The 230,686-nt window shown below is 56.7% G+C and carries 182 protein-coding genes, 2 pseudogenes and 1 riboswitch (2 of these 185 running past the window's edge); of the genes and pseudogenes, 69 read left to right on the forward strand and 115 right to left on the reverse strand.

Features of this window, described 5'->3' with window-relative positions:
• The 6 genes from AC0L8N_RS06735 to AC0L8N_RS06760 all read right to left on the reverse strand — a co-directional run.
• Positions 1-117, reverse strand: the 5' portion of a protein-coding gene (locus tag AC0L8N_RS06735) for a YaiI/YqxD family protein (RefSeq protein WP_473666813.1). The gene continues 339 nt to the left of window position 1, outside the view; 117 of the gene's 456 nt are visible here — the first part of the coding sequence; the start codon lies at positions 115-117; its stop codon lies off the left edge, out of view.
• 183 nt (positions 118-300) lie between these two features.
• Positions 301-507, reverse strand: a complete 207-nt coding sequence (gene cspE / locus AC0L8N_RS06740) for a transcription antiterminator/RNA stability regulator CspE (RefSeq protein ID WP_068617857.1) — start codon at positions 505-507, stop codon at positions 301-303.
• A 289-nt stretch (positions 508-796) separates the two neighbouring features.
• Positions 797-1,054: a hypothetical protein gene (locus tag AC0L8N_RS06745; protein WP_473666814.1), complete on the reverse strand. Its 258-nt coding sequence runs from the start codon at positions 1,052-1,054 to the stop codon at positions 797-799.
• Between the two features lie 129 nt (positions 1,055-1,183).
• Positions 1,184-1,609 carry an OsmC family protein gene (locus tag AC0L8N_RS06750; RefSeq protein WP_473670069.1) on the reverse strand — a complete coding sequence of 142 codons (426 nt, stop codon included), beginning with the start codon at positions 1,607-1,609 and terminating at the stop codon, positions 1,184-1,186.
• A gap of 10 nt (positions 1,610-1,619) precedes the next feature.
• Positions 1,620-1,955, reverse strand: a complete 336-nt coding sequence (trxA, locus tag AC0L8N_RS06755) for a thioredoxin (protein WP_473666815.1) — start codon at positions 1,953-1,955, stop codon at positions 1,620-1,622.
• Positions 1,956-2,236: 281 nt separating this feature from the next.
• Positions 2,237-5,233, reverse strand: coding sequence for a TonB-dependent receptor domain-containing protein (locus AC0L8N_RS06760; protein ID WP_473666816.1), 2,997 nt, complete (start codon positions 5,231-5,233; stop codon positions 2,237-2,239).
• 472 nt (positions 5,234-5,705) lie between these two features.
• Here AC0L8N_RS06760 and AC0L8N_RS06765 point away from each other — a divergent pair, with 472 nt between their 5' ends.
• On the forward strand, positions 5,706-6,956 hold the full coding sequence (locus tag AC0L8N_RS06765) for a M24 family metallopeptidase (RefSeq protein WP_473666817.1): 1,251 nt from the start codon (positions 5,706-5,708) through the stop codon (positions 6,954-6,956).
• A gap of 30 nt (positions 6,957-6,986) precedes the next feature.
• Here AC0L8N_RS06765 and AC0L8N_RS06770 read toward each other — a convergent pair whose 3' ends face one another.
• Complete coding sequence (locus AC0L8N_RS06770) at positions 6,987-7,844, reverse strand: DUF2167 domain-containing protein (RefSeq protein ID WP_473666818.1); 858 nt, start codon at positions 7,842-7,844, stop codon at positions 6,987-6,989.
• A 552-nt stretch (positions 7,845-8,396) separates the two neighbouring features.
• Here AC0L8N_RS06770 and AC0L8N_RS06775 point away from each other — a divergent pair.
• Both AC0L8N_RS06775 and AC0L8N_RS06780 read left to right on the forward strand, forming a co-directional pair.
• Positions 8,397-9,902, forward strand: a complete 1,506-nt coding sequence (locus AC0L8N_RS06775) for a serine hydrolase (protein WP_473666819.1) — start codon at positions 8,397-8,399, stop codon at positions 9,900-9,902.
• A 107-nt stretch (positions 9,903-10,009) separates the two neighbouring features.
• On the forward strand, positions 10,010-10,273 hold the full coding sequence (locus tag AC0L8N_RS06780) for a DksA/TraR family C4-type zinc finger protein (RefSeq protein ID WP_473666820.1): 264 nt from the start codon (positions 10,010-10,012) through the stop codon (positions 10,271-10,273).
• 31 nt (positions 10,274-10,304) lie between these two features.
• Here AC0L8N_RS06780 and dbpA read toward each other — a convergent pair whose 3' ends face one another.
• Positions 10,305-11,690: an ATP-dependent RNA helicase DbpA gene (gene dbpA, locus AC0L8N_RS06785; protein WP_473666821.1), complete on the reverse strand. Its 1,386-nt coding sequence runs from the start codon at positions 11,688-11,690 to the stop codon at positions 10,305-10,307.
• A 238-nt stretch (positions 11,691-11,928) separates the two neighbouring features.
• Between dbpA and AC0L8N_RS06790 the strand changes: the two genes are divergently transcribed.
• Positions 11,929-13,707: a DUF3592 domain-containing protein gene (locus tag AC0L8N_RS06790; protein WP_473666822.1), complete on the forward strand. Its 1,779-nt coding sequence runs from the start codon at positions 11,929-11,931 to the stop codon at positions 13,705-13,707.
• A gap of 6 nt (positions 13,708-13,713) precedes the next feature.
• Here AC0L8N_RS06790 and AC0L8N_RS06795 read toward each other — a convergent pair whose 3' ends face one another.
• Genes AC0L8N_RS06795 through AC0L8N_RS06805 form a run of 3 tightly spaced genes read right to left on the reverse strand, consistent with a single transcriptional unit; the run spans position 13,714 to position 16,703 of the window.
• On the reverse strand, positions 13,714-14,748 hold the full coding sequence (locus AC0L8N_RS06795; RefSeq protein ID WP_473666823.1) for a cytochrome d ubiquinol oxidase subunit II: 1,035 nt from the start codon (positions 14,746-14,748) through the stop codon (positions 13,714-13,716).
• Positions 14,741-16,129 (reverse strand): cytochrome ubiquinol oxidase subunit I, encoded by a 1,389-nt coding sequence (locus AC0L8N_RS06800; RefSeq protein ID WP_473666824.1) that lies wholly within the window; start codon positions 16,127-16,129, stop codon positions 14,741-14,743. Before AC0L8N_RS06800 ends, AC0L8N_RS06795 begins: the two co-directional genes overlap by 8 nt.
• A 22-nt stretch (positions 16,130-16,151) precedes the next feature.
• Positions 16,152-16,703, reverse strand: a complete 552-nt coding sequence (locus AC0L8N_RS06805; protein ID WP_473666825.1) for a GbsR/MarR family transcriptional regulator — start codon at positions 16,701-16,703, stop codon at positions 16,152-16,154.
• Positions 16,704-16,911: 208 nt separating this feature from the next.
• Between AC0L8N_RS06805 and AC0L8N_RS06810 the strand changes: the two genes are divergently transcribed.
• Positions 16,912-18,477: an N-acyl-D-amino-acid deacylase family protein gene (locus AC0L8N_RS06810; protein WP_473666826.1), complete on the forward strand. Its 1,566-nt coding sequence runs from the start codon at positions 16,912-16,914 to the stop codon at positions 18,475-18,477.
• 79 nt (positions 18,478-18,556) lie between these two features.
• Here AC0L8N_RS06810 and AC0L8N_RS06815 read toward each other — a convergent pair whose 3' ends face one another.
• The gene (locus AC0L8N_RS06815) at positions 18,557-20,926 is read right to left on the reverse strand and encodes a TonB-dependent receptor (RefSeq protein WP_473666827.1); all 2,370 of its coding nucleotides are present in this window, start codon (positions 20,924-20,926) and stop codon (positions 18,557-18,559) included.
• 295 nt (positions 20,927-21,221) lie between these two features.
• Here AC0L8N_RS06815 and AC0L8N_RS06820 point away from each other — a divergent pair, with 295 nt between their 5' ends.
• Positions 21,222-23,228: a sulfotransferase gene (locus tag AC0L8N_RS06820; RefSeq protein WP_473666828.1), complete on the forward strand. Its 2,007-nt coding sequence runs from the start codon at positions 21,222-21,224 to the stop codon at positions 23,226-23,228.
• 7 nt (positions 23,229-23,235) lie between these two features.
• On the opposite strand, the gene AC0L8N_RS06825 is transcribed toward AC0L8N_RS06820, so the two are convergent.
• From AC0L8N_RS06825 to AC0L8N_RS06835, 3 genes are all read right to left on the reverse strand, one after another.
• Positions 23,236-24,162: a serine hydrolase gene (locus AC0L8N_RS06825; protein WP_473666829.1), complete on the reverse strand. Its 927-nt coding sequence runs from the start codon at positions 24,160-24,162 to the stop codon at positions 23,236-23,238.
• A gap of 75 nt (positions 24,163-24,237) precedes the next feature.
• Positions 24,238-25,119: a dienelactone hydrolase family protein gene (locus AC0L8N_RS06830; protein ID WP_473666830.1), complete on the reverse strand. Its 882-nt coding sequence runs from the start codon at positions 25,117-25,119 to the stop codon at positions 24,238-24,240.
• A gap of 32 nt (positions 25,120-25,151) precedes the next feature.
• Positions 25,152-26,144: an OmpA family protein gene (locus tag AC0L8N_RS06835; protein ID WP_473666831.1), complete on the reverse strand. Its 993-nt coding sequence runs from the start codon at positions 26,142-26,144 to the stop codon at positions 25,152-25,154.
• A gap of 503 nt (positions 26,145-26,647) precedes the next feature.
• Here AC0L8N_RS06835 and AC0L8N_RS06840 point away from each other — a divergent pair.
• The 3 genes from AC0L8N_RS06840 to AC0L8N_RS06850 are packed head-to-tail and all read left to right on the forward strand — an operon-like array spanning position 26,648 to position 30,432.
• Entirely contained in the window at positions 26,648-27,463 is an 816-nt protein-coding gene (locus AC0L8N_RS06840; RefSeq protein WP_473670071.1) for an HAD-IIB family hydrolase, read from the forward strand.
• A gap of 3 nt (positions 27,464-27,466) precedes the next feature.
• Positions 27,467-28,690, forward strand: a complete 1,224-nt coding sequence (locus tag AC0L8N_RS06845; protein WP_473666832.1) for a glycosyltransferase family protein — start codon at positions 27,467-27,469, stop codon at positions 28,688-28,690.
• Positions 28,691-28,713: 23 nt separating this feature from the next.
• Positions 28,714-30,432, forward strand: coding sequence for a sugar phosphorylase (locus tag AC0L8N_RS06850; RefSeq protein WP_473670073.1), 1,719 nt, complete (start codon positions 28,714-28,716; stop codon positions 30,430-30,432).
• A 642-nt stretch (positions 30,433-31,074) separates the two neighbouring features.
• Here the strand turns inward: AC0L8N_RS06850 and AC0L8N_RS06855 are convergent.
• From AC0L8N_RS06855 to AC0L8N_RS06895, 9 genes are all read right to left on the reverse strand, one after another.
• Positions 31,075-31,509, reverse strand: coding sequence for a hypothetical protein (locus AC0L8N_RS06855; RefSeq protein WP_473666833.1), 435 nt, complete (start codon positions 31,507-31,509; stop codon positions 31,075-31,077).
• Positions 31,510-31,518: 9 nt separating this feature from the next.
• Complete coding sequence (locus AC0L8N_RS06860) at positions 31,519-34,560, reverse strand: efflux RND transporter permease subunit (RefSeq protein WP_473666834.1); 3,042 nt, start codon at positions 34,558-34,560, stop codon at positions 31,519-31,521.
• 26 nt (positions 34,561-34,586) lie between these two features.
• Positions 34,587-35,678 carry an efflux RND transporter periplasmic adaptor subunit gene (locus AC0L8N_RS06865; RefSeq protein WP_473666835.1) on the reverse strand — a complete coding sequence of 364 codons (1,092 nt, stop codon included), beginning with the start codon at positions 35,676-35,678 and terminating at the stop codon, positions 34,587-34,589.
• A 75-nt stretch (positions 35,679-35,753) separates the two neighbouring features.
• Positions 35,754-36,782, reverse strand: a complete 1,029-nt coding sequence (locus AC0L8N_RS06870; protein ID WP_473666836.1) for a S1C family serine protease — start codon at positions 36,780-36,782, stop codon at positions 35,754-35,756.
• 181 nt (positions 36,783-36,963) lie between these two features.
• Complete coding sequence (locus AC0L8N_RS06875; protein WP_473666838.1) at positions 36,964-38,325, reverse strand: ATP-binding protein; 1,362 nt, start codon at positions 38,323-38,325, stop codon at positions 36,964-36,966.
• Positions 38,322-39,095 (reverse strand): response regulator, encoded by a 774-nt coding sequence (locus tag AC0L8N_RS06880; RefSeq protein WP_473666839.1) that lies wholly within the window; start codon positions 39,093-39,095, stop codon positions 38,322-38,324. Before AC0L8N_RS06880 ends, AC0L8N_RS06875 begins: the two co-directional genes overlap by 4 nt.
• Positions 39,096-39,312: 217 nt before the next feature.
• On the reverse strand, positions 39,313-39,828 hold the full coding sequence (locus AC0L8N_RS06885) for a YajG family lipoprotein (protein ID WP_473666840.1): 516 nt from the start codon (positions 39,826-39,828) through the stop codon (positions 39,313-39,315).
• A 154-nt stretch (positions 39,829-39,982) separates the two neighbouring features.
• A complete protein-coding gene (locus AC0L8N_RS06890; protein ID WP_473666841.1) occupies positions 39,983-40,396 on the reverse strand; it encodes a Spy/CpxP family protein refolding chaperone in 414 nt (137 codons plus the stop codon).
• 361 nt (positions 40,397-40,757) lie between these two features.
• On the reverse strand, positions 40,758-41,678 hold the full coding sequence (locus tag AC0L8N_RS06895; RefSeq protein WP_473666842.1) for an aldo/keto reductase: 921 nt from the start codon (positions 41,676-41,678) through the stop codon (positions 40,758-40,760).
• 368 nt (positions 41,679-42,046) lie between these two features.
• Between AC0L8N_RS06895 and AC0L8N_RS06900 the strand changes: the two genes are divergently transcribed.
• Entirely contained in the window at positions 42,047-42,616 is a 570-nt protein-coding gene (locus tag AC0L8N_RS06900) for a PEP-CTERM sorting domain-containing protein (RefSeq protein ID WP_473666843.1), read from the forward strand.
• Positions 42,617-43,007: 391 nt separating this feature from the next.
• Here AC0L8N_RS06900 and AC0L8N_RS06905 read toward each other — a convergent pair whose 3' ends face one another.
• The 4 genes from AC0L8N_RS06905 to AC0L8N_RS06920 form a co-directional block, all read right to left on the reverse strand.
• Positions 43,008-43,988, reverse strand: a complete 981-nt coding sequence (locus AC0L8N_RS06905; protein ID WP_473666844.1) for a hypothetical protein — start codon at positions 43,986-43,988, stop codon at positions 43,008-43,010.
• A gap of 171 nt (positions 43,989-44,159) precedes the next feature.
• On the reverse strand, positions 44,160-44,615 hold the full coding sequence (locus tag AC0L8N_RS06910) for a RidA family protein (protein ID WP_473666845.1): 456 nt from the start codon (positions 44,613-44,615) through the stop codon (positions 44,160-44,162).
• A 68-nt stretch (positions 44,616-44,683) separates the two neighbouring features.
• A complete protein-coding gene (locus AC0L8N_RS06915) occupies positions 44,684-46,168 on the reverse strand; it encodes a M81 family metallopeptidase (RefSeq protein ID WP_473666846.1) in 1,485 nt (494 codons plus the stop codon).
• A 185-nt stretch (positions 46,169-46,353) separates the two neighbouring features.
• Entirely contained in the window at positions 46,354-49,158 is a 2,805-nt protein-coding gene (locus tag AC0L8N_RS06920; RefSeq protein ID WP_473666847.1) for a sodium:solute symporter family transporter, read from the reverse strand.
• A 147-nt stretch (positions 49,159-49,305) separates the two neighbouring features.
• Here AC0L8N_RS06920 and AC0L8N_RS06925 point away from each other — a divergent pair, with 147 nt between their 5' ends.
• Both AC0L8N_RS06925 and AC0L8N_RS06930 read left to right on the forward strand, forming a co-directional pair.
• Positions 49,306-50,184: an SMP-30/gluconolactonase/LRE family protein gene (locus tag AC0L8N_RS06925; RefSeq protein ID WP_473666848.1), complete on the forward strand. Its 879-nt coding sequence runs from the start codon at positions 49,306-49,308 to the stop codon at positions 50,182-50,184.
• Between the two features lie 42 nt (positions 50,185-50,226).
• On the forward strand, positions 50,227-51,333 hold the full coding sequence (locus AC0L8N_RS06930) for a pyridoxal-phosphate dependent enzyme (RefSeq protein WP_473666849.1): 1,107 nt from the start codon (positions 50,227-50,229) through the stop codon (positions 51,331-51,333).
• Positions 51,334-51,381: 48 nt separating this feature from the next.
• Here AC0L8N_RS06930 and AC0L8N_RS06935 read toward each other — a convergent pair whose 3' ends face one another.
• From AC0L8N_RS06935 to AC0L8N_RS06955, 5 genes are all read right to left on the reverse strand, one after another.
• Positions 51,382-52,338: a succinylglutamate desuccinylase/aspartoacylase family protein gene (locus AC0L8N_RS06935; protein ID WP_473666850.1), complete on the reverse strand. Its 957-nt coding sequence runs from the start codon at positions 52,336-52,338 to the stop codon at positions 51,382-51,384.
• The gene (locus AC0L8N_RS06940) at positions 52,338-52,739 is read right to left on the reverse strand and encodes a RidA family protein (protein WP_473666851.1); all 402 of its coding nucleotides are present in this window, start codon (positions 52,737-52,739) and stop codon (positions 52,338-52,340) included. The genes AC0L8N_RS06935 and AC0L8N_RS06940 overlap by 1 nt, the downstream gene beginning before the upstream one ends.
• A 39-nt stretch (positions 52,740-52,778) precedes the next feature.
• Complete coding sequence (locus AC0L8N_RS06945) at positions 52,779-53,630, reverse strand: fumarylacetoacetate hydrolase family protein (protein WP_473666852.1); 852 nt, start codon at positions 53,628-53,630, stop codon at positions 52,779-52,781.
• The gene (locus AC0L8N_RS06950; RefSeq protein WP_473666853.1) at positions 53,627-55,087 is read right to left on the reverse strand and encodes an FAD-binding oxidoreductase; all 1,461 of its coding nucleotides are present in this window, start codon (positions 55,085-55,087) and stop codon (positions 53,627-53,629) included. The genes AC0L8N_RS06945 and AC0L8N_RS06950 overlap by 4 nt, the downstream gene beginning before the upstream one ends.
• 62 nt (positions 55,088-55,149) lie before the next feature.
• The gene (locus tag AC0L8N_RS06955) at positions 55,150-56,490 is read right to left on the reverse strand and encodes an aspartate aminotransferase family protein (protein ID WP_473666854.1); all 1,341 of its coding nucleotides are present in this window, start codon (positions 56,488-56,490) and stop codon (positions 55,150-55,152) included.
• A gap of 379 nt (positions 56,491-56,869) precedes the next feature.
• On the opposite strand from AC0L8N_RS06955, the gene AC0L8N_RS06960 reads away from it, so the two are divergent.
• Positions 56,870-57,784, forward strand: coding sequence for an IclR family transcriptional regulator (locus AC0L8N_RS06960; RefSeq protein WP_473666855.1), 915 nt, complete (start codon positions 56,870-56,872; stop codon positions 57,782-57,784).
• A 213-nt stretch (positions 57,785-57,997) separates the two neighbouring features.
• On the opposite strand, the gene AC0L8N_RS06965 is transcribed toward AC0L8N_RS06960, so the two are convergent.
• Together AC0L8N_RS06965 and AC0L8N_RS06970 are read right to left on the reverse strand one after the other, a co-directional pair.
• Entirely contained in the window at positions 57,998-60,832 is a 2,835-nt protein-coding gene (locus tag AC0L8N_RS06965) for a TonB-dependent receptor plug domain-containing protein (RefSeq protein WP_473666856.1), read from the reverse strand.
• 1,030 nt (positions 60,833-61,862) lie between these two features.
• The gene (locus AC0L8N_RS06970; protein ID WP_473666857.1) at positions 61,863-64,640 is read right to left on the reverse strand and encodes an FG-GAP repeat domain-containing protein; all 2,778 of its coding nucleotides are present in this window, start codon (positions 64,638-64,640) and stop codon (positions 61,863-61,865) included.
• 365 nt (positions 64,641-65,005) lie between these two features.
• Between AC0L8N_RS06970 and AC0L8N_RS06975 the strand changes: the two genes are divergently transcribed.
• On the forward strand, positions 65,006-65,794 hold the full coding sequence (locus AC0L8N_RS06975) for an SDR family NAD(P)-dependent oxidoreductase (protein WP_473666858.1): 789 nt from the start codon (positions 65,006-65,008) through the stop codon (positions 65,792-65,794).
• A gap of 11 nt (positions 65,795-65,805) precedes the next feature.
• Here AC0L8N_RS06975 and AC0L8N_RS06980 read toward each other — a convergent pair whose 3' ends face one another.
• The 7 genes from AC0L8N_RS06980 to AC0L8N_RS07010 form a co-directional block, all read right to left on the reverse strand.
• Positions 65,806-67,083: an aminotransferase class V-fold PLP-dependent enzyme gene (locus AC0L8N_RS06980; RefSeq protein ID WP_473666859.1), complete on the reverse strand. Its 1,278-nt coding sequence runs from the start codon at positions 67,081-67,083 to the stop codon at positions 65,806-65,808.
• A gap of 68 nt (positions 67,084-67,151) precedes the next feature.
• Complete coding sequence (locus tag AC0L8N_RS06985) at positions 67,152-68,051, reverse strand: dihydrodipicolinate synthase family protein (protein WP_473666860.1); 900 nt, start codon at positions 68,049-68,051, stop codon at positions 67,152-67,154.
• Positions 68,051-68,854 (reverse strand): hypothetical protein, encoded by an 804-nt coding sequence (locus AC0L8N_RS06990; RefSeq protein WP_473666861.1) that lies wholly within the window; start codon positions 68,852-68,854, stop codon positions 68,051-68,053. Before AC0L8N_RS06990 ends, AC0L8N_RS06985 begins: the two co-directional genes overlap by 1 nt.
• Positions 68,855-69,595: 741 nt before the next feature.
• The gene (locus AC0L8N_RS06995) at positions 69,596-70,585 is read right to left on the reverse strand and encodes a hypothetical protein (protein ID WP_473666863.1); all 990 of its coding nucleotides are present in this window, start codon (positions 70,583-70,585) and stop codon (positions 69,596-69,598) included.
• A 298-nt stretch (positions 70,586-70,883) separates the two neighbouring features.
• A complete protein-coding gene (locus AC0L8N_RS07000; RefSeq protein WP_473666864.1) occupies positions 70,884-72,191 on the reverse strand; it encodes a response regulator in 1,308 nt (435 codons plus the stop codon).
• Positions 72,192-72,347: 156 nt separating this feature from the next.
• Positions 72,348-72,917 carry an outer membrane beta-barrel protein gene (locus tag AC0L8N_RS07005; protein WP_473666865.1) on the reverse strand — a complete coding sequence of 190 codons (570 nt, stop codon included), beginning with the start codon at positions 72,915-72,917 and terminating at the stop codon, positions 72,348-72,350.
• Positions 72,918-73,205: 288 nt separating this feature from the next.
• The gene (locus AC0L8N_RS07010; protein WP_473666866.1) at positions 73,206-74,147 is read right to left on the reverse strand and encodes a haloalkane dehalogenase; all 942 of its coding nucleotides are present in this window, start codon (positions 74,145-74,147) and stop codon (positions 73,206-73,208) included.
• Between the two features lie 251 nt (positions 74,148-74,398).
• Here AC0L8N_RS07010 and ada point away from each other — a divergent pair, with 251 nt between their 5' ends.
• The 4 genes from ada (at position 74,399) to AC0L8N_RS07030 (ending at position 79,230) form a co-directional block, all read left to right on the forward strand.
• On the forward strand, positions 74,399-75,469 hold the full coding sequence (ada, locus tag AC0L8N_RS07015; RefSeq protein ID WP_473670075.1) for a bifunctional DNA-binding transcriptional regulator/O6-methylguanine-DNA methyltransferase Ada: 1,071 nt from the start codon (positions 74,399-74,401) through the stop codon (positions 75,467-75,469).
• Positions 75,466-76,176 carry a 2OG-Fe(II) oxygenase gene (locus tag AC0L8N_RS07020; RefSeq protein ID WP_473666867.1) on the forward strand — a complete coding sequence of 237 codons (711 nt, stop codon included), beginning with the start codon at positions 75,466-75,468 and terminating at the stop codon, positions 76,174-76,176. Before ada ends, AC0L8N_RS07020 begins: the two co-directional genes overlap by 4 nt.
• Positions 76,177-76,247: 71 nt before the next feature.
• Complete coding sequence (locus tag AC0L8N_RS07025) at positions 76,248-76,883, forward strand: DsbA family protein (RefSeq protein WP_473666868.1); 636 nt, start codon at positions 76,248-76,250, stop codon at positions 76,881-76,883.
• Between the two features lie 64 nt (positions 76,884-76,947).
• Positions 76,948-79,230: a penicillin acylase family protein gene (locus tag AC0L8N_RS07030; protein WP_473666869.1), complete on the forward strand. Its 2,283-nt coding sequence runs from the start codon at positions 76,948-76,950 to the stop codon at positions 79,228-79,230.
• Between the two features lie 197 nt (positions 79,231-79,427).
• Here AC0L8N_RS07030 and AC0L8N_RS07035 read toward each other — a convergent pair whose 3' ends face one another.
• Complete coding sequence (locus tag AC0L8N_RS07035) at positions 79,428-79,673, reverse strand: hypothetical protein (protein ID WP_473666871.1); 246 nt, start codon at positions 79,671-79,673, stop codon at positions 79,428-79,430.
• A 255-nt stretch (positions 79,674-79,928) separates the two neighbouring features.
• Positions 79,929-80,300, reverse strand: a complete 372-nt coding sequence (locus AC0L8N_RS07040; RefSeq protein WP_473666872.1) for a hypothetical protein — start codon at positions 80,298-80,300, stop codon at positions 79,929-79,931.
• 279 nt (positions 80,301-80,579) lie between these two features.
• On the opposite strand from AC0L8N_RS07040, the gene corA reads away from it, so the two are divergent.
• Positions 80,580-81,710, forward strand: a complete 1,131-nt coding sequence (gene corA / locus AC0L8N_RS07045; RefSeq protein WP_473666873.1) for a magnesium/cobalt transporter CorA — start codon at positions 80,580-80,582, stop codon at positions 81,708-81,710.
• A gap of 97 nt (positions 81,711-81,807) precedes the next feature.
• On the opposite strand, the gene AC0L8N_RS07050 is transcribed toward corA, so the two are convergent.
• Entirely contained in the window at positions 81,808-81,933 is a 126-nt protein-coding gene (locus AC0L8N_RS07050) for a hypothetical protein (protein WP_473666874.1), read from the reverse strand.
• A 409-nt stretch (positions 81,934-82,342) separates the two neighbouring features.
• Between AC0L8N_RS07050 and AC0L8N_RS07055 the strand changes: the two are divergent.
• Together AC0L8N_RS07055 and AC0L8N_RS07060 are read left to right on the forward strand one after the other, a co-directional pair.
• Positions 82,343-84,496, forward strand: a pseudogene (locus AC0L8N_RS07055) (YgiQ family radical SAM protein); the annotation flags it as partial.
• Between the two features lie 186 nt (positions 84,497-84,682).
• Complete coding sequence (locus AC0L8N_RS07060) at positions 84,683-84,943, forward strand: DUF4404 family protein (RefSeq protein ID WP_473666875.1); 261 nt, start codon at positions 84,683-84,685, stop codon at positions 84,941-84,943.
• Positions 84,944-84,970: 27 nt separating this feature from the next.
• On the opposite strand, the gene AC0L8N_RS07065 is transcribed toward AC0L8N_RS07060, so the two are convergent.
• The 8 genes from AC0L8N_RS07065 to AC0L8N_RS07100 all read right to left on the reverse strand — a co-directional run bounded on the left by AC0L8N_RS07065 (position 84,971) and on the right by AC0L8N_RS07100 (position 94,279).
• Positions 84,971-85,285 carry a hypothetical protein gene (locus AC0L8N_RS07065; RefSeq protein ID WP_473666876.1) on the reverse strand — a complete coding sequence of 105 codons (315 nt, stop codon included), beginning with the start codon at positions 85,283-85,285 and terminating at the stop codon, positions 84,971-84,973.
• An 89-nt stretch (positions 85,286-85,374) separates the two neighbouring features.
• Entirely contained in the window at positions 85,375-86,985 is a 1,611-nt protein-coding gene (locus AC0L8N_RS07070; RefSeq protein ID WP_473666877.1) for an ABC-F family ATPase, read from the reverse strand.
• A 559-nt stretch (positions 86,986-87,544) separates the two neighbouring features.
• On the reverse strand, positions 87,545-88,186 hold the full coding sequence (locus AC0L8N_RS07075; RefSeq protein ID WP_473666878.1) for a hypothetical protein: 642 nt from the start codon (positions 88,184-88,186) through the stop codon (positions 87,545-87,547).
• A gap of 92 nt (positions 88,187-88,278) precedes the next feature.
• Positions 88,279-89,943: a hypothetical protein gene (locus tag AC0L8N_RS07080; RefSeq protein WP_473666879.1), complete on the reverse strand. Its 1,665-nt coding sequence runs from the start codon at positions 89,941-89,943 to the stop codon at positions 88,279-88,281.
• Between the two features lie 323 nt (positions 89,944-90,266).
• A complete protein-coding gene (locus AC0L8N_RS07085) occupies positions 90,267-91,043 on the reverse strand; it encodes an FG-GAP repeat domain-containing protein (RefSeq protein ID WP_473666880.1) in 777 nt (258 codons plus the stop codon).
• A complete protein-coding gene (locus tag AC0L8N_RS07090) occupies positions 91,034-91,417 on the reverse strand; it encodes a hypothetical protein (RefSeq protein ID WP_473666881.1) in 384 nt (127 codons plus the stop codon). The genes AC0L8N_RS07085 and AC0L8N_RS07090 overlap by 10 nt, the downstream gene beginning before the upstream one ends.
• Positions 91,380-91,676 carry a hypothetical protein gene (locus tag AC0L8N_RS07095; protein ID WP_473666882.1) on the reverse strand — a complete coding sequence of 99 codons (297 nt, stop codon included), beginning with the start codon at positions 91,674-91,676 and terminating at the stop codon, positions 91,380-91,382. Before AC0L8N_RS07095 ends, AC0L8N_RS07090 begins: the two co-directional genes overlap by 38 nt.
• Before the next feature lie 380 nt (positions 91,677-92,056).
• Positions 92,057-94,279: a TonB-dependent receptor family protein gene (locus AC0L8N_RS07100; protein WP_473666883.1), complete on the reverse strand. Its 2,223-nt coding sequence runs from the start codon at positions 94,277-94,279 to the stop codon at positions 92,057-92,059.
• Positions 94,280-94,651: 372 nt separating this feature from the next.
• A riboswitch (cobalamin riboswitch) is annotated at positions 94,652-94,848 on the forward strand.
• A gap of 106 nt (positions 94,849-94,954) precedes the next feature.
• Here AC0L8N_RS07100 and AC0L8N_RS07105 point away from each other — a divergent pair.
• The 4 genes from AC0L8N_RS07105 (at position 94,955) to AC0L8N_RS07120 (ending at position 100,913) form a co-directional block, all read left to right on the forward strand.
• On the forward strand, positions 94,955-96,793 hold the full coding sequence (locus AC0L8N_RS07105) for a ribonucleoside-diphosphate reductase subunit alpha (protein WP_473666884.1): 1,839 nt from the start codon (positions 94,955-94,957) through the stop codon (positions 96,791-96,793).
• Positions 96,794-96,822: 29 nt separating this feature from the next.
• Positions 96,823-97,875, forward strand: a complete 1,053-nt coding sequence (locus AC0L8N_RS07110; RefSeq protein ID WP_473666885.1) for a ribonucleotide-diphosphate reductase subunit beta — start codon at positions 96,823-96,825, stop codon at positions 97,873-97,875.
• A 153-nt stretch (positions 97,876-98,028) separates the two neighbouring features.
• Positions 98,029-100,041: a PQQ-dependent dehydrogenase, methanol/ethanol family gene (locus AC0L8N_RS07115; protein ID WP_473666886.1), complete on the forward strand. Its 2,013-nt coding sequence runs from the start codon at positions 98,029-98,031 to the stop codon at positions 100,039-100,041.
• A gap of 299 nt (positions 100,042-100,340) precedes the next feature.
• The gene (locus tag AC0L8N_RS07120; protein WP_473666887.1) at positions 100,341-100,913 is read left to right on the forward strand and encodes an outer membrane beta-barrel protein; all 573 of its coding nucleotides are present in this window, start codon (positions 100,341-100,343) and stop codon (positions 100,911-100,913) included.
• A gap of 224 nt (positions 100,914-101,137) precedes the next feature.
• Here AC0L8N_RS07120 and AC0L8N_RS07125 read toward each other — a convergent pair whose 3' ends face one another.
• From AC0L8N_RS07125 to AC0L8N_RS07145, 5 genes are all read right to left on the reverse strand, one after another.
• Positions 101,138-104,251 (reverse strand): efflux RND transporter permease subunit, encoded by a 3,114-nt coding sequence (locus AC0L8N_RS07125; protein WP_473666889.1) that lies wholly within the window; start codon positions 104,249-104,251, stop codon positions 101,138-101,140.
• Positions 104,252-104,260: 9 nt separating this feature from the next.
• Positions 104,261-105,511 (reverse strand): efflux RND transporter periplasmic adaptor subunit, encoded by a 1,251-nt coding sequence (locus AC0L8N_RS07130; RefSeq protein WP_473666891.1) that lies wholly within the window; start codon positions 105,509-105,511, stop codon positions 104,261-104,263.
• Positions 105,512-105,519: 8 nt separating this feature from the next.
• Complete coding sequence (locus AC0L8N_RS07135) at positions 105,520-106,791, reverse strand: TolC family protein (protein WP_473666893.1); 1,272 nt, start codon at positions 106,789-106,791, stop codon at positions 105,520-105,522.
• Between the two features lie 98 nt (positions 106,792-106,889).
• Positions 106,890-107,129: a hypothetical protein gene (locus AC0L8N_RS07140; protein WP_473666894.1), complete on the reverse strand. Its 240-nt coding sequence runs from the start codon at positions 107,127-107,129 to the stop codon at positions 106,890-106,892.
• A 283-nt stretch (positions 107,130-107,412) separates the two neighbouring features.
• Positions 107,413-108,207, reverse strand: coding sequence for a helix-turn-helix domain-containing protein (locus tag AC0L8N_RS07145; protein ID WP_473666896.1), 795 nt, complete (start codon positions 108,205-108,207; stop codon positions 107,413-107,415).
• A 129-nt stretch (positions 108,208-108,336) separates the two neighbouring features.
• Here AC0L8N_RS07145 and AC0L8N_RS07150 point away from each other — a divergent pair, with 129 nt between their 5' ends.
• Complete coding sequence (locus tag AC0L8N_RS07150; RefSeq protein ID WP_473666898.1) at positions 108,337-108,750, forward strand: hypothetical protein; 414 nt, start codon at positions 108,337-108,339, stop codon at positions 108,748-108,750.
• Between the two features lie 63 nt (positions 108,751-108,813).
• Here AC0L8N_RS07150 and AC0L8N_RS07155 read toward each other — a convergent pair whose 3' ends face one another.
• A complete protein-coding gene (locus tag AC0L8N_RS07155) occupies positions 108,814-109,143 on the reverse strand; it encodes an antibiotic biosynthesis monooxygenase family protein (protein ID WP_473666899.1) in 330 nt (109 codons plus the stop codon).
• Between the two features lie 215 nt (positions 109,144-109,358).
• On the opposite strand from AC0L8N_RS07155, the gene AC0L8N_RS07160 reads away from it, so the two are divergent.
• Entirely contained in the window at positions 109,359-110,633 is a 1,275-nt protein-coding gene (locus tag AC0L8N_RS07160) for an NAD(P)/FAD-dependent oxidoreductase (RefSeq protein WP_473666900.1), read from the forward strand.
• A 164-nt stretch (positions 110,634-110,797) separates the two neighbouring features.
• Here the strand turns inward: AC0L8N_RS07160 and AC0L8N_RS07165 are convergent, their stop codons facing one another.
• Positions 110,798-113,785, reverse strand: coding sequence for a TonB-dependent receptor (locus AC0L8N_RS07165; RefSeq protein WP_473666901.1), 2,988 nt, complete (start codon positions 113,783-113,785; stop codon positions 110,798-110,800).
• A gap of 389 nt (positions 113,786-114,174) precedes the next feature.
• On the opposite strand from AC0L8N_RS07165, the gene AC0L8N_RS07170 reads away from it, so the two are divergent.
• The 4 genes from AC0L8N_RS07170 to AC0L8N_RS07185 all read left to right on the forward strand — a co-directional run bounded on the left by AC0L8N_RS07170 (position 114,175) and on the right by AC0L8N_RS07185 (position 120,976).
• Positions 114,175-115,098, forward strand: coding sequence for a DMT family transporter (locus tag AC0L8N_RS07170; RefSeq protein WP_473666902.1), 924 nt, complete (start codon positions 114,175-114,177; stop codon positions 115,096-115,098).
• A gap of 134 nt (positions 115,099-115,232) precedes the next feature.
• Entirely contained in the window at positions 115,233-116,615 is a 1,383-nt protein-coding gene (locus AC0L8N_RS07175) for a TolC family protein (RefSeq protein ID WP_473666903.1), read from the forward strand.
• A gap of 3 nt (positions 116,616-116,618) precedes the next feature.
• Complete coding sequence (locus AC0L8N_RS07180; protein WP_473666904.1) at positions 116,619-117,866, forward strand: efflux RND transporter periplasmic adaptor subunit; 1,248 nt, start codon at positions 116,619-116,621, stop codon at positions 117,864-117,866.
• The gene (locus AC0L8N_RS07185) at positions 117,863-120,976 is read left to right on the forward strand and encodes an efflux RND transporter permease subunit (protein WP_473666906.1); all 3,114 of its coding nucleotides are present in this window, start codon (positions 117,863-117,865) and stop codon (positions 120,974-120,976) included. Before AC0L8N_RS07180 ends, AC0L8N_RS07185 begins: the two co-directional genes overlap by 4 nt.
• Before the next feature lie 33 nt (positions 120,977-121,009).
• Here AC0L8N_RS07185 and rocF read toward each other — a convergent pair whose 3' ends face one another.
• From rocF to AC0L8N_RS07235, 10 genes are all read right to left on the reverse strand, one after another.
• Complete coding sequence (gene rocF, locus AC0L8N_RS07190) at positions 121,010-121,930, reverse strand: arginase (protein WP_473666908.1); 921 nt, start codon at positions 121,928-121,930, stop codon at positions 121,010-121,012.
• Positions 121,931-122,073: 143 nt separating this feature from the next.
• Entirely contained in the window at positions 122,074-122,370 is a 297-nt protein-coding gene (locus tag AC0L8N_RS07195) for a DUF2061 domain-containing protein (protein ID WP_473666910.1), read from the reverse strand.
• A gap of 143 nt (positions 122,371-122,513) precedes the next feature.
• Complete coding sequence (gene djlA / locus AC0L8N_RS07200; protein WP_473666912.1) at positions 122,514-123,314, reverse strand: co-chaperone DjlA; 801 nt, start codon at positions 123,312-123,314, stop codon at positions 122,514-122,516.
• A 77-nt stretch (positions 123,315-123,391) separates the two neighbouring features.
• Entirely contained in the window at positions 123,392-124,738 is a 1,347-nt protein-coding gene (locus tag AC0L8N_RS07205) for a DUF4286 family protein (protein ID WP_473666914.1), read from the reverse strand.
• 136 nt (positions 124,739-124,874) lie between these two features.
• A complete protein-coding gene (locus AC0L8N_RS07210; RefSeq protein ID WP_473666916.1) occupies positions 124,875-125,585 on the reverse strand; it encodes an RNA polymerase sigma factor in 711 nt (236 codons plus the stop codon).
• Positions 125,586-125,600: 15 nt separating this feature from the next.
• The gene (locus tag AC0L8N_RS07215) at positions 125,601-125,726 is read right to left on the reverse strand and encodes a c-type cytochrome (protein ID WP_473666918.1); all 126 of its coding nucleotides are present in this window, start codon (positions 125,724-125,726) and stop codon (positions 125,601-125,603) included.
• A gap of 324 nt (positions 125,727-126,050) precedes the next feature.
• Complete coding sequence (locus tag AC0L8N_RS07220) at positions 126,051-126,656, reverse strand: ferritin-like domain-containing protein (RefSeq protein WP_473666920.1); 606 nt, start codon at positions 126,654-126,656, stop codon at positions 126,051-126,053.
• A 94-nt stretch (positions 126,657-126,750) separates the two neighbouring features.
• Positions 126,751-127,758 carry a hypothetical protein gene (locus tag AC0L8N_RS07225; RefSeq protein ID WP_473666922.1) on the reverse strand — a complete coding sequence of 336 codons (1,008 nt, stop codon included), beginning with the start codon at positions 127,756-127,758 and terminating at the stop codon, positions 126,751-126,753.
• 460 nt (positions 127,759-128,218) lie between these two features.
• Positions 128,219-128,353, reverse strand: coding sequence for a hypothetical protein (locus tag AC0L8N_RS07230; protein WP_473666924.1), 135 nt, complete (start codon positions 128,351-128,353; stop codon positions 128,219-128,221).
• Positions 128,354-128,697: 344 nt separating this feature from the next.
• Positions 128,698-129,132 carry a hypothetical protein gene (locus AC0L8N_RS07235; protein WP_473666926.1) on the reverse strand — a complete coding sequence of 145 codons (435 nt, stop codon included), beginning with the start codon at positions 129,130-129,132 and terminating at the stop codon, positions 128,698-128,700.
• 197 nt (positions 129,133-129,329) lie between these two features.
• Between AC0L8N_RS07235 and AC0L8N_RS07240 the strand changes: the two genes are divergently transcribed.
• The 3 genes from AC0L8N_RS07240 to AC0L8N_RS07250 all read left to right on the forward strand — a co-directional run bounded on the left by AC0L8N_RS07240 (position 129,330) and on the right by AC0L8N_RS07250 (position 131,936).
• On the forward strand, positions 129,330-130,172 hold the full coding sequence (locus tag AC0L8N_RS07240) for a 23S rRNA (adenine(2030)-N(6))-methyltransferase RlmJ (protein WP_473666928.1): 843 nt from the start codon (positions 129,330-129,332) through the stop codon (positions 130,170-130,172).
• Between the two features lie 85 nt (positions 130,173-130,257).
• On the forward strand, positions 130,258-130,689 hold the full coding sequence (locus AC0L8N_RS07245) for a copper resistance protein NlpE (RefSeq protein WP_473666929.1): 432 nt from the start codon (positions 130,258-130,260) through the stop codon (positions 130,687-130,689).
• Between the two features lie 182 nt (positions 130,690-130,871).
• The gene (locus tag AC0L8N_RS07250; protein WP_473666930.1) at positions 130,872-131,936 is read left to right on the forward strand and encodes a S66 peptidase family protein; all 1,065 of its coding nucleotides are present in this window, start codon (positions 130,872-130,874) and stop codon (positions 131,934-131,936) included.
• Here the strand turns inward: AC0L8N_RS07250 and AC0L8N_RS07255 are convergent.
• A complete protein-coding gene (locus AC0L8N_RS07255; protein WP_473666931.1) occupies positions 131,933-133,120 on the reverse strand; it encodes an NnrS family protein in 1,188 nt (395 codons plus the stop codon). The genes AC0L8N_RS07250 and AC0L8N_RS07255 overlap by 4 nt on opposite strands.
• Positions 133,117-133,557: a SirB2 family protein gene (locus AC0L8N_RS07260; RefSeq protein ID WP_473666932.1), complete on the reverse strand. Its 441-nt coding sequence runs from the start codon at positions 133,555-133,557 to the stop codon at positions 133,117-133,119. The genes AC0L8N_RS07255 and AC0L8N_RS07260 overlap by 4 nt, the downstream gene beginning before the upstream one ends.
• A 508-nt stretch (positions 133,558-134,065) precedes the next feature.
• On the opposite strand from AC0L8N_RS07260, the gene rnk reads away from it, so the two are divergent.
• Both rnk and AC0L8N_RS07270 read left to right on the forward strand, forming a co-directional pair.
• Positions 134,066-134,482: a nucleoside diphosphate kinase regulator gene (gene rnk, locus AC0L8N_RS07265; protein WP_473666933.1), complete on the forward strand. Its 417-nt coding sequence runs from the start codon at positions 134,066-134,068 to the stop codon at positions 134,480-134,482.
• Between the two features lie 119 nt (positions 134,483-134,601).
• Positions 134,602-134,994 (forward strand): LysR family transcriptional regulator, encoded by a 393-nt coding sequence (locus AC0L8N_RS07270; RefSeq protein ID WP_473666935.1) that lies wholly within the window; start codon positions 134,602-134,604, stop codon positions 134,992-134,994.
• Between the two features lie 216 nt (positions 134,995-135,210).
• On the opposite strand, the gene AC0L8N_RS07275 is transcribed toward AC0L8N_RS07270, so the two are convergent.
• Both AC0L8N_RS07275 and AC0L8N_RS07280 read right to left on the reverse strand, forming a co-directional pair.
• Complete coding sequence (locus AC0L8N_RS07275; protein ID WP_473666936.1) at positions 135,211-135,540, reverse strand: SIMPL domain-containing protein; 330 nt, start codon at positions 135,538-135,540, stop codon at positions 135,211-135,213.
• A complete protein-coding gene (locus AC0L8N_RS07280) occupies positions 135,464-135,865 on the reverse strand; it encodes an SIMPL domain-containing protein (protein ID WP_473666937.1) in 402 nt (133 codons plus the stop codon). The genes AC0L8N_RS07275 and AC0L8N_RS07280 overlap by 77 nt, the downstream gene beginning before the upstream one ends.
• A gap of 274 nt (positions 135,866-136,139) precedes the next feature.
• Between AC0L8N_RS07280 and AC0L8N_RS07285 the strand changes: the two genes are divergently transcribed.
• Positions 136,140-136,568: a hotdog fold thioesterase gene (locus AC0L8N_RS07285; RefSeq protein ID WP_473666938.1), complete on the forward strand. Its 429-nt coding sequence runs from the start codon at positions 136,140-136,142 to the stop codon at positions 136,566-136,568.
• A gap of 112 nt (positions 136,569-136,680) precedes the next feature.
• On the opposite strand, the gene AC0L8N_RS07290 is transcribed toward AC0L8N_RS07285, so the two are convergent.
• From AC0L8N_RS07290 to AC0L8N_RS07300, 3 genes are all read right to left on the reverse strand, one after another.
• Positions 136,681-137,817 carry a sodium:solute symporter family protein gene (locus AC0L8N_RS07290; protein ID WP_473666939.1) on the reverse strand — a complete coding sequence of 379 codons (1,137 nt, stop codon included), beginning with the start codon at positions 137,815-137,817 and terminating at the stop codon, positions 136,681-136,683.
• Positions 137,811-138,188 (reverse strand): sodium:solute symporter family transporter, encoded by a 378-nt coding sequence (locus tag AC0L8N_RS07295; RefSeq protein ID WP_473666940.1) that lies wholly within the window; start codon positions 138,186-138,188, stop codon positions 137,811-137,813. The genes AC0L8N_RS07290 and AC0L8N_RS07295 overlap by 7 nt, the downstream gene beginning before the upstream one ends.
• Before the next feature lie 133 nt (positions 138,189-138,321).
• Positions 138,322-138,876: a DUF924 family protein gene (locus AC0L8N_RS07300; protein ID WP_473666941.1), complete on the reverse strand. Its 555-nt coding sequence runs from the start codon at positions 138,874-138,876 to the stop codon at positions 138,322-138,324.
• A gap of 293 nt (positions 138,877-139,169) precedes the next feature.
• On the opposite strand from AC0L8N_RS07300, the gene AC0L8N_RS07305 reads away from it, so the two are divergent.
• Entirely contained in the window at positions 139,170-139,703 is a 534-nt protein-coding gene (locus AC0L8N_RS07305; protein WP_473666942.1) for an SIMPL domain-containing protein, read from the forward strand.
• A gap of 304 nt (positions 139,704-140,007) precedes the next feature.
• Here the strand turns inward: AC0L8N_RS07305 and AC0L8N_RS07310 are convergent, their stop codons facing one another.
• Entirely contained in the window at positions 140,008-141,144 is a 1,137-nt protein-coding gene (locus AC0L8N_RS07310; RefSeq protein WP_473666943.1) for a PQQ-dependent sugar dehydrogenase, read from the reverse strand.
• Positions 141,145-141,439: 295 nt separating this feature from the next.
• On the opposite strand from AC0L8N_RS07310, the gene AC0L8N_RS07315 reads away from it, so the two are divergent.
• Positions 141,440-142,807, forward strand: a complete 1,368-nt coding sequence (locus AC0L8N_RS07315; protein ID WP_473666944.1) for a DUF4397 domain-containing protein — start codon at positions 141,440-141,442, stop codon at positions 142,805-142,807.
• 127 nt (positions 142,808-142,934) lie between these two features.
• Here AC0L8N_RS07315 and AC0L8N_RS07320 read toward each other — a convergent pair whose 3' ends face one another.
• The 4 genes from AC0L8N_RS07320 to AC0L8N_RS07335 are packed head-to-tail and all read right to left on the reverse strand — an operon-like array spanning position 142,935 to position 147,756.
• The gene (locus AC0L8N_RS07320) at positions 142,935-144,047 is read right to left on the reverse strand and encodes a DUF1513 domain-containing protein (protein WP_473666945.1); all 1,113 of its coding nucleotides are present in this window, start codon (positions 144,045-144,047) and stop codon (positions 142,935-142,937) included.
• Positions 144,019-145,125 carry an imelysin family protein gene (locus AC0L8N_RS07325; protein ID WP_473666947.1) on the reverse strand — a complete coding sequence of 369 codons (1,107 nt, stop codon included), beginning with the start codon at positions 145,123-145,125 and terminating at the stop codon, positions 144,019-144,021. The genes AC0L8N_RS07320 and AC0L8N_RS07325 overlap by 29 nt, the downstream gene beginning before the upstream one ends.
• Positions 145,125-146,486, reverse strand: a complete 1,362-nt coding sequence (locus AC0L8N_RS07330; protein ID WP_473666948.1) for a di-heme oxidoreductase family protein — start codon at positions 146,484-146,486, stop codon at positions 145,125-145,127. The genes AC0L8N_RS07325 and AC0L8N_RS07330 overlap by 1 nt, the downstream gene beginning before the upstream one ends.
• 22 nt (positions 146,487-146,508) lie before the next feature.
• Positions 146,509-147,756, reverse strand: a complete 1,248-nt coding sequence (locus AC0L8N_RS07335) for an imelysin family protein (protein ID WP_473666949.1) — start codon at positions 147,754-147,756, stop codon at positions 146,509-146,511.
• Between the two features lie 301 nt (positions 147,757-148,057).
• Here AC0L8N_RS07335 and AC0L8N_RS07340 point away from each other — a divergent pair, with 301 nt between their 5' ends.
• Genes AC0L8N_RS07340 through AC0L8N_RS07350 form a run of 3 tightly spaced genes read left to right on the forward strand, consistent with a single transcriptional unit; the run spans position 148,058 to position 151,288 of the window.
• Positions 148,058-149,275: a TonB-dependent receptor plug domain-containing protein gene (locus tag AC0L8N_RS07340; protein ID WP_473666950.1), complete on the forward strand. Its 1,218-nt coding sequence runs from the start codon at positions 148,058-148,060 to the stop codon at positions 149,273-149,275.
• On the forward strand, positions 149,236-150,147 hold the full coding sequence (locus AC0L8N_RS07345; protein ID WP_473666951.1) for a TonB-dependent receptor domain-containing protein: 912 nt from the start codon (positions 149,236-149,238) through the stop codon (positions 150,145-150,147). The genes AC0L8N_RS07340 and AC0L8N_RS07345 overlap by 40 nt, the downstream gene beginning before the upstream one ends.
• A gap of 31 nt (positions 150,148-150,178) precedes the next feature.
• Positions 150,179-151,288 (forward strand): PepSY-associated TM helix domain-containing protein, encoded by a 1,110-nt coding sequence (locus AC0L8N_RS07350; protein WP_473666952.1) that lies wholly within the window; start codon positions 150,179-150,181, stop codon positions 151,286-151,288.
• Between the two features lie 247 nt (positions 151,289-151,535).
• Here AC0L8N_RS07350 and AC0L8N_RS07355 read toward each other — a convergent pair whose 3' ends face one another.
• The 5 genes from AC0L8N_RS07355 to AC0L8N_RS07375 all read right to left on the reverse strand — a co-directional run bounded on the left by AC0L8N_RS07355 (position 151,536) and on the right by AC0L8N_RS07375 (position 159,014).
• Positions 151,536-152,069: an RNA polymerase sigma factor gene (locus AC0L8N_RS07355; RefSeq protein ID WP_473666953.1), complete on the reverse strand. Its 534-nt coding sequence runs from the start codon at positions 152,067-152,069 to the stop codon at positions 151,536-151,538.
• A gap of 275 nt (positions 152,070-152,344) precedes the next feature.
• Positions 152,345-153,088, reverse strand: coding sequence for a cysteate racemase (gene cuyB, locus AC0L8N_RS07360; RefSeq protein ID WP_473666954.1), 744 nt, complete (start codon positions 153,086-153,088; stop codon positions 152,345-152,347).
• 174 nt (positions 153,089-153,262) lie between these two features.
• Complete coding sequence (locus AC0L8N_RS07365) at positions 153,263-154,777, reverse strand: serine hydrolase domain-containing protein (RefSeq protein WP_473666955.1); 1,515 nt, start codon at positions 154,775-154,777, stop codon at positions 153,263-153,265.
• Between the two features lie 75 nt (positions 154,778-154,852).
• Positions 154,853-157,657 carry a TonB-dependent receptor plug domain-containing protein gene (locus AC0L8N_RS07370; RefSeq protein WP_473666956.1) on the reverse strand — a complete coding sequence of 935 codons (2,805 nt, stop codon included), beginning with the start codon at positions 157,655-157,657 and terminating at the stop codon, positions 154,853-154,855.
• A 562-nt stretch (positions 157,658-158,219) separates the two neighbouring features.
• Complete coding sequence (locus AC0L8N_RS07375) at positions 158,220-159,014, reverse strand: SDR family NAD(P)-dependent oxidoreductase (protein ID WP_473666957.1); 795 nt, start codon at positions 159,012-159,014, stop codon at positions 158,220-158,222.
• Positions 159,015-159,465: 451 nt separating this feature from the next.
• On the opposite strand from AC0L8N_RS07375, the pseudogene AC0L8N_RS07380 reads away from it, so the two are divergent.
• Positions 159,466-159,630, forward strand: a pseudogene (locus AC0L8N_RS07380) (hypothetical protein); the annotation flags it as partial.
• A 478-nt stretch (positions 159,631-160,108) separates the two neighbouring features.
• Complete coding sequence (locus AC0L8N_RS07385; RefSeq protein WP_473670251.1) at positions 160,109-160,336, forward strand: hypothetical protein; 228 nt, start codon at positions 160,109-160,111, stop codon at positions 160,334-160,336.
• 9 nt (positions 160,337-160,345) lie between these two features.
• On the opposite strand, the gene AC0L8N_RS07390 is transcribed toward AC0L8N_RS07385, so the two are convergent.
• From AC0L8N_RS07390 to AC0L8N_RS07410, 5 genes are all read right to left on the reverse strand, one after another.
• On the reverse strand, positions 160,346-161,467 hold the full coding sequence (locus AC0L8N_RS07390) for a YkvI family membrane protein (RefSeq protein WP_473666958.1): 1,122 nt from the start codon (positions 161,465-161,467) through the stop codon (positions 160,346-160,348).
• Positions 161,468-161,651: 184 nt separating this feature from the next.
• Positions 161,652-163,400: an N-acyl-D-amino-acid deacylase family protein gene (locus tag AC0L8N_RS07395; protein WP_473666959.1), complete on the reverse strand. Its 1,749-nt coding sequence runs from the start codon at positions 163,398-163,400 to the stop codon at positions 161,652-161,654.
• 208 nt (positions 163,401-163,608) lie between these two features.
• Positions 163,609-164,919, reverse strand: a complete 1,311-nt coding sequence (locus AC0L8N_RS07400) for a serine hydrolase domain-containing protein (protein WP_473666960.1) — start codon at positions 164,917-164,919, stop codon at positions 163,609-163,611.
• A gap of 31 nt (positions 164,920-164,950) precedes the next feature.
• The gene (locus AC0L8N_RS07405) at positions 164,951-166,651 is read right to left on the reverse strand and encodes a serine hydrolase domain-containing protein (RefSeq protein ID WP_473666961.1); all 1,701 of its coding nucleotides are present in this window, start codon (positions 166,649-166,651) and stop codon (positions 164,951-164,953) included.
• Positions 166,652-166,683: 32 nt separating this feature from the next.
• Positions 166,684-168,954, reverse strand: coding sequence for a TonB-dependent receptor (locus AC0L8N_RS07410; protein WP_473666962.1), 2,271 nt, complete (start codon positions 168,952-168,954; stop codon positions 166,684-166,686).
• A gap of 67 nt (positions 168,955-169,021) precedes the next feature.
• Between AC0L8N_RS07410 and AC0L8N_RS07415 the strand changes: the two genes are divergently transcribed.
• Positions 169,022-169,969 (forward strand): LysR substrate-binding domain-containing protein, encoded by a 948-nt coding sequence (locus tag AC0L8N_RS07415; protein ID WP_473666963.1) that lies wholly within the window; start codon positions 169,022-169,024, stop codon positions 169,967-169,969.
• Between the two features lie 241 nt (positions 169,970-170,210).
• Complete coding sequence (locus AC0L8N_RS07420) at positions 170,211-171,461, forward strand: D-serine ammonia-lyase (protein WP_473666964.1); 1,251 nt, start codon at positions 170,211-170,213, stop codon at positions 171,459-171,461.
• A 22-nt stretch (positions 171,462-171,483) separates the two neighbouring features.
• Here AC0L8N_RS07420 and AC0L8N_RS07425 read toward each other — a convergent pair whose 3' ends face one another.
• Positions 171,484-173,931: a DUF305 domain-containing protein gene (locus AC0L8N_RS07425; RefSeq protein ID WP_473666965.1), complete on the reverse strand. Its 2,448-nt coding sequence runs from the start codon at positions 173,929-173,931 to the stop codon at positions 171,484-171,486.
• A gap of 272 nt (positions 173,932-174,203) precedes the next feature.
• Here AC0L8N_RS07425 and mmuM point away from each other — a divergent pair, with 272 nt between their 5' ends.
• Both mmuM and AC0L8N_RS07435 read left to right on the forward strand, forming a co-directional pair.
• On the forward strand, positions 174,204-175,142 hold the full coding sequence (mmuM, locus tag AC0L8N_RS07430) for a homocysteine S-methyltransferase (protein ID WP_473666966.1): 939 nt from the start codon (positions 174,204-174,206) through the stop codon (positions 175,140-175,142).
• Between the two features lie 116 nt (positions 175,143-175,258).
• Positions 175,259-175,624 (forward strand): cupin domain-containing protein, encoded by a 366-nt coding sequence (locus tag AC0L8N_RS07435; RefSeq protein WP_473666967.1) that lies wholly within the window; start codon positions 175,259-175,261, stop codon positions 175,622-175,624.
• A gap of 72 nt (positions 175,625-175,696) precedes the next feature.
• Here AC0L8N_RS07435 and AC0L8N_RS07440 read toward each other — a convergent pair whose 3' ends face one another.
• The 4 genes from AC0L8N_RS07440 to AC0L8N_RS07455 form a co-directional block, all read right to left on the reverse strand.
• On the reverse strand, positions 175,697-176,833 hold the full coding sequence (locus AC0L8N_RS07440) for a serine hydrolase domain-containing protein (protein ID WP_473666968.1): 1,137 nt from the start codon (positions 176,831-176,833) through the stop codon (positions 175,697-175,699).
• A 194-nt stretch (positions 176,834-177,027) separates the two neighbouring features.
• Positions 177,028-177,771 (reverse strand): hypothetical protein, encoded by a 744-nt coding sequence (locus tag AC0L8N_RS07445; RefSeq protein WP_473666969.1) that lies wholly within the window; start codon positions 177,769-177,771, stop codon positions 177,028-177,030.
• Positions 177,772-177,780: 9 nt separating this feature from the next.
• Positions 177,781-178,773 (reverse strand): hypothetical protein, encoded by a 993-nt coding sequence (locus AC0L8N_RS07450; protein WP_473666970.1) that lies wholly within the window; start codon positions 178,771-178,773, stop codon positions 177,781-177,783.
• A 348-nt stretch (positions 178,774-179,121) separates the two neighbouring features.
• On the reverse strand, positions 179,122-179,976 hold the full coding sequence (locus AC0L8N_RS07455; protein ID WP_473666971.1) for a sulfurtransferase: 855 nt from the start codon (positions 179,974-179,976) through the stop codon (positions 179,122-179,124).
• A gap of 391 nt (positions 179,977-180,367) precedes the next feature.
• On the opposite strand from AC0L8N_RS07455, the gene AC0L8N_RS07460 reads away from it, so the two are divergent.
• Positions 180,368-181,729 (forward strand): hypothetical protein, encoded by a 1,362-nt coding sequence (locus AC0L8N_RS07460; protein ID WP_473666972.1) that lies wholly within the window; start codon positions 180,368-180,370, stop codon positions 181,727-181,729.
• A 300-nt stretch (positions 181,730-182,029) separates the two neighbouring features.
• On the opposite strand, the gene AC0L8N_RS07465 is transcribed toward AC0L8N_RS07460, so the two are convergent.
• Positions 182,030-182,197, reverse strand: a complete 168-nt coding sequence (locus AC0L8N_RS07465) for a hypothetical protein (protein WP_473666973.1) — start codon at positions 182,195-182,197, stop codon at positions 182,030-182,032.
• A gap of 302 nt (positions 182,198-182,499) precedes the next feature.
• Positions 182,500-185,634 carry a WD40/YVTN/BNR-like repeat-containing protein gene (locus AC0L8N_RS07470; RefSeq protein ID WP_473666974.1) on the reverse strand — a complete coding sequence of 1,045 codons (3,135 nt, stop codon included), beginning with the start codon at positions 185,632-185,634 and terminating at the stop codon, positions 182,500-182,502.
• 287 nt (positions 185,635-185,921) lie between these two features.
• Here AC0L8N_RS07470 and AC0L8N_RS07475 point away from each other — a divergent pair, with 287 nt between their 5' ends.
• The 3 genes from AC0L8N_RS07475 (at position 185,922) to AC0L8N_RS07485 (ending at position 188,051) form a co-directional block, all read left to right on the forward strand.
• Positions 185,922-186,362: a DUF3465 domain-containing protein gene (locus AC0L8N_RS07475; RefSeq protein ID WP_473666975.1), complete on the forward strand. Its 441-nt coding sequence runs from the start codon at positions 185,922-185,924 to the stop codon at positions 186,360-186,362.
• A 320-nt stretch (positions 186,363-186,682) separates the two neighbouring features.
• A complete protein-coding gene (locus AC0L8N_RS07480) occupies positions 186,683-187,399 on the forward strand; it encodes an MBL fold metallo-hydrolase (RefSeq protein ID WP_473666976.1) in 717 nt (238 codons plus the stop codon).
• Positions 187,400-187,418: 19 nt separating this feature from the next.
• Entirely contained in the window at positions 187,419-188,051 is a 633-nt protein-coding gene (locus AC0L8N_RS07485; protein WP_473666977.1) for a hypothetical protein, read from the forward strand.
• Positions 188,052-188,308: 257 nt separating this feature from the next.
• Here the strand turns inward: AC0L8N_RS07485 and AC0L8N_RS07490 are convergent, their stop codons facing one another.
• A complete protein-coding gene (locus tag AC0L8N_RS07490; RefSeq protein ID WP_473666978.1) occupies positions 188,309-190,498 on the reverse strand; it encodes a hypothetical protein in 2,190 nt (729 codons plus the stop codon).
• Between the two features lie 97 nt (positions 190,499-190,595).
• On the opposite strand from AC0L8N_RS07490, the gene AC0L8N_RS07495 reads away from it, so the two are divergent.
• Together AC0L8N_RS07495 and AC0L8N_RS07500 are read left to right on the forward strand one after the other, a co-directional pair.
• The gene (locus AC0L8N_RS07495) at positions 190,596-191,135 is read left to right on the forward strand and encodes a hypothetical protein (RefSeq protein WP_473666979.1); all 540 of its coding nucleotides are present in this window, start codon (positions 190,596-190,598) and stop codon (positions 191,133-191,135) included.
• Between the two features lie 112 nt (positions 191,136-191,247).
• On the forward strand, positions 191,248-192,585 hold the full coding sequence (locus tag AC0L8N_RS07500; protein WP_473670077.1) for an FAD-binding oxidoreductase: 1,338 nt from the start codon (positions 191,248-191,250) through the stop codon (positions 192,583-192,585).
• 266 nt (positions 192,586-192,851) lie between these two features.
• Here AC0L8N_RS07500 and AC0L8N_RS07505 read toward each other — a convergent pair whose 3' ends face one another.
• Positions 192,852-195,647, reverse strand: coding sequence for a TonB-dependent receptor (locus AC0L8N_RS07505; RefSeq protein WP_473666980.1), 2,796 nt, complete (start codon positions 195,645-195,647; stop codon positions 192,852-192,854).
• A gap of 236 nt (positions 195,648-195,883) precedes the next feature.
• Here AC0L8N_RS07505 and AC0L8N_RS07510 point away from each other — a divergent pair, with 236 nt between their 5' ends.
• The 4 genes from AC0L8N_RS07510 (at position 195,884) to AC0L8N_RS07525 (ending at position 202,029) form a co-directional block, all read left to right on the forward strand.
• The gene (locus AC0L8N_RS07510) at positions 195,884-197,191 is read left to right on the forward strand and encodes a glycerate kinase type-2 family protein (protein WP_473666981.1); all 1,308 of its coding nucleotides are present in this window, start codon (positions 195,884-195,886) and stop codon (positions 197,189-197,191) included.
• A 5-nt stretch (positions 197,192-197,196) separates the two neighbouring features.
• A complete protein-coding gene (locus AC0L8N_RS07515; RefSeq protein ID WP_473666982.1) occupies positions 197,197-199,140 on the forward strand; it encodes a PhoX family protein in 1,944 nt (647 codons plus the stop codon).
• Between the two features lie 76 nt (positions 199,141-199,216).
• The gene (locus AC0L8N_RS07520; RefSeq protein WP_473666983.1) at positions 199,217-200,575 is read left to right on the forward strand and encodes a GntP family permease; all 1,359 of its coding nucleotides are present in this window, start codon (positions 199,217-199,219) and stop codon (positions 200,573-200,575) included.
• A gap of 14 nt (positions 200,576-200,589) precedes the next feature.
• A complete protein-coding gene (locus AC0L8N_RS07525; protein WP_473666985.1) occupies positions 200,590-202,029 on the forward strand; it encodes an alkaline phosphatase D family protein in 1,440 nt (479 codons plus the stop codon).
• Between the two features lie 50 nt (positions 202,030-202,079).
• Here AC0L8N_RS07525 and AC0L8N_RS07530 read toward each other — a convergent pair whose 3' ends face one another.
• The gene (locus AC0L8N_RS07530; RefSeq protein WP_473666986.1) at positions 202,080-202,793 is read right to left on the reverse strand and encodes a FadR/GntR family transcriptional regulator; all 714 of its coding nucleotides are present in this window, start codon (positions 202,791-202,793) and stop codon (positions 202,080-202,082) included.
• A gap of 233 nt (positions 202,794-203,026) precedes the next feature.
• Here AC0L8N_RS07530 and AC0L8N_RS07535 point away from each other — a divergent pair, with 233 nt between their 5' ends.
• The 3 genes from AC0L8N_RS07535 to AC0L8N_RS07545 all read left to right on the forward strand — a co-directional run bounded on the left by AC0L8N_RS07535 (position 203,027) and on the right by AC0L8N_RS07545 (position 205,572).
• Positions 203,027-203,872 (forward strand): hypothetical protein, encoded by an 846-nt coding sequence (locus AC0L8N_RS07535; RefSeq protein WP_473666987.1) that lies wholly within the window; start codon positions 203,027-203,029, stop codon positions 203,870-203,872.
• A gap of 183 nt (positions 203,873-204,055) precedes the next feature.
• On the forward strand, positions 204,056-204,511 hold the full coding sequence (locus AC0L8N_RS07540; RefSeq protein WP_473666988.1) for a hypothetical protein: 456 nt from the start codon (positions 204,056-204,058) through the stop codon (positions 204,509-204,511).
• Positions 204,508-205,572 (forward strand): hypothetical protein, encoded by a 1,065-nt coding sequence (locus tag AC0L8N_RS07545; protein ID WP_473666990.1) that lies wholly within the window; start codon positions 204,508-204,510, stop codon positions 205,570-205,572. The genes AC0L8N_RS07540 and AC0L8N_RS07545 overlap by 4 nt, the downstream gene beginning before the upstream one ends.
• A 48-nt stretch (positions 205,573-205,620) precedes the next feature.
• Here the strand turns inward: AC0L8N_RS07545 and AC0L8N_RS07550 are convergent, their stop codons facing one another.
• Complete coding sequence (locus AC0L8N_RS07550) at positions 205,621-206,073, reverse strand: GNAT family N-acetyltransferase (protein WP_473666991.1); 453 nt, start codon at positions 206,071-206,073, stop codon at positions 205,621-205,623.
• Positions 206,074-206,298: 225 nt separating this feature from the next.
• On the opposite strand from AC0L8N_RS07550, the gene AC0L8N_RS07555 reads away from it, so the two are divergent.
• The 3 genes from AC0L8N_RS07555 to AC0L8N_RS07565 all read left to right on the forward strand — a co-directional run bounded on the left by AC0L8N_RS07555 (position 206,299) and on the right by AC0L8N_RS07565 (position 209,104).
• Positions 206,299-207,390 carry a ThiF family adenylyltransferase gene (locus AC0L8N_RS07555; protein WP_473666992.1) on the forward strand — a complete coding sequence of 364 codons (1,092 nt, stop codon included), beginning with the start codon at positions 206,299-206,301 and terminating at the stop codon, positions 207,388-207,390.
• A gap of 233 nt (positions 207,391-207,623) precedes the next feature.
• Entirely contained in the window at positions 207,624-208,811 is a 1,188-nt protein-coding gene (locus AC0L8N_RS07560; RefSeq protein ID WP_473666993.1) for a WD40/YVTN/BNR-like repeat-containing protein, read from the forward strand.
• Positions 208,808-209,104 (forward strand): MoaD/ThiS family protein, encoded by a 297-nt coding sequence (locus AC0L8N_RS07565; protein WP_473666994.1) that lies wholly within the window; start codon positions 208,808-208,810, stop codon positions 209,102-209,104. Before AC0L8N_RS07560 ends, AC0L8N_RS07565 begins: the two co-directional genes overlap by 4 nt.
• A 47-nt stretch (positions 209,105-209,151) precedes the next feature.
• Here AC0L8N_RS07565 and AC0L8N_RS07570 read toward each other — a convergent pair whose 3' ends face one another.
• The 6 genes from AC0L8N_RS07570 to AC0L8N_RS07595 form a co-directional block, all read right to left on the reverse strand.
• Positions 209,152-209,733: a uracil-DNA glycosylase family protein gene (locus tag AC0L8N_RS07570; RefSeq protein WP_473666995.1), complete on the reverse strand. Its 582-nt coding sequence runs from the start codon at positions 209,731-209,733 to the stop codon at positions 209,152-209,154.
• Entirely contained in the window at positions 209,734-210,831 is a 1,098-nt protein-coding gene (locus AC0L8N_RS07575) for a polysaccharide deacetylase family protein (RefSeq protein ID WP_473666996.1), read from the reverse strand.
• Between the two features lie 2 nt (positions 210,832-210,833).
• Positions 210,834-211,625 carry a glucosaminidase domain-containing protein gene (locus AC0L8N_RS07580; RefSeq protein WP_473666997.1) on the reverse strand — a complete coding sequence of 264 codons (792 nt, stop codon included), beginning with the start codon at positions 211,623-211,625 and terminating at the stop codon, positions 210,834-210,836.
• A 93-nt stretch (positions 211,626-211,718) separates the two neighbouring features.
• Positions 211,719-214,733, reverse strand: a complete 3,015-nt coding sequence (locus tag AC0L8N_RS07585) for a WD40/YVTN/BNR-like repeat-containing protein (protein WP_473666998.1) — start codon at positions 214,731-214,733, stop codon at positions 211,719-211,721.
• A gap of 76 nt (positions 214,734-214,809) precedes the next feature.
• Positions 214,810-216,333: an endonuclease/exonuclease/phosphatase family protein gene (locus AC0L8N_RS07590; RefSeq protein WP_473666999.1), complete on the reverse strand. Its 1,524-nt coding sequence runs from the start codon at positions 216,331-216,333 to the stop codon at positions 214,810-214,812.
• Between the two features lie 94 nt (positions 216,334-216,427).
• On the reverse strand, positions 216,428-217,510 hold the full coding sequence (locus AC0L8N_RS07595) for an aromatic ring-hydroxylating oxygenase subunit alpha (RefSeq protein WP_473667000.1): 1,083 nt from the start codon (positions 217,508-217,510) through the stop codon (positions 216,428-216,430).
• A gap of 156 nt (positions 217,511-217,666) precedes the next feature.
• On the opposite strand from AC0L8N_RS07595, the gene AC0L8N_RS07600 reads away from it, so the two are divergent.
• Positions 217,667-219,274: a phytoene desaturase family protein gene (locus AC0L8N_RS07600; RefSeq protein ID WP_473667001.1), complete on the forward strand. Its 1,608-nt coding sequence runs from the start codon at positions 217,667-217,669 to the stop codon at positions 219,272-219,274.
• Positions 219,275-219,283: 9 nt separating this feature from the next.
• Here the strand turns inward: AC0L8N_RS07600 and AC0L8N_RS07605 are convergent, their stop codons facing one another.
• Positions 219,284-221,332 carry a CocE/NonD family hydrolase gene (locus tag AC0L8N_RS07605; protein ID WP_473667002.1) on the reverse strand — a complete coding sequence of 683 codons (2,049 nt, stop codon included), beginning with the start codon at positions 221,330-221,332 and terminating at the stop codon, positions 219,284-219,286.
• A complete protein-coding gene (locus AC0L8N_RS07610) occupies positions 221,325-222,668 on the reverse strand; it encodes an MFS transporter (RefSeq protein WP_473667003.1) in 1,344 nt (447 codons plus the stop codon). The genes AC0L8N_RS07605 and AC0L8N_RS07610 overlap by 8 nt, the downstream gene beginning before the upstream one ends.
• A gap of 159 nt (positions 222,669-222,827) precedes the next feature.
• Here AC0L8N_RS07610 and ttcA point away from each other — a divergent pair, with 159 nt between their 5' ends.
• Positions 222,828-223,670, forward strand: a complete 843-nt coding sequence (gene ttcA, locus AC0L8N_RS07615) for a tRNA 2-thiocytidine(32) synthetase TtcA (protein WP_473667004.1) — start codon at positions 222,828-222,830, stop codon at positions 223,668-223,670.
• Between the two features lie 148 nt (positions 223,671-223,818).
• Here ttcA and AC0L8N_RS07620 read toward each other — a convergent pair whose 3' ends face one another.
• Both AC0L8N_RS07620 and AC0L8N_RS07625 read right to left on the reverse strand, forming a co-directional pair.
• The gene (locus tag AC0L8N_RS07620; RefSeq protein ID WP_473667005.1) at positions 223,819-225,066 is read right to left on the reverse strand and encodes an OmpA family protein; all 1,248 of its coding nucleotides are present in this window, start codon (positions 225,064-225,066) and stop codon (positions 223,819-223,821) included.
• Between the two features lie 315 nt (positions 225,067-225,381).
• Positions 225,382-225,651: a hypothetical protein gene (locus AC0L8N_RS07625; RefSeq protein WP_473667006.1), complete on the reverse strand. Its 270-nt coding sequence runs from the start codon at positions 225,649-225,651 to the stop codon at positions 225,382-225,384.
• Positions 225,652-225,880: 229 nt separating this feature from the next.
• Between AC0L8N_RS07625 and AC0L8N_RS07630 the strand changes: the two genes are divergently transcribed.
• The 3 genes from AC0L8N_RS07630 to AC0L8N_RS07640 are packed head-to-tail and all read left to right on the forward strand — an operon-like array spanning position 225,881 to position 229,556.
• Positions 225,881-227,047, forward strand: a complete 1,167-nt coding sequence (locus AC0L8N_RS07630) for a DUF819 family protein (RefSeq protein WP_473667007.1) — start codon at positions 225,881-225,883, stop codon at positions 227,045-227,047.
• Between the two features lie 2 nt (positions 227,048-227,049).
• Positions 227,050-228,447 (forward strand): C40 family peptidase, encoded by a 1,398-nt coding sequence (locus tag AC0L8N_RS07635; RefSeq protein WP_473667008.1) that lies wholly within the window; start codon positions 227,050-227,052, stop codon positions 228,445-228,447.
• Positions 228,448-228,458: 11 nt separating this feature from the next.
• Entirely contained in the window at positions 228,459-229,556 is a 1,098-nt protein-coding gene (locus tag AC0L8N_RS07640) for a dipeptide epimerase (RefSeq protein ID WP_473667009.1), read from the forward strand.
• 3 nt (positions 229,557-229,559) lie between these two features.
• Here AC0L8N_RS07640 and AC0L8N_RS07645 read toward each other — a convergent pair whose 3' ends face one another.
• Positions 229,560-230,411 (reverse strand): MurR/RpiR family transcriptional regulator, encoded by an 852-nt coding sequence (locus AC0L8N_RS07645; RefSeq protein ID WP_473667010.1) that lies wholly within the window; start codon positions 230,409-230,411, stop codon positions 229,560-229,562.
• 107 nt (positions 230,412-230,518) lie between these two features.
• Positions 230,519-230,686: the end of an amidohydrolase family protein gene (locus AC0L8N_RS07650; protein WP_473667011.1), read on the reverse strand. The gene runs 1,047 nt beyond the window's last position; only the last 168 of its 1,215 coding nucleotides appear in the window; its start codon lies off the right edge, out of view; the stop codon is at positions 230,519-230,521.

Raw genomic sequence — 230,686 nt, forward strand, 5'->3', positions numbered from 1 at the left:
CGTTCGGAGCGCGTGATTTGCGACCAGGGTCAGCGCAATCCCGGTGCGATCGGCCGCACGGAACAGAATCTCCTTGATCACGACGGGACAGGCGTCTGCATCTACCCAGATTTTCATTGTGTTGTTTCCATGCCGGCGAAGGGTAACGCAGACTTGCGTCTGTTGTTTCCTGTTCCAGCGATCAGGGCCGCAACGAAAAAAGGCAGAACCTTGCGGTCCTGCCTCTTCGACCTTCATCCCCGAAAGGAATCCGGCAGGTTCGCGCTGCGAGCAGCCCAAACCGATTTTTTCATTTCGCCATTAAAGCGGAACGATGTTCTCAGCCTGCGGACCTTTCTGGCCCTGCGTAACTGTGAACTCAACCTTCTGGCCTTCAGCCAGGGTCTTGAAGCCATCGCCTACGATGGAACGGAAGTGTGCGAACACGTCCGGGCCATTTTCTTGCTCGATGAATCCAAAGCCTTTAGCTTCGTTGAACCATTTAACGGTACCGGTAACGGTAGACATAATGTTTATCCTGTTTTCTAACTAAGTAATGGAGGCCCCAGAGAGAGCCCGTTTGGTTGAAATTTGTCGCTATTACTTATGAAAATCAGGACGATACGACCAGAAAAGGTGAACCGAAATGGTGTGCATAAATAGATGTGACGCTTTTTCAATCTGGCGCGAGTATATAGGGCTTTCGGCACAAGTCCAACTGAAAAAGGCGCTAATTTGCCGAAAAATATAGTTTTTTTGGTCTAAAAAGGCCGGATCAGGCAGTTCGAGAACCACCCCAGTGCCCTGCCAGCCCTCCTCAATGAACGCTGGGGATGGCGGGCGAATTGAGGCTACGGGTGCCTTCCTGTACACAAGCGCACTTGTCAGTGTTCTTGGCAAACGTGCCGTGGCGGATGCGACCAATGGTATCAACCTCACAGGTCATGGTACTGCCCGCCGGGCAATGCAGGGAGGCTTTGCCGGCGTCCTTGTGCATCGGGTCCTGCGCACAAGCCCCCAGGAGCAGCAAGCTTGTGGCCACTGCGATTGTCTGCCAATAGGGCTGTCTGATCATTGTGGCCACCTGCTCATTGATTGTCGGCAGGCCAGTATAGCGGATGGACGCGCCGTCTATCGGGGCGCCCGCCACACAGCCCATATAACGGTTAGTTATTAGCGACTGGCGACGGTACGACCGAGTGACTCAGCTTTCGAGGCTGGCCTCCAGGGTTATCTCGGCATTGAGTACCTTCGATACCGGACAGCCGGATTTGGCATCGGCAGCCGCCTGCTGGAAGGCCGCCTCATCCGCACCGGGCACGACCGCGTTCACCACCAGGTGCACGGCAGTGATGCTGAAGCCACCATCCCCCTGCTCCAGACTCACCGCCGCTGAAGTGTTGATTTGCTTCGCGGTAAAGCCGGCTTTGCCGAGAATCATCGACAACGCCATGGAATAGCAGCCCGCATGGGCCGCCGCGATCAATTCTTCCGGATTGGTGCCCTTGCCGTCTTCAAAGCGGGTGCCGAACGAGTACTGGGTACTGGCAAGAACGCCGCTATCGGTGCTGATGTTGCCCTGCCCAGATTTGAGATCGCCCCGCCATTCTGCTTTCGCATGCCTTTTCATCGCTGCCACCTTATTTCGCTGCGTCGAGGTGCGGCTGCAACCAGGCATCGAGCTGCCCTTGCGATACCGCGCCGGTGTGGGTTGCGACAACTTCACCACCCTTGAACAACATCAAAGTCGGAATAGCACGAATACCGTACTTGAAGGCCGTGGCATTGTTGGAATCGACGTCGATTTTGGCCACTTTCAGCTGCCCGGCGTATTTCTCTGCCGTGGCTTCCACGACCGGCCCTACCGCCTTGCAGGGACCACACCATTCCGCCCAGTAGTCCACGAGTACAGGATGACTCGCCTGCAGGACTTCGGCTTCGAATTGGTCGTCGGAAACATTACTAACGGTACTCATTCATTTCTCCAGGTTTTCAGGCAAATCAGGCCAATGACCGTACATCAGGTCCGGCTCGGTTGTTGGTCGCATTATCTGCTGCCGATTCGGCGGAATTCAATGCAAACCTCGTCGATTGCAATCCTTGCACAGGAAAGTGCCTGAATTCGTTACAGTCTGCATCGCGATGCGCGCCGCAAGTCTCGCTTCAACCAGAAAACGATGCGGCGCGGGAGTATTCAGCTGACGCGGACACAAAAAAAGGGGGCCAAAGGCCCCCTTTCTCACTGACGTGCTCGAACCTAGTCGAAGCTAAGCTTCAGATCCAGGAAGTAGTTGATGCCTAGGTCAGTGTGCATGTCACCGAAGTAGCCGAAGCTTTCGTCTGCCAGTGGTGCGCGTTCGTCAAAGACATTATTGATGCCGAACTGCACTCGTGCACGCGATTCCATGAACGAATCGAAACGGTAATCGGCCGATACGTTCCACGTCGTCATGTTAGGAATGACGTAATAGATCGGATCACCGCTCACCGGGTCTTCAAGGGTCAATGACGTCTGGATGAATTTACCCAGCCGTACCCCGCTGAGTGCCGCACCCCATGCGTTACGCGACCAGCTGACCCGCAACGTGTGCTTGTCTTCGGCATTGCCATCCTGCAGTCGCAGGTCCGCGAAACCGGTTACCGGCACATCCGCCGGCAGATCACCGCTCTGCTGCGCCGCGATCAGTACAGCAGCGTTGCCGCCGGCAACCTGCTCGTACTTGTCCAGGAAGGAAGCAACGTAACGCATGTTGAAGTTGCCAATAGGGGTATCGAACTCGTAGTAAATACCCACGTCATGGCCACGCACGGTGCGCGTATCCAGGTTCGCATAGGTATCGTCGATCTGGGTTACCGCACCGACCGGGCAGATGCCGTTGTCGATATAGAGCTGTGCTTCGGCCGGATCCAGCAACGCCGGGTCTTCACGCAGCACAGCCGGGTTACCGGTGACCGCTGCGCAGTTGGCGGTGCCCTGGCCCAGTCGAATCAGCAGGTCGAGAGCGGTGTGGTTTTCTTCACCGAACAGGCCAATCGTGCGCTCTTTCTCAACTTCCCAGAAGTCCAGCGTAAAGGTCAGGTTTTCAACGGGCTCAACCACAATACCGAAGTTGGTATTGGTCGATTCTTCAGGTTTGAGCTGGCGACTACCTCCTGCCAGGCGCTGCATGCCATAACGGCAATCCAGCGTGTCTTCGTCGGGATCAGCGAAGAAGCAAACGAAGTCGTCGCGTGTATTGGACCGCGCTACATCGCCTTCATTGACCGTAACGAGGTTCGGTACGCGGAAACCCTGTGACCAGGAACCACGCAGCAGTACCTGCTCGATTGGACGCCAACCCACGGCAAATTTACCAACCGTCGTGTCGCCAATGTCGTCAAAGTCTTCGTAGCGAAGGGCGAGCTGTACGTCCAGATTCTCCAGCAAAGGAATCTGCAGTTCACTAAACAACGAGGTCACCGTGCGCTCACCGCGACTGTCAAAAGATGGGCTCGAGTTCAGTACATCGGATACGTTCGGGAACGTGTTTCCGTCAGCGTCGATGAAGTTGATCGTGCCGTCCAGGCGCGGATCTCGGTCATCAACGAATGACTCTTCGCGAAGTTCGACACCGGCGAGGAACGCCGCCGGGCCTGCCGGCATCTCGAACAGGTCGTTCTTAGACACCTTGAAATCAATCATCTTCAGTTCGGTTTCGTTGTCACGGCGAACGGTAATCAAAGTCCGTTCGATGTTCGTGTTAACACGCCCACCGAAAGGGTTGAATGCCGCTGGCGTGGGATCGTTCAACGCTTCCTGCATCAACGTGTTGGAAATGCGGTTATGCGTGATGTCTTCTTTTTCGGCCCGCGACCAGGTAACGGCGGTATCCCAATCCCAGTCTTTCCAGGTACCACGAAAACCTTGCAGGATCCGATAGGTCTTGCCGTCGTTGTCAACAATGCGGGGCACCTGTGCCCAGCGGTAATTGTCGATGATCAGCGTACGACCGGCGTCAGGCAAAGTGCCCGCGCCAATGACGCTGTCCGGTAAGCGGTTGGGCGAACCAACTGCACCGAACGGGTTGTAGTAGTTGTTCGCACCCACCTGCAGGTCGGCAACTGCAGAAAGACCGGTCGACGCATGGCGCAATGTATTGGTGTACGACAGATAAGCGGACACTTCAGTGAAACTCTCAACACCGTTGTCAAAGCTGTGATTAAGAAATGCGTAGACATTAACCCGATCCAAAGCACCATAGAGATCACGGTTTTCATTGTTGCTGTAACGGTAAGTACCTTGCCCGTCTACCGCACCGCATGTGCCATAACCAAGATCCCACTGACAGCGCGAATCGCCGGCCGGGTATGTTTCAAATTCGCCAGCACTGTCCGTAAAGCCTGGCAGGCTGCCGGACGTAAAGTCGTATTGCCCATACTCCGAGTTGATACTGTCGTTGCGGAATGAGGTATTTCCGAACCACGGTGAATTCGTAGGCACCCGATCTCGATAATCGTCATTGAACCAACGCTCTTCGTCCTGTGAGTTGACGCGGTCGCGGCGGTAGTAATCCGCGAATACGCTAAGGTTGGTTGCGTCCCCATTAAAATTCTTGCCCCACTCAAGCGTAATGCGTTGATCATTGCGCGGCATGTGATCATAGCTGGCGAGTCGCGTGCGGATATTGAAGCCCTCAAAATCCGTCTTCAATACGTAGTTCACAACGCCCGCAACGGCGTCCGCGCCATACACGGCCGATGCACCATCACGCAGCACTTCGACCCGCTCAAGACCGAAGACCGGCAGACTTTGCGAGTTAACGGTGTTTACCGGAATAAAACTGCCACCAACGGCCTCCGTTTGATAGCTAGCCGCGTTGACCATACGGCGGCCGTTTAGCAGTACCAATGTATTGCCGGTTCCCAGGTTACGCAGGTTGAAAGCACCAATGTCGCCGCGAGCGGAGTTTACGCCGCCGCTGATGTTTTCCGATTCACTGAAAAAGTTCTGGCCCTGCTCAGCCATGAACTCGAGCAATTGGTCACCCGATTCGACTCCCATTGCTTCAATATCTTCGGACGTGACAACCGAGACAGGCAATGCGCCGGTGATTTTGGCACCCCTGATATGACTGCCGGTTACCACGATCTCTTCGACTTCGTCGTCAGCCTGTTGCGCACCGGCGCCGGCAGCGAAGCCCAGCAATGATATCGCCGTAATGGCTGAGACGATTAAGCAGTGACCGCTTTGTCGGTATTTGTAGCGTTTGTACATGACACCCCCAATGGGTAAATGCGGCCGGGCTGGCCGCTATAGCCAATAATTTTTCGGCGATTTTGCACCGCAAACTTTGCAACGCCTACAAAAATATTCGTCTTACGAAGCGCCAATTCCTGACTTCGGGCAGCGCCACTTGTTGCGTGCCGGCAACATCTGTATCTAACTGTTTTTATTCTATTTTTTGACGCTCCTTCGAGGCCCTAAAGTGCAACTTGAGACAGTTCTCGCAAGGCATTCTTCCGGCATGCCGATTGAGCGCTGCCACGGTAGTTCGTAGACCGCTCAATTTGCGCATCTAAGCATTCTTCCCGCCATTTCCCGGTGGCCCGATAGTCACCACCCGCAGCCGTGGCAAGCGGGAACAGCGCTTCAGTTGAGGGGGACCGGTGGCACTCTTGTTGCTGTGATGCGGAGAGACCCATTGTTATATTGAAACGTGGAGCGAGGAGCTGAAGCGGAGCAGAAAATGAACAAACGGCAGTTTATTAAAATGGCAGCGGCAAGCGGTCTTGGTGCAACTCTGCCGATAGCCGTCACCAAGGCAGCGGCAGGCGACAGTCTTGCGAACATCACTGGAAACGCGCTGGCCATCACCAGCACCGAACGCATGGCGCGAGTCGCCAAAGCGCAACGCCTGATGAAAGCCGCGGGCATCGATGCTTTGCTGCTGGAAGCAGGGTCCGCGCTGATTTACTTCACAGGTATCCATTGGTGGCGCTCCGAACGCTTTACCGGCGCGATCATTCCCGCCGAAGGCGAGATCGCCGTTGTAACGCCCTATTTCGAAGAGCCGTCGATCCGCGAGAGCCTGAGCTTTGGCGATGATGTCCGAACCTGGCATGAACACGAAGACCCGTTCACCCTCGTCGCGGGTATCCTTCGCGATCGCGGCCTGCGCCGCGGCAAAATTGCGATCGAAGAAACCGTCCGTTACTTCATCGCACACGGCGTGCAGCAGGCTGCACCTGACTTCTCCACCGTATCCGGCAATGCAATTACTCGCGGCTGCCGTATGATCAAGTCACCGGCCGAGATTGCCTTGATGCAAGTCGCGAACGACGTAACGCTGGCGGCATACCGTCACGTGCACCGCAATATCGAGGCGGGCATGACGCCGCAACAGGTATCACTGATGATGTCCGACGCAACCCGCGCACTTGGAGGTTCGCCACAGTTTTCCAGTGTGTTGCTGAACGAGTCCAGCGCTTACCCGCACGGCACCGGCCAGCCGCAGACCGTTACCGAAGGCGGGATCGTACTGATGGATTGCGGCTGCTCCGTCCATGACTACGAGTCCGATATCTCCCGTACGTTCGTTTACGGCGAACCAACTGCCAAACAACGCAAGGTCTGGAACACCGTCAAGCAAGGCCAGCAACTGGCGATGGAGACTGCACAAGTAGGGACACCGGCCGGCAAAGTGGACGACGTCGTGCGCAATTACTACGAGAAGCAAGGCTATGGGCCCGGCTACAAGACGCCAGGACTGTCACACCGCCTCGGACACGGCATCGGTATTGACGGCCACGAACCGGTGAATTTTGTACACGGTGAAACGACGCCGCTGGCGGCCGGCATGTGCTTTTCAAACGAACCCGGCATTTATCTGTTCGGTGAATTCGGCGTGCGACTGGAAGATTGCCTGTACATGAGTGACGATGGACCAACGTTGTTTACGGCATTGTCACCATCCATAGATCAACCCTTCGGCGATTGAACGCAACAGGCCAGGTACGCAACTTATTGCCTAGGACTGCGGACCGCCCTTGTCGCTACTGAACAGCCGCATGAACCGCCGCCACATGAGCGCGATGGCCAGCAAGATGTAGACACCGAACTTCTTTAGAACTTCGAGCACGCCCGCAAATACGCCCGTTTTGACAATGAGCTTACCGGTCACGAGAGCGCCAATACCATAGACCGCGAGCTCGTCGACGTTCGGATCGAAATCTGAGTAGCGATGCCCCTCGTTGAACTCCGTCATCAACAGAACGGCATCACGACTCGCATTTATTTCGTCGAGTTGTTTGGTTGCAGCGACAAACGTAAAACTCAGGAAACCGAGGCGACCTAGCGCCCGAATCTCGTAGTTCAGTGTCGAATCATCAACGCCCTCAAAACGCAGCTCCTTCGCCCAGTAGAGCTTTTTGGCCGTCGCGTCATAGTGCGGCGCCTCCGCCCATCCCACCAATTCGACAGGGGAATAGCCGTCAGCAACACGCTCATCGCTGGCGTCCTGCATATCCTCTTGCATGTCGGTAAGCAGCGCATCGAAATCTATATCCGCCGCGTCTTCATCGGCTACATGACCGTCTTCTATATAGGCGATGGTGACTGCCCAGCTCTCGAAATCCAGCGGTGAATAGCGGGCAGGAAGCAACAGGCCCAGGACGATCTGACCGGGCGGATTGCCCCACACATCAACGAGGACAGTTTGCGCATCTTTCGCATCAAGGAAATAGAATTCATCGGGCACCCGCAATGTGGCAAGGCCGTCGGCCAGTACGATCGTGCCGTTCCTGGGTTGCAACGATTCGATTTTGTTCTGCAACGATTCGTACGCCCGCGTTTCTTCCTCGCTGTATTCGCCCGGCTCCTGTGCCACTGCGGTGAACACCAGAGACAGCAGTAATACAGCACTTAAGATTGTTCGCACACTGGACAAAGCGTGGCCCTCAAACGATCAAATTCTTGTGTACGCGAAGTATTGCACAGAACCTGCCCCGCGGATTCCGCCGCATCAGGAGTATGCTGCCTGATTCACCAATGCGCGGCGCACCGCCCAGGATGGATTACGGCTGCTTGCATTCCGCGAGCCTGTCTCTTGTAAACGCCTGCAGCAACAGGCCGGCAAAGTGAGCCGATCGCGCTTAGCAACGCGGCAAGAAAAATGTAGTCAGCTTTGGTGAACCGGCGGTCACGAACAGCGACGCGTAAATACATGGGTGAAAGTATCGCACGAGCTTGCAATCCGCTGGCAAGACTGAGAACCCTGCCGCTAAACATCAATCCCCTGCGGCGAAAACTCCTGGCAGCAAGCATGGCAAGACAGCGACAGTCGATCGCCTGTAAAGTACGGGTCTGCGCCGCTGCCAACCGCATACGCTGGCGCCCCGCACGATCACTGCTTACAGGCTCAAATCAGAAGGAGCAATAAATGTCCCGGACTGCACTATTGATCGGCACCGCGTTGGTCGGCCTGCTCTTCTCGGCGGCACAAGCAATAGCCCGCGATGTCGATATCGAGCGCTTCACCGCCATCGTCGAAGAGGGCAAAGAACTGTGGCAAGTGCCGGGACTGGCCGTCGCATTGATCGAGGACGGCAATGTGATCTTCCAGCGTGGCTTTGGCAAAACGACCGCCGATGGCAGCGTTGTCGACGAGCACACGTTGTTCAGCAATGCCTCCACCACAAAGGCCATGGTCAGTGCCGGTGTACTCATGCTGGTCGACGAAGGCAAACTCACGCTCGATGATCCGGTCATCGATTACCTGCCGGAGCTGCATTTCCACAGAGACGCACAACCCCAGCAGGTCACTATCCGCGATCTGCTCGCCCACCGGACCGGCCTGCCCAGCACGGACTTCTGGACCTTCCGCCAGTTGATGCCACTTGAAGAACAGGTACGCAAGATGCGCCTGGTAGCACCCGCTACTGCGCCACGCACCCGCCTGATTTACCAGAACACGATGTACGAGCTGGCCGGGATGATCATCCAGCGTCTGACCGGACAACGCTGGGACCAGTTTCTGCACAATCGGCTGTGGTCACCACTGGGGATGAACGAGACGTACGGCACACGCGGCCAGATTCCTGAAGGGAAAGCACGGGTCGTCCCGCACGATATCGTCGACGGCAAAGTTCAGCCCATACCGTACGACCTGCCGCCGAACCTCGAAGATGCGGCCGGTTCTGCCTGGTCATCGGTGCACGACATGAGCATCTGGGCGCAGTTCTTGCTGAACGGCGGCATCGCCTCGAACGGCGAACGCATACTCTCCGAAGAAAGCATTGCGGCCATGTTCGAGCCGGCGCAACTGGTCTCCGCTGACGATTATTACTCCAGCGCTGAACTCACCAAGCCGAACTGGCGCAGCTACGCCCTGGGCTGGTATCAGCAGGATTTTCAGGGCCGGAAGATCGACTACCACACCGGCACTCTCGACGGGCTCGTGGCAATTATTGGCCTGGACCGGGCTGAAAAACGCGCGGTCATCGTGCTGCAGAACATGGGCGGCTCGGAACTGCGCCACTCCCTGTTATGGGAAGCAATGGACACCCGTGAAGCAGAGGCCCGGACCGACTGGCTGCACGGCATTGCTGACATTTACGCCGCACGTGACGCTAAACGGGCAGAACGCTGGGCCGAGCTGGAAAAGGCGCGGCTCAAGCGAACCCGTACCAGTGTCGACATGGACGATTACCTCGGCACCTACAGCAACGATGTCCTGGGAGAGATCCGCTTGATGCGCCGCGGTCGCGACCTGATCCTGAAAACCGGCATGTACGAATACGACGTCTCGCACTGGCACCTGGATACGTTCCTCGTGAACTACGTGGCCTGGTCCAGCGGCACGTTTGCTGACTTCGGTATCGACCCGCATGGCAAAGTCGCCACGATGGAGGTCTTTGGCCACACGTTCGAGAAAGTGGCGGAGTAACACCAAGCCGGCAGCGTGACTTGAATCCGCGCGTTGTCGGCCTATATCGGTAAGATAGATTGTTCAGGCAGTGGCAACTGCCCTGTTTTTTGGTTGAGGAGTAAGGCATGGCCGGTGGCTGGGCCCGCGACGGGGCCGTACAAGACCAGATTGACGCAAGCGTCGAAGACGCCGTCAAACGTGCGCGCGACAATCTGCCAAAAGGTGAATCGCGCAAGCAGTGCGAAGAGTGCGATGCCGACATTCCGGAAGCGCGCCGCATCGCCGTGCCCGGCGTACGCCTGTGTATCGGTTGTCAGTCGGAACGCGACCAGCAGCAGAAAGCGGGCGGCTTCAATCGGCGCGGCAGCAAGGACAGTCAGCTCCGCTGAGCCCGGCCCGGGTGAAAAATCAGTGGTTACGTCAGGGGTGGCCGCGTAGCAGCCGAACCCGAAACGACTTTCCTTTCAACTTGCCCTGCGACAACTTTTTCACGGCCTGCGCCGCAACCGAGCGGCGCACGGCGACGAATGAGCGTATGTCGAATATCGAAATCTTACCGACCTGATCACCCGCGATACCGTTGTCGCCCGTTAGAGCACCGAGGATATCGCCCGGCCGGATTTTCTGTTTTTTGCCACCATCGATCAGCAATGACTCCATGGCCGGCTGCGCCGGAGTCTCCTTAAGCACGCTGTCATCGGGCAACGCACCCATGGCGACCTTTGTGCCGGTGAAGTCCTGCAACGCCGATACCTTGTGCGCTTCGCTCGCACTGAACAGCGTGCAGGCCAAACCGCTGCCACCGGCACGACCTGTGCGGCCGATGCGGTGCAAATGAATCTCACTCTCGTGCGCAATACGGTAGTTGATTACAACGTCGAGCGCGTCGATATCGAGTCCGCGCGCCGCAACGTCCGTCGCGACCAGTACGGAAACGCTCTTGTGTGCAAAGCGAACCAGCGTGGAATCGCGATCACGCTGCTCCAGATCACCGTGGATAGCCAACACGCTGAAACCGGCCTGACGCAACGCGCTGGCGACATCGCGTGTCTCAACCTTCGTGTTGCAGAACACCAGGGTTGATTCGGCCTGATTCTCCAGCAACAAGAGACGCAAAGCGCGCAACCGATGCTCGTCATCCTGCACTTCAAAGAACTGCTGGCGTATCGTCGCGTTGTCGTGAGTCTCTTCAACCTTGATATGCACCGGCATCTTCAGGACCCGGCCTGCGATCGACTGAATTTCATCCGGATAGGTCGCACTGAACAGCAGCGTTTGCCGCTTGGCCGGTGTCTGGCCGACGATGTAATCCAGCGAGTCCTGAAATCCCATGTCCAGCATGCGGTCTGCTTCATCCAGTACCAACGTTGTGACTTCAGCCAGATCGAGTGTGGCCTTTCGCAGGTGGTCTTCAATTCGCCCGGGCGTACCAACGACAATATGCGCGCCACTTTCGATGGAGGCCGCCTGAATTCGAAACGGCTTGCCGCCACACACGGTCAGAATTTTGATGTTGGGAATACCGCGCGCGAGTCGGCGTAATTCCACGGCGACCTGATCGGCCAGTTCGCGAGTCGGGCACAGCACCAGTGCTTGCGTACGAAAGTTGCTGCTGTCGAGCGTATTCAGCAAGCCGAGACCAAACGCGGCGGTTTTTCCCGAGCCGGTCTTGGCCTGTCCAATCACGTCCTGCCCGGCCAGTATCGGCGGCAAACTCTGCGACTGGATCGGGGTCGTTTCAAGGTAGCCGAGGCCAGCCAGGTTATCGAGCAGTGCCGGTTTCAGGTCGAGCGTAGAAAAAGTCATGAGAATTGGCACTGAGTGTGGCTGGGGCGGCGTCCGAGTATAGGGACTATGAGCTAAGGCTGACAGTGAATTACCGGGTATTGCGCTGCTTCCCTTCTCCGATAAGCCGAAAAACGCCAGGTACAGCGTCCGGCCGGCAGCCACCGGCATGCGAGCGACGTCTCTCAGCGACGCCCGTCACAGCAAGCGACCAGGAGCATTGCTAGAGTTTGTGCCTGTCGTTGCCGCGAGCCGTTTCATGAAAGGAAAGATTGGACTGTCGTTGTTCGGCTTGCCGTTCTTTGCCGTCGGCCTGTGGATGCTGTGGAGTGTCAGCAGCGCGTTCATGGATTATTGGCAAATGCAGAATTGGCGGAGCGCAGACGCACAATTGCATACGGCCGGTTACCGCACGCAACAAGGTGATGACTCAACTACCTACGAAGCCTACGCCACTTACAGCTACACGATCGATGGCCAAAGCTACAGCGGCTCTCGCGTTGCAATCAGTGGCGGCGCCGACAACATTGGCGACTACCAGACGGACACGGGCAATCGCTTGTCCAGTGCGCTCTCGCAAGGCGCGCCCGTTACCGTGTACGTCAACCCCGACAATCACAGCGAAGCGGTTATTGATCGCGAACTTCGCTGGGGACTGCTGGGATTCAAGTCGATATTCCTGTTCGTGTTCGGCGGCGTTGGTTTGGGTCTGTTGATTTACGCATGGCGAGCACGGCCGGCCAACGTCACACTCGACGAATCGAGCACGCCGTGGTTACAGAACGACGCCTGGCAAACAGCGGAAATCCGCTCGGGATCGAAAGCCACGATGTGGGTAGCTGTCGGTTTCGCTGTGTTCTGGAATCTGATTTCAGCACCACTACCTTTTCTGGTGTACGAGGAAATACTCAACAACGGCAATCCCGCCGCCTGGTTAGGTATCTTGTTCCCCGTCATCGGTATCGGCCTGTTGATCTTCGCCTGCAAACGCGTTGCCGAATGGCGCCGGTTCGGGCTCGCGCCCGTAGTGCTCGATCCATTCCCGGGCTCCATAGGCGGACACGTCGGCGGCACGATCGACCTCAAGTTGCCGTTCAACCCGGAGACGAAATTCGAGCTAACGCTTACCTGTGTCGAGAGTTACATGAGTGGCAGCGGCAAGAATCGCAGCCGCCACGAGAAAGCCGAGTGGCAGGACACCGCATTGGCTCACAGCGAACCCGGCGGACATGGCACTCGAGTGGTCTTTCGATTTGACGTGCCGGCCGGTCTCGAATCGTCCGACGCCAGACGCAATACGGATCGCTACCGCTTGTGGCGCATCAACGTGAACACCGAACTGCCAGGTGCAGACCTGGACCGGGACTACGACATTCCTGTTTATCCAACAGCGACCCAATCCCGCCACTTGTCCGCCATGGCAATTCGAAACGCCAACTCTCATCAGACTAGCCGTGCAGAGCAACGCATTCGTGAACTGTTCAGTTTTGATCAGTACGCGGCCGGCAAACGCCTTTATTTCCCCATGGGCCAGAAATTCGCGGGCGCGCTCGGGGGCATTGTGTTTGGTGCAATCTTCGTGGCCAGCGGCTGGTTTCTTGCCTCTGATGGGGACAGCCCCCTGTTCGGTCTCGTGTTTGGCCTAGTAGGCGGGCTAATAGCGCTGGCTGCAGCCTACATGCTGTTTAGGTCCCTTGAAGTTTTTCAGGATGGCACCGCACTGGTCAGCGTACGACGCGTACTTGGTATTCCTGTAGCCCGAAGACGCATGGAAAAGCAGCTCATCGAGCGTTTGGGCAAGCATTCGTCGATGCAATCGCAGTCCGGCAGCAAACACGTAATTTACTACTCAGTGTATGCACACGATCATGCTGGCGAGAAGCTGCTGCTTGGCGAAGGGTTCAAGGGCCGGAGCGAAGCGAAAGCAGCCATGGACTTCATCACCCGCGAGTTTCAGTTGCCGATCAAACGCCAGGCGAGAGCCGACACCGAATTGCCGCCAACGGATGACAGCAATCTGCTAACCGACAACTATTGATCGCGCCTACTCGTATTCGAGCGCCTGCGCTTTGCCGCCAAACACACGGTAGGAAAAAACCGAATAGGCAATGATCACTGGCAACACTATCGCCGTTCCGACAAACATGAACATCAGTGACTCCGGTGCGCTGGCCGCCTCCCAGATAGTAAGCCGGTCCAGAACCAGGTACGGAAACAAGCTGTAGGCGAGACCGTGAAACGCAAGCAGGAAGATGCCGACAGTTGCGACAAACGGCACCCACTCGCCGTATTGGTTGTTGTCAGCCAGGCGGAGCGGAAGACGCCTTAATGAACGATACAACACGAAGAACATCGCTGCCGTCATGGCCGGTATGGGCCACAGCACCAAGATATTCTCAATACCAAACCACTTTTCGTAGACACGCTGACTAACCAGCGGTGTCGTAACGGACACAGCGGCCACGCCAACGGCCAGCAGCAACAACGCTCGTTGTGCCCAGCTCACGGCTTTCAACTGCAGTGTGCTGATCGTCTTGATGATGAGCCAAGTAGCACCGAGCAGCGTGTAACCCGAGGCAAGGCACAAACCGATAAGGACGGAAAACAAATGGCTCCAGGCCCCGGGGTCAAAACCGGTGACCACGCGTCCGAGCATATAGCCTTGCGCCAGAGAGGTGATGAGCGAGCCTGCGAAAAATGCGTTGTTCCAGGTGTCCTTGTGATTCGCATGCGCTTTGACCCGAAAGTCGAAGGCGACGCCACGCAACGTAATACCCAGCAACATCAACGCGACCGGCAAATACAGCTCGCCGAGAATTATGCCGTGGGCACGCGGAAAGGCGACCAACAATATGCCAACACCGAGCACCAGCCAGGTTTCATTGGCATCCCAGAACGGGCCAATGGACGCGATCATGCGGTCCTTCTGCTTGTCGGTCGCGAACGGAATCAACAATCCAACACCCAGATCGAATCCGTCGAGAATGACGTATGCCAGAATCGACAGCCCCATCACCAGCATGAAGGCCAGTGGCAACCAGCCAGCGGGCTGGGAGAGATCGGGAATCAACTCATGCATGATCAGTCTCCGGCGGCAACGACTCGTGCGTCAGGGGCGAGGTACCGTAAGCACGCGGCGCGGATTTTTTGGTTGTATCGAGTCCGGCTTGTCGCGCAAGGTAAAACACGACCGATACATAGGCGTATATCAGAACGGAATACATGACGACGTAACCGATCAGGGTTGCGCCGATGCTCGCGGCCGGCACGTTTGTAACCGCCTCTTCGGTACGCAGGATGCCGGCAACGAGAAACGGTTGTCGGCCGATCTCGGTTGTATACCAGCCGCTTAGCACGGCAAGCCAGCCTGAGAAAGTCATCCAGATGAGGCCGCGGGTCAATGCCGGACCGGGTTCGCCGCGCCGGAACATCGCGAACGCGCCCAGCCACGACATCAGCAGCATGAGCAAACCCGTGCCAACCATTATCCGGAACGCCCAGAACACCGGGCCGACGGGCGGGTGCGCATCCGGGAACGCGTCAATGCCCTGCACCTCGCCATCAAAATCACGGGTCAATATGTACGACGCAAGCTTGGGCACAGTAACTGCCAGCTTGTTAGTCTCCGTTGCCGCATCGGGAATCGCGAACAACACTAGCGGCGCGCCTTTTTGCGTTTTCCACAAGCCCTCCATCGCGGCGACCTTCGCCGGCTGATGTTCCAGGGTGTTCAAACCGTGCAAATCGCCGATGACGATTTGCAGAGGAGTGAGGATGGCGGCGATATACAAGCCGGTACGCAAAGAGGCTTTAACGGCTGGCGTACGATCCCCGCGCCGCCAGCGATAGGCAGACAAACCCGCCAGCAAAAAGCTCGCAGTAAGAAATGACGCCGTAACGGTGTGTAGAAGCCGGTACCTGAAAGATGGGTTGAAAATCACTTCCCACCAGCTCGTAACATGCGCAGCGCCGTCAATCATTTCGAAACCGCTTGGAGTCTGCATCCACGAGTTCAATGCCAGTATCCAGAACGCCGACACGCTGGTGCCAACCGCCACCAGCGCGGTAGCGATGGTGTGCACCCGATTGCTGACCCTCTTGAAGCCAAACAGCATGATGCCGAGAAACGTAGCTTCGAGGAAAAAGGCGGTGAGCACTTCGTAAGCCAACAACGGGCCCGCAATATTGCCGACCGTTCCCATGTAGCCCGGCCAGTTGGTGCCAAACTGAAAACTCATCGTGATGCCGCTGACCACACCGAGCGCAAAGCTCAGCGCGAAGACTTTCACCCACAAGCGGTAGGCGTTGATCCATTGGGTGTCACCGCTGCGGTCGTACTGAATCTTGAAAAACAGCAGGACCCAGGCGAGCGCGATGGTGATCATGGGAAACAAAATATGGAAACTGATGTTCACCGCGAACTGAATTCGCGACAACAACAACGGATCAAAAGTGCTCACGTTCTGCTCTCCTTAGCACGAATCAGGATGTCGCGGCAGCGGTCTTTCCGGAACGAACGCCCACCAGTTTTTTGACGCCGCCGCCCAGCTTCATCAGCTTGACGACCGTTCCGCGGTCCAGATCACTGAGCTCGTTCATCCAGCCGGTAACCAGTTCCATCAAGTCCAGCATGTCCTGCATGCGGTGCTGCGCGTATTCGTCGCCTGGTTTGACCGAGGTTTCCAGCAGCGCATCGCGCAGCATGCTCATCGTCGGATCGATTTCCCGTTTGCGCCGTTCTTCAACCAGCGTCTGCAGTATTTGCCAGATGTCCTCTGGCGCAGAGAAGTATTCGCGACGATCGCCGGGCAAGTGCCGCAAACGCACGAGACGCCAGGATTGCAGCTCTTTCAGCCCCATGCTGACGTTGGAGCGAGACATGCCGAGCGCCGCGGTAATGTCGTCTGCGTTTAACGGTGATTCACTCACGTACAGCAGCGCGTAAATCTGGCCGACCGTTCGGTTGATACCCCAGCGACTGCCCATTTCGCCGAAATGCAGAATGAAATCTTGCTGGTAGCGGGACGGGGTCATCTTATTTCCTGTAATTTCAAGAATTCCTGAAATTATAAGAATTAACCGCGCCCGTGTCACCCTGCCCGGGTTTGCGGTCTGGCGTTCGGCGGCCAGCATCCCGGTCCTGTCAAATCTGACAAGCGAGTATCGACGCCGCCAGCGGGGTAGTATCGCTTACCGTGGCTGGCAGGAATTGCTTGCTATTCAAACTATTGCGGGAGCACCAATGACATACCGAATGACGATAAAAGCGACGTTTGCGGCATGGGTACTGGCGAGCTTGCTGGCGGCCTGCGGGGAATCCGGGGAACCCGTTACGAAACCGCTCACAGAAGCGCCAACGGATACGCTGCTGATTCACAGCGCGTCCATAATTGATGGCAGCGGCAAGGCGCCCTATACCGCGGATCTCCGCATCAGCGGCGAGAGAATCCTGGCCGTGGGTACATTGGAACCCCTGCCCGGCGAAACCGTGCTGGACGCCAGTGGCCTCGCATTGGCACCGGGCTTCATCGACACCCATAGCCACGCTGACAGTGACATCCTCGACCACCCCGGCGCACTGGCCGCTATCAGTCAGGGCATAACGACCGTAGTCGTCGGCCAGGACGGCGGCTCCCCGTTTCCACTGGCCGATTTCATCGCACAACTGGATGCTTCCGGCACCAGCCTCAACTTCGCCAGCTACGTCGGTCACAACACCATTCGCGAAGAAATCATGGGCGATGATTTTCGCCGCGTGGCCAATGAGGAAGAGATCGCCGCCATGCGCGACCTGCTGCTTGAGGAGTATGCCAGCGGCGCCATCGGACTGGCGACGGGCCTGGAGTACGATCCCGGCATCTATTCAGACAGCAACGAAGTCTTGGCGCTCGCGCAGGCTGTTGCCGACGAGGGTGGTCGCTATATCAGCCACATGCGCAGCGAAGACCGCTGGCTGCATGAAGCCGTGGACGAAATAATCAGCATCGGCCGCGAAACCGGCATGCCGGTGCAGATCTCGCACTTCAAGCTGGCGATGAAGAGCTTGTGGGGCAGCGCGCCTGACGTGTTGGCGAAATTAAACGCTGCGCGTGCCGAGGGCATTGATATCACCGCGGACATTTACCCCTACGAATTCTGGCAATCGAACATGATGGTGCTGTTGCCGGAACGGGACCCGACCGACCGCGAAGCAGTGGGTTTTGCACTCGCCGAACTCGCGCCACCGGATGGCATCTGGCTGACCGCCTTTGAACCGCAACCGGAATACGTTGGCAAAACGCTGACCGAGATTGCCGCGATTCGAGAGACGGATGCTGTATCGGCCTACTCGCAACTCGCGCAGGAATCGCAGGCGATGTCAGAGCAAACCGGCCGTGGCGCAGACTCCATCATCGGCACCAGCATGACGGACTCCGATATCGGCCAGCTGCTGTCCTGGGAACACACCAACATCTGTACCGACGGCGGCCTCGTTGATCTGCACCCGCGCGCTACCGGCTCGTTCCCGCGCATTCTGGCGCGCTACGTTCGCGAACAAAAATTGCTGAGCATTGAAGCCGCGATACGCAAGATGAGCGGTCTTGCCGCCGACCACATGGGCATGCAGGAACGCGGTTATATCCGTCCCGGCATGGTTGCGGATCTGGTGCTGTTCAATGCCGACACCGTCACGGACCGCGCCACACCGGCGGAACCTGACGCGCTGTCGGAAGGCATCGTTGCCGTCTGGGTCGCCGGTGAAAAAGTGTATTCGGACGGCAAGGCACTGGCTGCACGCCCCGGTCGCTTTTTAAAGTACGCGCCGTAACGTTTGAGCGCGGCAAGCGAAGCAAAAAAAGGGCCACCTGCCTGCGCAGGTGGCCCTTTGTATTGCTGCCAGGACTTAACTAGTCGAAGCGTTTGCCGAAGCGTATACCGAACGATCTCGGCCGGTTGGTGTACGTGCGGGAATCAAGCGCCCCGCCGTAGCTCGGTATCGAGATGTCGATCTGCGCACGCTCGTCTGTCACGTTGTTCAGGAACAGATCTACGTTCCAGTCTTCGCCCTGAATACCGGCGGACAAGTTAACCAGCGTGTAGGCTGCCTGCTTCACTCGCAGCGCCGTTTCCAGATCGTTCCAGCTTGAGCCGGTGTACGACGCGGCTGCCTGCAAATAGCCAGGGAAGCCGAGCATGTCCACATCGTAGCGAGCGATGGTCGTCATCTGAACCTTCGGCACGTACGGCATTTCCTGCCCGGTCGGTGCGCGAGGTGGCAGTCCGTCATCACGATCCTCACTGGTCTGCCAGTACGGCTCTTCCAGCTCGGCCTGGTTGTAGGAACCCGCGAACGATAGATTGAGGTTGTCGGTCGCCAGCCAGTTCAGATCAAACTCGGCACCGTACGTACGTGCCTGGCCAACGTTGCCGATGATCGTCAAGTTAGAGATCGCGAAATCCAAAAACGCGTACTGGAAGTTCTCCCAGTCCAGCATGTAAGCCGCACCGTTGAACCGCACCCGACCATCAAGCAGGGTCGTTTTCCAGCCGATCTCGTGGTTGTACACCCAGTCCGGCGCGTACTTCGGAATACCCGGCACACGTGCCCGGTTGACGCCGCCGGAGCGGAAGCCCTCCGAGTACGTCGCGTACAACATGGCATCGTCATTCAGACGGTAGTCCAGTGTGATCTTGTAGCTTTCGCCATCACCATCGGTTGAGTCGTCCAGAATCCGCGTATCGAAGCACGGGTACTGCACGGTGCCGTTGGTTCGGTCTTCGGTGAAGTTGCCGTTGGAATCGTAGGTACCGGTACAGTGGCCGACGAAACCGTTAAAGCCGTACAGCTTGTTGTCGTATTTGAAGTGCCGGATGCCTGCGGTGACGCTCAGCTGGTCCGTGAAGTCATAACCAAACTGACCAAAGTACGCTTCGTCACGATCGGTGCGAACCTGGTAGGTTTGCCACACTGTCGTTCCATCTTCGATAACCGAGTTGGCGGAATTCATGTCCGGAACGATCCACTGCAGGTCGAAATTGTGTACCTGCTTCTGCGTGAATGCACCGACGATCCAGTGAAAATCGCTGTCACCCGTGGACTGCAGGCGCAATTCGTGGCTCAGGCGGGAAAACGTCTCGTCGCCGTGAATGAACTGTGACGGATCGGCACAACCACCCATTGCGTCGTAGTGATAGCAGTCGTAACCGTAACCCGCGTAGAGATCCTCCAGGTATTCCGCATACCCGGTGTAATCGTTTGTGCTGTCAACATTGCGGTCGAGGTGAGATACCGCATAGACCAGGCTCAGCTTGTCGGTCAGCTCCCCTTCGATGGTCAGCGCTGACTGCAACCAGTCCTCATCCTGACCGTCTTCAAAAAACCGTACCGCGTTCAGGTCGCCGAAATCTTCCGGATCGTGCGCCCAGATTCCATTGGACTCCTGATCCTGGTACATCAATGCCGGCGTGATCGTCCAGCGATCATTGAGATCAACTTTCAACAGCGCGCGACCGCCAGTGGTGTTGACGTTATTAAAGTTGTCTTCCACCAGGTCCGCGTTATCAACCACGATACCGCTGGCCGCGTAGGTGATTGTGCCCGGAATGTTGTCGATGAAGCCGCCCTGCGATTCACGCCAGCCAACCAGCCGCAATGCCGCACGCTCCGAGATCGGAATGTTGACCATGCCTTCCAGCGTGTAGCCAAGGTCGCCATTCTTTACGGTATCCACACCAATGTCGTAGCTGCCCTGGAATTCTTCCATGACGGGCTCATTACTGATGATGCGCAAGGTGCCAGCCTGACTGCCCTGACCAAACAACGTGCCCTGCGGACCTGCCAGTGTCTCGATGCGCGCAACATCGTAAATATGCACGTCGAGAACCTGGCCGATCGTCGTGACCGGTTGTTCGTCAAGGTACACGCCGACACTCGGCATTGAACCGGAGTGCACGCCGTCACCGCCACTGGATATTCCGCGCATGTACAGAATGCCGTAACCGGGACCCGCTGAGGTGTAGGACACGGACGGCAGAAATTCGATGTAATCCTCGAAGCCGTTGACGTTCAGCTGTTCGAGCTGCGTATTGCCAAGCACTTGCACAGATACCGGCACGTCCTGCAGATTTTCTGTGCGCTTCTGAGCCGTAACCACGATCTCTTCAAGAGCTCGGCCTTGTTGAGATTCCTGTGCCGTGGCGGGCGCTGCCAGCAGCGCCGACCCGGTCAGAGCTGCCGAGATAGCAAGCGCTAGTGGCTTCTTTCGATATTCCTGCATGGTCCTTCCCCCAATCTGATGATTGTCATTCGGTTTTCGTCAGCTGCAGCCAGTGTGCCTTTGTATTGCTCTGTTTCCGGCAGGACACTATTACGGCCGCAGCGTTGTGATTTCGCAACCGCCACCATCATAATAGCAACGACGCTCTTCAGGAAACTTATTGTCTGCTAATAGTATGTGCCTATCCGGACATCGCTGATGGCTATGACGACGAGCCTGAGTATTCGTTGCCAAAAACGCACAAATAGTTCCCCAGGTTACGATCACTATATGAAATATCGCCCGGAAGCCATCCATGCCCAGTGCCACACCCAACCCTGTGAATGACCTGCCCAGCGCCTTGCGCCACGCTGTGGATACGTTGCAACGCGATCCACGGGAGGCACTGGAACAAGCGAAACAAATTGCCCTCGCGCACCCGGACTCCGTGGCGGCCCGGAAAATACAGGGGGTTGCCTGGCGCCTGCAGGGTGAGCCCGAAAAGGCGCTCGGGGTCATTGAGCCTATCTGCGCTCAGGAGCAGGAATCCGCCGATCTCCTTCATGAGCTGGGGCTGTGCCTGGGCGCGGCCGGCCGCGGCGACGAGGCCATAGCGGTGCTGCAACGCGCTGTGGCGCTCGACGACACGCATGCCGGCGCCTGGCGCACGCTCGGCGATCAGTTCAGTGCCGCCAACAACAGAAACGCAGCAGAAAGCGCTTACGAGCGGCACCTCGCACTGTCCAGTCGCCACCCGGAACTGGTCGAAGCGGCGCGCTTCCTGCGGGCGGGCAATATCGCCAAAGCAGAGCAACTGACCCGCGACGTCCTGAAGAAGGACCCGGTCGATGTGGTCGCCATCCGCATGCTCGCGACCATCGGCATCCGGATCGGGCAGTTCGACGACGCCTGCAAACTACTGGATCGCTGTCTGCAACTTGCGCCCGGCTTCCACATGGCTCGCCACAATTACGCGCTGGCGCTGTTTCGCCGCAACGAACTCGACGATGCGCTCGAGCAGATCAACAAGCTGTTGATTGCGGAACCGAACAACCCGAACTACCTGATCCTGAAAGGTACCGTTCTCGTGCGCCGGGGCGACCACGAACCTGCACTCGAACTGTACGAACGCATACTCAAGGACTACCCAAACCAGTCGGCTGTGCACATGAACTACGGTCACACGCTGAAATCCGTGGGTCGCCTGGACGAAGGCATACGCGCGTATCGACAGAGCATTGAGCTCAGCCCGAGTGCCGGCGAAGCCTACTGGAGTCTCGCAAATCTCAAGACCTTCCGCTTCAGCGATGACGATATTCGTGCCATGCAGGCACAGATCCGTGACGACGGCGATCCTGTCGAACAAGCGCACCTGTCGTTCGCACTTGGCAAGGCCTTTGAGGACCGCAAAGAATACGATGACTCGTTCAAAGCCTACCAGCGTGGCAATGCCGTGCGCAGCGAGCAACACCGCTTCGACCCCAAAATCAACGTTGTTAATACGGCGCGCCAGATCCGAACCCTGACTCGCGAATTCTTTGCCGAACGCGAAGGTTGGGGCTCTGCCGCGCCGGACCCGATATTCATCGTCGGCTTGCCGCGCGCCGGATCAACGTTGCTCGAACAGATTCTCGCCAGCCATAGCCAGGTAGAAGGCACGGCCGAACTGCCGGATATTATTGGTATCGCGCGTGTTCTCGGGGAAAAGTCCCGCAAGAATCCCGCGTCGTACTACCCGGAAATTCTCGCCAAGCTCGACCGCCAAAAAGTTCAGGAGCTGGGCGACGGCTACATCAGCAGCACATCGGTGCAGCGCCATGGCACGCCGTTTTTCATCGACAAGATGCCGAACAACTTTCAGCACATCGGGCTGATTCACCTGATCCTGCCGAACGCGAAGATCATCGATGCCCGGCGGCACCCGATGGCCGGCTGCTTCTCCTGCTACAAGCAATTGTTCGCGCGCGGGCAGACGTTCACCTACGACCTGACCACGCTCGGTCGCTACTACCGCGACTACGTCAGCCTGATGGATCACTGGGATGCGGTACTACCCGGACGGGTACACCGCGTGCAGTACGAGGACATGGTCGCGGACAGCGAGCAACAGATACGCAAACTGCTCGACTACTGCGGGCTGCCGTTCGAAGAGCAATGCCTGCAGTTTTACAAGACGGAACGCGTGGTGCGCACGCCGAGTTCTGAGCAGGTCCGGCAACCCATTTACAAAGACGGTCTGGAGCAATGGCGGCACTTTGCACAACACCTCGAGCCGCTAAAAGCAGCGCTCGGCCCGGTGCTCGAGCGCTACCCCATCGATTGAACCGGGTCTAGTTGCGCACCCGCTCCAGCAACTCGACCGGCACGCGCGTGCCGTAGTCAGTCGCACCAGCGAGCCGCGAGAAATACCAGTGACTGAGTTCGGTAATTTGCCGGATGCTGTCGTTGATTTCGGCGGTATCACCGTAGTTGCCCATCATCGCCAGTGCGTACGGGCGACCTTCCAGATCCACAACACCCCATGAGGTTGCTACACCGGCAATGGAGCCGGTTTTCTGCAACACACGAATGCCATTGGGCGTCCTGTCCTGAATCGGCCCCGCGTGTCGAATGGCCAGTATGGCCTGCATCTCGGCACAGGCTTCGCCGCTGATCGGCAAATCGCAGCGCAGTATCCGCTGCATCAGTTTCGCGGCCGACGTCGGGGTGGCGATATTTTCGTTGCCGCGGGCACTCTGCTCCTGGCGGATCATCCGGCGTTGCAGACGGATATCGCCAAAACCGAGATCGGCCATCACGGCATTGACGTTATCCATACCGGTTTGCTCGATAAGAATATTGGTCGCCATGTTGTCGGATACGGTAATCATCAGGATGGCGAGATCGTGCAGTGACAGTGACGAATTGCCGTCACTGAAGTGCGTCAGGTAACCGCTGCCGCCAACCCGGTCTGCTTTGCGGATAGGCACTGACCGGGTCAGGACCATTTCGCCGCGCTCCTGGCGCACGTACATGGCCGCGAGAATGGAAATTTTGATTGCACTGCCCTGCGGGAAGATTTCCGATTCGTTAACCCCGAAAATTCGGTCGCCATCAATATCCACGACGGCAACACCGAGTACGCCAGGCAAGTCGTCCGCGATACGTTCGATTCCTTGCTGAAACTTGTTCGCCAGAATTTCCTGGTGAGACTCTTGCGCCATAGCGGCCGTTGCCATCAGAAGCAAGACAGTAAGCAAACAAACCGAACGAATCATGCGCAACTCCAAAATCGAATGAAAAGTAAAACGGGCTGACCATACGTCAGCCCGTTGCGACGGAATACCAATTAATCAGGCAAGGTGCTTGCGGAAAAAAGCAATTGTGCGTTCCCAGGCGAGGTCGGCAGCCGCTTCATCGAAGCGCGGCGTTGAGTTGTTGTGGAAACCGTGGCGCGTTCCGGGATAGGTGTGCATTTCGTACTCGACACCGTTGGCCTCCAGCGCGGCGGCATAATCTTCGCGCATCGCGTTGACCCGCGGGTCTTCTTCCGCGTAGTGAATCAACAGCGGGGCCGTGATTTTCGGCACGTCGGCGGTATCGGCTGCGCCACCATAGAACGGCACGCCGGCATCGAGATCGTCACCGAGCATGACGGCCAGCGCATTGGTCGAGCTGCCGCCCCAGCAGAAGCCGGTTGCACCCAGCTTGCCAGTGGAGAGATCGTGCGCCTTCAGGTAACGCGCGCTGTTGACCATGTCCTGCAGCAACTTGCCGCGATCGAGACTGGCTTGCATCGCACGTCCGTCGTCGTCGTTGCCGGGATAACCGCCTATAGGTGACAAGCCGTCAGGCGCAAGCGCGAGGAAGCCGGCAACAGCCGCCCGGCGCGCAACATCTTCTACGTAGGGATTGAGGCCGCGATTCTCATGCATAACCAGCACCGCTGGGAACGGACCTTCACCGGCCGGTTGTACGAGGTAGCCACGCATTTCGCCTGAACTCCCGCCAGGAGACGGGTAGCTGACATAGTTCGCTTTGATTCGCTCGTCGGTAAAAGAAATCGTCGCTGCCTCAGCGTAATTCGGCAACAGACTCTCAGCCAGCGTGAGTGCGGACACACCGCCTACCGTAATCATCGCTGCACGCTCGAAAAACTGTCGGCGCGTTAGACGACCATGACAGTATTTGTCGTACAGCTCATAGACTTCTGAATCGTTGCCCTGCTCGCTCATTTTGAGTATCTCCTGACGTCAACGTCTGTTTATTACTGCAATCTTTCGACCAATTCCACGCGGCGGTTCTTTGCCCGGCCGGCATCGCTGGCATTCGAATAGGAAGGCACTAATGGTCCGACGCCGTGCGGCTGCAATCGTTCCGAGCCTACGCCGTAATCACGCTGCAACGTATCTACGACCGCCATGGCTCGATCCGACGATAATTTTTGATTGTAGGCAAACGTGCCGACCGAATCAGTGTGGCCAACAACGTAGAACACCTTGTCCGGCTGCGTCGCGAGAAATTCAACGATAGCTTTTAACGCTTCATCGGACTCCGGCTTGAGCGTGGCCTTGTCATGATCGAAATAGATGCCATCCAGCACAACCCGCCCGTACTCGAGAATATCGGCGCCGATGGCTTCCGCATCCACCGCAATAAGCCCGGTCTCCGCCGCTTCGACTTCGATGATGTCGATCAGCGTGCCAACGTAGTTGGAAGAATGCTGCTCAACGTTGACCAGTGCATAGACTGTACCTGCCGCACGCTCTTTGCGCGCGACAATGGAACCCGCACCACCCGATGACGAAGTACCGGAAAACATCGTACCGACCTCACCCGGTTTGTTGGCCGGATTCTGCCGGAACATGACTTCCATCCATTGGTTGCTACCAATGTCGGCACCACGACGATCGGCGCTCACACCTTTCGCAAGAATTTCGAAGTCTTCTGCCTCGAGCGAGTCAAGGTAGTTCTTGTAGATTTCCGAGTAGGTGCGGTCCGTGCCCTGATAACGATAGAAGGTGCGTGTCACCCGTCCTTCTGTGTCGATCCAGTCGCCGATAGCACGGTAGCCGGTCACGGGCCCGACGGGCACGCGGTACGGCAAATAGTTTTCGATGTGTTGCCAGCGAATTTCCTGGCCGGGATAACGAGAGATCAACGGGTGCTCTTGCACTCCATCTATATCTTCAGCAACTGCAACCTGTGATATCAGGCTCGCTACAACTATCAGCGCAGCGATGGCGAGGCGTGATTTCATTATTATTTCCTCGTTGGCTTGCATGGATTGAACCACGAAGACTAGCCAGTTTTGGCGTCGGGGGCTACTTTCCGGATTAGCGGCCAAACCGATCAGGCCGACATGCTGCTGCATTGATTCTTAGAGCGGTCTCCATGCCAGGTGAATCGAACGGCGGCCATCTAGAACCTGAGTCGTCACCGAACTATATAGCGCGGGTTTTCCTCTCTCCAGAATGCTGTCAACTTCATCCATACGAAAATGATGGAACGCATCCGGTTTCTGGTTCCCCTACTGATGAACCGAACATGTACACGCGCACGATGTTCGGCGTTTCGTTCCTCTTTCAGGCTACGAAAATCTGCGCGATCTTCCTCATCGGAAGTGCGTATTTCAATTCAGCAACCAACGCCTCTTGCTTCTTACCGCGCAGCGCGCTTTGTGCGCCAGGATTCTATGCGGCATCATGTCTGTGAAACCCGCTACAGGCTAACGACATAAACAAAGCGCCCGATACCCGACTGATCGTATTCACCGATCTCGATGGAACACTGCTGGATCATGACAATTATGACTGGCAGCCGGCCCGGCCTGCGCTGGACATGCTCAAGCGCCGCAACATCCCGCTGGTCCTCGTCAGCAGCAAAACGCTTGCCGAGCTCGCGGAGTACCGTGCCGCACTGGAGCTGCACCATCCGGTCGTGAGCGAAAATGGTGCAATGATCGATATCCCGGCGGGCTACTTTCGCGGCACGACGTCAATGTCGGCACCGACGGTGACCCGAGCTGCCCTGCAAGCGGCCTACAAGGACGTCAAATTGGCTGGCGCTTACAACTGCGAGGCCTTCTACGAACTCGGTCTGGCCGGCATCATGCGCGAGACAGGCTTGAGTGAACAACAGGCGCGACGCTCGAATGATCGCCAGGCGTCGGAACCCATACTCTGGCCCGACAACGACGCTCATCGGGAGCAGTTCGAACAATCAATGCAGGCGCGCGGCTTCCGTTGCATCAAAGGGGGGCGTTTCCTGCACCTGATGGGCAACAGCAGCAAGGAGCAGGCGGTTAGTCAGCTGTTGGCAGCGTACGCACGGAAATTCCCCGACAGCGACCTGAAATCCGTTTCGCTCGGCGATGCACCCAACGATCTCGGCATGCTCTCAAGTACGGACATTGCTGTCATCATTCCGGGGAAGCATGCGTACCGGATGACGTTGTCTGCAACGAACCGCGTTCTGCGGCCGACATTGCCCGGGCCCGGCGGCTGGAATGAGGCAGTATTAACCCTTCTGGAAGAGTTTCCGGACACGCGATCAGCACAACAAGACTACGGAGTATAGGCAATGGGCGACTTTCATCAGAACGGCAATATAGCCACATTGCACAACCTGTCCGATCGGTCAGTGGACGACCTCGAGGACGACCTGATCGAGTTCTCCCGCCACCGGCCCATGGGGCTGGTCATACCGTCACTGTATTCCGAACTTGAAACACCTGCGCTCGAAAATATCGTCCGCGAACTGTCCCGGGTCCCGTACTTGAACGAGATCATTATTGGTCTGGATCAGGCGGACGAAACGCAATACCGGCATGCCCTCGAGTTTTTCGGGCGTTTGCCGCAGCATTACCGTGTGCTATGGAATGACGGCCCGCGACTGCGCGCGCTGGACGCGAAACTCGCGGACAAGCACCTCTCTCCGACCGAGCCTGGCAAGGGCAGGAACGTCTGGTTCTGTTACGGCTACGCGCTGGCTTCGGGGCGCGCATCGACCATTGCCTTACACGACGCCGATATCAAAACCTACAAACGGGAAATGCTGGCGCGGCTGATTTACCCGGTTGCGAACCCCGGTTTTAGCTTTGATTTCAGCAAAGGTTATTACGCCCGTTCAAACGGTACGTCGATGGGTGGGCGAGTCACCCGCTTGCTTGTAACGCCGTTGGTGCTCGCGTTACGCGTTGTTTGCGGCAACAGTGATTACCTGAATTTCCTGCACAGCTTTCGTTACCCGCTTGCGGGCGAGTTTGCGTTGCGCCGCAATGTGATCAATGACCTTAGAATCCCGACCGACTGGGGTCTGGAGATCGGTGTGCTGAGCGAAATGCATCGCAACCATTCAGCCAACCGCATCTGCCAGGTGGACATTGCCGATACCTACGATCACAAGCACCAAGAGTTGAGTACTGAAGACCAGACTCGCGGTTTGTCCAGAATGAGCATCGATATTGCCAAGGCGCTGTTTCGCAAACTCGCCATACAGGGTGAGACGTTTTCCCCGGACACCGTGCGTACGATCAAAGCAACCTACTACCGCATCGCGCTCGATTTTATCGATCTGTTTGCGGCCGACTCGGTGATCAACGGCCTGAGTTTTGATCGTCATAAAGAAGCGGAAGCTGTCGAACTGTTTGCGGCCAACATCGTCGAAGCGGGCGAAGTGTACCGCGAGAATCCCATGGACACGCCGTTCATCGCTCCGTGGAATCGCGTTGCCAGTGCCGTGCCGAACGTGCTGATGGAATTGCGGGATGCGGTCGAGCAGGACATGGAGGAGTTCACAAGTTGAGTACTGCGGAAGTGCCGGTGGGCATGGGTCGACTGCAGGTGCGTGTTCGTGCCCATCTCGAGGCGATTTACGGTGAGGGTGCTGCGCAACTCGTCGAATCCGTTCTGGCGGCAATGCGCTATGGCGATGACATCAGCGAACCTGCCCCGTACCAAAATTATTGGGACGAAGCCGACTGCTGGATGATTACCTACGCCACGTCGGTTGAAAAAAACGGCGAGGCAGGGCTGAAGACGCTGCATTCGTTCTGTGATCGTTACCTGGCCGACACGGTGAACGGGCTGCATATACTGCCGTTCTATCCGTACAGTTCAGACGATGGCTTTGCGGTTATTGACTACTGCACAGTGGACTCATCGGCCGGTGACTGGGATGACATTCAATCAATAGCGAAACGTTACCGGCTGATGGCGGACCTTGTCATCAATCATGTTTCGAGTCGGTCTGCCTGGTTCCAAAACTTTATTTCGCAAAAAAGTCCCGGCAAGGATTACTTCAAGGAAACAAGGCCCGATGAAGACCTGAGCATGGTCGTACGTCCGCGCTCTACGCCGTTGCGAACCGAGGTCGATACAGTCAATGGCAAGCGCTGGGTGTGGTGTACGTTTGGTCCGGACCAGGTGGATCTGGATTTCTCCAATCCTGAAGTGCTGCTGCGCATCGTCGAGATAATCCGCTTCTACCTGGAGAACGGTATTCGCGTGCTGCGGCTTGATGCGGTGGCATTCCTGTGGAAAGAGCCGGGAACGACCTCGCTGCACGATCAGCGCACGCATGAAATTATCAAGCTCCTGCGAACACTGATCGACTTCTACGATCCGTCGATAATGCTGATCACCGAGACCAACGTGCCGAACCGGGATAACCTGACCTATTTCGGCAACTCTAACGAAGCACACGCGATCTACAATTTTTCCTTGCCGCCATTGCTCATTAATACGCTGTTGACAGGCGATTGCAGGCACCTCAAGACCTGGATGATGAGCATGCCGCCTGCTCGTGGCGGCACAACTTACTTCAATTTCATCGCCTCACACGACGGCATCGGCATGCGTCCTGTTGACGGCCTGCTGTCCGAGGCCGAACGCGCCCGTTTGCTCGATACACTCACCGGATTTGGCGGCAAGATATCACTGCGTACCGGTCCGGACGGGGCTACGCATCCTTATGAAGTCAATATCAGTCTTATCGATGCCTTGGCCGGCACGGAGGAAGGGCCTGATGAATTTCAGGTCGAACGCTTCGTTTGCGCGCATGCCATTATGCTTGCGCTGGAAGGGATTCCCGGCATTTACATCCACAGCTTGCTCGGCACTCCGAACGATTACGAAGGCCTGGCAAGAACCGGTCGTTACCGGTCGATCAACCGGCATACCTGGGCATGGGACGAACTTGTCGCGTTGCTGGACGACCCGTACAGCGAGCAATCGCTGATTCTCACCAGACTGCGTAAACTTATTCAGTTGCGTCGTGAGCAGAGCGCCTTTCATCCGAATGCCGTGCAGTTCACGATGCAGCTCGGGTTGCAGACTTTTGGTATCTGGCGACAGTCGACGGACCGTCGGCAGGATATCTTCAGCATTAGCAACGTCACGCGCGAACCACAGCAACTGGAACTTGCCAACATCAACCTGGTGGGCAGCGAAGACTGGTGGGACCTGATCAGTGGTGAGCGTATTGAAGAGGGCCAGACGGAGCTTGAACTCCGCCCGTATCAAACCGTGTGGCTAACCAATAAGTGACGTAGGCCCGGCATGTCCGACTATGCCGCCTGATTGGCGCCGAAAGCCGATCGGGTAACGTTCTCTAGTCACCGTTACCCGATTTTTCGACGAACTGTACAGCCCAGCAACTTCGTCACCTGTTGGAAGTATGGTCCGTCCGGCTTATTGACGGGGTACTTGCAATGTCCTTTTTGCACCATGAGTGCCTCTACAGGAAAGTGAGCAGGAATAGGTTTAGGGCCCAGACGGCATGTGTGAGAGCGAATCGAATGTCGGCTCTGCTTTGAATTAGTTCGGATACACCCGACAATAGCCGTGCGATGGCCAACGCAAGGATTACAGATATCATCCCTACAATGAATTCGAACAGGCCCACAGTTGTTCCAAGCGCTCTACGCCGGTTGGAGACAAACAATGACGACTGTTGCTGCAGAAAGGTGCCCGAGAAGGGCTTACCACCTCACCTGACACCTTTTCCCTTTTCTGGTGCAATACCATGTAGGGGGGTGATTGCTCATGACGGCGTACGCACAAAGGTCGAGCGTGAAGGTACGGACCAGTTCGTGCAAGCGACTTTCTGGAGTTAGTCAAATAGCATCAACAATGCCGCAAGTTAGGTGGGTCAGGTTGAGCTGGGCCCATTCGTGCAGCTCTGGACACTCACCCACGAACCAGGCGTCCAGCTTTTTTCGACAGAGCCGAATCAAAGACAATAGACAAATGCACCATGATATAGAAAACAACATGCACCACGATTAGCACTATGCCTTTCCATACGTACAAGCCTGAGTTAAACCGGCTTGCAACTGTTTGCACGGCGCTGTTTTCAATACAACAGGCTTCTTTGGCAAGTTTTGCAATTTCGGTTACGAGGCCAAGAGAAACATCCAGCTGTATCTGCATGATGCTGTAGTTCAGCATTGCAAATATCGAATAGACAATGAGACTTGCGATTTTCTCATTGCGGCCGAGAGGACGGTCAACGTAAATTATTCCGCCGAAAATCGCCAAATGAACAGTGATGAAAACACTGATTTGAACATCAATACGTCCGCCGGTACTGGCGTTGAGGTCAAATAGTTCGTACGGCGTCATTGTTTTTTCCTACCTGATTGTCTTTACAATGAACAAAGTCGAGTAGAGGACCGGAACGACCACGAGAGTCAACAGTGTCGCGAACAGTAGACCGCACATGATAGAGACTGCCATCGGCTCCCATAACTCTCCGCCACCAAAATACAGCGGGATCAAACCCAAAACCGTGGTCGCTGTTGTTAGCAAGATTGGCCTGGCTCGCCGCTGCGCCGCTTCCAACACAGCATCAAACGGTGTTCGTTTGAACACATCGATTTCTGTCTGAATTTTCTCGAGCAAGACAATCGCATTATTGATTACGATTCCGGCGAGAGAGATGATACCGAGTAGTGTCATGAACCCCATGTATGAATCCAGAACCAGCAAACCGATTGTCACGCCTATGAGGCCCAAGGGGATCGTGAGCAAAACGATGCCAGCCTTTCGAAGGGAATCAAACTGTCCGATCAGCAGAACAACAATAGTCAACATTGCAATGGGCAGCTTGTCCATGATCGATGCATTCGCCTTGGCTGAAGATTCGGCTTCACCGCCAAGTTCAAAACGATAGTCCAGGCCCCATTGGCTCGGAGTGGATTCCAGCCAGGGGCGCAAGGCATCAAGACCCTCTGCTGCCGTATAATCCCCCACCAACTGGGCGCCAACAGAAACGGTTTTCATTCGATCGCGCCGTACCACCTTTCCTGGCTCCCAAACGACTTCGATACTTGCCACTTGTTCCAGTGGGACACTCATGCCCGTGGACTGTGCGTACACCGAAATGCCTTCAAGTTTGCTCATATCGTTCTCCAGCGCAGTCTCCGACCGTATCGTCACCGGAATCAGATCCTGCCCCTCACGATACTGAGTCAGCTCCATTCCACTCATCCCGGCTTGTAAGGAAACCGCAATATCCTGACTACTCACGCCTGCTCTAATAGCTCTTGCCTGGTCAATTTTGACAACAAGCTTCTTCGACTGAATGCCCCAATCATCTGTCACGTTCTTCAGGTTGGGGTCACTATTCATCGCCGCTTTCAGGTCTTCCACGATGTCAAATAACGGGCCTGTTTCAGGGCCGGATACCCTGATCTCTACAGGATTATTGATCGACGCACCTGTTTCAATTCTTCTCGGTTTCGCGACCACATCGGGATACGTTCGAAATATGAAGTTTTCGATTTCCTCAATCGTATCGTCAATTACCTCAGCGGACACCGTGTTGATAATCAACAGCGCGTAACTGGGTGAATTGGGTCTTGGTGAATGGGTTAGTACGAAGCGTGAGCCGCCATTCCCGATGTAAGATATCCAGTCAGTCACCGGTTTCTTTTCCCCTAACCCTGACACCAGGTGGTCCGCAAGATAAGTTTCGACTCCAGTCACAACCTGCTCCATGTTGGCCAGCGACCGGCCTTGCGGAAGTTCCAGTTCAACCTTGAAGTACGTGCGGTCCGACGGTGGAAAGAACATACTGGGTACGTGCTTCAAAGCCTGCAACGAGCCCACGAATGCCAGCAGGACCACCAGAAGAAACCCATAACGATATCGAATGAGTGTACCAAGCGTCGCGCGATACGCTCTGTAGAAACGTTTGCTAAGGTCTTGCTTCTCTCCTCGGGCTTTCAGGAACAGAACGCAAAAAAGCGGAATAATGGTCATCGACAATAACCACGAGCACAACAACGTGATCGACACCACTTTGAATAGTGAAGCTGTAAATTCACCGGTGCTGGATTCAGCAAGATAGATTGGCAGAAATGCGGCCGCAGTCGTGAGAGTGGAGGTTAACAGCGGTATCTTAAGCTCTGCGGCTGACCTCACCGCAGCTTCTATTCGATTTTCTCCTTCAGTAATGCGCACCAGAATGCTTTCGGCCATCACGATGCCGTTGTCTACCAGCATTCCCAAAGCAATCATCAGCGCCGCCAGGGATATCTGATCCAGTCCTATTGCAAGCGCATCCATTGCAATCAATGAAACCAGCATACTGAACGGAATCAATGCGGCGACGATGAGGCCCAGTCTCAAACCAAGACTGAACAGCATAACCAGCGTAACAACGAGAACGGCTTGCATAAGATTGGTTACAAAACCATCGACCTTCGCCTTAACCTCCGCGGGTGAGAAGTTGATTACGCTGTAATCCAGCCCGAGCGGAGAAGATGCCTGCAGTATTCTCGTTGCGGATAAGACGTCTTCTCCCAGGTCGATGCTATTGCCACCTTCTCGCATCGAAATGGCCAGTGCTAATGCTGGGTTACCGGAGGAACTGACTTTGTACTGCGCGGGCTCAATGTACCCACGATAGACCTGGGCGATATCTCGCAGTCTTACAAGAGTGTTTGTGTTCGGAATGAGAATTATTGTATTTTCGATATCTTCGATCGACTCAAAATTTCCAGTCGTTTCGAGTACCAGGCGTTCATCCCCCAAGGTAACTGCTCCTCCGGGTGACACGATGTTCCGGGACTCCAGCAATTGCGAGAGTTGATGTGGAGAGATGTTGAGCTCAGAGAGTCGCGCATTGTTGTACTCGACGATTACCTGTTCCTCTTGCACGCCGAAGATCTCGACTTTGGCAACATCACTGATGCGCAGGTAAGCCCGCCGGGCATCCGCCGCAATATCTTCAAGCTCTGTGTAACTAAAGCCCTCGCCGGAAATTGTTAGAGTGATTCCGAAGACCTCACCAAACTCATCGTTGACGAATGGGCCGTCCACGTTACCTGGCAGATCAGGAACTATCCCGTCAACCTTGCGCCGTAATGAATCCCAGATGGGACGCATATTGGTGTAGCTTTCCTTAATATTGACGATAACAATTGAAACACCCGTTCGAGACTCGCTCTTGACGTAGTCTAGTTCCGGCATTTCCTGAACAACTTCCTCAATCTTGTCGGTTACCAACCGCTCGACGCGTTCAGAGCTGGCGCCAGGCAAATAGGTAATCACTCTGGCCGCACGAATAGTAAACCCGGGATCGTACGCTCTCGGCATGGACTGAAACGCGGCAATACCGGCAAGCAACAGAACAGTCAACAGAACGAGAGCTATCCGTCGGTTATCCAATGCGAGTCTGGTTATGTTCATTTTCCTTACTCTTGATTTGAAGCAATCATCAAGACAGGCATTCCAGCTGCAACCTGGCTCATACCGGCTGTGACAACTGCTTCTCCTGCGCTCAAGCCGGCAGTCACCTGCATGCCGTAATCGGAAACCTCTCCCACCTCGACATTTCTTCTTTCGATCAACGCCGACCGCTGCTGTTGCGCCGAGGGCTGCGGGACCGCCACATAGACGTAGCTTCCCCGGTTGTCTTTCAGTACTGCGTGGGCAGGAAGATACGCCACGTTACTCTTGCCCTCTCTCGCAAACGGTCGCATATGCACGCTTGCGGACATGCCTGGCAGAATGTTGAGATCGCTGATCGGAGGCAAACGCAAAGTGACAGAGTAGGTCTGCGTCCCTGGAATCGGCTGAGCGGCAACCTCTTTCAATGTAAGATCAAATTGTCGGGAGTCATACCCGGCGAAAGTCGCGTAGAGTACTGGTCGTGCTCCTTCGCGCTGAGCTTGAATCATGATGCTTTCCGGCACCTCGATTGTTACAACCAGAGAGTCAAGGTCGATGAGTGTCAACACTGGCGTTCGTGGCGCAACCTCAGAGAAATTGTCAATATGGCGTTTTGCGACGTAGCCTTCGAAGGGCGCCGTGATAGTTGACTGCCCAAGCTCTTGTTTGGCTTTTTCCAATTGGGCCTCTGCAACAAGAAACTTGGACTCTGTTTGTTCGAAATCCGAACGTGACAACACACCACGTTCTACCAGTGATTCCGCTCTCAGATAATCTGCTTTGCTACGATCGAAATCTGCCTGCATCGATTTCAACTGTATTCTGAAATCTGCCTGATCGAGCCTTGCCAACAACTGATTGGCTCGCACATGTCCACCTTCCAGTACGGGCAATTCAACCAGTGTTCCGCCTGTCCTGAAGGCCAGGTCCACCTTTCGTTCGGCGTTTACGACTCCCGGAATCTTCCGGATCGCCATAGATTCCTGCAAGCCAACAAGCGTCGTGCGCACAGGGCGAACTGGCTCCTGCGTTAAAGCCTGCTTGTCTTCCGAACATGCTGGCAAAGAGAGGATAAAAGTGAGCAAGCTGAGTCTTAGAAAAAAGGTGTTCTTCACCGTGTTGGCTCCGTATTCAAACTTATCGAATCGCATGATCTTTATAGATGGCAAAGTAGGGAAACTGCGGTTCAGCTAGTTCCAGTCTTTCACTGTGAACAGAGTCACGCGCGTACCGTCTCGCCAAACATCGATTTCGAAGCGGCCACCATCAGGGATGCTTCCTTCCCGGCTTTGAATTCTTGCTAACGCGACGCCATCACCAGTGACCTCAATACCCGCAACTGCGAGTATCACGTCACCGCCTAACAGAAAATCGTGACCAGTAATTGTTGCCGGTAGATCTCCAGACCGCAGGCGCAGATAGTGGCCTAAGGAATTATCTGCAACGCGCTGCACCAATAGTCCGAATGGCTGCGGCAGATTCAGCGCCCCGGCAAGGCGGCCGTGGACCGGGATGGCGTCGAGACCCGTCCACCAATGGGGTTGTTCAAACATGAGGTCTTGAGCGACGTTGCTCGTGGTGGCAAACCCTAAGCCATCGAAGCCTCCCGTTTGTGAAACGGTATGCGAGACTATCCCTATGACATCACCGGCAGAATTGAACACGGGGCCACCGGAATTTCCTTGATTGATCGCAGCATCGGTTTGTAAGTACTCGACGTTCGCGAAAAAAGGTGGTTCACCGCGGCGCTTCCCGGAGACATGGCCAACAGTTAGCGTGTGTTCAAAACCATAGGGTGCCCCCACAACGAATACCGGATCACCAATGTTCGTGTAATCCGAGTTGCCCAGCGTGGCTACACTGAGGTCGTCTGGCGGATTGTCCAGAGTAAGTCGCGCAACGTCCGCGGCAATGTTTGATCCACGTACGGTAGCCGAGTATTCGTTCCCGTCGGCGGTACGTACTCTTACTGAGTCCGCTGTATGAACCACGTGTGAGGCCGTCAGAATGTCTCCGTCTTTCGACACAATGACACCCGTACCGAGCCCTTCCAAACTGACGCGATCCGACCACTCCTCTCTCCCAGGAGTCTTTTCTATGGTCTCAATGATTACCACGGACTCGCGAACACGCTCGTAGGTTTGTGCGACTGAAGCAGCAGGCAAGCTGTGTGACACGAACATGCAAGCCAGTAGAACTGTAGCTCTTCGAACATTCATTTCTCTTCCTCAGGTAAATCACTGCTGAGCGGCAGACAACGTCTGGCCCAACAATCTGCTCGGATTGGAATGCGAGGCATCGGGCCCTGGGACCCGCAAACGTCAGGTCCACCGCCAATTACGCTCTATTTAAAGGTGCTTAACCGTTAGCAGAAGGTTAGAGACTTGAGGGGAAAGAAGGTCAGGCGGATTGGTGTGAAATGTAAGGAAGTGTGATGACGACGCGAAGTCCGCCGCTCTCACGGTTGCGCGCACTGATGGTTCCGCCGTGTAATCGAACGCTGCGCTCGGCGATCGCAAGGCCGATACCGCCTGTACCGGACTTCGTGCTCCTCGAATCCCCGACGCGAAAGAAGGGCTCGAAGATCTTGTGGACTTGATCGCTGGGGACTCCAGGCCCCTGGTCATCGATGGCGATGCTGATGCATTCCGAATCACCCGAAACAGTGACCTCTACGGATGTGCCTTTGTCCGTGTACTTCAGCGCATTGCGAACAACGTTCTCCACGGCACTCTGGATCATTCCGCTTTCGACATCGATCAAGAGACGTTCCGGCCCCTGCATTCGTATCTGCTTATCGGCGGCCTGCGCCTCGAGACTCGCATCCTCGACTATGTTCATCAGGAGATCGACGATGTCCGTCGAATGTCGTGCAATGTCTGCCTGCGCCTCTAGTCTGGTGAAGGCCAGGATTTCGCCAATGAGTTCGTCCAGACGGGCGAGCTCAGCCTCCATTCGATCGATTTGATTGCAACCATTGGCATCCGCTGATTGGCGCGCAATCGACAATAGTGCTTGCAGGCGAGCGAGGGGCGAGCGCAGCTCATGCGAAACGTCACGCATCAAACGCTGTTGTGATTGCAAGAGAGCGTCGACCCGTTTCGTCATTTCATCAAAATCTTGCGCAAGTCTGGCGATGACATCGGTTCTGTTGCCTACGGTATGTGCCACCCGAACGCTCAGGTCGCCATCGGCAACACTCTGCCCTGCAGATTGAAGCCTTCGTACGGGCAGCACGATGAAACGAGCGAGCAAGAACGAAGCGATCGCGCTCATCGCAACCAGGGAAATGACGAGCAGCCACCGCCCCCCGGGTCTCAACAATGCATTGCCAATCAGAAAGTATCCCTCGTAACCCACAACCTTGTATCCGTTCAGTCCCTCGCTTTGAACGTGCAAACGTTGGGGGATCGACTCAGGTGCCGCCGAAGAACCAGCATTTAGCTGACGGACAGTTGCGACGGCGTCAGGCAGCGTGCGGCCAAAGACATCGTTGCCGTCCGGGTCCAGAACAAAGACTTCGAGTAAAGGAGAAAAACTGACCTCGTGCTCGGCGGAGAGAGTCACGACCGCGGTCGCGGGATCAATCTCCAGGTACTGGCGAAAATCCCGCGAGATATGCGCGACCATACGCTCTGCGAAACGTGCTGTACTGGGCGAATTTTCCGGGTTGGGTAACCAACTGCCCATCCACACCATGACAGCCAAGGTGGACAGAGCAATCACCCACGCAGAGAGAAAGATACGCCAGAAAAAACTCATTTGGACGACGAAACATATAAGTAGCCGCGTCCCCGTACAGTCTTGATGCGCTGCCGGCCATCATTGAGAGGGCCGAGCTTTTTTCTCAGGTTAGTGATGTGTGCGTCCACGCTTCGATCATAGGGCATAATTCGGCGTCCCAGTGCATGGCGGGCGATGGAATCTTTATCAACCACCTCTCCGGCCGATTGGAACAATACCTCCAGGACCAAATACTCGGCGCCGGTGAGCGGAACCAGCTCACGGTTACGAAACACCGATTGTGAGCCTGGTTCAATCTGCATATCGCCGATCGCAATGGACGTGCCGGCGGCTTCGCCGCTCTGCGCTCTGTTGACACGACGAATGATGGCGCGGACCCTCGCTACCAATTCACGGAGGTTACAGGGCTTGGGCACATAGTCGTCGGCGCCGATTTCCAGCCCCAGGATTCGATCTATGTCGTCGCCGCGTGCTGTAAGCATAACGACCGGCGTATCAACCGCCTCTCTGATCCTCTTGAGTACCTCGAAACCGTTCAGCTTGGGCAGGCCTACATCGAGGATGATGACGTCGAATTCCTCCTTAACGGCTGTGTCGGCACCGGCCGCGCCATCATGGCGCATCGTGACAGAAAACCCTCCTTCCGCGGTGAGGAACTCGGCAATCAATTGAGCGAACTCCTGATCGTCATCAATGATGAGCACATTGACGGCGCCGCCAGGCTGCGTGTTAGTTGACATATCTACCTCCGAACACTCCTTCCGGAACAGACCGCTGAAGCTATTCATGCCGCACATCTAGCGAATTCCAATTAATCAGGATGATCGTAACACTGCACTCCGCTTGCTGTGCCTCCGTCGGTCCGGCACCCGACGAACCATGCCGAATCATAACGGCAGGCTTGCCGATCGGGTAATCATACTGGCGTTACCCGATCGTAATCGTTGATACCGAGCTTCACCGCGGTGCAGAGACAAACTGTACCTGCCGGCGTTTCGAAACCAGTCACGCCGCACCACCCAATTGACCTTCGCCAATCGGTATCGCACTTAGAATCTTGTCAAGCGCCTCAAGTACTAGTACTTGCGCGTCGTGAAGCCCGGAACCAAGGGGTACGCGGACCGTCTCATTGGCTTGCCAGAGCGTAATCCCAACCGTGTCCTGTAACGTGATCTCCAACTGCACATCGGCGCCGGCAGTGACATCAGACACGAAAGATACACCTCGGTATCCCGATCCATGCTCAACGTCCAATACGGGCTCAATATCCACGCTAAGCCGTATGTTCAACGCCGCAGTATCCACAGTTCTTTCCCAACCCCGGTCTGTCATGCTTGTAACGACATGTTCCTTTAAACCGAAATCGCGTTCGACGACAGTATCGATCGAAATATCCTCGACTACGAAAGTTGTCGCTAGTGCAAAAGGTACGGGAGACTCGACAGTGATCTGTGGAGAGGTAGCACAGGCTGTTAGTCCTAATAGAAGCGATGCTACTGCCAATTTGAAGTTGCTGTTCATTTTCGTCTATGCCTTTGTTGGTAATTTTTAGGTGATGTGCCGGCAGTCAATTCGTATCGGTCGACCGCCGACAATTTCTTGGAAACGTCCTATGCACTGCAAACAGGTATCCATGCAGAAAACTGATCCAGGAATGAATTGACGCTCAGCGAATTTATTGCGCTACAACGATCCGTTCACGCATCTCGGCGCGGCGCTCTTGCTGCATGCGCTCGAATTCATCGAGCTGTTCCTTGCTCAGAATTCCCTCAAGCTCACTTAGCGTATGAGTGCGGGCAGCGTTGAGCTCCTTACGTAATGCCCTTGCCTGACGAAATCCGAGTTTTTCGTTCGCGCCTCCATGACCCTCCGGATCCATGCCATAGCTCGACAGAATCTTCTGCCGTGAGGCCAACGCCGCCTCAAGCACTATCGTCGCTTGATCGATTTGTTCTTCCGTCAAATCCAGCGTTTCAACAATCTGCTGTATCTGTCCTTGCTCGACGGAGGCCGGTTCCTCGTTTGCGACAACCTGTGTGCTGATAGCTGACAGGGCGAGCAGCGCCATGGTGACTGTAGTTAGTTTCATCGTTGTCCTCTCGTTTATGAACTGAGGACCTAGAATAACGAGGCGTGCGCAAAGCTCTGTCAGTCTCTGGAAGGAAGTGTAAGAGAGCGGATAGATCGTGATGTCTCGCTGCCAATAGGCCGATTGCCAGCCACATCGACGAGGAGTTCGCCCGGTCTTGCCCATTCAACGATGAACGGGTTTTAAAGGGCTCGAACCGAATAATTCAAAAGGGCAGGAACTAGCTGGAGTTGTCGCGCGCAACCTCGTCACTCGCCGTGGCCGCTCTGTGACCAACAACGCGACGTGGCGCGTTGCGAGAGGTTAGTCAGGACATCGGTTCGACCCTTACTTGCTGCCCGGTGCCGTCGCCTTGAGTTATCTACAGACCCTGCAACAATTGACCAATACGCTGCCTTGCGGCCGCATCCGGCAAACCGCCAATTCCAGCCGCCGCGTTGTCCGCCATATGACGGGAGCTGCTGGTGGCCGCCAGTACGCTAGTGACATCAGGATTGCCCAGAATCCATTTGAGCGACAGCTGCGCCCAGCTATCGCAATCGAACTCCGCAGCCCACGCAGGCAATTCATGTCCGCGTACCATTGAAAAGTAACGGCCGTTGACGAACGCGCGGTTGATCATGACGGCAATGCCGTTGTCTCTCGCCGCAGGTATTACGCGCTCTGCGGCCTCAGGTTCCAGCGGCGAGTAGTTGACCTGGATAAAGTCCAGATCGCGGTTCTTGATCAGCGCTTCCATTCGGTCAAAGCCGCTGCGTCGCGACGTCGTAATTCCGATGTAACGGACGTGCCCTTCCTCTTTCCAGTGCTGCAGATTGTCCAGCTGTGTCTCAGCATCAACGAGGCTGTGCACCATCATCAAATCGAGCGGCGCTTTGCCCAGCAGTTCGGCTGATGCCTGCATCGAACGCAAGCCAGCATCCCGGCCCCGCGAGCGAACCTTGGTCGACAAGAACAAGCGCTCCGCCATGTTGTCATCAGCGACCAGCGTCCCGAGTACCCGCTCCGCATTGCCGTAGCCGGGAGCGGTGTCAACCAGTGTGCCGCCGTATTCGAGCAAGGTGTTGAGTACCGCACGTAACTCGACCCCGCCGTCGGCAGGCATGCGCTCAAACTCATCAGAAGTACCCAGCCCTATGACCGGCAGGTCCTCTGTCGTGCCGGGAATTCGACGTCGTGCCATGACCGAATCAGCCGCTGCAAACGGTAGGGTGGAACCCAAGGTTGCCGCCGTAGCCATACCGATAAAGGATCGGCGAGTCAGTGAGTTGTGATTAACCATTTCCTAGCCCCAGTTCAGTTCGACTGCCGGAAACCTTAACACGAAGAAATATTCGTCCAAGTGGTGCCCTAATAGAGGGAAAGTGCCTCCACGGAATCAGTGAGGCGGCATCAGCTTAGCCCTAACGGATTTAATCGCTCATTCGGTCAAATAACGCAGGCTCCTTAAAGTTGTGCCTAATGTGTTTTCTGACCCAGATGCGCTGCCTTCCCGGAGCCGGGAACGCCCTGCTATGTCGATAAAGATTACAAACCTGCTTGGCTCTGGACACCGCAATTTTTTAACTCATTGAATGTGAGCCTTATTTCTTTGTTGGCTCGGAAGTTGCTTCTTAATTGAGTGGGCATCACGCTCCGTAGGAAGCAAAAATGAGAACCAAATTATTCATTACATTGTCGGGCCTGGTCATGGCGTTTGCCGGCAACGTTTCCCAGGCAACGCCGATCACGTGCGGCAGCAGCGCGCGAACGGCGACGCTCGACTCGGCCGAGTCCTGTGTAACCAGTGCCGATACTGGAAGCACCCGGAACAACCCGAATGCCTCGGACATTGGGGCGGCTTTCCCGCTCGAGCCTTGGACAGCACTGGGTGACGTTTCGGTTGACATCACGTCCGGCCGTTTTGGCGCAAACAGTGTCGATCTGAACTGGAACCTCGACTCCGATATCTGGAGCGAATGGGGCGAGCTGGTGGTCAGCATTCACGTCGGCCGCGGTCAAAGTAACCTGAGCTGGTTTGCCTGGTTGATTACGCCATTCAATACGTCGGGTACGCTGAGCTACGACCGGCTTTCCGGCGGCGGTGGCGGCTTCTCGAACATCAAGCTCTGGGGCCGTGGCGAGCCAACCATGAGCCAGGTTCCCGAACCTGCCTCACTATTCCTGCTCGGCCTTGGCCTGGCGGGTATAGGCGTCGCACGACGCAAGAAAGGCGTCTGAACAGGCAGTAACAAGAAACAGGAAGCCCCGCCACGTGCGGGGCTTTTTTTTGGCAAGAAAAACTGCCGGAATTTTTGTCAGGTGCGGAGCCTGATAGCTCCGACGGCGATTGGTATCGAAATTCGCTCAGGGCTTTCACGTTTGGTAAGCGTTTGACCATGTTGCCATCAGCGCCCGGAGTACCCGCGTCGCCGTAGCCTGGTGGCGGTGTCAACGCGTGTTCCGCCGTATTCGAGCAAGATATTGAGAACTGCAAAACCCGCCATCAATTGTTATAGAAGCGCGATTCTAAGCAGTCCTCTAATGACTGCATACGCTTGAGAGAGCGCCGACGCACCACCCAACATGCAGCATAAGACTTATAGAACCCAATCATAGTTACTGGGTAGTCCTAGTTGTCACCGACAATTTTTGTGGGTTCCACATTCTCTAGTCGGCCAATCATTACTCTGCGGCCTCGGTTTCTATTTGAATCAGGCTCTCCAGGCAAAACGACAACTTCATTCCGCCAATTGAGAGCCTGAGTAGTTACATACGTGTGTGGAATGGTGCCAGCATAGGACCAGGTATGAGTTCTTAAGTCGAAACGCATAACGTCTGGGCTAAATTTCCCCTCGACTTCGCAGGGATCCACATTGCGCTGACCGGCTTTCCCGTCATCTCCGCTAAAAATGTAAATAGCATTATCGTAGAATGCCGCTGAACCAGCCGCTACTGGTTTAGGCATGTTCGGCATCGTCTCCCAACCAGTGCCTGGCGCGTAACGATATGCGTCCACGAGATAACTTGATCCCGACCCTCCGTCTTTCGACAAGATCTGGCCTGAGAATAAATACAGTGCCTCGTCAGTGGAAACAGCAACAGGAATTATTCGAGCTGGTCCCGGCCAAGGGTCTAATGCTCTCCAGCCCGCAAGTATATCTTTTAGGTCAAGAGACCAAAATGAATGACTCGCTTGGCTGCCACCTGGAGACTCGAGGGCACCAAATACATACATAATGCTGTCGAGAATCACGCCGGATCCGTACGCGTTGGTTATCGGTAAATCCGGCAGCGGTGTTTGCGTCAACCCTTGGCTCGACCATTCAAGCAAGAATGCCTCAGCATGGTGATCCTGTTCGCTGGCACCGCCGACGCATACAACGCCGCCGTCAAATGATGCACTAGCACCGTAGGCGGTGGGGGAAGCTAGTGGAGTGGCCTTAAGCCATTTTGTCGAATTCGGTACAAGCACATACGTTGCATCCAACCACACCTTGGTCTTGCCAATCTCTGATAGCGCATCAGTTTCCCAGTATGTACCTCCTGCGATAATCAACGCATCGTTGTGAACACCAGCACAGTGTCCGCCTACTTCGTGCGGCGTCGACACTAGATATCGCCACTCGAAACCCGGAGATATCACACTTTCATTCCCTCCGTCCGCAGCAGCTGTCGCTACGATGGATAGTGAGCCGAGGCATAAAGAGGCAGTTGCTCTTCGGTACCTCATACAAGTACGCCTTGGTCACAGGCAGCGTTAAACTTCGTCCTCTTTTTCATTCTATTGATACGCTGCGATACAATCGACTTCTACCCTGGCATTGAAAGCCAGCCCGCTAGCCGCCAGCGCGGCACGCGCCGGATATGGCGCTGCAAAGTATTGCTTGTAGACGCCATTGAATGCTGGCCATTCAGCAATATCAGCAAGAAATATGGTGCACTTGAATACGTCAGTCAACTCAAGACCACGGCGGTTCAACGCAGCTTCAACGTTCGTGAATATTTGCTTCGTTTCGGCCTCAATTCCACCCGAAACCAAGCCTCCATCGGCACCTGTTCCGAGAATTCCTGAAAGGAACAACATATCGCCAACACGAACCGACTCGGAAAATGGCAAACCCTTTCCTTGCAGAGGCCCATCATCAAAGCGCGTGACTTCTACGGCAAATCCGCTATAGGCGAAGAATGACAGAGCAACCACGAGGAAACGTAAACCGACGACACGACTATTATTCATAACTTTTTCCTATTATTACTGGACTATAAAGGGGTTCGGGACTGCAACGTTGGCACCTGCCAACTAGCTTAGAACGCAACATCTACCTCAAATGGAAAAAGGGCAGGTGACCGTTTTATATAGGCGAAAGAGGAGTAATCAACAGATGTTGCACCGCGTGTGTTTGCCATGATCAGAGAAGAACACACGTCCTTGAACGCACCACGTGGTGCGTTCACCCCCTTCAAAATTATTATCCGCTTGGATTCGAGGTCAATATTCAATGTACGGAACTGCATCTGACTCACATTGCCAACTCGACGACTGGTCAGCACAACAGTCACATCATTTTCCAACTCCAGTGCGACTGTCGGACCTGTATTGAAGTACCTGTATCCCTCGTGGGTTGCCACCGTATCTTCGAAACGGCCGTCCGACACGCATCGCACTCGCCCGCGCACGTGTAGCACCCTGCAATAAGACGCATCTAACTTGGCGCCGACGGCAACGCTTAACGTGGTGTCTAATCCCGACTGAATACAACACTGAACAGCTTCCGGATCGAAAATCGTCAGAAGTACACCTTTAGTGCGATTCTTCAACGCGAGGTCAAGCAGCACGGTCGAATCGCCCGGTCCGCCTGCACCAATATTGTCCCCAACATCTAGAATACCAACCGGAAAATTCTTCGCTTCGCAAGCCAGCTGGACGGCGTTTTCCGGCGACAAGATTTCGTCGATCATTTCGTGCCGCCGGTCCCACACTTTACGGGCAAGATCTTTTGCCAGTGTCTCTGCAAGTGCGATATCGTCATTCGTTACAACCAGTACCGCCATGCCCATCTCCGCGACATCGGCCCAAGGAAATCCCTCAGTGAGGCTCGCCGACAGGACGCCCGGAAGTTTGATCTGTTCCTCCATGCCGGCCAAGAGTGTTCGCATGGGTTCTTCTGAAGTATCCGATCGAGTAATACCAATGATCATCGGCAATCTAACCAATGCCTGTGTCGGCTTGATGTCGCCATGCACTGCTTGAGCAAGCAAGCGCCCACATTCGCGACCTCTCTCCAATGTATCGAGGTGTGGGTTTGTTCGGTAAAAGACAGCAACGTCACAATCGTCAATCATTCGCTGCGTCACGTTCGCATGCATATCAAAAACAACCCCGACGGGTATGTGCGGGCCAATAAGCTTTCGCACAGCGGACACAATCCAACCGTCAAAATCCGGCTCGCTCTCTGCAACTGCCGCGCCGTGCAGTGCCAGCAATACACCGTCCCATGGCCCCTGATGCTTTAGCGCTTCTAGCATTTCGCTGACAATCTTTTCTGCTGCATCCTGCGATATTTCGCCGAGTGGTTCGGCGCGTGTAAAGAGCAAGGGCACCGGTTCGAAATGATGCTCTTCGGCAGCTCTGAAAAAGCCCGCCATCACAGCATGTGAATCGTAGAAGGCCTCTCTTACTTCCTGCCCTCTCCAAAAGTTACCATTCGCAAAATCGTCGTAACACGTACCGACGGGGGAGAACGTATTTGTCTCATGCGAGCATCCGAGCAATGCGATTTTCTTTTTCATATAAGGTCAAAGCTTCTCAAGGTAGGGTTTCTCGAAAGTTGATAGACGGATGGGCAACGGCATACTTGGTATGGGAATGCCTGACCCGCGCAATTTTGGAGAACCCGAACTACCATATGGAGTCTCCAGACACTGCTCTTTTCTACTTGGTGCATCGGCCAGCACGAAAACCGCAGCGGGGTATATCATTCCGATTGCACACGGCGCATGGTACGTAACGTTAGTCCTTCAAGGTCACGACCGTCCGACGGCAACAGCAAGCTCACCAAATAGCCAGACACCAGGCAGATCAGCATTCCGATTGTTGTGAAGATGAATCCGTCCGCCCAGCCCATTCGCCAAACCAGTACCATTACACCGACTCCGATACTAATGCCGATTAGGGCGCCCCAACTATTCGCTCGCCGAGTCCCAACGCCGAGAATAAACAGACCGCCCAGCGCTCCCATGAACATCCCTAGAACCTTAAAATATTCTTCCATCAATGAACGAATTTCTGGACTGATAAACAGTAGCCCAACTGCAGTCCCAAGTACTCCGATCAGAACTGTCAGGATTCGAGCAGCTTTAAGATAGCCATGCTCGGAACGGCATGCGTTAAACGGGCGCATAAAGTCCGTAACCAAGGTTGTGGCGGTTGAGTTCATGCTGGTCGAAACCGTCGACTGAGCAGCTGCGAAAATTCCCGCGACAATGAGACCAGCAATACCAACTGGAACCTCCGACGCTATGAAGGCCGGAAATATTTGATCAGTTTGAATGGTGGGATCCAATCTCTCCGGGTGTACCTGGTAAAAGCTATAAAGCCCAGTGCCTATGCAAAAAAACAATAAGGCGCCCGGTATCGCAATAATCCCGCTCATCCATACCGAACTAGTCGCTGCCTTAACGTCCTTGGTGGTCATGTAACGTTGGACAATTGCCTGATCCGCGATATAGCTGGACAAGTGCTGACCGAATCCGCCTAACACGACCGCCCAAATCGACAGGCTGGTCATACTGGTCCGGCTAAAGTCCCAATTGATCATTTGGAACTTGTCGTTCGCCATGCCTATATCGATAAATCCGAGCACTCCGCCTTCAATACCGCTGATTATGATACCGAAGCATGTCAATGCCCCAATCACCAGCACACCGGTCTGAATAGTGTCTGTCCAGATAACGGCCGAAATACCACCCAAGGTACAATAGATTAACGACAATACGCCCATGACAATGACAGACTGCCAAGCGTCCAATGGTGTTACTGCCGCTAACGCCAGAGCAGTCAATGCCAGCACAATGCCGATTCGACTGATATGAAAAAGTGTAAACAGGCCACTTGCGAACAGTCTTACCGACATATTGAATCGCTTGGAGAGGTATTCGTAAGCGCTGGTAGCATCAATCTGGCGAAAAAATGGCATGGCAATGTAGGCGGCAATAGGTGTCGCGAGCAATACCATAAGGGAGCCAACTAATAGCAACCAGTTGGTTCTGTAGATTAGAGCCGGTAATGCAAGGAACGTCAGTGAGCTTAGCAGCGTTGCATAGATTGAGCAGGCTGCGGCCCACCAGGGTATCCTCTGCCCCCCTCGAAAATAGTCATTGGTATCGGTGTTTCCGAATGCAAAATAGACACCAACCATCACCATAGAGAGCAGGTAAATCACCAGCACTGTCATGTTCTGCCAACCGAAATTGGGGGCGGCCCCTCTGACTTCGATTTGCGAGACAGTCGCTACAATGTCAGCAGTCCCACTTCGAACTAACGTGATGCCTTCACCCCATTGTACGGCGGTTGCCGTGCCGGATTGAGATTCAGAATGTCTTCTTTCGTTCGGCTTATTGTTCGTTGAGGACAGAATCTTGTAGTCAGTCCAAGTATCGGTAATCGTGTGGTACGCCAACGCATTCAGCTCCTGACCATCACCGGAATCAGCCAATAGCAAAATATGCGACTGGCCAAGCGCCGTACCGGCCCACCTGCTCGAGACAATCTTGCGGTCATCAATCCTTAAACCAGCTGCATGCCCCCACTGCTTTTCTGTCGGATTGTATTTCCAGTTATCCGTGTATTCCTGTGGTTGACTCGATAGTTTGAGGCGTGGCTCAACCCCATTTGCTGCACCATGCCCGCCCGGGAAAATGGCGCGCTGCTTACTCATCACATAAAGGCGGTCACCACTGCCGTCCGTTTGTCCGACAACGATAAGACCATTGGACGCGGGGCCTTCGGTTGCTCCTTCAGGTAATGATGGCAATTTTTGCCACGGACTAACTGACCGACCATGTTCGTCCAGCTGGTTCGAAATGGCGACGACGCCTCGGTCTGAAAGTGGGTTCCCGGCACTGTCTAACTGGATGCGCGACAGGTCGAATCCGTACATTAGGTCTGTTCGACGGTCTCCGGTGCTACCGACCACCACATAGAGCTGATCACCAATAACAGTTGCGCCACCGTTAACTGAGACGCTGGGCAAAGGGGGCAGCGTTAGCACAGCAGATAGCTCTGTAGCATCGTTCCAACGAATCAAAAACACATCGCTGTACACCATCGCGCCATCGGTACCACCAATGGCAATCAAGCCCAGCTTGTGGCTGACCGACGCTCCGTATGCACGCTTGCCGGGCAGTGTCAGCTCGGTTACTTCCCGCCTCATGGGCTGTTCAGCGACTGTGGTTTCGCTGTCAGCTTCTCCAACTGGCGGTGTAGCGGGAGTTGTAAACCAGACTGCGTCGGAATACGTTCTGTCGCCGTCAGGGTGGCCACTCTGACTTACGACATTGGCCCCGCCCGCGACAATTAGGGCGCCATTGTGCACACCCACGAATTGCCCTGTGGATCCTGGAGTTTGGCTCAGTCGTTTACCAAGAGTACCGCTGGGTATTTCACCCAGTTGTCGCCACTCGACAGTCGTCTGTGGCGAGTCGTTATTGATCGCCCCAAGAACGAAAGTGGGTAGTGCTAGAAAGAGAATCGCCAACGCCAAACTTCGGATCCAATCCACTTCTATTCTCCGTCCGATGACATCGTCGATGTAGCCGGCAGTTGCGTTCCAGCTCTCTTCATATATCCCATCTGCTAGTATATGTATCCCATTTGATAGTATGATATCTCCCCGTTCTTTACAATCACCTGCACAGTAGACTCCGTATTGAAAACAAGACACACCGGGGCAGAAATCGTCGTAGATAAGGGCGCGGTAATTGCTGAGAGCCCAGTCTGGGATCACAGGCACGGCAAGCTAGTGTGGGCAGATATCGCGACAAATATTATCTGGCGAACAAACACTTTCGATGGTCGCTCTGAAAAACAAGCGCTTGGCCAATCAATTGGGTGCGTCACGACGTATCGAGAAAGTGGCTATGTTTTTGCAGGCGATGCCGGTATTTTTTCTATCGCGGAGCTTGGCGCGAAGCCGGTTTTGATCGCGAATGCATTTGATGACGAACACCAAAAGCTAAATGACGGAAAGGTCGACTCGAATGGGCGATTCTGGGTGGGGTCAGCTTGCCTCGACAATCACCGGGAAAGAGGGGCCTTGTACTGCCTTGAACGAAACGGTTCCGTTCGCACGGTGATTGGCGGCATTACCGCATCCAACGGCTTCGACTGGAGTCCGGATGGAAAATATTTCTATTACGTCGATACTGCCGCTGGCGGGATTGATCTATTTGACGTTCGTGAGGACACCGGCGAGTTCGAACGTCGACGGCGTCTGGTCAATATCCCTCCGGAGTTAGGTCTGGCAGATGGTCTAACCGTCGATGTCGACGGGTGTATATGGTTGGCAATATGGTACGCAGGTGCCATTCATCGCTACTCGCCGGATGGCAAGCTGATCGAAACAGTAACCGTCCCTGTGTGCAGGACTTCCAGCTGCACTTTCGGCGGCGCGGATATGCGAACCTTGTTCATTACCACCGCAAAGGGCGTTGAGCAGTCAAACCATCCGGTTGAGCCTAACGCTGGCGCAATCTTTGCGGTTCAAACCAACACATCAGGCCAGTTGCGACCGTGCTACGCAGAGTGACGCGTTGAAGTTAACAATATCTCCAGAAATGGAAACAGAATCATGACAATAACCACCAAGGCTTCGATCGGCATTTTTAGGTACGCGTCGGAACTACCTACGACTCGGGCAAGAGTTTCATTGGGCGAAGGCTCCACACCTGTTGTTGCGTTGCCACGGCTTGGCAATCGCGTCGGACTGCCGAATCTTTTTGCCAAAATGGAGAGCGCAAACCCTACCGGCTCTTACAAAGACAGAGTTGCCGCAATGTCGATCTCGCTAGCGCTTGATGAGGGTAAGGCAGGCTGGATAGCAACATCATCGGGAAACGCTGGCACATCTTTGGCCGCCTACGGAAGCCGTGCCGGCCTTGCAGGCTTCCTCGCCGTTGTGCCGTCAATTCCTCGCGAGAAACTGCTACCAATCCTCTCCCTTGCGCACACGCGCGTAGTAAAGATCATTGGCGTAGGCGACAAAGGCGACGCCAAGTCCGAGAATTCCATGTTCGGCCAGGTTTGCGCTGCCGCCGAAAAATTCGGGCTTTACCTTGGCGTTACAGCACATCGCTACAATGAAAAGGGCATGCATGGCGCCGATACTATTTCTTACGAGCTGGATGATGCCGGTTTCAATGATGCCGTGGTGTACGTTCCCACTGGCGGTGGCGGTCTCGTGAGTGCCATTTGCCGTGGTTTTCGCTGCCGAACCTCAAATAACCGCGTGGTCGCGGCGCAACCCTCCGGTTGCTCGCCCATCGTATCTTACCTGCAGCATAAGATTTCGCAGCCCACAATTGACCGTTGCGTATCTAATGTATCTGGACTTCAACTTCCATCACCACCAGACGGTCAACTGGCGGCAGACTCAATTAGAACGTCGAAGGGCTGGGGAACATCAGCAACCGACAAAGAGATCTATGACGCTCAAAACTTGCTCGCGACTCTTGAGGGCATTGTCGTTGAACCGGCAGGGGCGACAACTTTGGCCGCTGCAATGGAGGATCGTAGAAGCGGTAAGCTAGCAGCGGACGATTCCGTCGTACTGATATTGACATCGACCGGATTAAAAGACCTCAGCGCCATAGAGAAGACCGCATCCTCCCCGAAGACGCTCGGAACTGACGAATTGCCAGTCGCAATAAATGATTGGGCTTCAGCGCTGAGGCGCTAATGAGAATTTCTGCACCACGCTAGCAAGGTCCGCGTTGCACAGAATGCGTTAGGCGGACCAGTCTTTGGGCTGTGCTGCGAGCAGGGCAACCATTTGCCCCTTGTCGGTTCGCGCCGTCCGTCTGACGAAGATGACGATCCCATCTACTGGAGACTGTACAGTTGCAATTGCGTTGCCTTGTACATCGTATATCTCGCACAACACGGCGCCCTGTTGAACAATGTCCCCGGACGAAACATGCGTAACCAATACTCCTGACTCCGGTGCGTTTATTGCATTATCTGCATCGCCGCCTGGATCCTCAATCAATGACGGCGCTCGACCTTGTGTCAGTTCGCCCTCAATAACTCCAAGTGACACGAGCACGTTAATCGAGCCATCCACATATGCCGCCAACTCAGAGGCACGTACTTGACCACCTCCACCGCACTCCGCATATATCGCCGGTACACCCAGGTCCAGAGCGGTAGAGACCGTCCGACCATGGGTCGCTACTGTATGGGCCCACACGATAGGCGCTCCAAATGCACGTGCAAGCCGCGCGGCCTTGCGACTGTAAGGAGTATTGAGTTCGAAATAGCCGCAAAACAAAACCGAGCCGTAATGCGCGCCGGCAGAATGCAGGTCGATCAATGCATCAGCGCCAGCAATAACCTGAGACGAAATCGCATGCGCTATGCGTTCCGTCATACTCCCTGTCGCGCTCCCCGGAAACTCTCGAGCCAGGTTCTTGTTATCAACAGGACTTAGCCGTTCACCAGCACGAAATGCCGGGGGATTCGCAACAGCCAGAATTCGCACTGTCCCATTAAGAGTTTGCGCACTGAGCAATTTCACGAGGCGCTTCGCTGACAGGACGCCCTCATCTTCATCACCATGCACGCCGCCAATGATGGCGACCACAGGCCCCGAAGTAGCACCAGTGATCTCGATGATCTCGAGTCTTTCGCTGTCTCCAATATCAATACTACGACTCAGAATTTTGTTCTTAACGGGACCCGCCATCATGTCGCCTTGGCAGCAGCGACAGGCTTAATCGCGATAGCGTCTATTTCGAACTTAAGAGTCGCTGGCAGACAATTTGTGATCGTCGTGCGCGCCGGGAAAGGGGCAGTAAAATACTCGCTATAAATACTATTAAACAGTTTCAAGTCCGCGGGGTCCAAAACATAATTGCGAGTCTGGACTACATGCTCAAGTCCGCAGCCAGCGGCTCTCAATATACGCTTGAGGTTTTCACAAGATCGGCGCATCTCTTCTTCAAAGGAACCGGAAATAATTTCACCGGTTAAAGAAACAGACGCCTGCCCCGAGACAAATACAAACCCATTGACTTCGATGGCCGGGCTGAAGGGCAAAGGTGACTTCGGTACATCACCGAGGATGGCGTTCATTGTTTTTGACATCGTATTAGACCTGTTCGTGATTTTCAGTGCAAAGCTGCCTTAGAGTGAATCGTAATCCTTGCAAATCTGACGCTGCTCGCCGAGTCCTTCGATTCCGCAGCGCACCTTGTCGCCATGCTTGAGATAACGAGGTGGCTTCATCCCCATCCCGACACCCGGTGGAGTACCAGTGGTGATGGTGTCACCAGCTTCCAGAATCATTACTTGCGACAAGTACGAAATGATTTTTGGAACATTGAAAATCATTTGGTTCGTATTACTATCCTGCACACGCTCGTCGTTCACCTCCAGCCAAATATGAAGATCATTGATATCTGGAATCTCATCTGCCGTCACTAGCCACGGTCCGAGCGGCCCGAATGAGGGGGAGCTCTTGCCCTTAATCCAATTGCCTCCCCGCTCTAACTGATAGGCACGCTCGGAAAGATCATTACAAACGCAGTATCCCGCCACTGCCCGCTGTGCTTCCTCTTCGCTTGCGCGATAAAGCCTTTGGCTAAGGACGACTGCGACCTCGACCTCCCAATCGGTCTTCTCAAAGTGGGGTGGAATCAAGATATCGTCATACGCTCCACCAATGCATGATGGAGCCTTGCTAAATACAATCGGCTCTTCCGGTAGAGCCATACCAGCCTCGCTTGCGTGGTCTGCATAATTCAGTCCAATCGCCAAGAAATGACGCACCTGGCCGACGCAGGCACCAAGCCGCGTTCCAGCGGGTACTTCCGGCAAAGAGTCAGGATCAATGGTGGAAAGTTTTTCCAGGATAGCCGGATCGAGGTTCTCCCCACCTATGTCCGCGACGTGATCAGACAGGTCGCGGTATCCTCCATTCGCGTCGATTAGTCCCGGTCGCTCTTGCCCGCTCAGCCCCCAGCGAATTAGTTTCATTGTTTAAGCCTTTCAGTAGTCATTGCAGGATCTTCAAGAAAAATCTTGCCCGGATTCATGATGGAGTGAGGGTCGATACTCAATTTTAATGACCGCATCAACGTGACTGCCTCGTCCCCTAACTCCTCGATCAGCATCTCTCGCTTACCTAGCCCTATACCGTGCTCGCCGGTACACGTTCCACCGTATGACAATGCCCGTGTGACGAGACGCCTGTTGAAGTCCTGTGCTCGCTCCAGCTCCTCAGCACTCTCTGGATCAACAACAATCGATACGTGAAAATTTCCATCGCCAACATGCCCGACGATAGGGGCCACTAAACCACTGGATTGAATATCCCTGTGCGTTTCAACAATACAATCGGCGAGGCGCGAGATTGGAACGCAAACATCCGTGATGATCACGCCTGAGTTCGGCCGCAACGCCTTGCAAGCGTAGAAGGCGTTATGTCTGGCTCGCCATAGTTCTAGCTCTGCTTCGGGCGAGTCTGATGATTCGAAACTCCCGCCGCCGAAATCTGCTGCCAGTGTTTTTACTGTTTGAATCTGTTCGGCAACGGACCCCTCAGCACCATGAAACTCCAAGAGTAGCGTCGGCTTTTCTGCAAGTTCAGTACCGGAAAAGCGATTGCAGGCACTGACCTGAGCAGAGTCCATAAACTCAACACGAGCAATGGGCACGCCAAGCTGAATGGTTGCAATTACCGTCGAAACTGCGCCCTGTATGTCTCGGAACGGACAAACGGCAGTCACAACAGTCTCCGGTCGGCCATACAGTCGCAAGGATATTTCGGTGATAATGCCAAGCGTTCCTTCTGCGCCTACGAAAAGTGCGGTCAGATCGTAGCCAGCTGCAGACTTTCGCGCGCGTCGTGCCGTCCGGACCACGTCTCCAGTTGGAAGCACAACCTCAAGCGCCAGCACGTTTGATCGCATTGTGCCGTACCGAACCGCATTCGTTCCCGATGCTCGGGTTGCACTCATTCCACCAAGGCTCGCATCGGCGCCAGGGTCGACCGGAAAGAATAGTCCGGTGTGCCGAAGCTCTTCATTTAGTCGTTCGCGTGTTACTCCGGGTTGCAAACGGCAATCACAATCTTCGTCATTAATTTCCAGGATGCTGTTCATGCCTTGCAAATTTAGACATATGCCGCCGTGTACAGCGCTTAGGTGGCCCTCTAATGATGTTCCCGCTCCATACGGTATTACGGGCATGCGGTGGTCGTGACAGAGTCGCAGAATCTTGACGACTTCATCGCGCGTATTGGGAAACGCAACTGCATCGGGTGGCTGGGATGCATGAAATGCTTCGCCATGCCCGTGCTGCTCCCGCACAGCTGCAGAACGGGACAACCGTTCACCCATAAACGCAGCAATCTTGTCGACTAACGCTCTACGCTCCGATGCACTGGCATAGAGCGCGTCAGGCGGAGTATGTTCTTCAATATCGTTTTGCATTGTCTAACTCTGAATTCCAGATCGATACATCTTTTTCTGCGGAATGTATTTGTGTTCGATCACTAAAACGCTCGAATCACTTTCGACAACCGCTCAAGCGTTTGATCGATAACCGCCTCAGTGTGACTTGCAGTAAGCAACCACGTGCCGCGACCCGTCGGCCGTATTCCGACTTTTAGCAGAGCGCCGAGAAATCGACTAAGCCTTTCATGGTCGCAACGCTTGAAGTCTGCGTAGCGGCTGATTGTTGAAGAATCAGAAAAGAAGGTGTGAAAAACGCCTGAATAACCTTGAACCTGTAAAGGAACTCCGGCGCTTTCTGCAATCGACTTGATGCCCTGCATTAATTGTTGACCACGCGCTTCGATCTGCCGATAGACCTCACCGTCATTTGCAGACAGCAGCTCTAACGTTGCGATTCCAGCGGCTATGCTGACTACGTTGGAGTTATACGTGCCGGAGTGGTTGACGACTCCCGAACCGAACAATGCCATGATGCTCGGGTCACCTGCCATCGCGGCCACCGGAAAGCCACCTCCGAATGCCTTTGCGTAAGTTGCGATATCTGGTGTAACGCCGAAACGGCCCTGGGCGCCATCAAGTGCGAGACGAAATCCTGTGATTACCTCATCCATGATAAACACGACGCCGTAGCGATCGCACAAATCACGGACTGCTTGCAAATAGCCGTCAGCGGGCGGAATTACGCCCGTATTACACATGACTGGCTCCATGATCAAGCCGGCGACCTCCCCAGCATGTCGCTCCAGATATGCCGACAAGGTATCTATGTCATTCCAGGGGAGGATTGCCAAGTCCTTTCCGACCGATGCCGTCTGCCCCTCTGTCTGCAAGTGCAACTTAATATCTTCACCCGCCTGAAAGGTACCAGGCTCCGAATTGAGGTTAACCAAGACGTTGTCGAACCAACCATGGTAGTGGCCCTCGAATTTTATGATCTTGGTTTTATTTGTATAGGCACGCGCAACACGCATTGCGGCCTGGACCATCTCTGAACCGGACATGCCAAACCGAATCATCCCGGCACTTGGCAGAATTGACGCGAGGCGCTTTGCCAATACGAGCTCTAAGTTGGACTGCCCGGCATACAGCTGCCCTTTTTCCAGAGACTTAGCTACCGCACTAATCAATTCATTGGGTGCGTGGCCAAGTATTGTCGGACCCATGCCAGCCGCATAGTCAACATACTCGTTATCGTCGAGGTCAATGAGCGTGCAACCCTTAGCGGACTTAAAGCACAGAGGCACTGGTCGGCCATCCAGACGGACATTGGAATTTACTCCACCGGCAATGTAGTTCGAAGCTTCCGCATGGTAAGCCATTGTCTTTTTGAGCGACTGATGATGATCATCGCAACCCTCCAGCTTGTTCGCTGAGGTCATGTTGGTACTCCTCGCTAACTGATCTTTGTGAACGAATCACGGAGTCCATATCCTGCCGACGTCCACCAATACGGGCGCAGCTACATTCGGCTGCTTCGGTGGCATGAAGATCCATCTACTGGGATAGGCATTCCAATAGCTGGCATAATAGTTGTTTTGTTGATGAACGGCAACAGGAACCTAGTTCCCAGAGAGACCAATATCACTGGAGTTTCGTGCGCTATGGTATGATTTTGCTCTGAAAAAGTTGTAACCGAATCCCGAGCTCTAGCCGTTTTGGGTGACGACACCAGCGTCACTACAACTCATGTTGCGTACTGTCAAATAAGATATCGATCTCAGTTATAGGTAAATTCGGCACCTACTCATTCATGCTTGCATGGGTGTAATAATTAGAAGAATTGAGGTTTTTTTTCGTAAGCTGCAAAATTCCAATCCTGCCCTGCACTCTTGGGAAGGCACCTTAACCAAACTTGGCAAGTCTCAATTTATGACATCAAGCAAATCATCTTCGACTGGCAGCCGTTCGATTTCCAGGACCTGCGCGATACTCCGAATGCTCGGCGAGAGTGGCAGCGAAGGAGCCTCTCTTATTGATGTTGCGCAAACCACCAAACTACCCAAGAGCTCAGCACATCGATACCTCTTGATCCTGGAGAGTGAAGCTTTTGTTGAGCGAGATCGCCGAACACAGAGGTATCGCTTGGGCGTGGATTTCGTTACACACCAACCGAACCAGATCGATCAACTTATTCGAAAAGCACGACCATTGCTGTCCCGGGCTCGTGACAAATGGAATGAAACAGCAAACCTGGGAATGCTGGTTGGCCAGTCCGTCAGCTATCTGGACATAGTCGAGAGTGAAAAATCGGTACGCCTTTCCGCCCACAAAGGTGACAAAGACTGCATACACGCTACCGCATTGGGGAAAGCCATTGCGGCAAACCTGCCTGATACCGAAGTTCGAGCGATACTGAAGCAATCGGGAATGCCTAAGCTGACTTCACAATCCATTACTTTGCCAGGCGTATTCATGGCAGAGTTAGAGAAAATCCGGGAACAAGGTTACGCTGTAGACGACAGGGAAAACGAGGAAGAAGGCCGTTGCATAGCGGTATACGTACCAGGCTTAAGCGCGCCAGTCGCAGTTAGCATAAGCGGAGTAGCGTCGAGATTGCCCATGTCAAAGGTCCCTGAGGTCGCGAAAACCCTGCATTCAATCGCCCAGAAATTGACTTTGGAAGAAATCCCGCCACTAAAGGTATCTCGCGTACGTGCAAAATCAAAAAAATAGTGATTAGCGCGACCATGGGATAACAGACAAAATTCGACGCTTCTCGTCAGACGCACCCAACGGCGCAACTACAACAACAAGATACCGACACTGCCTTGCGCTTTTTAGTCCGATCAGCAATTCGCTTTGGAGCAGGCATTAACCTTTAGGTATCCATCGGTAGCACAAGAGCGGAGCTTCCAGCTGAAAGCCCCGCTCTCACTTTTGTGCAACTTAGAAGTCTGCCTTCAACCGAAAGTACACGAAGCCACCATCGTAGTTGAACGGGCTTGCTGGGTCATAGCGTGTACCAATAATATTCAATCCACCGGCGTTGATTTTATCTTCCGGCCCAAAATTGTCGGTAAAATTCTGGACGCCGAGAACTGCCGTCCAGTTGTCAGCGAACGAGTACGCCGCCTCTATATCGAAGATCCATTCTGATCCGTAGCATTCGTCAGTGAACACTGTGCCACCGGTCCCATTAGGTGTTCCGGCACACTCTAATGTGTACTGCGGGCTGTCGCCCGGACCCGACCACGTTGGGTCTGCCGAATATCCTGCATTGGTCCATTCGCCATAGTAACTCGCTCGCAGCAGGAAGCTAAGTTCGCCAATGTAGTGGTTGTAGGTAAAGATTCCTCGATTGTCGGGCATGCCTTTTTCAGCAGCGACCACGCTATTGCGATCCGCACTTGGACCGGTCTTGTCCACTTCGAGTTCGGTCCAGTTCCAGGCTGCGACCAACTGGCCACTACCCGCGTTGGCGAAATCGAGGTTCCAGGTCGCTACCAGATCAACACCTTGTGTAGTCGTTTGGCCATCAGTGTCATTGGTTGCAAAATTCAGCGCAGATAGATTCGTAGCACCCGGAATGCCAATTTCTTCGAGACATTGCGCCAGGTTACCGCTATTGCCAACCGTTGTCGGGCAACTTCCATCCATTAGCGGTGGTTCGCTGGAAATGTTGATCAGACCGGACTTACCTAGCCGGTTGTCAAATTCTATATTGAAGTAGTCCACTGTCAGGTTCAATGAATCGGTGAGATCAATCGCCGCACCAATCGAGAAGTTGGTTGCTTCCTCTGGCTCCAACTCCTTACCACCGAGGAACGCGGCAACAGGGTTTGTCGGCGGAATCAGCCCAGCTTGAACGAGTCGACCATCGACCGTATTTGTACCAAGTTTGGTCTGATTCGCCTGCCCTGGGGTAGGAGCACGAAAACCTGTGCTGGCCGAAGCGCGAATGGCGACCTTGTCGGTGATAGCAAATCGTCCGCTGATTTTTCCATTGGTCGTGGTGCCGAAGGTAGTGAAGTCTTCAAATCGTATTGCCACTCCGGCGGTGAATCGCTCAGTAATATCCGCCTCAAAGTCGGTATAAACAGCCCAGTTTCTTCGGTTCCACCTACCGGCTTGAGATGGACTAAACCCAGCGAATCCGTGGGTAGCAATGGCCAGATTTGGCAACGGAATAGCCGCACCGCTGCCATCCAGCTGACAAGTTACGCCGTCACCGTAACAGTTAGGATCTGAGAAAATGACATTTTGCAAAGCGTAGTCACCCGCTTTCCACGAGTTCTCTTCACCCATTCGCGTTTCAAATTCTTCCTCTCGCCATTCGGCACCAAACCCGATGTGCAGGTCAGATGCAAAGGCCGACACCGCTACGGGGTACGAGAAATCTGCATTGAGGTTTGTTTCGACTTGAGTGTAAGAGCCGATGTCAAAATCACGTTGTAACTCGCCGTCGTAAATAGCATCGGGTCCAAGTGATGGGTTCCAAGTATCTTCTATATAGAACTCCACTTCATTGCGCCCGAGGCTACCACTAAAGTCATAGGATAGGCCGTTGCCCATTTCCCCACGAATCCCCATGACACCGGAGGCATCCGATACCTTGGCACCGAAAAATGGCGTATAGCCACCAGGGACGATCTGATTCAAGACGAAACAGTTGGCCGGGAGCGACGCCAGAGCAGCTGCATCGGCGGCTACGGCCGCAGGATCAAGGTCTACACCACTTGCACCGGACCCAGGTGAAACGAGTGCCGGACAGGTTGACACCTGCCCACCAACGCCAGGAACAATGTTCGTATCCACGACTGCTCGGTAGGTGTTGCCATTGAAGTTGCTCGTATACGCTGACCCCTGACTATTGGGGTTACGCCAAAGAAAATTAGTCTTTGTATCGCGACTGCCGACATTGCCGAAGAAGTACACTTCCTGCGAATTTGACAGCTCAACTCCCGAATTGAGGAACAACATGATGTCATCGTTGACCTCCTGCTGACTCCACGGCTGGGCAGTAGGATGGCCAATCGAAGCCCGCTGTTCCGCATTACCCGAACGATGCAATGTTTCCGCAACTGTACGCTGGATCGCAGTGTTCGTCGGATCCATCTCTCTCCACTGCGCCGTCACGTTCGCAAAACCACTGTCACCGATTGGAAACCCTGCATTGGCGCTGAACTGGAACATTGTTCCGTCGCCTTTTAGGTACTGACCTGTTCTCGCCTCCAGTGAGACACCTTCTGAGTCATCTCTCAAGACAAAGTTGATGACCCCAGCGATAGCGTCGGATCCGTACTGTGCAGATGCACCGTCTCGAAGAACTTCCATTTGCTGGACTGCCATTGCCGGAATGGAAGCAAGATCAGGACCTTGCGAACCACCCCCGGTAATCACGGCCGAACGATGCAGGCGCTTGCCATTGACCATCACCAGCGTGTTATCTGCCGGCAAACGACGCAGCGTTGCTGGTCTGACAATTGAAGCTTCATCCGAGGTCGCAGAGCGCAATACATTGTATGAGGGAATAGTTGTTCGGAGCATGTCGTCCATATCCGGAGAACCCTGGTTCTCAAGCTCCGCACCGCTAATAACGTCTATGGGCACCATTGATTCCGCCGCCGTACGTTCTGCACGCCGCGTTCCCGTCGTTACAATCTCTTCAATAGCAGAGTCAGCGCCCTGCTGTGCGTGCGCAACCGTGGTCACGCCGGAAGCGGCAACAGCCATAGCCGATAAACGCCATAGTTGACCTAACACTGTACGTGCATGAAACATCGTATCTCCCCCATCAATGGTTTTGATTTCATCTTTGTGCACTGATTACAGTGCAATCCATCTCTCGAACGTGACGCGCAAGTCAAATGGCCCTACCGAATTGCAAACGAAATTTGACTTTCCTGTCACGGCTTACATTTCCCCGCAAAAATCGACTCTCAGCCACGCTGAGAAGTGGTTCCAGCAGATGGTACGTCAGTTTCATTATAATGCAATATCTATTGAAAAAGTTTATGCCTGAACTTGCCCGTACAAGAGCAGTTCCGGGACAGATTCTGCGCTTGCCTGAACTCTGAAAAAGACCCTTTTTGTATCTATTTATCAAAGAGATATCAGACACGAAGGGGGCGATGCGCAGTACAAACCTGGAGCACGCCCAAGGTCAGCATCAAAAACCGCTTCGACCTCCCGGCAATGCCCGCAACGTTCCATATTCCGGATATTTCATTCTAGGTTATGAAATTTCGCTGCCGACCACCCTCATCAGAGTTGATGCGCTTTTCCGTAACTGCTACATAAGCCGAACGTCGGCCGGTATAGGCCATCAGATCGATTTCGGTCGCGACGGAATATGGGACCGGAAACAATGATGCGAAATTCCTGCCATACAAACTTCTTGCCTGGCAAATTCTGATCGCGGCTGCGCCATCCCGGCCAACAACCAACCACTGGACTTAATCCAAGTGTCGCACTCCGGGTGTCTCGGAGAGCATCGACGCGTCCTCAATCATCGATACGATAACTATCGCACTACCGCATCAACCATTACCGACAACGCGGACGCAGCTCCGTGTGGTTTTTTCGAATAACCAAGTACGCGCCGCTCAAGAAAATGAACTGAGCACGCTCACCATCAGTAGCAGGCTGCAACACTTCCGGCCACACAAACAAACAGACCAGAAAGTCATTTTCTTCGCACTGCCACTAACGGCCGGAGAAACCCGATAAGATCTATCGGCATCCAGAGCCGGTTGATACCGGCACTGAAAGTTCAGAGCGGCGGCAACAATGCTTGCCGATCAATGGCCGGTCACCGGAGCTCCACCTCGACCTTTGTCAACAAAGGAGAGTTGCCGCCGTCCGGCGTCTTAAAAATCACTCTGTACTGCAGCCATTTCTGTCGCTCGCCCATCGCGTCAAGTATCACACCCGATGAGTCCAGGTAAGTATTCTCGCCACCCGAGCCGGTCCAGATAGCATGCGAAAGCTCTTCATGACTTTGCGCTGTTCGTACCTGAAATTTGAGCTCGGTTCCATGCGGCGTCTTCCCCTCCCAAGACAACTGAACTACGGAAAAATGTGAGTCAGCCTCATGGGCGGATGACACGTACTCTTCCTGGAGTTTTCGCGTCGTTCGATTGCCAACATCGACCGTGTGCATGTTGTGCGGCCCAAGAGCGGGCAGCCAGGTCACTTCAGCGCTCTGAAGGCCTGTCGAAGAACCCCAAAGAATTTGTGAGTCGCGACGATGGTCCCCTTGGTTGGTGCTGTGATCAGCGAGAACCAGATCCAACAGTCCATCCCTGTTCAAGTCGGCCAACAGTATTCCTGCGCTGCCTTCGGACGGCAGGAGTGAGCGTCGCCTTTGATCAAACCGGTCTTCGCCGCCCCAATAGACATAGGCAGCCGGATCCCGACTGTAATCGGTGCGATAGTTGCTGAATACGATATCCAGATGGCCGTCATCATTCAGGTCGGCGACGGCTGCGTCGTGTGGACCGTAGGTTTCGAGTTCGGTCCGTTGCGCCTCTGAATACCCGGATGTCCCGCCCCAGTAGATATACGACGGAATACCAAAGCTCTTGTCAGCCGGGTTCCAGAAATTGCATACGATGACGTCCAGGTGCCCGTCCGCATCCAGGTCGGCAATCTCCACGGAGACGGGAGCGAAACCTGGCAGTGACTTGTAACGATCACTGGAAAAACCGTCGGGGCCGCCCCAATAGATCCTCGCAAGACTTTCTGCAACGCTGGTGCCAACGATGTCCAGATAACCGTCTTCGTTCAAATCAGCTACGGCAGTGGCTCTGCCGTCAGTGAGCGACAGAATAGTGCGTCGCTCTCTGGCATAGGGATCCTCGCCACCCCAGTAGACGAACAAGGCGTCGACCCCCGGCGTTACTGCTGAGAAGACGATATCCAAATAGCCATCACGATTAAAGTCCGCGACACTACTGCCCCATGGCGCGTCTACGTCTATTCGCGTGAACCTGTCTGGAGAAATGCCCTCGGCATCGCCCCAGAACAGTCTGGCACCTACCTTCAAACTCGGGTCGTCGTGATCCGAATTATCGACCAGCACATCCGTCCACCCGTCATCATTAAAATCGGCAATGGTGGCCTGATTGGCGCCCGAGGATGGCAAGTCAATACGACCCGCTGCGGAATAGCCCTCGGCGCTGCCCAAATACAAATAGGATGGGACCGTACCTTGTGCATTACCACTGCGCTTGTTGGCAAAGGCAAGATCAGACTTTCCATCGCCTCCGAAATCGGCCATCACCACGTCGCGCGCGCCTCTGGTCGTGAACTTTAACGGCGCACCTAAATCAAGGCCGGACGCTTTATTCAGAAAGAGCAGTGACTCAGTCTCGTAGCTACTCTTGCTCCTAAATTGAGTGAACACTATATCGAGCCGACCGTTGCCATCGTAGTCGCCGGTTGCGACCGATGTCGCAGCATAGGTCGGAATATCGGTGGTGCGCTCCGCGGCATACCCTTCAGCGCTGCCCCAGAAAACCGTCGAACGCGTGGAAACCGGACTATCAGCCCAGCGTCGACCGATCGACCCGGCGGAAGCAAAGATCAATTCTGGGTAACCATTGTTGTCGAGATCGGCAAGCGCAACATCCGCCGCCGACCCTGAAGGCAACTCACTACGCCTGTCATTCGAGTAGCTGCCGGCGGCGCCCCAGTAGATATAGGAATTTGTGGATCCAGTCTCGCCCAGTTCCGTATTGGCGAACACGATATCCTGGCTCCCGTCCGCGTTCAGGTCGCCCGTGACCACCGCTACCGGATGCTTGGTCTCGAGTACCTGCCGGCGAGACGCCGTGAAGTTCTTGCCGTCACCCCAATATATATAGGAGCCACCGCCCGAATTATTACCGTTGGCGAAGATCAAATCCGCCCAACCGTCGCCGTTCAGATCGGCTACCGCTACTGCGGCTGCATTTTCCGTCGCAAGCTCTGTACGGTCTCGATTCGACAGCCCGCTCGGTCCGTTCCAATAGATGTAGGATACTGTCCCCGTCTCGTTCGCAAAGACCACGTCGGGACGCTCGTCCCCATTGAGATCGGCAATTGCGATCCCGCTGATCCCATGCGCCGGCAACTCCAGTGGTGCAGTATCCGAGAATCCACGGCGCCCACCCCAATGTACGAATGCAACAACATCATCAGAAATATTGTTGTCACGATTACCAACGACCAAGTCAATGTGCCCATCGCCGTTGAGATCCGCCGCCGCAATACGATGAGCGCCTTTTGATGCGAGCGCCTCGGGTTTGCCACGCCCTTTGTGATAGACCCAGACCGGTTCTGTGTGATTGATGTCGTGAGTGTTGCCGAAGAAAAAGTCCATGTAACCATCCATGTTCACATCCCAGCGATTGATGATCTGAATGGTTCCCTCAGCGGAGACGTACAGGTTGGCACCACTACTGTCGAGATAACCGTCCGAAAAGTCCTCGAACGACTCTTCGATCCATACGGCGGCTTTTTCCGCACCGGCTGCGGAAAGAATGAGGCTCACGACAAGCAAACCGGCAACCAGTAGCTTTCCAAGAGCCGAAGCGAACTGTTTCATTTTAATTCCTCGAAAATCACTGGTTTTGGCCGATGCCGATATGTTCGGAATGTGGCGGCCTGCAAATAGGGAGACGTTTCGCGCAGAGCAGGAAACTGAAGCAAATCGCCCCCTCCCCCGACAACCGTCAATGGCATCTTAGCCAATAGCCGGCATACCATCAAGAGGGATGATCATCTCATTTGATGGGACTATTCTTGTGTGCGAAAATCACCAGCCGCGGATGAACGGTCGACCTGAACGCCGCAGTCACATGGCGGTACCAAGATCGGAATACAGTACACTGCTGCGCGAAGTCTGTTGACAGCGTGTCGGGCAAACGAATAGCGGAACGCGTTCTAACAGCAATATCAGGAGTCGAATTGATGAAACTTAGCGGCAAAATCGCTCTTGTCACGGGCGCTTCCGGCGGGCTTGGTGCCGCGATTGTTGAACGCCTTGCTCAGGAAGGAGCCGATTGCGTCATCGGTTTCCTTGGCGACAAGGCACAAAGCGAGCGGATCGTTGACGTCGTTAGAGCATCGGGCCGTCGCGGACTATCCATCGAGGCTGACATTCGTAACGAGCAGCAAGTGCAGTCAATGTTCGATACCGCCGCACAATCCCTCGGTCCACCCGACATCGTTGTAGCCAATGCTGGTTACGGCGGCACGCCCAGACCGCTGCTCGATACGAGCCTTGAGGAATTTGAGGCACTGATTAATACCAACCTTATCGGCACCTACCTGACAGTTCGGCACGCTGCGGAGCAAATGAAAGGACGCGGCGCCGGGAAGATTATTACGGTCTCCTCCATCCATGGCCTGGGAGGGGCGTACCACAACTCACTGTACGGCACGACAAAAGCGGGCATTATTAACTTCACGCGCGGCGCGGCTTTTGATTTGGCTGAGTACGGTATTCAGGTAAATTGCATCGCCCCTGGCGCCGTTCCGGTTCCAAACGACCCGCCTCCTTCAGAGGATTCAGAGCTGCATAAGGCCTGGATGCGGTACACGCCGCTGGGGCGATACGGCTCGCCATCCGATATCGCGGGAGCAGCCGCATTCCTGGCAAGCAGCGACAGCGACTGGCTAACCGGACAGGTACTGAGCGTAGACGGTGGCATCAGCGCCGGGCGACTGATCCCCTCCATAAAGAATATCTGCGGCTAGCGATCAGCCCATTATATCCCCTTACTGACGACCCTCTCGATTGCGGCACAAAATGTATCAATCTCTTCCAGAGTCGTGAATACATTTGGCGCAACCCGAATTGCTGAATACTCGTTCGGAACAATTCGAGCACGTAAGTGAATACGGTGCTTGGACAAGAGATAGTCCGACAACGCCCGAGCGTCAACGCCCTCAATCTCCATAGCGCCGATACCACACGCTTGAAAGCCCTCGGAACCATTCAATATTTTAACACCCGGCAATGCCTCGACTCGCTTTGACCAACGTTCTCGCAAGTAAACGAGGCGCGCGGCTTTGCGCTCAGCCCCTATGCTCTCATGAAAAGTCAAAGCCGAAGTAATAGCGTTTTTCGCTGCAACTGGATAGGTCCCTATTGCCTCGAACTTTCGAATGTCGTGCTTCCTGTCCCCGTGCGCCGGCATTAAAGGCCAGACATCCTTGATTCTTTCTTTACGAACATACAGGAAGCCAGTGCCAATGGGTGCCGTCAACCACTTGTGAAGACTGGTGCCATAAAAATCACAATTGAGATCGTCTCTGCTGAACGGGAAGTGGGCAAAGCTATGCGCGCCATCAACTATGGTAAGGATGCCTCGTTTGCGGGCCATGTCGCAGATTTCTTTTACCGGAAATATCTGGCCTGTCGTATAGGTCACATGCGACACCATGATGACCCGGGTGCGCGGCGTGATGGCGCGCTCGAAGCGCTCAACCAAATCCTCCAGCTTCGGCACGGGAAGCTCAAACGGAATCGTTTTAAGAACGATGCCATCTCTCTTCTCTCGTTGCTGCCAACTCCACAGCATGCTGATGTAGTCCTGATTTGTCGTCAACACCTCATCGCCGGGCTTGAGATCAATTCCGAGTATGACGTTCTCTAATGCCTCGGTTGTATTGCGCGTGATCGCAAGTTCCTCAGTATCGCAACCGAACGTCATTGCCAATCTGCGCCGCACATTTTCCAACTCTGGTGTTAGCAGGTCGCCAACATACAGTGATGGACTCATGTTCATAATGGTCAGGTAGTCGTTCATCGCTTTCTGAACAAACTTGGGGGCGGGACTAACGCTGCCACTGTTGAAATTTATCTGATTCCCATCAATGCTGAATGCCTGCCGGATACGAAACCAAAAGTCCTCATCTTGTGCAGATCGCACAGGGTCCGAGGATACAGACTGAACTGCTGACGAAACCGCATTCGCAGCCTCCGCATGAAGACTTACATAAGAAGCTGCCATGAAGCCCAGGAATGCACGTCGTTCCATCATTGATCTCTCCAATTTTGTCGTTTCCGGCTAAAAAGCACTCTTAGGACTCCAGGCATTGCGGGATGCTGTCAGCGAAGCGAAATGTCCAGTTCTTGCAAAATACCACGCACTTTTTCACGTCCTTGGTCAGATACTTTCGTGTACGGCCTTGGCGCAAAATTTCCAGGAATACCACGTAAATTCATAGCTGCAGTGAACCCGCCGAAAACGGAGTCGACACCAACCACAGCTGCTACACGTTGAATTTTCTGGTACGCGGCAACCATTCCCGCCCAATCATCATTTCGGGAGCATCGAATAAGCTCAACAGAGTATTCAGGAACCAGCGCGAACAGACCGTCAACGATGCCGTGTGCTCCCAATTGCATCGAAACATCCACAAAGGGAGTGAGGCCCGACAAAACACTGAAACTGTCAGTCGACCCAAAATGCTCCGCGCAACGACGTAAGGTGAGAAGATCACCTGACTCCTTGACGCCTACGATGTTGTCCACCTTGGATAACTCAACGATCATTTCGTAACTTAACGGATTGTTCGTTCGGCTGGGCAGATTGTACAGATAGACTGGCAGCTCGGTCTTTGCTGCCAACTCTTTGAAGTATTCACAAAGCTCCCGCGCAGAGAAAGTGAAGAAGAAGGGTGCTGTTAGAGCAATACCGCTGACCTCGTGGCGCTCGGCCCACTCAATGCGCGCCGCAGTTCGCTCCGTGCTGGCGTCCCCGCAACCGACAATGACCGGCAACTTCCCAGCCACTTCATCGACTGTCACCTGCAGCGTTTCTTTGAATGTTTCATCCTTCAAAAGCTGCATTGCACCCATCGAACCGAGCACAAGCAATGCATCTACGCCAGCCCTGACCTGAGCCTGGACCTGCTTCTGCATTCCGATAACATGAAGATTCTCACGTTCGTCGAGTGGTGTCCCAAGCGCGGTTACAGCACCAGTGACCAAGGCGGTCGATATCATCATCTCTCTCCGTTTGTCGGTTGTTCTAATCGAAATATTTGATTTTTAACGCTATCTTTTCGCACAGAGCGAGAATAGTGATACACACTGATGCCATCGCCTACAGGACTGGCACATCTCACGAGAAACTCCGTCCACGAATCAGAATTGAAAGCAGAGAAAGAGAGCTCCATACCACCCAAGAGATCTGACCTGTCCAGCGACAGATCCGGAAACAGAATTGGTCCCGTATCAGTTTGGTAAATCTGATCTTCCTGACTCGCGTTCATTGTCTTAATTGGATACTCGATAACCGCCTTGTATCGATCATTCTCCAATTCTGTTCTGGCGACCAGCGGGTCATTTCGTAATGTACTTGCGATAATGGCCTCTGGTGTCTCAAGAAGACTTCCAGCGCCGTAAGAAACATCAACCCGCACGCGATCGAAAGCTTCCTCCGAGGTGACTATCATCCTGTCGGATTGCTCACCCAGGCTTGGTGGATAAAACTCGACACTCTTACTGGCGACTTCGTAAGATTTGATGTGCATAAACTGAGAGCCAGAGACAATCGGCACGAAGTCCGCATTCGGCTCTGTCCAAATATCACGTTCAGCACCTACACGCTCCGTCTTGCAACTTGCTCCCAGCACGAACACCTCTTCGTTCCCCGTGTCCTTCTCGCTGATGACGCAACGGCAATCTACGAGCACGCGGGCATTGTTTACCGTGAAGATCGGTTGGTGGCTGACAGTTCTCGCCTGTTTTTTGGTCGTATCAATTCGAAAACAGATGAAAGAGCGGGAGAAATCGATGACCTTCATGATGAAATCGATACGAATTGATTCAAAGTCAACGACAAAAGCCTGGCCAAAATCCTGTCAGTCATCACATAAGCCTGTTCAATGTGAAAAATTCGATCGCCTTTAGCTATTTAGCTCCGACCCGATTACTAACCGCTCGAGTCGCGCCTATAGTTTCAAGCTCGCATCCTACTGCAATACGCACAATCCCATCAACAAGAACATTTGTCTCGACTAATGGAACTTTGGGTCTGGTGGATTTCGCAGGGTGCCTGAATGTGTACGGCGGCATTTTCACCAGCAGCCTTGCTTCTTGAGCCGCCTGCATGGCTCCTCTTGTTTTCGGGCCGCTAGAATACTTTTCTACGGCGAGCACCAAAGATGATGATGGAACACCAGGGAGCATGCATGGCGGATTCGTGCATAGCTTTAATATGAAGTTGTTGCAATTGGTTACAGTATGGCACTGAAACCTTTTGCCGAGGAATACGCGCTTCGGAACCGCGATGAAGTCTGTGGTTCACGTCGCATAGTCACGTACCGAACCAGCGGTCAACATCCATGACGAGTCCGCCAGCTCCGCAAAAGGATCAGCAGATCTGCCACTCCCCTCTAAGGGAGGTCATACGAACGTACTTCCGATGGGAGTCCGCAGCTTGAAGTGGGCGTCGGGAAGATCAATGATCCAGAAATCGACGGCAGTCACTCCTAAGTAACAATGAACTCATTCGGGAGCATAGTTCGCGAAACGACTTACGGTGCTCACCGCACAAACCAACGTATCGCGTAACGTCCTTTGGTTTTCTCAAATTTCAAGGTATACGGATTTACAAGCCAGCGCTCCACGAAGCCGTCACTCTGGACGTAGAGCCAACCGAAGTCCCAACCCCTACTCGTGTACTTCATCGGCACAGAGGGACGCACACGAACGAGTGGATTTGTCCCACCACTGAACGCTTGACTCTCGGTCTGATAAAAGCCCGTAGCCATCTCGACGAAAACCTCGTGCTCCGGTGCTTCGTTCGGCTTTTCCATGAGATCATCACAGAGTCCGCGAATCGCGACCTTTACGGAGGCGCCATCAAGGAAGGCCTCGGCGAGCTCGGCGATCGAGCCACCAGTAACCTGTCCCGTCGAGTTAACGGCACAGACCTCCTCCCACTCGTCACGGACGAGATAACGAAAGTTCTCGAATTCCCAGACGAAGTTCTCGCTCGGAGCATTCGTGCCTGTATCCCAGCGGTCTATGGGTTTGTACTTGGGCGACCCGCGACTGGGTGAAACGGGCGACGGGCCAAGTGACCCCTCGCGCAACTTGCCGTCGAGATAGGGGCGTGCAATAGCCTGCTGTCCATTCTGGTTGTACATGAACAAGGACATCGAAGCAGCCGGCCCGAAACCGAGGCCGGGATTGAACGGCTGACGCAGGCTCATGATCCCGGCAACCCAGCGGTCCTCCACAAGGTACACAGTCTGGTATGAGGCGACCTCCTGGACGAGCTCCCGATTATCCGAGCCAACTTGAATGTGCTCGTGCCAGAAAAAGTCGGTATTGATCTTCAGGTCGGCGCCGCGGCGGATAGCGGCGGCGAGTTCCTCATAACTTCCGGCGACCGGCTGACGCTGATTGTTGAGTTCGAGCGCGCATGTCGAGCGCTGCTTTCGTTTTGCAGCGGATACGGCTGGCGAACCGAGCCCGACCAAACCGGCTGCTCCGCAGGAAAGAACTTGTCGGCGATTGAGTTTGTCCATAAACCGCAGACTACCTGAATAATCCATTCAGTGGAATATTCATCCCAAAATTGACCTGCCACTAGTTGGGACGGTTCCATCAAAAAACTAACCGCGCAATTCCGGAACTCTTGAAGGTGGGATATTGGCCGTTGTTGGCTTTCCCCGGTAAGTGCGGGACGTAATTTGGAGTGCGTTTTGGGGACAGGCGTGAACCCCTGGTGCGTACAATACAAAAGTATTCTCCTCGCCTGAGTAGTTCAAAGATAAATGCACTCAGTATTACAGCGGGGAACCAAGCCTTCTGCATGCCCCCCCCTCACTCAGCCACCAGCCTGACCGACACACGATTATTCTGTGCCGCCATATGATTCCAGTCTCCGGCGCTGATCCCAACGGTTGTCTCCGGATAGGCCAGGACTGGCAGCGTATTGCCAGGAGACGATAACGCGAAACGAATAGACCCACCGCTGCGTTCTTCGGCCATGACGATGAAATTTGCGAACGCGACTGATTGCCGGAAGCTCGGGCTCAGGGACTCCGCCGGGTCGAAGCCTATCTGATCGCAGTCGGCCGCCGGCACGTTGTCCGGCGCCAACTCAAGCAGGCCACTGCCATTGTCCATCATGCAGAAATCACCGACATGAACGTCGACCGCAATCTCGCCAACGAAACCCACCGACATCAGGCGGGTCAGCAGTTCGTCAAACAACTCCAGGCGGCGTTGGCCGAGTGGTATCTCGTTCCAGTCGTAACCCGCCGACTGATTGATACCCCACTCCAATGCATCGATTGTTGCCGCATTGCTCGTTACGAGCGCTTGTTGATAGCGGGTCAATTGTTGCTCATTGCCACTTGCCGACGGCGCCGTGTCGGTGCCTTGCAATGCAACGCTCATTTCTACGTTGCGTTGCTTAAGCGTACGTAACTGTTGTTCCTGCCAGAATACGATCACAGCAAAAACAACAGACGCTATCAGCAACACTACAAGCCATGTTGACGACTTTTCAGCGGTCTGTTCGTCCGGCTCTATGTCGATTGATTCAATCGGCGGCATAGGCCGGGATTCATTCGCAAAGCGCGCGGCGAGGTCGGTATAGGTATCACGCAACTCGCGTTGCAGTATCAGCCGCTGCTGATCGAACAGATCTTGCAGCAGGCTACGCAGATCGCCATCGACGGCTGCCGGACTCTCGGTCTCATTCTGCAACTCGGGCGAAGGCACGTGTTCGCGAACAGGCTGCACCGACGCACCTTCATCGGCAAGGTGCAACGAGGCCAGCACTTTTGATACTTCCACCGGTTTGACCGTCTTTGGCAACACGCCAACCGCACCGAGCGCCCGTGCCTGCCCCACGTACACCTCGCCTTCCTGCGAGGTGTACATCATGATCGGGATCATCGCAGTGTCGGGGTTTTTCTTGATGGCCGTGACAGCCTCGAAACCGTCCATGCCCGGCATCAGGTGATCCATGAAGATCACGTCGGGGCGATGGTGGTTCAGGTAATCGAGTGCGGCTTCGGCAGACTCGGTCGTGTCGACCTGCAAGTCGTAGGTTTCCAGCATGCGCTTCAGCACGACGCGCGCCGATCTGGAGTCGTCCACGATCAGAGCTGTTTTCCTCATCGCACGCTTCTCCCCCGACCCAAGCCGCAAGTGGCGGCGCGGTACGAGCCCGGATTATGGCATGACCGGCACCGGGTATCCTCGCTATATGGCTCGCTCAGATACCGGTGCGTCGGTCAGATGCAAGCCGGCTTTGGGTTGCATCAACGACGTTCGTTAGAGGAACGTCCAGGTAACACCCAGCGACCAGAGTTCAACGCTGTTGGTGTCCGATATTTCGAAGTTCTCATACTCAAGCCGGACGGCCAGGCTGCTGAGGGATGCCTGCGCACCAAGGCCCCATGCGAAATCAGCGCCGGAGTCACTCTCACGCAAGTCCACGCCGCTCAAACCGCCTTCCAGCACGGCATCGGCGTCCCAGTACACCAGACCCACCTTGCCAAACACTTCAAGCAACGGCCCGCCCAGAAAAACAACGGCAGATGCATCAATCGCCTGCGCTTCGAACTCGGAGTGGATGCCGTCGGCGACGAGGTCACGGTTGTCGAACTCAATGCTGCCGAAATCGATGTAATTCGCTTCGATGGCAAGGCGGTCGAACGGCCGTATGCCGCCAATCAGTTTGTACGCTGTGTCATCGTCTTCGTAACTAAAGCCAAAAAACTCTGCGTCCGTATCGATAGTACTGCGGCTAAGAGAGCCACCCAGATAGATACCGTTGTCTCCGGCATTGGCATTCACACTCAGACCCAACAACAACGCTGCTGCAATAGTTGACTTGTACATGATCACTCCTTCTCGCATCGGTGGCTGATCGAACCTTGCATTCGACAGCGCCGATCAATTCGTTGCCCAATAACCGCTGGTACTTCAGCGGTCGCTTACAGCGCGCACCATGACAGTTCGCGATGCGTCCGCCAACTGTCTGCAGCTTGCGACAGGCGGCTGAAAAGCACCGCTGACCTTACTTACAGGAGTCTGCTTGTGCGCTGGAATTCGCATGAAGAGCAGCACTGTCGCATACGCGAGTAGTGCCGATGCGCGTCGGGCGTGCCGGACGGAAATGCCGGCGACTTACAAACCGAACTGCTTCATCGCCGCACGCGCGACCGGCTCACCCCACTCCTGCACGAAATGTCCCGCCTCGGCCAGCTCAAGTGGCGGCGGGCAGTTACGGATCATGCCGTGCATGAGGCGCATGGTCGGCGGACCAAGAACAGGATCCTGCATCCCAATCGCCATGAAGCTGTCACCTTGCCAGTCCTGCGACCAGAAGCGACGCGCCTGCAACGAGGTGTCGACGCCTTCGTTTGCATCGGCAGTCAGTTCGTTTGCGCCATGCTCTTTCAACATGACGAGCTCAGGAAATCGACGCACTCCGGCTTTGTAGCGTTGATCGGGAAAAGGCGCGTCGTACGCCGCTTGCTCGGCATCGCTCATTATCGGCGTCGCCCGCCGCATCAATCCGCCCACGTTCAGGTCCGGTTGTGAGCGGTTGTAAGCGCGCCAGTCCGAGAAACCTTTGCCAGCCTCCTCGCCTGCGGGCAAACCGGTGTTCATGATGATCAGGCGCGTATAGCGTTCCGGTGCTGCCTGCGGCAACGTCAGGCCCAGCAAGCCACCCCAGTCCTGAACGACCAGACACACGTTGCGCAAATCGAAACGCTCGACGAACGCGAGCAAAGCGTTGCGATGAAAGTGATAGGTGTAAACCGCGTCGTCGACGGGCTTATCCGAACGACCGAAACCAAACAGGTCGAGCGCGATCGTGCGACACGGCGTCGTAATTCCATCCGTGCCGCAGAACACTGGAATCATCTTGCGAAACAAATAGGCCCAGGACGGTTCGCCGTGGATGCACAAGAACGTTACCTCGGCATCGGCGGGCCCCTCGTCCACGTAGTGCATGCGCAAGCCCTCGTAGCCGGGCAGGTCTTCTACGTAGCGTGGTGCGTAAGGCCAGTCCGTCAGCCCGGCAAAGCGGTCATCGGGTGTGCGCAGGGTTTCTGTCGTCATGGCCAATGTCCTGTATTCAGCATGTAGAGACCACAAGCCTAACAGCGAACGGCGAACGGCTCCTGACACAGCGCCGAATCTTCGCAAGATTCAACAGCACGAAGCGGATAGCCCGGTCGCGGGCAAAGACGTTAAATGCGGGCATGGATTCAGTCGGAGACAGAGCAATGTTCACTACCAACATGCATGAAGGACAAACCCGCGATTCCGGGGCGGCTGCTATGCTGCAGACTGCTGGTGGAGAGGATTCAATGGCGCTACCCGCCGAGAACACAATGCGTACCGCGATCTCGAAGCGAGACGCCAATTACGACGGTCGCTTTTACTACGGCGTTGTCACGACCGGCGTGTTTTGCCGCCCGTCCTGCGCGGCGCGCCCGGCACTCCCGGAAAATCTGCGGTTCTTTGCCGGCACGGCCGATGCATTGGCGGCAGGCTTTCGCCCCTGCAAACGCTGCAAGCCGGTTAATCCGAGCGCTGACCTCGACCGCCTGATCGCCGTTGCCCGATACATTGACGCGCATGCCGACGAAGCCCTCACTCTCGCCATGCTGGCCGACAACGCCGGACTGTCCGTGTCCCGCTTGCAACGCACGTTCAAGGCCGCCTTCGGTATTTCGCCGAAAGCCTATCAGGACGCGCAGCGGGTACGCCGCTTCAAACAGGCACTGAAAAAAGGCAATGACGTAACCGAAGCCACCTATTCGGCAGGGTTCGGTTCGAGCAGCCGGGTTTACGGTCGCGCGGCCAACAACATGGGCATGACCCCAAGCGCCTATCGCAAAGGTGGCGCCGGCGAAACCATCTCCTATGCATACCGGCGCAGCGCGCTCGGCCCGCTCCTGATGGCCGCAACGGACAAAGGCGTTTGTTTTGTGCAGTTCGGCGACAGCAAAGCCGCATTGACCGAACAACTCGCGAACGAATTTCCGAATGCCGTCATCGAAAAATCCCGTGCGGAAAAATCACCGGAACTGGATGCCTGGCTCGCGCAACTCGATGCGCACCTCGGCGAAGGCCAGCCGCGCCCGGACCTGCCAATCGACCTGCGCGGGACCGCGTTCCAGATGCAGGTCTGGCGGTACCTGCTCAGCGTGCCGGAGGGCAGCGTCGTCAGCTACAGCGAAGTCGCCAGCGGCATCGGCAAACCCAAAGCCGTGCGGGCGGCCGCGTCTGCCTGCGCCGCCAATCGCGTTGGCGTGCTGATCCCCTGCCACCGGGTGCTGCGCGGTGACGGTGGCATAGGCGGCTATCGCTGGGGCGTCGAACGCAAACGCACCTTGCTGGACAACGAACGGTCACGTTCAGCGAGGTCCGTATGAACGTCGCGGAGCGGATTGCGAAGCTGGACTGGAACGCCCTGCGCACACAACTCGACGAGGACGCTGTCGCCACGATTCCAGATTTGCTGACGCCGGAAGAATGTCAGCAGCTGCGGGCCCTGTACGACGATGGCCAGACGGAGTTCCGCTCCACCATCGACATGGCGCGTTACAACTTCGGTCGCGGGCAGTACAAGTACTTTGCCTACCCGTTGCCAACGGACATCACCGCACTGCGAAGTGCGCTCTATCCGCATCTCGCAGAGATAGCCAACACCTGGGCCGAACAACTCGGCAGCGACGTGCACTGGCCGGGCAACCATGCCGAGTTGCTGCAACAATGCCACGAGGCGGGCCAGCAACGACCCACGCCGCTGTTGCTGCGGTACCTGGCCGATGACTACAACTGCCTGCATCAGGACATCTACGGGCCGATACATTTTCCGCTGCAGGTGGTGGTACAGCTCAGCGCACCCGGCGAAGAATTCGACGGTGGCGAACTGATCGTCGTCGAGCAACGACCACGGATGCAGTCTCGCCCCATGGTTGTGCAACTGGCGATGGGCTCGGCAGCGATCATTCCGGTACGCGAACGACCGCGCCGTGGCGTTCGCGGTTTCCACCGCACGCAACTCCGCCACGGTGTATCCAGGCTTCTGTCCGGGCAACGCACAACTCTGGGTTTGATCTTCCACGACGCCCGTTGAGCACAAGACGGATCACGAAAAACCCTGTTTAGAGGTTCTCGCCATCGGAGCAGACTGTTATCGTCTCCGGTATGACAACTCTCTACTACTTTCACGACCCGATGTGCAGCTGGTGCTGGGGCTACAAGCCGACCGCGCAGCAGTTGTTTACCTCACTGCCCCGCGGGGTCCAGCGTACGAACGTACTCGGCGGTCTTGCGCCCGACAGCGATGAGCCCATGCCCGCCGAGCAACGAACGGCCATCGCTTCGTACTGGCGGCACATCGCCGAAAAGCTCGGCACCAGATTCAACTACGATTTCTGGGAACAGTGCGAACCGCGTCGTTCAACCTACCCGGCTTGCCGAGCAGTGCTGGCCGCCGCCCGACAGGGCAAGGAAGAAGCCATGATCCTGGCGATTCAGGAAGCGTACTACCTGCAGGCGCGGAACCCGTCGGACGACAACACCTTGATCGCGCTGGCGACAGAACTGGAGCTGGACAGCGAGCGCTTCGCCGCAGATCTCAACTCCGCAGACGTGAACAATGAACTGCACCGGCAGGTACTGTTCGCGCGGCAATCACCGATATCCGGGTTTCCGTCGCTGGTGCTGGACATTGACGGCATTCGCTCGCCAATCACGGTGGACTACGAAGATCACACTACCAGCCTGCGCGAGATCAATGCCCGGCTGAACGAACAACAGGCGAACCTGCACAGCAACTAACGCCGCCATCCAGGCAAACACTTCACGCAAGTCTGACGCATCGCGCAAAGGCCATAGCCGAACTATGAATCTCCTGTCTGCTCACTCATTGTCGCACCTTGTTCTTGCCACTCTCGTCGTTTACTTCGGTATAAGCGCTTCGACTTCTGCGAGCGCCGAAGTCACTGCCGGCGACTCCGCAACATTGGCCAAGCAAGTCGTTATTCGCCGCACCCTGCACGGTGTGCCGCATATTTACGCGGATAACCTGCGGGCAGCAGGCTACGGACTGGGCTATGCGCAAACGGAAGATCACGGCACGCGAATAACGGAATACATGCTACGCGCGCGGGGCGAATGGACGAAGTCTCAGGTAGTCACCGGCGAGCGACTCGAAGCCGGCATTGACAACGATGCCGAACGACGCCTGCGTCATCGCCGTGCGATGCAAACCTGGTCGTTGCTGGAAGACGATACGCGCGCGTTCTTTGCCGGCTTTGCGGCAGGCGTGAATCGCTACATGGAACAGCACCCTGACGAGTTCAGCGAGTTCGGCGCTTTGTCGTTCAGCGGTCAGGACGTCTTTGCACGCAACATCGTTGCACCGGCACGACGCTCCGTACGCCTGTTCATGGAAGCACTGGACGCCGAACGGCAGGCGGCCGATGCAGCCGGCAATGCGGTTCCGGCAGAACGCGGTGTCCTGGCGCGACTGGCGGCACTGGAGCCCGAGCCACACCCCGACGTCGGTTCGAACGCCTGGGCCTTCGCCCCGGAGCGCACGACCAGCGGCAACGCGATCCTGATGCGCAATCCACACCTGTCGTGGGATGCCGGCTATTACGAAGCACAGATCGAAGTCCCGGGCGTGCTTAATTTTTACGGCGACTTCCGGCTGGCGGAAGCGCTCGGCATCATCGGCGGCTTCAACCGGAACCTCGGCTGGGCTACCACCAACAACTCGCCGGACCTCGACGAGATCTACGCCCTGGAGGCCGACCCTGTAAAACCCGATCACTACCTGCTCGACGGCGACTCACATCCGTTGCGGCACGAGACGGTGGAAGTCGAGTACCGGCGCGACAACGGCATGGCCAGCGAGATCCGCGAGTTCTGGCGAACACCCTTCGGCCCGGTAGTGCACCGTGAGAACGGCAATATCTACGTTCTGAAGTCCGCGGGCGATGGCGAATACCGGACCGGCGAACAATTCCTGCGCATGATGAAAGCACGCAACCTCGGCGAATGGACCGAGGCGATGAGAATGCGGGCGCGTATCACATCGAACCTGACCTACGCGGATGCCGCGGGCAATATTTTCTACGTCTGGAACGCCAGCATGCCGGACCGGCCGCACCCCGCCAGCGACGACGCAACCGCCATAGCCGTCAGCCGCACGGACGAGATGTGGCAGGAATTATTGCCGTGGGAGGCACTGCCACAACTGCTGAATCCACCGGGCGGCTATTTGCGCAACGAGAACGACACGTTCCATTTCACCAATCTGAATGCCGTGCTGAAGCAAGATGACTACCCGGATTATTTCCCGGAACCCAGGTTGCGCCTGCGCAGCCAGCACTCAGTGGAACTGCTGCACAACAGCCGCCGCTTCTCGCTGGAAGACGTTGTCGCGATGAAACACAGCATGCGCATGCTGCTGGCGGCGCGGGTGAAAGGTGATCTGCTGCGGGCGGTCGAACAGACTGAACCGCAAGGCGAAGTAGCGAACGCTTTGCAACTGATCAGAGACTGGGACAACACGGCGGCGCGTGACAGTCGCGGCGGCCTGCTCTTCAAGGTCTGGTGGCACCGCTACGTAGCCACCGCGCACGGTGACAGCGAAGAAGTCGAACCCACCTCGGAATCGGTTGGCATTGCGGCCGACGCGGACAAACTGTTTCGCACGCCATGGTCGGTGGATCGACCGGTCGATACACCGTTCGGACTCGCGGATTTCGAGCGCGCGGCAGACGCTTTCGAATGGGCGGTCACAACGACCAGCGAACGCTACGGTCGCTGGGATCTACCGTGGGGCGAAGTCCACCGCGCACAGATTGACGACGTCGACGTAGCGCTCGGCGGTTGCGGCAGTCTGCTTGGCTGTTTCCGGGTGCTGCGTTTTGACAATCAACCCAACGACGACGGCAAGCATCTCGTGCACGGCGGCGACGGCTGGGTGTTTGCGGTCGAGTTTGCCGAAACGCCACGGGCGTACAGCGTGCTGGCCTACGGTCAGAGCAGCAAGGCCGGCTCGCCATTGCACAGCGACCAGTTGCCGGGCTTTGCCAACAACGAAATGTCCGCCGTGGTGTTCAGCGACGAGGACGTGCGCCGGGCGACGGTGCGCGAGTACCGGCCCGGTCTCTGAGTATCATCGCTTGGTGGTGCCGTTTTCCGATACATCGGGACTGCCAGCCGTCGGGCTGGCTCTCCATCAGGCTCGCGAGCATTTCCGCCGGCTGACGTTCCAGGTATTGCGTTAGCCCAGGTCGCAGCCGAGACCCGCTGGCACTCAGGTCGACTTCGCCAGCGACAAAGCCGATCCTGTCGCGCCCGGCAGACCCGCTAGCGGTGCGTCCGATAAGTCTGCGACTTCGGCCCCGGTGAGCGGAACTCCACCCCGCCCATGGAACCGACGTAGGCGTTGGCGTGCGGCTGCCAGTGCAAGGTCACTTTCGCTGAGCGCTGAATGGTCGCGATGATGACGTCTTTGTCGCGAAACGTCAGGATCTCGGCCGTTGTCGAAAGGCCGTTCTTGATGCCGGTGATCTCGCAGGTATCTTCGTAGCGAATTTCCTGTCCTGGCCGCATCGTCGTGCTCCCTCGGTTACCAGATAGGTAATGTGCAGCGTAGCAAGTCCCGGCAATGGGTGTGTAAATTATCGCGGCCGCGGTAACCGACAGTAATCGCCGGGCGCAGCCTGCTGGACGGACGGTCAACGCAGAACGAACGACCTGCGCTGTGGTTGCTTTCATCAATCAACGTGACGAGCGACAAACCAAACCTTCCTCGCTTCGGGTCGAGTCAGGGACCAGGCAAAGTACACCAAAACTGACCCGCTGCTACTAGCCCACGGGCCCTTCCGCCTGCGAAGCCTTCTTGTCGAGTTCGGTACCCAGACGGTACGAATCAACAATGCCGATCACCCAGCACAACAACAGCACAACCAGCAGGTAGCTACCGACCCGACTGTCGACGCCGCCCGTGGAATTCTCGACAGCGCGTTGCACTGACATAATGTCCGGCGCAATCTCGCCGTTGTTGATCTGGTCAACAACTTCCATAGCGCGGGCAACAGCAATCGATATTGTTTTCCACAGAGCCGCCGCAGAAACGAGCAACAAGACTGTGCCACGTCGGTTCGCGCCAACAACGAAGTGACCAAGCCCGGGAAAGACCAGTCCCGTCAACAACCCTGCTTTCAGCGACTTTTTCATGCCCGCAGTATAGACCTCGGCAGGGTTTTGGCTACGGCTGCAGTTGCAGCCAGACAAGATCGGCAAATTCCGGTAGCGGTCCGGACCGGTCTGCCGGGCGGAAGACGCAGAATTCGCCGGGAACAATCACGATGCCGCCGATGCCAATCGGCCGATATGTGTAATCGCGAAGTTCCGCGCCGCAGACCGGTCATGCGCATGCCACGACGCGAGTACAATGGCGAAAGCGGCTTCGCGCCGGGCACGACAAACACAGTTGGCGATAGAAAGAGGTTGCTCATGAACAAAAGCAAAGCGGCCGCGGCCGCACTCATGAAACGCATTGCATTGCGCAAACGACGTGCGCATCGGCCGCCGCCCGGTTCACCGCCGGACCAGCTCGTACCGGCGAAAGAGTCGCTGGCCACGCTCATTCGAATGTTCGACTTTGATGCCAATGGCTGCCGTGACGCTTCGCCTGATCGCAATGAATTGCTGACGGTTGAATTCGATGACAAGCGGAAGCGCTGGATTGACATCCAGGGTCTCGGAGACGTGGAGCTGATCAGCGAGGTTGGCAAGAACGCCGGCCTGCATCCACTGGTTGTTGCCGATATCCTGCACACCCATCAACGGCCCAAAGTGGACGTGTATGACGACTACCTCGTTGTCGTTATGCGCATGCCGAGTCTCACGGCAGGCTCCATCTCCGAGCAAATCACATTGATAGTCAGTGACCACTTCGTGCTGTCGTTTCAAGAGAAGCACGGCGATTGCTTCGACCCGGTCCGCGCGCGGCTGCTTTCAGAAAACGGCCGAAGTCGTATTCGCAGCTCCGGCGCCGACTACCTTGCGTACGCGCTGCTCGACTCGCTGATTGACAGCTATTTTCCGCTGCTGGAAAAGATCGGTGAGCGTACAGAGGAAATCGAAGAGCACGTGCTGACCAGTCGCGATCCGGGCAACATGAGTGAGATTCACGTACTGAAACGCGAGTTGCTCGAATTGCGCCACGCCATATGGCCGCTGCGCGATGCGATCGGCGTGTTGCTGCGCGACGATACACCGGTTATTCGTAAGAGCACCCGGGTTTATCTTCGCGACTGTGCCGATCACGCGTTTCAGTTGCTCGACATTCTTGAGGTCTATCGCGAAGTGGCGTCGGGCCTTGTCGATCTACACTTGTCCAGTATCAGCAACCGCATGAACGAGGTGATGAAAGTCCTTACCGTTATCGCGACGGTATTCATTCCAATGACGTTCATTGCCGGCATTTACGGCATGAACTTTGATCGCAGCTCGCCGTTCAATTTGCCGGAACTGGGGTGGCGGTACGGCTATCTTTTTTCACTGGGACTAATGGCAGCGACCGGGGTGATCATCACTGCGTTGCTTTACCGCCGCGGCTGGATTGGCAACAAACACCGCTGATCGCTCGAGCCATAACCTACCCGCAATGTGAAAGGCTGATACAAAAAAAGCGGCACCCGTTACGCGGGTGCCGCCTTCTGTGCTCTTGCCTGCAACCTTACTTCGACTTCGGCGCCTGTTTTGCCGGCTGACTGGGTTTTGCCGGGCCTTTCGGCGGCATGCCCGGGCTCTTGCTGGCGGACAGGGGTTTGTTCGGCGCGCTATCCTGTTTCGTGTTCTTCATGGCTTTATTACCTTTCGCAGGTTGGTCACCATTGGCCAACGGCCCGGATCATACGCTCGCCAAGCCCACTTGCAAGCGGTGAATATTTAACATTATCAAATAGATACAAGGCTCTTTCCCGCGAATATCCCGCCTGAATCAGCATCTCGGCAACGTTCCAAAGCTGCCCTGACAACGATTGAACCGGCAAACCCGGTGACCTGCCCCCGTACCCGCAACAACCCGGCCAGCACCAAGCACAGCGACCCAAGCAATGCCGCCAACCAAGGTCAGACGTGCATTCCGGCTTCCTTTTAGCCGAAAAACACCGGAAAAAGGCAACTTGCCAAGCGGCTGACCGTGCGACAGCTGTCTGCAGAGCAGCGCAGGACCGTATATCATTGGCGCCCGTTCCAACCTGCTGAAAACCATGCCCTCTACCGCCACCCCTCTTTACGACTACAACAAGTACTGGGCCGAATGCTTCGGCACGGCACCGCTGTTGCCCATGTCGCGCGCGGAAATGGACGAACTCGGCTGGGACTCCTGCGACATAATCATCGTCACGGGCGACGCCTACGTTGATCACCCGTCCTTTGGTATGGCGATCATTGGCCGCCTGCTTGAAGCGCACGGCTTCCGGGTAGGCATCATCGCGCAGCCCGACTGGCGTTCGAAAGACGCGTTCCAGGCGCTGGGCCGACCGAATCTCTATTTCGGCGTTGCCGCCGGCAACATGGATTCAATGATCAATCGCTACACCGCTGACAAGAAAGTCCGCAACGACGATGCATACACGCCGGGCGGTGTTGGCGGCAAGCGGCCGGATCGTTGCTCGCTGGTTTATACCCAACGCTGCAAAGAAGCCTTCGATGGCGTGCCGGTCATACTCGGTGGCATCGAGGCATCCCTGCGGCGAATTGCACATTACGATTACTGGCAAGGCAGCGTTCGCCGGTCCATCTTGCTGGACGCCGGTGCGGACATCCTGCTGTACGGCAATGCCGAGCGGGCGATTGTTGACCTGTCGCACCGCCTTGCACGCGGTGAAGCGATCGATGAAATCACCGACGTCCGCGGCACCGCGTTTATTCGCCGCGATAAACCGGAAGGCTGGTGGGAAATTGATTCAACCCGCATCGACCGCCCCGGGCACGTCGACAAGATCGTGAACCCTTACGTCAATACGCAGGAGAGCAGTGCCTGCGCGACCACCCAGGAAAAAGGCGAGCCCGCCGCGCCAGCCGACAACGTGTTGCGCTTCGTCCCTGACGCAAAGCGCAACCGCGATAAATCGGTCATTCGTCTGCCGTCGTTCGAAAAGGTTCGCAATGACCCGGTGCTGTACGCACATGCAAACCGCGTCCTGCATTTGGAAACGAATCCCGGCAACGCCCGCGCACTGGTACAGGCGCACGGTCAGCGCGACCTCTGGATGAATCCGCCCGCGCTGCCATTAAGCACGGCGGAGATGGACTACGTGTTCGGCATGCCGTTCGCACGAGTGCCACACAAGCTGTACGGCGATGCACGCATTCCGGCGTACGAGATGATCCGCTTTTCAGTGAACATCATGCGCGGCTGCTTTGGTGGTTGTACGTTCTGTTCCATCACCGAACACGAAGGCCGCATCATCCAGAACCGTTCGGAAGAATCAATACTGGAAGAAGTGGAGAAGATACGGGATACGGTACCCGGTTTTACCGGCGTCATTTCCGATCTCGGCGGTCCAACCGCGAACATGTACCGACTGGCGTGCAAGAGCCGCAAAATTGAAGCCGCCTGCCGCCTGCCGAGCTGCGTGTACCCGGGGATCTGCAAGAACCTCAACACCGATCACTCGTCACTCACGCAGCTCTACCGAAAGACCCGCGCCCTGCCCGGCGTAAAGAAAGTGCTGGTTGCGTCCGGCCTGCGTTACGACCTCGCTGTCGAAGACCCTGAGTACGTCAAGGAACTCGTTACGCACCACGTCGGCGGTTATCTGAAGATTGCGCCTGAGCATACGGAACGTGGCCCGCTCGACAAGATGATGAAGCCGGGTATCGGTGCGTACGATCGCTTCAAAGAGCTGTTTGAACAGTTCTCGAAAGAGGCTGGCAAAGAGCAGTACCTGATTCCCTACTTCATCGCGGCACACCCGGGCACTACGGATGAGGACATGGTTAACCTTGCACTGTGGCTCAAAGGAAATGGTTTTCGTGCCGACCAGGTGCAGGCGTTCTATCCGTCGCCGATGGCCACAGCAACGACGATGTACCACTCCGGCAAGAACCCGTTGCGCAAAGTGACCTACAAGAGCGACAACGTCGACATCGTCAAGAGCCCGCAGAAACGCCGTTTGCACAAAGCACTATTGCGCTATCACGATCCGAAGAACTGGGTGGTCATACGCGATGCGCTGCTGGAGATGAAACTCGGGCATTTGATCGGCTCGGGCAAGGACAAGCTGATCCCGGCTGAGCAGCCGCGTGACGACAGGAAACACCAGTCCAGTCGCCGCAAGAACACGCAGGCGGCACACGACAAGCGCATCAAGCGTGGCAAAGTCCTGTCGCAACACACCGGCTTGCCGCCACGCGCCGACAGCTAATCCGCCGATACGCCTGGCACTGCCAGGCCATCGCCCGCTGCAGCAAGCCTGTTCGCTTGGCATCTCGCCCGCATTTCCCACCACACCCGCGGCCACCGGTCAGGTATATTGGGTACCGCGTACCCGGACACGCAGGCGCGAACGGCCCACCGGAACGACCTACACTGCAGGTGCACTATGAAGTCAAAAGATGTTCAGGATATTTTCGCTCGCCTTAACAGCGAGCTGGACAATGCCGATGGCGTCGACACTGACGCGCGGCAACAGATGCGTGACCTTGATGATCGGGTGAGCCAGCTCGGCCAACCCCAGAGTTCTGATATCGAGTTCCTGCTGGATCAGACCAAAGCACTGGAAAGTCGCTTCGTTGCCGAACACCCGACACTGGCCAGAATTGCCCGTGAACTGGTGGATGCCCTCACGAAAATGGGTGTGTGACGAAGCCGTAGCTCGTCCGGCTCAGACTCAGTCGTCCTCGAACAACTCGTCGATCACCCGGGACGCGTACTCGCTGAGGTACGACGGACTGCCCGGATAAAGCAGGTAGTCTTCATGTGCTGAGAACGCGAGGTAGGGCGTGATCTCGGTACCCCCGACCTGGAAGCCGCCGGCGCCGTCAATCTCGCTGCAAACGACCGTCGCCATGTCAGATGTTGCGTCTTTCAGAGCCGCGCCATTGAGGCCCGCAATTTCAAGCTGCTCTTTGATTCGCGAAATAAGCTGATAAACAAACCAAGGCTGAATTTCGCCGTAGCTGTCGTTATCGACAAGCAGTTCCATAGCTATCCCCGAAATACTTTGCAGGTAAGCGCTGCACCGCGTGTCAAAACAAGATTATGCTCGCGGCATCATGCGCGCCGCCCCGCACATTACGCGACCTGGCTTTGCTTACCGGCCAACTGCGACGTCAAATACTCTTCATAGTCACCGCCGAAGTCGATAACGCCGTTCGGTGTCATGTCAATAATTCGAGTAGCCAGCGACGAAACAAAGTTACGGTCATGACTGATGAAGATCAACGTACCCTCGTAATGCTCCAGTGCCAGGTTCAACGCTTCGATTGATTCCATGTCGAGGTGGTTGGTCGGCTCGTCCATTACGATGACGTTCGGCTGCTGCAGCATGAGCTTGCCGAACAGTAACCGCGCCTGCTCACCACCAGAGGCAACCTTGACTGACTTCTCGCTGTCGTCACGAGAGAACAACATGCGACCCAGCGTTGCACGCAACAACTGCTCGTCCGTGTTCGGCGGTTGCCATTGGGTCATCCAGTCGAAGAGACTCATGTCCTTGGCGAAATCGGCCGCGTGATCCTGTGCGAAAAACCCGGTCCTGGCATTCTCCGCCCACTTCACTTCACCGGCGTCGATGTCGATATCGCCGAGCAGGCTGCGGACCAGCGTGGTCTTGCCGATACCGTTTTGCCCGATGATGGCCACACGCGAACCCGCGTCGATAGCGAAGTTAAGATCCTTGAACAACGGCCCCTCATCAAAACCCTTCGTCAGATTCGACACTTCCACCGCAAGACGACGGAGTGGCTTGTCCTGATCGAAGCGGATGAATGGGCTGACCCGGCTTGAGGGTTTGATTTCAGTAAGCTGGATTTTTTCCAGCTGGCGAGCACGCGAGGTAGCCTGCTTCGCTTTCGATGCGTTGGCGGAGAAGCGGCTGACGAACGCCTGAAGATCAGCCATCTTCGCCTTCTTCTTGGCGTTGTCGGCCTGCACACGCTCACGCGATTGTTCAGCAGCGGTCATGTATTCGTCGTAATTGCCGGGGAACAGTTGCAGCTTGCCGTAATCGAGATCGGCCATGTGCGTGCAAACACTGTTTAGAAAGTGACGGTCATGCGAAATGATGACCATCGTCGCCTTGCTCGCATTGAGGCACTCTTCCAGCCAGCGAATCGTGTTGATGTCGAGGTTGTTGGTGGGCTCGTCGAGCAGCAGCACGTCAGGATCGGAGAACAAGGCCTGCGCCAGCAGTACCCGCAACTTCCAGCCAGGGGCCACGGCACTCATCGGGCCTTCGTGCTGCTCGATGGGAATACCAATGCTTTGCAGCAATTCACCAGCCCGCGATTCGGCGGAATAGCCGTCCATCTCGGCGAACTCGACTTCCAGATCAGCAACGCGCATACCGTCTTCGTCACTCAGTTCCGCTTGCGAGTACAGGCGATCACGCTCCTGCGAAATCTCCCACAGTCTCTCGTGACCCATGATGACGGTATCCAGCACGCGAAACTCTTCGTACGCGAACTGGTTCTGGCGCAGCTTGCCAACCCGTACATGCGGGTCCACCGAAACATTGCCAACCGTCGGCTCAAGTTCGCCGGAAAGAATCTTCATGAACGTCGATTTGCCGGAGCCGTTTGCTCCGATCAGGCCGTAGCGGTTGCCGTTACCAAAGGTCACGGAAACGTTCTCAAACAGCGGCTTGGCGCCGAACTGAATCGACAGATTAATTGCGGAAATCAATGTGGTTACCTGATGTGTAGGCTTTTCGCGGTCTGTCCGCATCGGACCCTTACCGTCTGCCAGTGGCCGGGCGGGTATTGATTGCGGTGTAAGGGACGCCTTGCGGCGGGCGCATGATAACAGGACTGCGGGGTTTAGCGAGGCTAAAAAGGAACTTTCCGCGGGGAAAACGACACTTTTTAACCCGAATTCGCTGACCGGCAGCCTGATTATGTCGAGAGCTGGCTTCAGCCCGCTAAGGCGCGGCTGACGCTTTCGGCGGCACTATTCGACTGTCTCGGCATGCGCCGATGACGCCACCGTAATCCGGAGTATTCGCGAGCTCATGCCCGGGCTACTGCTGCCAGTAACATGTACGCATCGCTGTGCCCGACGAACACGCGGTGCAAGATACGGTGGTGAACGCGAGCCCGGAGACTCCTGTTCTGGTCGAATTTGCTACCGTCGATCAGCCCGGAACGTTGTTGTCACGCTGCGGAGAATCGTAATCGTGCGACGCTCATTCGCGGCGACAGACCCGCCACAGTGGCGGCTGTCTCCTGACCATCCGGGTAAGGCGCTACTGGTACTTGTCCTTTATCTGCTGAGTTTCCAGTTGCACCCGACGCTGCAGCTCGCCGAGCTTGCTCTGATAATCCATGAGAATTTTCGTCCGCTGGTCACCCGTTGTGGCTGAGCGGGTGGCCTGCTGGACTGACTGATTCAGGACATTCATTTCTTCCTGCATGCCTGTGTGGAGCGCCTGCAATTCCCGTGACATTTGTTGCTGGCGCTCTGCCGCACTCATTCCGGCAACGTCGGGCGCTGACGTTGCCGCCGCCGTTGCGGTCGATCCGGCGCTCGTCGGAGCACTCCCCGTACGCTGGGCAGGTGCCGCCTGCGGTACTGCTGACGGTGGTGCCGTCGGCAATTGCGCAGGTCTCTTGGTCTCTATGCTGACAGTGGCTGCGACCGTTGGCAGTTTCGCCGGCGCATTGATGCTTATTCCGGATGAGGCCACTGCCGGGGCGCTGGGCACGGGCGGGAATGCCGCGGCCATTGCCTTAGGCGCGACCGGCGGCAGATTAGCCGTCGTTGGCGGCGCCGTGCCGGGTTGCTCCAGTACGTTGTTCGTCAACGCTCGCAACTGGCGCTCGAACTGCTTCACTTCATCACTGCGGCAATCGTAGGCGCGTTTCATCTCGACAATGCCGAGAAACACCTGCGACTTGGCCGGACGGTTCAGCGGGTTGTCGCTGTCATCAGCACCGCCATGACCGGCGATGCGATCGCGCAGCGGGAAGAATTCCGGGTTCAGTGTGTAGGTTGCTTCGTAATGTTCACCACCGGATCGGGTGGTGGCGCCCCACTCGTCGGTTTCGATAATGACCGGCGTCGTGTACTCGTATGTGCGAGCCTGCCAGCCGGGGTCCAGGCAAGACTCCCCCAGGCCGGGTAGCTGTAGAGGTATTTGTTGGCAGCCTCTCTTAGCAGCTGAATTTCATCTGCATCGAGTACCGCATTGAACATATCGATGATCGGATTGTTTGCTTCTCCGGAGGGTATCTGCCTCCTGAGATACTCGCGCTTTTCCTCCGCGTAGATGTGGTCCATCTGTCGAATGCCATTTAAATCGCCACGGTAGATCGCGTTTAGGTAGCGCCCGCCCGGCAAGGAGCAAAACGGGCCGTCGGTGCACGCCGGGCCCAGCAGGTTGGCGGCCAGCCACGCGTCGTGAGCTTTGGCCCGCGGACCGTTGGAGTGATCCAGCAGCTCCAGGAAATTCTCATCGCCGCCCAGCGGCGAAGGCCTTATTGGCCGGAACTGGAAACTCATGTGGTCCCAGTTTTCAGTATCACCAAGTCTGTAATTGTCGACAGAGGCCGTCAGTGGGCTTTCGCATTGTTCATTCGCAACTCGGCGCAACAACTTGCCGAGCATGCCGGTGTAGTTGCCATTGAATTCGCTATCACGCTGCTCACTGTTGACCCGATAAACCGCATCGAAACGGAGGTGCGAGCAAAGGTCGGGGCGTTGTGCGTACAAGCGAAGCTTGGCGGTTTCGAAAAGTGGCTGGCGGGTACGCGCATATTCCTGCGAATCAGCCGTCGTCGCAAAATTGCCAGCGGCTTCAATCCTGTCGCTGAGTATCTTGGCCAGTTTCAGCGGTTCCAGACCAAATTTTTCGAAGTCCCGAAGACGGAGATCGGCGATCGCACCCGATTCAGACTTCCCCTCCTCGTCATGATCGACGCAAGGTTTGCGTTGCATATTCATGGTCTGCCCGAACGGATAAACCGTCATGGAGAAACTACCCCATAGCGGATAGCCCTCACGGCTCTCAGCACACTGACCACCGGCCTGTTCAGTGCCCGGCTCGTACCAATGACCGCGTACCGTGTAGTGCGACAGGCGTGGCGGTTCGGCGCCCTCCATCATTTTCTTCTCGAAGTAACTGGCAACCATGCGGCCTTCGAAACCGTTGCCGTAGATCACATCAAGACGACCGTTGTTGTATTTGACAAATGCCTGTCGCGAGCCAGGGGTTGGGCCGCTGCCCGGCAAATAATCGGCCGCTATCAATGCATCGACGAGCTGGTTGTTGGACGCGATTTCCGTGGGTGCCCAATCGTCATCACGCCGCATTTCGAAGCGATAGAACAGACGCGGCCGCGCCGCCTGACCTTCAGCCGTAATCTCAATGACCTCGGCTTGCGGACAACGCGCGAGCAAGTGCTGCACCGAATCGCGGGTATATTGCAGTATCGACGGCAACGCATCGTCCGTCGTCGAGTGACCGACGTAGTTTACCGACGCAGCTATGCGCTCAGCACACGCACCGGCGTACCACATGGAGTAACCGACCCGCGTCGGGCCATATCCCGAGACTTTCGCGGCCTCTTCCATGAATACCGCAGCATTGGCGGTACTTAGCAGGAGAAAGAAAGACAGGTATGAAATTGTTCTTATTATTTTCACCGAACAGGCATCCTTGAGCAGATTCTTCTGGCGGATTTTCCACGCGCTTCGCAGCAGAAAAGCGAGCAAGTCTGAATCACATAATGACGGACCGCACGCGGTATCTCAATTTTGTCGGCGACAGCAACGGCGAACTAGAAATCATTAGTCGTATCTATTGCCGGACTCGGGAGACTCGCAGGTTCAGAGCAGATCAGAGTGCAATTTGAAACGCCATTTCAAATGGGCAGTACCAAGGTGGCCCACTAGCAAGGCATGGTACTTTTTGCGGCCTTAGCGTCGCGACCAAGGCATTGATTCTGCGTGCCCCAGTTATTTTTCGTTTAGTTGCGGGCTGTGCGATGTGCGCCGCTGTTATGCCGGTTGCCGTACTTTTGGCCCCATTCAATGGCGCCATTCACGGCCGGACCATTCAGGTCAAACACCCAAACCTTGAAATAGTCTCCAGCCGCTCCGCTCCAGTAGTCACCAGTAATAATGATCTCATTTCTGCCGTCCATGTCGATATCGGCAATTGTCGGCATGATTTTGCCAGGATCGCCCACACCATCTATCGTGATCTCGACGTTTTTGCGCTGACCGTTTGCTTCGTAAATTACGAGGTGAACCGTTGGTGAGATTTGCGGCTGCGTTTCGGCATTCTGGAACGTAACTACTTCCTGAGAGTTGTCGCCATCAACATCGCCGACTGCAAAAAATATTTGGCCATCGAGCGGAAACCCATTCAGTTCGTCACCGGTTGCTGACATGGCGTGAATGCCTGATTGTTGGAACAGGATATCCACGACGCCGTTACCGTCTACGTCGGCCAATGCAAGAAACGGGTAATTAGTTGCACCCGGATAGCCACGGAAGCTGCTGCGGTCAATTGTACTCTCAACTACACCAGCAGAAGAGATGACAGCAATTCCGTCGAAGGTCATCGTAACAATCTCGGCGTCACCATCGCCATCTACGTCACCTAACAAGGGCTGGTGCTCGCGAAACGTTGAAGTTTCAACAGGGAAACCCGGCAACACCGATCCATCGCTGTCGAATGCAAATATCGCCTGATACCGGGTCGAATCCGGCGTCCGGGTGTAAGGGCAGGTCAGTGCCACAACGTCTTCATTTCCATTGCCGGTAAGGTCACCCGCCGACAAGCCACACCACGCCTGCCCCTGTCATCGATGTCGGCCAAGTCGACACCAAATTCCTGTATATCGCTAGGCAAACGAAACACCCTGAGCTTCCTTCGCTCATTCGTGAACAGGACTTCATTGACGCCGTCGTCATTGAAGTCCACGGCGACTGGTGAGACGGAGATAGACCCTCGGTTCGGGCACAACACCGGATAACCTGGCAGACGAGAACCAGTTTCATCAAATGCATTGAGCTGGCATTCCCGGCCAGTCTGAGCGAGACCCTCGTGCCCAACGAACAATTCATCATTGGGGTCACCGTCCACCTGCGCCAGCAGTAACTTTCCGTGCATCGCGCTGGTTGCATAGACGGAGTAACCGGGCACGATCGTGCCGTCGTGATTCCCACGCAAGGATCTCCGTTCCGACGTGCTTGTGAAAAATCTCAAGCTCCGGGTCATCGTCGATGTTGCCTACCTTGGTGTAGAACGGCCCTATGCCGGTACCACTACCCGATGCGGCAGCCACCGGAAAGCCTGGCTCCAGATACTCTGCGCCGCGTAAGACGGTCACGGCCTGATCTGTGCAATAGCCGTCACTGGCGTTTTCCACCAGCCCGGCTGGGCATTGGCATGACGATCCCACGGGGATTTTGTTGGTGCTGCAAGAGATCGCAACCGGCGGTGGCGTTGATGGGGTGCTGTCGCCACCACCGCCCCCGCAGCCGACCAGAGTCGCAAGAAGTGCGCTTACAAAAATCGAAAGATTCCTGACGTCCATTTCGCTGGTCGCTTATTTTTGTTTGGCGAATACAAATACTAGCGTTTCAGGCGGGTATCTGGAATGGCCAACGGAGACTCAATTCAGCTATCGACGGCGAAAACACAGGCGGGATGCCTGATTACAGGTGAGTACAAGAATGTATTTTGATTATCATGTTACGGAGCAAGGGCAAAATGGCGGGTTCCGACCACCGGAACCCGCCTCACTCGTTACAGCTGGTAACTCAACCCTACCCAGGCCGTGCGTTCCAGGCCCGGCCGAAGTCCGGCGGGGCGACGCGAGGCCACGTAGGTTTCATCGAGCAGGTTGTCGACTTTCACGTAGCTGGAAAACCGGTCGTTGAAACGCCAGCGCCCAACGAGATCCCAGACAACGTGGGAATCAACAGTCTCGGCCGTTGGGTAACCACTTTGCCCGGCAACGGTGCGCATGCGGCCGACGTAGTTCGCCGCGAGGTTTACCCCAAGCTTTTCGGCTTCGAGGCCCGCAGTGAGTCGCAACTGGTGCTCTGGGATGTACGGCAATTCATCACCTACCGCGACGTCGCCCCAGGGTTCGAAACCACTCTCAAATGCGTTGTGAAACTCTGCCTCTCGAGTCCACGTGTATTCCATCGCGAGCGGCATTTGTAAGCGGCCGTCAGCCAGCCCCTCAAGGGTGTAGCCAGCGCTCAGTTCCAGCCCCTGCACCGTGACTTCGCCGCCGTCGAATTGATCGCCGATCTGGTTATCACCGCCGGTTGATGCGGTGACCGTGCCGACCAGATTGTCATAGTCATTGACGAACCAGATAGACTCGAAGGTCAGCGCGTCTTTCGCGTAGCGTGCACCGAACTCCAGATTCAGACTCTCCTCTTCCTGCGCACTGCTGCCAGGCCCAGGCGGATTAAAGCCTTTGTGTACACCGGCGAGCAGACGCCAGTGATCGCTGACGCGGTACAACGCACCCATGCCCGGTATAACCACCGACACCGAGTTGTCACGCACTTGTGTGGGGCCAAGTGCACGCGAAGGATCGCTGGTGGAGTAATCGTAGCGCGTCATATCTATGTCTTCGAAGCGCATGCCGGGTGTGAATATCCAGTTGCCGGTGCGAATTTCGGAAGTAAGGAACAGCGCTGTTACCCGTGCATCGCTGACCCGATTCGTTGCCGATCCGGGTGCGCCGGTGCTGGTCTGTACGAGTTGCATGTTCTGCATGCGGAACCCATCGTCCTGCTGCAACCGGTCTTCCTCGTCTTCGTGCAAGCGCACGCCGCCGGTCAAAGCAATTTCGGCATCTCCAACATTCAGGTCCCAACTAAGAGAGCCCTGAATACCCTGCGAGTAATATTCGCGGCTGTTGTGACGTTTGATGATCGCGTCATCCGGACTGGTCATGCCCTGCAGGTAGCCGAGTTCGGTTGCGTAAGCTGCAGGGTTATCCAGCACTGACGACATGCCAGCGCCATTCACCGACTGCAACTTGAACCAGTTGCGTGCAAAGTTGTTGCGATAGGCAGTTACTTCAGCGCGCCACGGGCCGTCGTTGTCAACGATGTAACTCAACTGCAGTTGCTCGTGTTCACCCAGAAAGCGGTCGCCGGCCGACGCCGCGTAACGCCGGTAGGGGTCGGCCGCGAAATCGGTCTCGGTCAGGCCGAGGTAAGTCTCGTCCGATACCTGGTCGGTGTAGCCAGCTTTCAGTCGCAGGCTCTGGTTGAGTGTTGCGTTCGGGTCGCTATCGAACTGCAGCTTGACCATGTAGTCCTCGATATCAAACCCGGTCTCGTTACCGGCGGGTCCATCGATGGTCTTGAAACCGTCACTCACGCTCTGCACGGTCTCGATCAGCCACGAAAAACGCTCGCCGCGATTGCCGACATTGAGGTGTGCATCAAGACTGTCGTTCTGGCCAAGCCGGAGATCGATATTCGCAGCCAGTTGGTCCGGAATTGGTGTTGAAATCAAGTTGATGGCACCGCCGGTTGTGCGCGGGCCCACGGTTATGGCCGCCGGGCCTTTCAACACTTCCACGGCATGCATGCGACGCTGGGTCGGGAAGTAGTAGGCAGACGATGCCGCGTAAGGTGCCGGCGCGATCAGCACGCCATCTTCAAGCAGCGCGATCCGCGCACTGCGGTCGAGGCCGGAACCGCGAATGCCGATGTTCGGTCGCAGCCCGAAGCCGTCTTCTTCCTGCACGTACACACCCGGCACCGTGCGCAACACGCGCATGACGTCCGACTGCATGAAGGCATTGAGCTCTTCATTGTCGATAACATGCGCCGAGCCTGGAATGTCGCTGACGTCTCGACGGTGGCCGATGATGGTGACGTTGTCGAGCGGCTCGCTGGCGCCGCTTGCGGCCATGTCCTGAGCGAACACTGGTGTGGCAGTCAGCAGCAACAATGCGCCGCCGGCGCGGGCGGTGCTGCGAAGGGGGTGTTGCATGGTGGAAACCTCTGGGTAGGGCGGATACTACGGTGACACGAACGATAACGAAAATGCGAATCATTCGCAATTCGAGACTGACCGTAGCTCAAGCCCTTCGGGAAACCCGCGGTCTGTCGAAGCCCGGCGGGCCAGCCAGAATCGCCTCCGGGCATTGAGACAGGTTAATTTTCCGCAGCCGTTGTCCGCGCCCTGACCGAGGACAGACCGGGAAAGGCATCAGAGCCTCTCTCATTCGCAACCTCATCCGCCAGCCAAACCACTTGTTCAAGCGGCCGGTTTCGAACAGGAAGGGCTGTGGCGCGCTGGCAAGACAGTTGCTGACGTCGTGGAAGAAACACAACATGTTGACATCGGTCACGGAACTGGCCCAAGCTGTAGTGGTTCGACGGTTCGCTTTTAGCGATGAAAAGGGAATCCGGTGACTGGCAGGAATGTCAGGATCCCGGAACTGTCCCCGCAACTGTAAACAGCGGTTTCGCGCCACAATGCCACTGGGAAATCCCGGGAAGGCGGCGCAGAACGCCAACGCTGTGAGTCAGGAGACCTGCCGCCAGAACTTCGTACTCATCGGACGGGGTGTTCCGGGAGGGTTCGTGGCTGAGCTCCCAATGGTTTTCTCCGGCCGCAAAATCCTTCGCAAGTGCCCCGTTTACCACGACCAGAGGTAATCGCATGGCACAACCGGCACTTTCCACCACCCCACCCGTGATGCTCTCGCCAGAGACTGTCATCCACACTGATCCAACCCGCGACGAACTGCTGACCGAGTTTGGCAAAGCAACCATGCGCGACCGTTACCTGCTCCCGGGCGAGTCCTGCCAGGATTTGTTCGCGCGGGTCGCCAAAGCCTACGCCGACGATCAGGCGCATGCACAGCGTCTCTACGATTACATGTCGAAGCTCTGGTTCATGCCGGCAACACCGATCCTCAGTAACGGCGGCACCGCACGCGGCCTGCCGATTTCCTGCTTCCTGAATGCGGTCGAGGACAGTCTCGATGGCATCGTCGGAACCTGGATGGAAAACGTCTGGCTCGCCTCCAACGGTGGTGGCATTGGCACCTACTGGGGCGATGTCCGTTCGATCGGCGAAACGGTAAAAGGCAACGGCCAGACATCGGGAATCATTCCGTTTGTACGCGTTATGGACTCACTGACGCTGGCTATTTCACAAGGTTCGCTGCGGCGCGGATCGGCGGCGGTCTACATCGATGTCTACCATCCGGAGATCGAAGAGTTCATCGAGATTCGCAAGCCCTCCGGCGACTTCAATCGCAAGAGTCTCAACCTGCATCACGGCATCGCGATCACCGATGAATTCATGGAGGCCGTGCGGGAAGGCGCGTCGTTCTCGCTGCGCAGCCCGGCAACCCAGCAAGAGGTCCGGACCGTATCTGCCCGCGAGCTCTGGCAAAAAATTCTTGAGACCCGCTTGCAAACCGGCGAACCCTACCTGCTATTCGTCGACACGGCGAATCGCGCTCTTGCCGACCACCAGAAACAACTCGGCCTGAAAATTCGCCAGTCCAATCTGTGCAGTGAAATTTTGTTGCCAACCGGCCGGGACAATTCCGGAAAGCTCCGGACCGCCGTGTGTTGCCTCGCTTCCGTTAACCTCGTGAAGTGGGACGAATGGCGCCAAGACGAAAAATTCGTCGAAGACATTTTCCGTTTCCTCGATAACGTTCTTGAAGATTTCATCGTCAATGCGCCGGACAGCATGAGTCATGCGAAGTACTCCGCCATGCGCGAACGCTCTGTGGGTCTCGGTGCGATGGGCTTCCATACCTATCTGCAAGCTATGGGGATACCGTTCGAAAGCGCACTTGCAAAGAGCTGGAACATCCGGGTGTTCCAGCACCTCAGGGCAGAAGCCGACAAGGCATCGGTAACGCTCGCCGAAGAACGCGGCGCGTGCCCTGACGCGGCCGATGCAGGTGCCATGGAGCGCTTCAGCCACAAGTTGTCGATTGCGCCGACCGCGAGCATCAGCATTATCTGCGGCGGCACCAGCGCGTGTATTGAGCCGATACCGGGCAACATTTACACCCACAAAACGCTGTCCGGCTCGTTCACTGTCAAGAATCTGGAACTCGCGAAACTGCTGAGTCAAGAAGGGCTTGATACCGAGGAGACCTGGTCGTCAATTCTCCAGCACGATGGCTCCGTTCAGCACCTCGAGTGTTTAAGCGACGATGAGAAAGCCGTATTCCGAACCTCGTTCGAGATCGACCAGCGCTGGGTGATCGACCTCGCGGCTGATCGGGCACCGAGTATTTGCCAGGGGCAATCCGTCAATCTCTTCCTGAACAGCGACCTGCACAAGTGGGACCTGCTCATGCTGCACTGGCTGGCCTGGGAACGCGGCATCAAGAGCCTCTACTACTGCCGTTCCAAATCCGTGCAACGCGCAGGCTACGCCGGCGTAGAAGCCGACAACACCCAGCAATGGCCGGAACGCGCGCTTACGACCAACCTGTCGAACTACGACGAATGCCTTGCCTGCCAGTAAACGGCGCCCCTCTTTGGAGACACCCATCAATGTCACAAGATAAATCGCAGATTGCCCTGCTCGAATTACCCGGACTCATGACCCCGAGCAAGAGCTACAAACCGTTTCGCTACCCGTGGGCTATCGAGTACTGGCGTAAACAGCAACAGATTCATTGGCTGCCCGAAGAAGTGCCGCTTGGGGAAGACTGCAAAGACTGGGTGCACAACCTGAGTGACGCGGAACGGAATCTCCTCACTCAGGTCTTTCGGTTCTTCACCCAGTCGGACGTTGAGGTTCAGGACAACTACCTGGAACGCTATGCCCGGGTGTTTCGGCCCACCGAGATCAAGATGATGCTCGCGGCATTTGCCAATATGGAAACCGTGCACATCGTCGCTTATGCATTGCTACTCGAAACTCTGGGCATGCCGGACAGTGAGTTTGCCGCGTTCATGGACTACGAGGCGATGCGCGATAAGCACGACTACATGCAGGAATTCGGCGTCTCCAACGAAGGCGACATCCTGCGAACGCTGGCCATGTTTGGCGGATTTACAGAGGGCCTGCAACTGTTTGCTAGTTTCGCGATCCTGCTGAATTTCCCTCGGCACAACAAAATGCGCGGCATGGGCCAGATCGTTTCCTGGTCGGTACGGGATGAAAGCCTGCACTGCGAAGGCGTATTGCGGCTGTTCCATTCTTTCGCCGAAGAGACGGGAGCGCTTACCCGTTCTGTTCGGGACGACATTGCCGACTGCGCAAGAACTGTCGTGACCCTCGAAGACCGCTTCATCGACCTGGCGTTCGAGATGGGACCACTCGAAGGTCTGGAACCCGCTGAGGTCAAACGCTACATACGCTACATCGCCGACTGGCGGCTCCAGCAACTCTCGCTGCCGCCAATCTACGGCGAGAAAGTGCATCCGCTGCCATGGCTGACGGAAATCCTGAACGGTGTAGAGCATGCCAACTTTTTCGAAACACGTGCCACCGAGTACGCGAAAGCCGCAACGATAGGCAGCTGGCACGGTAATGAAGGCGCGTGGTCGATGTTTGACGACCGTTTGGCAAGAGCCCGTCAATCGTCATTGCCGGTGTGAAGAAACAGCACGATATGATTTGCGGATTGTGTGCGGAGCCCATTCTTAATAGAGTGAATCTGCCGCAACTTTCCGAATGGCTGTTTCATGATCACCCATGTTGCCCGACTTGTTTGTCTACTAGCCGCGTTCTTCATTAATGGCCCGACTGCAATGGCTGCGGGCGATGTTAATGAAGAACGCCTCAAGCAATCCCTCAATGACGGCAACAACTGGCTGGTCAAGGGTGGAAACGCTCGCGGCCAGCACTACAGCGCACTGGGCCAGATACACACCGGCAACGTCGATGAACTTGGCTTGAACTGGGCCCGGCGCCTGCCCGCTCCGGACGGAATCGCCACTACACCCATTGTTGTCGACGGCGTTGTCTATCTGTCCGCTGCGTACTCCGTCGTGTTTGCGCTCGATGCGCGAACGGGCGAATTACTCTGGCAGTACGACCCGGAAGTCCGCGCCGCATTCGCCGAAATGCCATGGCTGTCCTGGACGGCACGCGCCAGTCGCGGCATCGCAGTCTGGCAGGGCCGCGTCTACGCCACGACAGCGGACTGCCGGCTCATTGCACTCAATGCCGAAACCGGTAAGCCCGACTGGTCCGTCACCACCTGCGATACAACCCTCGGTTACACAATCTCCGACTCACCCTATGTTGGTGGCAACAAGGTATTCGTCGGCAACGCAGGCTCCGAGTCCGGCGAAAAAAACCGCGGCTATGTCTCCGCTTACGATGCCGCCAGCGGCAATCGGTTATGGCGCTTCTACACAGTGCCAAGCGACAAGGCGGAGGAAAACAACAGCCCGGCACTGAAAATGGCAGCCGCAACCTGGTCCGGCGATGCACTCGAGAAATTCGGCGGTGGCGGCAGTAACTGGAACGAAATGACATACGACCCGGAGTCCGGCCTGCTGTTCTTCGGCACCGCAGGTGCACTGCCGTACACGCACTCACTGCGCAGCCCGGATGGCGGCAACAATCTGTTTCTCTCCTCCGTGCTGGCCGTTAATGCCGAGACCGGTGAGTATGTATGGCACTACCAGACTGTTCCCGAGGATAGCTGGGAATACAACGCCACCATGAATATTGCGCTTGATGACATGTCGTTCGACGGCGAACAGCGCAAGGTCCTCATGATCGCGCCAAAGAATGGTTTTCATTATGTGCTGGACCGACTGACCGGTGAGCTGCTCGCAGCGGATAAGTTTGCGAAGGTGAACTGGGCCAGCCACATCAATCTCGAAACCGGGCTGCCGGTTTACAGTCCCGAGGCACGCTATTGGACCGACGATGCGGAATCGGCTGTTTCGGTCTGGCCAAACATGTGGGGCGCGCACAGCTGGAACCCGATGGCGTGGCACCCCGGGCTAAAGCTTTCGTTCATACCTGTCGTCGATGTACCCAGCATCGTCACGAACTATGACGATGGTGACTTCATGGACACGCTCGAGATGTTCACCGAAGTGGACGGCAAACCGTTCAGTCCCGGCAAGCTGGTGGCCTTCGACCCGGCGACCGGCAAACCACGCTGGACCGTCAATCACGAGTACCCGTTCAACGGCGGAGTCATGGCAACCGCTGGCAATCTCGTTTTTCAGGGCGACGCCAAAGGGCGTTTCAGTGCTTACGCTGCCGACAGTGGCAAACGGTTGTGGTCAATTGATACCGGCTCGTCAATCTCCGCGGCGCCGGCCAGCTATGCGATCGATGGCCGGCAATTCATTCTGATTCCTGTCGGATCCGGCGGTGGCCTGCAGTTTGTCTATCCTGAAATGCATGCCAGCGGTGCCGCCTCAGGACCGACGCAACTACTGGCGTTCACGCTGGATGGAAAACTGCCTGTACCGGAGTCGCCGCTGGCGCAACGGGAAATCCCAACGCAACCTGCTGCCGATAGTTCTGCCGATCAGATCGCAACCGGACGCGAGGTCTACGCCTACGCTTGCGGCGGCTGCCACGGTAAAGACGCTGTCGCACGCGCTGGAGGTTCGGTACCAGACCTGCGGTTCGCGAGTGCCGACACTCACGCGATCTGGCCAGCCATCGTCGTTGGTGGTGCCAGGCGCGCCAATGGCATGCCGGCCGTTGAGATCAGCGTGGAAGAAGCGGAAGCCGTCCGCGCTTACATACTGTCACAACGGGAAACATTGCGGCGTATCCGAGCCCAATAGTCACCCGCGGCTACCACCTGCAGATAAGGTCAACAACGCTCCGCGGTGACACCAATGCGTTGCGCAGATCACCTGTAAAAAACTGCATGAGCATCCCATGCTACTCGCAGAACGGCGAGGCAGCGGCAAGGTTGTAACTATCGCTGGCGGCCTGTTGCACGGAACCATCGATCGCGCGGACAGCGCAACGAGCCGATTCGATTAAACCACTGTCATTCAGCTTCGCTTCAGGCAACCGGCCCGACAATCTCCTGCACACCGCCACTGATACCCGTGGCGACCGCAATCAGGAGAGTGACATGCAAAGGATATTGACCGTGTTTTTGGTGGGCATTGCGATGAGTGCTCAGGCAGCCGCGCAGTCCGATTTCTACCTCGGGGGCAGCATTGGCAATACATCGGTCGACACGGAATTCGACGAGTTTGACCTTAACTTTGATGACGAAGAGGCTTCTTGGTCGGCGTTCGCCGGTGTCCAGGCAACTGACAACTTCGCCATAGAAGCGAGCTACAACGACTTCGGCGATTACAACGTTTCGCGCAACTTCGACCTGACTCAAACCAACATCGACGCGACGCTAACCGGCTACGATGTCATGGCCGTCTTATCCGCACCAATCGGACCGCTGCGCCTGTTTGGCAAGGCCGGTCTGGTGTTCTGGGACACTGACGTCACTGCACTGATTCAGCCACCGGTCGGCTCCGGCTTGCAGTTACGCGAAAAAGACTCGGGCAATGATCTCGCCTTCGGTGGCGGCCTTGAGTTCAGCTTCTCACCCAACTTCGCTATACGCGGCGAGATGGAGTGGTTCGACATCGAAGATACCAAAGAAGTCTGGTTCGCATCCGTCGGGTTGCGCTTCAACTTCTGACCGTCACAAAGCCATGCGCCGGGTCGCCCTGCCCGGCGCATGGCTCAGCAGCTGTTGTCACGCACAGTGCGGATGCAAAACCGAACCCGGCGCCAGGATGTCGCCTGAGCATTGCTCGTTACCGACAAGCGCAAAGCGCGCTCGTCGCTCAATAATTCTGGTTGATCGCAGCCTCAGCACGCTGCACCGGCAGGTGCGCCAGTGCAGCGTGCCACGGACCCCGATTAAGGAGTACTTTGTTCCGTATCGCCGCTATGGACGATGCGGTACAGCGCCGGTAGTACCAGCAACGTCAACACCGTCGCCGATACAATCCCGCCGATTACGACGGTCGCCAGTGGCCGTTGCACTTCGGAACCGATCCCCGTGTTCAACGCCATCGGGACAAAGCCCAGCGATGCGACCAAGGCAGTCATCAGCACCGGACGCAGACGAGTCACAGCTCCTTTGATAATGCTTTCGTCCAGCGCGCCGCCGTCTGCACGCAAGTCACGAATGAACGACACCATCACCAATCCGTTGAGCACCGCGACGCCCGACAATGCGATGAAGCCGACGGCCGCCGAGATCGAGAACGGAATACCCCGTAGCAACAACGCTGCGATTCCGCCGGTAAGTGCAAGCGGCACACCACTGAAAATCACCGCCGTATCACGCAACGAACCCAGCGCCATCATCAACATGCCAATGATAATTACGAGCGTCAGCGGCACGACCACGGCGAGTCTACGAGTGGCCGATTCCAGCTGCTCGAACGTGCCCCCGTAGCCCACCCAGTAGCCCGCGGGTATCTCCACGTTCCGTTGCACCGATGCCTGTACGTCGTTGACGAACGAACCAAGATCGCGGCCACGAACGTTGGCCGTCACCACAACACGACGCTTGCCGTTCTCGCGATACATCTGGTTGTAGCCCGTCGTCAAGGCCGGTTCCGCAAGTTCTCCCAGGCGCACGTAACTGCCGTTCGGCAAACGTACCGGCAGGCGCACAAGCCCTTCCCAGTCGGAGCGTTCCTCCTCGGAGAGCCGCACCACGATGTCGAAACGCCGGTCACCTTCGTAGAAGATCCCGGCCACAGTTCCTCCAACCGCGGTCGCCAGCAACGACTGCACTTCGTCGATGCTCACGCCATAACGTGACAACGACGATCGTTTCAATTCGAAGGTCAGCACCGGCAACCCAGTGGTCTGCTCAACCATGACATCCGCTGCACCATCCACACGATTGATGGCCGATTCAATCTCGTTGGCGAGTGCGGCCAGCTGATCGATATCATCGCCGAAAACCTTGACCGCCAGCTGGGCACGGACACCGGCCAGCAACTCGTTAAAGCGCATTTGAATGGGCTGCAGGAACTCGTAGTTGTTGCCCGGAATCGGGGTAACGATAGCTTCCAGTTCCTCGATGAAATCGGCTTTCGATTTCTTGGGATCAGGCCACTGGTCACGCGGCTTCATGATGATGAAGTTATCCGCAACACTGGGCGGTACGGCATCCGTTGCTACTTCTGCTGTACCAATCTTGGCGAAGACCCGCTCCACTTCCGGCATTTCGCGAACGACAGACTCCAGTTGCTCCTGCATCTGCACGGCCTGGCTTAACGACGTTCCCGGAATCCGCAACGCGTGCATAGCGATATCACCTTCGTCGAGCTCCGGTACAAACTCCGTACCCAGGCGCGTCGCCAGCAGCCCGCTAACGATGACGATCAACGCCGCGCTGGCAACCACCAGCCATCGCAGCCGAAGCATCACGCTGACTATGGGCAGGTAGGCGTTGCGTGAATGCCGGATGATGAAACTCTCTTTTTCTTTGAGCGGTTTACGGAACAACATCGCAACGGCAGCCGGCACGAACGTGACCGACAGGAACATGGCGCTGACCAACGCAATCACCACGGTGATCGCCATCGGGTGAAACATTTTCCCTTCGACACCGGTCAGCGCGAAGATCGGCAAATAGACAGCGGTGATGATGAAGACCCCAAACAGCGCCGGGCGTATGACTTCGTGGGTTGCGTCATACACGATGGCCAACCGTTCGCGCAGCGACTGTTGTACAGGCCCGTTCTCGCTCAGGCGCCGCATACAGTTCTCCACGATGATCACCGCGCCATCGACGATCAGGCCGAAATCCAAAGCGCCAAGGCTCATCAGATTCGCGCTGACCCTGGTCTGCACCATGCCGGTAATGGTCATCAGCATGGCAATCGGAATGACTGCTGCAGTCAGGACAGCCGCTCGCACGTTGCCGAGGAACACAAACAGCACAACCACGACCAGCAACGCGCCTTCGACAAGATTGGTCCGAACCGTCGACAGCGTTTTGTTCACGAGATCCGTCCTGTCATAGACCGCCGTCGCTGATATCCCCGCCGGCAGACCGGCCTGAATCTCAGCCAGTTTCTCGTCCACCGCACGAGCGACTGTGCGTGCATTCTCGCCAATCAACATGAACACTGTGCTCATGACCACTTCGCTGCCGTTCTGGGTGGCAGCACCGGTACGCAGAGCCTTGCCGTCAGCGATCACAGCGACATCGCGGATACGCACGGGGATGCCGGAATCAGTACTGACAACGATGTCCAGCAGGTCGTCCATGGACTCCGCCTGGCCTGGGATGCGCAGCAACCATTGCGCGCCGTTGTGCTCTATAAAGCCCGCACCCTGATTCGCGTTGTTACGTTGCAAAGCACGCACGAGATCGTCCGTTGTCAGTCCCCGGGCAAGTAATTTCGCCGGGTCCGGAGACACAACAATCTGCTTCTCGAAGCCACCAATGGGATTCACTTCCGCCACTCCGGCAATACGCAGCAATTGCGGACGAATGATCCAGTCATGGACAGAGCGCAAGTCCGTCGGTGTCACCGGCGAGCCATCCGCGTTGGTCGCGCCCTCCTCCGCATTGACGGTAAACATGAAAATTTCGCCCAAGCCGCTGGCGATCGGCCCCAACGCCGGCTCAAGACTGGCCGGAATCGACGACTTCGCCGCACTCAGTCGCTCACTGACCTGTTGCCGGGCAAAGTAGATATCGGTGCCTTCTTCAAAGACCACCGTGATTTGTGACAGTCCATAGCGGGACAACGAGCGGGTGTACGACAAGCGCGGCATTCCGGTCATTGCATTTTCCAGCGGGAACGTCACCCGCTGTTCAACTTCCAGTGGCGTGTAGCCCGGCGCTTCCGTGTTCACGACAACCTGGACATTGGTGATATCAGGCAAGGCATCAATTGGCAGGCGCCCGAAATTCCAGAGACCAAGCCCAATCAACACGAGTACGAACGTCATCACCACGCCTCGCCGACGCAGTGACGATTCAATTATGAATTTCAGCATGAGTCAGTCTCAGTGGTCGTGGGAGGCGCCGGACTTTTCAATGTCCGCCTTGATGAGGTAGCTGTTCGCGGTGACGTAGCGGGTACCAGGCTCAAGCCCACCCACCACTTCCACCCACAACTTGTCCTGCCGCCCGAGATCGAGCATGCGTACTTCGTACTCATCGCCTATCTGCGCAAACACAACCGTGGCATCACGAAACGCCTGCAGGCCGCTGCGTCGGACTACCAACGGAACGTCATGACTCGCGATTTCTATATCGGCAGAAAGGTACATGCCGGGTACCAGCGCACCGTTGCTGTTATCGATGACGGCATGTGCCAGCACCGTTTGATTGGGCTGACTCGTGACATCAATCCGATCAATCGTACCGCTGACGGATAAGCTGGTGCCGACCGGTTCGAAGTTGACCTTCATGCCTTTGCGGACCTGTTGAACGTCGGCCGGGAACAGGGAGAACTCAGCCCAGACCTGTGAGGTATCGACAATCCGGAACAGAACGCGCCCCGCCGTTTGCTCACCGCGATTCACGTGCCTTTCAGTCACAACCCCCGCAATCGGCGCGGTCACCGTGTACACGTTCAGGCTGTCGTTGCTTTCAATGGTTGCCAGCGTTTGCCCGGCACGGACGGTCTCACCGGTGACGACCGCAACCTCGCGCACCGTACCGTCAAAGCGTGCGATCACGGCACTCACGCGCTCAGGGATTGTTTCGACGTGACCGAAAACGCCGATGGTTTCATGAATCTCCCCGGGTCCTGCCAGTTCGGTTTGGACGTTGAAAGCCCGCGCAATATCCGGCGCTATCCGGGTACGACCCTCAATACTCTCAAACGTCCATTCATGGCTACGGCCCTGATGGATCGCTTTGACTGTTACGACGAAGGAATGCGGTTCCTCGACCGGTGACAAGCTGCGCAAAAAATCGGCGCGTGGCTCGAAGCCGACCTGTTCAACACGCCCACCCAGCCGGCCGAGGCTCACCTGCAGTTGCACATCGGCCGGCGGCACAGCATTGCCAGCGCGGGTAACCCATGCCCGGTACTCGGGCGCCACGCTCTCTTCGACTAACGCGAGCTCTACCGTAAGACCATCGTCGGTAAGCAAGCGTCCGCCATTCGGCCCGTGCTCCGTTTCAGCCGCGTCGTCCGTGTGCCCATGTTCGTCCTCGTGACCGACATTGTGCGTTCCCGCATCGCCGCAAGCGGCAAGCAGCACGGAAAGAAGCACGAACCAGAATCTTGTCGTTATAGTTCTCATGATGTTCCTCATGGTTTGCCAGCGCCAAACAATGGCGCGCCGACCAAACGTTCAATCTCTATTGCCATCCGGTGCGCATTGGCATGGGATTCGATGCTTGCCATGCGCGCATCAACCAGCTCGGCTTGAACTGTCCACAGTTCCCGATAGCTGTAGCGGCCAGACTCGTGAGCCTGTTGAATGTCTGCCTCGACAGATTCAAGCAGGGGAATGATCTCGTCACGATACGCAGCACTTTGATGAAGGCTATGCAGTAATTCCTGATGCAGCGCGAACAGCTGGGTCTTCAACCGAACCTTCAGTGCCTCTCGATCGGCATTAGTAGCGGCTAGCTGCGCCCGTGCCGCAGCGATACCGCCCTGATTGCGGTCACTCGTCGCCAGCGGTATTACGACGCCAGCAACCAGCGCGATGTCGTCCGTTTGTTCGTGGCGACGTACGCCCGCAGTTACCCGCCAGCTGGGCTTTGCAATAGCCTGTGCCAAGCGCAATTCGGCTTCACGCAATGCGCTTTCAGAAAGATTTTGCAGCAGTTCGGGGCTGCTCTCGATCCGCGATACCAGTACGTCAAAATCGATCGGCTGCGGCAGGTTCTGGAGATCACCACTGACCGCAGTGAAGTCCGGCTGTAACTCTCCCCACTGAGCGGCCAGCCTGCGTATTGCGGTTCGCAGTTCGTGCTCGGCATCTTCCAGATCCAGTTTGACCATCTCAAGAGTGGCCCTGGACCGCGTCAGGTTCATCTTCGGCACACGCCCGGCATCGACCAGTTTACGGGCGAAATCAACCTCGTTTTGGTAGAGAGCAACGGAGTAGCTCAGCAGCTCCATGCGCCGTTGCACGACCAGGCTGTCCATGAACAGGCGTGCAGTTTGCGCAGCCACGTCCCGACGCTGCGATTCAGCGGCAACTTCCATGGCGGAAACCCCCGCCATTGCCGCATTGACACGATGCTGCCGTTTGTTGCGCTCAAGTATCCAGCCAATGCTCAGCGTTGTCTCGAGGGCATCCACTCCGCTGAGTGTCCCGGTGCCCGCAGCGTTCTCGATGGAGACGATAATATCCGGATTGGGTCGCAACCCTGCCTGCTCGACGTCGCCCTGCCGGACGTCAATCTGATAACCGAAGGCTGTCAGTTCAGGGCTTTTCGCCAGCGCCTGTGCGACAGATCTGTCGAGGGTTATCCCGGCGGACGCACTACCGGATTGAGCCAGTACCGGACTGCCAAAGATAATCAGCAAGATGCCCGGGAACAGGCACCTCACAAGTGAAATTCTCATTGCAATTACTCCCGGCATCCTCTCGGATGCGAATCGTTTGAATGCAAACTGGCATCGACCGGCACGCCGATCAACCGCAGCTTGCGGACGAAATGGATCTAGGGAGTGAGCGGCGGCGCGCGCAGCAAAGGTCGCCAACGCGGGCGACACATGAAGCGGAAGGAATTGACCGGTACCGGCCAGGAGACTTTGAAAACCCAGAGCAGCAACAGGACGGCTGCGAGCAGAGCGACGATGAACGGCATGCTTTTCTGAGTCGTAGAGCCAAGCTCGAACAATGACACGTCGACATCAGCGTCGGATTCATGTTCGTCAAAATTGTTTACGGCTACGCGCAAATGGGCGCCGCCTCCGTCCGCCGAATGCGCGGCATTATCAGCGTGCAGATGCAAGTGCAGCCCACTGAACTGCAGTGCGAGAAAGGCTGTACAGGCAAATAATACGAAGGCAGCAGCGCGTCGATTCATCGCGAGACTATACACAATCCGCGTGCAGGTTCCCACGACACCAAATTCCGCAGCGTACGCTGGTACCGAGCGACAGCGACAAGTGTTGGCTTGGCAAAATCCCGATCAACATCGCTGGGAGTGAATCATTGAGGGTTTGCTCGCAGAGCCTCAATTACATTGCCCGGAAAAACAAATCTGCCGCTTCGTCGGCGGGAAACACCAATTCAACGTGCAACTCATCCAGCGTGACATCCCGTGCGCCGTTGAACGACGCGATCGTACTGACTGTATTGACGATCTGATTGCCAAGCCGCAGTCGCGAGGTGACTGCGGGAGACCCGGTGTTGACACCCGTGGGGGCCGGTACTTCACTCATGAGTTGCTCCGCTCTTTCCAGCACAGCACGCAGCTTCTCGTCGACACCCGACAAGGCCACTTCCCGACGCAGGCGATGCAGGGTGGCGAACGCCACCTCTTCCCAGTTCTCAACGACCTGCCGAAACACGCCGGGACCGAGAAAAACTTCCACTGCGCTGATAGGCATGTCCGGCATGAGCGTCGCAAACAGTCGTTCTGCCGTGGCGTTGGTCCTGACGATATTCCAGTACCGGTCCAGTACGAACGCCGGATACGGATCGTGCTGTCGCAACATCATCTCCACGATATTGGATATCGCTGCAAGTTCAGGCGCGTCGAGCTGACGCTCCGGAAAAGCGGCTACGAAACCCGCCAGGTGCAGCAAATCATTCTGCGCCCGCAATGGCATATCCAGCGTTTCAGCCAGCCGCAAGACCATCTGGCGACTCGGTTTGGCGCGACCGGACTCGATAAAGGATACGTGTCTCGGCGAGACGCCCGCCGCCATGGCCAGCTCAAGCTGGCTGACGCCGCGCAACCGCCGAAAGTCCTTTAGCTGGCGCCCCAGCGGCGGACAGGCGCTCTGTGAGTTTCTGCTGGTCGTTTGCATGCTGCAAGAATAGCGGCAGGAGTTCAGCTCTGCACTTACCTCCGAGGGAATTGTGGGCCGGCAACGAACGGCGGACACTGCCGCCATTCGATCAACGAAGGGACACACGAACTGCCTGGAGGACACATGATGGACGCACGAAGAGCACTGTATCTGGCCGCTGCTTTTACGGAACTGGCTGGCTTATTGATGGTCGTTGGAGCCGTGATACCCGGTCTGCTGGATCCGCTGGTTTCTTTCTTATTCGCCGAGCCGGTCACGCTGGGCCCACCGGCGCGCCTCGGTGCCGGCATCGCCGGCGCGTTAATGACTGGCTGGGCAAGCACGCTGGCTTATCTGATCCGCAAGATCGATGACTTGTCAGCGCATACCCTTGGCAACGCTGTGGCTCTGGGGGTGGTGGTCTGGTTTGTGCTCGATGGTGTTGTGTCGATTGCCAACGGGGCTGCGCTCAATGTTGTCGGCAACCTGCTGTTTCTCGTCATCCTGCTGCTGCCCGCCTGGAAGCTCAGAGAGCCTGCAGGCTGGCGGCGTACAGCCTGACCTGCCTCGTCGTCAGAGGGTGCGCGGCCTAAGGCCGCGCACCCGACCGCAGAACCCAGTCAGTCACGACTTCCGCTCGTTCGGTGTGAGGTGCGGAATCTGCTCGTCTCCGTAGGACCTCAGTACTTCCGAGACCACTATGTGGTAGCCCTTATACCAGTTCCGGTACTGCTTCTTCGCTTCCAGGTGATGAGGGTTCTTTGCGAACTGGTCCAGTGCAGCCAGTGTTTCCCAGTAGTACGTTGCGTTGTAGACCCGGCCGTCTGCCGACTGCCATGATTCGCTACCGATGTACCCTTCAGTGGCTTTCGCCGCCGTGTCGATCAGACCATTGAGGCGGTGAAACTCTGCATCGTACTCACCCGGTTCGAAAATAAATGCCGCACTGTACATAGTGGCTATTCCTGAGTTGCGTGTGTGCTGACCTGATTCACCGAGGATAGCACTCAGGACTGCGTTCACCGCAGCCGACCGCCTGAAACTGCATACCGTCAGATCGAGTCGTTGCCCAGACGTCTGACACGGTTATCCGCGGCGCTCTTATTAATAACGCCCGCTATTCAAAAGCAATTGCCGTGGCCCGCGAGACACGCTTACCATAGCGCGCAATGACATTGACCCAGCACACCGGTTCGTACTACGCCGCGACGGCCAATCGGGTAACGGCCTACCCTGCCCTGCAAGGCGCGCAACGCGCTGATGTTTGCGTCGTGGGCGCCGGCTTCACGGGAATATCCACCGCGCTGGCACTCGCCGAACGCGGCTACGATGTGAAAGTGGTGGAGGCGCACAAAGTGGGCTGGGGTGCTTCCGGCCGCAATGGCGGCCAAATGATCGCGGGCATATCCGGCGAACAACACTTGCGCAAAGCGCTAGGCGACGACGGTGATCGTCTGGTTTGGGATCTGCGCTGGGCAGGTCACGACATTATTCGGGACCGGGTGGAAAAGTACGAAATCGATTGCGATCTGAAGGCAGGCTATGCCGACGTTGCACTCAAGCCCCGCCACCTGGCAGCCCTGCAGAAAAACTACGACTATCTGCAGCGGCACGACCCCAAATTTGACGTTCGCTTGCTATCGGCTGAAGAAACCCGCGATGCAACGGGTTCACCTTTGTATCTGGGTGCGCTCATCAATTACGGCGACGGACACTTGCATCCACTGAATCTTTGCATCGGCGAAGCGGATGCGGCTGTTAGCAACGGCGCTACTATCTACGAGCAATCGCCGGTAGTGAGCATTGAACACGGCCCGCGAGCCACCGTCACAACGGAACACGGCAGCGTTTCTGCCGATTTCGTTGTCGTCGCCGGCAACGCCTATCACAACGTTGCACCGGAACTGCGCGGACTGATGCTGCCGGTGAACAGTTACATCATCGCTACGGAGCCGCTGCCGACCAACATGGACACGCCGGTCAATCCGCTCGATCTGGGCATCTGTGACCCGAACTTTGTGATCGAGTACTTCCGTCTCAGCGCGGACCGTCGACTGCTGTTTGGTGGACGTATTAATTACCTGGGTGATCACCCGGAAACGATCAAGTCAAAGCTGATGGCGAAAATGCTCCATGTCTACCCGCAACTTGCCGGAGTTGGTATCGACTACGCCTGGGGTGGCCGTATGGGCATACCACTGAATCGGGTGCCGCAATTTGGCCGTCTGGCCGAAAATGTATTTTACGCACAGGGTTATTCAGGTCACGGCGTCAACGTTACGCATCTGGCCGGGCAGATTCTTGCCGATGTAGTTGCCGGAAACAGCGAACGATTTGATCTGTTCGCGAAACTGAAGACCGCGCGGGTTCCTGGTGCGTACCGCTTTTCAACACCACTGGTTCGCCTGGGCATTCTTTACTATCAGCTACGGGACTGGCTGTAGATCGAACCCAGATTCAACGCAGATCGCTGAAGCCCGCACCGCCCCTTTGCTCCTGCTCAACACCCGCTGCTCATTTTACGTTCCCTGAAACGACAAACCCCGGCCTAAGCCGGGGTTTGAAGGATCTTTGTAAAGCCGAAGCTTTACGGAATCGATTACAGCACTTAGAAGCTCATGCGTGCGCCAAGGTAGAAGCGACGTGGCTCAACCCAGTTGTTGGCTTCGCCGAACTCGTACACGCCGTCACCACCAGCAAGGTCCTGCTGACGATTCACAGCTTGATCATCAAGCACGTTGAATACGGTCAGGAAGAACTCTGCGTTCAAACGGTCATCCATAAGCGGCAGGATGTATTTGACCTGAAGGTCAAGCGTACCGTAAGACGGTGATGTCTGGCTGCCTACCGTACCTGGTGCCAACCAGCGAGTGGTCGTTCCCATGTCTTCGTAAGCGGTGCCAACACGAACCGGCGTATGGCGGCTGTACTGCGAGAAGGTCTCGCTGTAGAGCGTACCGGAGTTCCAGAAGTAGGTTGCACCCACTTCGATGCCGTTTTCCCAACGGTAAGAACCAGCCAGCTTCAGCAGGTGCTCGATATTACCCGGCTGCGGGCCGTATACGTTCGGCGCACGCGGATCCAGGTACAGGAAGTCGCCCTGAAGGTCAGCATTACCGTCCGAGTTACTGTTGCCCTTCGCATCGTTGTACGAGTAGGACGCCAGACCGAACCAGTTGCTGTCTTCACTGCGACGCTTACGCCACGTTACTTCAACGCCCTGGTACTCGCGTTTGCCGCCAGCCAGTGTTGCGATGAAGTAGTTAGCGGTCGGCAGAGTATCAAAGCCGAAGTACGACAGTGGCAATGCATAGCCACCAACCTGCGCCGGATCCGTGTAGAAGCCGAGGTCGTAATCTTCCATGATGTCGTTAGTTTCACGATCGGTATAGGTAATCGCGACACTCTGGTCGTTCGTGATTGATTGCTCGTAACCAATCATGAACTCGTCCGTGTACGGCGTCTTGGTGGTTGGCGCGAAGAAACCGTCAGCTCCCTGGCTACCGCCACGAGTACGGAAGGTTACCCAACGATCACCAACAAAGACCTGCTCCTCACGAACGGAGCCCGTCAGCGTACCGGCAAATGAAGTCATGTCGGTACGAATCGGATCGTAGTAACGACCGAAGAATCCCCAGACTTTGCTGCGGCCATCACCTTTGAGGTCGTATACAACACTCAATCGCGGTGCGATGTCGTAGTCAAAAGAGAATACTTTCGAACCGTCGGTAGCGATATGATCCCATTTTTCAGCACGCAGACCAGCATTGACTGTCCAATGCTCGTCGATGTTCCAGGAATCCTGGATGAAGAACACGTCGCCTTCGGTCTTGAAGTTCGTCGGACCAGCTTCGGTCTGTTCGATCTTGTAGACGTTGACGTCGCCGTTCGGATTGCCCGCCGAAGAGTTAAGCACAAGTGCGCCCATTTCAGCGGCATCGATCGCACCGGAACTGTCAGCGTCGAGAAGGCCCAGGAAGTAGGCCGAATCCGGGCTGGCTGCCATGGCATCAATGATGCGCTGGTAGTCATCTTCGGACACATCGCGATCACCGGTCCAGGTTCCGCTGGTGTAGTCAGCCAGCGTCAAGCCGGAGTTAACCGCACCCATTGAAGAATACTGTGCACCGTCACCCGTATAGATCAGGTCGCGGTTGTATTCGTTGGTAACCTGCGAATAACCCGCTTTAAATTCGTGCGAGCCATAGGCTGTATCGAGGAAGTACTCAGCAATCAGGTTAATGCTTTCCTTGTTACGGAAAGTAATAGTGTTTGAACCAGAACCACCTTTTTGCGTGTCAGCATTCGTAACCACTACGCCGGTATAAGCAACGTCATTTCGACTTGAAGTGTCGGCTGCTGTGTTACTGAGCTCGCCTTCATGGCTTACGATATTCGCCGTCAGGATCAGGTTTTCCCAAGCATGGGAATACTCTAGCTTGTAATTGTCACCACCCTGAACACGAGCGAGGTCGCGATTTTGCACGACAGTGGTATTTGCCGAACCTGAACGTGTGTAAGGATCGTTGAAGAATTCAGCGACAACACGATCGTTTTCAGTCGGCTGCCAGGTCAGTTTGACGAAACCCAGGTCTTCTTCGGTCTTAACCGTTCGCAGCAAACTGCCGGTTACCGGATCAACGATATCTTCTTCGCGTTCCTTGCGTTGCAGGGATGAGAAGAACCACAGCTTGTCTTTGATGATCGGTCCACCCAGCGTAAAGGCGGTGTCGAACGTGGAGAACGTTGCATCTTCGAGGTGCTTGTTGTCAGCAACCAGCGAGTCAGACTGTGTGTAGTAGTTGACCGAGCCGTGGAATTCGTTACTACCCGACTTGGTGATAACGCGCGAGATCAGGCCCTGACCACCTTCGTACTCAGCGGGAACACCGCCGGTGATGATCTGCTGTTCCTGGATAATCTCGGAGTTGAAGTTAGCACCGAACGTACCGGTCAGGTTATCGGTGATGTTCACGCCGTCGATGTAGTAAACGTTATCCGATGACGTACCGGCCGTGTTGCCGTTGGCATCTACAACGTCCGAGTAGTTCACACCGGACTTGGATGACGGGTTGCCGTTCAATGTCGGCTTCGTCGTCGGTGCAAGCTGCAGGTACGCCTGGTAGTTACGAGCGGTCGGCAGCGATTCTGTCAGATCCAGCGTAACGTCAGTTGCCTGCAGCGCTGACGATGTGTCAACCAGCTGACCAAGGTCGCTGCGTCCGTAGGTAACGATCTCTTCGATCGCAGCGCCGGAAGCAGCCTGCAGTGCATAAGGCAGGTTAAATGTTCTTTCCGAAACGACAAGTACGTTTTCGTTGCGAATAGGCTGATAACCGTCAGCGTTAATGGTTACAACGTAGGCGTCTGATGGATCAAGACCAGCAAGACGAACTTCGCCGTTGCTGTCCGTTACGCCAGACTTCTGACCGAGGCTTTCGTTGGTACTGGCGGTTACGGTTGCACCGGCCAATGGATTGCCACTGCTGTCCGTAACACTGACCCGTAAGGTACCAGTGTCAGCCAAGGCACCTGCGCTCAAAAGCAGCAAGAGCGCGCCCAGCTTGAGTTGCCGGGCGATGTTTTGAGTAATCAAAGGAGGTCTCCCTAATATGCAGTAAGAGTGTTCTTACGTCTGGTTCGTTGTTTTTGGCACACAACGAGTGGCGACTTTATATCACCGGATGGAATAAGAGTCCATCGTAGTCTTTATGTTTTGCGGGCGCTTCCAGCGCAGACAGTACCTGAATGCCGCCTCCAAACTAATGTTGCAAAATCACCACACTGTACTGATGCAGTGGGACGACAAAGATGCAAGCGGACCGCGCGCCGCCGCCAGGCGACGTCCGGCAACGAATGCCACGAGGCAGGCGCCGAGATCGTGGGTTATCTTTCCGGGCCAAAGCGCCCGGCCCTGACCCTGTGCTCAGCCCAAGGTGCTGATTCATCTACGCCTTTGCCGTGCAGGGATGTATCCTTTCGCCGATGAAACGAGGTATTTCCGCAGCCAGCTCGCATAAAGAACACACCGTGCTGGGGATGGTCGCCGGTCTCGGCGCTTACCTGATGTTTGCGGTCATGTATGCCTTCGCCAAGTTGCTCAGCGAGAATCACTCGGTATTCGAAATTGCTTTCTACCGCAACCTAATTGCCAGCATTCCGTTCCTGATTCTGGTGTTCGGCCTGGGTCGGCGCGAAATTCTGGTGATCAACAGCAAGCCGGCGCTGGTCGGCCTGCGGGCAGCGCTGGGCTCCCTGACTCTCGCAACCACCTTTTTCGCATTCTCCCTGATGCCGATGGCAGACACGACGACACTCCTGTTTACCGCGTCCTTATTCGTGCCCGTTCTGGGTGTGATTTTCCTGCGGGAACAGGTCGGCCCGTATCGCTGGACGGCGGTCGTCATTGGCTTCGCCGGTGTTCTGATCATGACCCGTCCGACGGGAGAGGTGTACTTGCTCGGGATATCCGTCGCACTGGCAGCAGCCTGCATGCAGGCCACGTTGCAAATCGTGCTGCGCTACCTGGGTCGGTTCGAGAGCCCGGAAACCACCAGTTTTTACTTTTTTATCATTGGCACGCTGATCATGGCCTTGCCTCTGCCCTTTATTGCAGTACGACCGAGCGTCGATGAAATCCCGCTCCTTGTGGGCGTCGGCTTGTCCGGCGCGGCAGCGCAGTGGCTGCTGTCAACCGCGTTCCGCAACGCGCCGGTGGCTTTGATAACGGTGTTCAACTACAGCGGTATCGTGTGGGCCACCCTGCTCGGCTGGATGCTGTGGAATGACTGGCCCTTGCCACAGGTGCTGGCAGGAGCGGCCATCATCGTTGCCTCAAACCTGCTGGTGATATGGCGCGAGAGCCATCTGCACAGGCTCTCGGAGGCCCATGTCCGGGCCAAGTTGTAGCGTGACTTAGCCCAGTAATTTCAGGGGCCTGCAACAAATTCAAAGAATTGACAAGATCGCTTTAATGAAGGGGGCCTTCTTGGGATACTTGCGCGCTCAATTTACCCCTGCGACTCACTCCCGGACTAGCCCTGGTGGCAATACCAAAAACAGAAGCCCCCGTGATACTGGCAACCGCCTGCATAATCTTCCTCGGCGGCTGCAGCGTATCGGCTATAAGCACCGACGCTGAAAATATCCCGGTACCAATCGACTGGGCTCGTGGCGGTGTCCCTGGCGATATAGGCCAGAATTGGCTGGGCACTTTTGGCGATCCAGAACTGGACGTGCTCGTCAGTGAGTCTGCCGAAAACAATTACACACTCAAACAGGAACGCGAGCGACTTTATTCCGCGGAACAAGCTGTCCGCCTGACCCGCTCGAATCGCTACCCTGCACTTGATGTTTCGCTTGGCGGCTCTCGTCGATCGACCGAAAGTACTGCGGGCGTCAGCGAGAGTTTCGACATCGGCGTTGACGGTCGCTGGAATGTCGACATCTGGCGGCAGCTCAGCAAGCAACAACAGGCAACTGAACTGGCACTGGCTGCTCAGCGTGCCCGCTTGCAAACGGTCGAACGGGATATTGCCGCAACCACAGCGGGACAGTATTTCGATGTCATCGAAGCAAAGCAGTTGCTCGAGGTAGCGCGACGACGCTTGAGCAACGTCATCGAAAGTCACGACATCGTTGCCAGCGGTTACCGGCAAGGTTTGAATGATGCGCTGGACCTGTACCTTGCACGTAATCAGGTAGAACGCGAGCGTGCCAATTTCGCGTCTCAGGAACAATCGCTGCTCGAGTCCATCGCCGATCTGCAATTGTCACTGGCACGTTACCCCGACGGCAACATGCCTATCGAAAGCGAATTGCCGGTAATGACTGACGCGGTACCTACAGGACTCCCGTCAGAACTATTGACCCGCCGCCCTGATGTGCAGGAAGCATGGCTAAACCTGCTGGCAACGGACGCCGAACTCGCCGCTGCACACAAAGCGCGCTTCCCCAGTTTGTCGATAGTGGGCAGCAGCAGTCGGACAACAGATGCATTCTCCGAACTTCTTGACGGTGGCGCTTCCGCTTGGTCGCTGGCCTTCGGCCTTACGCAACCACTGTTTGACGCAGGTCGGCTTGCAGCGCTGGAAGAACAAGCAGCGGCCCGGGTACGTATTGCCGAACAGCAGTACCTCGATCTGGTCTACCGTGCTTTCGCGGATGTCGAGAATTCCATTTCCCGCACGGCGTCGCTGGAACAACGCTACGACGCCCTGCTTGAAGCAGAAAAAAACTCACGAGCAGCATTGGAGCTGGCTCTTGAACAATACCAGCGTGGCCTGGTCCCATACACGACAGTGCTCGAATCTCAGAAGCAGGCGTTCGATGCAGAAGCTACTGTCGTACAACTGACTAATCAACGCTTGCAGAACCGCATTGGACTTTATCTTGCGCTTGGCGGCGAATTTGTAACGGCGAACTGACCAATGGCACTAAGATTGAAGAAAGTTATTCCGATCGCGATTCTTGGCGGCCTACTGCTTGTGGCCTTTCTGATTAAATCGAATCCACCGTCCACACCTCAGCGGAATGACTTCAGCGGACCGCAAATGTCGGTAGAAGCCATCACGGTTACACCAAGGGATTACCAGATCCGGCTCGAGAGCTACGGCACGATTCAGCCGCGGACAAAAAGCATGCTGGTCGCCCAGGTCGGAGGCCAGATTGTCTCCGTCAACCCTAACGTGCGTGACGGCGGCTTTTTCGAGAAAGGCGACATTCTCGTATCCATCGATGACCGCGACTACGCGGCGGATGTAAGAATTGCCGAGGCATCTCTCGCTGATGCCCGCCAGGCAATGGCGGAAGCCGAAGCCCGTACAAATCAGGCGCGCGAAGATTGGGATCGACTGGGGAACAACGGTGAGCCGTCAGACCTTGTCCTGCGCGTACCGCAGTTTGAGGCTGCACAGGCACGCGTTCTGTCCGCCGAGTCCACGCTGGAAAAAACCAAGCTCGATTTGCAGCGCACCCAGATTCGCGCACCGTTTGCCGGTCGCGTACTGCGCAAGTTTGTAGATCAGGGCCAGGTTGTTTCTCAAAACGCCCAGATCGCAGAAATCTACGCGACCGACGTCGTCGAGATTCGACTGCCGCTTCGGAATCGCGACCTGCAATTTATCGATCTTCCCGAAGCCTATCGCTACTCAAACTCCGTCGAAAACGTCGGCGCGGCCGTTGAAATTGAATCAGAGCTGGCAGGCGATACAACCTGGCAAGCCATTCTGGTTCGTACCGAAGGCGCTATCGACGAAACGGCGCGGCAGTTGCACGTTATCGCCCAGATAGACAACCCGTTCGGCTCCGCCGGCGATGGCCAGATTCCGTTGAAGATCGGTCAGTACGTGACAGCACGACTGGCCGGCAACGTCGTGGCCGATGCCTTGGTCATTCCTAACACGGCTATTTACCAGGGCACCTACGTCTACATCGTCAAAGAAGGCTTGCTGAGCCGCCGCGATATCGACATTGCCTGGCAGAACGATGCCGAAGCGGTCATCGCGAATGGCCTGGAGCCCAACGATCAACTCGTGACCACGCCACTCGGCCAGGTAACGTCCGGCCTGCGCGTGTCTGTTATAGGTGAAGAAACTGTCGAACGTTCAGCCGCGAAACGCCAGGGCGGCCCCGATGGGGCACGTCCGGCAGGCGGTAATCGAGGAGCCCGGCAATGATATCGTGGTTCGCAAGAAACTCAGTGGCTGCCAACCTGTTGATGGTGACCATTCTGGTCGGCGGCATACTCGCGCTGCGCAACGGGGTTCGGCTGGAGATTTTCCCGCCGTCCGACCCGGACACTATTTCGATTTCCGTACCGCTTCGTGGAGCGACACCTGAAGACGTCGAACTTGGCGTCGCGGTGCGTATAGAAGAATCCGTCAAAGACCTGGAAGGTATCGATCGCATCATTTCAAGGTCGAGCGAAGGCAGCACCAACGTACAGATTGAGATTGATCCCTCGTACGATGCGCGCGAACTATTGAACGACATCAAGAGCCGCGTTGATGCGATTAACACTTTTCCGGCGGACACTGAAAAACCCGTCATTGGACTACGTACGCGTTCGTTCGGCGTCGTTGATGTGGTCGTCGCTGGCGACCACACTGAAGATGAAATACGGATGTTTGCCGAACAGGTGCGTGACGACCTGCTGCGCATCGAGGGCATCACCCAGGCAAGCCTGGACGCTGTGCGTCAGTACGAGATAGCGATAGAAGTATCGCCAGACAGGCTTCGCGAGTTCGACGTTACATTGTCGAACATCGCCCAGGCGATACGGAGCAGCTCGGTCGACTTGTCAGGCGGCAACGTACGTACGGAGAGCGGCGATGTGCTTATCCGCTCGAAAGGACAAGCTTACCGTCGCGCCGATTTTGAAGAGATTGTTGTCAAGACCAACGCCGACGGCAGCATTGTACGGGTTGGCGACATTGCCACTGTGATTGACGGCTTCGTCGAAGACTCGATGCGCACGCGCTTTAACGGCAAGCACGCGGCTTTCGTAACGGTCTCCCGCGTCGGCAACCAAAGTGCTATCGCCATCGCTGAAAAAGTCAAAGAATACATTGCGTCGAAACAACCTTCGATGCCGGTAGGGCTGGAGCTTAGTTACTGGGATGATGACTGGGCGCGCCTCAAAGACCGGCTGGGCATCATGACCAGCAGCGCCATTCAGGGCAGCATACTCGTCATCCTGTTGTTGTCGCTGTTCTTGCGCCCGGCCATTGCTGTCTGGGTGTTCCTCGGTATTCCGATCAGTTTTTTCGGCGCTTTCATCATCATGTATTTGTTCGATGTAAGTCTGAACATGATGAGTGCGTTCGGCTTCATTATTGTGCTCGGTATCGTCGTCGATGATGCCATTGTCACTGGCGAGAACGTATACGCACGCCTGCGCACGGGCGAGGCAGGTCTCGCTGCGTCGATTCAGGGAACGAAAGAAGTCGCCATTCCCGTAACGTTCGGCATCCTTACAACCATCGCCGCGTTCATGCCACTGGCGTTTATCGAAGGACGACTGGGAGAATTCTTTGCTCCGATCCCCGCGGTGGTCATTCCAGTACTGTTGTTCTCGTTGATTGAATCAAAGCTGATCTTGCCTTCACATCTGAAGCACATCAATTTGAATGAATCGAACAAGAAAGCATCACGGTTCCAGGCATGGCAAACGCGCTTCGCCGACAACTTCGAAAACTTCATCGTCAAGTATTACGAGCCGGTCTTGAAAAAGGCGTTACATCACCGCTATTCGACCATGGCCGTATTTACCGGTGTATTGATCATCATGATCGCGTTGATCACCAGTGGCTGGACGCGCTTTGTTGCCTTCGAACGCTCGCCGGGTGAAACAGCGACAGCATCGCTGGCAATGCCGGCAGGCACACCATTTGACATCACTAACCGCAATGTCGAGAAGATCAGTCAGGCGGCGGATGACTACAAAAAGTACGTTGACCCGGAAACCGGGCAAAGCATGATCACCAACATTCTGACCACAGTCAGCAACACGTCCGCTCGCGTACAGATGGAAACCGTTCCGCGCCAGAATCGCACGATCCCGTTCTCGATATCTGAAATGAACAACGAATGGCGACGCGCTGTCGGAACGGTACCCGGCGCCGAAAGCCTGATTTTCCGCGCCTCCTTCTTCCGTGCCGGCGACCCTATTGATGTGCAGTTCAGCGGCAACTCATTGCAGACCCTGAGTGCCGTCGGGGATCAGCTAAAGAATCACCTCTCGACCTACCCCGGCGTATTCGAGATTGCGGACAGCCTGTCGAACGGCAAGGAAGAACTGCAGATTGACTTAACCTCGCAAGGCCATGTGATGGGTCTCACTCGCAGCGATATCGTTAACCAGGTCGGCCAGGCGTTCAAAGGATTGCAGGCACAACGCATCCAACGCGGCCGGGATGACATCCGCGTTCTTGTCCGGTTTCCGATCGGCGAGCGCAGCACGATTGCATCACTCAATGAAATGTTGATTACCGCACCCGATGGCCGCCATATTCCCTTGTCGAATGTGGCCAGTATCAAACCCGGCCGGGGCCCGTCTGAAATTCGCCGGATTGACGGTTACCGGGTTCTGAATGTGACTGCGGATGTTGATAAAGACAACACCAACATGACGGTCATACTCGCCAGCATTCGCTCGCACCTGGATGAGATGCTGGTGAAATACCCTGGCATCAGCTACACGATTGAAGGCGAACAACGACGCCAGGAGGAAACCTTTGGTAGCCTGCAACTTGGCGTAATTATTGTCTTGTTTGCGATCTACTGCATGCTCGCGCTGCCACTCAAGTCCTACGCGCAACCATTGATCGTTATGTCAGTTATTCCCTTCGGTTTCATTGGCGCCGTTGTCGGCCACTGGCTGATGGGACAAACCTTTACCATTCTCAGCGTACTGGGTTTGATGGCGCTAACCGGCGTAGTCATCAATGACAGTCTTGTGCTGGTCGACTACATCAATCAGCGCCATCGAGCCGGCGGCGAAAAATTGCTTGCCGCGGTTGAGCGCGCCGGTGTCGCCAGATTCCGGCCGGTATTGCTGACTTCATTGACCACCTTCTTCGGACTCTTGCCACTGCTCATGGACCAGTCGTCGTCAGCACAGTTTCTGGTGCCGATGGCGATCTCGCTCGGCTTCGGCATTTTGTTCGCGACGTTGATTACGCTGATACTGGTACCGACCAACATGATGATTGCCGATGACATACGGCGCGTGCTCAGGTCGCGCTATCGCGAGATCAAGACCATAGTCGCTGTCGATACGCCCTGAGTAAGAGAAAGCGCCGCTGACTGTGACTTGCTGCTATAGGATGCTGCGGCCAAACGCGCTTTGAATAAGCGTTACTGCGCGCTCAGCCGATACATTGCGGTGGTCGAGGAACGGGTTCAGCTCGACCACTTCCATTGAAGTCATCCCGCCGTGTGCTGCGCATTCTTCCAGCAACAGGTGCGCTTCGCGGTAACTCACGCCACCAGGAACGGTCGTGCCAGTGCCCGGGATCACCTCCGGATCGCAACCGTCCAGATCGAAGCTGACGTGAAAGCCCACTGTTCCGTCATTGACGATTTCGAGCGCTTTGCGTGCAACGCGGGCCATGCCGATTTCATCGATTTCCCGCATCGTGAAAGCCGTCACACCGGACTTATTGATGATCTCGCGTTCGATCCGGTCGATATCCCGTATACCGATGAGCACAACGTTTTTCACATCGACAGCAGGGTGTGCACCAAGGATGCTCGACAAGTCCGGGTCACCCATACCGATCAGGTGCGACAACGGCATACCGTGGATATTTCCGCTCGGCGAACTCTCGGGCAAATTCATGTCACCGTGCGCGTCGAACCAGATCAGCCCAAGCCGCTTTTGCACCTTGGCGAAGTGCGCCGACAATCCGGAGACCGTGCCCATTGCAATGGAATGATCGCCACCGATCACGAGCGGTATTTCGCCGGAATCCATAACCTGCAGCGTCGTACTCGCGAGCTCCTGACAAACAGCAAGGATCTCGTCTTTGAACCTGGCGCTGGCATTATCGGTCTGGCGAGTTTCCATCGCTGGAACCGGTATGTCGGTTTCCTGACTGACCGTATAACCGAGCCGTTTCAGTGCCGCACTCAGGCCGGCTACGCGAAACGCCGACGGCCCAGCGTCAGTGCCGCGTCGTGAAGCGCCAAGGTCGAGCGGAACATTGATAATGTGAACAGCTTGTTTTGAGTCAACCATAAATCTACCCGTGCTTTTTAAGGCTACTTTAGTAACAGGAGCATTCCAACAAGCCGTAGCGGCAACCAGCGGTTACCGCCGATTCAGGCCTGCCAGTCGACTCGCGAATAACATTCGTTCTATTCAGTCCGGCGCCCACGCTCTTATTGCCTGCGAAGGCGAAGCCAAAACCCGCGGACAGAACCTCGCGGGACACATTGCCAGGCGCGCTCGTGCAAATAATAAATCAGCAGTTTGATTGCTGGCTCCACGGCACCCATGGTTAATGCGATCGACATGTCACCGGTGAGAACCCACACCAACAACGCCGTCGTTATAGTGCCTGTTATCCGATAGGAAACGGCCTTCAACAGGCTGCGTAGGCGCGACTCTCGATCAATACAGACATCATTTGCAACAGACTCTGACATTCCGGGCACTCTGCTCCAACACCGGACCATGCCGGCTCGTCAAGAAGCGCAGCTTAGCGCGTTCGTCAGGTGTACGCATCGACATCAACAATCCGCCTTCCGGCGTTGCTCATTTCAGATCGCGAGATGCCTTGATGAGATCGTAGGCTGTATTTATCTCCCGACTGCGCTCTTCAGCCACTGGCCGCATGCTCTCTGGCAAGCCACGCGATGCCAGCTTGCTCCGGATGATTTTGGCTCATAAGCTTGCGGTAAGCGCGCTTGATTTCACTGGGGCTGGCATCGGGACTGATGCCCAATGCTTCGTAAGCATCAGCCAGGCGCGACCTGGACGGTGGCGCACCCGGGCCTGCCGATGCTTCGCCGGTCGCGGCGCGCAACAATGCTTCCAGCCGCGCGACATCCAGTTCTTCAAGACCAAGCCGGCGCGCGATGTGCACCAGCATTTCGTGTTCTGCCGGATGCAATTTGCCATCTGCTGCCACCGCCATGCACTGCAACTGCAGGAAAAGCTGTATCAGCGGCATTCGGCCGCGTGCGATGGCGGCAAAATTATCAACAGCAGCATCGAGATCGAAGTTCGGCTCTTTGCCAGCGGCAAACGATGCTTTAGCTTCTACACGCGCATCCGGCGACAAACCGAGCTGATCAAAGATGCGTTCGACCACCTGAATTTCGTCGCGCGTAACAACGTTGTCCGCTTTGCACAGCGCACCCATGATCGCGAACGTTGGGTCCAGCAAGTTTGACTGAACGGCCTGCAGACTACCGAGGATAGACTGCCGCAAGCCCCAGCCAATGACATAACCGGCCGTGCCGCCAATAAGCAGTCCGGGAAAACCGCCGAAAACTGCGCCGATGATGACACCATCATAAGCATCCGCGCAGTCTAACAGTCTGCCGACCGACGAGTCAGCCAGCGACTGTGCTACCGACGCACCGCCGTGAATGATACTCGCGATCTCATCACCCACCGGTTCAAGAGCCGGTGCAAATCAAGCCTTCGCGGAACAACGGGAGACGGTCCGGGACAGTGCGGCCGCTCTATGAACTACACAGTAAAGACGGTAACTGCCGCCATGCCGAGCAGGAGTGAGGCGAGGCCCAGCCAGTACCCGATTACCAGAAGGCTGAACTTGAAAAACGTCAGAAAATGCCCTTGTTCGTAAACGCGGCGCAACATTTTGTAGAGGTAAACGGGAATATAAAGCGCCAGTGCCACCACCAGTGTCGCCCGAACAGACTCTGCGGCACCCGTCAGGTTTCCTAGCCGGGCGATGACAATCTCAACCGTCAGCGCGAGAAAAACAAACGCATGATAGTGAAGTATCAGCAGCAGGTGCTCGACGTAATAGCGACGTGATAGCGGGTACATGATCTTCAAGACCAGCGCCATCAACGGCAGCAGAATAAACAGACCGGCAGGCACGTATTCCAATAGCTTATCGAGAAAACCACGAAACCCGGCGCCGTCTTCAGCTGTTAAGCGGTTACAGATGGCTTGCGCTCTTTCGCGTGACAGCCGCCGAGCCAATCCGCCCGAACTCCGCCGGGTTGTAGTCCTGCAAACTGCAATCGGCGTCGAGTTCCTTACCGTCAACACTGACACGCAGTCGGCCATCCGGGTCATCGGCCGCCGACGAGCTTGATAGAGAATACCTTCCGCCTCAAGTTCGTTGAGCAATTCCCGACGGGCATTCTCAATATCTTCAGCGTTGTCTGATGGCGTCTCCACCGACTCTGCAACGGGCTCGAAGAAAATACCGAACTCTTCCTTCGGATCAAAAAACGCCACCAGGAAAAACAGCAGGCTCAAAACGAGGTAGGTGCGAAACGGCGGCATGTAACGTGCGCGCCGACCCTGCAGGTACTCCCGGGTCAGGCGACCAGGTCGGAAAGCCAGCTGCAGCATGGTTTGCCACAATCGTGAATCCACATCCAGAAGATCGCCGAAGGCATCCTTCACGAGTTCCCAGACGCTGATCAGGCGGGATTGCGCACGCTGACCGCAGTGTCCGCAGTACTGTCCATTCAGCGTCGTACCGCAGTTCAGGCAACGCGGCTTTGCAGCGGTATTGACCGACGACAGAGGACTCCTGTGTAGGACGCGCCGCGTCGCTTCGAACTGGTTCCCGAACTGATCCGTAGTTTGCTGGCGCATGGAGGCTGCGGGCCCTGCCAGATAATTTTCAAGGTCCTGGTCACTCTCCAGGAAATACCGCACGACGCGGGTTACGCGTCCATCACTGTCGTCCAGGGCGCTTGCGTCGGCTGCGACAAAACCCGGCAAATGCAGCATGTCTTTGACATGATTCGCGAGCCGCTGGTCAAGCCCACCCGCCACCTCGGCATGCACGCTCAACGTGACCTCGTAGATGGGCCCTTTGTGTTCGTCCACTAACGCCCCCTCGCTATCGCCACTCACCAGGTGGCCTTTTCATTTCAGTCAGCAACGACAGCATACCTGTCAGCAGCAGGTCGCGGTATGTGAATGCCCTTTTGGGTACCTGCTGATTACGCGATTCAGTTTGAGGCTATCCGCCGTGTGGCTTGCGTTTGAGGCCCTTTGCGCGCAATTCCTGCAACACATTTTGCACAATCCGGTCACAGCGCTGGCCCGCGAACTCGTGCACGGACACGCCGTCCGCTTCGCTGTACTCCAGCAATCGTTTCTGCAAAAGGAGTCGCGCGCGGTGAAAACGCGTCTTGACGGTTGCCGCCTTGATATCAAGAATCTCGGCCGTATCCACGATCGAGCAATGCTCGATCGCACGCAGCATGAACACCGCTCGAAAGGCGTCCGGCAGCTCATCAATACATTTTTCGAGCAGGCGCCGTAGCTGTGTATTGGCCAGTTTCGCATCAGGTTGCTCAGGGCGTTTGACCGCCGTCGACAAGTTCATGACGTTCTCGAAATCAGGTTCATCCATGTACTGCATCCTCCGACTCTTGCGCAAGCGCATGAGAGCGGCATTGCGGGTGATTCGCGCAAGCCAGTTGGGCAATGCACCCGCCGCTCGCAGTTCACCCAGCTTTTGGTAAGCCTGAATGAACGCTTCCTGGACTACGTCCATCGCCTCAGCGTCATCCGTAACAATGCTGCGTGCTACCCGGAACAGGCGCTGATTGTGGTGGCGCATGATGCCCTCGTAAGCTTCGATATCACCGTCAAGCACGCGCGGCAGGATGTCCTCATCACTGAGGTGCGCGAAGCTTGTTGGAGTAGAGGTCGCTGTACTCGGCATTTCGTTGCTCCTCGTTCAGGATTGAAAGACGTCAGCGCACAATGGCGATGACTCATCGAGCGTGGCGAGCCACGCAATCGGGTCGCGCCGTTCCGCAGCATCGGCAATACCCACGAAGCCCATCGAGGTGCCGGGCAACATGCTAAGCGGTGCCTGCAGAAAGCGATCGAGGGTATAGACCCCGTCCAGGTAATGCCCGCATCGCGCATAGCACTGGAGTAAGCATAGCCCGGCTCTCCGCCAGCGGCGCGGCCCAGCAAGCCACAATGCAACGGCCCGGTTCGATTACGGTCTGGCGAGTGACAGCCAATACACTTCGCATAGCTTTGTTCGCCAGCCGCGAGATCGGCAGACCCCGGAGTCGCACCCGCCAGCAACGACAACAGGGGGAGTGCTGTCGCTGCCAGCGAGACGGTCAGTGCTGCCGTTAGTCGGGTCACAGGTGATACCGGGCCGGCACAGGACTCAGGAAAAGAAAGCACCGGGGACCGGGTCAAGGCCAAGGGCATGGCGGAGTACGGCCCAGTGCATCGCCTCGTCAGCCAGAATGCTGGCTGCCGCTGCAGACAGGTCACGGTTACCGAACACCGGTATCGCGCCGGCGTACGCACTCACAGCACCACGCTCAAGTCCAGCGGCAAACTGCAGTACGTCGCCTTGCCGTTTGAGCTTGTCCACCGGGAAATCGTAGTTCGCGCGGGCATGGACATCCTGCCCGCCGAGACTGCGTACTGCCTTGACCAGTGCATTGACGTGTTCTTTGTGGTGCCCCTGAAACGCGACCGCGACTTTCAGTACCGCCGGTTCCAGCAATCCGCTCTCAGCGCCAACCTGGTAGGCAGCAACTGCCTCATGCTCTGCTGCGATGGCGGTGTTCAATATGCGGATATCCTGAGCAACCGCATCGTCGGCCGTGCCTGCCGCCAACGCGGTTGAGCGCCCGCCGAGCATGGCCACTGCCACGCCGGAAAAGGTCATCGCACCAGCCCGACGAATGAACTGCCGTCTGGTTTTTTGCGCTGTCTCCAGTAGTAGCGATGTTGCTTGCGAATTTTCTGTATTGCGTTTCATCGTAGATTCCTCTTAGGTCGGTTTGGCCGTTGGTCCGTTGCGATGCCCCCAAGATGCACGGCCACGAAAAAGGTTCCCGTGGCCCCGACCCGGGCTACAGAGACTTCAGGTACTCGGCGAGATCCGACTTCTCCTCGTCGAACAGGCCTAGGTTCATAACGAGATCGTAGTGCTCGACCACGTCGGCCAGCGTCGGGAATTCGCCGTTGTGGTAGTACGGCGGGTGCTGCAATAAGCCGCGCAGTGGGGTTGTCCGGTAACGCTTGGTGATGGTACGAGTGGCGTACAAAGGATCGGCACCGACTTCATGCGCCTCGTGCAGTGTCGTATTCGCATCGGTAAAGCGCGGTCCCGAGTGGCATCCTTCACAGCCGGCTTTACCGGTAAACAAGGCTCGTCCCCGTTCGGCCGCTTCCGGGTCGTAGCTGCCCGCTGGCGGCACAGGAGCTTCGAGGCTGTGCTGGTACTCCAGCAATGCCGGCAATTTGGGTGTCACCAGATCCGGGTCCGCGTGTACCTCGATGTTCAGCGCAGGCTCTATGAAGGTGCCCTGACCACCCATCTGGGTTATCGCAACGTAAGCGTTCCAGTAGGAAACCGGCCCTTCGCCGGTGTAAGTTTCGAGCGCGACATCCCGCAAACCGTAGGCCGGCGCAATTACTACCGGATCGCTGATGCCATCGTGATTCCAGTAAGGGTCGTATTTGCCGGGACCCCAGGACTGCAATTCGGCACGTTGATCCGGTTTGTCATCAAAGAACGGTGACAAAGACAGGATCAGACCCGGATTCAGATCAGTGGCCGCCCACCCGTCCTGACGTACGCCGATACCGGGGGCGACTGAATCGTCAACATCGGAATGGCACAAGGCACAGGTTATGCCGAAGCTGGTAACGGTCCCATCCGTAGCGACCTCGGCATTGATGCCAACAACAGCATCCAGTTCAAGCAACGCGACAGTAGTCGCCGGATCAGTAAGGTCGGCTGTTTCCAGAATGCCCGGCGGCAAGGCCTCCGCATCCACTTTCAGGCCCACTGCGAGCGCGGTCTCGGGACTGATGGTGGTAACCACTTCGTGATAGCGCAAGACATCAGTCCACAATGCTTCGTCACCAAAGGTGTCATAACGGAACGTCGCTTGCGGAGTCGAAGACCGGTTCCGGAGGAGGCGGTGGTGTTGGTGTCCGCACGGAGTCGTGATCCGAACACGCACTCACAAGAACGGCGTTCAGCAATAACGTCAGAAGTAGAACTGGGTAATTATTCATTGGCTACTCTCGCAAACATGAGGGGTCTGTCCAGCAAGATGCAGGTCACATTGGGAAGGTTCCCGAAAGGAACAACGGGTAATTCACGCGTGTGCGGAACTATGGAGTGCGCGTCTGCGTGTCAATTACGACGCTTTTTTCGCTGGCGCCGTGGGTGAAGCCGGCCGGAACAGCAATCGCACAGCAACGCGAGCTAACTGATCGTCAAATGGGCACGGTATGCCGCCAAACTGGCAGCCGATGCGAATTGCGCAATTACTGCTTTGCGTTACAGCAAGTGACCTGCAGCCGCGGCTAGTCGCGCTCAGTTTCGGACAGCGTTTCGATGCTCGGCGAAACCACGAACGCCGATTGTCGTTCGCGGTGGATCAGGTACAAACCACTGGCAATAATCACCGCAGCACCAACGAACACGATGGGTGGTGGCAATTCTCCCCAGATGGCGAGGTCCAGCGCGACGCCCCAGAACAGTGTGGTGTACTCAAAGGGCCGCGACGACCGAGACCGGTGCGCAACGAAAGGCGGCGGTAATCAGCATCTGGCCGAGTGCACCGGTAACCGCCAGCATTGCCAGCCAGCCCATATCCATCACTCGCAACGGCTGCCAGTTCGGAAAGGCCAGCGCGCCGGCCCCGCAAGCGCCACGACGCCGACGAACCAGAACGACATTGATGCCGTTGAATCCGTGCGGCCCAGTATGCGGACGCTGATCGCGTTCAGGGCGTAGCAGCTCGCGCTGACCAATACCGCAATCGTTGCGAGGCTCGGCGTCACTATGCCAGGTCGCAGTATGACCATAACGCCGCCGAAACCAACCACAACAGCAATCCAGCGGCGCGGACCCACGACTTCACCAAGCAGCAATACCGATAATGCCGTGATGACCAACGGCGCAACGGAGGACAGTTTGCATAAGCTTCTGACAGCGGCATATGACTAATGCCGTAGATGAAACTCGTCAGCATCAATACGCCCAGCACACCGCGGCCGATCTGCCAGTTCCAGCGAACCGCAAACAGTGTTGCGACGCTGCGCTCACGCCATACGACCCAGGCAAACAGGAGCGGTAACGACACCAACCCGCGCAACGCGGCAACCTGCAACGCGGGGTAGACACCAGCCAGTTCCTGCATGGCGGCATCCATTACCGACAGCACCAGCATGGCCGCCAGCATCAACGCTATGCCGCGCAGGTTTTCACTCTGCATGGCATTGATCGTCAGGTTTGCTGCTTGTCATTTGTACGTCGCCGTCCGCTCGATGCACCGCGCTGCAGGAAGCAGAAGCGGTTTTGGTTGTGGTGAGAGTAACAAAGGTCGGGGCTGTCCGGCTGTGCCTGCTACCATTCCAGTCGATATGCACTTTGCCAACGGGGCTATTCGCCCCTCGTCCCGACACAGAAATCATGCTCAGTTACCGCCACAGCTACCATGCCGGCAATCATGCCGATGTTCTCAAGCACAGCGTGCTTGTCGAGTTACTTCGGTACCTCACGGAAAAAGACAAACGGCTCTGGTACATCGACACCCACGCCGGTGCAGGCATGTACCGGCTCGACACAGACCAAGCCGCGCACAAGAGCGAATCGCGCGACGGCATCGAACGCTTGTGGCTGGCGAAAGACTTGCCGGACGCGTTGCAGCGTTATACAGACCTTGTCTGTCAGCTCAACCCGGACGGCAAGTTGCGCAACTACCCAGGCTCCCCTGTCATTGCAGAACACCTGTTACGCGCCGGCGACAAGTTATGGCTCAGCGAACTGCATTCGACCGACCACGCAACGCTGGACGAACACTACCGGCGCTCACGCCATGTACGGGTACAGAACGTGGATGGCTTTAAAGCACTGACTGGCTTGCTGCCGCCGGAACCGCGTCGAGCGCTGGTCATGATAGACCCGAGCTACGAAGTAAAGACTGACTATGCTCGAGTTGTCGACGCGCTGCGCGACGCACAACGGCGCTTCGCGACCGGCGTTTATGCCGTTTGGTACCCCATGCTTGGCAGCCGCGAAGCAGAGAATCTGGGTGACGAACTGCGCCGTGTTGCGGGACCACGCTGGCTTGACGCCCGCCTGCAGGTTCGCGATGGCCGCACTCCGGATGCCGGCCTGTACGGGAGTGGCATGTTCATTCTGAACCCGCCACACAAGCTGCCGGACGTGTTGCAACGCATCCTGCCCTGCCTCAGCAGCGCGTTGGCGCAGGATGAGTACGCGACGTACCAGCTCGAGCATGAAATTCCGTAGGCAGGCAGTCCACACGGCATTCCCCTCAGCCCGTAAAACGTGATGCGCCTTTGACGAACAAGCCGGGTTATTCCACCATCTGCCTATGAAACTACTCATACTTGCCTGCCTCTTTGGATTGTCCGCTTGTGCCGCATCTCAGCCGGACAGGCATACGCCGACAACGATCGCGTCCGCAGACCCCGCACACAACAGCAGAAATTCACTGGACTGGGCCGGTAGTTACACAGCGGTTTTGCCCTGCGCCGATTGCGAAGGCATTGATACGGTCGTTACGTTGCACATGGACGGTACGTTTTCGCGCCAGAGCCGCTATCTTGGCAAATCCGACAGGGTATTTTCGGACACCGGCTCATTCGAGTGGGACGCCAGCGGCAGTGCCATAACGCTGCTGACAAAACAAGGCCCAGCGCAGGCGTACAAGGTAGGCGAGAATCGCTTGATACACCTGGACCAGAGTGGCCGCCCGGTCACCGGTGCACTCGCTACGCACTACGTACTGCTCAAAACCCGTTGATTTCACTGCCCGCAGCAGCCCGGCCTCACCCTGCAGTCTGACGCCGATGGGCGGCGAGCAGGCGACCAACAGCGCACTCAATTCATAGCGACTTGAACCGCACGACCGGGCCGTCAGCAGCACGGGCAATCATTGCCTGATCCGGTATACCATTGGCCTTTCGCACAAACGGGTAGCTCTGTATGAATCGTCGCAAAGTACTGCAATCTCTGGTCACAACCGCTGTCGCCGGTTCCAGTGGCGTCGCACTCGCCCAGCAGGCTACTGGTGACAGCGCCAGCAATCGGCAAGCAAACCCGGTGAAACCGCGCCGCCTTAAAAAAGGTGACACGATCGGGCTCATCGCCCCGGCCAGTAACACGCAGACCAACGAGGACATTCGTTTCGCCAGCGAAATCATCGAATCGCTGGGCTTTACCGTGCGTATGGGCCAGCACCTGTTCGAACGCAATCAGTACCTGGCCGGAACTGATCAACAACGTGCCGATGACGTGAATCGCATGTTCGCTGATGACAGTATCGATGGCATCTTCTGCCTGCGCGGCGGCTACGGCACACCACGCATCCTGCCCTACCTCGACTACGACGTGATCGCCAGCAACCCCAAGGTTCTGCTGGGATACAGCGACATAACAGCGCTGCACACAGCCATCTACGTCAAGACCGGGCAGGTCGGCTTTCATGGGCCCATCGCAGGACAAACTTACACGGACTACACACTGCAGGAATTTGAAAAGGTCGTTCGCGAACCTCGCGACACGACGATCATCGGCAACGCACCGCCGTTCGAATCAGGCCCCGGCAAGGTCGAGCGCGAAAACCGCGTTACCTACTTTGTCGGCGGCAAGGCGCGCGGGCGCTTGATCGGCGGCAACCTGAGCTTGCTCGCAACATTGATCGGCACGCCCTACGAACCCGACTTCCGCGACAAAATTCTGTTTCTGGAAGACGTCGGCGAGGCGCCCTACCGCATTGATCGCATGCTGACGCAGTTGTGGCTTGCCGGACACCTGCAGCAGGTCGCCGGTCTCGCATTCGGCAAATTCACGGACGTGCCCAGCGTATCGGGTAACAGCTACAGCGTGGAAGAAGTTCTCCGGCAACGCTGCGAACCATTGGGGGTACCGTTTATTGGCGGCCTGATGATCGGGCACGTCAGCGACCAGACCGTAGTGCCCATCGGCATCAATGCTGAACTTGATGCGGATGCCGGAACGTTGCGATTGCTGGAACGGGCCGTCAGCTAACCGGGCTTGCCGTCCTGACGCGGCAAGAGCAATACCGGCGTGTAGGCAACAACGAACAGCAAGAAAGCGGTCGCCCACATGCCGCCTGCCAGTAGTACAACAGACTGGTACGAGTGCGGCAGAGCGGCAGCACCGAAGACCCGGACGGCAACCGCCAACACGAGGAACACGTAAGCGGCAACGGTCAGCCGGTCCACGACGAGTGGCCGCGCGGTATGACCCAGCGATGCCCGCGTCATCACCGCCAGAATCATCGTACCGGCCGCACCAGCGCCGAGTGCGTGCTGCCAGTGTGCGGCCCAGACGAACCCGCCAAGGACGAACAATGCTTTCAGCGCCAGGCCCACTGGCAACCATAGATAAGCAACGTGCAAAACCCAGACGATAGGCTGTGACAAGGTGTGCAAACTCTGCCAGCCACTCAAGCGCACAAGCTGCGCACTGGCCGCGGCCAGCGCTATCCAGCCCGTCACGCTATGCATCGGTCCAACAATGTCCGCGATCGCATAGGCAAGCATGGCAAGGATGGTGAACTTATCCAGCAACGCGCTGCTCCGCATCTGCACCGGTACGGCCTGCTCGCGCAGCGCATTGCCCGTGAAAGCTGGCACGATACGGCCACCAATAACGGTAAGCAGAACCAGCACAAGATCCAGGCCGATCCGCAAACCGCGCGCGCTCATGACGGTATCGGCGTTGGCCAGACCCAGGATAAACATCGCGTCACCCGCCCAGAAGAACAGCAATACCAGCAGCAACGGCGTGTTTCGGCTGTAGGTTCGTAACAACGAAGGCGCCAGCGTCAACATCAGCGCCGGGATAAACGCCAGCTCAAGCGCCGCGGTCAACCAGAACGGCAAACTGTCAGCAAACATAAACGCAAAGCGCCCGCCCAGCCACAGCAGTACCAGTATTTGCAGCGGCCCGCCGGCGTAACCGCGGCTGCCGGTCCAGCTCGGAACAGCGGTAAGCATGAAACCTGCAATGGCCGCGCTGACGAATCCGTACAGCATTTCATGGCCGTGCCAGAACTGTGGCGGGATATTGCCTAGCGGCATCAGGCCCGCGCGGTAAACCCACAGCCAACTGACTACCGCGAACAATGCGTAGACACCAGCCAGCAAGAAAAATGGCCGGAAACCGTAGGCGAAAGGTACGAAACGGGAGGAGCTGTGACGGCTCATGTGAATAGTCTTTGCAGGTAAGTGAACGGACCCAGCGGATCGTGCGTACGGGCAATCATGCACATGCTGGCATAGACGCACAGTGCGGCGACAAAACAAGACAAGCGCACACGCGCGCTGCGCCCTCGTTTAAGCGCGAAGGTACCGAGTAAGACATAAACCACGAGTAAACCGATTTTGAGCGTCAGCCAACCGTTGGCATACAACGCCGCCGGCAAAATGATCAGCAACATGATGGCCGCCGCGAGCAGCACAGTATCAATGCTGTAACTCAGATAGCGCAGCGGCGCCGACATAGCCCACTTGCCTCCCGTTTGCTGCGCAACACCACGCAACAGGAACAACGTGCCACTCGTGATCACCGCGGCAATGTGTACAAGTTTTATGTTCGGGTAAAACTCAATCATCAGTCCATTAACCGACTCTGCGCGTGACACGTCTTGAACTTCAGGGTACGGAAAACGAGTTTGAAATACTTACCTTGTCAGTCCACACCTAGTGTCCTCGGCGCAAAATTTGATCTCGCGTTCGTACCCAAAAAGGTCCCGACGATTTTCGCAAAAGAACAGGGCTCCAATCATCAGGGGATATGCGTATGCGGAGCCCACGAACGGGCCGGTTCCTCCGACGATTCGCCTCATTCGGTTCATCGCGAAGCTGCAGTATTCAGTTTATTCGCTTAACAGGCCGGGAGCCCTGTGTCAGCCAGTACCTATCGCTGTCCTCCGGCCGGATCTACTTTATCCCGCAGCCCATGCCGACGCCCGTTCGTCGGGATCGGTCTAGATAACAGCCATAGAGCTTGCCTGTTTTTTTTCTTTGGCTATGATGGGCTACATCACCCCGCCTTTCCTATTGTGCCCAACGCAACACTGGGTTGCTTTGGCGCTGCCGGCTTACGTCCGGCGTTATAAAAAACAGCAACGATCAAGGAGGTTCCAGGCTATGCAAACAACCGAAAATATAAGTGTGTCATCCACCGATCTGCAGCGCATTGAAGCCGTACTGCGGGGCCGGCCCGACACCGGATCAATGACAATTCAGGGACTCAGCGAAGAGCTGCGACGTGCGACCATTCTGCCGCCGCAGGACATTCCACCAACCGTGGTGACCATGAATTCCCGGGTCAAGTTCGCGATCGAACCAACCGGCAAAGTGTTCGAACTCACATTGGTGTACCCGAAAGACACGCAGGATAACCGGTCCGACGTGATTTCCATCACGGCACCGATTGGCAGTGCGCTGCTCGGCCTGTCTGTTGGCCAAACTATTGAATGGCCGTTACCGGGTGGTCATAACACCACGGTCCGCGTCGTCGATATAAGCTACCAGCCGGAACGCGAAGGCCACTTCCACCTGTAGGTACTGCACGGCAACGATACGCACCGGAGACCAGGCGCTGATTGTGGCCATCAGAAACGCCTGGTCATCTTGCGGTCGAACGGCTAATTGCCGACATCGAATTGCCCAATCTGAAGTAGTTGTTTCTCAACCCAGCGGCGGATATCGACCGGAGTACCGGAAAGGATACCGAGCTCGCACGCACTTTTCTGACTGTCGTATCGGCCGGCCAATTCGTTTCAGCAGCGGAACGACTGTTTGTTACGCGATCGTCGGTAAGTGCGCGGATCCAGTCACTGGAACAACAACTGGGTTATCTTCTGTTCGTGCGCAACAAGGCGGGCACTTTTCTCACCGCCGAAGGCCAGCTGTTTCAGAAGTACGCCGTCCCATTGTTGCGGACAGTCGAACGAGCGCATCAGGCCGTTGGCGTACCGCAAGGGTTTCGTGCGTTGTTGACGATAGGTGGTCGCTTTGCACTCTGGGACGATCTGCTGTTGCCCGATGTGCGGTTAACACCGCTCCGGCTTTGAACCCGTAGCCGCGCTGGACCGGTGGAGGCTGATAAGTCGCCGCGAAATACGGGCACGACATCACTGTGCTCCCGCGAAATAGACGGTGCCGATTGTTAACCCACAAATGAACGCTGCCCGTTCGGCCACTGCCGAACAAGACCGGAACCCGCAACGACGGCAAACCACCCCTTACCGTTCGTTGCGCGTCCCGACCCGGTACGGACTTCGTGGTTGTTAACGAATCGCGTACGTTACCTGCACCTGCACCGAAACACTTAATTGTCCGGGAGAAATCCCTGGTGCCGCCGATGCTTCGGCCATAGCGAATCGCGCGCCACCCATCATCGGCATTGGATAGCCGCCACCTAGCGACATCGTTATGGACTGTACGTCGCCAAGTTTCACGTCCGCCAGTTTGGCCAGCGCTTCTGCACGGTTACGGGCATCCGCCATCGCCGCCGCACGGGCAGCTTGTTCAAGCGCCGCGTTATCCTTCACGCCGAAGCTGATCCCGTGAACCGAATTGGCACCAGCGTCGGTCAGCGCCGCCAGTACCGCACCCACCTTGTCGATATCCGCAATCGTGACGTTGACTGATATTGTTGACGTTATAGCCGGTCACCGCGACTTCGCCATTGCCGCGTGGGTCATGCCGCTGCTCGGGCCAGATGCTGCAGTTCGTCGTCTGTATGTCTTTCTTGTCGATTCCATTCTTGTCCAGCGCCTGCATGATGCGCTCAACAATCTCCTGGTTCTCGCGCGCCGCCTCCGCAACAGTTGTTGCCTGAGTCTGCACACCCGCATTGACCTGCGCCTGATCCGGCTCCCCGGTTGCTTCGCCCTGGCCGACAACCGAAATACTGCGGCTGGCAGCGGCGGTGTCGGCCATGTGCGGGACCCGAGACGCTGGCAACGGCCAGTGCGAACACGACTAACCCGATTGATGCTTTGATTGACCTCACGTCCTTGCTCCTCAAGTCATTGAATAACTGATACTAATGGTGGACCGGCAGGCTTTGACCGTGAGCCGGCGAAGAAATTCCGCGCCCAGCTCTGGCGTGATCACCAGTCTGTTATGTGTATTAACGCCGGACCGAGGCAAACGGGGTTAGCAGCCACCGGAACGAGTAAACTACCCCTGTCTGCAACGCTGCGAGAATGAAGTGACTATCTGGAAAAAATCGCCCGACCTTAAAGCCATACAAGAGTTTAATTCAGGAACTGCCGTCGAGGCTCTCGGTATCGAGTTTACGGAAATCGGGGCTGATTTCCTGAAGGCCCGTATGCCTGTTGATGCCCGCACCTGCCAACCGTACGGATTACTGCACGGTGGCGCTTCCTGCTTGCTCGCCGAGTCCATGGGCTCGGTAGGTGCTTACCTGTCGGCTGATGAACCATTGCAGGCCGTTGGCACGGATATCAATGCCAGCCATGTTCGCAGTGCCACCAGCGGTTGGGTAAGCGGTATCGCACGCCCGATCAAACTGGGACGCCGCATGCAATTCTGGAGTATCGAAATCTTCGACGACGAAGCGAAACTCGTGTGTACAGCACGACTGACGATCGCCCTGGTCAATCGCAGCGGCAAGTAACAGGCTCGCCGGCGATGACGTCAACGGCACGAAGACATCGGCGCGGTTGATCAAACGACACTGATCCCGCGTCTGTTCGACCGGCTCGACAAACTACCCGACGTGCAAACATTCAGGACCGCGTTGCCGGCGCCTCGTCGATGAACTCTTGCCAGTCACTGTCGAGTGGCTTCGGTGTCAGCAGACTGGTGATGACCAGCGTCGACACGGAAACGATCAATGCCGGTATCGCAATGTAGTCAGTATCCATTGGGAAACTGATGCCCAGCACCGTTGTGCCGCTGTCCTTGAACACGGAATTCAACGTGGCAATTACAATGACGGTCAGCATTCCGGAGGCTATCGACAGCACGCCGGCAATGCGGGTTACGCGTTTCCAAAAGAATGCAGCAAGTAGCGGCGGCGCCAGCGACGCACCGATCATCGTGTAAGACATCAGCGCCATTTCAAGTATGGTTTCGAACTGACTCATCATCAGGTAGGCCAAAACGCCAATTACAACAATGCAACAACGCTGCATCCACACAACCTGTGACGACTTTGCATTCTTGTAGAAGAACGCTTGCAGAATATCGCGCGTGACATTGGTCGACGTGACCATAAGGAAGGTATTGCCGGTCGAGATAACGATAGCCGCACCTGCAGCCAGCAGCAGAGAGCCGATAATAACCGGCAACTGCTCGAAACCAATTCGCAGGATAATTTCTTCGGCCATTGCGCGGTTAACCGAACCATCTGCCAGGAAGAATCGCGGGTCGTCCGCGTAAATCGCGAATCCGACCAGTGCAATAAGCATCATGAGCGTTTCCACGATCACAACACCGAAGAACATGCCAAGAACCGCGCGCTTGGCGTTCTGCGCGTTATCCGCAGACGAGAACTTTTGGTACATGCTGGATTCGCTCATCAACAACAGGAAGGTTGGCAACGCGATGCCCACCACCCAGATAAAATCATGACCACCCATCGCGGAAAGGTGCGTCGGCTCGGTCTGTTGAATCGTCGCGATGACAGCATCCACACCACCATGCCCGGAAATAGCAAATGGCAATGTCAGAATCATGGCGAGTAACATGATGCTGCCATTGAAAACATCGATGGAAACGATGGAAACCATACCGGCCAGTACAGTGAAGCCGATAATCAGGACGGCAGCGATGATCATGCCTGTCTCCGGCGTTACCGAACCGTCTGCGAGGATGGCGATAAAGCGACCGCCACCTTTGAACTGGTAGCCCGCGATCACCATGTACGCAATGATGATGGTGATAGTCCCAGGCGCTTTGCCAGCTGGCTGTAACGCTTTTCCAGCAAATCCGTCAGCGTGTATTTCGCGATGCGCCGAACCCGGGCCGCAATGAAATAGACAACGAGTATTCCTACCCACGCTCCGAACGAGAACCACAGTTCGGATATACCAGTGCGAAAGGTCAGGCCGGCGGTGCCGAACAAGCTGCCTGATCCAATCCAGGTACAAACCAGCGTCGCAATCAGCATGTACACCGGCACGCCACGCCCGGCGACCATGAAGTCCTCATCTGTCTTGATCGTTCGGCTCTTGTAAACACTGATACCGAGCAAGAGAAGTACGTAGGTGGTCACAACGGCGATATAAATCATCAGGCGACTCTCTTTCAGATTGGTTTTAGGCGAGGGACCCGCAGAGCTACGCTATCACAAACCGCTGGGTTGCCACATGTGCGGACCCCGCCGTCATTCCACAGTGCTGGTGTATGCCGGCACGATTCATTCCCTAAAAGCCCGCTTTACCGTCCGCAAGATACAGCGCTTCTTCAGCCGTATCCGTACGCCCGAGTATACGATTGCGATGCGGAAAGCGGCCGAAGCGTTCAATGAGCTCCAAATGGTTGAGGGCATACTTGTCCGAGCCATAGCCCGCGATATTCAGCTCGCGCGTCTTGGTCAGTCCGAGCTGTTGCATCGCAAGGTCTTCCGCATGCCGCAACGGCAAATAGAAAAAGGAGCGTTGTTCCAGCGTGAGTTTTTTGTCGACGTCGTTGGCGATGCCGTCCAGCGTTTGCTGCAGCGCTTTGTCATCGGCAGCGAATGCATCAGCAGTGTCACGAAAAATATTCCGGGAAAACTGATCCAGCACGATGATCAGAGCGAGGTAGCCATCGGCCGTTTGGCACCAATGATCCAACTCACCGTTCTTCGCCTGAGTCAGGGCAGCGCCGAATCGTGCTTGCAGATCACGATCGAAATCCGGGTCCGCTTTGAACCAGCGTACTTTCTCAATGTCCTCGAACCAAAACTTCAGAACGTCGTCAGCAGTTACTACACTCATGGGGTAATTCACCTGTTCCGCTTCCGACCATAAAGGCAGCATTATCCAGAAAGGCCGCACCACCAACCAGTGTGTCATCGCAGATTCCCGTGCACGCAAGATCCGGCGCCTGCTTGCTGCAAAAGCCAGTGCCACGCGGCCCGTGAACCCTTTTTCTCTAACAAAAACAATAACCTAAAGAACCCTTGTTCAAGCGGCGAGGCAGCGATTCAGACCGCTGCGTCTACACACTTTCCGCTATAATCGCGCGCATCAGGTACAGAGAGGAACGCATGTGAGCGGACGCGCTCGGATTGTTAAATGGACTACTCGTCGCTATCGGCCTCGCCATTGGCGGCTATTTTATCGGTGACGGCTTTGTCAGCGCGCGTGCACTGGAACGCAGTGTTGAAGTCAAAGGGCTGGCAGAGCGGGATGTCATGGCGGACACCGCTATCTGGCCGATGCAGATTATGGTTGCCGGTAATGAACTCGAACCGCTGTTCACAGCAATCGAGAAACAAGGCACGCAGGTTCGCGCGTTTCTTCAAGAGAATGGTTTTACCACCGATGAAATCAGCGTCAGCGCACCGAGTGTTGTTGATCGTTTGGCGCGAGATTACTCCGACCCGAACGCGCACTTTCGCTATTCCGTAACTCAGGTCATCACGGTCTTCACGTCAAAGATTGACACGGTCCGCAGCGCTGGCCAGGAATTGGCGGCGCTCGGTAAAGCCGGCATCGTTCTGAATCAAAATGACTACAACTTTCAGACCCAGTTTCTGTTCAACGGCCTGAACGAACTGAAACCGGCAATGATCGAAAGAGGCGACGCAAAACGCCCGTGAAGTAGCGGCAAAATTCGCTGAGGACAGCGCCAGTCGCCTGGGCCGGATTCGAAACGCCAATCAGGGGCGATTCCAGATCAGCGACCGCGACAGCAACAACCCCCATATAAAGAAAGTGCGGGTGGTATCAACGGTCCGTTACTACCTCGTCGACTGAACTGCCCTGCACGGAGCGATATTGCCTCACAGGAACGAGGCTGGACGGCCACTTCGACGTTGCCAGCCTCCGGCGGGCATAAGCCGCTGAAAGGCCGGGACAGCGGAACGTATCCCGGCCTCGCCGTTCAGGCTTCCGGTCGCAATGCTACTTCGGGGTCAGGCGCAGCAAGCGACCCGCGCTATCGGCACGTTCATCCTCCAGCACCCACAACGCGCCATCCGGCCCCACAGTGATGTTGCGGATCCGCGCGCCCATCTTGTAACGCTCGACTTCACGTGCATTTGTACCGTCCACTTCGATGCGCACTATTGCCTGCGACGAAAGACCAGCCACGAGTAAATTGCCGCGCCAGTCATTGAACAAACTGCCGTCATACAGCGTCAGGTCCCCGGGGGAAACAACGGGTGTCCACCAGATCGCCGGTTTCGCAAACTCCGGGCGCGTGTCGTGGTCGGGAATTTCCATGCCGTTGTAGTGGTCGCCATTGGAGACGATCGGGTAGCCGTAGTTGGTAGCTCGCTGTACGGCATTGAGCTCATCACCGCCAGCCGGGCCCATCTCGATATCCCAGAGCTGCCCGGTGAGGTCGAAGGCGATACCTAAGGGATTACGATGCCCCAACGACCAGATTTCGCTGTGCACGCTGGTACCAGCAAGCAACGGATTCTCGTTAACGTAGTCCACGAACGGGTTGTCGCGTGGCACGCTGCCGTCGTCGTTCAGGCGGAGGATCTTGCCGATATTGGACTGCATGTCCTGCGCCGGCAGAAACTTCTGCCGGTCACCTGACGAGACCCAAAGGTAGCCGTCATCGTCGAACAGCAAGCGATGACCGTAGTGACCGTAGTCAAAAACCTTCGGGTGCTGACGCCAGATAACCTCAACGTCAGTAAGCGCTGCACCGCGATCATTCAGATTAAGAACGCCTCGCGCGACCGCGGCACCGCGCGTATTGCCTATGCCCGCTTCGGCGTAACTCAGGTATACAAGACCGTTGCTCGAGAAATCCGGGTGCAGCGCGACATCTCCGAGCCCGCCCTGGCCATAGTAATCAACGTCCGGGACGCCTGAAATTGCGCGCGATTTGTCCCCGTCCTGACTGGCGAGGAACAGGTTGCCGGTTTTTTCAGTAACCAACATACGGCCGTCCGGTAAAAATGCGAGCGCCCACGGCTCGTTGAAGTCGGCGATGACCTCTACGTTGAAAGGCCGGTCTTCCTGTGCGTGTAAATTCGACACCGATAGTAAGACCAGTACCGCGGTTGTAAGGAATCTGTTCATGTTGGCACCTTGGTTGCGAACCCTTGGTCTATTAGAGACCACACAGAGTATAGGTAAGTTCTGCGAGTCTCAATTTGCCGCCCGTCACCTGCGGAATCGCGCGTGCGGAAGTCGCCATTGAGCTGCGATGACGGCGCCGGGACTTTCACCTGTTACCCGACCAAAGCAGCAAATTGCGCAATCCGGGCCATGTTACAAACCGAAACAGATTGATACGGCTGCGTCACCCTTTCGCCGGTGGCAATTGTGAGACTTACCGTCCCTTGTTTAGCTCACCGATATTGAGGACGGCAACATGAGTAACTTTTTGCGCATCGCACTACCATTTTTCCTGTTTGCGTTTGCTGGCTGCAGCAGCTCGTCAGACTCCGGCAATATCGCAACCCCTCTGCCGCCTGCTGCACAGGGCAACGCTTCGGTACAAATTCTGCACGCATCGCCAGACGCACCGGCGGTCAACATTCGCGTCAGCAGTACGGAAATCAATGACGTCGATTACAAGACCGGCACCGGAATCCTGAGCCTGCCGAACAATGTCTACACCGTCCAGGTTGATGGCATCCTGCCAGACGGAACCACGACAGTAATCGGTCCCGTGCAACTACCGTTCGCGGCCAATGTGCGCTACAGCGTGCTGGCCATTGGTGATGTCGCCAACATTTCGGCGCTCGTGCTGGAACAGCCGGATACAGCAGTACCCGCAGGCTCAACGCGGCTTCGCGTCGTGCATGGCGCGCCGCTGGCAGGTCCCGTTGACGTCTATGTGACTGCACCGAATGCCGACCTCAGCGCAAGCGCCCCGGTTGGAACCTTCGATTTCGGCGGTGATCTTGGCCCGGTCGACGTAACGGCAGGCGACTACCAAATCCGGGTTACTGTTGCGGGCGATCCGACAGCACTGGCATTCGACTCTGGCACGGTCGCTTTGACTGACGGCGCGAACCTGCTGATAACCGCGGTTGAAAACACACTGACGGGACCGGCACCAGTAAGCCTGGTCCTGCAGGACGGCACGGGTTCCAGTGAGCTGCTGGACGTACGTACCTCCGCCGACGTGCGGGTTGTACATGCCTCGCCCGACGCGCCAGAAGTCGACATTGTCGTCGACGATGACTTCGCCAACCCGCTCGTACCGGGCCTCGCGTTTCCGGAGTTCACTCCTTTTGTCAGCGTGCCGCCCGCGACCTACAACATCAAGGTAACTGACGCTGCAACGCAGAGTGTTATCGCCATTGATGTTGATCTCGACCTCATGGCCGGCACTCGCTACAACGTTCTGGCAGTCGACAACCTGGTCAGCATCGAACCGTTGCTCGCAATCGACGATCCACGCCCGGTCGCAACGGAGTCGAAAGTCCGAATCATCCACGCCGCGCCCGCGGCAGGTGATGTCGATATCTACGTAACTGCGCCGCAAACTGACATTAATACGGTCGATGCGACGCTCAGCGACATTCCGTTTCAGGCGAACACCGGTTTTCTCTCACTGATGCCGGGCGACTACGAAGTGACGGTGACGACGGCCGGCAGCAAGACCGCGGCAATCGGCCCGGCGGCGATTTCGATCGCTGGCGGCGGCGTCTACACGGCTGTCGCCCGGGATGCAGTGGGTGGCGGTGCTCCATTCGGCCTGATTCTGATGGACGATTTTGTCGCGCCGTAATCAGTTTACTTGGGCAACATTCCCAACCCCGTCTTTGGCGGGGTTTTTTTTTGTTTCAGGCAGTGCCCACACTGGAACCGTTGCAAGCGAAGACTCGAGCGGTAACTGGCCGCGAAATCGATCGCTCTCAGATCAGCAAGAGATGGTTGTCCCAACGCTCGGCAAAGATGCCGTCGCGATGAAGCGGCGGCGAACCGGCTTCGGCCCGGACACTGTAGAGTTGACCGTAGCCGGTACTTAGTTTCAAGCCTCCATCGTGCGCACTGGCAACGCCGGCAACATCACGAATGCGCCATTGGTCTTGCTGCTCCAGTGTTGCGAGATTCCACAGCGAGGCAACCCCACCGCGTGGCGCTGTCAATACGGCGAAATGGCCATCCTGGCTGACAGCTACACTGGCAATATAGTTGCGATGGCTGCGCCAGGTTGCCGGGCCCGCGCGGCCTGCTTGCAGTTGATCCTCACCGCGGTGCCTCAGCAGCAGGGGAACGATCTCCGCGCTGTCGCCTTCGTACTGAACGCCAATGACCACGTGGTCCTCCGGCGTAACAGCAAGATGGCGCAAACTCATCAGGTGATCGTCCGGGAAGTAGCGCGCAATGGTTTTGCCGCTTGCTGCATCGAGGTACACCAGCGACGGCTGCATTGTCGGAATGTTTAGTTTTTCGCGCTCGCTATCCGGGTGGGTTTCTATACCGCCGTTGGCGACAACGAGCGTTTTTCCGTCGCTCAGGAAAGCCATATCGTGTGGCCCCACTCCGCCCGAGTCGAACTCACCCAGCCGGCGAAAGCCATCGTACGTATCCCAAACGGCAATTACACCACGACGCTTTTCGTAGTCGTTTTCGCTGGTGTACAACAATCCGTCCGCGGCGAGAGCGCCGTGACCGTAATAGTGCCGACCGGCCGGGCTGTGCAGAGTACGCACCAATACACCTGCATCGATATCGACGACGTAAGCCACCGGTGCGGGGCGGCGCCCGATGTACATTGCGTCGCGCTCTGAGAGCAAGACGATATCGTGTGCGCGGTGCGGCACAGGGATACGGTATTTCAGGTTGCCGTTGCCGTCGATTGCGGCAAGAAAGTGCTGACCATCGACGTCGTCACAAGCGGAAAGCAGGAGTTGCTGACTTTCGCCAGAGTAACGCCAGGCTATCGCACTAACGGCAGCCGCACCGCAGGCGAGCAGTAGTCCACGCCGTTGTTGGTCAATCGCCATCTTTGTCGTTGAAGCCAAGCGTAATACCGAGAACCGGCGGCACTTCGTTCTTGAGTGTTTGCACCAGCGACGTCATGGCGTCGTAGTACCGGGTTAGTTCGTCCGTGTGCTCAGACAGGTTGACGGCATCGAACAACACCAGATCAACAGGCGTCGCAGTCTGAACCGCGACGAATTGTTGCTCGATAGTGTCGGCCAGAGCAGTCGCTCCCTTCGCCCGCAGCAAGTCGTCAATGCCGAAGGCATCGGGGTCTGAACCGGCGCTGTATAAGTGACGCGCACCATCGATGGATGCCGTAATCAAAGGTAAGGAATAACGCGAGCGCCACGCTTCAACTGCATACGGTTGCGCGATTCCCAACTCGTTACGCAATCCGAGTGCATCTGCCAGCTTGTCGTTCTTCGCCACTTCAAGGGCCGCGAGAATGCTGTCGAAGAGTGCTGCGAGCGCGTCAGCAGTGTCAGCGAAGTCGGGTTTGTCAGCATCAGGTGTTGTGAATACGGCGGAATAATCACCACCCTCTTTCGCCCAGCCATCGCTGAGCCGGGTAGCGACGCCCAGCGTATGATCGCTGATCAATTGCAGGAGTTTGCAACGCCGTTCTGCTGCCGGATCAGCTTCGAGATAAACCGACAATGCACCGCCCTGCTCATCAAACAGCAGATACTCGGCTGCCGAGAGACCCTGAATTACAACGCTGTCGGCTTCAAGCTTCGCCGCCGTCAAAGCCTCATCGCTGGCAAGCAGGCTCTCGATCTTTTGCCGAATCAGGTTGTTGCGATCAGGCCAGAACTGCACGCGCCACGCCTGATTGTCGACGGTCACCGGGCCAAAACTGACAACCTGTAATCGCTGCCAGTCGTACATTGCTGTACGCCAGGCAGCCTGCGCCTTGTTAATGCCGTTGTCGTCTGGCGCAGTACAAAACGCTGTTGCTTCATCGCGGAACGCGCGTGCTGCCGTCTCGAAATCCGCGTGCATCGGCAGAATCGAATGTTCGGTAACGGTTTGCAGTACCCGCACTTCATCAGAAACCGGCGCGCTGCAGGCCACGAACAGGCCAGCCATCAACGCCGCAAGACTGATTGTTCGCATCACAGCGACGCCAGAAACCGTAAGAGCGCTTTGCGATCAGCAGGCGATAACGCCGCTACCGAATCCCGCGATGCCTGCGCTTCACCACCGTGCCAAAGGATGGCTTCCAGCAGTGTTCGGGCACGGCCGTCGTGCAAATAGTAGCCGCGACCACCGACAGTCTCGGTCAGACCGATCCCCCACAACGGCGGCGTACGCCATTCGCTGCCACTGGCTGCAAACTCGGGGCGATGGTCCGCCAGACCTTCACCCATGTCGTGCAGTAGCAGATCCGTGTACGGCGCGATTGGTTGGTTGGAAAGCCACTCGTCAGCGGCGCGTCCCGTAGTGAATCCCGGCACATGGCAGGCAACACAACCACTATCGCGAAAGATCTCGATACCCCGGACGACTTCGGGGTTGCTGGTATCACGGCGCGAGGGCACGGCCAGATTGCGACTGTAAAAAGTAACCTGGCGGAGAATTTCTTCACTGACTTCCGGGTTACCGCCGCTTGCCTGTTGTAGACAGTCCTGCTGTGCAGCCGTGCAATTGGCACCGGTGAACAGGTGCGTGGTTATACCCATGTCACCATTGAACGCCGCCGCGTTCTGCTGCTCCAGGGTCGGCTGTCCGGCTTTCCAGCCAAAACGACCGATGGCCGGACGTTGCTCCTGAACATCCCACACGATATTAAGCCGACCCGAAATACCATCGCCGTCACTGTCATCAGGATCGGCCAGTGCTTGCAGCGCTTCCGCCGGGATAGCAGCAAGCAGGCCGAGCCCGATCATGGGCGGTGCGATACGGACCGAGGTCATTACGTCGTCGTGCATGGGCCCGTAACCCAGCTCGTCGATATGCAGCGTTGGGCGGCGTAGTGAAATTGGTGGCTCGCCGTTAAGCTGCACTTCGTGCTCTTGGTAACTGAGGCGGATCTGTCCTTCCGCGGCAATTCCGGGAACGGCGAAGTCCTGCAACTGGCCCCCGTAAACCGGATCACCAACAGTGCCGTCCTCGTCCACCCTCGCCGCATCATCGCTGGTCGGCGGAATACTCAGCCGCACGAGCATAGACACAGCATTGTCACCTTCACGCTCGGGCGGATGCCCTCGACCGTCTTTTATGTGGCAGTTCTGGCAGGCATTCGTGTTGTAGAGCGCGCCCAGACCGTCGCGCGCATCGGTACTCGCTGGGGCAATAACCCACGCATTTCGGAAGAAGCTGTTACCGACAGAGAAATCCAGCCGCTCCCGCAAAGGCATGTTGCCGGAAGGGAGTGAGTACGCATTTCTGGTGGCGTTATTAACAGACGCAGCGCCGCCACTCGCCTCGTGGAAATCCGGCGTCGATGCAACAGCGCCGCCAACCAGGAGGAGCAAGCCTGCGCCACACAGGTTGATTCTAGAAAGTGTGATCTGCGTTGTCCGGAGTGAGCTTGTCAATTCCAATTGCCCGCGCCACTCGAGTCAGTGCGTCCGTTTCAACGACGAGCGCATCGATCGCGGCGTTGATAATTTGTCGGCCTTCGGCGTTCGCGGGCGCGATCATCTGATCGAACTTCATACCGCCCTCTGCCTTGTCGACCATCGCCTGCAAAGCTTGCCCGGTATTCTCGATGGCTGTGCGGGCCTGACGATCAACCGCTGGATCGGCTTCTGCAGCCAGTGCAGCTAACGACGGGCCTGTTACCTGCTCGCCATTGATACGTCGGTATTCACCCAGATAGACATTGCGTATTCCGAGCGCGTTATGGAAATGTGACCAGTGCGTGTTGTCGCTGAAGCAATCGTGTTCATCTTCCGGTGAATTTGCCTCGAGCGCGACTTTCATGCGCTCTCCGGCCAGCTCGCCGAGTGCAAGGCTGCCCATGCCGAATATCATCCGGGTTAAGCCGGCATTCCCGTCGAGGGTTAGTAACTCGTGTCGGTAGTTGTCGTTCCGGCCGGGGGCCCATTGAGCAACCATGTAGTCGAGATCTGAAACCAGCAAGGCAGTAACAGTTCGCAAATAATCAGCGCGACGTTCGCAATGGCCGTGCGTGCATTCTTCGCCTTGCAGGAAATCCGTGTACGGCCGTGTACCGGCACCGGCGTTTGTTCCATTCAGATCCTGCCCCCACAGCAGGAATTCGACGGCGTGATACCCGGTGGCAACATTCACTTCCGAGCCACCGAGTTCATTGAGGCTCGCCAGCAATTCAGGTTCGAGGTTCGTAAGGTCGAGCTCGGTACGACCAAGTTGTACCGACTGATTGGCGATGATGTTCAGCTGACCACCGGGATTGCCGAGCTGTGGCTGATAGTTGTCAGCCACGTAGTCAATGAGTCCTTCGTCCAACGGCCAGGCATTCAGCTGCGCTTCCCAGTCGTCAACGATGGCATTACCGAACCGAAAGACTTCGCTTTGTTGATACGGCACACGTGCCGCAATCCACGCCTGCCGGGTAGCAACCAGCCCGGCCTCGTCAGGTGCCGCCAGAAATTCTTCGATGCTGGCCTGCAACAAACGCGCAGCAATGGCGCTGTCCTCGTACACAGCATGAGCGATGTCGGCATAGGTGGAGAGGACCTGATTTTGGGTGACCGCGCCGGCAGGTGTCATTACAGAGCCAGCCATCACGAGCAGGAGAATGGTTCTTAGAGTACGCATGGTTGATGGATTCGACGTGCAGAAAAGCCTGGAGGAACAAGGGTAGGTGAAATAAGAATCATTATCAATAAATACGTAAGCAACTGATTATCAGTTCATTATCGACTCGGCTCAACCCGTCAGACCTGACCGTTTTCGGCGGCCATCGGCTACGTACTGTGCCGGCTCAACGTCACAATACCGCACCTAAATACGATTGATAATGATTCTCATTACTGTTAATTTCGCCGTCACATTGTGTGCCGCAGGCAGTTTTGCTAACCGCCCATCATCAACATTGACCTTTGACGGAGTTTTCACCATGCGTTTGCGTCCTGCGCTGATCGCCACATTAGCCCTGAGCCCCCTGACCACCCTCGCGCAAACCGAGAACACCGAAGAAATCGTGGTGACTGCGAGCCGCGCCGAGAAACCACGCAACACGATTCCCAACACTGTCACCGTGATCGGCGAGACTGACCTGCAACAGCAGCTCAATCTCGGCGGCGACCTGTCCACCGTCCTCGGCAATCCGATACCTAGCTTCTCGCCGAGCCGCCGAAAGCTGACCAGCGCAGGCGAAAGCCTGCGCGGCCGCGACCCGTTGTATCTCGTAGATGGAGTGCCGCAATCCAACCCGCTACGCGACGGGTCGCGTGACGCTTACACCATTGATCCGCTGATGCTCGAACGCGTCGAAGTCATCCATGGAGCAAATGCGATCCATGGCCTGGGCGCATCCGGCGGCATCATCAACCTGATAACGCGAACACCCGGCGACGACCTGCAACAAAGTCTGCGGGTCGAATCGACACTGCAAGATGAGAACGCGGCGGACAGTCTGGGCTACGGCATTAACTACAGCGTGTCCGGGCGATTCGACGCCGTTGACGTGATTGCCAGCGTTGCGTACCGGCAAAGCGGGATCGCCTATGACGCCGACGGCCGCGTCATCGGATTCGACAATACCCAGGGCGACACGATGGACGCCGACATGCTGAATGTATTCATCAAAGGCGGATACAACTGGGATGACCAGCGGCTGGAACTTACCGTTAACGATTTCGAATTGTCCGGCAACAACGACTGGGTTGCGATCCCTGGCAACATTGCCAGCGGAATTCCGACCACGGCCGAAGAAGGGGTCGTGCCGGGCATTGCACCAACGAACGATGTCCGCATGATCGGCGGCAGCTACGCGAACGAAGATGTCTTCGGACAGTCGTTGCGCCTGCAGATATTCCAGCAGAGCTTTGCAGGCGCTGCCGGCGGCGGCATCTTCGCCACCTTTCAGGACCCGGCACTGGGGAACGACATTTTCGATCAGTCGCAGAATGAGTCGGACAAGACCGGCGCAAAACTGACTCTCGCTGTCGACAGGTTCGGAAACGTACCCGTAAGTCTCGTGTATGGCCTGATCTCTTGCGCGATGAAACGACGCAAGTTCTTGCGCAAACGGGACGCGCATGGGTGCCGGAATCGAGCTACCAGAACAGGTCTTTGTTCGCGCAGGCAGAATTTTCGGGAATCGAGCGTCTGACTATCACGGCAGGCGTACGCCACGAGAAGGCGAAGCTTGACGTTGACGATTTCACTACCCTGGCATCTTATAACGGCGGTCAGTTTGTTGCTGGTGGCGAACCGGATTTTTCCGAGACACTCTTTAACGCTGGTGCCGTGTTCAAGGCAACTGACCGCTTGCGAGTATTCGCCAACGCGTCAGAAGGATTTTCAATGCCGGACGTTGGCCGTGTTCTGCGCGGCATCAACACGCCCGGCCAGAGTGTCGAATCGTTCTTGAACCTCACGCCGATCGTGACCAACAACGCCGAGATCGGCATCGAACACACAACAGAAACGACCTCTTTGCAGTTGAGTTACTACACCTCCGAATCTGATTTCGGCCAGCGCCTGCAACTGAACGGTGATGGCATTTACATGGTCCAACGGGAGCAAATGGACATTGATGGCATCGAATTGCGGCTGCGCTGGCGAGCCAGCAGCGATGACACACTGGACCTGCGGTATGCACACACGGACGGCCAGTACGATTCAGATGGCGACGGCAGTGTAGATACGGATCTGGCGGGCGCCAATGCAACGCCGGACAGAATCAACCTTAGCTGGGAGAGAATCTGGACGGACCGAATCAGTTCGCGATTGCAGGTGAACCACCTGCTGGATCGTACTTTTCGTGACGCCACCGGCGCGAGCAGCTCTGAGTTTGACGGCTACACCACGCTCGATGTAAGCAGCGACATCAAGGTTGGTAACGGCGTAGCGCAAGTCGGGGTGCAAAACCTTACCAATGAAGACTATTTCACTTACTTCTCACAAACGATCGGCAACAATGACAGGAACTTCAAAGGCCACGGCCGCACGATTCGCCTGTCCTACCGCATGGAATTCTGAGGCTGGTTGAACGGGATTTCGCGGAGTTCACATGCGTAAGCTGATGCTGTTTCTGCATAAGTACGCCGGGCTGTCGCTCGGCCTTGTGCTTGGCGTCATTGGTATCAGCGGCAGCTTGCTGGTCTTCGATCATGCTATCGACGAGGCACTGACACCAGAAATCGTGTCGGCGGACAATCCGGCGCAGCGTGCGTCGTTGGATGAAATACTCGCAGCGGCGAAGAAAGCGGTAGATGCCTCGCACCGGGCCGATCGAATCTACATTGCACGGCAAGCCGGCAGCCCGCACGTAGTGCGGTTCCGGTTACCGGCTGGTCAGCCCGGACCGGTCGAAGTGAGCGTTGCGCCGACAACAGCCGAGGTGCTCGCCGTCCGAACCTGGGGTGAGTACCCGGCCAGCTGGCTTTACAACCTTCACTACACCTTGTTGGCCGGTCCGAGCGGGAAAACGGCAGTGGGCGTACTGGGGATAGTGCTGCTGTTCTTTTGTGTGAGTGGTGTGATTATCTGGTGGCCAAAACAACGCCGCTGGCGCCGCGCACTGACGGTACGCTGGAATCGAGGCGCATACCTGCTGAATCTGGATCTGCACAAGACCACCGGCATTTATCTGTTGCCCATCCTCGCCGTGGTTTCATTTTCCGGAGTCGCCATTGTATTTCCCACCGCAATCGAAACGATAGTCAACAGCGTCATGCCCATGGACGAGTACCCCAATCCTCATTCCACGATCGGCGCCGCAATGGTGCCGGTCAGCGATGCCGCGGCAACGGCGGCGGTTGCCTTTCCGAATGCCGAACTCAAGCGCGTGCAACTGCCGCGCAGCGATGACAGCCCTTACCTTTTCTACTTCAACACAGTGGCCGAACCCTGGTCGAACCTCGGTGGCAGTGCTGTCTGGGTTGATGCTTACTCGAACCGCATACTCGATACGTGGAACGTTACCGAAGTCGCCTCCGGCAGCCAGTTCATGCGCTGGCAATTTCCCCTGCACAATGGCGACGCGCTTGGCTTGGTCGGTCGCTGGCTGGTGTTTGTTGTGGGCTTCTTGCCAGCGTTGCTGTTCTCTACCGGCGTGTACATGTGGTGGCGAAAGCGTCCAAAAACTAAGTCAAGAGCAACCCTGCAAGACTCGCGTTGAAGGACGATGTGCAGGGCACCCACGTAGTCTGGACAACCGGCGGCGACCTCATGCCGCAAGTCATCTTCCGGCAGTTCTTATAAAGAGGCGGCCGCCAACAATGCGTTAGCGTATTCCAGTCGCTGTGCCCTGCAAGGTATCTGGCAGGGCCGCCCGGCGTTTCTGTGATGCATCATTGCCATCACCCTTATTTAATCGCGAAAGCATGTCACCTGCATCGATTAGTAGCGGGCAAGCCATGTCTCAATCATCGGACCAAACGCGGCCGCCGAGCTGGCCTGACGTTAAGCATATAGAGCGCGCAGCGCTTGATGCCTTGTGCGACGTGTTTTTCAACAGTGCTTTCCTTGATGTCCAGTTTCTTTGCTATCTCACGTTGCGACAATCCATACACTTTCTTGAGAACGAACACACGACGGCATTGCAACGGCAGGTGTTTCACCGCCTTGCAGAACTGAGAATACTCTTCGTTGATGGCGACCTGCGCGAACGTTTCGTCGTGGCGATCATCGACTCCGCGAATGAAGTCCTGCTCCTGCTCGACTGAATCGGCCAGGCGTGACTCTGCACGCTTTGTATAGTCCAACGCAAGATTGCGGGCAGTCCGGTACAAGAACCTTCGAGGCTCGCGTATCGGCTCCGCATGCGGGTTATGGCAAACCCGAATGTAGGTTTCCTGCACAATGTCTTCAATTTCTTTCGGCGGCACTATTCCGGCAATAGCGCCGGCGAGACCTTCCTTAATTGAGAGAAAGATACTGGTGACGCTCTGATTGTCCATCATGTTCTCCCTCGGCATTGTGTTTTCGCCCCCGTTTGAGATGCGACTGATCAATTCCGAATTAACTCGCCGCCCGATCAATTGATCACGCGAAATTTGTTTTCATGCGGAATTCTTCAATAGAGGACAACAACGACTTTGAAAGTCGTTGTTGTGCTGTTTCAATCGATAAAATCCGCGGCGGTGCTTCAACACTGCACTCAACAATCGGTACAGATGCCGACCGCCAGGCATCGCAGCGACGATTCTGTTTCGGTGAATGCCGTTGCAAATTGTCACGCGGCACACCAAGCAACAGATACGATGGCGGCAGCAATTTCATGTACCGGGTCTATGATAGGAATGGTTACGTTCAGCTGATCCATTGCCTCCTGTGCTTCGGTGCAACCGACGATGATGCATTGCGCGCCATCCGAGACCATTGCGCTTATGATCGAATTCAATGGCCCACTGCAATCGGCGGGCGCATCGCCGGAGCGCAACCGGGCAAGCACATCCATGAACTGTACGGCTCTTGCCGGAACGGGTTCGACACTACCGAGCCCGTGTGCCGCCAGTGCTGACTGAAATACACGTGAACGCAGACATCCGTCCGTTGCCAGCACACCTGCAGAGCCACCTTTGGGTATCAAGGATTGTGCTCGCTGAACTGCTGCATCAATCATGTTGTCGAAAGGAATAGCGACCGATGCCCGGATAGCCGGTGCATAGTAGTGTGCGGCATTGCAGATCATGACCAGCCGCTCGGCGCCCGCTTTTTCCAATGCCGATGCTGTGGCCACCAATGCATCTTTGGCTTTGGTGTCATCAGCGAGTAGCGAACTGTTGATATCCGGAATTCCCGGATTGCAGTCAATGATGAGTCGCAGATGTTCTGATTCAGTGGCGACGGGAGTCAACTGCATAACCCGATCAAAGAAGCGCAGCGTAGCGGCCGGACCCAGTCCACCAATTACACCCACCGCTTGCCGGATATTGCCGGCTCCGGGTAACTCAGCTTTTCCCGCTTGCTGCGTCATAGGCGTGTAGCTTGCAGTCCTTTGTAAAGGTAAGGCTGTGAATAGGTGCGGGCGCTGGACCAGCCAAGGCAACACGTTGCTATAGGGGGTAGCATCAGAAAACCCCAGCGCCCGCTATTCGTGTAAGGCAGTAGCTGTTTGCTCTTAAAGCTTTCGCTGCCCATCAAGTTTCTCCTATCGCTTCTTCAGCTCAGTCCAATGAGGGACGTAGTAGTGATAACGTTCGGCTCCCGAAGAAACGGCGTTCACGCCACCCACCAAATTTCGTGCGTCATCCAGGTGGAGGTTGAGGCGTAGTCCATACGGTGGCCGGTCATTGAGCTCATCAGTGTTCAACTGGCCATCCCAATTGCCTCTAAGCCAGCCGTCCTGGAATGAAACCTTCTCGACAGGCACGGCCTCCGCGTCGCCAAGACGTACTTCGACTGCGTTCTCGGCGATGCTGATTCGCAGTGGAATGGCAGACTCGTAGGTCGTAACGGAGCCGCGCCATTCACCCAATAACGATTCGGGCAGAGGCGCCGGCGTGTTGTCAGTCGGGGTGGACTTGCCGTACTGCAGAGACCAATCGGGAAGTATGGATTTGATGGCTCTGTTGGCAATCTGCCAACGCAACGGCACACCCGAAACCGGACTGCGGTCATCGACCCGGTTGGTCAGCACCACGACGACAAGATCCTGCCCGGGAATCATCGCGAGAATGGTCTTGACCCCGGGCATGCTGCCGCCGTGGCTAACGATCTCGTAACCGGACTCCTGATCAACGCGCCAGCCCAGGCCATAACCTTCGTGGCCGCCTTCACTGCACGAGGGGTGCTGCATTCTCTCGATCGAAGCCTTCGACAAGACGACCTGGCCGCCCGGTACGGAACCACCGACGTGCATCATGCCGAAACGAACCAGGTCGTGGGCACTTGCATATATGGCCGACGCGCCGGGATGGTCAAAGTCGTAGTGCGGCAGAACTTTTGCGTACTTGTCATAGCGCACTGCGGCGTAAGGCTTCAAACCGGGCGGTACGCCGACACTACTGTGTGACATTCCCATCGGTTCGAACACCGCTTCCCGAACAAAGTCCGCGTAGCTCGAACCCGATACCCGGCTGGCTATTTCGCCAAGAATCCCGAATCCCAGATTGGAATAGACATAGTCCTCTCCCGGAACACCGACCAACTTGCCATAGCGGCTTATCGACTCGTTCACAGTTGGCAAAACCATCGGCTCATCGGCGTAGTAGAAATTAACGTGCGTAGGCAGACCGGACGTGTGGTTCGCCAATCGACAGACCGTCGCCGCCTTCGCATCACCACGCCTGCCGACTAACTTGCCTGTGCCAAGGTAATCGTTCGCTGGCCGATCAAGATCGACCTTTCCGGCTTCGACGAGCGTCATCAACGCGGTCGCGGTAATCGGCTTGGATATCGAGGCCAACGAGTAAGTCGTGTGTTCCGTTGCCCGCGTTCGGTTTTCAACATCGGCCCAGCCGAAACCTTGCTCCCAAAGGATCTCCCCATCCTTGGCCACGGCAATCGACAACGAAACCGTACCGCCCTTCTGGGTCGCGACCACTTGTTCGATGTAGTGGCTCACCTCGTCGAAGACCGCATCTGCGAGAGCAGACTGCGCTGAGAGTGCAGCGACAACCGCGACGACAACACTGGCGTGAAACTGGCCCTTTTTCCTGAACATCGTAAAAATTCCCCTGATGGATATGTTCGATACCGTTGTCGGGGAGCCGCGTGGCAGCTCCCCGCAAGGTATTCCTCAGAAAGCTATTCGAAGACCAACTGCGTAAGCACGCCCGGTACGATCATGCTGCGTCCGGGAAGTAGGTTGCGATGAAGTCGGCGTTATTGCCGGATCACGATCGAACAGATTGGAAATCTTGCCGAAGAATTGAACATCACCCAGTGCCGTGTCAGTCCATGCATAGGAACCGGACAGGTTGAACGAACTCCACGACTCTACCGTCGGGTCATCGTAAGTAACGTTCGGATAGCGAATACCCTTGTGAACATATCGGCCTTGAAGCTGCATATCCCACGGGCCCATCATGTAAGCAACGCTTGCCAGAGCACGCCATTTCGGCCCCGCACCACCACCCGAAACCACATCGGATACTTCGATTGTGCTGATACCGTTATCCGATTCGTACTTGTCCAGATAGGTGGCCAGCAGGCGATAGTTCATCTTCGCTCCGGACTGCATATCCCGGACCAGAGACGCCTCTATATCGACGCCGCGAGTTTCCAGCTTCGCCAGATTGACGCTGGTATTGCGAACTTCCAGCAGCTCACCGCCGGGTCCTCGTGTAATGACGTCGCAGAACTGCTGCAATCCATCCGCACAGAAGTTGACGATGTTCTGACCACCCACCACCGAGATAACGTCTGCAACCTGAATGTCATAGGCGTCGATGGAGAATCGAGCGCCTTCAATTGAGCTCGGTGTAAGCACAACGCCGAACGTAGTCGTGTCCGCGATCTCCGGTTTCAGGTTTTCGTTACCGGTACGTGGTGTTGGCACAGAGGGTTCGGAAACGCCGGTAACCGGGTTAAAGAGATTTGAAAACGACAGTGACAATCCGGTGTAGAGCTCCGCAAGATTCGGCGCACGAATATCCCGGGACTGGGTAAAGCGGAAACGGATTTGCTGATTCGGCTCCCAGCTGGCACCAAGCTTCCAGGTCGTTTCCTGGCCGCTGAGGTTGTAATCACTAAGCCGGATGGCGGCATTCAGTTCCAATGACTCTGCGTAGCTCTTGCCACTCAGAACCGGAACTATTGTCTCCAGGAAATAATCGGTGACATCGTAATCACCAGCATATGGCTTGGAGTTACCAATATTGAAAAGGCCGTCAATAGCTTCCTGATTAACGGTTTGCTCCACCTCATCCTGACGATGTTCGATACCTGCAGCAACCGACACAGGACCAGCGCTGGTCGAGAACGGTTCACCCGAAATATCGAAACCAAATGCTTTCTGGGTCAGTGAGCGATCAAGATCGCGTCGCGACAGGAAGTAATCCGCTGCCGCCTGACTCGGTGAGCCAACGCCGAACAGGTTGACCGGGACACAACCGTTACCGGGATCGGTCAGGGTCGAACGACAAACCACACTGCTACTTACCGGATCCAATACCGCATCGATGGATTCGTTATAGCGGTCATTGAGGCGATTCTCGCCAATGTCTGCCTGACTGGTGTTTTCACCGTATTGCACATAGGTAGACCAGCTCCAGTCATCGAATACTGTTCCATCGAGACCTGCAGCAAGGCGAAACATGTCGTTGCCATTGTGCGTATTCTGATAGTCGTAGTCATTGCTGTAGCGACCCATCGTAAATGAGGTCACAGCTTCATCGATCATTTGCTGCCGAACGACTTCTGGCAAATAGGCGTTGTCTTGCTGGATTGTAATGCCACGATCTCGTGCGGTGAAGAATGCAATCTTGTAATCCGTCACGGAGTGAGCGTAACCAGCCTCAACAAAGCCTGATAGGTCATCCGAGAACTCGTAATTGGCGCCCAGGAACAGGTTGCTTCTTTCAACTGGCGTACTGAGAACCCGCAACGAAGGTTCGTACAAGCCATCACCATTCGTCATGTGGGCGGAGCTCAAATTGTCCCCAAAGTTGAACTGCCGAACGGCGCCACCCGGAAGAAACTCTGTACCACGCAACGGCCCGGAGGTGATCAAACCACCTGTGGTTGCGTTAGCGGCAGTGACATTGGAGGCAACCAGGTATTGTGGTTCATCGGTGCCAGCAGCGTAATCCGGGTTGGCAATGAGCAGGTGCTGACCCTGGAACCAATCCCGGTTTTCTCCGGTAGGCATGCCTTTGTTATCGCCATATTCACCACCGAAGTAGGCGTGACCACGGCCTCCTGCAAACTCGATGCCGCCTGCCAGCGAGAAGCGAAAATCTTCGGCATCCCCAAGTTCACTTTCGCCGTACTGGATGGTGCTTTTCAGCCCGGTGATGTCTTCATCCAGAATAACGTTGACCACACCAGCCACCGCGTCTGAACCCCAGGCAGCCGAAGCGCCGCCAGTGACCATTTCAATTCTCTCGATCAGTGCATTGGGGATGACATTTAGATCGACCATACCCTCCGGAGTCGTTGGTACATGGCGGCGCTTGTTCACCAGCACCAGCGTCCGTTGATTCCCGAGTCCTCGCAGGTTCATGAAGAATGTACCTGCGTTGGTTGTACTGATGCCGGTATTGCCGGGGGTTGTCGAAGGGCGAATCGCCGGAAGCTCATTAAGATACTCGGCGACATTGGTGACTGCGGCGCGTTCCAAGGTTTCGCTACCAATGACTGTCACCGGTGTTGGCGCCTCAAAACCGCTGCGAGCAATACGGGATGCGGTTACAACAACCTCTTCCAGCGTATCGTCACTACTGTTGCCCGAAGTCTGTGCCGCAGCGCCGGCTGACAAGAGGCCTATGCCTATGGCGAGCAGTGCATTTGAAGTAACAAGTTTCGGAAAACTGCGGCATATTTTCGCCTGATATCGGACGTCAATATTCGGTGAATGCTCTTGGTGCAATAATCTTTTCACGGAGGCCCCCTGCGTGGCTGATGGTGTTTGTGTAGGCTCAGCGCAGGAGTCGCCCTCCCCCGACGCCTGCAATTGAACCCGCCTTTTGCTACTCAGAAAGCACCTGACCCGGTTGAACCACACACCAAAACGTTGCTGATTTGATTGCGCGGTGTGATGTCGCGATGCATCTGATTGCATTCAGTGTAAAGAGCGCGAAAAATTCTGAAATTTCGCTGCATGCCTCAGATTGACGCGAGTTGATGCTCTTCGGGTATCAACGGGTGACACACCAATTTGATGCTATGCGGTGGCAATTGCGTGTTGCAGAATGGTGCACGCCATGCCCTTTGTGGCATCAGCCGAAAGAATGTTTTGCGACATGGGGCCTGGAGCCATTCGCAGCGGAAATCCGCTACTGCGACAAAGCGTTTGAAGGCTCTACAACCATTGCGGAAGCCACGGCGAGAAAGCGGCACGCGGGCGTTTCAATTGTGCCAGCAAGAAGCGTGGGGCGACCGGAGCAGAAGTGCGCGGAGCGCGCCGGCAGAGGCCGGCGCACAGGAAGTGAATTTATCGGAACCTAGATCCGGCAGGTCTGCGCACCGTCTACGATGACGGCGGCTCCGGTAATGTACTTGGCTTCATCGGAGGCGAGGAACAACGCCAGATTCGCAACATCCCAGCCTTCACCTTGTTTTCCAGTCGGACAAAGTGCATCACGTTGACTGGTCATGGCGCTGATATCGCCGCCATAAGCATCCGTCAACGACGTTACAACAAATGGCGTTTGCATCATGCCGGGAAGAATCGAGTTGGCCCTGATCCCTGCCGCTGCATACTCAACCGCCACTTCGCGGGTGAACGCGACGACCCCGGCTTTTGATACGCCGTACGCCAGTGAGATAGCGGGCAAAGTGCGGATTGCGTTGATTGAGGAGATGTTCACAATCGCGCCGCTACGCTGTGCTTTCATAGGTCCAGCCGCTGCCCTGCACATAAGAAACATGCTCTTGAGATTGACAGCCAGCGTTCGGTCCCAGGACTCTTCACTGGTATCCTCGAGCCCTCCTGCTTCCTCAATTCCTACGTTATTGTGCAGAATATCGACTGTGCCGAATGCTTTCGTTGTTAAGGCAACAATTGCTTCGCATGCCTTGGCCGAACTCACGTCCGCAACACATACGATGCTTTCGCCGCCTTCATCACTAATGATTGCCTGAGTTTCCTCAGCAGCACTGCGATTCAGGTCCACAAGAACGACTTTCGCGCCCTCGCGCGCCAGGAGAATAGCAGCCGCCTTCCCGTTGCCTATACCAGCGCCGACCGACCCAGCACCTGTGACTATCGCAACTTTTCCCTGTACTCGTCCTGCCATTCCCTAACCCCTTGCGTTGAAAGTCGTGCCGGCACACGCACTGATGTTCGCATCGAAGCAATCAACCGCAGTCTGCGAATACGCCCCAATTCAGTGCGTTTCGCCATCTTGCCGATGCCAGCAGCCTGCTTTGCGTGGATATTCAGTAGAAAACGACCGCCAGCCTCGCGGCCGGAGCAAGCATCGCGCTTAGCTGGCTCTTAGGCAGTTCAGCTAGCGACGATTCTCTATTGCAGGATTACGGTGATTGCTTCGTTTCGAACTGTGTTGCCGTTTCTAATTCGCCAGCTGTGTTGCAGACGTTCTGTAGTTTGAAAAGATCTTACAAAGTGCGGGGGTTTCCCGGAATTTCGCAGCATGCCTCTCATTGGCGCTTGTTGATGCTAAAGTCCCCTAAACTAGTATAAGGTTGTCCGTCTGCGAAACACGTGATCGGGGACAGCTCGGAATTATGGGAAGCCAACGTTTGAATGAATTGCGCTCAACTGACTTGAACGATGATTTAAGCAACTTCGCGACCAATCTGAAACTGCTTTGCGGTTTCTACCGGTCCATCTCTGAGGTGTGTCGCCGAATCGATGTCAATCGATCGCAATTCAATAAGTACCTGTCAGGCAATACGAGACCTTCTCTGTACACAATGCGGAAAATCGCCGCATTTTTTGGCGTCGAAGACTACGAACTGCAATTACCACCACGACAGTTCGCGACCATCCTCGAATTGAGGCCTGTACGGGTAGAATCTGAAAACAAGAATTCGTTCGAGAAACACGTTCGGAATTTGCAGCACTTCTCCAGCCGGGAGATTCAGAAATACCAGGGCTACTACTTCGAGTACTACATGTCCCTGACCTATCCCGGCCACATTCTTCGCTCACTCGTACATCTGCATTGCGACGACTCGATCGGCTACTACAAGAGAATCGAACGGCTCTCGCCAGTGCACCGAGGGGAAAAGAAAATTTCGCTGCGTGTACAAAGGAATGGCTTTTTACCTTGCAGACAGACTCTTTCTCATCGATTACGAATCCCTCACGTGCGGCGAAATATCGCAGACTTCGCTATTCCCGAGCCACAAGAGCCGAACCACTTTTTTGCACGGCCTCAAACTCGGCGTATCAGCGGATCACCGACACACTCCTGCCGCAACACGCGTGGTCTTCGAATTCCTCGGCACAGACATCAACAAACGAAAAGCGCTGGGAAACTGCGGCTTGTACACTGACGAATCTGATGAGATCAGCCCGGAGATCCGGTGGCACGTCAACAATGCTGATCGCAACGAAGACGTGCACCTGGTGCCAGCCAACCTTCAGCGCTGAACAGTCGTTTCAGACAGGCTCCCGCGAGGACGCTTTCGCACGCGAGTACATTCGATAAACACCGAAAGTCAGTAGCGGTACGATGTATACGAACAGGAATCCCCACGCCATCGTCCCATAGCCTTTGGCAATCAGGCTGCTGATTCCCCAGAGAGATAGACCCGAGCTCAGCAAGATTGCCAGCACTGACAATATCGCATGGTGCTTGCCGGCGAGCGGGGTCCCACGCTTTTCCACCATGTAGGCATCAATTCGTTCGTTTATGCCTTGCAGCATGCCGGCTCCCGTTTCGATAAACGTTCCGAACAGCATGATGCTGTAAATGATGACCAGCACCGACATTCCGGATTCCGACATCAGCCAGTACACGGGAATGGGCTGCTCGATAATTGCCGGGTATGAAGCCAGAAAGGCCAGGTGAAAGAAACACGCCGGCACTATCGCAATAGCTGAAGCAACGATTCCAGAGCAAACCGCCTCCGTACGAGTCTTGAAATTGCGTGCCACGAACAAGAGCAGCGGTAGTACGGCAAGGTTGTACATCGCGTATTTCAGGCCGCTTTGCCACCAGCCCGGAGACACTTCAAGTACAGCCATCTCTGCCGAAATCTCCGTCCAGCTGGTCGAGAAAACCGCGTAGAAAATCGCAATAAAGACGATGTACAGAAAGAGCGACCAGAGTGTCAGTACCTTGGCTATAAGATCGCGGCCGAAGTAAGTCAGAAAACCAACCGTAACCAGCATGACGACCAGCCCGACACCGTAGGGGATACCGAAGTGATCCCGCAGAATATTGCCTGCGGCAGACGCCAGAACTCCGAGTATCAACAAGAACTGCAGCACGATAAGAATTTCAAACAGGAACCAGCCCTTGCCAAGCAATGCCTTGAAGAAGTTCCGGTAGTCGAATACGGCGAAATAGCGCGAGAACTCGAAACTGGCGGCAAGTACTGCTGCCATCATGACGAACGATATTGCAATACCGATCAGGCCACCGAGCGAACCGTAAGAAGTGAAGTATTCAACGATCTCGCGACCGGTTCCGTAGCCGCCACCAATCATGACGGACTGGAAAACAGCACCGGGAATGATGTAAACCGCGATGAACCTTGAACTCAAAAACTTCTTCACAAGCAATTTCTCCGTCGTAGCTTGATACTGTTGTTTGTTCTAAATCGTATTTGTCTTCGTAGTACATGGCACCTGCAGGAGTAAACCGTGTGGTTACACCTCAATACGGTCGAAAGACCGGCCGGCTGGCTTTCGTCACTTCTGTGCTTAGCCAGCATTCGGCCGATGCCATCCGGTACAGTCTCTAATTGCTGATCCGAGGCTTTAGCACTTGCCCAGGCCTTGCACCTGTATTCCGGCCGTCATCAATCACCACCTCGCCATTCACCAGCAAATAGTCGATACCCTTCGCGTATTGCATTGGCTTGGCGAAAGTCGCCGTATCGATGATGCGGTTTTCGTCAAAGATCACAATATCCGCGGCCATGCCAAGCTCGATCAAGCCGCGATCCCTGATACCCACGGATTGCGCCGGCAACGAAGTCATGCGGCGCACGGCATCCTCGAGTGACAGCCACTGGTTCTCCCGAACATACCTGGCCAGCACACGCGGAAAGGCGCCGAACGCACGCGGATGGGTACTTTTCGACGTTGCCGGATTGGCCGGCGCCGTGTCTGTTTCGACTGAGACCCAGGGCTGATTCAGTGCTGCGCGCTTCTGGCCGTCGTTCATGCTTTGCGGTGCAACTGAAGTGCCGGCTTTGACCAGCTCGAAGAACGTATCCCAGACATCCATGCCCAGAATATTTGCAGCCTCCGCTACGGAATGCCCGACAATACTCGAGTCGATGCTGTCTGCCGTTTGCGTAACAACCACTTTGTCCCAGTCACTGCCGACGTTCTGATACCAGTTTTCCCAGACATTGCCTGGCGCTTCAATCTCAGCACGCAGAGAAGCGCGGAACTGTTTATCGTCCAGCTTGGCAAGCAACGCGGCACGGCCGCTCGCGTAGTGCTGCGGCGCAATGAACGATCCGAGCCCGATGCCATTGTTGATGTACGGATAGATATCAGCCGTCACGTTCATGCCAGATGCTCGTGCAGCATTAATCTTGTCTATGGCCTTGGCGAACAAAGGCCAGTTGCCGTTACCCGCCGCTTTCAAATGGTAGATATGCACGGAAACACCGGCGCGCCGACCAATTTCCAGCGCTTCGTCGATGGCACCGAGCAAATCGTGACTCTCGTTGCGCATATGTGTGAAATAGGTTCCGCCGAATGGCGCGATCTCTTTGGCCAATTCAACAAGTTCGTCGGTACTCGCGTAGTTGCCGGGAGGATAGATCAGCGAACTGGCCAAGCCGGTTGCACCATCTTCCATCGCTTGCCGGACCAGCGCTTTCATAGCCGCCATTTCCCTGGCACTGGGATCCACATCGTTGTCGCCCAGCACCACGCGGCGAACTTGCGCCGCACCAACCTTGTGCACAACGTTCAATGGCAATTTGCGTTCTTCGAGAATGTCGAAGTATTCCGAGAAACGCGTCCATCGGTAGGAGCGGCCGTCTGCTATCTCCGGATCCGGCTGGGTGAAGCGGTTCTGCGGCGCATGTGACCAACCCTCACCACTGGCGTGCGTGGTTATTCCTTGGCGCAATCGGGATTCCGCTGTGGGTCGATCAGCAACGTAGGCAAAAGAGGACTGCCCCATCAGGTCAACAAAACCTGGCGACACAATTCTGTTGCCGGCATCGACTGTTCGTGCAGCACTGGCGCTGTTCAAACTGCCTATAGCGACGATCTTCCCTCCCGCAATGCCGATATCGGCTTTGTACCAGGGGTTTCCAGTGCCATCGACGATACGCCCGTTCGTGATCAGAACATCGTACTTCGGGCTGCTTGCAGCGGAACTCGCAGACGTTGAGGCCGCACTGCCTTGCTGCTCGGCAGTCGCACATGCACCCAGCAGGAGTGCTGCGACGGTTAGACTGACTCGCGTGGCCCATTGCCTCAATGCCACACACCCTGCAATGCCTTGCGTTCTGTTCCGCATACGTATCGATTCCCGTTAGTAGATCGTGATTGTTTCAGTTCTGAACTGATCATATTGGTTTTTGCTTTGTGGATGGATTACGCATCCTGTTGCTACCTGGCGGCACTTGACCCTGGTCAGCAACAAGCTCCACGCCGACTAGCGGATCCTGGTCTACGGCGGATCCAGACTGCGAACGGCAAGTCGCTCCGTAGTTGCGGAGAGTTTGTCAGCAATCAGGACAGGCCAGCGCGATGGCTGCGTCCATGAAACGCCCGTCCCTGGAAACGACAGAACCCGCACCAACACCGGGCCCCGCGTGCATCGTCCCAGCATTGGTCAGAATCGCCATCGCAACACCCGACTTCGGCTCGTAGTAGAGCCAGCCTGAGTAGCCGAGTACATCACCGCCGTGTCCAAGCACCTGATGCTCGCCCAAATAACGGCGAAAAACGCCGTAGCCCGTCTCGGCGACAGGCGCGGTATCTTCGGGGCGCGTATCCCGGACTGGCCGGAACGTGGTCAGATCAGCGATAGCTTGCTCAGATAACAAGGTGCCATCGAATACGGCTACCCCGTAACGCGCCAGATCACCAGCGGCGGCGACCATGCCTCCCGCGGCCCATTCAACCGACAGATTGGTTGCGGCCACATTGATGAGTTTGTCATCTACTGCCACGAAGGCCTCATTCAACCCGGCGTCACGACGAAAATCCGGCGTGTTGAAATGATAACGGGTCGCATGACGTCCATCGGGTATCGGCTCAAAGCCTTCGAGGAATATGCTGTCGATGCCGACCGGTCTGCGAATGCGCGATTCAATGACTTCGACGAGGTCCTTACCGCTAACTACTTCGACAACCCGGCCCAACAAAGTGAAGTTGCTGTTCGAATAGCTGTACTCCGTGCCTGGCGCAAACAATGCAGGCTGACCTTTTATGTAGCGCAATGTTTCCGTCTTACCCCACATGTGATCTGGGCTCAGGTCCACTCCGCGGCCTTCGCGTTTCCACGTAGCATCGTCTTCCCAGCTCGGAATACCGCTAGTGTGATTCATAAGCTGACGAATGGAAGCTGTGTCAGCATTCGCGATACCGTCTACTTCGTCACCGAGTATCGAGGCAAGTGATGCGTCGAGATCAAGCCGGTCTTCATCAGCGAGCTGCTGTAGAACCACCGAAGTAAAGGTCTTGGTAATGCTACCAATGCCAAACAGCTGGTCCGGCGTTACTGGCTGCTGGTTCTCGATATCAGACCAGCCGGCAGTTCCCGACCAGACCACGCCGTCTTTGGTAGCCACCGCGGCGGAAACCCCAGGCGCAATCTCGGCGAGTTCTTCAAGCAGCGTTTGCATGCTGTCGCTCGCGTTGGCCGGTACATTGATCGTCTCGTTCGCCGGCGCAGTAGCATCTGCCGAAACATCAGTGTTGGCGGGAGATCGATCGACCTCTCCGCTGCAAGCAGCAGCCATCGTCAAACAGGCCAGCAGCCACGCGCGGCAAAAGCCCGCTGTAATTGGTTTTTTGGGCATGCTCGGCATATATCTCTCCATTGCGTCCGCAACATTTGTACTAATCAATACGGTCCAGGCGCACCCGTCGCGCGCGTTCTGAGGAAATGAACAAGGTAGACGGGCGACCATCGACATCGCGCTGCACAATAACCTCGTGCATTGGCCACTCGCCCTCAAACTGATCGGCAACTGTTGCACGCAAAGTGATCGGTGCTGTCCAGAGGCTCTCTATAGTGAGTTCGCCATCCGTAACCGATAGTGTATACGTGACATCCAGCTCCCGACTTGCGTAGTTGCCAGAGAGAGCTTCGAGGTCCGACGGTGCCGGTTGGCTACGTTCGATTTTCTGATACACGAAGTGTTGACCGTCAACAGGGCTACCGTCGCGCATTTCTATACCCGTGATATTGCCACTCGCATTGCGCACCGCACGGTAGTTCGCGCCGTACAACCGCGACTCGTCACCGAAATCGAAACTGCCATCGTCGCGGAAGACGACGGGTTTCGCTTCGCTGTCGAGCACACGGTAGGTCAATTCGCTATCGTCTTTTTCCAGGACCAGGACGGGGCGATTGTCGTGAATATATTGCCCCTGCAGTTCGGCAACCGTTGATGCGTCGGGCTTGATCGTTGCCGGTAGTGATTTCTTCCAGGCGCCGGGTTCGTAGTCCGGTGTCAAATAGATGGCCGCGATTTCTTCCAGCGGCTTAAGCAGGTTGGTCGGTGAGTTAGCCAGAATTGTTACGGCAAAATCATCGTCAGGGAACACGGCAATGATAGAGCGAAAGCCCGCATCAGCGCCTGAGTGCGAGATGGCGGAATGACCGGCGATCTCACGTTTCTGCAGGGCGAAGCCATAGTTCAGATGCGTGCCATTAGCCAGCTTGCCGGATTCATGCATCCGCGCCAGGGCTTGACCGGAACCCACTTTCGGTTGCAGGTAATTGCCGGCCCATGCCAACAGGTCATCAACCGTCGTGTGCAAACTGGTGGCGCCGACATTGTCGAAGTTCAGCGGCGATCGGTGCCACATACCGTCATCATTCTTCTCATAGGATTGCGCACGATTCGGCAAGACCTCGGTGACGTCATCATAGAAAACGGTATTGGTCATGCCCAGCGGTTCAAAAATGCGCGTAGCGGTAAACTCGCGCAGCGACTGACCTGATACGGCTCCGACGAGCTCGGCCAGGACGGTATAACCGGCATTCGAATACGCGTAGTCGCTGCCGGGCGCAAAATTCAATGCCTGCTGGCGCTTCATCATGGATACGACCTGTCGCTGCCGCAGACGGTTGTCCATTTCGAGACCGCCCAGGACGAACAGCGTCCATTGATCGCGCAGACCGCTTGTGTGGTAGATCAGCTGGCGTGGACTGATCTCTTGACCAAAGTCAGGAACCCAGGGCAGGTTCTCGCGGACATCACCATCCAGATCCAGCTTGCCGTCAGCCTCGAGCAACGCCGCTGAAAACGCAACAAACTGCTTGGATACGCTGGCCACATGGAAAACAGTCGTCGGCGAGATTGCGATATCGTGTTCAAGATGGGCACGTCCGTAACCGGCCGTCTTGACCGCTTCGCCGCGATAATAAACGCCGACCGCGAGGCCTGGCGAGCCGGGTTGTTCGTATTCCGCGAACAACGCGTCGACAGCAGCCGCTTGCGCAGCCATCGGATCCTCGGCCGCAAACGCAACTGCTGGCAGCGTTACCGCTGCCAGCAGAACCACAATTGAACGCGATACAACAATGCTCATAGGCACTTTTTATCTCGCTGGTTATGGAGTGATCAGAAGTGCCTCGTGAGTTTGATTCCGTATGTTCGCGGTGGCAGGAAGTCACCGAGATCAGGATAACCGAATTCATCGGAGCTTGATTTTGACCGCCCTGTAAGAGCAACTTCGTCAAGTACGTTCTTCACGTACAGGTCTGCACGCCACGCCTGATCCAGGCTCTCCCAGACCAGTCGGGCATTCATCCACTGGTATGACGGCACCGTACTGAAGTCGTAATTGTGAATACCGCCTTCACGCTCGCCCATGTAAGACATGTCTGCCCGCCATTGCAACGTACCTCGACTGTCGAGATCGGTCTCGTATTGCAGACCGATGTGCGCCTGCCATTCGGCAGAGTTCGGCAGCCTGTTCCCGGTGATGTCCTGCAGACCATCCACGCCGAGCGAGTCCTGAATGACCAGGCCATCGTATTCGGAATCCTGCCAGGTCAGGGAGGCATCGATCGAGAAGCGATCACTGACCAGTGCCTGACCTTCCATCTCAACGCCACGGATGACGGTGTTCGGAACGTTCTGGATCATGCCACCGGGTGTGAGCACACCCTCGTCCAGCAAGCGAATACGTTCCTGCTTGTCTTCGTAATCGCTGTGGAAAGCCGCAACGTTCAGGCGCATCCGACCATCGAGAAGGTCGCTCTTTAATCCGAGCTCGAAGGCATTGACGTATTCTGGATCGTAGGCACTAAGAATGAAGATGCCGCCTGCTTTATAGCCGGTCGCGTACGACGCGTAGAGCATGGCGTCATCGCTGGCCTGATAATTCAAAGCCGCCCGGTAAGTGAACTGCTCCCAACTGCGATCGACAACCACCGTCTCGAGATCAAGAGTGCCGCCGAAATTGCCGCCGGAAATGGAGAGCTGATCTTTGCTGTCCTTCGTGTATCGACCGCCAATAGCCAGCTCCAGCTTGTCCGAAAAGGCGTATTCGATCTGCCCGTAGACACCCAAAGACTTTACTTCCCAGGAATACGTTTCCTGAAACAAAGACTTCGGTGTGGTCTGGTCGTACAGGTTGGCTACCGTGTTGTCATTGGCAAACTCGGTGAATAGCGGGCTGTCCTGATAATAATAGAAAAGCCCGGCTTGCCCGGATACTGCACCGTCATTCTGGAACAAGAACTGCAATTCCTGGGTGAACGTTTCCATCGGCAAGTCGGTGTAGGTCGTGACACTCAGCACGTCAGAAGCGTCGAGATCGGCCCAACGAGTCGTCTGCGAATCGTTGTAACTGGTCATCGAACGTATTTCCATATCACCCAGTTCCCATATGACGTCCATGGAAATACCGACAGCCTCGTCCTGAGTCTCGCCGGGATTGTTCAGCTTGACCGTGTGCCGGTCCGATACCGTCGGGTTAGTCCCAGCACCATTGATGACGTAGAAATCGGCACTGAAACTCTCGCCCAGTGGCGGGTACTCGTTAAAACGCCGGAACGAAATACTGTTCGTAAAACTGTCGTAGTAATAGGCACTGAACTGAACGGTAACGTCATCAGTCAAGTCGTAGTCGAGCGCCGCGCGTATCGTTGTGTAGTCGGCATTGACGTAGCTCGATGCGCCTCGATTAGACAGATTGCGAACGTAGCCGTCGCGCTTTTCATCGGAAACGCTGAGCCGACCACGCAATCTGTCGCTGAGTGGCCCACTGATCACCGCTTGCACAGCGCGTTTGTCGAAGCTACCAAGGTCCACCGAGAACGCACCTTCGAGATTCTCACTCGGACGCTTCGTAATCACATTGATCGATCCGCCGATGGCGTTACGACCATACAATGTGCCTTGCGGTCCACGCAGCACTTCAACGCGTTCCACATCGAGGAAGTTTCGCGCGAGGATCGCAGTCGATTGCATGTAGTGGCCATCAACGTGCATTGGCACGCCTGGGTCCAGAAGAGCGTTTACCGTGCCAACGCCGCGAATTGTCGCCACGATGTTGGTCCAGCCGTTGCCCGCCTGCTGGCCGAGATTGAGATTGGGTACTGAGAACTGCAGGCCCTCCGGACTGTCAATGCCTCGCAGCTCTAGCGACTCGGAAGACAAAGCCGAAATTGCGATAGGCACCGTTTGCATGCTTTCCGCGCGCTTCTGCGCGGTAACGATGACTTCCTCCAGCGCCGCTGGACTGTTGTCGCTCTGTTGTGCCTGTACGCTGCCTGTGCCAGCAACGACAAGCAACGCAATAGCTGGCAAGGTTGCCGCCATGCGCGGAATATCGGATAGCCGATTGAACATGATGTGTGCCCCCTGAAATGTTAGCGAATCCATTTCATGCGCTGGAGGGTCCAGTGACAAACGACTTGTACTCCCAAGCACCATTAGCTAGGCTAATGCCATGCATCTGAGCCCCTCCCTGATTACCTGGTTGCGCTGCTTCGAGGCCGCGGCCCGCCTCAACAGTTTCACACGCGCAGCCAACGACCTGCACCTGACGCAAAGCGCCGTCAGCCAGCAAGTACGTCACCTTGAGCAGCATCTCGACTCCCGCTTGTTTCACCGACTGCCCGGTCGCCTGGAACTCTCGCACAGCGGCCACCGCCTGTATGCCGAGATTGCCCCGGCTCTGCGGCGGATCGAACAGGCAGTGGAGGAAATTCGCACGCCCGAGGCGCCATTGCACCTCAGCTGCTCTCCGTCATTCGCCAATCGCTGGTTGATGCCGAGGCTGGGGCGTTTTCTGCGCCTGCATCCGGAAATAGATCTGCACCTGCGGGCCGAATTTCATGCGCTCAGCCGGGATAATTTTGTCCGTGAAGGCCTGCACGCGGCCATTCGTTATGATCCATTCAGCTACAGTGACCTCGCCACACACGACCTGATGAGCGAGCACCTCATTCCGGTCGCGTCCAGCGAATTCCTCGAGAAACAGGGGGCAAGACCCGGCACGCTGGAACTCGCCGATGCCACACTATTGCACGACTCCGCCCCCTGGGACGGCGCACCTAGCAATGTCGAGTGGCAAACGATCCTGAGTGCGCTCAACTTTCCGGAGAATACCGCCTATCGGAGCTGCCATTTCAACATGGCCGAACTGGCGCTGGCCTCCGCGCGCTCAGGTGAAGGGATTGCAGCTGCACGACTCACTCTTGCAATAGACGATCTCGAATCGAAGCGACTGGTGCCGGTGGTCGCAGAACCGATAGCAGCCAATTCCCGCTACGTCTTTATCTCCGTAGACAATGACGACCCGCGAGTAGAGTCGGTGCTGGCCTGGCTGAAAGACGAATGCGAACAATTCATGATCCGCCGCAACGCGCTGATGAGCAGCGTAGCGCCGTCCTAGCCAGTGATCAGCCGTCACCGCACGCGGTCGCGGCGCTGCGAGACAGCAACTGTCATGACTCGCACCAGCCGAGGATCGCCACGCGGGAGATCGCCGCATTAGTCTGACTACTTCCGTGAAGAAGTAGAAGTCGTTTGTATGTCCGGGGCCGAACCGCCCAAAGTGCGTCAGTCTGTAAACGTAAGCGACCGCAATGCCCCGAGCCGGAGCGCATTCCGTCTGTCGCATCACTGGATTTGGAATGCACGGAAAACTCCTGACGAAATTGCGAGCCGGAGAAGCAGCCGTCTGGCTGAATTCCGCCAAGGCGGACTCCTTTGACGCACAGGCCGCGCGCGCCGATGTTGCTGCCGCCGAAATACGCTGGCAGCGGTTTGCACCCGCACTGGCGCGACTGTTTGATACCCCGGACGGACGTGGCCGCATCAATTCACCGCTGTCCGAATACCCCGCCTCATTGCCGGCACCGGCTCCCGTATACATCAAGGCGGACCACTCACTGCCCATCACCGCTTGCGTCAAAGCCCGCGGTGGCATCTTCGGACTCCTGTGTGTGATTGAGAAAATTGCACAGGATGCTGGCCTGTTGAAAGACGAGGATACCTACGCATTGCTTGCTGACGAGCCGGCGCGAAATGTACTGGCAGAACATACCGTCGTGGTCGCTAGCACCGGCAATCTGGGCTACAGCATCGGTGTTGCCGCCATTGGTTTCGGCATGCAAGCGGAAGTGCACATGTCCGACGATGCCAAAGAATGGAAAAAGGCACGGCTGCGGGAACTCGGTGCGACCGTCGTCGAACACTCTGGCGACTACACCAGCACCGTCAGCTCAGCCCGCACAAGTGTCGCCGAACGCGAAAATACTCACTTCATCGACGACGAGAATTCCTGGGACTTGTTCGTCGGCTACGCCGGCGCCGGTGAAGAACTTGCACAGCAACTCAGGCAAGCAAACGTCGAAGTTTCTGTCGAACACCCACTTGTTGTGTATCTACCCTGCGGTGTTGGCGGGGCGCCCGGCGGAATAACCTACGGACTGAAGTCCATTTTCGGCGACGCCGTTGTCTGCGTTTTCGTCGAACCCGTCAATTCTGCGTGCGTGTTCGTAGCACTTGCCTGCGACGGTGCGCTCAAATCGGTTTATGACGTCGGGCTCTCCAACAATACGGAAGCCGACGGACTGGCGGTCAGCCGTGCATCAGAACTGGTACTGAATAAAGTAGGTAAGCAGATAGATGCAGTTGTAGCCGTGCCTGACGAGTCAATGCTTGCCTGGGTCGGCAGAGCATGGGGCAATGCAGCCCTGCGACTCGAGCCGTCGGCGACGGCCGGCTTCGCCGCGCTGGAACCGTTCTTACAGGCAATCAGTACAGACCAAACGAGCAACCCTGCACGACCCGCGTTAAAGAACGTTATGCAGGGCACTCACGTGGTCTGGACGACCGGCGGCGACCTCATGCCGGAAGCTATATTCCAGCAGTTCTTATAGAAAAGTCGCCGCCAGTGACGCGCTAGCGTATTCCAGTCGCGATGCCCTGCAAGGTATCTGCCAGTGCCGCACGGCGCTTCTGGGTTGCATCATTGCCATCGCCCTTAACAACTGACTTTGCCAGATCATTAAGTGTCCGCGCGAGGCCGCGATCACTGTCACCACGCTCTTGCACAGCGCTGGCGTTCATCAGCGCTGATTCCAGCTCGCCAGCCAACTCCGCGGGCAGAGAATTACTGCGCTGCAACTGATCCATGTACGCCATTGCAACCACAGGGTTGGCCGGCCAGCTTACCGGGAACTGCTGCTGCGGATTGAAACGCTCGCCCTGATCCGCAAGCGTTGCCGCTGCAATCTCGCTGGCAGACAGGTAGTCACTTGGAGTGAGCGCGAGCACATCCAGACCGCGGGCAATTTCGGTGCCGTAAATCAGACCCTGATACCAATAGGTTGACCAGAAGCCCGCCAGAATCAAGTGTTCTTCATGAACGGGACCACGGTCGAAGTACGCAATCTCAACCGGATTGTCCGAGTCAGTGAAGTCGATCACCGAGAGACCGCCCTGGTACCAGGCCTGGACGAAGATATCGCGACCCGGGACCGGCACGATCGAGCCGTTGTGTGCTACGCAGTTTTCCTGCTCAACCTGCGGTGCGGGCAACTTGTAATGACTGCGGTAGATGAGCTTGCCGTCAACGATGTCGTAAAACGCATCCGCGCCCCAGTCCAGTGGATCGTAAGCTCGGCAACGCGGCCGGCTGCCACCACCCCACTCGTCCGTGAACAACACTTTCGTACCGTCATTGTTGAACGTTGCGGAATGCCAGTAGGCGAAGCCCTTGTCGATAACCACGTCCATGCGTTTCGGTTTCAGCGGATCGGAAATATCAAACAGGATGCCGTTACCGGAGCAGGCACCGGCCGCAATACCGCGTTCGGGGAATACCGTTATATCGTGGCACTGGTCGGTTACGCTGGTTTCCTGCGTATCGTCGCCGTGATCACCACCGCGCCACAAACCGGCCAGTACGCCGCCTTCTTCGTCCGCGAATACAGCCGGGCTATCAACGATGCGGGCTTTCGATGGGTCATCAACAGGGATCTCAATCACATCGATACGAAACAACGCCGTGCGGTCATCGCCGGCTATTTCTCCAATGCACCCTTCCATTTCTTTTTCATCTCGAACAGACGACGTACCGGAGTTATAGACAATGATTTTGCCGTCTTTGCCAGGGCCGGATACCACTGAATGCGTGTGTGAACCGCGGCAGGTCTGCACAGCACCTACTTGCACGGGACGACGAAGATTGCTGATGTCAAAAATACGCAGGCCACGGAAACGCTCATCGCTGACGTCTTCGCTAACTCCCTGCAAGCCGCAATCCATGCGACCGCGCGTTTGTTCTACAGACATAATCAACAGGTCGCCGACGACCGAGACATCGCCCTGCCCACCCGGGCAAACGATTGAACTGTTGAGCTTCGGTATTCCATCTTCGCCGAGGCGGTAGATGTTGTAGCCGTGATAATTACCGGCGACCAGCACGTCACCCGCAAACGCCATATCGGTATTGGAGAAACTCAGCAGTGGTGAGCGGTCACTCCACTCATTGTCTTTGTTGCTCTGGCCATCGTCGTCCGTGCCTTCAGCTACGTCGCCGTCTTTCTTGGGTTTTGGTAGCGGCAGGCCCGCGGGGTTCTTGGGATCGAAAAAACCGGCTGGGCGCGGCAACGAAGCAAGCAGCTCCATGTGCATGATCGCCTCGCCTGCATTATCGAAACCTGCGGAGAGACCGGAACGCGGATCGGGTGAAAGCCCGACGAGCAACGCATTCATGCGTTCGATTTCGGCATTCTGATCATTGGTTACATCCGTTGTGAAATCGAACAACACGGGGTCGTAAGCGGCGCCCGGTTGCAACAGCAGCTCCTCAACCATCTTCACCGCACCTTCGTGATGCGCAATCATCAAGGTCAGAAACAGACGATCAAATTCAGTGCCTTTCGCAGCAGCCAGTTCGGCCATCTGTTGCGGCGATGCCATTCCCGCCATCTTGTGACTGGTGTGCATCGCGTGATGAGCGCTGGGCTCCGGCACGTCCTCACCGCGTTCACGCAACCAGTCCTGCATGAACGACATCTCATCTTCTTGCGACGCATTGATGCGCCCTGCGACATCGACCAGCGTCGGGTTGTTCGTTCGATCCGCCACCAGCGCGGCCATTTGTGTAGCCTGATGATGATGCGGAATCATGTCCTGCATGAACTTCGTATCGGCCGGTGAGTGGCTGGTATTGGCAATCTTGATGGCTTCGTCGGCCGTCAGCTCACGAGCGTTCTGGCCTGGCGCGCCTGGCTGAAAAATGGGTACATCCTGCGCGAAGCTCGTCGTTGCAAGGCCAAGCAAGACGGTAGCTACGACGAAACGAACAGACGGCCTGATCAGGTCTGCGGAGAGTACGTTCAATGGTTTCACTCCTGTACGGGTTCTTATTTTCAGGACCACGGCGACGCGTGATTCAAGGAGCTTACCAGACCCGCTCTGCCCATTCAGACTGGTTTTGGCCTCCTGCTCGACACACGCAGACTCCCTTCCCGGCTCGCCCGTAAGCGGCGGGCCAGGCACGCCATCTCGACCGTCAAAAGCACGGCGCGCCTTCGCGCCAGCAGGTTCTTCGTGATCTGCCAACGGCGCGTTAGACTGAACCATTGAGTTTTGACGGTTGCAGAGGATTGCGCATGGACCAAACCGAACCGCTGGCCCAACTGCTTGCCGACGGCCGTCCGATAGTTCTGGACGGTGGGTTGGCAACAGAACTCGAAGCACAGGGTCACGATATTAGCTCCGCGTTGTGGTCTGCCGCCCTGCTCAGCACGCAGCCCGACGCTGTCGTTGATGCTCACCGTGCGTTTCTCGACGCCGGTGCAGAAATCATCATCAGCGCCAGTTATCAGGCGAGTATTGAAGGATTCACAGCACAGGGGTTTTCGGAAGCCGAAGCCGAGGCATTGATCATTCGTTCCGTGGAGTTGGCCTGCACGGCCCGGAGTCAATTTTGCGACGCCAATCCCGGGCTCGCACGCGTGCCATTGGTAGCAGCGAGCATTGGCCCCTATGGAGCCGCAATGCACGATGGCTCCGAGTACACCGGTGTTTACAAAGTAGACGCCGCCGAATTGCGTTCATTTCACCAGCGCCGTCTCGCACTGCTCGAGCGAACGAATGCCGATCTGCTGGCCTGCGAAACGATCCCCAACGTGCTTGAGGCGGAAACGCTCGCCAGTTTGCTGCAGGAAAGCCGCTTGCCGGCGTGGGTCAGCTTCTGTTGCCGGGACGAGCAAAGCATCAGCGACGGTACGCGATTGCGCGAGGTATGCGCCTTGTTTCGCGATCACCCGCGCGTACTCGCACTGGGCGTGAACTGTACCGCGCCACAGCACGTCGCCTCACTGATCGCAGAGATAAAACAGGCGGCAGCCGCTAAGGCCGTAATCGTTTACCCGAACTCGGGCGAAACCTATCACGTTGAAACCAACTCCTGGTCCGGCGATAACGGCGCGGCAGCCAATGCCGACTACGCACAGCGCTGGTTGCAGGCTGGCGCCACCGGCATCGGCGGCTGCTGCCGGATAGGACCGCAGCACGTTGCTGCCATCCACAACGCCATCGCCAACTGAGGTTCCCGCGCCGATAGCAACCGTCCAGAGTGACAATTAGGCCAATTGGCATTCATGCGCCGCGTTGCCAGCTGCCAATGCGGTATTCCGAACACCCTGCATCGAGCACCCGAAAAATGACGAATAAAATCTCCACCAAACCCATCTTCTTCGATAACAATCCGGCCGAGTTCAGCGAGTACGAGACGCCGTCTGAAAAATGCGTGACCGGTCAACCACTGCAGCGAACCTGGAACCATTTCACGAGCGGTGACGAAAAGTTCTTCGCAGGCATCTGGGAAGCCGAGCCGGGGTGCTGGAAAATCAGCTATACGGAAAACGAATTCTGCCAGATCCTGAGCGGTCGCTCGATTCTGCGGGACCAGCAAGGCAACGCGTATTCACTCAAGGCCGGTGACAATTTTGTTATTCCTGCGGGTTTCGAAGGCGAGTGGGAAGTACTGGAAACCACGCGCAAGACCTATGCCATTTACCAGCCGTGAGGGACACGTAACGGCGACCGGATTTGGTGTCGGCAATAGAGCAACAAACTGTCGTGGTGCATGGCCAGCGTTTTAGTCGAGCACTCTCAAACTGATATCAGCGACTGCGTCGCCGAGCTCGGACGCGCTGGCATCGGTCGAATTGCAAAACGTCACGACCGACAGATCCTTCTCCGGGAAGCGCAGGTAGACACTCGAAAAACCAACCCAGCCACCCGTGTGGCCAATCAGTTTCACACCGTCACGCTCCGCGACAAACAGACCGAACGCGTAAGCGGGATGTTCACCGAAAATCTCGCTGCTTTCGGTTTCGAAGCCGGCCAACGGCGTGGTTGCCAGCTCGATGAGCGAGGGCTCGCCCTTGCCCAGCACGTTGTTTGTCCAGTTTCGATCCCATGCGATGAAGTCGTCGAGCGAAGTGTAGACCCCACCATCGCCGACCCAGCTCAAGTTGGTCATGTACAGTTCGTACTCGCCCGTGCCCTTCTTGCTGTAGCCATCGGCGCGGTTCTTGACCAGCTCATTAACATCGTCGTAGAACAGCGAGTGCGACATGCCGAGTGGTTTGAATATGGTCTTGTCGGCGTAACGGCGAAGGCTCACGCCACTGACTCTCTCCACCACCTGTGACAACAAGAAATACGCCAGGTTGGAATACTCCCAGCGAGTACCCGGCTCCAGGCGCAGCGGGACGTCGCTGACTGCGGCGTAGAATTCCTCAATCGTCCAGTAGTCTTCATTGCCAAAGCGAAACTCGCTGCCATCTGCCTTGAGAAACAAATCAGGATCGTAGTCACCCATGCCTGCTACGTGATGCACCATCTGCCGTACCGTCACCGGCCTGCCATAGTCCCTAAGTTCGGGCAAATACCGGTGCACATCGGCGTCCAGATCCAGCCGCCCTTCCTCGGCTAACAAGGCGACGGCCATCGCCGTGAACTGTTTGGACACCGAGCCGGTACGAAATACCGTTTGCGACGTGACCGGCAGGTCATACTCGAGATTGGCGAGGCCGTAACCTTTCTTCAGAAGGTATTCACCGTGATGAATAACACCCACCGCGCAACCGGGGCGGTTGTTGTCCTCGATATCGGCGAAGACTTTGTCGACCGCCTGTGTCAGCGCACTCTCTGTTGCGTGCACGAAGAATGACAACGGCAGAAGACACGCAGCAACCACAACACCATTGATCCGATGATAGATCTTCAAACCGGCACCCCGTTCTTGTCTGCAAACCGAACGATTATCGTAACCGGTTTGGCGCCGGACGTGGCGATATGGATTGCGATCAGTGGCTGATGACAAAATCTCGTGTACAAACCCGCGGCCTCGCGAACAACCCGAAACCCCGGCTGCTTCTGGCAGCCGGCGCTACCACGGTACAGAACGCCGCCGGACGAACGTCAGTCTGCCAACACCCGCACTCGGCCGATCGTTGTCCCGTCGTTCGGGTGCTGCAACTCGTACTCAAGCACGTTAACCATCAATGTCCCGCCGCTCATGCCGGGCTGCACACCGGTTAGTCGCAACAGAACCTCCAGTTTCACGTTCCCTGTGAAGCGGCCGATCCGGTCGCTGATCAGTTGCGCCTGATCTGCCGGAACTTTCCAGGTTTGTGCCTCGCGGCCGTTGCCAAAGCGCAGCTCCACCTGCTGGCGAAACGCGGTATAGGAGATCACCGAACTGGGCGCCAGCGCACGCACCGTGTACTCACCGTAAGTCGGATCGTAGTCGGAAAGTTTTGCACTGCCGATCGACAAGCGAATCAGGCCAACGTCCGTTACTGACGCCGCGCCAACCTCAAGTTCCTGCCGGATGACGGTCCGCAGTGCTGCTTTCCCGGCAGCCGGCGTTACGCCCAATCGCCTGTCGAGTTCTACCCATGACTCGACAGGTGGTGTGATACCAGCAAGATCGTAGTAGAGGAACACCATCGTCGCATCGTCAGGGTTCACCAGTTCGCGCCCGCGTTGCGCAAGCTGACCTGAACCTTTCGAAGCAGATCGTCCAGCCGATTGCGCCCCATCACTTGCCGATCCCGCAGCCGGGGCGTTACCGGCCGACGCCAGCTCCTGCGATGCGGGAACATCGGTGCCACCACACGCGGCCAGCAACAAGATGCCGCCAACTACAATAAATCTCTTCATGACCTTCTCCTACATGGTGACCTTGTCAGCATTCTTGGCAGCCTCGTCCAACTCTGCCGCGCGTCGTTCCTGCTCCATACGCTCAAGCTGCTGCTCAGTCGTCATCAACAGATCGTAGCCTTGCGCCTGGTTGACGACCCCGACTTCAAGGGTCATGGCAATCTGCGGATTGTCACGCATGGGCCGGATGACAGCGGACAGTGCAAGCCCGCAATCCGGGGACAGATTGACGCCGGTTTCCGGGCGCGATGGTGCGCTGCAGCTGTAGTACATCGGCGAGGTCTCTGTGACCGGGCGGTCCTGAAGGTCGTACGCCCAGTCCAGGAACCAGCCCTGAGCTTCTTCTCGCTTGCGCATGGGTGGCCCGTATTTCTCCACGAGTGCAGCGGCAACCGCCGCGATCGGTGGTGCCTTGCCATCGACATAGGCTTCAATACGAGCAGCGGCGATCACCCGTTCTTCGTTGGGCAAACCCATCGTCGTTACGTACCAGCGCGAGGTACCGCCCAACATATCGGCCGCTCGCTTGTTCATACTGCGGGCCATCGCGTTGTTCTGCATCTCAGCCATGATTTCTTTCGACGTTTTGTTGATCCGGTCTTCGGCGAATACGGCACCGAAGCCCTGACGCAATGTTTGCCCGTAGGTATTGAGCTTGAAGCCGCCGCGCGGGCTGTTGTCGACGATGAGCAACTCGTGGCTGCACAACACAACGTTAACGGCGTCGTCGAAACTCATCCCCGGTCGGACTCCAACAACATCGTCAACCGGTGCCTTGGCGTCGCGCGGCGCACTCTTGGGCCGGGCCGGGCAGCGCAGCTTGCCGCGAGCCTCTTTGGCAATCTCGGCAGCGGTGGCTGCGACCCGGGAGTTTGTGCTGCTGGCAGCTCCCGGGGCTCGGGCTGCGGCTTGCGCCGGGCCCGCCGCGGGTTCGTCGGACGAACCGCAGGCAGCGAACACTGTTACGGCAAACATCAGAGTTAGCAGTTTCAAAATCGGCATGGTGACACCCTCGTCGTTCAAGGCGGCCGGCGATTCGCGTTGCGGTGACCTGCTGCGAACGTGCCGCTCAATTCGTGTTCCGTAGTCCCGCCCGAGCAGGCGTACTCCCAGCAACGGCACAGGTATCGCCGTTGTCGAAACAGACTGTGGGTTTCCGCGACGAGAGCGGCAACGGCAGTTAGCGGCAGCTAACGGCGTTTAGGCGGCAATAAGCAGCGGCCGCAGGCGGTTACGTGAAGATGGTTGGGGTCGCCGCTGATTTTTGTCGCGACATAAAGATCGGGTGGCGCAGCGTTGCCACGTGTTCACACGTGGCAACGCCAACAGACGCTATGAATAGCGGACGGGCTACTCGGTTTCCATCGGATTCGCCGGATCCGCCGCCCATTCCTGCAATGACGCCGAATAGACTGCAACGTCCTTGTAGCCCAGACGAATCATCGTGAACGCATTGGCAGATGCGGCGATACCGCCGCCGCAGTAAGTGATCGCGCGGCCTTCGTAGTCGCCATCGAACAACGTCGCCAGCTCATCGACTGACTTGTAGTGGCCGTCGTCGGTCGTCAGCGATCCAACAGACACATTGCTGGCCCCCGGAATGTGACCGGGCCGTTCGTACATGGAGAACTCTCCGCGGTAGTGAGCCTCCGGCAGCGAGTCAATGATATTGACGCTGTCATCACCAATGGCGGCATGTACCTCGTCGCTCGCCACAATCATTTCCGGGCGCAAGTTCACTGTCAGTGATCCTTTCGTGATCGCGGCGGGTTCCGTTGATAGCGACTGCCCCGCGTCACTCCACGCCTGCAAACCGCCGTCCAGCAAGGCCGCATTGTCGAAACCGATCCAGCGCAACATCCACCAAACCCGCGCCGCCCAGGCAGATCCGTTGGCATCGTAGATGACGACGCGCGTGTTATCACCGACGCCCAGTTGCTCCATCGCAGCTGCGAACGCCTCGGGCTCAGGCACGGCGTAATTCAGCGGACTGTCAGTATCCACCAGCTCGCCCATGAGATCCGCAAAACGTGCGCCCGGTATGTGACCTTTGTTGAAATTTTCACGGCCATTGACCGTGCGCATGCCGCCATCGTCTGTCCGTTCTATCATGACTGTCGCATCCAGCACTACGAGGTCGCTATCCTGATAGTGCTGACTGAGCCACTCGGCGCTGACGAGCGTATCCATGGGTGGCCTAGTCACCTCAGGCTCCGAGGCATTGCAGGCAGTCAGCAGGAAAGAAGCGGCGACTGTGCAAGAGAGGCGAAAAGCATTCATGGTGTTTTCCCGACCGGGGCGCGCCCGTTCCATATTGTTGAAGGAACAACAGTATACGAGAAAACCGCGAGCCCTGATTCACCCCAGGTTTCCGACAGGTCGAATCGCAAAGCTTGTAACCGCTGAATGGTTCGCGCCGAATTCATTGATTGCACTACTGATACCGATCGGCTCCACCCTGCTGCAAAGTGCCCGTATTCAATTCAACTCTACTGCGTGGCACACTTCGCGCTTCCCCATGAAAACTGCTCGCTGATGCGCAGGCTGGCCCTTGCCCGCGCCGGCTATATGGCATAGGACCGCAAGGAACCCGGAAATGACTGCACGCTCGATGGCCAACATTGCATACAGACACCCGCCGTCCATGGGCTGGTTGATTCCGAAGGCTCTGTCCTGTCTGCTGGCCGTGCTTGCGTTCATGGCCAGTGCGCCGGCGCACGCACAAGACATCAAACGCTCGGACCTGTGCAATCAGGGTACAGCGACCCTGTATTTCACGGCGGTTGGCGAGAACACCGGCCTGCTCAGCGCCGGCGCAATGACCCAGGGTTTTACGGCGGTACCACCCGACAGTTGCGTGGAGATAGTCCCCTACGGCATGAGCCGCGCCATCCTCACTTTCTTCAAGAAGGACAGCCGCGGCCTGATGACCAACCTCAGAATTCAACCGCAGAACACGGATGGTGAGTCAGCCGACTACCAGCACGTTTGCGTGAACCCAAACAAACCGTGGCGGATTTTCGGCACGACCAGCGACATTTTTTCGCGCTTCGTAAATGCGAACTGCCCGGATGGCTTTTCACCTGCCATACCGTCATGGATACACACACCTGGCGGACTCAGTACCTACAATATTGCCGTTGATTCAGGTTCGGCCGCGGTCGCCTGGCAGGACCAACAACAAAAGACCTACCAGCAACTGCCTACGATCCGACAAAGTCAGATGCAGACGGATAACGTCCTGGTACAGACAAATCCCTATGCCGAGCGCAGCCACGAGCAAGCCAAGGTCATATTCGGTGCCATCGACGACTGGTTGAAGCGTTCACAGGCAGAAGCACAACAGCGTCAGGCGCAGGCATGGGAACAACAGCGCCGTCGTCGGCAACAGTTCGAAAATGAAGTCGACAAGGCGGAGCGGTCTCTGGAAACGCCAGACGATGCCGCCTGCGCGCCGTACATGGAGAAAGACCGTTATACCCGGGACGCAGACGTTGCGCTCTCCGGCGTGAAGCTGAAGATGGCGCTGATGGATGCGCACAGAGCGCTGGTTTGCAATGGGTTCAGTGCGGACCCACAGGCGATCGCGAAAGCGGGTGGTGTGGAAAAATTCTGGGCCAACACGCGGGAAAAGGTGTTTCAGAAACCGCTTGAGAACGGTGCCACACTGTTCACCGACGTGGAAACTCGCCCGCCGCGTGGAGCGCCGAAGGGCGCGGACTACGTAGTCCTGACCGTGCGAATTCGCTATCGTCCTCCGCACTTGATCAGCGACGACGAGTGGTCAGCAATTCGCGCGAATTTCAAACGCAAGTACGACGTAGGCCGCAAGCGCGCGGAAAACCAGCTGGCGATACACCGCAGGATCAAGATCGATGGCGAACAGCATGCACTGATGCTGGATGCGCAGGCGTACCGGCCCGGTCAAAGAACGTCTTACAGCATTACGATGCTCTGACCACAGGCCGGCAGTCCGCATGCTTTGCACTGATTAGCGGTCACGACCGTAGCGCGAAGCTCCGGTCAGGACGTGAGCGGCGCACAACCGTGCAGCCAGGCAGGTGGCACAGACCGCATGAATACCGCCAGCTCGGGTAAGCGGCTCAGACTGCCGGTGACAGCAAAAAACACGACCAGCGCTGCGGCCGCAGCGCTGGTCGCACATCGTGCCGCCGCGCAGTGAATCGGGTTGGAGTCTGCCGCTGATCGCGCCCGTTGCAACGGGGGAGAGCAATCTCGACGCGCGACAGCCGACACCCTACTCGACGACGTCGATGCCGTGCTCGATACTCTGTTCAGTGCCTTGCGCGTTGCCGGCAGGCAGACGATCGCCAGCCTCTTCCGGGGGCTCGTCCGCCAACGACCAAAGCGCCCAGATCAACATGACGCAAGCAAAAGTAAACAGGCGGGGCGAGATGGAGCGCATGGGTGGATCCTCATGTGAATGAATCAGGTTTCAGGCGTTTCACATAAGGTATAGCGACAGGCCCGCACGGATTCCCTCACCGCGCGGGCAACTATTTTTGAAAGGATGCTGAGCACCGGCACGTGCGGCGAAGAGTTGCAGCACGTAGCTCAGGTCTGCAGGGCAATTGAGGTGACGTCAGCCTGAAAAAATGAAGTTGTTCCCGGCGGGAACCGCCAGATCCGTTTGAACCGTTATCCGATGCCGGGTTGTCGAAAGCGCAGCGTGATCAGGGACTCTTGATCACGCCGCGCATTCTGCACTTAGTTGCCGGGCCGCACGACGTGCCCAAGCTCCATGCTACCCGCCCAACGATTAATCGGCGCAATGTAGTTCTCGGCAATGTCGTTCAGTTCCAGCTGGCGCTGCTGCCACTCCCTGGACAGATCGGCATGCCTTGTTTTTGCACCATCAGTGACCGGCGCGCCGGAATCATCAATAACGTCCATCAGGTAGCGTAACTGACCGTCCAACATCGTGGCCCAGGCATCTTCATCTTCGTACGTTTCGAACTTGAGCTGGGTAATCTGCTGCTCCCAGGTATCCAGATCGGCAATCGCCGCCTCACCCAGGCGCTGCAAGTCGTCATCATCGTGGTTGGCCATCAGCGCTTCGATTTGCGACCGCGCTTTTCTGGCGGTATCCAGGGCAATCAACACGTCATCCAGTGTGCTCTTCACCTCTTCAATACTGTCGGCCCACTCGCGAATCTGGCGATCCGATGCGAATGAACGTGGGTCCTTGACGACCTCGAAGGTTACTTCGTCCGAAGCAGCGCCTACGGTAATGCGCGCCGTGTACTTGCCCGGTGCGACACTGGGACCGGCGTAGCCCGCCTGCAGCATGATGTTGTCGATACATTTCACCTGGTCACTGCTCATGTCCCAGGACCACTTGTTCATACCTTCTTCGGTCTTCGGGTAGGTGATTTCGAACGGCCGGCGCGGGTCCATGTTGCCAATGCGGCAACGGTCCTGATCCGACTCTTTGTTCGACATCGTACGAACTGTCCGACCATTCGCGTCCGAGATAACAATGGTCAGCTCGGCATCGTCACTCACTTCGTCGCCAAGGACGTAGTACAGCGGCACGTCTTTCGACGGGTTTTTGCCCTCGTAGCTGCGGACCCGGCTACCCGGCTTGCCCATCTGCCAGGTCGGCGGCGTGTAAAGGTGCAGCGCCTTGTTCGCCGACGCATTGCTCGCTTGCCGCAGTACCCAGATATCGTCGAGCACCCAGAAGGCACGTCCCTGAGTCGCTACCGCGAGACTGTCTTCTCTTGCCCGCAAGTCGGTGATGGGTACGGGCGGCAGATTGAGGTCCAGTGATTGCCAGTCGCCTCCGTCGTTATAGGACACGAACATGCCCTCCTCGGTGCCGGCGTACAGCAGGCCTTTCACGACCGGGTCTTCGCGGACCACGCGGACAAACTCGCCTTTGGGTATGCCGTCATCGATGCGCTGCCAGCTCTTGCCGTAGTTGCTGGTCTTGTAGATATAGGGATCGAAATCGTTGAGCTTGTAGCCAGTTACCGCGAGGTACGCCGTGCCTTCGGCATGCGGACTCAGTTCGATCGTATTGATCATCGCCTCGCCCCTGTGCGGCGGCGAGATGTCGCTCCAGTTTCGGCCACCATTGCGGGTCAGGTGCAGCAGGCCATCGTCAGCGCCGACCCAGATGGTGCCTTTGTCCTTTTCACTTTCCACGATTGCGTAGATCGTGTGATAGAACTCCGCGCCGACGTTCTCCGGAGTCAACGGCCCGCCGTTGCGGCCCATGTGCTCGGGGTTGTTACGGGTCAGGTCCGGGCTTACCTCTTCCCAGTTCAGGCCACGATCAGAACTCTTCAGCAACATCTGCGTACCGTAGTAAATCGTCTCGTGATCGTGCGGGCTCGTGATCACCGGCGGGTTCCAGTTCGCCCGGTATTTGAGATCTTTGGAATCCTGCCCGTACACGTGCTCCGGGTACGGAATGATGTAACGGGTTTTCTTGTTCTCGTGGTTGTACTCGGTGAGCGTACCGTTGATGGTCGTTGCGTAAACCAGGGTCGGATCATCAGGATCAAACGCAATGTGCGCGCTCTCGCCGCCACCGACTGCGTAGAAATCATCCTCGCCGATAGCACCATCCCATGCATAACTCGCAATTGAGACGGTCGAGTTGTCCTGCTGCCCGGCGTACAGCCGGTACGGGTCCTGATTGTCAGTTACCAGGCGATAGAATTGCGCGGTCGGCTGGTTGTAAATCGAGCTCCAGGTTTTGCCGCCGTCGAAAGTAACCGTCGCACCACCGTCATTGCCATTGATCATGTTCAGGCTGTTCGCCGGATTGATCCAGTGATCGTGATGATCACCGTGCGGCGTCTTCACCTGCTCCCAGTCCTTGCCACCGTCGACTGACTTGTAGAGGCCGGTATTCAATACCCAAACCGTGTCAGGATCAGAGGGATCGGCAGCGAGATGGATGTAGTACCACGCACGCGAATGCAGAACGCGGTGGTTGTTAATCAGTTTCCAGGTTTTGCCGTAGTCGTCCGAGCGCCACAGGCCGCCTTTTTCCGGCTCCGCTTCGATAATGGCGTAAACGCGGGACGGGTCTGCCGCCGGCACGTCGATACCCACCTTGCCGATCAGTCCGGGCAAGCCGCCCTCCAGTTTGTCCCAGCTGTCACCGGCATCCGACGACTTGTAGATACCGCCACCCTCACCGCCGGACATGATGTACCAGGGTTTGCGGCCGTGGTGCCACATGCCCGCGTAGAGGATGCGCGGGTTCGTCGGGTCCATCGTGATATCGGTAGCACCCGTATCCGGGTTGACCTTGAGCACGTGGTCCCAGGTCTTGCCACCGTCGGTTGTGCGGTAAACGCCACGCTCTTCGTTCGGCGCCCAGATCTGACCCTGCGCTGCAACGTAAGCAATGTCCGGGTTCGTCGGATGAATCTCGATCTTCGCAATCTGGCCCGCTTTCGGCAGACCCATGAAAGTGAACGTCTGGCCAGCGTCAGTAGACTTCCATAAGCCCTTGCCTTGCGACGTGGTCACGCCGCGTATCGGCGCCTCGCCAGTCCCGACGTATATGACGTTCGGATCGGAGGCCGCCACCGCGACTGCACCGATCGTACCGACGGGAATCTGTCCGTCCGATATATTGGTCCAGGTCGCTCCGGCGTTATTGGTTTTCCAGAGCCCGCCGCCTGTCGCCCCCATATAGTAGAGCTGAGGGTTACCCGGCACGCCGCTGACCGCGGTCACTCTACCGCCACGCCAGGGGCCAATCAGGCGGTACTCAAGCCCGTCGATCAGCGATTCCTCAATCGCATGAGCAGGTGTACTTAGAATGGTGAGTGCGGCAACGGCCAGTGAAAGCATTGCACGGTACAAAGGCTTGAGCATGCGGTACGTCCCCCGATCTTTATTAGCGATTATTAGATTGCGAGCCAGCCAGTTCAGGTTTCCTGAAAGTTCGCATTTGGCCATACGGATACCCGTGTATGCTGCACCGATCAAACCGAATCCTGGCCTGAAACAGCTGGCAAAACTTTCCGATAATGATCGTGCGACGACAAGTCGCTTTATCGATGAAAGCTTGCACACAACCGTACCGCCGTTGACGAGGCGACACAAGGCAGGTGCAGGAAAGCCACAACGATGTGCATAGCTACCGTGATGAAGGAGTCCCTGTGAAAAAACTGATGCCACTGATCATAGCCGTGCTCGGCTATGCCATTTACGAATGGCAGGGAGCTGAAGCACCTGCACCGATTCCGTCGTCGGCGGGTCTTGCGCCTGCAACGCAGACAACCGTTACACGAGAGACGGCGTTAACTGCCGGACAGCAAACACGCGGCAGCGGCATTGTCAGCCGGGTACTTCCCGACGACAACGATGGCAGCCGGCATCAACGGTTTATTCTGGAGCTACCCTCCGGCCGCACCTTGCTGGTAGCACACAACATTGATGTAGCCCCGCGAATACCAGCGTTACAGCGCGGCGATACCGTTGAGTATTACGGCGTCTATGAAACCAATGATCGCGGCGGCGTCATACACTGGACTCATCACGACCCACAGGGACGGCACATCGACGGCTGGCTGCAGCACAACGGGCGTCGCTACGAATAGCCGTGTATGGCTCGCGAGGCCTCCCGCCGAAGTACAGGAATCTGAACAGCCATAGCTCAGACGGACTGCCCCGGAATAGCCAAGCGCTCGGCCAGCGCCGTATACTGCGGCGACATTCATGCCTGATCGTGCACCGCCATGCGAAAACAAACCCGAAATAAGCGCGCCGCCTGCGCTATGTGCAAGCCTCATAAGCGTGGCTGGGCGAATCGCTGGCGCGCCTCCGATCGCGGACTCGCCGCCGCACACGCCGCCGACATACGGCAGGCTTTACGACCGGATTCATCGCAGCACAACTCTGTCAGTCGCTGACGCCTGGCATGACCCAATCCGCTCTCGCACTGCACGTACTTGGCGCCGGACAAGGCGCCAGTCAGGTTTACGCAGGCCAATGCAGTTCCGCCGCCGTCGTCACCTTGGCGGGCAAACCCGAGTGCCTGATTGATATCGGCTTTGGTGTTACCCGCGCTTGCTTGCAGGAGTTCGCGGAACTACCTGCCAACATCATCGTGACTCACAATCACAGCGATCACTCCGCTGAGCTGCCCGTGGTATTGCGTGTTGAACAGGCAGAGGGCCGTACATTGTCCGTGTTTGCCGAGCAGGAAGTGTCACGACGCCTGCAAGTTCATCGCCTCGCCGAGCATGCTGAAATACTGGCGGCGAGCAGCCTTGCCAACTGGCACTCACCCGCGGCAAACGAACGTGTCGCATTAACAGACGACCTGGACATTGAATTCGTGAGCGGTTCGCACTCTGAACATGCCTGCGGTGTACTGCTGTATCACGCTGGCAAACTGGTTATGGGATACACCGGCGACAGCCTGGCGAGCGAGCCACTGTACAGTCGGATCGCCGACGCGCCGACGCGCATTTACGACGCCCGTTCCGCCCCATCCCGCTGGCACGCCACTTTCGACGATCTTGCCGGGCGCCTCGATGAGCGCGCATGGATAGTCGGTCACGGCTGCACCCGCGACAACGCGCCGCCGGACTTGCCATTGCTGTTCGGCGGCGAATGCCTGTCGCTCGATTGAACACGCCGGCAACAGAATCGTGAAAATCGCACAAACAGCGAAACTGCTTATTCAGGGTGTGTACTTCTTATCGCCGTACGCCTGGGTCGACCGTTACCTGAAAAAGCGTGAAGCAGCATTTGTCGTGGGTTCCGAAGAACAGCAGGCATTGCGCAACCGCCGGCTGGTGCTGTCCGAACGTTACATAGGCTACTGGTTGTTCGCTGCTATTCTGCTCTACTTGCTGAGCACCCTGCTGCCCCCGTGGTTCGCCATACTTTTCATCGTGCGGGCGGTCGGCATCCTCAACAAAGAAATGGGCGTCGTGCTCTTCGGCATCTGCAAGATCACGGAAGGAACTGCCGTTTCGGCAACCGGTCGTGTCATCGTGCTCGCGCTGGTGAACTACCTGAGCGCACTGTTCCTGTTCGCCGCTACTTATTCGGCCATCGGCGGGCTCGACGACGTCCCGACGTTTGCGCTCGAGAGCGAGCGGCTTACCGGCCTGTTGCATGCCGCACAGATCCATTTCAGTCTGGCGAGCAGTTACGCCCCCGCGACACTGTTGATGGCGATTCTGTCCGTGTTTCACAGTGCCTATTGTTTCCTGTATGGCACGCTCGTTATCTCGCTGTTCGTCTCGTTGCTGAGCGTTAAACCGCTGCAATCTTAATGCGCGGCAGCATCGCAGTCCGGACGGCCTGCTCTTTCTGAATTTGCAATTATTTCTGCTGGCGGAACCGCCGACAGCGGGGCAACTGATGCCGGCATTGAAGCAAACTGCATCTACCCCAAGACCTCTTGGGCACCTACGCAGCCCACTGCGGCAGGTTGGCCGGGACTTGCACGCGAACTACGGGCCTAATGACCGCGAAACACGAACCGTGTCCGCGGTCGTTGTTCAAGCTGAGTTTCAGGTGTTGCGCAGCGTCAAATGGGCAACAGGAAGTTTTTCGCAAAACGCAGGGTACCAACCAGCAGGCCGCCATCTCTCGCGTCCGCTTCCACGACAAGTATGCCTTGCGGTCCGTCATCAGTATCGGCGGGCCCGCGCCGCAAGTTAAAGCCATTCAGAAAGATGTCGGCCAACGTCAGGTGACTATCAACAGAAAAACGTGCGTAGCGATTCCAGGCGACCAGCCTCGCTGCCGGAATACTTTGACGAACCTGTTCGGCTGTTGCCGGCTTACCGCGGGTACGCAGTATCAGACGACCCGGCCCGCCACTGCAGCGAGCCGTGTGAAACACAATTCTCCCGAGCAGCAAGGTGGCAACGCGCAAACTGATCACTGTGCGTAGCTGGATGTTGCTGTTCATCGCGACGAAGTTGCGATAGCTGAAGACCACTTCTTCACCTTCCTGCAGCTCCCAGTCGACCAGATGCTCCGCTTCGATGGAATTGAAGGTGACACCACGTTCGTCGGCGAGCGGCATGGCAACACGGCTCATATTCCAGGCACCAAAACGCAGGCGCGACATGGCGGATGCGCGCCACTGGGGAATACTGAAGCGCGCGGCCGGTCCCAGTGGCTGGTAATTCGCCTTGTAGTAAATATCGCTGGCGTAGCTGCCGGGAATATTGATCTCCTGTCGATCATGCACCCGCCCTTCGGCAGGCGTCCCATCCCGATCCAGCAGATCGATATCAATATCCGTCGACTGATCGAAAATGACACGCGCAAATACGTACAAGAAACTCTTTACCGCGACAACAATGAGCCACAACAACAGTATCTGGCGAATGACGTTGCTCGCCGTGTGTACCCGAGCAATAAACTGCCGGGTGCGGGCTTCAGACTCGGCAAGATGTTCGCCCAGTGAGTCGCGAGCAACTGCCGTCAAATCCGTAGCTTCGTCCGCCGCGTCGTCGGCACGCGCTTTCATCTGCGTCACAAAGCGCTGCTCAGTGCGCTGTCGCGCCTTATCGTACGCACTGTTCAGGCCTACAATGACAATGTTAGCTGCGGCACAGGCAACGTACGGAAATTCGCAGGTGCTGGTCGTCATGCCTGTCGTCTTTGGCACAACAGAGAACAGTCGCTTCGCTTCGTCGTCTGCGCGCCCCGCAGTTCGCAGTGCCGCTTTATCGATAGTTTGTAGTTGCCGGTGCATGTGCCACTCGGCAATGTCGTAGCGGCGTTGCACGGTGCGATCGAGGTTGCCGAAGTAGTCCAGCGGCAATAGCTGCCACTCACTTGCTGATTCACCGACCGGGCAGACAAACCGCTCAGCGGGTGGCGTCGGAGCTGACACCTCCACGACAGGCTCTCTCAACATGCACATGGCAGCCGGCGCCGGGCCCGTATCGGGGTTGTGATCCGGCATGGGCAAATGCACCAGTCTGTCGGCTTTCAGAACCGATGCCTCTTCGCTTCCCAGCGGACAGGGTATGACCGACAACGGATTGTCATCGCCAATGCTGCAATAGCGATTGACGTAGCCGCGTTCGTACACGAGCTGCTCGGTACCGCTGGTAATGAAGTTACTGGCCCACATGCCAATTGCAATCAGGATGAGCATGGGCCACCACAATGCAAGTGTACGGCGCGCCAGCTGCAGAACATTGCTGCGTCCCAATTGCCGGGCAAGTGGCCAGTTTTGCGTGAACGCTTCGACCACCAGCCGCATCACCAGCATTGCAACAACCAACACCAGAATCTGCGGCCACGCCAGTAGACCATCGAACCATTGCCAGACCGCGAGCAATCCAACAAAACCGGCAAACGCGAGTGACGCCACTTCGCCGAACAGCACGAAGTAGACGAAAACCAGAAAAGCGCTGATCACGTAGACACTGTTCAAACCGTGCAACAGGTTGCCGATCACGCTGTCCGCGATCACCACGGCAACAAACGGCACGACAGCAACCCAGCGAGACGGATGCCGGCTGGTAGCAGCCAGACCAGCAACAGCCAGCGCGAGTACAGCCGCGAACAAGCTGTAGGGGTTATCAACTGGCGGCATGGCGTAGCTGCTGTCCAACGCCGAATTCCACGCATGCGGGAACAACAGATCTGCACGCAGTGCCGGGATGATTCCCAGCAGTGCAACAAACCAGTACGCCGTCTCACGCCACTCGTCGGGCATCTTTCTGAACATGGCGAGAAATTTGCTGCTCATAGAGTTGTCCCTGCGTAGGTGAGTCCGGTGTCCGGAGGCAAGATAACATTGAACGACACAACTTTTTAAATCGCTGCAGCGCGAACGCTCTGCTGCGATGAACCTTGACCACCACGGCAAGTGCGCGTGGATAGCACTGATCATTCGTCGCTTGCCGGTCGCGTGGTCTATGCTGTTATCAGAGTGGCCGGATGCAAACACCATGAATGTCCGTATCGAAATTCGCCTCATCGCTCTCCTGTGTGCCGGAGCAGTCAGCACCGCATGCGCAACACCTGTACTTAGTACCGCTCCGGTCCCGCCGAAGACAGCGCTGCAAATTGAGGCAGAGGCATTTTGTGTGGCCCGACACGGTGCTGACGGCATACCGCCGAAACGCTTCACGACAGACGGTTGCACGCTGTGGCCGGATTCGGACTGGGGCCACTGCTGCGTCGCACATGACATGGAATACTGGTGCGGTGGCAGCGCTGCCGAGCGCTTCGAGGCCGATCGTCAACTGGGCATTTGCCTTGCCGAGAATGGCAATACGGCCATAGGCAGAGTGATGCGCATCGGCACCCGCCTGGGCGGCTTCGCAGTCCTGCCTGTCCCATGGCGCTGGGGATACGGTTGGTACTGGCCGCACAGCGACTGACTATTCAGGCACAATTGCAGCCTGCCAAACCCACCACGCGATTGAATACAGAGGCAAACCCTTGTCGACGAATAACCAAATTCCAGCGGACAATATTGAACAATTGAATCAGATGTTGTCGGGCCGGATCATTACCAGCCGCTCCAAATTGCAGCATTTCACCACCAGCGAATCACATCACGAGGGACCCTTGCCGCAGGGACTGGTGCAACCAGGCTCCACCGCAGAGGTTGCAGAGATTGCCCGTGCCTGCAATGAACTCGGCGTGCCCATGATTCCCTACGGCGCCGGAACCTCACTGGAAGGTCATACGCTGGCCATACGCGGCGGCATAATTGTTGATATGACCGCGATGAACGAGGTCATCGCAGTCAATACGGCCGATCAGGATTGCCGTTGCCAGCCCGGAGTGACGCGCGAGAAACTGAACAGCTACATACGGGATACCGGACTGACGTTTCCCATCGATCCAGGTGCAGACGCGAGCATTGGCGGCATGGTAGCCACCAGCGCGTCGGGCACCAATGCCGTGCGCTACGGCACGATGAAAGAAAATGTACTGTCGCTGGAGGCTGTTTTGGCTGATGGCAGTATCATCCGCACCGGTCGCCGCGCCCGGAAATCATCCGCGGGCCTGGACCTGACCTCTCTCCTAATTGGCTCGGAAGGAACGCTGGGCATCGTCACGGAGATAACGCTGCGACTGCACGGCATCCCGGAATGCACCCGTGCCGCTGCCTGCTCTTTTGACTCAGCGGAAGCCGCCGTCGATGCGGTGGCATTGATTATCCAGCTGGCCATTCCGGTTGCGCGGCTCGAATTTATGGACGAAGCACAAGTCAATGCGTGCAACCGTTTCAGTGGCAAGAGCGAGCCAGAGGAACCAACGTTGCTAATCGAGTTTCACGGCAATCAGGTTGAAACCGACCATCAGATTGAACAAGTGAAAGAAATTGTGCGCGACTTTGGCGGCCGCAACTTCCGCTGGTCGCAATCGGAAGCGGAACGGCAGGCGCTTTGGCGATACCGTTACGATGCTTTACCGGCAGCCAAAGCATTGCGGGCCGGCTGTCATGTGCTTATCACTGACGTCTGCGTCCCCATAGCCAGCCTGTCGGAATGCGTCACCCGCTGCCGGGAGAAAATCACAGAGAAAGGCATGCTCGCGCCGATAGTTGGTCATGTCGGAGATGGTAATTTCCACGCGCTCTTCGTGGTCGACAGAACGAATGAGAAAGAAATGGCGGACCTTGAAGAGGTCGTCGAATGGATGAATGATCTAGCACTTAGTTTTGAGGGTACAGTGACGGGCGAACATGGCATTGGCATCGGCAAGCAAGGAGCCTTGATCAAAGAACTGGGAGCGGCAAGCGTGCAGGCGATGGCGCGTATCAAGAACGCGCTGGACCCGAAGGGCATTATGAACCCCGGCAAAATATTCGGCCGCTAGTGTCCGGCTTGCAGTTTGGGGCTGGCAGATCGTAACGCCGCGATGACTGCAAACGATGTCCGGTACCGTCTGACGGACGCCAACTGAACAACTGTGGCATCGCAGTCTGCACAAAGTGCAACGGCGCGCCGTCAATGTGATAAGCCCAGTCAGCTCCAAACATCAGGTAGAAAATAAGAGAATGCGGGTGGGAAAAGGATATCGCGGCCGCTCTCGGCGGCCGCGATACCAGATCCAATCACACTACAGGCCGATCTTGCGTCGGTTCAGAACGCGTAGCTTGCGCCAAATAATGCAGTCCACGAGTAGACTTCGTCGGCGTACAAACGACTGGGACGCCCCTGGTACTCGCGTCGTGTTGCGTCATTGATGTTTTGCAACTCACCGAACAGCGAGAATCGCTCGGTCGCGTCAAAGCTGACTTTGAAATCGACCTGAGTACGTTCGTCGAAATACACGTCTTCACTGCTATCGCCACCGATGCCTTGCAGATAGGCATCACGATAAGACACGGCGACCCGCGCTTCGAATCGACCAAGCGCATAGAACAATGAAACGTTGCCGATCGTGTCCGGCTGACGGAAGAACGGAAGATTGTCTTCCTCACGGCCAAACACATCCACCTCTGAATCGATGAACGTCAGATTCAGCGACGCACCCAAGCCGTCGAACGGGTGCGGCAGGTTCACGAACTGCTGCTCGATGTTCAACTCCAAACCCAGCAACGTACCTTTGTCGGCATTTTCCGGCCTGGAAAGCACGGTCAAAGGAATGCCGCGGTAGACAGTGTCTTCGGTCCGGCGGGTAAAGATCGGATTCTTGATCTCTTTGTAGAACACGCCAATTGAAGCAATACCCGCCGTTTCAAAGTAGTACTCGAACGACAGGTCGAGACCCATGGACTCGAACGGGTCCAGATTTTCGTTGCCGGCAGAACCTTCGTCATCTTCCACTTCCAGTGCGGGTGCGACGTCCTGAAAGTTCGGGCGACCGATGGTGTTGGTCCAGGCACCGCGCACAACCACTTTGTCATTCGGGCGATACGTCAGGTGCAGACTCGGCAGGACATCGGTGTACTCGGTTGAACCCGTGAACGGAGTGGCCGGGTTAAGCGGATCCACTGCCGGCAGACTCACGAAGTAGGCAGTGTAGTCCGCCTCGGTGCGTTCAATACGGGCACCACCCAGAATAGTCAGATTGTTGATATCCACACTCGCCATCGCGTAACCGGCCAACAGTGTCTCGTCGATCTGGTAATCCGAGGAAATTGAATCGAGGGCTGAGCTCTCTGGATCAAACTCAAACATTTCCGGGTTCGATTGCGCCAATGCCTGGTGCGCGGCGAAATCCAGCATGAGCCCAAGGTCAGCATGACCATCCAGAAAATCGCTCGGGCCTGACAGGAATAGGCCGGTATCCGCCAGTGTAAAAGACGATGCACCTTCGTAGTTCTGGTTCGTACGATCCCGGTACTTGTCGCGTGCGGCGTATTTGACGCCGAATTTCAAGTAGCCGGGGTGACTGCCAAACTCGGTGTCTATTCGCAGGTCGCCTTTCAGAGAATGAATATCTTCTTCGATGGAATCGGTACGATTGCGAACCCGACGGAAATCATAGTTGGCGGGATCGTTGATGGCTGCCCCGGCGTCGAGTTCGAAGTAGGTATTGGCTACGTCGATCGTATTGGGGAACGTGTCGGTTCCTGAGCGGTATTCCCAGTCCACCCGCAAAGGAGTTATTTCCTCGGCGTGCGAGTACGTGTAGCTCATTTCCCACAGCTTGTTGTCGCGGCTCAACTCGCCGCCAAGCGAGATGTTGGTCAGCTGCTGAGTCTGATTGTTCTGCCGAAACTCACGAGTTGCACGTCCTTCTGAGTTCTGCACGACAATGCTTGAAACGGCGGTTTGGGTTCCGCGGGCAGCGTCCAGATCCATCTGGTCACGCGCTTCTTCATCGGTGAACTCGTTGAAGATTGTTCGCATGTACCAGAGCGAGGTATCAGTCGGTCGATATTCCAGGTTGGCGTTCAGGCCGATGCGTTCACGCTCGATGTCGTAGTTAAAGTAACGCACACCTTCAGGGGTATAGGCATCCGGCGCAAACTCCGTCCAGCCGTCCCCTTCGAACAAATTGGTGTCGTAACGGCGAATGTAATAACTGGATGCGAGCACTACACCGAACTTTTCCTCCGCGCCGAGTCGCGAACCCCAAACGGCACTGGCACCGTACGGTACGCGTTCGCTCTTGTCGTTGTAGCCGATGCGGCCACCGACGAAGGCAAAACGATCCGGAGAATCAAATGCGCTGCGGGTAATGATGTTGATGTTCCCACCGACCGCATTGCCATCCAGATCCGGGGTCACTGCTTTGACGACTTCGACAACGGAGATCAGGTCGGATGGAACAACGTCGAGAGCGACACGCCGACCCTCGCCTTCCGGCGCACCGACAAGATTGTTGTCGATGGTCACGTTGTTCAGGTTGGAATCGATACCGCGAACAATCGGGTAACGTCCTTCGCCCTGATCAAGCTCAACAGACAGTCCCGGCAAACGTTGCACGGCCTCAGCCGCATTGAAGTCAGGCAATTTGCCGACAGTGTCAGCCGACACGGCATCAATGATGCTTTCCGCCGAGCGCTTGCGTTGTAGCGCAAGAAGCTGCGATACGCGCGCGCTGGTGACGACAATTTCTTCGATCTCTTCATACGTCGTATTCAGGCTGACGTCAGCACTGACATTGCCGGTCGCCGGCACCTGCACGGTAGTGGACGACGCCTGAAAACCACCAGCACTCACAACTATCGTGTATTCGCCAGCCGGAAGATTCCGGATCGTATAACGTCCCCAGCGATCTGAAGTCGCCTTCTTGTTGCTGTCGACAACGGCAATCGTTGCTCCCTCAACAAAACGCTCGAGATCCGGGTCGTTGACGACGCCGACGATATCGCCTGCCTGCGCGAGCGCAGAAAATAAACCGAAAATAAGCAGAGAAACTGCGCGCAATGCTTTAAACATCCACGCTGGCCCGCTCGGTGATAATGCCTGTTGCTGATAATTCATAGCCGCCCCCCAAGGACGTGCGTGCAGAAATGGCGCCGTCCGCTTGTGTGATGCCGTGACTAATCGCTCAAATTGGTAAGACCTTTTTAACTCATTCTGGTCCTTCCAAGTTTCAAGAAGGTAGTGTACTACTGGTTTTTGTTCAAGCATTTCTTCATTTCCGCTAATTCCATGTCTATAATCCGCGAAACTATTTACCAAATAGGTATGACCATTTTGTTACAAGGCTATTTACAATGAACGTGTCCGCTGTTTTCAACCAGTCCGGGGACGGTGATCCGGAACGGGCGTTTCTTCGCGAGCTCTTCCAGGTTGCGGTCAGCGCTGTGTCGGCTGAGCTCACTTTGCCCACACACCTTCCGGCCGAACCCCCGGGCCGCACCGTATTGCTTGCGGTGGGCAAAGCGGCCTCAGCAATGGCTGACACGGTCGCGCGACGATGGCAGGGCCCGATGTCAGGTCTCGCCGTCACCCGCTACGGCCACGGCATCGACCACCCGATAAGTAACCCGGACATCGAGGTCATAGAGGCAGGCCACCCCATTCCGGATGAGAACAGCATGCTGGGGGCGCGTCGGGCACTTGAACTGGTGCAAGGCCTTAGTGCGGATGATCTGGTGTTGGTACTGGTGTCCGGTGGTGGCTCCGCCCTCTGGTCCCTGCCTCTCGACAGCGTTGGCAAACAGATGAAGCGCGACATTACCGCGCAATTGTTACAGGCAAGCGCTTCAATCAATGAACTGAACACAGTCCGCAAATGGTTGTCCCGCATCAAGGGCGGCCAACTCGCAGCTGCTGCCGCACCGGCCCGGGTCGAGACGCTCATCATCTCGGACGTGGTCAACAACGACCCCTCACTCATTGCCTCTGGTCCAACTGTTCCGCGCAAGGAGAGTTACGACGATTTCCTGCGCGTCCTGGCTCGTTACAAGTTGCAATTGCCGGCGGCTGTTCTCGAAGACATTGAGCGCAATGGTAAGGCCGCCAGTGTCAGCAGCAATCACACAGGACAATGCAAGATCATCGCCGAACCGAACAATGCGCTGGCCGCAGCAGCGGACAAAGCCGCATCGCTCGGCTATGAGGTTCACGGGCTGGGCGACGCTATTGAAGGCGAGGCGCGGCTGGCCGCCGTTGAACACTCCAAGCTCGCGAAGACACTCGCAGAAACCGGCCGCCCCGCAATAATTCTGTCAGGTGGCGAAGTTACAGTGAACGTTGCCAACAAAGCCGGAATCGGCGGCCCGAACACGGAATTTCTGCTCGCGCTAGCGGTTGAATTAAACGGCGCTGCCGACATTTACGCGCTGGCTTGCGATACGGACGGCTATGATGGTGTTGGCAACAATGCCGGCGCGATAATTACACCAACCACATTGCAGCGAGCAGCACGGTTGAATCTCGATGCAGGAATCGCGCTTGCTGCCAATGATTCGGGCACATTTTTCGATGCACTGGGCGACCTCGTAGTCACTGGTGCAACTCGAACCAATGTAAGCGATTTCCGGGCGATCATCGTGCGCCCGATACAGCAGGAGCAATAGCCACAGTGAGCAAAGACAATACTGACAACGATTTCTCGTCGATCTGCACACGCTGGATGACGCGCCGCGAGGCTATGAAAGGGCTGCTGGCAGCCAGCGCTACCGCCACCACCATCAGCACGCTGACAGCGGCCTGCTCCACAGCCGGTGTCATCGACAACAACATCGCCTCGCCGCCGCCACTGAGCTTTACCGAAATTCCACACATGCTGGACAGCAATCACCACGTCGCGGCCGGCTATGACGCTGAAGTGCTGCTGTCATGGGGCGACCCGATCTTGCCCGGTGGCCGCACCTTCGACGCCAGCGCACAAACTGCCGCCGCACAGAGTCGGCAGTTCGGCTACAACAATGATTTTCTCGCCTACTTTCCACTGCCCGCCGGTGATCGCTCGCCCGACGACGAAGATCAGCGTGGCTTGTTGTGCGTGAATCACGAGTACACAAACGCCTATTTGATGTTCCCGGGCTACCGCAGTTGGCGCGACAGCGCAGTTGGTATTGACCAAGAGCAGGTCGATATCGAGATGGCGGCCCACGGCCACAGTGTTATCGAAGTTCGCAAGCAGGACGGTCGATGGTCGTTAGTTAGTGAATCGCGCTTTAATCGTCGCATCACGATGGACACGCCGATGCGCATGTCCGGACCTGCTGCGGGTCACGCGCGACTGCGTACGAGCGCAGACCCGAGCGGCACCCATGTACTCGGTACCATGGGGAATTGCGCCGGTGGCGTGACGCCGTGGGGTACCGTACTCATCGCCGAAGAAAACTTCCGCTACAACTTTGGCGGGCATCCCGAGGAATTGGCTGACAGTCATCCGAAAGAAGTCCGTAACTACACCCGCTTCCGGTTTGGCGATCACGAACGTCGTCAGTGGTACCGCTTTCACAAACGCTTTCACCTCGCCAACGAAGCCCATGAAGCGAATCGTTTCGGCTGGATGGTGGAGTTCGACCCTTACGACCCACAATCGGAACCGGTCAAACATACCGGCCTCGGTCGCTGCGAGCACGAGGGCTGCTCAATCGTAACGGAAGAAGGCCGGCCGCTGGTCGCCTACACCGGTGACGACGGCATCGGCGAGTACATTTACAAATTCGTCAGCAATGACAATTACCGGCGTGACAACGGCAAACGCAACAGCGCACTGTTCGATGACGGCATCCTGTACGCAGCACGCTTCAACGACGACGGCACAGGCAGCTGGCTACCGCTTATTTTCGGTCAGGGTCCGTTGACACCGGCAAACGGGTTTGCCGATCAGGGCGATGTGTTGATCGATTGCCGAATCGCGGCGGACCTGCTTGGCGCTACACCGATGGACCGGCCGGAAGACATCGACACCAATCCGCTGACCGGTCGAACCTATGTCATGTTAACGAAGAATACGGATCGCAAACGCACCGATGCAGTCAATTCGCGGGCCAACAATGCCTGGGGACAAGTGGTCGAAATCCTGCCTCCGGGTGTTGACGGCCAGCGCGATCACGTAGCACAGGACTTTGGCTGGGACATCTTCATTCTTGCCGGCGAGCCCGGCGAAAACAGTAAGGCCGGTGGCCAGTACGGCGCGGGGACCAGCGACGACGGCTGGTTTTGCAACCCGGACAACATCGCGTTTGATCCCTACGGCCGTATCTGGATGGCTACCGACAGCAGCAACCAATGCGGGTTTCACGACGGTCTCTGGGCGGCACAGACCGCCGGACCAGACCGCGCTGTTAGCCGGCACTTCTTTGGTTGCCCACGCGGCGGAGAATTATGCGGCCCCTGCTTTACGCCGGATGGCAAGACACTGTTCGTCGCGGTGCAACACCCGGCCGACGAAAAGGGTTCTACGTACCTTAACCCCAGCACGCGCTGGCCCGACTTCGACGATGCAGTGCCGCCGCGGCCATCGGTCGTCGCCATAACCCGCAATGATGGCAAGGTGATCGGCAGCTAGACGCTGACCCAAGCACCAACGTTGAACGGCGCAGAGGCGCCCGCAAGAACCATGGCTGAAATGGAAAGGACCTGAAATGGCTTACACCCTATTGCTGATACTGGCATCCGTTGTCTTCATAGTCCTGGCCACGACGCGCCTGCAATTGCACCCGTTCCTGGCTCTGATTCTGGCCGCACTCGGCTTTGGTCTGGGTTCAGGCATGTCCGGCACGGCAGTGATCGATGCCATCAGCGCCGGTTTCGGCGGCACAGTCGGTGCCATCGGTATCGTCATTCTGGCCGGCTCTATCATCGGTGTGTTTCTCGAAAAATCCGGCGGCGCATTGCGTCTCGCCGAAAGCATCATCAAGCGCTGCGGCGATAAACACATACCCGCTGCCATGGGCGGTGTTGGCTATGTAGTTTCGATGCCGGTCTATTGCGATACCGCTTTCGTCATTCTGTCGCCTCTTAACAAGGCCTTGTCCCGCAAAGCAGGTGTTGGCGTTGCCGCCGGTGCTGTCGCACTCAGTCTCGGCCTGTATGCGACCCACACGATGGTCCCACCGACACCCGGCCCGGTGGCCGCCGCCGGTATCCTCGACGCTGATCTGGGCCTGGTCATCCTGTGGGGCGTCGTCGCTTCGTTAGTCGCATTGTTTGCCGGCTGGCTGTTCGCAACCCGGGTTGCCGCAAAGATGGATATCCAGCCGGCGGCAACGAGCGAATCCGGGGAATTAGCGGCCGACGAAATTACGGTAAGCGCCGCTGACGCACCTGGCGTGCTCGCCTCCATCGCACCGATACTGCTGCCGATAGTGCTAATCCTGCTGCGCTCGGTTGCACAACTGCCGTCTGCTCCGTTTGGCACCGGCAGCTTGTACGCAACCCTCGACTTTATCGGCCACCCGGTTCTGGCCTTACTGCTTGGCGTCGGCATCGCATTCACACTACCGTCACGTTTCGATCGCAAGATGCTGTCGGCCGGCGGCTGGCTCGGTGATGCCGTCGCCGCTGCGGCACCGATCATCATCATTACGGCCGCAGGCGGCGCGTTTGGCAAAGTTCTGCAGAACGCGGATATAGGCGCGGCTCTCGGACCTTACATTGAAACAATCGGCCTCGGCGTTGTGATTCCGTTTGTACTCGCTGCTGTTCTGAAGACAGCGCAAGGCTCGTCAACCGTCGCAATCATTACCACGGCCAGCCTGATGGCGCCGTTCATGGTCGCCCTTGGACTGGACAGCGAAAGCGGTCGCGCACTGACAGTGATCGCCATCGGCGCGGGCTCAATGGTGGTTAGCCACGCGAATGACAGCTACTTCTGGGTGGTTACCCAGTTTTCAGGAATGGATGTGAAGACAGGCTACAAATTGCAAACACTTGGCACACTTGTCGAGGGCACCGCAGCAGCTGCTGTGGTTTGGATACTCAGCTTGTTTCTACTTCCTTAGCAGGATTACTAACGATGAATTATCGACTGACAAAACGTGAATTCCTATCATTGCTGAGCGTAGGTGGCGGGCTGTTAACTCAAGGCCTGGTCGTCGGGCCCGCATTGGCGGCCGGCGAAGTCCGCGGTACAGGTCGCTTGTTGCAGGGTCCTTTTGCCGGCGCAGTTACGCCTACCAGCATGAAAATCTGGTGCCGGGCAAGCGACGCGCTGCAGCTCTCGATTGCCTACGGTCCGGCTGCAAACCCGAGCGATGCACGCCTGACGGAAATCATTCAGCCAAATTCCGACAGCAATTTTTCCTGCGTTTTTACGCTAACCGGCCTTAGCCCCGGCACGCTGTACGATTACCGGGTGCTGATCAACGGCAAACCGGACCCTTACACAGGGAATCGCCACCTGCAGCAATTTCGTACACCGGCTCTGGCCTCAGACATGCAGCGATTCAGCGTTGGCTTCGGTTCTTGCGCACGCTATGCGCAAGACAATGAACAACTTATCTGGAAAGCCGTACACCGGCACCGCCCGGATTGGTTCTTCTGGACTGGCGACAATATTTACAACGACAGTGCCGACCTCGACACGATGGCCGACGAGTACCTGCGCCAGCGTTCAGTTGCCAGTTATCAGGATGTCGCAAGTTCAATTCCGCAAGTCGCGATCTGGGACGACCACGATTTTGGCTTCAACAATTCCGACCGCCACAATCCGATAAAGCAAGACGCATTGCGGGTATTCAAGAACGTGTGGGCCAACCCCGCCTACGGCCTGCCGGATACCGCTGGCGTGTTTTTTGACTACAACTATGGCGGCGTGGATTTTTTCTTTCTTGATTGCCGTTACCACCGTGACCCCAACAAAGATCCTGACCACGCGCAAAAGACCATGCTCGGCCAGCGCCAGAAAGAATGGCTAAAAGAGCGACTCGCGCGCAGCAATGCCCCTTTCAAAGTGCTGGTAAGCGGCAGTGGCTGGACGGCCGCGAAAGGACCAGGCGGTGACAGCTGGGCATCCTATCTGCACGAACGCAACGAGTTATTTGAATTCATCCGCCAGGAAAAAATTGGTGGCGTTGTGCTGGTTTCTGGCGATACCCACGTTGCCGAACTGAACGCCATCCCCTGGTCTGAACAGGGCGGCTATGACATGTATGACTTCGTCTCATCGCCGCTCGCGCAGGTTACGACAACTTCCTGGTTGAATCGACGGCCTGAGTTACGCATACGCCAGGCGTGGGGCGGGAGTACCAACTTTGGATTGATGAGTTTTGAGCTGACCGGAGAGCCAACTCTAACTTTTAATGTCATCGGCTATATGGGCGCGAGCGTCTGGGAGCCGTTCACAATACGTGCTTCGGAATTGCAAAACGGCGTATCAAGCTGGGCGACGAAAATGGACAGGAGGTCGATGCGGCGCTATCAACGCTTCCTCAAAGGTGAGCCGTACTTTCAATGAAGCCGATCAGATGAAGGCACTTCCCTCTTCCGCAACCGGCTTCCTGCGTTCTAGCTGCCTTCCGCTGAGTGGTGATCCTGCAGACGATCTGCGGCCGCCATCAATGTTTCTCGGGCACGCTGAAGATGCTCGTGCATTGCACTTCGCGCATCTTCCGGATTGCGACGTTTCAACGCATCGTAGATGGCCCGATGCTCATCAAGCCGGTCACCGTGCAACTTCTGGCTGGGGATGAAACGGTGCAACTGATTCCACAACTGGCCACGGGTATGCAATGCCCAAAGGCTGTCGATAACTGCGGTGAGCGCCGTATTGCGCGCCGCTTTGGCGATCTTGACATGGAACTCCCGGTCGTATTGCTCGTACGTCTCAAGCTGATTGAAGCTGTCTTTCATTTTTTGAATCAGCTGCTCAAGGGCCAAGAGTTCACGATCGGTAATGATCGCTGCAGCGGCAGCGACAAGCTCGCCTTCGATCATTCGACGCGCGTCGAGCAACTCGAAAGGGCTGACTCCGCGGTCGAAGATATTCACGCGCAACGGCTGATTTTGCCAAGCCTGCACGTAAATTCCTGCACCCTGCCGCACCAGAATCAAGCCATAAAGCTCGAGAGCAATAAGCGCCTCGCGAATCATGGGTCGGCTGGTTTCGAATTGCTCGGCCAGCTCGCGCTCTGTGGGCAGGCGCTGGCCAATACGGTATTCGCCCGAGTAGATCTTCTCGGCGATAGCGTCAGCAACTATTTTGTATCGTCTTGTAGACAACGCCCGGTCCGCGGTAATGAAACGCCCGAAAGCATACGCTCGGGCTGTTGATGTGATCAGGAATACTGTGAATTGTACGGCTGCGGTCACCGCATACCTAGCAAGAAATTCACTGCGGGCGCGGTAACAGCAGAATATCGGTTCTAGCAGCACAATTGCCAGTCGAACGTCAGTCTTGCCAGCATGGCAATTCACTATAGTCAGACCGTTTACGCGATCAGTTGGAGAAAGAAATGAAACGTCAGGTGGGAATTCTCATATTGTGTTTGTTCGCGGGTATTGCTGCTCCGCTTGCGGACGAAGTGCCGGTCTATCAGGCAGAGTTGCTTGCCCGCTTCGGGGCAGCGGATGCGCGGCAAGGTATTGCCGTTGACGCCGGATACTTTTACGCGACCAATAATTTCAGTATCACCAAGCACTCAAAGATAGACGGCGCCGAAGTGCTACGCTGGGCCGGTAGTGCCAAAGGCGATCCGTTGATCCATCTGGACAGCCTGTCCGAGCACGAAGGCCGCTTGTACGCCGCTCACTCTAACTACCCAATCTGGCCAATGACCAGTTCCGTAGAGGTCTGGGATGCGGCAACGTTAAAACACGTAGCCACTCACAGCTTCGGCATCTATCGCGGTTCGTTCACCTGGTTGGATCGCCATGACGGCTACTGGTGGGGTGCTTTCGCCAATTACGACAGGATTCACAAAGGCGAGACCGAACCGTACGGCCACACACGACGCACACAGGTCGTACAGATGGATGATCGTTTTAGTGTGCTGCAATCGTGGGTCATTCCTGACGGCATACTCGAGCGTTTAAGCCCAATGAGCAATTCCGGCGGGTCCTGGGGCCCGGATGGCTTGCTGTATCTTACCGGGCACGATCACGGAGAGGCCTACGTTATGCGCATACCGGAAGCAGGCTCTGTATTGCAGTGGATCGCGACAGTGAAAATCCCTGTCATGGAAGGTCAGGGCATCGCCTGGGATCGCTCCACAAACGACAGAGTCCTCTGGGCGATTCAGAAGAAAGGACGAATCGCAGTGCAGGTGGGCATGCCTGAAATCTCGCACGCGACGCAGTAGCTCAACAGCGGCTCACCCCTCTGGCGCATACGCGCCGCTTGGTACCGATATTGCGGGTACCAGCAGCAAATCGCGGATTCAGCCTACCCTCCCGGGCATTACGCCCGGGAGCGAATTCGCCTTTTTTCCCATTCGGACGGTAAACTTTGCTGCGGGTTGATTATCAGCAACGGGAGCTACGGAATGTTATCAAACAAACCCTTCTGGATACTGCTGATCATGGCCGACCTCGTTTTCTTCACCGCGCCCATAGTCTTCGTCCTGGCAGCACTCACCAACGGCATGGGTATCGGCACGACGGTCGAAGCGCTGGCCGCTCAGTACTCCACCGACCGCACCAACCTGCTGGTTATCAGCCTGATGGCGCTAGCGCCTATGCTTTTGCTGACGCTGATCATCTGGATCGGGCGGCGATTCGGCAAATTCGCACACTCCGGCGGCACCGTAGCACTTGGCGGCTCATTGGCCATCCTGCTCGTCACGGTGTTCGTGAACCTCGAGTATTGGCCAAAATTCCTGCCCGCGCGGACCTTTCTCGGTTGGCCGCACGGTATCGAGTTTCTGCTGGGCCCCGCAATCGCGGCGCCCGTCGCGATGTTGATCGGTATGATCATCGGCATGCTGGCAGCACGCCGATGATTCGCCTGATTCCGGCGATCGCGCTCCTGTTGCTGTACGCGGCACCGGCCGATGCGTGTCGTTGCGCGCAACGCAATCTTGCCGAGTATTTCGATGACGCCGACACCGTTGCAGTCGGCGCACTGGTTGAAACAGAAGTACGCGATGGGCTCCGCTATCTGCATTTCGATCTCGCCGGGCCGAGTTACAAAGGCAAACCGCTGCGGCCAACGGGCAGTCGCCTGACCGTCACCACCAGTACCGATTCAGCAAGCTGCGGCATTCACCCGGAGATATCCGCGATCTACGTGCTGTTCGCCTACCCCGGCGACGACAATGACGGCAGCCCGTTGCACGTCGATAGCTGCAACGGCACGCGTGTACATCTACCCGCTCATGGCGAAGAACCGATAGGCTATCAGGACGTTCCGCCCCGCTTCGTCGCGCAACAGCTGAACGGACTCGCCGGGATGAACGTGTTGCGCGAAGTATCCGCCAATGCACCGCAGCCACATTCTGCGGACAACGAACGGCTGATCGGCCTGCTGGATCTTGCGCCACTCGCGCACGGCGGACACGTCAATGTGTATTCGGCGCCCGACGCGACGCTCGAACCACTCGCACGTATTGCCGACTACAGCGCGCTGGAAAGTCGCGAGTACAGTTACGAACAACCCGGCACAGTTGTCTACGCGGCAATTCCCGACTGGTACCGACTGAAGCTGGCCGACGGCCAGTTCGTCTGGGTGAGAGCTGCCGAGACCGGCACGTTTTTCAGCTACCCGGAACTGGCCATCAATCGCCTGAACTATTTGACGGACGCGTGGACCGGTTTCGTCTGGCCGGAACCGGGCGCTGGCCTGCCCTACCGCGACCCGCGTGTTGCCGTCAATGACGATGCCGAATACCCGGTCGAAGTACACGAGATGATGCTGGTCGGTGGAATGCCATTCCTGCGTGTCACCGTTTTAAAGGGTGACGTGTGCAGTGGCGACAAGCCGGGCATACGCGCAACCGGCTGGATTCCGGCCTTTGGCGTCAATGGCGAAGCAACCACCTGGTTCTGGTCACGCGGTTGCTAGCCGCGTAGATCGCGCAAACGTATCCAGCCGGTGCCGCAGTTCCTGCGCCTAGTCGTCGAACTCCATCGCGAAATGAAAGCAGTTCACGTGAAAGCCCGCTGCAAAATAGAACTTGTGCGCACGATCCCGCTGTACACCGGAGTCCAGGTGCAACATCTGGCAACCTTCGTCGATGGCAAACTCCCGAAGCCAGCTTATCAGCACATGCCCGTAGCCTCGTGAACGCAGTGACGGGTCAGTGACCAGGTCGTCAACGTAAATCGTGTCACCAGCGAACAGGGTATGCATGAAGCGGTAGCCCGCAACCGCCGCCACTTTCCGGTTCTCCTCGATATAGGCGAGATTGAAGCCGTTCTCCTCCATCCCGCGAACCGTCTCGACGAACGTTTCCGCTTCAAGATGCGGGCGCAGGAATTTCAGGCAATCCAGACATGCCATGATCTCGGCATCGGTCTCTGCAATTCGCACCTCTGTGTGTGTCTTTCCCGCGTTGTTGGTCATTCGCTGTCAGTCCCTGTTCGAGTTGAGTGCATTCCGGCCGGTAGGTACAGCCCGGGTAGCGGCATGGACTGGCCGATTGTACCGATGTGGCGCGGATTCGCCGTCATATCCCGGCTGAGCAATGCCGGGCAATCCAGTAGAATGTCCGCTTCGCGTCGAATCCGGCCACCCTGCGACGACTAATGGTGACCGGATACTGTCGATCTCCGCCAACCGGAAGCCCTGATGACACAAGAGCTCGCCCGCTATCACCGGCAAATGCTGCTGCCCGGCATCGGCGAAGACGGACAGCGCCGCCTGCTGGGTTCGACCGCCCTGATCCTGGGTTGCGGCGCGCTCGGTACCGTGTCAGCAGACATGCTGGCGCGCGCTGGCGTCGGCCACCTGATCATCGTGGACCGGGATTTTATCGAGCTCACCAACCTGCAACGCCAGGTATTGTTTGACGAGCAGGACGCTGCTGACGCATTACCGAAAGCAGAAGCCGCACGGCGCAAGCTTGCGAAAATCAATTCGCAAGTCACGGTCACCGCCATCGTTGACGACATCAATCACAGTAACATCGAGCGCTTTGCAAGCGACGCGGACATCATCATTGATGGTCTCGATAATTTTGAAACCCGTTACCTCGCCAACGACTGCGCGGTAAAGCATGGTATTCCCTATATGTACGGCGGCGCCGTCGGCACCACGGGCATGAGCCTGGCCGTCCTGCCGCACACGGCGAACGGCAACAGCGCCTGGGAGCAAACGGCTACGGGGAACCTGGCGAGCCCGTGTTTTCGCTGCCTGTTTGAAGAAGCGCCGGCACCCGGGACAAGCCCGACCTGCGACACCATCGGGGTGCTTGGCCCCATTGTTTCGGTCATCGCCAATTTCCAGAGTGCGGAAGCCATCAAAGTCCTGACCGGCAATTTTGCGGCGGTCTCACGCACGATGCTGAACGTCGACATCTGGACCAACGCAATTACCCAGCTCAAGGTCGGCAAGGCACGCGACAACGGCAACTGCCCCGCCTGCCGGCAACGATCGTTTGAGTTTCTTGATGGCAAAGCCGGTTCGCGCAGTACGGCTCTGTGCGGTCGCAATGCGGTACAGCTTACTCATCGGCAGAATAAGGGCCGGGTGAATCTTGAAGACATGGCCCACCGCCTCAAAGCGCACGGCCATGTAGTCGTGAACGAATTCATGCTGCGGGCAACCATCAGTGACAATACTTACGAACTGACAGTGTTCAACGACGGCCGCGCGATAGTAAAAGGCACGGACGACGCCAGCGTTGCGCGGAGTGTGTACGCGAAGTACGTGGGCAGTTAAGCCCGCTCGTACCCTGGAGTCATGGCACAGAGCGGACTGATCGGTAGCCTGTTTATGGCAGACCGGCATAAACCCAGCTAAAGACTTGGGTAGACTCGAGAGTGAGCGTTCGGGTCCACGCAGGATCAGACCCGCGGACGAGACACCGCGCTGTTTTTTCTGAGCATTGGTGTCGATTTCGACGGCGCACAGACGACAACGTGTACAGCGTTCCAATGACAGGGGGAATTATCGTGACTGCAATCAGGGTTCTGGTAGGCACAAGAAAAGGGGCTTTTATCCTCACCTCCGATGCCGCACGCAAGAAATGGTCCGTCGATGGCCCTCACTTTGCCGGCTGGGAGATTTACCACATGAAGGGTTCACCACTCGATCCCAACCGTATTTTCGCCTCACAAACATCCAGCTGGTTTGGTCAGATCATCCAGCGTTCGGATGACGGCGGCAAAACCTGGGTGCAACCCGGCAGCGAAAGCGACGAGCCAAAAACCAACGACCACGGCATGCCGAAGGGCGAGAGCAACAAGTTTGTTTATGACACGTCGGCAGAAACCGGCAAGCCACTAACCACCCATCAGTGGTACGACGGCACTCAGCACCCGTGGGAGTTCGCCCGTGTCTGGCACCTGGAACCGTCACTGGACGATATCGATACCTGTTATGCCGGCGTTGAAGACGCCGCCTTGTTCAAAACCACTAACGGCGGCAAGACCTGGCACGAGCTCGCCGGCCTGCGCGGTCACGATACCGGCGCTGGCTGGAGTCCCGGTGCCGGCGGCATGTGCCTGCACACGATCGTGCTCGACCCGGCCAACAAGCAGCGTATTTTCTGTGCAATCTCTGCCGCCGGTGCATTTCGCTCCGACGACGGCGGCAAGACCTGGAAAGCGATAAACAAGGGCCTGCATTCCGAATACATCCCGGACCCGACGGCGGAAGTTGGCCACTGTGTGCACCGCGTTGCGATACATCCAACCAACCCGAACATACTGTTCATGCAAAAGCACTGGGACGTCATGCGCAGCGACGACGCGGGCGATACCTGGCGCGAAGTCAGTGGCAACCTGCCGAGCGACTTTGGCTTCCCCATCGCCGTGCACTCACACGAACCGGAGACGATTTACGTCGTACCCATCGAGAGTGACTCGCTGCATTACCCGCCCGAGGGCAAACTGCGCGTGTATCGCAGCCGCTCCGGTGGAGAAGACTGGGAAGCACTGACGAAAGGTTTGCCGCAGGAGCACTGCTACGTGAATGTCCTCCGTGATGCGATGGCAGTTGATACCGCAACACCGTGCGGCGTTTACTTCGGCACAACCGGCGGCCAGGTGTACGCCTCAGCGGATGACGGCGACAGCTGGGCACCGATCGTGCGCGACCTGCCCGCCGTACTCTCTGTCGAAGTGCAAACCATTCCATGATTCGTGTAAGCATGCCGCTGCACTTGCGGACCCTGGCCAACGTGGATGGCGAGGTGCTACTCGAGGTCGCCGCCCCCGTTACCACCAACAGCATACTGGACGCGCTCGAAGCGAAGTTCCCGATGCTGTGCGGCACCGTTCGCGATCACGTCAGCCGTGAGCGACGCCCGCGCGTGCGGTTCTTCGCTGTCCAGGAGGACATCACGCACGACTCACCGGACGAACCGCTGCCCGCAGCGATTACCAATGGCGATACTCCGTTTATGATCGTTGGCGCAATATCGGGAGGCTAGTACCAGAAGGAGTCGGCCAGCACCGGACGCGAGCGGCCGCCGCAATATCAGTGCCTCAGTGCCTTGGTCACTGCGCGCGCCAGCTGCGGCTGCAGTTCGGACTGGAACCACGGGTTCTTCTTTAGCCAGATGTTGTTGCGCGGGCTGGGGTGCGGCAGCGGAATAACAGCCGTTCCGTAATCCCGCCAGTGCCGCACCGTTTCGGTCAGGTTTTTCTGCGTCGCGTCGAGATGCCAGGCCTGCGCGTATTGGCCAATCACCAATGTCAGGCGAATATTGCCGAGAGCCTGCAGTAACGGCTTGCGCCACGCCGGTGCGCATTCCGGACGCGGTGGCAGGTCACCCGACTTGCCAGTGCCGGGATAGCAAAAGCCCATTGGCAGAATGGCAATCCTGCTCTCGTCATAGAAAGTCTCGCGGTCGATACCCATCCATTCACGCAAGCGATCACCGCTGGCGTCGTCGAACGGCACGCCGGATTCGTGCACACGCTTGCCCGGCGCCTGCCCCGCGATCAATATTCGCGCCGCTTTGTCAGCCTGCAACACCGGCCGCGTACCGTGCGGCAAGTGCGCTTTGCAGATCGTACAGGCGCGCACTTCTTTCAGTAATTTGTCGAAGCCTGGCATTCAGTCGCTACCTTCAGCACCCCGAATCCAGAGGTGGCTGTACCAGCCGTACACGCCCTTTTTCGACATGTGCGGTGCGGTGCAGGTGTACTTGCTGCGACCGGGCGGCAACGACGCAGCGGCCCGAACCTCGACACTGTGCTGACCCAAACGCTGCATGGACAACCGCTCGCCACTGTTGTTGAAGCAACTCAGTTGCTCGATATTGAAACGGGGATCGTCCATAAACAACTGCAAAGACGGTGGCGCATCGTTATCTCTTAATCTCGGCGGTGGATTCCGCAGCTTGACCGGTAGCGGTTCAGAGTTAACCCGTTCCGCGAACGCCGTCATGCCCGCATGTGCCGTCGACATTGGAAAACGCGGCACCGCTGTCAATGACGAAGACTGCCCCGCCGCGCCGGACTGCTGCCCAAGGCCGTACCAACCGAGATCAGCAAGACCCTGTTCGACTTCGTCATTGAACTCACCGTACGGCCAGGCGTACACCCGCGGTGCCACCCCCACTTCGGCGCGTATGCGCTCTTCGGCCTGCTTTGCGTCCCGCAGAAAGTGCTCCAGTCTGTCGTCTGCAGAACCGCCAGGTAGCAACGCCAGCGCCGATCCGTGGACCACCCCGTGATTCGCAATCTGCGCACCGCTGTCCGCCAGTGTCCGCAACTGCTTCCAGTCCATGTACGCAGAGAAGTCGCGATCGATGTAGTCGGTACTGACGAAGACCGTGAACGGGTAATCGTGTTCCCGCAGCAACGGCCATGCTTCCTCAAACACTGACACGTAGGCATCATCGAACGTTATCGCTACGCTGTTCTTCGGGAAGGGTTTGCCCTTGGTCAAACGCCAGAGCACTTCATCCAGCGGCAACACGACGTAACTTTCCTCACGGAGAAAGCGGAGGTGAGCAGCGAACATGTCCGGCGTCACGCTGGTACTTGCGGGTGTGCCGGTCGCTACGTGGTGGTACAGCAGAATGACCACGTGATCGTCGACCAGGCCTTCGTCATCACTTTGCGACAATGCAACACTGGTATAGAGCAACAAGACAAGAGCCAGGCAGACTGCCGCGTTCAACGGCGAAACGATACGCTCACAATTCACGATCACGGCCCTGAACGACCAGTTGTCGTTTCAGACTGATCGGGTTCTAGGTTGTTCTGCAGAATCATCGCCTTCACTTCCCGAACGTACGCGTCGCGCCGTTCTGAATACTCCGTCAAATGCTCCGCGAGGTGCAAGGCTGACAGCTTTTCGCCGTTCGCTCGCATAGTTTCGCGCGCTACACGCAGCTCAAGGTAACTGCGATGACTGTTCAGGTTGTCCATGTAACTGGCAACGGCGTCGTGCACACTTTCGAAACGCCGAACCTCGTGGCTGCGACCGCTGGCACGATTGGACGGCACCATGCCGCAACCGCGCGAGAAACACCATTCGCCGAACAGTGCATTACCGTTGCGGGCAAACCGCGAACGACCCCAGCCGGACTCTTTCGCCGCTTGCACAAGCACCAACGCTTCCGGGATGACATCAACCCGGCGCAGCAGCAATTGCCGGGCCTCGTCCGCCGACAGCGCTTCCAGATCAACGCCGTGGCGCCCGGCAAGTGCCGCGTACCGGCGGCGCTCGAAGAAGCTCATTGACTTTGTGTCACCCAGCGCCACCAGCCACGCGCGATCATTGCGGATGCGACTATTGTGGTGACGAACAATCGGTTTTAGAAACGCAAAGAAAGCCGCTTTGCGCGCGGCGATGTCGTCCACCGGCAAGTCGGGTAATGATTGCTCGCCAACGTGCGGGAGTTCAACGCGGAATAACAGCAAGCCGCCGACGACAAAAACGGCGAGCGCCGAAATAAGTGCGTAGCGTGTCTTTATCTGAATTCCGTCTTTATCCATCCAGGTTTTCCTGTTTCGGCAGCGAAACTCGATTACGACACCGGCACAACATCACCAGGATGGCACGAGCCAGGCCCAACCACGCCGGTCGAATCACTCAGCCAACATCGCGCGCACGGCGTCTCTTTCTTCGGCCAGCCGGTAATAACGCTCAATGGCGTCCGCGCCAGGTCGCTGATCCGCGTCGTCCAGCACGCCGTAGAGATACGCAACCTGATCAACAAGTCTTGGCTGCATGTAGATGCCCTCTTCCGTCTTCAGCAACGCAAGCGCCGCCTGCAGTTGCTTCCGTCGGGTCTCGTTCGCATTGCCGCGCGCGGTCAACCGGTCCAACTCATCACTGAGTCTAGCTTCCAGTCGGCGCACATCATCAAGCAGCGCCAGAATCTGCAACTGCAGCGTGACCTGATCCTCGATATCAGTCAGTGCCGTACCAAACTCCAGTACGCGGGGATCAGCCAGCAACTCGAACGCGTGTTCAGTTGCTGCCGAACCCACGGTGAGCCGCACCCGATAGCGGCCCGGTGCCGCCATCGGTCCGTTGCGGTAACGGCGTTTGACGTCTTTGTGCCAGGCACCACGGTGCGTCATATCCCAGCGAAAACGGTTCATCCCTTTGTTCGCCGACAAGGTTTCGTCCACCACGTAGTCAACTTCATTGCTGGCCATGTCACGCGATTCACCGGCCTCGTCGGTTGCTTCGCCATCCGCAGCGCGATACGAATTCAAGACCCGACCACTCATGTCGAGGATATCGAGACGCACATCGTCGTCCGCCGCCGGCAGGTAGTAATCAATTACAACAGCCGGTCGTGGGTACTCCGGAACGCCGGAGTCATCACTGTAGGAATGCCGGTATCGGTACGTGTCCTTCGGCTGAAAAAGCGTGACGGCCTCGTCGGCCAACTCGAAATCTGCCTGCCGCAAGGTTGTCACGTTGTCGAGCAGCCAGAACCCACGGCCCATCGTCGACAGCACCAGATCGCCCCGGTGCAGCTTGATATCCGTCACCGGTGTTACCGGCAGATTCTGCTGAAACGACTGCCAGCTTTCGCCATCGTCCAGTGAAATGAACATGCCGAACTCAGTGCCTGCGTAAAGCAGCCCGGGCCGTACCGGATCTTCACGCACGACACGGACGGGGTAATCCGCCGGAATGCCGTTCGTGCCGTCGGTCAACAGCGTCCAGCGCTGGCCGAAGTTATTTGTCTTGTAGATATAAGGCTGCCAGTCGCCAAGCTGGTAACGCAGCACCGAAACGTACGCTGTCGCCGCATCGTGTGGTGACGGTTCGACGGAATCCACGCGGCCGCCTTTCGGCATGCGTGGCGTCACGTCCTGCCAGTTTTCGCCGTTGTCACGGGTCACGAACACCGGCCCGTCATTGGCGCCGGTCCAGATTACGCCTGCCTGCAGCGGCGACTCGCGCAATGAGTACAGCGTGCTGTAGAACTCTTCGCCCGTGATGTCGCGTGTGATCGGGCTGCCGGAAATAACTTGTTTATCCGCTTCGTTAGCCGTCAGATCCGGTGAGATCGTCTCCCAGGTAATGCCATCGTCAGTCGTGCGATGCACGAATTGCGAGCCGTGATAAACAACGTCCGGATCGTGCGGCGAAACATGGATGGGCGACACGCGCTGAAAGCGGTAGCGCAGATCCTTCGGATTGTGGCCGTACATGTTGGCCGCACCGACGTAGTAAGCCTTCTCCTGCCCCGTCCGTTTGTCATAGACACCGAAACGGCCCTTGCAGTTGGCATAGACGATGTTGTGATTACCCGGCTTTGGCACGGCAGGGCCGGTTTCGCAGCCGCCGGTATGCAGCAGCCAGCCGAGCTTGCTCTGCGTCGGGCCCGGTGCCTGACTTGGCACGGCGATGGTCGTGCCATTGTCTTGCTGCCCACCGTACAGCCAGTACGGGTACTGGTCGTCTACTTCGACCTGGTAGACCTCAACCGTCGGTTGATTGAACTGCGTGGACCAGGTCTTGCCGCCGTTCCAGGTAACATTCGCACCGCCGTCATTGGCCTGAATAAAGAGCCGAGGGTTATTCGGATCGATCCACATGTCGTGGTTGTCACCGTGCGGCGGCCGCAGGCGCGTCCAGCTCTCACCGCCATCAATGGACTTCAGGTATCCGGTCGCCATCGCGTACAACACGTTCGCGTCTTGCGGGTCGACATCCAGATTGCCGTAATAGAACGGTCTTGTGCGTATACCGCTCTCACTCGAGACCTGCTTGAACGACTCCCCTTGATCCACCGATTTGTACAAACCGCCTTCGTCACCGGGCGCCTCAATGAGTGCGTACACAATGCTGGTATCCGACGCACTGATGGCGAAATCGATTTTGCCAATCAACCCGGCAGGCAGGCCGCTGGTGATTTTGTTCCAGTTTTCCCCGCCATCGACCGACTTCCAGATACCGCCGGTCTCAGCCGCTCCGCCGCTGATGATCGTCCAGGGCGTGCGTTGCGCTTTCCATGCCGCTGCAAAAACGATATCCGGGTTACCCGGCAGCAGTTCGACGTCGGCGAAGCCCGTCGTCGTGGAATGCTGCAGCACCTTCTCCCAGTTCTTGCCGCCGTCCGTGGTTTTGTAAATGCCACGTTCTTCATTGGCGTTGAAAGCCTGACCGATGGCAGCCACCCAGACTGTATTGTGATTGCGCGGATCAATCTCCACAGCACCAATGTGGCCGGTATTCTCCAGACCAATGTGCACCCAGGTCTCGCCGCCATCGACCGATTTGTACATGCCCTTGCCCACTATCACATTGCTGCGCAAGCCATCTGAGCCGGTACCCACGTAGACAATGTTGGCATCGTTTTGCGCAACGGCGATGTCGCCGATTGATGGCGATGCAAAATAGCCATCCGACACCGGCTTCCAGGTTTCGCCATAGTCGTCGGTCTTCCATACGCCCGCGCCGGAGCCACCAAGGTAGAACGTACCTGGTGCAGCGACGGCGCCAGCTACAGCGGTTACCCGCCCGCCACGTGTCGGTCCGAGATTGCGGTACTGAAAACTATCGAATGCTTGTGCGCTGGCAAATTCCGTGATCAGCAACAACGCCGCTAACAGGGCGAATGGCAGTTTCAATTTCATAGCTACTCAATCTGTAGTGCCGCAAGGTGCCATGAGGTTATCACCCTGAGCTACAGCGTCCACTGCGACCCGGCGCTCAGGGAGCAGCGATACTGAACGAATGCGTCTCGGCCAGAACCGTATCGCTGTCATCCAGCAACAAGCGCACGGTATAGCGGCCCGGCGGCAACGACCACACACCGTCGGCTGACGCCGCTGACAGGGTTGTCGTGCCGTTGAGCGCCGCGCGAATGTGCTGCCAGACGAGCGCCCCTGAATCTGCATCTACAGCGAATACGCCGAGCCAGTCGTAGCGGTATCCCGGTGCGTTGCGCCAACTGATGAGCAGCGGTTCGCCGCTGGCATAGCGGTCTTTGCTCATGGCCACCGCCGGCGGGTCATTTACGACCGACAGCAACGAACTGCCAAGCTGCCTGCCCGCCTCGTCAACGAGCACGATGTCGTAGCTACCTTCGATCGCCAATGGTGGCAGAGACAACTGGCGGGTTTTGTGGCTGATGGGGTAGCGCTCCGTTGCCGCACTGCCGTGCTGGCTTACAGTCACGTAGGCACTCGCGGCAATACCGCTGAAGCGAATAACGACTGGTTCGTCGCTCCGGTATATGCGTTGCTCAGACGTCACGATGGCTGGCGCCGGAGCGGCGACGACCTGAAAATCCGCGATGAGCGCGCGGTGATCGCTGGGCCACGGATCGACGGGCACGGCAACATCCTGAGCACCGCTCTCTCCCGCCAGACGAACGCTTTGCAGTTTTGCAGGACCGGCGTACCAGATGAAATCGATCCGGCTCTGCCAGGCACCTTCTGCCTCCGGATCGTAACCGGACAATGGCGGTCGCGCTGCCCACCAGGTAAAGCCCGGGTTCAATAGCGGGTCGGGATACGCCTCGCGGTAGCTATCGCGAAAGCCCGCTGCCGCAATGGCCGCAGCTACCGGCCAATTGACCGGGTAGCGGCGAGCCGGGTATTTCACGATTGCGGCGGGCGACCAGTCGGCCGCAGCTGGTGAATTGAAATCGCCGGCAACGAACACAGGGATTTTCTGGCGTTGCAAGACTGGCAGCACCGCAAGGTATCGCTGCATTTCCGGTAACCGTACTTGCTGCTCGAGCTGAACCACGTCAGCCAGTGATCTGCCATCCCTTATCCAGTCCTCACCGTACGGATCGGATGGCAAGTGCACGTTCGCAACCGCTACGACCTGATCGGGCGCAACTTCTACCAGCAGGTAAATGCCGTCGGCCTCCGGCGGGTCCAGCAGCGGGAATCTCGACACAATGTGGTTGCGCAGGTTGTAGTGCCAGCCAAGTTGCCCGGCAATTATCCCGAGCTCGCCGTACGGTTCCTGCAAGGCAACGATGTCCGGGTCCGCAGACTTGATCGCGCGGATGACGCTGTCGAAACTGACGTACGCGCCGCCCAGTTCAATGTTGAACGACATGATCCGCAGTGGCGTGGCAACGCCATCCAGCGCGGTTACCTGCGGCGACGCGGCCGGGTGTTCGTACCTGCTTGCGCACGTTGCCAACACCGTCAATGATGTTGCTGCCGCAACGGCAAACAGTATGACGACAACAAAACGACGACCGGCAACGAGCATGCGCTTATCTCCGGAGTACAGATTACGGCTAAGGACTGGTCTTCGGCCGCAATCTGCGAAGTAAACGGTCAACAGCTTCCGCTGCGGCCAGCGGCTACTTCATGCGGGTCGCGACGTAGTTGCGTATGTCCAGACTCAGGTCTTCCATCGGGGCGTAGTAGCCGTGTTCGAACGGTGCCGAATGCATGCCACGTTGCACGCGTTCACAGATGCGCCAGTCCTGCTCATTCACGAGGTGCCAGAAGTCGCCTGAATCCGTCGGATCAAAATCCGCCGCTTCGATGGCATTCGGGTGGAACAACAGACGGCAATCAATCAGTGTTTCTTCCGGACCCAGCGGGAACAACAGGAACGCCGCCGCGTGGTCCATCGCCAGACTCAACATCAGGTTTGGGTAGATCAGTTCGCCGAAATGCCGGACTTTCTCTACCTCGTTCAGACCGGGCATTGGCGGCCGCGTGGTCTTGCCAGTCATCGTGAACGTGTTCGTGCCCTCGCGTTGCGGCACGCCCGCTTCCCAGTCCAGACCGTGTGCGCCTTTCTCGCGGAAAGCCGGCACTACCGTGCACAGCTCAGGGTGCACGCCCGCGCAGTGATAACACTCGTTGTAGTTTTCGAGGATGACTTTCCAGTTGGCGGCTACCCGATACTCGTGCCGCCAGTGGCTCTGCAGTTCATGCAGCGGATAGCGCGCAACGCGTTCGACGATCGGGCCCAGCTGCTGCAGGACTCCCGTTGAATTATCCGCCTCTCTTGATAAACGCAGAAAAATGAAGCCGCCCCATTCCTGCAGCGGTACGCCGTACAAAGGCAGCTCGCTCTTGTCGACGTCGATGTGCGGCGTATTCTGCAGACTACCGTCCAGACCGTAGGACCAGGAGTGGTAGGGACACCGAATGCGCTTGCGAAAATGCCCGCTGCTGACGCTGGCATCGGTCGAGTCAATCAGCTGACAACCACGGTGACGGCAAACGTTGTAGAACGCACGCAACTTTGAGTCTTCACCACGCACAAGCAGCAACTGTTCGCCCGCGAGTGCCAACGTGCGGTAGTCGCCGACCGCCGGAAGTTCTTCACTGCGTGCCACGCAAAACCACTCGGCTGAGAAAATATCGCGGCACTCCTGCTTGAACCAGGAATGCTCCAGATAGGTATCGCGATGCAATGTCTGTTCCATCGGCCGCCGTAGTCCGTGCTGCGAATTGCGAGTTGGCGCAGATTATCACAGAGCATTTACCGGCCCTGCCGCTGGTATTCCATATCGTGGTGAAAATGCTTGAGCAGGTGGCATTAGCCGCTACGCTACACCTACAAACCCGAATGGAACGCCTTAATGCCGGCCAGCAACAAATACGACGCAATCATCATTGGCGCTGGCCATAACGGCCTGACGACGGCAGCGTATCTCGCCGCTGCCGGCTTGCGCACGCTGGTCCTCGAGCGCCGCTCTGTCGTCGGTGGCTGTGCTGTTACTGAAGAAATCGACAGCGAGAAGGCGCCGGGATGCCGGGTGTCAACGGCGTCTTATATCGCCAGCATGTTGCGACCGGAAGTGATCCGCGACTTGCGGCTTGCGGACTACGGGTTGCGTATGGTCGCCTGCGAACCCGGTGTGCAGGCCGCACTCCCGGATGGCCGCGTCGTGTCGTGGTGGGGTGACCGCAACAAACTGGCAACGCACTTGCGAGAAATCGCGCCCGCCGATGTCGATGCGTTCTTCGCACTCGACGACGAACTGCGCCGACTCGCGCTGTACCTGCAGCCGTTTTTCCTGAATCCGCCACCGGACCCCGAGCGTCAGGGCCTGGCGCGTATCGGCGAACTCTGGCGCATGGCCAAACCCTTCAAGGGCATTGCCGGTCGTGACGTCGCGGGCCTGACCCGTTTCATGACGATGTCGCTCGGCGACCTGCTGGACGAGCGCTTCGAGTCTGATGCCATCAAGCGGCTCATCCTATCCAACAGCCTGTATGGCAAACACGGCGGCCCGTACCAGCCGGGTACCGCCATGGGCCTGTTGTTTCATCTGCTGTCCGGCGGTGAAGAGGAACGCCAGGGTTTCGCGGGCCACGTGATCGGCGGCATGGGTGCCATTACTCAGGCCATGGCCCAGTCCTGTCGCGATCGTGGCGTCACCATCCGCTGCGACACGGAAGTTCGGAGTATTGATCGCAAAGCGTCGCGTGTGTGCGGTGTCACTCTGACCGACGGCACGACAATAGACGCCGCACTGGTCGTCTCGAATGCCGACCCCAAACGTACGTTTCTTGGACTGTGCGACCGCGGGGCATTGCCGGACGATTTTATTCGCGCCGTCGAAGCGATCAAGATGAACGGCCCCTGCGGCAAGGTTAATTTTGTCATGGATGCCGAACCGCAAGTAACCGGCATGCCAGCGACCCACTCACTGACGGAACGCTCGTTGTTCACACTGCCGCCGTCGCTACTGGAAGCCGAAGACTCCTACCACGATGCTTTGATGGGACGATTGCCCGCGCACCTGTGGGTGGACTGCGTGCTTGCCTCCAACGTGGATGCCAGCCTCTGCAGTGACGGCCGGCATGTCATGACCTGCTTCGTGCAATACCTGCCCTACACGCTGGCGGACAGCGGCTGGAACGAGCAGCGCGAAGTCCTCGGTGACCGGGTTACTGCCATCATCGACAGCTACGCGCCAGGCTTCAGCAATTCAGTCATCGCCCGTCGGGTACATACGCCGCTCGATCTCGAACAGGCGTTCGGGATTACCGAAGGTAATATTTTTCACGGCGATATCAGCATCAACCAGCTGTCGTTCATGCGCCCGGTGCCGGGCTATGCGCAATACCGAACGCCGATAGAGGGCTTGTACCTGTGCGGTGCCGGCACCCACCCCGGCGGCGGCGTCACCGGCGCACCCGGCTATAACGCTGCTCGTCGCATTCTGGCAGACCGCCGTTGACGAGCGGACCTATTGGTAATCGCGTGGAATGGTTTCCGTCCAGCGCTTTTCGCGGATTTGCTTGCCATCCTGACTAAGACGACGCCGAAAGTCGTAGTACAGATTCTCGCGATCGCTGCGCAAGTACAGCTCGCCTTCCCATAACAAGGTGCGATCCGGAAGTTGCATTTCGATGCTGTGCTGGCCGCGCACGGCTGTGTTTTCCGGGTGCTCGTCCGAGGTTCGATGCTCAATGGATTCGCGCCAGGTTTCGATGCCCCAGGGAAAACGGGACGACGACGAGTTCTCCAGCGTTACCACGGCCTCATTGGTCTTCGGGTCGCGCTTGATAGCCGACACCTCGCCATAGCCGGAGGCGTTACCACTGTTGAGCGTCGTGTAGCCGTCCAGTACCGGGTTATCAGCCGGCGGCAAAAAGTCCGCGGCCGGCATGCTGTCGGCCGGGAGCAAAGGCAACGAAATCCGTGCACCACTATCGCCGCCGACCCGCAGCTCGGTGCTCATCAGTTCAGGCGTGGGCCAGAACATCGGCCATTGCGCGTTGCTGATCGAGACACGAATCCGGTGTCCTTTTGCAAACACCCAGGACGTGAAATGCAGCTCGATCTCCAGCGGGAAAAATTCGCCGGGCATGACACTTTGCGGTTTGCTCGCTGAGTTCCGGTGCGTGCCGTTGAAGCCGGCGCCGGTAATCAGGGTCACCTGCCCATCCGGCGCGACATCGGACAAGCGTACAAACCAGTTGGCGCGCTCAGCACTCGCGGCAACGTTGAGGTGTGCCAGTGGCAAGCCCAGTATTTCCACAGCCTCATTGAGTGGTTCGCTGTCATAGACCAGGCTGTGCTTATCGGTCGGCTGCTGGTCCGGCGCAATGTCGCCCCACCACATGACCGGCCCGCCGGCTTCGATGCCTGTCGATGGCCGGTATTGCAGCGCGTGAACGGCCGCGTCAGCTGGCATTGAAGTTGTCAGCGTGTGATCGCCCTGAGCGTGCAAGGTCAGGGTATCCGCATTGGCGGGTGGCCATTCAGCTATGTTCTTCCAGCGCCCGTCGATGTAATCGAGATCGGTCTGCGGCGGATGCCAGTCGCGCATGTAGGCCACGAGTTCGGGACCATCGTGATAGCCGTTGTCGACACCGCGCAGCCACTGATCGAGAAACTGCACCGCTTCGTCGCGCCATTCCATGCCCGGGTTCGGCCACGGGTCGTGCGGGAACGCGTGCGTCCACGGTCCGATGATGGCTTTCGCTGGTGCATTCAGGTTCTCCAGCATGCGCGGCAGGCTGCCGCGATAACCGTCATACCAACCGCCGATATGCAGGCTCGGTACTTTGATCTTTCCGTAAATATTCTGGATGGATTCACGGTTCCAGAACTCGTCGTAACGTTGGTGCCGCAAATAGGTCAAAGTCCATGGCTCGGTGTCGAAGCGGTTCTTAAAGTAGGCCTCGTCTATCTTGAACTCTGGCGCACCCGGGCGTGCGTTATCCACCTCCTGGCTCATCAGCCACGAATCGACGTGCAGAATACCGTCGATGTAGTGCACGTCTTCCTGGTACAAGTCTTCGGTCGCGTCCACCGCGATGAACGCCTTGAGCGCGGGCGGGTTCCGACCTGCCAGCTGAATGGCATTGAAACCACCCCAGGAAATTCCGAATACAGCAACGTTGCCGTTGGCAAATGTCTGCTTTGACAGCCAGTCGATGACGACTTCGCCATCATCCAGTTCCTGCACCGAATACTCGTGCGGAATCAGCCGTCCTTCGCTGTTGCCGGTACCGCGGATATCAACCCGCGCGACAGCGTAGCCGCGCTCGAGAAAGTAGGAATACAGCTGGAGGTTTCGCGATCGCGATTCAACTCGCCGGTACGGCAGGTACTCGAGCAGCACCGGGTACGGCCCGGCACCGGATGTCGGCAAATAGATATCGGCGGCGAGTTGCGTACCGTCCGGCATCGGAATCATGGCGGGCTGCGACAACTGAGCCGGCGATGTGCTGCACGCCGCGAATGCCAATACCGCTACCGCCGACAGCACGAGACAGAGTTTACGCATGCTCACCGCCTGCCGTTCGATCACCGCGAATGAAACACCAAAGCACAGCACCGAGTAAGGCGAACAACGCGCCGGTCGATACCGCCATGGTCCAGCCGAAATGGTAGGCAACAAACGGCACCAGCAAGCCGCCGGCAAAGCCCGCACAGTTACCGCCAGTATTGAGCACACCGCCCGCTGAACACGCGTGCCGACCCGATACAGCAATCGTGGTGGCCCAGTACGCCGCCTCGGTGAGCTGCGTGCAGCCGAAGCAGATGCACAGCAAAGTAACCGTCATCGTTACGGTCGTCGCGTTGGCGCCGAGGTACAACAGCACGGCACACATCAACAGACTGGGAATTGCCAGCCAGCGCGGCCCCCAGCGCAAGCCGAAGCGCTTGCTGAGCCGGTCACAGACAAGCCCACCGAGTGTCGCGCCGATTGCACCCAGTATCCACTGCGCGGAGGTCAGTATGCCGGCATCCTGCGCACTGAACTCACGCACCTGGACGAGGTAGTAGAAAAACCAGTTAAAGAACAGGTAGAACACGTAGTTCATGCAGAAGTAGCTGATCGTCAGCAGCAAGACATCCGGGTTGCGTAACGCGATCAGCCAGGCGTTTTTCGCCGCCTCGGTCGGCACCGGTGACCGCCCTGCGTCAATCAGCTGCAATTCACGCGCATTGACCGACCGATGTTCCTTCGGGTAGTCGCGCACGTACCACCACCAGACACCCGCAAGTGCAAACCCTACCGGGGCCGTGACGAACAGGGCGCCACGCCAACCGTACAACTCGATCAGCCAGACCATCAACGGCGCGGTGGCCGCAGCGCCGAGAGTGAGGCCCGTGCTCGACAGCCCGTTGGGCAAACCCCAACCACCGATGGGAAACCAGTTGGAGACAACACCGCAGCCGGTGACCGGGAATAACGGCGCCTGCGTCACGCCCACCAGAAAGCGCAGAATAACGAGCGCGCCAAGGACCACACCCGTCGCCACGCTCGCCGTTCCCGGCACCATTCCGGTCAGCAGCGTCAGCGTGCCCCAGCAAAATGCGGTAATAGCGAGTACCCGGCGTGCGCCGAAGCGGTCACCCAAAAAGCCGCCGGGTATCTGAAACAGGGCGTAGCCAGCGGCGAAGGACGAGAAGATCAGCCCGAGCTGCTGCTCGGTAAGGCCAAGGTCGGCGATCAGGTCTTCGCCAATGATCGACATGTTGCTGCGCAGCAGGTAGGCGATGAAACTCGCAACAACAATCAGGAGCATTATGCGCCAGCGAATGCCGCTGTCCCGATCTACCCGTTCGAGTCCCTGCATGGATACCCCATTAACGATGCGGCGCTCAGCCGACACTGCATGCTGCCAGAAAGTGGCCGACGATGGGGCTTCCGATCCATATCGTGCACAACACGACCATGCCACACGACACAGAACGTCCCATCGAAACGACAGCGCGGAGACGGGTCCCTTTCGATTACACTGGTGACGTTATCAACAGCGAACCTGACGTCCATGAAAACCGATCAACTCAACAGGCTGAACAAACGATTGCGCCGCAAGGCCGGCGAAGCCATTGCCGACTACGGCATGATCGCCGAAGGTGACAAGATCATGGTCTGCCTCTCCGGCGGCAAGGATTCCTACACGATGCTGGACCTGCTGCTCGGGCTGCAGCGCAGTGCGCCGGTCAATTTTTCGCTGGTCGCCGTGAACCTCGACCAGAAACAGCCTGGGTTTCCTGAGCACGTACTGCCGGAGTACCTCGATGAGCTCGGTGTCGAATACCGCATCGTCGAGAAAGACACCTATCGCATCGTCAAGGACCGCATTCCCGAGGGCAAGACGATGTGCTCGCTCTGTTCTCGCCTGCGGCGCGGCACACTGTATGGAACTGCGCAGGAAATCGGTGCAACCAAGATTGCCCTGGGCCATCACATGGATGACCTCGTGGAAACGATGTTCCTCAATATGTTTCACGGGTCGCGTCTGAAAACGATGCCGCCGAAGCTGATCAGCGATGACAGGAAAAACATAGTTATCCGGCCGCTGGTGTATTGCCGGGAACGGGATATCGCGCGCTTTGCGAAAGAACGTCAGTACCCGATCATCCCCTGCACGTTGTGCGGTTCCCAGCCGAACCTGGAACGTGTGCAAATCAAAAAGATGCTGCGGGAATGGGAGCGCGAATCACCCAACCGCGTCGTCAGCATTTTCAAATCGATGCAAAGAGTCACGCGCAGTCACATGCTCGATACCGATCTCTACGACTTTGCCGGCCTGACGATCGACCGCGCCGATGAACTGACCGAACTCGACATCGCTTTCGATCCGCCGCAGATTGGGGCGATCGGCTAGATCGCCTAACGGCTAGCCGCGCACAACCCGGCATCGGCTGCCCGCCCGGTGCACGGAATCCAGGCGGCTGAATTTTCTGACTATTTCGAGCATAAAAAAAGGCCGGGATGCTTGCGCATCCCGGCCAATGTCTTGCAACGACTGCGTTCTAGCGGTCGGTAATCCGCAGCACGACGCGGCGATTTTCTGCCTTGCCGGTTGCGTTGGCATTGCTGGCAACGGGCTCGGCTTCACCGTAACCGCGAACCGTCATGCGGTTCATGGCAACACCGCGAGCAGCCAGGTAGTCACGAACCGTGCTGGCACGACGCTGTGACAAGCTCTCGTTGTAGGCGGCAGCGCCGTCGCTGTCGGTATGACCAGCCACTTCAACACTGATTGAAGGGTTGCGCTGCAATGTTGTAGCCGCATCGTTCAATACCCGCTCTGCGCCCGGCAGCAAACGATCAGAGTTTGACTCGAAGTTCACGCCCGGCAGCCTGATCTCTTCCTTGATCTCGCAACCAGCGACATCAACCTGCGCACCCGCACGGGTGTTCGGGCATTTGTCGAGGCGGTTCACAACGCCGTCTTTGTCGTCGTCCAGCTCACAACCACTGGCATCAACCTTCGCGCCACGCGGTGTGTTCGGGCACTTGTCTTTGCTGTCCGCTACGCCGTCGCCATCGCTGTCGACTTCACAACCGGATGCATCAACGCGAACACCGGCTGTCGTGTTCGGACATTTGTCAGCCGAATCCTTCACGCCATCGCCGTCAGAGTCGAGTTCGCAACCGTTCGCGTCAACCATTACGCCGCGCGGCGTAGACGGGCAACGATCACCGGCGTCGGCAACGCCGTCGCCATCGGTATCAACAAACTTGACGGTCTTGCTACCGAACGGAATCTGCAAACCAACGCTCGCCATGTTGTCGGACAGGGACGTCGACAGAGCGTCATCGGTGCGGTGCCGGTATTCAAGTCGCAGAGCCACATCGCTATCGCCGAACATGTCGACGAGCAGGCCCGCGCCCAATGAACCCATGCCACCGTCGCGGGTCGGCATGCCGCTGATTTCGGTTTCCATGTAGCCAACACCGAAGAACAGGTAAGGACTAACCTTGCCTTCACGATTGAACACGCGCTGCAGATCGACACCGATCGCAAACTGGTCCTGTGAGGTAAAGCCGTTCATATTGGCGGCCTGCAGAATGGCCTCGAGGTTCCACGCGTCGTTCAGCACCACGCCCAGACCCAACTGGCCACCCGACACTTCATCGTCAACGCCACGCTCGGGATCGTCGTCGATAAAGCTTGCCATCGGCGAAAAATAGCCTTGCCCAGGCTGGGCATCGGCAAGCGCCTGAGATGACAGAATAACCGTCAGCAACAGGACGGCATGCGAAAAATATTTCATGGAGACTCTCCAATGGCGAATTCTGCACTGCAGGTAAATCGCCGAAATTGCACAAACGAAGCACGGCGAACACGCTCCCATTGGAACCGGCAAAGCGGCCTGCAAGGTAGCGAATTCGTCCGTATTAAAACGAGCAAGCGACTGGCGGGAACATTCCCAAACACCCACGTACCCGTGACAAGCGGCGGCAAACTATCACAATGCGGCCAGAACGCAATGACAGTTTGCAATAGTTAACATTCACCGCTCTGCTGGCTGGTCCAGCCACGCAATGTGGTTCGAAAACCAGCAAGTTTTAGCGTTTTTCCGCAGGTTTCAAGGCACCTCGCAGTGATATTTGTCACCGAACTTCGGGACCCGATCAGGCTTGATTCGACGGTTTGAGCGGATGACAACCGTGCCACCCAATTCTGCGCAGGCCTGACGGTAGTCAAAGAATTCGGCGCGGTACTCGGCGCGACGGTATTCGCGCTCCACCTTTTGTGCCTCGTTCAACGGTGCACAGGCGACGAGAATCAGCAAAACGAACAGGCCAACTGGCAGCAAGGTGTTCACCGTCCAACTGAAGTGTCTGCGTTTAGACACCGTTTTTACCGCAGCGTTCGCTAATACAGAGCACCGGGCACGCAACTCCGTGCTGCAGTCCGGGGATTGCAGGGCCTGTGCGTACGCTGCCGCTACGGGTTCAAGACACGAAATTGCTGCAATCTGGTACAGCGCAACGCCGCATAGCCGCGCTGCGCCGTGCCGGGTACTATCCGAATAAATCATTCCTGCCGGACTGTTGCAGTCTGTGCGCGGAGGAGGACCTGTTTTGCTGGAAAGTGGATTTTCCTACCTGGCGGTACTGGTAGCGGTCGCGGGTACACTGAAATTTGCCGAACAACGCTGGCCGTCTCGCGTTTTCGAGTATTTGCCGCCCATTGTCTTGCTGTATCTCGCCGTGATGGTGCTGTCGACTTTCGGTGTCTGGCAAAAAACCGACAGCGTCAACACCGTATATGCCGGTGTCAAAGACAACCTGCTGCCCGCCATGATTTTCCTGATGCTGCTAAAAAGCGATTTGCGACAGATTCGTCGACTCGGTGGACGCATGCTCGGCGGCTTTTTTGCCGCATCAATCAGTATTGGCTGCGGCTTCGTTGTGTCGTTCGCATTGCTGCGCGACCTGATGGGCAGCGAAGCCTGGCGCACAATGGGTGCCCTTAGTGGCAGCTGGATGGGCGGCACCGGCAACATGGTCGCGCTGCAACAGGCACTCAACGTTGAAGATTCAATGATGGGCTATGCGCTGCTTATCGACTCGATCGACTACGCCTTGTGGGTTGCGATCTTGCTGGCGCTGGTGCCGCTGGCGCAACGCTTCAATCAATGGACGGGAGCCACAACGGAACAACTTGATGCCATTGGTGCCCGTCTGGAGAAAGAAGAATCCACCGATGAAAGCGGCCCCAGCACGACAGCATTGCTCTTTTTGCTCGGTCTTGGCTTGCTGCTGTCTTCCTTGTCGCAATACATCGCCGAGTTGATGCCAACTACCGCGTTCATAACGACGACGAGCTGGACCGTGATCGTCGTTACCGTGTTTGGCATTGTCGGCGCGTTGACGCCACTGGGGAAAATGGTCGGTTCCGTGCAGCTTTCGTCGCTTATGCTGTACGTGATTGTCGCGCTGGTAGGATCACGGGCCGACCTTGCCGAGCTGGCGCAGGCGCCGCTCTATATATTTGCCGGTCTGATTATTCTGCTGGTGCACGGCATACTCATGGTCGTCGTCGCCAAGGTATTTCGGCTCGATCTGTTTACTTGTGGCGTCGCGTCTCTGGCAAATATCGGCGGCGTTGCTTCCGCACCCATACTGGCGGCCGCTTACTCCCGCGTACTCATCCCCATTGGTGTACTGATGGCACTGCTGGGCTACGTTGTCGGCACCGCTGGCGGTCTTGTTGTCGCCCGCATACTTGCGTTACTGGCTGGATAAAAATGGACACCATGAAACCAAGCGTTGCAACTCTCCTTCTCTCATGCGTATTGCTGGCTGCCTGCGGGCACGCGCCTGGCGTCACGACAGACTTCGATACCGATGTGGTTGGCATTGAAGAAAAGCACCTTAGCGCGGACTTCTGGCTGGCTAAACTGAATCGGCCTGACGCGGTTCTGATGGATCGGGAGTCGATCGTCGACTTTAACAAGGCCGCATTCGATAACGACCCGACCATGGTGTCGCTGGCCGACTACCCGCAACAAATTGCGGGCAGCACCGTGGCAGGGCTCGTAACCTCCATCAGCAAGCCGTCAAGCTATGACCGTTTTCTCCCGGATGGCCGGGCGCTTGATGCTACCGACTACGACCGCTACCTCGCTGCGCTGAACCTCGATGCCATACCCGCCACCGTTGAACCGGCTTTTGCCCTGGTAATTGCACGCACCGATATGCGCACCTTCCCAACGCGGGACAAAGTTGTCTCGGCCGAATCTTCTTTCGATCTCGATCGATTTCAGGAGCATGCGTTGTTTCCCGGTGAAGCAGTCGCCATCCTGCACGCGAGCACCGATGGGCAGTGGCTTTTCGTGCAGTCCTATAACTATGCCGCCTGGATAGAAAAGGACCGCGTGGCAACGGGCGAGCGGCGCGTCGTTGTCGATTTTGTTGGCGCGGATAATTTCCTGCTGGTAACCGGCAGCAAGGCGTACACGAACTACAACCCGCACCAGCCCGCCACCTCGGAAGTACAGCTCGACATGGGTGTACGTCTGCCATTGATGTCCGCCAGTGAAGTCGGTCACAACCTGCACGGGCAAAACCCTTCTGCCAGCTACGTTGTGCGCCTGCCGGTGCGCAACGACGACGGATCACTGCGTATCGAACCGGCTTTGATTGGCCGCGGCCAGGACGTGCGCAAAGGCTTTTTGCCCTATACCCACGGCAACGTCCTTCGCCAGGCGTTCAAGTTTCTGGGGGAACGCTACGGTTGGGGGCACGACTACAACGGTCGCGATTGCACTGGCTTCGTGTCGGAAATTTACAAATCGTTCGGCATACTGATGCCTCGCAATTCCGGCGATCAGGGGCGCAGCGTCGCCGGCGACAACGTTCGTTTCGACGACGCAACAACAGCTGCCGAAAAGATGCCGGCAGTCAATGCCCTGCGCCCCGGCGCAATGCTGTACCTCCCCGGGCATGTCGCCATGTACATCGGTAACGACAATGGCCAGCCGTACCTGATTCACGATGTCGCCGGCCTTAGCTATTTCGACGCCAACGGTCAGCTGTATCGCGGCCTGCTACACGGCGTGTCAGTGACGCCGCTGCTGCCGATGCAGCTCTCGGAAGAAACCCGTTACCTCGACCGAATTTACAACATCAAGACCATCAACTAGCGGAGTACCCCGTGAGAATTTCCGGCATCACCTACGGCCTGCTGAAGATCCCGCTAAAGACGCCGTTCAAGACGGCGCTGCGCACAGTTGATCACATAGAAGACGCGGTGATTCGAATCGAGACAGACACCGGCCACGTTGGTCATGGCAGCGCGCCAGCCACCGCCGTCATCACCGGTGAAACTCACGCCTCGATCGTTGCGGCAATTCGCAACGAAATCATGCCGAAGATAATGGGACAGGACATCGAAAACCTGAATCAGGTTGTCGACATCATTCAACGCTCGCTCTACAAGAACACCAGCGCCAAAGCCGCGGTGGAAATTGCTCTGTACGATTTGTTCGCCCAACAGATGGATCGGCCACTCTACAAAGTACTGGGTGGCGGCGAGCCGCAGCTCTCCACTGACATCACGATCAGCGTCGACCACATCCGCAAAATGGTCGATGACTCGCTGGCGGCCATCGAGCTGGGTTACGAAACGCTGAAAATCAAAGTCGGCAAGGACATCAACCTGGATGTCGAGCGCATCAAGGCCATACATGCCGCCGTCGATGGCAAGGCCGTACTGCGACTGGACGCCAATCAGGGCTGGACACCGAAGAAAACCGTGTCTGCGCTGCGCGAGCTGGAAGCAAGCGGGGTAGAACTGGAGTTCATCGAACAACCGGTAAAAGGCGACGATATCGATGGCATGAAATACGTGACGGAGCGGGTCACCACCCCGGTAATGGCGGACGAGAGTACATTCGGGCCCAAGGAAGTGATCGATCTGATCAAAATGCGCGGCGCTGACATCATCAATATCAAGCTGATGAAGACGGGTGGAGTTTCGAACGCCATCAAGATTGCCGACATGGCTGCCGTCTATGACATGGAATGCATGATTGGCTGCATGCTGGAAAGTGCGATCAGCGTATCAGCGGCAGCACATGTAGCCGTTGCCAAATCGCAGAGCATTACCAAGATCGACCTTGATGGCCCAAGCTGGGCAGCAATTAACCCGGTGAGGGGCGGCGCCCACTTTGATAACTCGGAAATCTCGCTGAGCAATGCGCCGGGTTTGGGCATCGACGGAATTGACGGTCTGGTCGATTTCTCGTTCTAGCCGTCAATCATGCTTCGCGAACTCCGCCTGGGCTTTCTGATCACGGATCAGCAGTTCCCGGCCGCGTTCGTTGCGTTCTACCAGGTGATAGAACAAGAGATCAATCACGTGCTGCTGCGAAACCGGCTCCAGTATCTGAGCCATATTCGGCTCGCCGTTTTGCGAGACAGAATAGAGGCGTATGTCAGCCAACGCATTTAGCGGACTCGTGTTGTAGGCGGTCAGTGTAACTACCGAGGCACCCGCTTTGCGGGCCTGTTGTGCAATGTGAATCAGGCTGCGCGTCTGGCCAGACGCACAGATGACGAAAAGAACGTCACCCTTGCCCAAAGTCGCGACGCCGGAAAGCTGTATATACGATTCAGGCTCAGCGAACACCGGGTAGCCAAGCACGATCAGTTTGCTCGCGAAATCTTTCGCCACCAGCGTTGCGGGACCGACAGCCGCGACCTGAAACCGCTTGCCAGATTCAATCGCCTTTACAGCAGCAAGCAAGAACTCGTCGTCATTGAGCAAACCCGTGCTGGCCAGCACTTCGCATTTACTGTGCAGAACGGTTTGCGGGATGGTCTGTACCGGGTGCTGGCCGTGGGCCAGTTCGTGCTCTTCCGCGCCGCCACTGTCCTGCCGAACCACGGTCTCGTGAATGGCGAGTTTGAGATCGGTGAAGCCTTTATAGCCAAGCTTCTGGCTGAATTTGACAACGCTGGACTGGCTGACGCCCACCGAGCTCGCCAGTTGTTGCGAAGAGTAATCACGAATAAGCGCCGAATTCGCGAGAATGAAGTCGGCCAGTTTCTTTTCGCTGGTGGACATCTGCTCGCGCGCTGCACGCATTTTAAGCAAACAGCTCATCAATACTGGCTGATGATCGCGCCACCCCCGAACAAGACTGGTTTAGTCTGAGCGCCGAAGCATAATTTGCAGGGCCGCAACGTACAAGCGCTGCTTGTGCGCACGACCTACAGCGCGAAAGGAATTCTTCGCAAAGCGATGCGACCGTTGCTGATGACCATGACGACATCCTGCAGTGCGGCGACATCTTCCAGGGGATTGCCGGGCAACAGAATCAGGTCCGCCTCGTAGCCGGCCGCAATACGACCCGTCTGGTCGTCGACGCCCAACAACTC

The organism is Woeseia sp. D3-10, from assembly GCF_055809415.1.

Excerpts from the sequence above, each read along its gene's own strand:
- cspE (WP_068617857.1), bottom strand. The coding sequence starts at position 507 with ATGTCTACCGTTACCGGTACCGTTAAATGGTTCAACGAAGCTAAAGGC.
- AC0L8N_RS06745 (WP_473666814.1), bottom strand. The coding sequence starts at position 1,054 with ATGATCAGACAGCCCTATTGGCAGACAATCGCAGTGGCCACAAGCTTG.
- AC0L8N_RS06750 (WP_473670069.1), bottom strand. The coding sequence starts at position 1,609 with ATGAAAAGGCATGCGAAAGCAGAATGGCGGGGCGATCTCAAATCTGGG.
- trxA (WP_473666815.1), bottom strand. The coding sequence starts at position 1,955 with ATGAGTACCGTTAGTAATGTTTCCGACGACCAATTCGAAGCCGAAGTC.
- AC0L8N_RS06760 (WP_473666816.1), bottom strand. The coding sequence starts at position 5,233 with ATGTACAAACGCTACAAATACCGACAAAGCGGTCACTGCTTAATCGTC.
- AC0L8N_RS06765 (WP_473666817.1), top strand. The coding sequence starts at position 5,706 with ATGAACAAACGGCAGTTTATTAAAATGGCAGCGGCAAGCGGTCTTGGT.
- AC0L8N_RS06775 (WP_473666819.1), top strand. The coding sequence starts at position 8,397 with ATGTCCCGGACTGCACTATTGATCGGCACCGCGTTGGTCGGCCTGCTC.
- AC0L8N_RS06780 (WP_473666820.1), top strand. The coding sequence starts at position 10,010 with ATGGCCGGTGGCTGGGCCCGCGACGGGGCCGTACAAGACCAGATTGAC.
- dbpA (WP_473666821.1), bottom strand. The coding sequence starts at position 11,690 with ATGACTTTTTCTACGCTCGACCTGAAACCGGCACTGCTCGATAACCTG.
- AC0L8N_RS06790 (WP_473666822.1), top strand. The coding sequence starts at position 11,929 with ATGAAAGGAAAGATTGGACTGTCGTTGTTCGGCTTGCCGTTCTTTGCC.
- AC0L8N_RS06795 (WP_473666823.1), bottom strand. The coding sequence starts at position 14,748 with ATGCATGAGTTGATTCCCGATCTCTCCCAGCCCGCTGGCTGGTTGCCA.
- AC0L8N_RS06805 (WP_473666825.1), bottom strand. The coding sequence starts at position 16,703 with ATGACCCCGTCCCGCTACCAGCAAGATTTCATTCTGCATTTCGGCGAA.
- AC0L8N_RS06810 (WP_473666826.1), top strand. The coding sequence starts at position 16,912 with ATGACATACCGAATGACGATAAAAGCGACGTTTGCGGCATGGGTACTG.
- AC0L8N_RS06815 (WP_473666827.1), bottom strand. The coding sequence starts at position 20,926 with ATGCAGGAATATCGAAAGAAGCCACTAGCGCTTGCTATCTCGGCAGCT.
- AC0L8N_RS06820 (WP_473666828.1), top strand. The coding sequence starts at position 21,222 with ATGCCCAGTGCCACACCCAACCCTGTGAATGACCTGCCCAGCGCCTTG.
- AC0L8N_RS06825 (WP_473666829.1), bottom strand. The coding sequence starts at position 24,162 with ATGATTCGTTCGGTTTGTTTGCTTACTGTCTTGCTTCTGATGGCAACG.
- AC0L8N_RS06830 (WP_473666830.1), bottom strand. The coding sequence starts at position 25,119 with ATGAGCGAGCAGGGCAACGATTCAGAAGTCTATGAGCTGTACGACAAA.
- AC0L8N_RS06835 (WP_473666831.1), bottom strand. The coding sequence starts at position 26,144 with ATGAAATCACGCCTCGCCATCGCTGCGCTGATAGTTGTAGCGAGCCTG.
- AC0L8N_RS06845 (WP_473666832.1), top strand. The coding sequence starts at position 27,467 with ATGGGCGACTTTCATCAGAACGGCAATATAGCCACATTGCACAACCTG.
- AC0L8N_RS06850 (WP_473670073.1), top strand. The coding sequence starts at position 28,714 with ATGGGTCGACTGCAGGTGCGTGTTCGTGCCCATCTCGAGGCGATTTAC.
- AC0L8N_RS06855 (WP_473666833.1), bottom strand. The coding sequence starts at position 31,509 with ATGACGCCGTACGAACTATTTGACCTCAACGCCAGTACCGGCGGACGT.
- AC0L8N_RS06870 (WP_473666836.1), bottom strand. The coding sequence starts at position 36,782 with ATGAATGTTCGAAGAGCTACAGTTCTACTGGCTTGCATGTTCGTGTCA.
- AC0L8N_RS06875 (WP_473666838.1), bottom strand. The coding sequence starts at position 38,325 with ATGAGTTTTTTCTGGCGTATCTTTCTCTCTGCGTGGGTGATTGCTCTG.
- AC0L8N_RS06880 (WP_473666839.1), bottom strand. The coding sequence starts at position 39,095 with ATGAATAGCTTCAGCGGTCTGTTCCGGAAGGAGTGTTCGGAGGTAGAT.
- AC0L8N_RS06885 (WP_473666840.1), bottom strand. The coding sequence starts at position 39,828 with ATGAACAGCAACTTCAAATTGGCAGTAGCATCGCTTCTATTAGGACTA.
- AC0L8N_RS06890 (WP_473666841.1), bottom strand. The coding sequence starts at position 40,396 with ATGAAACTAACTACAGTCACCATGGCGCTGCTCGCCCTGTCAGCTATC.
- AC0L8N_RS06895 (WP_473666842.1), bottom strand. The coding sequence starts at position 41,678 with ATGGTTAATCACAACTCACTGACTCGCCGATCCTTTATCGGTATGGCT.
- AC0L8N_RS06900 (WP_473666843.1), top strand. The coding sequence starts at position 42,047 with ATGAGAACCAAATTATTCATTACATTGTCGGGCCTGGTCATGGCGTTT.
- AC0L8N_RS06910 (WP_473666845.1), bottom strand. The coding sequence starts at position 44,615 with ATGAATAATAGTCGTGTCGTCGGTTTACGTTTCCTCGTGGTTGCTCTG.
- AC0L8N_RS06915 (WP_473666846.1), bottom strand. The coding sequence starts at position 46,168 with ATGAAAAAGAAAATCGCATTGCTCGGATGCTCGCATGAGACAAATACG.
- AC0L8N_RS06930 (WP_473666849.1), top strand. The coding sequence starts at position 50,227 with ATGACAATAACCACCAAGGCTTCGATCGGCATTTTTAGGTACGCGTCG.
- AC0L8N_RS06935 (WP_473666850.1), bottom strand. The coding sequence starts at position 52,338 with ATGGCGGGTCCCGTTAAGAACAAAATTCTGAGTCGTAGTATTGATATT.
- AC0L8N_RS06940 (WP_473666851.1), bottom strand. The coding sequence starts at position 52,739 with ATGTCAAAAACAATGAACGCCATCCTCGGTGATGTACCGAAGTCACCT.
- AC0L8N_RS06945 (WP_473666852.1), bottom strand. The coding sequence starts at position 53,630 with ATGAAACTAATTCGCTGGGGGCTGAGCGGGCAAGAGCGACCGGGACTA.
- AC0L8N_RS06950 (WP_473666853.1), bottom strand. The coding sequence starts at position 55,087 with ATGCAAAACGATATTGAAGAACATACTCCGCCTGACGCGCTCTATGCC.
- AC0L8N_RS06955 (WP_473666854.1), bottom strand. The coding sequence starts at position 56,490 with ATGACCTCAGCGAACAAGCTGGAGGGTTGCGATGATCATCATCAGTCG.
- AC0L8N_RS06960 (WP_473666855.1), top strand. The coding sequence starts at position 56,870 with ATGGGTGTAATAATTAGAAGAATTGAGGTTTTTTTTCGTAAGCTGCAA.
- AC0L8N_RS06965 (WP_473666856.1), bottom strand. The coding sequence starts at position 60,832 with ATGTTTCATGCACGTACAGTGTTAGGTCAACTATGGCGTTTATCGGCT.
- AC0L8N_RS06970 (WP_473666857.1), bottom strand. The coding sequence starts at position 64,640 with ATGAAACAGTTCGCTTCGGCTCTTGGAAAGCTACTGGTTGCCGGTTTG.
- AC0L8N_RS06975 (WP_473666858.1), top strand. The coding sequence starts at position 65,006 with ATGAAACTTAGCGGCAAAATCGCTCTTGTCACGGGCGCTTCCGGCGGG.
- AC0L8N_RS06980 (WP_473666859.1), bottom strand. The coding sequence starts at position 67,083 with ATGATGGAACGACGTGCATTCCTGGGCTTCATGGCAGCTTCTTATGTA.
- AC0L8N_RS06985 (WP_473666860.1), bottom strand. The coding sequence starts at position 68,051 with ATGATATCGACCGCCTTGGTCACTGGTGCTGTAACCGCGCTTGGGACA.
- AC0L8N_RS06990 (WP_473666861.1), bottom strand. The coding sequence starts at position 68,854 with ATGAAGGTCATCGATTTCTCCCGCTCTTTCATCTGTTTTCGAATTGAT.
- AC0L8N_RS06995 (WP_473666863.1), bottom strand. The coding sequence starts at position 70,585 with ATGGACAAACTCAATCGCCGACAAGTTCTTTCCTGCGGAGCAGCCGGT.
- AC0L8N_RS07000 (WP_473666864.1), bottom strand. The coding sequence starts at position 72,191 with ATGAGGAAAACAGCTCTGATCGTGGACGACTCCAGATCGGCGCGCGTC.
- AC0L8N_RS07005 (WP_473666865.1), bottom strand. The coding sequence starts at position 72,917 with ATGTACAAGTCAACTATTGCAGCAGCGTTGTTGTTGGGTCTGAGTGTG.
- AC0L8N_RS07010 (WP_473666866.1), bottom strand. The coding sequence starts at position 74,147 with ATGACGACAGAAACCCTGCGCACACCCGATGACCGCTTTGCCGGGCTG.
- ada (WP_473670075.1), top strand. The coding sequence starts at position 74,399 with ATGGCGCTACCCGCCGAGAACACAATGCGTACCGCGATCTCGAAGCGA.
- AC0L8N_RS07020 (WP_473666867.1), top strand. The coding sequence starts at position 75,466 with ATGAACGTCGCGGAGCGGATTGCGAAGCTGGACTGGAACGCCCTGCGC.
- AC0L8N_RS07025 (WP_473666868.1), top strand. The coding sequence starts at position 76,248 with ATGACAACTCTCTACTACTTTCACGACCCGATGTGCAGCTGGTGCTGG.
- AC0L8N_RS07030 (WP_473666869.1), top strand. The coding sequence starts at position 76,948 with ATGAATCTCCTGTCTGCTCACTCATTGTCGCACCTTGTTCTTGCCACT.
- AC0L8N_RS07035 (WP_473666871.1), bottom strand. The coding sequence starts at position 79,673 with ATGCGGCCAGGACAGGAAATTCGCTACGAAGATACCTGCGAGATCACC.
- AC0L8N_RS07040 (WP_473666872.1), bottom strand. The coding sequence starts at position 80,300 with ATGAAAAAGTCGCTGAAAGCAGGGTTGTTGACGGGACTGGTCTTTCCC.
- corA (WP_473666873.1), top strand. The coding sequence starts at position 80,580 with ATGAACAAAAGCAAAGCGGCCGCGGCCGCACTCATGAAACGCATTGCA.
- AC0L8N_RS07050 (WP_473666874.1), bottom strand. The coding sequence starts at position 81,933 with ATGAAGAACACGAAACAGGATAGCGCGCCGAACAAACCCCTGTCCGCC.
- AC0L8N_RS07060 (WP_473666875.1), top strand. The coding sequence starts at position 84,683 with ATGAAGTCAAAAGATGTTCAGGATATTTTCGCTCGCCTTAACAGCGAG.
- AC0L8N_RS07065 (WP_473666876.1), bottom strand. The coding sequence starts at position 85,285 with ATGGAACTGCTTGTCGATAACGACAGCTACGGCGAAATTCAGCCTTGG.
- AC0L8N_RS07090 (WP_473666881.1), bottom strand. The coding sequence starts at position 91,417 with ATGCACGGAAAGTTACTGCTGGCGCAGGTGGACGGTGACCCCAATGAT.
- AC0L8N_RS07100 (WP_473666883.1), bottom strand. The coding sequence starts at position 94,279 with ATGCAACACCCCCTTCGCAGCACCGCCCGCGCCGGCGGCGCATTGTTG.
- AC0L8N_RS07105 (WP_473666884.1), top strand. The coding sequence starts at position 94,955 with ATGGCACAACCGGCACTTTCCACCACCCCACCCGTGATGCTCTCGCCA.
- AC0L8N_RS07110 (WP_473666885.1), top strand. The coding sequence starts at position 96,823 with ATGTCACAAGATAAATCGCAGATTGCCCTGCTCGAATTACCCGGACTC.
- AC0L8N_RS07115 (WP_473666886.1), top strand. The coding sequence starts at position 98,029 with ATGGCTGCGGGCGATGTTAATGAAGAACGCCTCAAGCAATCCCTCAAT.
- AC0L8N_RS07120 (WP_473666887.1), top strand. The coding sequence starts at position 100,341 with ATGCAAAGGATATTGACCGTGTTTTTGGTGGGCATTGCGATGAGTGCT.
- AC0L8N_RS07125 (WP_473666889.1), bottom strand. The coding sequence starts at position 104,251 with ATGCTGAAATTCATAATTGAATCGTCACTGCGTCGGCGAGGCGTGGTG.
- AC0L8N_RS07130 (WP_473666891.1), bottom strand. The coding sequence starts at position 105,511 with ATGAGAACTATAACGACAAGATTCTGGTTCGTGCTTCTTTCCGTGCTG.
- AC0L8N_RS07135 (WP_473666893.1), bottom strand. The coding sequence starts at position 106,791 with ATGAGAATTTCACTTGTGAGGTGCCTGTTCCCGGGCATCTTGCTGATT.
- AC0L8N_RS07145 (WP_473666896.1), bottom strand. The coding sequence starts at position 108,207 with ATGCAAACGACCAGCAGAAACTCACAGAGCGCCTGTCCGCCGCTGGGG.
- AC0L8N_RS07150 (WP_473666898.1), top strand. The coding sequence starts at position 108,337 with ATGGACGCACGAAGAGCACTGTATCTGGCCGCTGCTTTTACGGAACTG.
- AC0L8N_RS07155 (WP_473666899.1), bottom strand. The coding sequence starts at position 109,143 with ATGTACAGTGCGGCATTTATTTTCGAACCGGGTGAGTACGATGCAGAG.
- AC0L8N_RS07160 (WP_473666900.1), top strand. The coding sequence starts at position 109,359 with ATGACATTGACCCAGCACACCGGTTCGTACTACGCCGCGACGGCCAAT.
- AC0L8N_RS07170 (WP_473666902.1), top strand. The coding sequence starts at position 114,175 with ATGAAACGAGGTATTTCCGCAGCCAGCTCGCATAAAGAACACACCGTG.
- AC0L8N_RS07180 (WP_473666904.1), top strand. The coding sequence starts at position 116,619 with ATGGCACTAAGATTGAAGAAAGTTATTCCGATCGCGATTCTTGGCGGC.
- AC0L8N_RS07185 (WP_473666906.1), top strand. The coding sequence starts at position 117,863 with ATGATATCGTGGTTCGCAAGAAACTCAGTGGCTGCCAACCTGTTGATG.
- rocF (WP_473666908.1), bottom strand. The coding sequence starts at position 121,930 with ATGGTTGACTCAAAACAAGCTGTTCACATTATCAATGTTCCGCTCGAC.
- AC0L8N_RS07195 (WP_473666910.1), bottom strand. The coding sequence starts at position 122,370 with ATGGTCCGGTGTTGGAGCAGAGTGCCCGGAATGTCAGAGTCTGTTGCA.
- AC0L8N_RS07210 (WP_473666916.1), bottom strand. The coding sequence starts at position 125,585 with ATGCCGAGTACAGCGACCTCTACTCCAACAAGCTTCGCGCACCTCAGT.
- AC0L8N_RS07215 (WP_473666918.1), bottom strand. The coding sequence starts at position 125,726 with ATGTTGCCCGGCACCTCGATGGGCTTCGTGGGTATTGCCGATGCTGCG.
- AC0L8N_RS07220 (WP_473666920.1), bottom strand. The coding sequence starts at position 126,656 with ATGAAACGCAATACAGAAAATTCGCAAGCAACATCGCTACTACTGGAG.
- AC0L8N_RS07235 (WP_473666926.1), bottom strand. The coding sequence starts at position 129,132 with ATGCAGAGTGAAAACCTGCGCGGCATAGCGTTGATGCTGGCGGCCATG.
- AC0L8N_RS07240 (WP_473666928.1), top strand. The coding sequence starts at position 129,330 with ATGCTCAGTTACCGCCACAGCTACCATGCCGGCAATCATGCCGATGTT.
- AC0L8N_RS07245 (WP_473666929.1), top strand. The coding sequence starts at position 130,258 with ATGAAACTACTCATACTTGCCTGCCTCTTTGGATTGTCCGCTTGTGCC.
- AC0L8N_RS07250 (WP_473666930.1), top strand. The coding sequence starts at position 130,872 with ATGAATCGTCGCAAAGTACTGCAATCTCTGGTCACAACCGCTGTCGCC.
- AC0L8N_RS07255 (WP_473666931.1), bottom strand. The coding sequence starts at position 133,120 with ATGAGCCGTCACAGCTCCTCCCGTTTCGTACCTTTCGCCTACGGTTTC.
- rnk (WP_473666933.1), top strand. The coding sequence starts at position 134,066 with ATGCAAACAACCGAAAATATAAGTGTGTCATCCACCGATCTGCAGCGC.
- AC0L8N_RS07280 (WP_473666937.1), bottom strand. The coding sequence starts at position 135,865 with ATGGCCGACACCGCCGCTGCCAGCCGCAGTATTTCGGTTGTCGGCCAG.
- AC0L8N_RS07290 (WP_473666939.1), bottom strand. The coding sequence starts at position 137,817 with ATGGTGATCGCGGGCTACCAGTTCAAAGGTGGCGGTCGCTTTATCGCC.
- AC0L8N_RS07295 (WP_473666940.1), bottom strand. The coding sequence starts at position 138,188 with ATGATTTATATCGCCGTTGTGACCACCTACGTACTTCTCTTGCTCGGT.
- AC0L8N_RS07300 (WP_473666941.1), bottom strand. The coding sequence starts at position 138,876 with ATGAGTGTAGTAACTGCTGACGACGTTCTGAAGTTTTGGTTCGAGGAC.
- AC0L8N_RS07310 (WP_473666943.1), bottom strand. The coding sequence starts at position 141,144 with ATGAACAGATTCCTTACAACCGCGGTACTGGTCTTACTATCGGTGTCG.
- AC0L8N_RS07315 (WP_473666944.1), top strand. The coding sequence starts at position 141,440 with ATGAGTAACTTTTTGCGCATCGCACTACCATTTTTCCTGTTTGCGTTT.
- AC0L8N_RS07325 (WP_473666947.1), bottom strand. The coding sequence starts at position 145,125 with ATGCGAACAATCAGTCTTGCGGCGTTGATGGCTGGCCTGTTCGTGGCC.
- AC0L8N_RS07335 (WP_473666949.1), bottom strand. The coding sequence starts at position 147,756 with ATGCGTACTCTAAGAACCATTCTCCTGCTCGTGATGGCTGGCTCTGTA.
- AC0L8N_RS07340 (WP_473666950.1), top strand. The coding sequence starts at position 148,058 with ATGCGTTTGCGTCCTGCGCTGATCGCCACATTAGCCCTGAGCCCCCTG.
- AC0L8N_RS07350 (WP_473666952.1), top strand. The coding sequence starts at position 150,179 with ATGCGTAAGCTGATGCTGTTTCTGCATAAGTACGCCGGGCTGTCGCTC.
- AC0L8N_RS07355 (WP_473666953.1), bottom strand. The coding sequence starts at position 152,069 with ATGGACAATCAGAGCGTCACCAGTATCTTTCTCTCAATTAAGGAAGGT.
- cuyB (WP_473666954.1), bottom strand. The coding sequence starts at position 153,088 with ATGACGCAGCAAGCGGGAAAAGCTGAGTTACCCGGAGCCGGCAATATC.
- AC0L8N_RS07365 (WP_473666955.1), bottom strand. The coding sequence starts at position 154,777 with ATGTTCAGGAAAAAGGGCCAGTTTCACGCCAGTGTTGTCGTCGCGGTT.
- AC0L8N_RS07375 (WP_473666957.1), bottom strand. The coding sequence starts at position 159,014 with ATGGCAGGACGAGTACAGGGAAAAGTTGCGATAGTCACAGGTGCTGGG.
- AC0L8N_RS07395 (WP_473666959.1), bottom strand. The coding sequence starts at position 163,400 with ATGCGGAACAGAACGCAAGGCATTGCAGGGTGTGTGGCATTGAGGCAA.
- AC0L8N_RS07400 (WP_473666960.1), bottom strand. The coding sequence starts at position 164,919 with ATGCCGAGCATGCCCAAAAAACCAATTACAGCGGGCTTTTGCCGCGCG.
- AC0L8N_RS07405 (WP_473666961.1), bottom strand. The coding sequence starts at position 166,651 with ATGAGCATTGTTGTATCGCGTTCAATTGTGGTTCTGCTGGCAGCGGTA.
- AC0L8N_RS07410 (WP_473666962.1), bottom strand. The coding sequence starts at position 168,954 with ATGGATTCGCTAACATTTCAGGGGGCACACATCATGTTCAATCGGCTA.
- AC0L8N_RS07415 (WP_473666963.1), top strand. The coding sequence starts at position 169,022 with ATGCATCTGAGCCCCTCCCTGATTACCTGGTTGCGCTGCTTCGAGGCC.
- AC0L8N_RS07420 (WP_473666964.1), top strand. The coding sequence starts at position 170,211 with ATGCACGGAAAACTCCTGACGAAATTGCGAGCCGGAGAAGCAGCCGTC.
- mmuM (WP_473666966.1), top strand. The coding sequence starts at position 174,204 with ATGGACCAAACCGAACCGCTGGCCCAACTGCTTGCCGACGGCCGTCCG.
- AC0L8N_RS07435 (WP_473666967.1), top strand. The coding sequence starts at position 175,259 with ATGACGAATAAAATCTCCACCAAACCCATCTTCTTCGATAACAATCCG.
- AC0L8N_RS07445 (WP_473666969.1), bottom strand. The coding sequence starts at position 177,771 with ATGAAGAGATTTATTGTAGTTGGCGGCATCTTGTTGCTGGCCGCGTGT.
- AC0L8N_RS07450 (WP_473666970.1), bottom strand. The coding sequence starts at position 178,773 with ATGCCGATTTTGAAACTGCTAACTCTGATGTTTGCCGTAACAGTGTTC.
- AC0L8N_RS07460 (WP_473666972.1), top strand. The coding sequence starts at position 180,368 with ATGACTGCACGCTCGATGGCCAACATTGCATACAGACACCCGCCGTCC.
- AC0L8N_RS07465 (WP_473666973.1), bottom strand. The coding sequence starts at position 182,197 with ATGCGCTCCATCTCGCCCCGCCTGTTTACTTTTGCTTGCGTCATGTTG.
- AC0L8N_RS07470 (WP_473666974.1), bottom strand. The coding sequence starts at position 185,634 with ATGCTCAAGCCTTTGTACCGTGCAATGCTTTCACTGGCCGTTGCCGCA.
- AC0L8N_RS07480 (WP_473666976.1), top strand. The coding sequence starts at position 186,683 with ATGACCCAATCCGCTCTCGCACTGCACGTACTTGGCGCCGGACAAGGC.
- AC0L8N_RS07490 (WP_473666978.1), bottom strand. The coding sequence starts at position 190,498 with ATGAGCAGCAAATTTCTCGCCATGTTCAGAAAGATGCCCGACGAGTGG.
- AC0L8N_RS07495 (WP_473666979.1), top strand. The coding sequence starts at position 190,596 with ATGAACCTTGACCACCACGGCAAGTGCGCGTGGATAGCACTGATCATT.
- AC0L8N_RS07500 (WP_473670077.1), top strand. The coding sequence starts at position 191,248 with ATGTTGTCGGGCCGGATCATTACCAGCCGCTCCAAATTGCAGCATTTC.
- AC0L8N_RS07505 (WP_473666980.1), bottom strand. The coding sequence starts at position 195,647 with ATGAATTATCAGCAACAGGCATTATCACCGAGCGGGCCAGCGTGGATG.
- AC0L8N_RS07510 (WP_473666981.1), top strand. The coding sequence starts at position 195,884 with ATGAACGTGTCCGCTGTTTTCAACCAGTCCGGGGACGGTGATCCGGAA.
- AC0L8N_RS07520 (WP_473666983.1), top strand. The coding sequence starts at position 199,217 with ATGGCTTACACCCTATTGCTGATACTGGCATCCGTTGTCTTCATAGTC.
- AC0L8N_RS07525 (WP_473666985.1), top strand. The coding sequence starts at position 200,590 with ATGAATTATCGACTGACAAAACGTGAATTCCTATCATTGCTGAGCGTA.
- AC0L8N_RS07535 (WP_473666987.1), top strand. The coding sequence starts at position 203,027 with ATGAAACGTCAGGTGGGAATTCTCATATTGTGTTTGTTCGCGGGTATT.
- AC0L8N_RS07540 (WP_473666988.1), top strand. The coding sequence starts at position 204,056 with ATGTTATCAAACAAACCCTTCTGGATACTGCTGATCATGGCCGACCTC.
- AC0L8N_RS07545 (WP_473666990.1), top strand. The coding sequence starts at position 204,508 with ATGATTCGCCTGATTCCGGCGATCGCGCTCCTGTTGCTGTACGCGGCA.
- AC0L8N_RS07550 (WP_473666991.1), bottom strand. The coding sequence starts at position 206,073 with ATGACCAACAACGCGGGAAAGACACACACAGAGGTGCGAATTGCAGAG.
- AC0L8N_RS07555 (WP_473666992.1), top strand. The coding sequence starts at position 206,299 with ATGACACAAGAGCTCGCCCGCTATCACCGGCAAATGCTGCTGCCCGGC.
- AC0L8N_RS07565 (WP_473666994.1), top strand. The coding sequence starts at position 208,808 with ATGATTCGTGTAAGCATGCCGCTGCACTTGCGGACCCTGGCCAACGTG.
- AC0L8N_RS07570 (WP_473666995.1), bottom strand. The coding sequence starts at position 209,733 with ATGCCAGGCTTCGACAAATTACTGAAAGAAGTGCGCGCCTGTACGATC.
- AC0L8N_RS07580 (WP_473666997.1), bottom strand. The coding sequence starts at position 211,625 with ATGGATAAAGACGGAATTCAGATAAAGACACGCTACGCACTTATTTCG.
- AC0L8N_RS07585 (WP_473666998.1), bottom strand. The coding sequence starts at position 214,733 with ATGAAATTGAAACTGCCATTCGCCCTGTTAGCGGCGTTGTTGCTGATC.
- AC0L8N_RS07590 (WP_473666999.1), bottom strand. The coding sequence starts at position 216,333 with ATGCTCGTTGCCGGTCGTCGTTTTGTTGTCGTCATACTGTTTGCCGTT.
- AC0L8N_RS07595 (WP_473667000.1), bottom strand. The coding sequence starts at position 217,510 with ATGGAACAGACATTGCATCGCGATACCTATCTGGAGCATTCCTGGTTC.
- AC0L8N_RS07600 (WP_473667001.1), top strand. The coding sequence starts at position 217,667 with ATGCCGGCCAGCAACAAATACGACGCAATCATCATTGGCGCTGGCCAT.
- AC0L8N_RS07605 (WP_473667002.1), bottom strand. The coding sequence starts at position 221,332 with ATGCGTAAACTCTGTCTCGTGCTGTCGGCGGTAGCGGTATTGGCATTC.
- ttcA (WP_473667004.1), top strand. The coding sequence starts at position 222,828 with ATGAAAACCGATCAACTCAACAGGCTGAACAAACGATTGCGCCGCAAG.
- AC0L8N_RS07620 (WP_473667005.1), bottom strand. The coding sequence starts at position 225,066 with ATGAAATATTTTTCGCATGCCGTCCTGTTGCTGACGGTTATTCTGTCA.
- AC0L8N_RS07635 (WP_473667008.1), top strand. The coding sequence starts at position 227,050 with ATGGACACCATGAAACCAAGCGTTGCAACTCTCCTTCTCTCATGCGTA.
- AC0L8N_RS07645 (WP_473667010.1), bottom strand. The coding sequence starts at position 230,411 with ATGAGCTGTTTGCTTAAAATGCGTGCAGCGCGCGAGCAGATGTCCACC.